The 228,043-nt window shown below is 67.7% G+C and carries 197 protein-coding genes, 11 tRNA genes and 2 pseudogenes (1 of these 210 running past the window's edge); 140 read left to right on the top strand and 70 right to left on the bottom strand.

Annotation, left to right across the window (positions count from 1 at the left end; genetic code table 11):
• From BM43_RS36150 to BM43_RS36115, 8 genes are all read left to right on the top strand, one after another.
• Positions 1-856: the 3' portion of a purine-cytosine permease family protein gene (locus BM43_RS36150; RefSeq protein ID WP_036050809.1), read on the top strand. The gene continues 596 nt to the left of window position 1, outside the view; the window shows 856 of its 1,452 coding nt (coding positions 597-1,452); the start codon falls outside the window, past its left edge; its stop codon occupies positions 854-856.
• Positions 853-1,794, top strand: coding sequence for a PfkB family carbohydrate kinase (locus BM43_RS36145; protein ID WP_036050812.1), 942 nt, complete (start codon positions 853-855; stop codon positions 1,792-1,794). The genes BM43_RS36150 and BM43_RS36145 overlap by 4 nt, the downstream gene beginning before the upstream one ends.
• Positions 1,795-2,106: 312 nt before the next feature.
• Positions 2,107-2,460, top strand: coding sequence for a hypothetical protein (locus BM43_RS36140; RefSeq protein ID WP_036050814.1), 354 nt, complete (start codon positions 2,107-2,109; stop codon positions 2,458-2,460).
• Positions 2,461-2,691: 231 nt separating this feature from the next.
• Positions 2,692-4,584, top strand: a complete 1,893-nt coding sequence (locus tag BM43_RS36135; protein ID WP_042283080.1) for an extracellular solute-binding protein — start codon at positions 2,692-2,694, stop codon at positions 4,582-4,584.
• A 124-nt stretch (positions 4,585-4,708) separates the two neighbouring features.
• A complete protein-coding gene (locus tag BM43_RS36130) occupies positions 4,709-5,749 on the top strand; it encodes a microcin C ABC transporter permease YejB (RefSeq protein ID WP_013698557.1) in 1,041 nt (346 codons plus the stop codon).
• A gap of 1 nt (position 5,750) precedes the next feature.
• Positions 5,751-6,848: an ABC transporter permease gene (locus BM43_RS36125; RefSeq protein ID WP_013698556.1), complete on the top strand. Its 1,098-nt coding sequence runs from the start codon at positions 5,751-5,753 to the stop codon at positions 6,846-6,848.
• A complete protein-coding gene (locus tag BM43_RS36120) occupies positions 6,845-8,602 on the top strand; it encodes an ABC transporter ATP-binding protein (protein ID WP_036050815.1) in 1,758 nt (585 codons plus the stop codon). Before BM43_RS36125 ends, BM43_RS36120 begins: the two co-directional genes overlap by 4 nt.
• 114 nt (positions 8,603-8,716) lie before the next feature.
• Positions 8,717-9,406, top strand: coding sequence for a C40 family peptidase (locus BM43_RS36115; protein WP_013698554.1), 690 nt, complete (start codon positions 8,717-8,719; stop codon positions 9,404-9,406).
• Between the two features lie 173 nt (positions 9,407-9,579).
• Here BM43_RS36115 and BM43_RS36110 read toward each other — a convergent pair whose 3' ends face one another.
• Positions 9,580-10,518 (bottom strand): patatin-like phospholipase family protein, encoded by a 939-nt coding sequence (locus BM43_RS36110; RefSeq protein ID WP_036050817.1) that lies wholly within the window; start codon positions 10,516-10,518, stop codon positions 9,580-9,582.
• Between the two features lie 415 nt (positions 10,519-10,933).
• Between BM43_RS36110 and gltX the strand changes: the two genes are divergently transcribed.
• The 10 genes from gltX to BM43_RS36060 all read left to right on the top strand — a co-directional run bounded on the left by gltX (position 10,934) and on the right by BM43_RS36060 (position 14,341).
• On the top strand, positions 10,934-12,334 hold the full coding sequence (gene gltX, locus BM43_RS36105; protein ID WP_036050820.1) for a glutamate--tRNA ligase: 1,401 nt from the start codon (positions 10,934-10,936) through the stop codon (positions 12,332-12,334).
• A 140-nt stretch (positions 12,335-12,474) separates the two neighbouring features.
• A tRNA-Ala gene (locus BM43_RS36100) sits at positions 12,475-12,550 on the top strand.
• Positions 12,551-12,705: 155 nt separating this feature from the next.
• A tRNA-Glu gene (locus tag BM43_RS36095) sits at positions 12,706-12,781 on the top strand.
• A gap of 77 nt (positions 12,782-12,858) precedes the next feature.
• Positions 12,859-12,935 (top strand) — tRNA-Asp (locus BM43_RS36090).
• Between the two features lie 79 nt (positions 12,936-13,014).
• Positions 13,015-13,090, top strand: a tRNA-Glu gene (locus BM43_RS36085).
• A gap of 76 nt (positions 13,091-13,166) precedes the next feature.
• A tRNA-Asp gene (locus tag BM43_RS36080) sits at positions 13,167-13,243 on the top strand.
• A gap of 103 nt (positions 13,244-13,346) precedes the next feature.
• Positions 13,347-13,422: transfer RNA gene (locus BM43_RS36075), tRNA-Ala, on the top strand.
• 36 nt (positions 13,423-13,458) lie between these two features.
• A tRNA-Glu gene (locus BM43_RS36070) sits at positions 13,459-13,534 on the top strand.
• A 76-nt stretch (positions 13,535-13,610) separates the two neighbouring features.
• A tRNA-Asp gene (locus BM43_RS36065) sits at positions 13,611-13,687 on the top strand.
• Positions 13,688-13,873: 186 nt separating this feature from the next.
• Positions 13,874-14,341: a GNAT family N-acetyltransferase gene (locus tag BM43_RS36060; RefSeq protein WP_036050823.1), complete on the top strand. Its 468-nt coding sequence runs from the start codon at positions 13,874-13,876 to the stop codon at positions 14,339-14,341.
• Here the strand turns inward: BM43_RS36060 and BM43_RS36055 are convergent.
• Positions 14,334-15,275: an AraC family transcriptional regulator gene (locus BM43_RS36055; protein WP_036050825.1), complete on the bottom strand. Its 942-nt coding sequence runs from the start codon at positions 15,273-15,275 to the stop codon at positions 14,334-14,336. The two genes, BM43_RS36060 and BM43_RS36055, sit on opposite strands and share 8 nt — an antisense overlap.
• 280 nt (positions 15,276-15,555) lie before the next feature.
• Between BM43_RS36055 and BM43_RS36050 the strand changes: the two genes are divergently transcribed.
• The gene (locus BM43_RS36050) at positions 15,556-15,984 is read left to right on the top strand and encodes a gamma-glutamylcyclotransferase family protein (protein ID WP_036050827.1); all 429 of its coding nucleotides are present in this window, start codon (positions 15,556-15,558) and stop codon (positions 15,982-15,984) included.
• 127 nt (positions 15,985-16,111) lie between these two features.
• Here BM43_RS36050 and aceB read toward each other — a convergent pair whose 3' ends face one another.
• Entirely contained in the window at positions 16,112-17,704 is a 1,593-nt protein-coding gene (gene aceB / locus BM43_RS36045) for a malate synthase A (protein WP_036050830.1), read from the bottom strand.
• A 104-nt stretch (positions 17,705-17,808) separates the two neighbouring features.
• Positions 17,809-18,552 carry a haloacid dehalogenase type II gene (locus BM43_RS36040; RefSeq protein ID WP_017920954.1) on the bottom strand — a complete coding sequence of 248 codons (744 nt, stop codon included), beginning with the start codon at positions 18,550-18,552 and terminating at the stop codon, positions 17,809-17,811.
• A 136-nt stretch (positions 18,553-18,688) separates the two neighbouring features.
• On the opposite strand from BM43_RS36040, the gene BM43_RS36035 reads away from it, so the two are divergent.
• Both BM43_RS36035 and BM43_RS36030 read left to right on the top strand, forming a co-directional pair.
• A complete protein-coding gene (locus BM43_RS36035; protein ID WP_036050834.1) occupies positions 18,689-19,591 on the top strand; it encodes a LysR family transcriptional regulator in 903 nt (300 codons plus the stop codon).
• A gap of 216 nt (positions 19,592-19,807) precedes the next feature.
• Positions 19,808-20,245: a universal stress protein gene (locus tag BM43_RS36030; RefSeq protein WP_025099312.1), complete on the top strand. Its 438-nt coding sequence runs from the start codon at positions 19,808-19,810 to the stop codon at positions 20,243-20,245.
• Positions 20,246-20,492: 247 nt separating this feature from the next.
• Here BM43_RS36030 and aceA read toward each other — a convergent pair whose 3' ends face one another.
• From aceA to BM43_RS36015, 3 genes are all read right to left on the bottom strand, one after another.
• Positions 20,493-21,800: an isocitrate lyase gene (aceA, locus tag BM43_RS36025; RefSeq protein ID WP_013698544.1), complete on the bottom strand. Its 1,308-nt coding sequence runs from the start codon at positions 21,798-21,800 to the stop codon at positions 20,493-20,495.
• A 373-nt stretch (positions 21,801-22,173) separates the two neighbouring features.
• Positions 22,174-23,748 (bottom strand): DEAD/DEAH box helicase, encoded by a 1,575-nt coding sequence (locus tag BM43_RS36020; RefSeq protein WP_013698542.1) that lies wholly within the window; start codon positions 23,746-23,748, stop codon positions 22,174-22,176.
• Between the two features lie 513 nt (positions 23,749-24,261).
• Positions 24,262-24,531, bottom strand: a complete 270-nt coding sequence (locus tag BM43_RS36015) for an acyl-CoA-binding protein (RefSeq protein ID WP_013698541.1) — start codon at positions 24,529-24,531, stop codon at positions 24,262-24,264.
• Between the two features lie 160 nt (positions 24,532-24,691).
• Here BM43_RS36015 and tsaB point away from each other — a divergent pair, with 160 nt between their 5' ends.
• Genes tsaB through BM43_RS35995 form a run of 4 tightly spaced genes read left to right on the top strand, consistent with a single transcriptional unit; the run spans position 24,692 to position 27,963 of the window.
• Positions 24,692-25,468, top strand: coding sequence for a tRNA (adenosine(37)-N6)-threonylcarbamoyltransferase complex dimerization subunit type 1 TsaB (gene tsaB / locus BM43_RS36010; protein ID WP_036039827.1), 777 nt, complete (start codon positions 24,692-24,694; stop codon positions 25,466-25,468).
• A complete protein-coding gene (gene rimI / locus BM43_RS36005) occupies positions 25,465-25,962 on the top strand; it encodes a ribosomal protein S18-alanine N-acetyltransferase (RefSeq protein WP_013698539.1) in 498 nt (165 codons plus the stop codon). Before tsaB ends, rimI begins: the two co-directional genes overlap by 4 nt.
• On the top strand, positions 25,949-27,013 hold the full coding sequence (locus tag BM43_RS36000; protein WP_036050838.1) for a uracil-DNA glycosylase: 1,065 nt from the start codon (positions 25,949-25,951) through the stop codon (positions 27,011-27,013). Before rimI ends, BM43_RS36000 begins: the two co-directional genes overlap by 14 nt.
• Complete coding sequence (locus tag BM43_RS35995; protein WP_036050840.1) at positions 27,010-27,963, top strand: DUF1853 family protein; 954 nt, start codon at positions 27,010-27,012, stop codon at positions 27,961-27,963. Before BM43_RS36000 ends, BM43_RS35995 begins: the two co-directional genes overlap by 4 nt.
• Before the next feature lie 79 nt (positions 27,964-28,042).
• Here the strand turns inward: BM43_RS35995 and thiD are convergent, their stop codons facing one another.
• On the bottom strand, positions 28,043-28,855 hold the full coding sequence (thiD, locus tag BM43_RS35990) for a bifunctional hydroxymethylpyrimidine kinase/phosphomethylpyrimidine kinase (protein ID WP_036050843.1): 813 nt from the start codon (positions 28,853-28,855) through the stop codon (positions 28,043-28,045).
• A 100-nt stretch (positions 28,856-28,955) separates the two neighbouring features.
• On the bottom strand, positions 28,956-30,263 hold the full coding sequence (gene lplT, locus BM43_RS35985) for a lysophospholipid transporter LplT (protein WP_013698535.1): 1,308 nt from the start codon (positions 30,261-30,263) through the stop codon (positions 28,956-28,958).
• A gap of 211 nt (positions 30,264-30,474) precedes the next feature.
• Here lplT and alr point away from each other — a divergent pair, with 211 nt between their 5' ends.
• From alr to BM43_RS35970, 3 genes are all read left to right on the top strand, one after another.
• Positions 30,475-31,545 (top strand): alanine racemase, encoded by a 1,071-nt coding sequence (gene alr / locus BM43_RS35980; protein WP_036050844.1) that lies wholly within the window; start codon positions 30,475-30,477, stop codon positions 31,543-31,545.
• 10 nt (positions 31,546-31,555) lie between these two features.
• On the top strand, positions 31,556-32,932 hold the full coding sequence (gene radA, locus BM43_RS35975) for a DNA repair protein RadA (RefSeq protein WP_036050846.1): 1,377 nt from the start codon (positions 31,556-31,558) through the stop codon (positions 32,930-32,932).
• A gap of 131 nt (positions 32,933-33,063) precedes the next feature.
• Positions 33,064-33,327, top strand: coding sequence for a DUF2866 domain-containing protein (locus BM43_RS35970; RefSeq protein WP_013698532.1), 264 nt, complete (start codon positions 33,064-33,066; stop codon positions 33,325-33,327).
• 139 nt (positions 33,328-33,466) lie between these two features.
• On the opposite strand, the gene BM43_RS35965 is transcribed toward BM43_RS35970, so the two are convergent.
• The gene (locus BM43_RS35965; protein ID WP_036050848.1) at positions 33,467-35,392 is read right to left on the bottom strand and encodes an ATP-binding cassette domain-containing protein; all 1,926 of its coding nucleotides are present in this window, start codon (positions 35,390-35,392) and stop codon (positions 33,467-33,469) included.
• A 189-nt stretch (positions 35,393-35,581) separates the two neighbouring features.
• On the opposite strand from BM43_RS35965, the gene BM43_RS35960 reads away from it, so the two are divergent.
• Positions 35,582-36,067: a glutathione peroxidase gene (locus BM43_RS35960; RefSeq protein ID WP_036050850.1), complete on the top strand. Its 486-nt coding sequence runs from the start codon at positions 35,582-35,584 to the stop codon at positions 36,065-36,067.
• Between the two features lie 31 nt (positions 36,068-36,098).
• Here the strand turns inward: BM43_RS35960 and cls are convergent, their stop codons facing one another.
• The 6 genes from cls to dapC all read right to left on the bottom strand — a co-directional run bounded on the left by cls (position 36,099) and on the right by dapC (position 42,354).
• Complete coding sequence (gene cls / locus BM43_RS35955; RefSeq protein WP_036050854.1) at positions 36,099-37,538, bottom strand: cardiolipin synthase; 1,440 nt, start codon at positions 37,536-37,538, stop codon at positions 36,099-36,101.
• 157 nt (positions 37,539-37,695) lie between these two features.
• Positions 37,696-38,634 (bottom strand): 50S ribosomal protein L3 N(5)-glutamine methyltransferase, encoded by a 939-nt coding sequence (gene prmB / locus BM43_RS35950; protein ID WP_036050857.1) that lies wholly within the window; start codon positions 38,632-38,634, stop codon positions 37,696-37,698.
• An 11-nt stretch (positions 38,635-38,645) separates the two neighbouring features.
• Entirely contained in the window at positions 38,646-39,785 is a 1,140-nt protein-coding gene (gene dapE / locus BM43_RS35945) for a succinyl-diaminopimelate desuccinylase (RefSeq protein WP_036050860.1), read from the bottom strand.
• Between the two features lie 100 nt (positions 39,786-39,885).
• Complete coding sequence (locus BM43_RS35940; RefSeq protein WP_036050862.1) at positions 39,886-40,242, bottom strand: arsenate reductase; 357 nt, start codon at positions 40,240-40,242, stop codon at positions 39,886-39,888.
• On the bottom strand, positions 40,242-41,069 hold the full coding sequence (gene dapD / locus BM43_RS35935; protein WP_013698525.1) for a 2,3,4,5-tetrahydropyridine-2,6-dicarboxylate N-succinyltransferase: 828 nt from the start codon (positions 41,067-41,069) through the stop codon (positions 40,242-40,244). Before dapD ends, BM43_RS35940 begins: the two co-directional genes overlap by 1 nt.
• Before the next feature lie 58 nt (positions 41,070-41,127).
• The gene (gene dapC, locus BM43_RS35930; RefSeq protein ID WP_036053312.1) at positions 41,128-42,354 is read right to left on the bottom strand and encodes a succinyldiaminopimelate transaminase; all 1,227 of its coding nucleotides are present in this window, start codon (positions 42,352-42,354) and stop codon (positions 41,128-41,130) included.
• 395 nt (positions 42,355-42,749) lie between these two features.
• Between dapC and BM43_RS35925 the strand changes: the two genes are divergently transcribed.
• The 5 genes from BM43_RS35925 to def all read left to right on the top strand — a co-directional run bounded on the left by BM43_RS35925 (position 42,750) and on the right by def (position 51,449).
• Positions 42,750-43,694, top strand: coding sequence for a DMT family transporter (locus BM43_RS35925; RefSeq protein ID WP_036050864.1), 945 nt, complete (start codon positions 42,750-42,752; stop codon positions 43,692-43,694).
• A 127-nt stretch (positions 43,695-43,821) separates the two neighbouring features.
• Positions 43,822-47,340 (top strand): chromosome segregation protein SMC, encoded by a 3,519-nt coding sequence (gene smc, locus BM43_RS35920; RefSeq protein ID WP_036039800.1) that lies wholly within the window; start codon positions 43,822-43,824, stop codon positions 47,338-47,340.
• A 56-nt stretch (positions 47,341-47,396) separates the two neighbouring features.
• Positions 47,397-48,710 (top strand): cell division protein ZipA C-terminal FtsZ-binding domain-containing protein, encoded by a 1,314-nt coding sequence (locus tag BM43_RS35915; protein WP_036050866.1) that lies wholly within the window; start codon positions 47,397-47,399, stop codon positions 48,708-48,710.
• Between the two features lie 133 nt (positions 48,711-48,843).
• The gene (gene ligA / locus BM43_RS35910) at positions 48,844-50,919 is read left to right on the top strand and encodes an NAD-dependent DNA ligase LigA (protein ID WP_036050869.1); all 2,076 of its coding nucleotides are present in this window, start codon (positions 48,844-48,846) and stop codon (positions 50,917-50,919) included.
• Entirely contained in the window at positions 50,916-51,449 is a 534-nt protein-coding gene (gene def / locus BM43_RS35905) for a peptide deformylase (RefSeq protein WP_013698519.1), read from the top strand. Before ligA ends, def begins: the two co-directional genes overlap by 4 nt.
• Positions 51,450-51,569: 120 nt before the next feature.
• Here def and BM43_RS39715 read toward each other — a convergent pair whose 3' ends face one another.
• The 3 genes and pseudogenes from BM43_RS39715 to map all read right to left on the bottom strand — a co-directional run.
• A complete protein-coding gene (locus tag BM43_RS39715) occupies positions 51,570-53,486 on the bottom strand; it encodes a pseudouridine synthase (RefSeq protein WP_080741921.1) in 1,917 nt (638 codons plus the stop codon).
• Between the two features lie 16 nt (positions 53,487-53,502).
• Complete coding sequence (locus BM43_RS35885; RefSeq protein ID WP_036050879.1) at positions 53,503-56,079, bottom strand: [protein-PII] uridylyltransferase; 2,577 nt, start codon at positions 56,077-56,079, stop codon at positions 53,503-53,505.
• 160 nt (positions 56,080-56,239) lie between these two features.
• Positions 56,240-57,058 (bottom strand): annotated as a pseudogene (gene map / locus BM43_RS35880) (type I methionyl aminopeptidase); the annotation flags it as partial.
• A 473-nt stretch (positions 57,059-57,531) separates the two neighbouring features.
• On the opposite strand from map, the gene rpsB reads away from it, so the two are divergent.
• From rpsB to BM43_RS35800, 16 genes are all read left to right on the top strand, one after another.
• A complete protein-coding gene (gene rpsB, locus BM43_RS35875; RefSeq protein ID WP_013698515.1) occupies positions 57,532-58,272 on the top strand; it encodes a 30S ribosomal protein S2 in 741 nt (246 codons plus the stop codon).
• Between the two features lie 170 nt (positions 58,273-58,442).
• Positions 58,443-59,324 carry a translation elongation factor Ts gene (gene tsf / locus BM43_RS35870; RefSeq protein ID WP_036050884.1) on the top strand — a complete coding sequence of 294 codons (882 nt, stop codon included), beginning with the start codon at positions 58,443-58,445 and terminating at the stop codon, positions 59,322-59,324.
• Positions 59,325-59,493: 169 nt separating this feature from the next.
• Entirely contained in the window at positions 59,494-60,207 is a 714-nt protein-coding gene (pyrH, locus tag BM43_RS35865) for a UMP kinase (RefSeq protein WP_025096629.1), read from the top strand.
• Positions 60,208-60,293: 86 nt separating this feature from the next.
• Positions 60,294-60,854, top strand: a complete 561-nt coding sequence (frr, locus tag BM43_RS35860) for a ribosome recycling factor (RefSeq protein WP_013698512.1) — start codon at positions 60,294-60,296, stop codon at positions 60,852-60,854.
• Between the two features lie 50 nt (positions 60,855-60,904).
• A complete protein-coding gene (uppS, locus tag BM43_RS35855) occupies positions 60,905-61,687 on the top strand; it encodes a polyprenyl diphosphate synthase (RefSeq protein WP_013698511.1) in 783 nt (260 codons plus the stop codon).
• Positions 61,681-62,502 carry a phosphatidate cytidylyltransferase gene (locus BM43_RS35850; protein WP_025096632.1) on the top strand — a complete coding sequence of 274 codons (822 nt, stop codon included), beginning with the start codon at positions 61,681-61,683 and terminating at the stop codon, positions 62,500-62,502. Before uppS ends, BM43_RS35850 begins: the two co-directional genes overlap by 7 nt.
• Before the next feature lie 16 nt (positions 62,503-62,518).
• Positions 62,519-63,715, top strand: a complete 1,197-nt coding sequence (locus BM43_RS35845) for a 1-deoxy-D-xylulose-5-phosphate reductoisomerase (RefSeq protein ID WP_036050887.1) — start codon at positions 62,519-62,521, stop codon at positions 63,713-63,715.
• A 13-nt stretch (positions 63,716-63,728) separates the two neighbouring features.
• Positions 63,729-65,111, top strand: coding sequence for an RIP metalloprotease RseP (rseP, locus tag BM43_RS35840; protein ID WP_036050889.1), 1,383 nt, complete (start codon positions 63,729-63,731; stop codon positions 65,109-65,111).
• 67 nt (positions 65,112-65,178) lie between these two features.
• The gene (bamA, locus tag BM43_RS35835) at positions 65,179-67,485 is read left to right on the top strand and encodes an outer membrane protein assembly factor BamA (RefSeq protein WP_013698507.1); all 2,307 of its coding nucleotides are present in this window, start codon (positions 65,179-65,181) and stop codon (positions 67,483-67,485) included.
• Positions 67,486-67,552: 67 nt separating this feature from the next.
• The gene (locus tag BM43_RS35830; RefSeq protein WP_036039778.1) at positions 67,553-68,056 is read left to right on the top strand and encodes an OmpH/Skp family outer membrane protein; all 504 of its coding nucleotides are present in this window, start codon (positions 67,553-67,555) and stop codon (positions 68,054-68,056) included.
• Positions 68,057-68,066: 10 nt separating this feature from the next.
• Positions 68,067-69,152 carry a UDP-3-O-(3-hydroxymyristoyl)glucosamine N-acyltransferase gene (gene lpxD / locus BM43_RS35825; RefSeq protein ID WP_036050892.1) on the top strand — a complete coding sequence of 362 codons (1,086 nt, stop codon included), beginning with the start codon at positions 68,067-68,069 and terminating at the stop codon, positions 69,150-69,152.
• 132 nt (positions 69,153-69,284) lie between these two features.
• Complete coding sequence (fabZ, locus tag BM43_RS35820) at positions 69,285-69,752, top strand: 3-hydroxyacyl-ACP dehydratase FabZ (RefSeq protein ID WP_013698504.1); 468 nt, start codon at positions 69,285-69,287, stop codon at positions 69,750-69,752.
• Positions 69,753-69,805: 53 nt separating this feature from the next.
• On the top strand, positions 69,806-70,612 hold the full coding sequence (lpxA, locus tag BM43_RS35815) for an acyl-ACP--UDP-N-acetylglucosamine O-acyltransferase (RefSeq protein WP_013698503.1): 807 nt from the start codon (positions 69,806-69,808) through the stop codon (positions 70,610-70,612).
• 4 nt (positions 70,613-70,616) lie between these two features.
• The gene (gene lpxB, locus BM43_RS35810) at positions 70,617-71,786 is read left to right on the top strand and encodes a lipid-A-disaccharide synthase (protein WP_036050894.1); all 1,170 of its coding nucleotides are present in this window, start codon (positions 70,617-70,619) and stop codon (positions 71,784-71,786) included.
• Positions 71,783-72,436: a ribonuclease HII gene (gene rnhB / locus BM43_RS35805; RefSeq protein ID WP_036050897.1), complete on the top strand. Its 654-nt coding sequence runs from the start codon at positions 71,783-71,785 to the stop codon at positions 72,434-72,436. The genes lpxB and rnhB overlap by 4 nt, the downstream gene beginning before the upstream one ends.
• Complete coding sequence (locus tag BM43_RS35800) at positions 72,433-73,215, top strand: TrmH family RNA methyltransferase (protein WP_036050900.1); 783 nt, start codon at positions 72,433-72,435, stop codon at positions 73,213-73,215. The genes rnhB and BM43_RS35800 overlap by 4 nt, the downstream gene beginning before the upstream one ends.
• A gap of 80 nt (positions 73,216-73,295) precedes the next feature.
• Here the strand turns inward: BM43_RS35800 and ppsR are convergent, their stop codons facing one another.
• Entirely contained in the window at positions 73,296-74,111 is an 816-nt protein-coding gene (gene ppsR, locus BM43_RS35795; RefSeq protein ID WP_013698499.1) for a posphoenolpyruvate synthetase regulatory kinase/phosphorylase PpsR, read from the bottom strand.
• Positions 74,112-74,537: 426 nt separating this feature from the next.
• On the opposite strand from ppsR, the gene ppsA reads away from it, so the two are divergent.
• From ppsA to BM43_RS35780, 3 genes are all read left to right on the top strand, one after another.
• On the top strand, positions 74,538-76,940 hold the full coding sequence (gene ppsA / locus BM43_RS35790) for a phosphoenolpyruvate synthase (RefSeq protein WP_013698498.1): 2,403 nt from the start codon (positions 74,538-74,540) through the stop codon (positions 76,938-76,940).
• Between the two features lie 111 nt (positions 76,941-77,051).
• Entirely contained in the window at positions 77,052-77,486 is a 435-nt protein-coding gene (locus BM43_RS35785) for an NfeD family protein (RefSeq protein ID WP_025096642.1), read from the top strand.
• A 49-nt stretch (positions 77,487-77,535) separates the two neighbouring features.
• Positions 77,536-78,471 (top strand): SPFH domain-containing protein, encoded by a 936-nt coding sequence (locus BM43_RS35780; RefSeq protein ID WP_013698496.1) that lies wholly within the window; start codon positions 77,536-77,538, stop codon positions 78,469-78,471.
• A gap of 125 nt (positions 78,472-78,596) precedes the next feature.
• On the opposite strand, the gene smpB is transcribed toward BM43_RS35780, so the two are convergent.
• A complete protein-coding gene (gene smpB / locus BM43_RS35775; protein ID WP_013698495.1) occupies positions 78,597-79,049 on the bottom strand; it encodes an SsrA-binding protein SmpB in 453 nt (150 codons plus the stop codon).
• A 94-nt stretch (positions 79,050-79,143) separates the two neighbouring features.
• Here smpB and BM43_RS35770 point away from each other — a divergent pair, with 94 nt between their 5' ends.
• Positions 79,144-79,581 (top strand): type II toxin-antitoxin system RatA family toxin, encoded by a 438-nt coding sequence (locus tag BM43_RS35770; RefSeq protein WP_013698494.1) that lies wholly within the window; start codon positions 79,144-79,146, stop codon positions 79,579-79,581.
• Positions 79,582-79,583: 2 nt separating this feature from the next.
• A complete protein-coding gene (locus BM43_RS35765) occupies positions 79,584-79,907 on the top strand; it encodes an RnfH family protein (RefSeq protein WP_025096643.1) in 324 nt (107 codons plus the stop codon).
• A 144-nt stretch (positions 79,908-80,051) separates the two neighbouring features.
• Here BM43_RS35765 and BM43_RS35760 read toward each other — a convergent pair whose 3' ends face one another.
• The gene (locus BM43_RS35760) at positions 80,052-81,047 is read right to left on the bottom strand and encodes a DMT family transporter (RefSeq protein ID WP_036053315.1); all 996 of its coding nucleotides are present in this window, start codon (positions 81,045-81,047) and stop codon (positions 80,052-80,054) included.
• A gap of 389 nt (positions 81,048-81,436) precedes the next feature.
• Here BM43_RS35760 and guaB point away from each other — a divergent pair, with 389 nt between their 5' ends.
• The 3 genes from guaB (at position 81,437) to guaA (ending at position 85,322) form a co-directional block, all read left to right on the top strand.
• Positions 81,437-82,897: an IMP dehydrogenase gene (gene guaB / locus BM43_RS35755; protein WP_013698491.1), complete on the top strand. Its 1,461-nt coding sequence runs from the start codon at positions 81,437-81,439 to the stop codon at positions 82,895-82,897.
• A gap of 6 nt (positions 82,898-82,903) precedes the next feature.
• The gene (locus BM43_RS35750) at positions 82,904-83,566 is read left to right on the top strand and encodes a hypothetical protein (RefSeq protein WP_036050903.1); all 663 of its coding nucleotides are present in this window, start codon (positions 82,904-82,906) and stop codon (positions 83,564-83,566) included.
• A 136-nt stretch (positions 83,567-83,702) separates the two neighbouring features.
• A complete protein-coding gene (gene guaA / locus BM43_RS35745; protein WP_017919223.1) occupies positions 83,703-85,322 on the top strand; it encodes a glutamine-hydrolyzing GMP synthase in 1,620 nt (539 codons plus the stop codon).
• A gap of 265 nt (positions 85,323-85,587) precedes the next feature.
• On the opposite strand, the gene BM43_RS35740 is transcribed toward guaA, so the two are convergent.
• Complete coding sequence (locus BM43_RS35740; protein WP_158380930.1) at positions 85,588-87,747, bottom strand: TonB-dependent receptor; 2,160 nt, start codon at positions 87,745-87,747, stop codon at positions 85,588-85,590.
• A 479-nt stretch (positions 87,748-88,226) separates the two neighbouring features.
• Between BM43_RS35740 and BM43_RS35735 the strand changes: the two genes are divergently transcribed.
• The 4 genes from BM43_RS35735 (at position 88,227) to BM43_RS39710 (ending at position 94,634) form a co-directional block, all read left to right on the top strand.
• Positions 88,227-89,375: an efflux RND transporter periplasmic adaptor subunit gene (locus BM43_RS35735; protein WP_036051034.1), complete on the top strand. Its 1,149-nt coding sequence runs from the start codon at positions 88,227-88,229 to the stop codon at positions 89,373-89,375.
• A 13-nt stretch (positions 89,376-89,388) separates the two neighbouring features.
• A complete protein-coding gene (locus BM43_RS35730; protein WP_036051036.1) occupies positions 89,389-92,481 on the top strand; it encodes an efflux RND transporter permease subunit in 3,093 nt (1,030 codons plus the stop codon).
• Positions 92,468-93,937: an efflux transporter outer membrane subunit gene (locus BM43_RS35725; protein ID WP_080741923.1), complete on the top strand. Its 1,470-nt coding sequence runs from the start codon at positions 92,468-92,470 to the stop codon at positions 93,935-93,937. The genes BM43_RS35730 and BM43_RS35725 overlap by 14 nt, the downstream gene beginning before the upstream one ends.
• A 124-nt stretch (positions 93,938-94,061) precedes the next feature.
• Positions 94,062-94,634: a Fur family transcriptional regulator gene (locus BM43_RS39710; protein WP_080741924.1), complete on the top strand. Its 573-nt coding sequence runs from the start codon at positions 94,062-94,064 to the stop codon at positions 94,632-94,634.
• A gap of 112 nt (positions 94,635-94,746) precedes the next feature.
• Here the strand turns inward: BM43_RS39710 and BM43_RS35715 are convergent, their stop codons facing one another.
• On the bottom strand, positions 94,747-95,598 hold the full coding sequence (locus tag BM43_RS35715) for an AraC family transcriptional regulator (RefSeq protein WP_036051038.1): 852 nt from the start codon (positions 95,596-95,598) through the stop codon (positions 94,747-94,749).
• A gap of 227 nt (positions 95,599-95,825) precedes the next feature.
• On the opposite strand from BM43_RS35715, the gene BM43_RS35710 reads away from it, so the two are divergent.
• The gene (locus BM43_RS35710; RefSeq protein WP_036051040.1) at positions 95,826-96,245 is read left to right on the top strand and encodes a hypothetical protein; all 420 of its coding nucleotides are present in this window, start codon (positions 95,826-95,828) and stop codon (positions 96,243-96,245) included.
• A gap of 99 nt (positions 96,246-96,344) precedes the next feature.
• Positions 96,345-97,115 carry a DUF72 domain-containing protein gene (locus BM43_RS35705; RefSeq protein ID WP_036051042.1) on the top strand — a complete coding sequence of 257 codons (771 nt, stop codon included), beginning with the start codon at positions 96,345-96,347 and terminating at the stop codon, positions 97,113-97,115.
• Here the strand turns inward: BM43_RS35705 and BM43_RS35700 are convergent.
• From BM43_RS35700 to BM43_RS35690, 3 genes are all read right to left on the bottom strand, one after another.
• On the bottom strand, positions 97,112-98,593 hold the full coding sequence (locus BM43_RS35700) for a UdgX family uracil-DNA binding protein (RefSeq protein ID WP_036051044.1): 1,482 nt from the start codon (positions 98,591-98,593) through the stop codon (positions 97,112-97,114). The two genes, BM43_RS35705 and BM43_RS35700, sit on opposite strands and share 4 nt — an antisense overlap.
• 9 nt (positions 98,594-98,602) lie before the next feature.
• Positions 98,603-99,814 (bottom strand): putative DNA modification/repair radical SAM protein, encoded by a 1,212-nt coding sequence (locus tag BM43_RS35695; protein WP_036051046.1) that lies wholly within the window; start codon positions 99,812-99,814, stop codon positions 98,603-98,605.
• 155 nt (positions 99,815-99,969) lie between these two features.
• Positions 99,970-100,755 (bottom strand): AraC family transcriptional regulator, encoded by a 786-nt coding sequence (locus BM43_RS35690; protein ID WP_036051048.1) that lies wholly within the window; start codon positions 100,753-100,755, stop codon positions 99,970-99,972.
• A gap of 97 nt (positions 100,756-100,852) precedes the next feature.
• Here BM43_RS35690 and BM43_RS35685 point away from each other — a divergent pair, with 97 nt between their 5' ends.
• The 5 genes from BM43_RS35685 (at position 100,853) to BM43_RS35665 (ending at position 104,936) form a co-directional block, all read left to right on the top strand.
• On the top strand, positions 100,853-101,773 hold the full coding sequence (locus BM43_RS35685; RefSeq protein WP_036051051.1) for a DMT family transporter: 921 nt from the start codon (positions 100,853-100,855) through the stop codon (positions 101,771-101,773).
• Positions 101,770-102,474 (top strand): hypothetical protein, encoded by a 705-nt coding sequence (locus BM43_RS35680; RefSeq protein ID WP_230676268.1) that lies wholly within the window; start codon positions 101,770-101,772, stop codon positions 102,472-102,474. Before BM43_RS35685 ends, BM43_RS35680 begins: the two co-directional genes overlap by 4 nt.
• A 206-nt stretch (positions 102,475-102,680) precedes the next feature.
• Positions 102,681-103,427, top strand: a complete 747-nt coding sequence (locus BM43_RS35675) for an SDR family oxidoreductase (RefSeq protein ID WP_036051054.1) — start codon at positions 102,681-102,683, stop codon at positions 103,425-103,427.
• A gap of 122 nt (positions 103,428-103,549) precedes the next feature.
• The gene (locus BM43_RS35670; protein WP_042283107.1) at positions 103,550-104,404 is read left to right on the top strand and encodes a DJ-1/PfpI family protein; all 855 of its coding nucleotides are present in this window, start codon (positions 103,550-103,552) and stop codon (positions 104,402-104,404) included.
• Positions 104,405-104,471: 67 nt separating this feature from the next.
• Positions 104,472-104,936, top strand: coding sequence for a YybH family protein (locus BM43_RS35665; RefSeq protein WP_036053330.1), 465 nt, complete (start codon positions 104,472-104,474; stop codon positions 104,934-104,936).
• 7 nt (positions 104,937-104,943) lie between these two features.
• On the opposite strand, the gene BM43_RS35660 is transcribed toward BM43_RS35665, so the two are convergent.
• A complete protein-coding gene (locus tag BM43_RS35660; RefSeq protein ID WP_013698429.1) occupies positions 104,944-105,891 on the bottom strand; it encodes a GlxA family transcriptional regulator in 948 nt (315 codons plus the stop codon).
• Positions 105,892-106,009: 118 nt separating this feature from the next.
• Here BM43_RS35660 and BM43_RS35655 point away from each other — a divergent pair, with 118 nt between their 5' ends.
• Complete coding sequence (locus tag BM43_RS35655; RefSeq protein WP_036051057.1) at positions 106,010-106,642, top strand: 2'-5' RNA ligase family protein; 633 nt, start codon at positions 106,010-106,012, stop codon at positions 106,640-106,642.
• Positions 106,643-106,672: 30 nt separating this feature from the next.
• Positions 106,673-107,560 carry a LysR family transcriptional regulator gene (locus BM43_RS35650; RefSeq protein ID WP_036051059.1) on the top strand — a complete coding sequence of 296 codons (888 nt, stop codon included), beginning with the start codon at positions 106,673-106,675 and terminating at the stop codon, positions 107,558-107,560.
• 190 nt (positions 107,561-107,750) lie between these two features.
• Here BM43_RS35650 and BM43_RS35645 read toward each other — a convergent pair whose 3' ends face one another.
• Positions 107,751-108,812, bottom strand: a complete 1,062-nt coding sequence (locus tag BM43_RS35645; protein ID WP_013698426.1) for an aldo/keto reductase — start codon at positions 108,810-108,812, stop codon at positions 107,751-107,753.
• On the opposite strand from BM43_RS35645, the gene BM43_RS42535 reads away from it, so the two are divergent.
• The 8 genes and pseudogenes from BM43_RS42535 to BM43_RS35625 all read left to right on the top strand — a co-directional run bounded on the left by BM43_RS42535 (position 108,811) and on the right by BM43_RS35625 (position 117,309).
• Positions 108,811-108,936: a hypothetical protein gene (locus tag BM43_RS42535; RefSeq protein WP_255222446.1), complete on the top strand. Its 126-nt coding sequence runs from the start codon at positions 108,811-108,813 to the stop codon at positions 108,934-108,936. The genes BM43_RS35645 and BM43_RS42535 overlap by 2 nt on opposite strands.
• A 140-nt stretch (positions 108,937-109,076) precedes the next feature.
• A pseudogene (locus BM43_RS42780) lies at positions 109,077-109,952 on the top strand (filamentous hemagglutinin N-terminal domain-containing protein); the annotation flags it as partial.
• 737 nt (positions 109,953-110,689) lie between these two features.
• Complete coding sequence (locus BM43_RS42775; protein ID WP_080741931.1) at positions 110,690-113,572, top strand: DUF637 domain-containing protein; 2,883 nt, start codon at positions 110,690-110,692, stop codon at positions 113,570-113,572.
• A gap of 191 nt (positions 113,573-113,763) precedes the next feature.
• Positions 113,764-114,003: a hypothetical protein gene (locus BM43_RS41090; RefSeq protein WP_144417728.1), complete on the top strand. Its 240-nt coding sequence runs from the start codon at positions 113,764-113,766 to the stop codon at positions 114,001-114,003.
• 575 nt (positions 114,004-114,578) lie between these two features.
• Positions 114,579-115,091 (top strand): hypothetical protein, encoded by a 513-nt coding sequence (locus BM43_RS41085; RefSeq protein ID WP_144417727.1) that lies wholly within the window; start codon positions 114,579-114,581, stop codon positions 115,089-115,091.
• A 130-nt stretch (positions 115,092-115,221) separates the two neighbouring features.
• Positions 115,222-116,211 (top strand): DUF6862 domain-containing protein, encoded by a 990-nt coding sequence (locus BM43_RS41080; protein ID WP_144417726.1) that lies wholly within the window; start codon positions 115,222-115,224, stop codon positions 116,209-116,211.
• Entirely contained in the window at positions 116,208-116,567 is a 360-nt protein-coding gene (locus BM43_RS35630; RefSeq protein WP_036051062.1) for a hypothetical protein, read from the top strand. The genes BM43_RS41080 and BM43_RS35630 overlap by 4 nt, the downstream gene beginning before the upstream one ends.
• A gap of 199 nt (positions 116,568-116,766) precedes the next feature.
• Positions 116,767-117,309: a hypothetical protein gene (locus tag BM43_RS35625; protein ID WP_036051065.1), complete on the top strand. Its 543-nt coding sequence runs from the start codon at positions 116,767-116,769 to the stop codon at positions 117,307-117,309.
• Positions 117,310-117,351: 42 nt separating this feature from the next.
• Here BM43_RS35625 and BM43_RS35620 read toward each other — a convergent pair whose 3' ends face one another.
• Positions 117,352-118,239, bottom strand: coding sequence for an AraC family transcriptional regulator (locus BM43_RS35620; protein WP_036051067.1), 888 nt, complete (start codon positions 118,237-118,239; stop codon positions 117,352-117,354).
• 323 nt (positions 118,240-118,562) lie between these two features.
• Between BM43_RS35620 and BM43_RS35615 the strand changes: the two genes are divergently transcribed.
• The 9 genes from BM43_RS35615 (at position 118,563) to BM43_RS35575 (ending at position 127,435) form a co-directional block, all read left to right on the top strand.
• Complete coding sequence (locus BM43_RS35615; RefSeq protein WP_036051070.1) at positions 118,563-119,459, top strand: PhzF family phenazine biosynthesis protein; 897 nt, start codon at positions 118,563-118,565, stop codon at positions 119,457-119,459.
• Positions 119,460-119,562: 103 nt separating this feature from the next.
• On the top strand, positions 119,563-120,315 hold the full coding sequence (locus tag BM43_RS35610; RefSeq protein WP_025096672.1) for a transporter substrate-binding domain-containing protein: 753 nt from the start codon (positions 119,563-119,565) through the stop codon (positions 120,313-120,315).
• Positions 120,312-120,968 carry a glutamine ABC transporter permease GlnP gene (glnP, locus tag BM43_RS35605; RefSeq protein WP_036051073.1) on the top strand — a complete coding sequence of 219 codons (657 nt, stop codon included), beginning with the start codon at positions 120,312-120,314 and terminating at the stop codon, positions 120,966-120,968. Before BM43_RS35610 ends, glnP begins: the two co-directional genes overlap by 4 nt.
• Positions 120,965-121,693 (top strand): glutamine ABC transporter ATP-binding protein GlnQ, encoded by a 729-nt coding sequence (gene glnQ, locus BM43_RS35600; protein ID WP_036051076.1) that lies wholly within the window; start codon positions 120,965-120,967, stop codon positions 121,691-121,693. Before glnP ends, glnQ begins: the two co-directional genes overlap by 4 nt.
• An 18-nt stretch (positions 121,694-121,711) precedes the next feature.
• A complete protein-coding gene (locus tag BM43_RS35595; RefSeq protein ID WP_036051079.1) occupies positions 121,712-122,896 on the top strand; it encodes a serine hydrolase domain-containing protein in 1,185 nt (394 codons plus the stop codon).
• 169 nt (positions 122,897-123,065) lie between these two features.
• On the top strand, positions 123,066-124,430 hold the full coding sequence (locus tag BM43_RS35590) for an MFS transporter (RefSeq protein ID WP_036051082.1): 1,365 nt from the start codon (positions 123,066-123,068) through the stop codon (positions 124,428-124,430).
• Between the two features lie 73 nt (positions 124,431-124,503).
• The gene (locus BM43_RS35585) at positions 124,504-125,487 is read left to right on the top strand and encodes a LysR family transcriptional regulator (RefSeq protein ID WP_025096677.1); all 984 of its coding nucleotides are present in this window, start codon (positions 124,504-124,506) and stop codon (positions 125,485-125,487) included.
• Positions 125,480-126,892, top strand: a complete 1,413-nt coding sequence (locus BM43_RS35580; RefSeq protein ID WP_036051085.1) for an aspartate ammonia-lyase — start codon at positions 125,480-125,482, stop codon at positions 126,890-126,892. The genes BM43_RS35585 and BM43_RS35580 overlap by 8 nt, the downstream gene beginning before the upstream one ends.
• Positions 126,893-126,931: 39 nt before the next feature.
• Positions 126,932-127,435 carry a prolyl-tRNA synthetase associated domain-containing protein gene (locus BM43_RS35575; protein ID WP_036051087.1) on the top strand — a complete coding sequence of 168 codons (504 nt, stop codon included), beginning with the start codon at positions 126,932-126,934 and terminating at the stop codon, positions 127,433-127,435.
• Between the two features lie 97 nt (positions 127,436-127,532).
• On the opposite strand, the gene BM43_RS35570 is transcribed toward BM43_RS35575, so the two are convergent.
• Entirely contained in the window at positions 127,533-128,108 is a 576-nt protein-coding gene (locus BM43_RS35570) for a TetR/AcrR family transcriptional regulator (protein ID WP_164466875.1), read from the bottom strand.
• A 142-nt stretch (positions 128,109-128,250) separates the two neighbouring features.
• Between BM43_RS35570 and BM43_RS35565 the strand changes: the two genes are divergently transcribed.
• A complete protein-coding gene (locus BM43_RS35565; RefSeq protein ID WP_036051091.1) occupies positions 128,251-128,946 on the top strand; it encodes a glutathione S-transferase in 696 nt (231 codons plus the stop codon).
• A gap of 27 nt (positions 128,947-128,973) precedes the next feature.
• Here BM43_RS35565 and BM43_RS35560 read toward each other — a convergent pair whose 3' ends face one another.
• Positions 128,974-129,777 carry a YkgJ family cysteine cluster protein gene (locus BM43_RS35560; protein ID WP_036051093.1) on the bottom strand — a complete coding sequence of 268 codons (804 nt, stop codon included), beginning with the start codon at positions 129,775-129,777 and terminating at the stop codon, positions 128,974-128,976.
• 104 nt (positions 129,778-129,881) lie between these two features.
• Complete coding sequence (locus tag BM43_RS35555; RefSeq protein WP_036051097.1) at positions 129,882-130,976, bottom strand: alkene reductase; 1,095 nt, start codon at positions 130,974-130,976, stop codon at positions 129,882-129,884.
• Between the two features lie 101 nt (positions 130,977-131,077).
• On the opposite strand from BM43_RS35555, the gene BM43_RS35550 reads away from it, so the two are divergent.
• The 5 genes from BM43_RS35550 to BM43_RS35530 all read left to right on the top strand — a co-directional run bounded on the left by BM43_RS35550 (position 131,078) and on the right by BM43_RS35530 (position 135,721).
• Complete coding sequence (locus tag BM43_RS35550) at positions 131,078-131,971, top strand: LysR family transcriptional regulator (protein ID WP_036051100.1); 894 nt, start codon at positions 131,078-131,080, stop codon at positions 131,969-131,971.
• A 27-nt stretch (positions 131,972-131,998) separates the two neighbouring features.
• Positions 131,999-132,523, top strand: a complete 525-nt coding sequence (locus tag BM43_RS35545; protein ID WP_036051102.1) for a GNAT family N-acetyltransferase — start codon at positions 131,999-132,001, stop codon at positions 132,521-132,523.
• Between the two features lie 259 nt (positions 132,524-132,782).
• Positions 132,783-134,216, top strand: a complete 1,434-nt coding sequence (locus BM43_RS35540; RefSeq protein WP_036051105.1) for a purine-cytosine permease family protein — start codon at positions 132,783-132,785, stop codon at positions 134,214-134,216.
• 93 nt (positions 134,217-134,309) lie between these two features.
• A complete protein-coding gene (locus BM43_RS35535; RefSeq protein ID WP_036051108.1) occupies positions 134,310-134,891 on the top strand; it encodes a TetR/AcrR family transcriptional regulator in 582 nt (193 codons plus the stop codon).
• A gap of 92 nt (positions 134,892-134,983) precedes the next feature.
• Positions 134,984-135,721, top strand: a complete 738-nt coding sequence (locus BM43_RS35530) for an SDR family NAD(P)-dependent oxidoreductase (RefSeq protein WP_080741926.1) — start codon at positions 134,984-134,986, stop codon at positions 135,719-135,721.
• A gap of 145 nt (positions 135,722-135,866) precedes the next feature.
• On the opposite strand, the gene zwf is transcribed toward BM43_RS35530, so the two are convergent.
• Positions 135,867-137,342 carry a glucose-6-phosphate dehydrogenase gene (zwf, locus tag BM43_RS35525; RefSeq protein WP_013698410.1) on the bottom strand — a complete coding sequence of 492 codons (1,476 nt, stop codon included), beginning with the start codon at positions 137,340-137,342 and terminating at the stop codon, positions 135,867-135,869.
• A gap of 178 nt (positions 137,343-137,520) precedes the next feature.
• Positions 137,521-138,720: an N-acetylglucosamine-6-phosphate deacetylase gene (locus BM43_RS35520; RefSeq protein ID WP_036051111.1), complete on the bottom strand. Its 1,200-nt coding sequence runs from the start codon at positions 138,718-138,720 to the stop codon at positions 137,521-137,523.
• Positions 138,721-138,825: 105 nt separating this feature from the next.
• Here BM43_RS35520 and BM43_RS35515 point away from each other — a divergent pair, with 105 nt between their 5' ends.
• The gene (locus tag BM43_RS35515; protein ID WP_036051113.1) at positions 138,826-139,689 is read left to right on the top strand and encodes a LysR family transcriptional regulator; all 864 of its coding nucleotides are present in this window, start codon (positions 138,826-138,828) and stop codon (positions 139,687-139,689) included.
• Positions 139,690-139,798: 109 nt separating this feature from the next.
• On the opposite strand, the gene BM43_RS35510 is transcribed toward BM43_RS35515, so the two are convergent.
• Positions 139,799-140,377, bottom strand: coding sequence for a helix-turn-helix domain-containing protein (locus tag BM43_RS35510; RefSeq protein ID WP_013698407.1), 579 nt, complete (start codon positions 140,375-140,377; stop codon positions 139,799-139,801).
• A 137-nt stretch (positions 140,378-140,514) separates the two neighbouring features.
• Between BM43_RS35510 and BM43_RS35505 the strand changes: the two genes are divergently transcribed.
• From BM43_RS35505 to BM43_RS35475, 7 genes are all read left to right on the top strand, one after another.
• Positions 140,515-141,297 (top strand): aldolase, encoded by a 783-nt coding sequence (locus BM43_RS35505; RefSeq protein ID WP_036051116.1) that lies wholly within the window; start codon positions 140,515-140,517, stop codon positions 141,295-141,297.
• A 65-nt stretch (positions 141,298-141,362) separates the two neighbouring features.
• Positions 141,363-142,253: a dihydrodipicolinate synthase family protein gene (locus BM43_RS35500; protein WP_036051120.1), complete on the top strand. Its 891-nt coding sequence runs from the start codon at positions 141,363-141,365 to the stop codon at positions 142,251-142,253.
• A gap of 151 nt (positions 142,254-142,404) precedes the next feature.
• Positions 142,405-142,983: a TetR/AcrR family transcriptional regulator gene (locus BM43_RS35495; protein ID WP_036051123.1), complete on the top strand. Its 579-nt coding sequence runs from the start codon at positions 142,405-142,407 to the stop codon at positions 142,981-142,983.
• Between the two features lie 131 nt (positions 142,984-143,114).
• Positions 143,115-143,990, top strand: coding sequence for an SDR family NAD(P)-dependent oxidoreductase (locus BM43_RS35490; protein ID WP_036051126.1), 876 nt, complete (start codon positions 143,115-143,117; stop codon positions 143,988-143,990).
• Entirely contained in the window at positions 143,987-144,928 is a 942-nt protein-coding gene (locus BM43_RS35485) for an SDR family oxidoreductase (protein WP_036051129.1), read from the top strand. Before BM43_RS35490 ends, BM43_RS35485 begins: the two co-directional genes overlap by 4 nt.
• Positions 144,929-145,013: 85 nt before the next feature.
• Positions 145,014-145,784 (top strand): SDR family NAD(P)-dependent oxidoreductase, encoded by a 771-nt coding sequence (locus BM43_RS35480; RefSeq protein WP_036051132.1) that lies wholly within the window; start codon positions 145,014-145,016, stop codon positions 145,782-145,784.
• Positions 145,777-146,238 (top strand): MarR family winged helix-turn-helix transcriptional regulator, encoded by a 462-nt coding sequence (locus BM43_RS35475; protein WP_036051136.1) that lies wholly within the window; start codon positions 145,777-145,779, stop codon positions 146,236-146,238. Before BM43_RS35480 ends, BM43_RS35475 begins: the two co-directional genes overlap by 8 nt.
• 49 nt (positions 146,239-146,287) lie before the next feature.
• Here BM43_RS35475 and BM43_RS35470 read toward each other — a convergent pair whose 3' ends face one another.
• On the bottom strand, positions 146,288-146,776 hold the full coding sequence (locus BM43_RS35470; RefSeq protein ID WP_230676269.1) for a winged helix-turn-helix transcriptional regulator: 489 nt from the start codon (positions 146,774-146,776) through the stop codon (positions 146,288-146,290).
• 9 nt (positions 146,777-146,785) lie between these two features.
• Between BM43_RS35470 and BM43_RS35465 the strand changes: the two genes are divergently transcribed.
• Positions 146,786-147,880 carry an SDR family oxidoreductase gene (locus tag BM43_RS35465; RefSeq protein WP_308729539.1) on the top strand — a complete coding sequence of 365 codons (1,095 nt, stop codon included), beginning with the start codon at positions 146,786-146,788 and terminating at the stop codon, positions 147,878-147,880.
• Between the two features lie 49 nt (positions 147,881-147,929).
• Here the strand turns inward: BM43_RS35465 and BM43_RS35460 are convergent, their stop codons facing one another.
• Positions 147,930-148,514, bottom strand: coding sequence for a TetR/AcrR family transcriptional regulator (locus tag BM43_RS35460; RefSeq protein WP_025096702.1), 585 nt, complete (start codon positions 148,512-148,514; stop codon positions 147,930-147,932).
• A 129-nt stretch (positions 148,515-148,643) separates the two neighbouring features.
• Here BM43_RS35460 and BM43_RS35455 point away from each other — a divergent pair, with 129 nt between their 5' ends.
• The 4 genes from BM43_RS35455 (at position 148,644) to BM43_RS35440 (ending at position 152,383) form a co-directional block, all read left to right on the top strand.
• Positions 148,644-149,615 carry an SDR family NAD(P)-dependent oxidoreductase gene (locus tag BM43_RS35455; RefSeq protein ID WP_013698398.1) on the top strand — a complete coding sequence of 324 codons (972 nt, stop codon included), beginning with the start codon at positions 148,644-148,646 and terminating at the stop codon, positions 149,613-149,615.
• Between the two features lie 254 nt (positions 149,616-149,869).
• Positions 149,870-150,562, top strand: a complete 693-nt coding sequence (locus BM43_RS35450) for a Rossmann-fold NAD(P)-binding domain-containing protein (RefSeq protein WP_052409053.1) — start codon at positions 149,870-149,872, stop codon at positions 150,560-150,562.
• A gap of 215 nt (positions 150,563-150,777) precedes the next feature.
• On the top strand, positions 150,778-151,284 hold the full coding sequence (locus BM43_RS35445; protein WP_013698396.1) for a DUF1993 domain-containing protein: 507 nt from the start codon (positions 150,778-150,780) through the stop codon (positions 151,282-151,284).
• 106 nt (positions 151,285-151,390) lie between these two features.
• A complete protein-coding gene (locus BM43_RS35440; RefSeq protein WP_036051146.1) occupies positions 151,391-152,383 on the top strand; it encodes an aldo/keto reductase in 993 nt (330 codons plus the stop codon).
• Between the two features lie 142 nt (positions 152,384-152,525).
• Here BM43_RS35440 and BM43_RS41820 read toward each other — a convergent pair whose 3' ends face one another.
• Positions 152,526-152,666 (bottom strand): hypothetical protein, encoded by a 141-nt coding sequence (locus BM43_RS41820; protein ID WP_164465581.1) that lies wholly within the window; start codon positions 152,664-152,666, stop codon positions 152,526-152,528.
• Between the two features lie 187 nt (positions 152,667-152,853).
• Between BM43_RS41820 and BM43_RS35435 the strand changes: the two genes are divergently transcribed.
• The 11 genes from BM43_RS35435 (at position 152,854) to BM43_RS35385 (ending at position 162,535) form a co-directional block, all read left to right on the top strand.
• Positions 152,854-153,255: a DnaJ family domain-containing protein gene (locus tag BM43_RS35435; RefSeq protein WP_017918589.1), complete on the top strand. Its 402-nt coding sequence runs from the start codon at positions 152,854-152,856 to the stop codon at positions 153,253-153,255.
• A gap of 125 nt (positions 153,256-153,380) precedes the next feature.
• Positions 153,381-153,923 carry a tRNA adenosine(34) deaminase TadA gene (gene tadA / locus BM43_RS35430; RefSeq protein ID WP_230676328.1) on the top strand — a complete coding sequence of 181 codons (543 nt, stop codon included), beginning with the start codon at positions 153,381-153,383 and terminating at the stop codon, positions 153,921-153,923.
• Positions 153,924-153,980: 57 nt separating this feature from the next.
• Complete coding sequence (gene ldcA, locus BM43_RS35425) at positions 153,981-154,919, top strand: muramoyltetrapeptide carboxypeptidase (RefSeq protein WP_036051149.1); 939 nt, start codon at positions 153,981-153,983, stop codon at positions 154,917-154,919.
• Positions 154,920-155,240: 321 nt separating this feature from the next.
• Positions 155,241-155,936 carry a GntR family transcriptional regulator gene (locus BM43_RS35420; RefSeq protein WP_013698391.1) on the top strand — a complete coding sequence of 232 codons (696 nt, stop codon included), beginning with the start codon at positions 155,241-155,243 and terminating at the stop codon, positions 155,934-155,936.
• Positions 155,937-156,087: 151 nt separating this feature from the next.
• Positions 156,088-157,563, top strand: a complete 1,476-nt coding sequence (locus tag BM43_RS35415) for an NCS1 family nucleobase:cation symporter-1 (RefSeq protein ID WP_036051155.1) — start codon at positions 156,088-156,090, stop codon at positions 157,561-157,563.
• Positions 157,564-157,639: 76 nt separating this feature from the next.
• On the top strand, positions 157,640-158,467 hold the full coding sequence (locus BM43_RS35410) for an aspartate/glutamate racemase family protein (RefSeq protein WP_025096711.1): 828 nt from the start codon (positions 157,640-157,642) through the stop codon (positions 158,465-158,467).
• Between the two features lie 215 nt (positions 158,468-158,682).
• Positions 158,683-159,636 (top strand): allantoinase PuuE, encoded by a 954-nt coding sequence (puuE, locus tag BM43_RS35405; protein WP_036051157.1) that lies wholly within the window; start codon positions 158,683-158,685, stop codon positions 159,634-159,636.
• Positions 159,633-160,154, top strand: a complete 522-nt coding sequence (uraD, locus tag BM43_RS35400) for a 2-oxo-4-hydroxy-4-carboxy-5-ureidoimidazoline decarboxylase (RefSeq protein WP_036051159.1) — start codon at positions 159,633-159,635, stop codon at positions 160,152-160,154. The genes puuE and uraD overlap by 4 nt, the downstream gene beginning before the upstream one ends.
• 105 nt (positions 160,155-160,259) lie before the next feature.
• Positions 160,260-161,273, top strand: a complete 1,014-nt coding sequence (alc, locus tag BM43_RS35395) for an allantoicase (RefSeq protein WP_036051161.1) — start codon at positions 160,260-160,262, stop codon at positions 161,271-161,273.
• Positions 161,270-161,782 (top strand): ureidoglycolate lyase, encoded by a 513-nt coding sequence (locus BM43_RS35390; RefSeq protein WP_036051163.1) that lies wholly within the window; start codon positions 161,270-161,272, stop codon positions 161,780-161,782. The genes alc and BM43_RS35390 overlap by 4 nt, the downstream gene beginning before the upstream one ends.
• A 195-nt stretch (positions 161,783-161,977) precedes the next feature.
• Positions 161,978-162,535, top strand: coding sequence for a sugar O-acetyltransferase (locus tag BM43_RS35385; RefSeq protein ID WP_036051164.1), 558 nt, complete (start codon positions 161,978-161,980; stop codon positions 162,533-162,535).
• A gap of 119 nt (positions 162,536-162,654) precedes the next feature.
• Here the strand turns inward: BM43_RS35385 and BM43_RS35380 are convergent, their stop codons facing one another.
• Positions 162,655-163,848: a urate hydroxylase PuuD gene (locus BM43_RS35380; protein WP_013698384.1), complete on the bottom strand. Its 1,194-nt coding sequence runs from the start codon at positions 163,846-163,848 to the stop codon at positions 162,655-162,657.
• Between the two features lie 65 nt (positions 163,849-163,913).
• Positions 163,914-164,267 carry a hydroxyisourate hydrolase gene (gene uraH / locus BM43_RS35375; RefSeq protein WP_036051167.1) on the bottom strand — a complete coding sequence of 118 codons (354 nt, stop codon included), beginning with the start codon at positions 164,265-164,267 and terminating at the stop codon, positions 163,914-163,916.
• Positions 164,268-164,752: 485 nt separating this feature from the next.
• Here uraH and BM43_RS35370 point away from each other — a divergent pair, with 485 nt between their 5' ends.
• A complete protein-coding gene (locus tag BM43_RS35370; protein WP_230676270.1) occupies positions 164,753-166,180 on the top strand; it encodes an 8-oxoguanine deaminase in 1,428 nt (475 codons plus the stop codon).
• An 84-nt stretch (positions 166,181-166,264) separates the two neighbouring features.
• Here the strand turns inward: BM43_RS35370 and BM43_RS35365 are convergent, their stop codons facing one another.
• Together BM43_RS35365 and BM43_RS35360 are read right to left on the bottom strand one after the other, a co-directional pair.
• The gene (locus BM43_RS35365) at positions 166,265-167,194 is read right to left on the bottom strand and encodes a LysR substrate-binding domain-containing protein (RefSeq protein ID WP_013698381.1); all 930 of its coding nucleotides are present in this window, start codon (positions 167,192-167,194) and stop codon (positions 166,265-166,267) included.
• Positions 167,195-167,427: 233 nt separating this feature from the next.
• Positions 167,428-167,637, bottom strand: coding sequence for a dodecin (locus tag BM43_RS35360; protein WP_013698380.1), 210 nt, complete (start codon positions 167,635-167,637; stop codon positions 167,428-167,430).
• Between the two features lie 78 nt (positions 167,638-167,715).
• Between BM43_RS35360 and BM43_RS35355 the strand changes: the two genes are divergently transcribed.
• Positions 167,716-168,636, top strand: coding sequence for an NAD(P)-dependent oxidoreductase (locus BM43_RS35355; RefSeq protein WP_172535110.1), 921 nt, complete (start codon positions 167,716-167,718; stop codon positions 168,634-168,636).
• A gap of 144 nt (positions 168,637-168,780) precedes the next feature.
• Here BM43_RS35355 and BM43_RS35350 read toward each other — a convergent pair whose 3' ends face one another.
• The 4 genes from BM43_RS35350 to BM43_RS35335 form a co-directional block, all read right to left on the bottom strand.
• Complete coding sequence (locus BM43_RS35350) at positions 168,781-169,218, bottom strand: hypothetical protein (RefSeq protein ID WP_013698378.1); 438 nt, start codon at positions 169,216-169,218, stop codon at positions 168,781-168,783.
• A gap of 406 nt (positions 169,219-169,624) precedes the next feature.
• Positions 169,625-170,065, bottom strand: coding sequence for a large conductance mechanosensitive channel protein MscL (mscL, locus tag BM43_RS35345; protein ID WP_036040068.1), 441 nt, complete (start codon positions 170,063-170,065; stop codon positions 169,625-169,627).
• A 234-nt stretch (positions 170,066-170,299) separates the two neighbouring features.
• Positions 170,300-171,547 carry a tetratricopeptide repeat protein gene (locus BM43_RS35340; RefSeq protein WP_036051174.1) on the bottom strand — a complete coding sequence of 416 codons (1,248 nt, stop codon included), beginning with the start codon at positions 171,545-171,547 and terminating at the stop codon, positions 170,300-170,302.
• Positions 171,548-171,635: 88 nt separating this feature from the next.
• Entirely contained in the window at positions 171,636-172,316 is a 681-nt protein-coding gene (locus BM43_RS35335; protein WP_013698375.1) for a PspA/IM30 family protein, read from the bottom strand.
• A 533-nt stretch (positions 172,317-172,849) separates the two neighbouring features.
• On the opposite strand from BM43_RS35335, the gene BM43_RS35330 reads away from it, so the two are divergent.
• Positions 172,850-175,369 carry a penicillin-binding protein 1A gene (locus BM43_RS35330; RefSeq protein ID WP_013698374.1) on the top strand — a complete coding sequence of 840 codons (2,520 nt, stop codon included), beginning with the start codon at positions 172,850-172,852 and terminating at the stop codon, positions 175,367-175,369.
• A 134-nt stretch (positions 175,370-175,503) separates the two neighbouring features.
• On the opposite strand, the gene BM43_RS35325 is transcribed toward BM43_RS35330, so the two are convergent.
• The 4 genes from BM43_RS35325 to mfd all read right to left on the bottom strand — a co-directional run bounded on the left by BM43_RS35325 (position 175,504) and on the right by mfd (position 182,401).
• Positions 175,504-176,040 (bottom strand): DUF3574 domain-containing protein, encoded by a 537-nt coding sequence (locus tag BM43_RS35325; RefSeq protein WP_080741929.1) that lies wholly within the window; start codon positions 176,038-176,040, stop codon positions 175,504-175,506.
• A 402-nt stretch (positions 176,041-176,442) separates the two neighbouring features.
• Positions 176,443-177,465, bottom strand: a complete 1,023-nt coding sequence (locus BM43_RS35320; RefSeq protein ID WP_036051177.1) for a threonine/serine dehydratase family protein — start codon at positions 177,463-177,465, stop codon at positions 176,443-176,445.
• A gap of 50 nt (positions 177,466-177,515) precedes the next feature.
• Positions 177,516-178,736, bottom strand: a complete 1,221-nt coding sequence (argE, locus tag BM43_RS35315; protein ID WP_036051179.1) for an acetylornithine deacetylase — start codon at positions 178,734-178,736, stop codon at positions 177,516-177,518.
• Positions 178,737-178,930: 194 nt separating this feature from the next.
• A complete protein-coding gene (mfd, locus tag BM43_RS35310) occupies positions 178,931-182,401 on the bottom strand; it encodes a transcription-repair coupling factor (RefSeq protein WP_036051182.1) in 3,471 nt (1,156 codons plus the stop codon).
• A gap of 112 nt (positions 182,402-182,513) precedes the next feature.
• Between mfd and ispD the strand changes: the two genes are divergently transcribed.
• Entirely contained in the window at positions 182,514-183,224 is a 711-nt protein-coding gene (gene ispD / locus BM43_RS35305) for a 2-C-methyl-D-erythritol 4-phosphate cytidylyltransferase (protein ID WP_036051185.1), read from the top strand.
• Positions 183,225-183,252: 28 nt separating this feature from the next.
• On the top strand, positions 183,253-183,738 hold the full coding sequence (gene ispF / locus BM43_RS35300; protein WP_036051188.1) for a 2-C-methyl-D-erythritol 2,4-cyclodiphosphate synthase: 486 nt from the start codon (positions 183,253-183,255) through the stop codon (positions 183,736-183,738).
• Positions 183,739-183,908: 170 nt separating this feature from the next.
• Here the strand turns inward: ispF and BM43_RS35295 are convergent, their stop codons facing one another.
• From BM43_RS35295 to ompR, 3 genes are all read right to left on the bottom strand, one after another.
• Positions 183,909-184,421 carry a redoxin domain-containing protein gene (locus BM43_RS35295; protein ID WP_025096725.1) on the bottom strand — a complete coding sequence of 171 codons (513 nt, stop codon included), beginning with the start codon at positions 184,419-184,421 and terminating at the stop codon, positions 183,909-183,911.
• A gap of 190 nt (positions 184,422-184,611) precedes the next feature.
• The gene (locus BM43_RS35290; protein WP_013698366.1) at positions 184,612-185,976 is read right to left on the bottom strand and encodes an ATP-binding protein; all 1,365 of its coding nucleotides are present in this window, start codon (positions 185,974-185,976) and stop codon (positions 184,612-184,614) included.
• Positions 185,977-186,041: 65 nt separating this feature from the next.
• Complete coding sequence (gene ompR / locus BM43_RS35285) at positions 186,042-186,776, bottom strand: osmolarity response regulator transcription factor OmpR (RefSeq protein ID WP_013698365.1); 735 nt, start codon at positions 186,774-186,776, stop codon at positions 186,042-186,044.
• Between the two features lie 260 nt (positions 186,777-187,036).
• Here ompR and BM43_RS35280 point away from each other — a divergent pair, with 260 nt between their 5' ends.
• The 3 genes from BM43_RS35280 (at position 187,037) to BM43_RS35270 (ending at position 190,280) form a co-directional block, all read left to right on the top strand.
• On the top strand, positions 187,037-187,333 hold the full coding sequence (locus tag BM43_RS35280) for a hypothetical protein (RefSeq protein ID WP_013698364.1): 297 nt from the start codon (positions 187,037-187,039) through the stop codon (positions 187,331-187,333).
• A 258-nt stretch (positions 187,334-187,591) separates the two neighbouring features.
• Positions 187,592-189,013, top strand: a complete 1,422-nt coding sequence (locus tag BM43_RS35275; RefSeq protein ID WP_036053355.1) for a DUF1800 domain-containing protein — start codon at positions 187,592-187,594, stop codon at positions 189,011-189,013.
• 34 nt (positions 189,014-189,047) lie between these two features.
• Complete coding sequence (locus BM43_RS35270) at positions 189,048-190,280, top strand: DUF1501 domain-containing protein (protein ID WP_036051192.1); 1,233 nt, start codon at positions 189,048-189,050, stop codon at positions 190,278-190,280.
• A 52-nt stretch (positions 190,281-190,332) separates the two neighbouring features.
• On the opposite strand, the gene hpnD is transcribed toward BM43_RS35270, so the two are convergent.
• Positions 190,333-191,172: a presqualene diphosphate synthase HpnD gene (hpnD, locus tag BM43_RS35265; RefSeq protein ID WP_036051195.1), complete on the bottom strand. Its 840-nt coding sequence runs from the start codon at positions 191,170-191,172 to the stop codon at positions 190,333-190,335.
• 267 nt (positions 191,173-191,439) lie between these two features.
• Between hpnD and BM43_RS35260 the strand changes: the two genes are divergently transcribed.
• Positions 191,440-191,526, top strand: a tRNA-Leu gene (locus BM43_RS35260).
• An 82-nt stretch (positions 191,527-191,608) separates the two neighbouring features.
• On the opposite strand, the gene BM43_RS35255 is transcribed toward BM43_RS35260, so the two are convergent.
• The 5 genes from BM43_RS35255 to BM43_RS35235 all read right to left on the bottom strand — a co-directional run bounded on the left by BM43_RS35255 (position 191,609) and on the right by BM43_RS35235 (position 197,730).
• A complete protein-coding gene (locus BM43_RS35255; protein ID WP_236717795.1) occupies positions 191,609-192,691 on the bottom strand; it encodes an ABC transporter permease in 1,083 nt (360 codons plus the stop codon).
• On the bottom strand, positions 192,692-193,645 hold the full coding sequence (locus BM43_RS35250) for an ABC transporter permease (RefSeq protein ID WP_042283141.1): 954 nt from the start codon (positions 193,643-193,645) through the stop codon (positions 192,692-192,694).
• 159 nt (positions 193,646-193,804) lie between these two features.
• A complete protein-coding gene (locus BM43_RS35245; RefSeq protein ID WP_063769126.1) occupies positions 193,805-195,442 on the bottom strand; it encodes a sugar ABC transporter ATP-binding protein in 1,638 nt (545 codons plus the stop codon).
• A 41-nt stretch (positions 195,443-195,483) separates the two neighbouring features.
• Positions 195,484-196,515, bottom strand: coding sequence for an ABC transporter substrate-binding protein (locus tag BM43_RS35240; RefSeq protein WP_036051198.1), 1,032 nt, complete (start codon positions 196,513-196,515; stop codon positions 195,484-195,486).
• Between the two features lie 90 nt (positions 196,516-196,605).
• Positions 196,606-197,730, bottom strand: coding sequence for a LacI family DNA-binding transcriptional regulator (locus BM43_RS35235; protein ID WP_013698356.1), 1,125 nt, complete (start codon positions 197,728-197,730; stop codon positions 196,606-196,608).
• 181 nt (positions 197,731-197,911) lie between these two features.
• Here BM43_RS35235 and BM43_RS35230 point away from each other — a divergent pair, with 181 nt between their 5' ends.
• Complete coding sequence (locus BM43_RS35230) at positions 197,912-198,940, top strand: aldose 1-epimerase (protein WP_311133311.1); 1,029 nt, start codon at positions 197,912-197,914, stop codon at positions 198,938-198,940.
• Positions 198,941-199,149: 209 nt separating this feature from the next.
• Here the strand turns inward: BM43_RS35230 and BM43_RS35225 are convergent, their stop codons facing one another.
• The 3 genes from BM43_RS35225 to BM43_RS41815 all read right to left on the bottom strand — a co-directional run bounded on the left by BM43_RS35225 (position 199,150) and on the right by BM43_RS41815 (position 200,022).
• On the bottom strand, positions 199,150-199,347 hold the full coding sequence (locus tag BM43_RS35225) for a CsbD family protein (RefSeq protein WP_013698354.1): 198 nt from the start codon (positions 199,345-199,347) through the stop codon (positions 199,150-199,152).
• 83 nt (positions 199,348-199,430) lie between these two features.
• Positions 199,431-199,787 carry a BON domain-containing protein gene (locus tag BM43_RS35220; protein ID WP_036051204.1) on the bottom strand — a complete coding sequence of 119 codons (357 nt, stop codon included), beginning with the start codon at positions 199,785-199,787 and terminating at the stop codon, positions 199,431-199,433.
• 70 nt (positions 199,788-199,857) lie between these two features.
• A complete protein-coding gene (locus tag BM43_RS41815) occupies positions 199,858-200,022 on the bottom strand; it encodes a hypothetical protein (protein WP_164465580.1) in 165 nt (54 codons plus the stop codon).
• Between the two features lie 296 nt (positions 200,023-200,318).
• Between BM43_RS41815 and BM43_RS35215 the strand changes: the two genes are divergently transcribed.
• Positions 200,319-201,308 carry a 2-dehydropantoate 2-reductase gene (locus tag BM43_RS35215; RefSeq protein WP_036051207.1) on the top strand — a complete coding sequence of 330 codons (990 nt, stop codon included), beginning with the start codon at positions 200,319-200,321 and terminating at the stop codon, positions 201,306-201,308.
• Between the two features lie 229 nt (positions 201,309-201,537).
• Here the strand turns inward: BM43_RS35215 and BM43_RS35210 are convergent, their stop codons facing one another.
• Together BM43_RS35210 and BM43_RS35205 are read right to left on the bottom strand one after the other, a co-directional pair.
• Positions 201,538-201,987, bottom strand: a complete 450-nt coding sequence (locus BM43_RS35210) for a MarR family winged helix-turn-helix transcriptional regulator (RefSeq protein ID WP_025096736.1) — start codon at positions 201,985-201,987, stop codon at positions 201,538-201,540.
• A 75-nt stretch (positions 201,988-202,062) separates the two neighbouring features.
• On the bottom strand, positions 202,063-203,235 hold the full coding sequence (locus BM43_RS35205) for a glycerate kinase (RefSeq protein ID WP_036051210.1): 1,173 nt from the start codon (positions 203,233-203,235) through the stop codon (positions 202,063-202,065).
• Between the two features lie 416 nt (positions 203,236-203,651).
• Between BM43_RS35205 and tig the strand changes: the two genes are divergently transcribed.
• The 7 genes from tig to BM43_RS35170 all read left to right on the top strand — a co-directional run bounded on the left by tig (position 203,652) and on the right by BM43_RS35170 (position 210,619).
• The gene (gene tig, locus BM43_RS35200) at positions 203,652-204,998 is read left to right on the top strand and encodes a trigger factor (RefSeq protein WP_036051213.1); all 1,347 of its coding nucleotides are present in this window, start codon (positions 203,652-203,654) and stop codon (positions 204,996-204,998) included.
• Positions 204,999-205,148: 150 nt separating this feature from the next.
• Complete coding sequence (clpP, locus tag BM43_RS35195; protein WP_013698348.1) at positions 205,149-205,802, top strand: ATP-dependent Clp endopeptidase proteolytic subunit ClpP; 654 nt, start codon at positions 205,149-205,151, stop codon at positions 205,800-205,802.
• Positions 205,803-205,959: 157 nt separating this feature from the next.
• A complete protein-coding gene (clpX, locus tag BM43_RS35190) occupies positions 205,960-207,231 on the top strand; it encodes an ATP-dependent Clp protease ATP-binding subunit ClpX (RefSeq protein ID WP_025096739.1) in 1,272 nt (423 codons plus the stop codon).
• A 198-nt stretch (positions 207,232-207,429) separates the two neighbouring features.
• Positions 207,430-209,847 carry an endopeptidase La gene (lon, locus tag BM43_RS35185; RefSeq protein WP_013698346.1) on the top strand — a complete coding sequence of 806 codons (2,418 nt, stop codon included), beginning with the start codon at positions 207,430-207,432 and terminating at the stop codon, positions 209,845-209,847.
• A 244-nt stretch (positions 209,848-210,091) separates the two neighbouring features.
• On the top strand, positions 210,092-210,364 hold the full coding sequence (locus tag BM43_RS35180) for an HU family DNA-binding protein (RefSeq protein ID WP_013698345.1): 273 nt from the start codon (positions 210,092-210,094) through the stop codon (positions 210,362-210,364).
• Between the two features lie 70 nt (positions 210,365-210,434).
• Positions 210,435-210,510 (top strand) — tRNA-Val (locus BM43_RS35175).
• A gap of 32 nt (positions 210,511-210,542) precedes the next feature.
• Positions 210,543-210,619: transfer RNA gene (locus tag BM43_RS35170), tRNA-Asp, on the top strand.
• A 112-nt stretch (positions 210,620-210,731) separates the two neighbouring features.
• On the opposite strand, the gene BM43_RS35165 is transcribed toward BM43_RS35170, so the two are convergent.
• A complete protein-coding gene (locus BM43_RS35165; RefSeq protein ID WP_036051214.1) occupies positions 210,732-212,480 on the bottom strand; it encodes a cholesterol oxidase substrate-binding domain-containing protein in 1,749 nt (582 codons plus the stop codon).
• A gap of 485 nt (positions 212,481-212,965) precedes the next feature.
• On the opposite strand from BM43_RS35165, the gene BM43_RS35160 reads away from it, so the two are divergent.
• Entirely contained in the window at positions 212,966-214,906 is a 1,941-nt protein-coding gene (locus tag BM43_RS35160) for a SurA N-terminal domain-containing protein (RefSeq protein ID WP_036040037.1), read from the top strand.
• 128 nt (positions 214,907-215,034) lie between these two features.
• Here the strand turns inward: BM43_RS35160 and BM43_RS35155 are convergent, their stop codons facing one another.
• Positions 215,035-215,739: an arylesterase gene (locus tag BM43_RS35155; RefSeq protein ID WP_036053360.1), complete on the bottom strand. Its 705-nt coding sequence runs from the start codon at positions 215,737-215,739 to the stop codon at positions 215,035-215,037.
• Here BM43_RS35155 and BM43_RS35150 point away from each other — a divergent pair.
• The gene (locus BM43_RS35150) at positions 215,732-216,445 is read left to right on the top strand and encodes an ABC transporter ATP-binding protein (RefSeq protein WP_013698341.1); all 714 of its coding nucleotides are present in this window, start codon (positions 215,732-215,734) and stop codon (positions 216,443-216,445) included. The two genes, BM43_RS35155 and BM43_RS35150, sit on opposite strands and share 8 nt — an antisense overlap.
• A gap of 77 nt (positions 216,446-216,522) precedes the next feature.
• On the opposite strand, the gene pgi is transcribed toward BM43_RS35150, so the two are convergent.
• The 3 genes from pgi to BM43_RS35135 all read right to left on the bottom strand — a co-directional run bounded on the left by pgi (position 216,523) and on the right by BM43_RS35135 (position 221,264).
• The gene (pgi, locus tag BM43_RS35145) at positions 216,523-218,145 is read right to left on the bottom strand and encodes a glucose-6-phosphate isomerase (protein WP_036051217.1); all 1,623 of its coding nucleotides are present in this window, start codon (positions 218,143-218,145) and stop codon (positions 216,523-216,525) included.
• Positions 218,146-218,301: 156 nt separating this feature from the next.
• Entirely contained in the window at positions 218,302-219,909 is a 1,608-nt protein-coding gene (locus BM43_RS35140; protein WP_088555462.1) for an NAD(P)H-hydrate dehydratase, read from the bottom strand.
• Positions 219,910-219,959: 50 nt separating this feature from the next.
• Positions 219,960-221,264 (bottom strand): FAD-dependent oxidoreductase, encoded by a 1,305-nt coding sequence (locus BM43_RS35135; RefSeq protein WP_036051220.1) that lies wholly within the window; start codon positions 221,262-221,264, stop codon positions 219,960-219,962.
• A gap of 298 nt (positions 221,265-221,562) precedes the next feature.
• Between BM43_RS35135 and purL the strand changes: the two genes are divergently transcribed.
• Together purL and ilvD are read left to right on the top strand one after the other, a co-directional pair.
• Positions 221,563-225,633: a phosphoribosylformylglycinamidine synthase gene (purL, locus tag BM43_RS35130; RefSeq protein ID WP_036041122.1), complete on the top strand. Its 4,071-nt coding sequence runs from the start codon at positions 221,563-221,565 to the stop codon at positions 225,631-225,633.
• Between the two features lie 356 nt (positions 225,634-225,989).
• Complete coding sequence (ilvD, locus tag BM43_RS35125) at positions 225,990-227,849, top strand: dihydroxy-acid dehydratase (RefSeq protein WP_036051223.1); 1,860 nt, start codon at positions 225,990-225,992, stop codon at positions 227,847-227,849.
• The last annotated feature ends 194 nt before the right edge of the window (positions 227,850-228,043 follow it).

Here is a 228,043-nt window from a genome sequence, read left to right as displayed (position 1 = left end):
GGCGATCGACTGGCACGCGGTGTTCGCGGCGGCCCCGGCGCCGGCCAGCGCGGTGATCATCGGCATCGGCACCATCGCGGGCGGCACCGGCATCGGCTGGGCCAACGCCGGCGCGGACATGTCGCGCTACCAGGCGCGCGAGGTGAAGGCCGGCTCGCTGGTCGCCTCGGCCGCGTTCGGCGCGGGCATCCCGCTGATCCTGCTGATCACGCTCGGCGCGCTGCTCGCGGTGGGCAACGACAAGCTCGCCTCGGCCACCGACCCGATCGCCGCGATCCGCGATCTGCTGCCCCACTGGATGGCGATTCCCTACCTGATCGCCGCCTTCGGCGGGCTGCTGCTGTCGAACTATTTGTCGGTCTATTCGGCCGGGCTCACCACGCTCACGCTGGGCCTGAAGGTCAAGCGCGTGCAGGCGGTGGTGGTCGACGTCGTGGTGATCTCCACCGGCTCGATCTACTTCATGCTGATCGAGGGCAGCTTCTACGGCCCCTTCATCGGTTTCATCTCGCTGCTGGCGGTGCCGATCACGGCCTGGGTCGGCATCTTCATCGTCGACCTGGCCGGCCGCGACGGCTACCGGCCCGAGGCCCTGCTCGATGTCAGCCCGGCCAGCGCCTACTGGTATCGTGGCGGCGTGGAATGGCGCGCGTTCGGCGCCTGGGCGCTGGCCATCGTGCTGGGCTTCAGCTTCCTGTCGATCGGCGGCGAGCACGGCTTCCACGGGCCCTTCGCCGGCAGCTGGCTGGGCCGCAACGGCCTGGGCTGGATCGTCACCTTCATCGTCGCGGGCGGCCTCTATGCGCTGCTCGGCGGCGCGCGGCGCAATCGTGGTCTGCAGGAGCGTATGTCATGAGTTTGGCAGTTCCCCGTCTGATTCATACGGGACAGGTATTGGTGGACTTGATCATGCGCGTGGGCGCGCTGCCGCCGCCCGGCGGCGACGTGCTGGCTTCCGAGGCGCGCTTCGAGGTGGGCGGCGGTTTCAACGTGATCGCGGCCGCGCGGCGCAGCGGCATGGCCTGCGTCTATGCCGGCGGCCACGGCACCGGGCGCTTCGGCGAGCTGGCGCGCCAGGCGCTGGCCGCCGAGGGCGCCGAGCTGGCCGCGCCGCGCGTGCTCGATCGCGATACCGGCATCTGCGTGGCGATCGTCGACGCCAGTACCGAGCGCACCTTCGTCACCCATCTCGGCGCCGAGGCGGTGCTGGAGCGTGACGTGCTCGACGCGCTGGCGGTGACGCCGCGCGACATCGTCTATGTGACGGGCTACGGCTTGTGCGTGCCCGACAAGGGCGCGCTGCTGGCGGACTGGCTCGAGACGCTGCCCGAATCGGTGGTGGTGGCCTTCGATCCCGGCCCGCTGGTCGACAGCATCGAGTCGGCGCTGCTCGCGCGCGTGATGCGGCGCACGCGGGTCTGGACCGGCAATCGCGAGGAGGCGCTGCGCCATAGCGGTTGCGCGAGCGTCGAGGCTGCGCTGGCCGAGCTCGTCGCGCGGCTGCCGGCCGGCGCGCTGGCGATCGTGCGCGATGCCGAGCAGGGCTGCGTGGTGTCGATCGACGGCGTGCCCGCGCGGGTGGCGGCCTTCGAGGTCGAGGCGATCGACAGCAACGGCGCCGGCGACGCGCATACCGGCGTGCTGCTCGCCGCGCTCGCCGAGGGCCATGCGCCGCTGGTCGCGGCGCGGCGCGCGAATGCGGCGGCCGCGCTGGCGGTCACGCGCTTCGGGCCGGCCACCGCGCCGACGCGCGAGGAGATCGACGCGCTGCTCGACGGCGCCTGGTCGCGCTGAATCGCGCGCCGGGCCACACTGGATGACCATTGCGCCGGCTTCGCGCCGGCGCCCCCGGCGCGCGTTCGCACGCTCGCCGCTACAATACGCGCGCCGTCTATGGCGCTCGACACCCCCCGCGATCCTCCATCGACCCGCATCCTCGCGCATTCGCCGCCCCGGCCGGGGTCGAGTCCGGCGAAATGTAACAAGACGTTAGGGATGCGCATGTCACGCGATGCCGCGCATCAGTTCTTACAAAGTGGAAATATGCGGGCGGGGCCCGAGTCGCTATAGTCGAATCACTCAATGAAACCACCGGAAGGGGACTCCATGAAAAGCTTGCGTGTTGCTTCGCTCGTGACCGGTCTGGCTGCGCTGTTCGTGTCGGGCGCGGCAATGGCGGGCGTCAGTGTCGGCATCAACCTCGGCGCTCCGGCCTATGTCGCACCGGCACCCGTCTATGCGCCGCCGCCGCCCGTCTACTATCAGCCGGCGCCCGTTTATGCGCCGCCGCCCGCGATCGTGATCGGCTGGCACGGCGACCGCTACTGGGATGGCCGCCGCTACTGGGGCCGCGACGAGTGGTATCGCCACCACGGCGGCGGCTGGCGCGGCGGCCCGGGCTGGCATAGCGGCGGCCCCGGCTGGCACGGCGGCCACGATGGCCCGGGCTGGCGTCATTGAACGATCGCCGGGCCGCGGCCCGGTGCAAGGCGCTTCCTATATATGGAGGTTCGCCGAGCTGCCGAGCTGCCCGCTGGTGACAAACCGCCCTCGCGAGGGCGGTTTTCTTTTGCGCGCCCGACGACGCAACGGGCAGGGCGCACCCGTCCGGCACGGCGAATGCCCCACCTGGCGGAGCGGACTCGGTAGAATGCGCGACACCGCCAACGAACCACGAGCGATTCCGCCTTCATGCCGATTCCGTCGTTCCGGGCCGCCGCGCACAGCCGCGCCCCGCGTGCCGCCATCGCCGCCTTGCTGGCCGTGTTCGCCGTGGCGGCCGCGCCCCCCGCCCATGCCGTCTATGCGATCGCGCAATACGGCGAGCCGAAGTATCCGCCCGGCTTCAAGCATTTCGACTACGTGAACCCGGACGCGCCCAAGGGCGGCACCCTGGTGCTGGCCAACCCGAACCGGCTCACCACCTTCGACAAGTTCAACCCCTTCACGCTGCGCGGCAATCCCGCGCCCGGCATCGGCCTGCTGTTCGAGAGCCTGATGACGGGCAGCGCCGACGAGCCGGCCAGCGTCTATGGCCTGCTGGCCGACGACGTGGCGATCGCGCCGGACCGGCTCTCGGCCACCTTCCATCTCAATGCCCGCGCGCGCTTCTCGAACGGCGACCCGGTCACGGCCGACGACGTGAAGTATTCGTTCGACACGCTCAAGAGCCCGCAGGCCGCGCCGCAGTACGCGGCCTATTTCGCCGAGATCAAGCGCGCGGTGGTGGTCGACGCGGCCACCATCCGCTTCGAGTTCGCGCGCGCGGACCGCGAACTGCCGCTCACCGCCGGCGCGATTCCGGTGTTCTCGCGCAAGTGGGGCGCCCGGCCCGACGGCAGCCACGTGGCCTTCGACCAGTTGGCCTTCGAGCCGCCGATCGGCAGCGGCCCCTACCTGATCGAGCGCTACGACACCGGCCGCAACATCACCTACCGGCGCGATCCGCATTACTGGGGCGCCGACCTGCCGGTGCGGGTGGGCACCAACAATTTCGCGCATATCGTCTACAAGCTCTACGGCGACGGGGTGGCGCGCCTGGAGGCCTTCAAGGCCGGCGAATACGACGTGCTGGTCGAGTACATCGCGCGCAACTGGGTGCGACGCGACATCGGCAAGCGCTTCGACAACGGCGAGCTGGTCAAGCACGAGTTCCGCCAGCACAACGGCGCGGGCATGCAGGGCTTCATGATGAACCTGCGCCGGCCACTGTTCCAGGACGTGCGCGTGCGCCAGGCGCTGGACCTGGCCTTCGACTTCGAATGGCTGAACCGCCAGTTGTTCTACGGCGGCTACACGCGCCTGAACAGCTATTTCGCCGATACCGAGCTGCAGGCCACCGGCACGCCGGGCGAGGGCGAGCTGGCGATCCTGGAACCGTTGCGCAAGCAACTGGATCCGGCCGTGTTCGGGCCGATGCCCGAGCAGCCCTCGACCAATCCGCCGGGTTCGCTGCGCGCCAACCTGCTCCAGGCGCGCGCGCTGCTGGCCCAGGCCGGCTGGACCTATCGCGACGGCGCGCTGCGCAACGCGCGCGGCGAGCCGTTCCGCTTCGAGATCCTCGACGATTCGGGCGGCTCGATGGAGCCGGTGGCGGCCGTCTACCAGCGCAATCTCGCCAAGCTCGGCATCGAGGCGCGCTTTCGCACCGCCGACTTCGCCCTGCTGCAGAAGCGCCTCGACGCCTTCGATTACGACATGACCACGATCCGCTACCCGGGCGTGCAGGTGCCGGGCAGCGAGCAGGTGCTGCGCTACGCCAGCCGCTACGCCGACCAGACCGGCTCGGACAACCTGATCGGCCTGAAATCGCCGGCCGTCGACACGATCCTGAAGACCCTGGTGCAGGCGCAGACGCGCGAGCAACTGCTCGACGCCACCCACGCGCTCGACCGCGTGCTGATGCACGGCTACTATGCCGTGCCGCAGTGGTACAGCACCATGCACCGGGTCGCCTACCAGCGACGGCTGGCGTACCCCGCGACGCTGCCGCTGTACTATTCGGCGGAGGACTGGGTGGTGTCGATGTGGTGGGAGAAACCCGCCGCGAATGCCGCGAATGCCGCCTCGGCGGCGGGGCACTGAGCCGTGGGCATGCATCCGGCCGGCTCGCCTCGCCATCGCGCCACCCTTCGCGCACGGCCCGCGCGGCCGTCGCGCCCGTTGTTTCCCTAACCGCGCTGCGCGCGCCGCCTGGTCGATCCCGCCTATGTGGAGCTACATCCTCAAACGTCTGCTGCTGATGATCCCGACCCTGCTCGGCGTGCTGACCATCACCTTCGCGGTGATCCAGTTCGTGCCGGGCGGGCCGGTCGAACAGGCGATGCAGGAACTGCGCAAGGGTGCCGAGCAGGGCCACGTGCCGTTCGGCATGCGCGCCTACTCGGGCGTGGACCCGCAGCAACTCGCCCAGCTCAAGGCGCTGTACGGCTTCGACAAGCCGCCCATCGAGCGCTACGGCCTGATGCTGGAACGCTTCGCGCATTTCGACCTGGGCCAGAGCTACTTCCATCACCAGAGCGTCTGGTCGCTGGTGGTCTCGAAGCTGCCGGTGTCGATTAGCATCGGCATCTGGACCTTCCTGCTGACCTACCTGATCTCGGTGCCGCTGGGCATCGCCAAGGCGGTCTACAACGGCACGCCCTTCGACGTGGCCTCGAGCCTGGCGGTGCTGGTCGGCTACGCGATCCCCGGCTTCGTGCTCGGCGTGCTGCTGCTGGTGCTGTTCGGCGGCGGCTCGTTCTGGCAGTTGTTCCCGCTGCGCGGCCTGACCTCGGACAACTTCGCCCAGCTGAGCCTGGCCGCCAAGATCACCGACTACCTCTGGCACCTGGTGCTGCCGATCACGGCCTCGGTGGTGGGCAGCTTCGCGGTGATCACCATGCTCACCAAGAACGCCTTCCTCGACGAGATCCGCAAGCAGTACGTGCTGACCGCGCGCGCCAAGGGCCTGTCGGAGCGGCGCGTGCTCTGGAAGCACGTGTTCCGCAACGCGCTGCTGCCGCTGATCGTGGGCTTCCCGGCCGCCTTCATCGGCGCCTTCTTCTCGGGCAGCCTGCTGATCGAGACGCTGTTCTCGCTCGACGGCCTGGGCCTGCTGTCCTACGAGTCGGTGATCCGCCGCGACTACCCGGTGGTGCTCGGCACGCTCTACCTGTTCACGCTGATCGGCCTGGTCACCAAGCTGGTTTCCGATCTCTGCTACGTCTGGGTCGACCCCCGGATCCAATTCGACCAACTGGAGCGCTGAGTTGAGCCGAACCGCCGTTTCCTCCCGCGTCGACGCCGCCCGCGCGCGCGTCTCGCCGTCTCCCGCGCGCCGCGTCTGGCAGCGCTTTCGCCGCCAGCGCCTGGGCTACTGGAGCTTCGTGGTGTTCCTGGTCGCCTTCGCGATCAGCCTGGCCGCGCCGCTGTGGTCCAACGACAAGCCGCTGGTGGTGCGCTACGACGGCCACTGGTACTTCCCGATCGCCAGGGACTATGCCGAAACCACCTTCGGCGGCGACTTCCCGACCCCGGCCGACTACCTCGACCCTTACGTGCGCAAGCGGATCGACGCGCCGGGCAACTTCGCGATCTATCCGCCGAACCGCTATTCCTACACGACGCTGAACTACTTCTCGGCGCTGCCGAACCCGGCGCCGCCTTCGCGCGACAACTGGCTGGGCACCGACGCGCAAGGGCGCGACCTGCTCGCGCGGCTGGTCTACGGCTTCTGCGTGTCGGTCGAGTTCGCGCTGGTGCTGACCCTGATCGGCACCGTGCTGGGGATCCTGGCCGGCGCGGTGCAGGGCTTCTACGGCGGGCGCATCGACATCGTCGGGCAGCGCCTGATCGAGATCTGGAGCTCGATGCCCGAGCTCTACCTGCTGATCATCTTCGCCTCGATCTTCGAGCCCAGCTTCCTGCTGCTGATCGTGCTGCTCTCGCTGTTCGGCTGGATCGGCCTGGCCGACTACGTGCGCGCCGAGTTCCTGCGCAACCGCACCCAGGACTACGTGCGCGCCGCGCGCGCGATGGGCCTGTCGAACTGGCAGATCATCTGGCGCCACGTGCTGCCCAACAGCCTCACGCCCGTCATCACCTTCCTGCCGTTTCGCATGAGCGGCTCGATCCTGGCGCTGACCAGCCTCGACTTCCTCGGCCTGGGCGTGCCGCCGCCCACGCCGAGCCTGGGCGAGCTGCTTTCGCAGGGCAAGGCCAATCTCGACGCCTGGTGGATCTCGCTGGCGACCTTCATCGTGCTGGTGTTCACGCTGCTGTTGCTGACCTTCATGGGCGATGCGCTGCGCAACGCGCTCGATTCGCGCGTGGCCGATACCTCGCGCGCGGCCGGAGGTGCGCGATGAGGCCGCCGCTGGGAGCGAAGCGCCCGGTGCTGCAGGCGCAGGCGGATCGACCGGAACGAGCGGGCCTGGCAGGCCCGGGGAGCGCCCCGCGAGCCCCGGGGCAGGGCGCGGGTGCAACCGATCGGACCGGCGGCCCTGCGGCGCCGGGCGAGCCTCTGCTGTCGATCGAGCACCTGCGCGTGAGCTTCGGCGACACGCTGGCCGTCGACGACGTCTCGCTGACGATCGGCCGCGGCGAGCGCGTGGCCCTGGTCGGCGAGTCGGGCTCGGGCAAGAGCGTGACCGCGCTGGCGATCCTGCGCCTGCTGCGCGACGCCGAGCAGGGCGGGCGCATCCGCTTCGACGGGCGCGAGCTCGGCGCGGCCAGCGAGCGCGTCATGCGCGGCCTGCGCGGCGCGCAGATCGCGATGATCTTCCAGGAGCCGATGACGGCGCTCAATCCGCTCTACACGGTGGGCGACCAGATCGTCGAGACCATCGTGCTGCACGATGGGGTTTCCGGGCGCGAGGCGCGCGCGCGTGCCATCGCGCTGCTGGGGCGCACCGGCATCGCCGAGCCCGAGCGGCGCGTCGACAGCTATCCGCACCAGCTTTCCGGCGGCCAGCGCCAGCGCGCCATGATCGCGATGGCGCTGGCCTGCCGGCCGCGCCTGTTGCTGGCCGACGAGCCGACCACCGCGCTCGACGTGACGATCCGCGCCCAGATCGTCGAGCTGCTGCTGGACCTGCAGCGCGACGCCGAGCTCACGCGCGGCATGTCGATCCTGCTGATCACGCACGACCTGAACCTGGTGCGCCGCTTCGCGCAGCGCGTGGCGGTGATGGAGAAGGGCAGGCTGGTGGAGAGCGGCGAGGTGGAGCGGATCTTCGCCGAGCCCGAGCATCCCTACACGCGCAAGCTGCTGAACAGCCGGCCGCAGCGCACCGCCGCGCCGGTGCTGCCGATCGCGCCGGTGATGCTCGACGCGCGCGAGGTGACGGTCGGCTTTCGGCAGAAGTTGCCGGGCCTGGCGGGGTGGTTCCGCAGCGGGCGCTTCACGGCGGTGAAACAGGTCAGCGTGTCGGTGCGGCAGGGCGAGACGCTCGGGGTGGTGGGCGAATCGGGCTCGGGCAAGTCGACCCTGGCGATGGCCCTGCTCGGCCTGCAGCGCATCGAGGCCGGCCGGATCGAATTCGACGGCCGCCCGCTGGCGAGCTGGCGCGGCGCCGACGCGCGGCGCCTGCGCGCGCGCATGCAGGTGGTGTTCCAGGATCCGTTCGGCTCACTCTCGCCGCGCCATACCATCGAGCGCATCGTCGGCGAGGGGCTGGCCCTGCACCGGCCCGAGCTGTCCGCCGAGGCGCTGCGCGAGCGCGTGACGGCGGTGCTGCGCGAGGTCGGGCTCGATCGCACGGTGCTGCATCGCTACCCGCACGAGTTCTCGGGCGGCCAGCGCCAGCGCATCGCGATCGCCCGCGCGCTGGTGCTGGAGCCCAGCATCCTGGTGCTCGACGAGCCCACCAGCGCGCTCGACGTGTCGATCCAGCAGCAGGTGCTGAAGCTGCTCGCCAACCTGCAGCGCAAGTACAACCTCGGCTACGTGTTCATCAGCCACGACCTGGAAGTGATCGGCGCGATGGCGCACCGGGTGGCGGTGATGCAGGGCGGGGAAATCGTCGAGAGCGGGGAAGTCGGAAAAATTTTCACGCAACCGTCACATCCGTATACGCGCAAACTCCTGGCCGCGGTCGGCCAGCCGGGGCTGCCCCAATGATGTGCAGATATTGATTGAATTTTTCAATTCATTTTGACAAACAAATACCGTCTGGCTAGTATCGACCGAAATTTCCGGCAATCACCTGATTTTTAAGCACAAAATTACCGACCGATGCAGCACCGCTCCCTCACCCAGGTATGTACGCGCGCCGTCGCCGGGCTGTTTGTCGGCGTCCTGATTGCTGCGGCTCCCGGCGCGTTCGCCGACGAAGCCGGCAGTTTTAATCAGAATGTCGCATTCTCGACCCAGTCCGGGTCGAATTCCTCCACCCAGAATCCGCAAGCCAGCGCCCCGGCAGCCAGCACGGGCGGCGCCAAGTCGTTCCTCTCCGGCATGGCCGGCAAGGCCGGCGACGTGGTGGTCGGCGCGCTGAACATGATCGGCGTGCGCTACCGCTGGGGCGGCAATTCCCCCGATTCGGGTCTCGATTGCAGTGGCTTCGTGCGCTACGTGTTCCAGGACACGCTCGGTATGTCGCTGCCGCGCCGCGCCGAGGAAATGAGCCGCGTCGGCGAGAAGGTCCGCATGAGCGAGCTCAAGCCGGGCGACCTGGTGTTCTTCAACACCATGCGCCGCACCTTCTCGCACGTGGGCATCTATATCGGCGACAACAAGTTCGTGCACTCGCCCTCGACGGGCAGCACGATCCGCGTCGACGATCTCGACAGCAGCTACTGGGAAAAGCGCTTCACCGGCGCGCGCCGGCTCGAGTCGGAATTCCCGACCAAGCCCGACGACCTGCGCCAGCGCGTGAGCGCGACGATCGGCGGCAACGCGGCGGATTTCACGCCGGGCAACTGATCGCCGCACCGCGGCAGGCAAGCATGGCCGACCCCGGCTTCCGCAAGGAGCCGGGGTTTTTGCTTTGGAGCTTCGGAAAGGGGATGGCGGCGGGCCGGGCGGGGTGAGCGTCGCGTGCCGGGCCGCGAGGCGCCCTGGAGCGCGCTGGGCCCCGGGCGGCTCGACAGGCGCCTTCAGGCGCTCGCGCGTGCCTGCGCGGCCGCCAGCTTGCTCTGCAGCTCCGGCATGATCTTCGCGGCCGCTTCCTCGCCGGCCAGGATCGCCGCGTTGCGCTGCGTGAAGTCGCTCGCGCTCATCGCCGCCAGGTTCGGGCGGATCACCACGTCGGCGTACTTGTCGAGCTCGTAGGCCTTGATGGTCTGGCCCATGATCGTGAAGGTCTGCAGCAGCAGCTCGATCGGATTGCCGGTGGCGGCGCCCTCGGGGCGCGCCGAGATGTCGACGGCGATCACGAAGTCGGCGCCCATCTTGCGCGCGAACGAGGCCGGCACCGGGCTCACCAGGCCGCCGTCGACGTACTCGCGGCTGCCGATGCGCACCGGCTCGAACACCGAGGGCACGCTGCTCGAGGCGCGCACCGCCAGGCCCGTGTTGCCGCGCTGGAACAGGATCGGCTGGCCGCTCTGCAGGTCGGTGGCGACGATGCCCAGCGGGCGCGTCATCTTCTCGATCGGCCGGTTGTTGAGCGTCTTGTTGATGTAGTTCTGCAGCGCCACGCCCATCAGCAGGCCGCGCGAGCGCCAGGGCAGGGCCCAGTCGCTGATCGAGGCCTCGTCCATGGTGAGCGCCAGCTTGTTGAGGTCGAAGGCGTTCAGCCCCGAGGCGTACAGCGAGCCGACCACCGAACCCGCGCTGGTGCCGGCCACCAGGTCGATCGGGATGCTGCGTGCCTCCAGCGCCTTGAGCACGCCGATATGCGCGAAGCCGCGCGCGGCACCGCCGCCCAGCGCGATGCCGACCTTCAGCGGCCGGCGCGGCTGGGTGGTCGCCACCGGCGGCGGGGGCGTCTTGCCGGCATCGGACTTGCCGCCGAACGAGGTGCACGCGGCCAGCGACGCGGACATCGCGGCCAGGGAAAACTGGCGACGGGACAGGCGGGGGGACGACGACATCGGGGCTTTCTCCGGCAGACGGGGGCGGCCGCGCGCGAGGGCGCGGCGAAGGGCGAGGCGGCGCGTGCCGAGCGGGCGCGCGGGCGGCCTTGCGCGCGGCGGACCTGCCGCGGCGCGCACATCATAAAGCAAGCGGCCGGGCGGCGGCACAAGCGGGCGGCGAAGACGCGTGAAGCTTGTGCGAAGGGGCCCGGGGCGGGGCCGCGAGCGCCTGTCATGTCGCACGGCGGGCCTGCGTGCAGGGCGCCGCGACCTGGCCGAACGGCCGGGGGCATGCCCGGAAGCGCGCCGTCGGCGGTTATAATTCCCGATCTTTCTTCCCGTCGCCGACCGCGTCCGGCCGTATCGCCCGCCGCGCGCCGTCGCCGCGTCGTTTGCCATCCGGGCCGCGCGAGCGGCCATCGAGTTACCGTCCATGACCCGTCCTGTCCGTACCCGCTTCGCTCCGAGCCCGACCGGCTTCATCCACCTCGGCAACATCCGTTCGGCCCTCTATCCCTGGGCCTTCGCGCGCAGCACCCAGGGCGCCTTCGTGCTGCGCATCGAGGACACGGATCTCGAACGTTCGTCGGAGGCTTCGGTCGACGCGATCCTCGAGGGCATGAAGTGGCTCGATCTCGATTTCGACGAGGGCCCGTTCTACCAGATGCAGCGCATGGACCGCTATCGCGAGGTGCTCGCGCAGATGCTCGAGAAGGGCCTGGTCTATCCCTGCTACATGTCGACCGAGGAGCTGGATGCGCTGCGCGAGCGCCAGCGCGAGGCCGGCGAGAAGCCGCGCTACGACGGCACCTGGCGCCCGGAGCCGGGCAAGGTGCTGCCCGAGCCGCCGGCCGGCGTGCAGCCGGTGCTGCGCTTTCGCAATCCGCTGACGGGCTCGGTGGTATGGGACGACGCGGTGAAGGGCAGGATCGAGATCTCCAACGAGGAGCTCGACGACCTGGTGATCGCGCGTCCCGACGGCACGCCGACCTACAACTTCTGCGTGGTGGTCGACGATCTCGACATGCAGATCACCCACGTGATCCGCGGTGACGACCACGTCAACAACACGCCGCGCCAGATCAACATCCTGCGCGCGCTGGGCGGCGAGGTGCCGGTCTACGCGCACCTGCCGACCGTGCTGAACGAGCAGGGCGAGAAGATGAGCAAGCGCCACGGCGCGATGAGCGTGATGGGTTATCGCGACGCGGGCTACCTGCCCGAGGCCGTGCTCAACTACCTGGCGCGGCTGGGCTGGTCGCACGGCGATGCCGAGATCTTCTCGCGCGAGCAGTTCGTGTCCTGGTTCGACCTCGAGCACCTGGGCAAGTCGCCGGCGCAGTACGACCACAACAAGCTCAACTGGCTCAACAACCACTACATCAAGGAAGCCGACAATGCCCGCCTGGCCGAGCTGGCCAAGCCCTTCTTCGCCGCGCTCGGCATCGACGAGGCGACGCTCGCGAACGGCGCGGACCTGCCTGGCGTGATCGGCCTGATGAAGGATCGTGCTTCCACCGTGAAGGAGATCGTCGACGGCGCGGCGATGTTCTATCGCGTGCCGGCGCCGGACGCGGAGGAACTCGCGCAGCGCGTCACCGATGCGGTTAAGCCGGCGCTGGCGGGTCTTGCCGAGGCGTTGAAGACGGCCGAGTGGAGCAAGGAAGGCATCGCGGCCGCGCTGAAGGCCACGCTCGCCGAGCATGGCCTGAAGATGCCGCAACTGGCGATGCCGGTGCGCCTGCTGGTGGTGGGCACCACGCATACACCCTCGCTCGACGCGGTGCTTGCCCTGCTGGATCGAAATGTCGTAATCTCGCGCCTCGCTGTTTGAGGTGAGGGAGCGCCTCGGAGCGGGCCGGTGTTTCCGGCCGGCTTTCGAGGGAATCGCGGGATGAAAAATTTTGCGATTCCGATAAAAAGGGTATTTACAAACTCTGGGGTGCTCTCTATAATCTCGTTTCTGTTCTGCAAGGGGGTATAGCTCAGCTGGGAGAGCGCTTGCATGGCATGCAAGAGGTCAGCGGTTCGATCCCGCTTACCTCCACCAACAGAACGGTTTTTGCAGTAGTCTGGTTGAAGTGTCGGCGGTGAAGCGGTTTGAAAAAATCCTTCACAAACTGCTGAAAACCAGTAAGAATCTCGGTCTTTGCTGAATGCGCAAACAGCAAGGGCCAGCAGCAAGACAGAGTCTGAGAAGATTTTGTCCCCTTCGTCTAGAGGCCTAGGACATCACCCTTTCACGGTGAGTACAGGGGTTCGAATCCCCTAGGGGACGCCAGTCATCGCGTCGTGCCCGATTGGTGCGAAGCAGGCGGGCCGAGCGTGATCAGCGCAGGTTTGTCGTGACGAATGTGTGGAGCGGTAGTTCAGTTGGTTAGAATACCGGCCTGTCACGCCGGGGGTCGCGGGTTCGAGTCCCGTCCGCTCCGCCACCAAACGCAAAGCCCGTTCGGCTGTTCGATGAACGGGCTTTATCGTTAAAGGTGCAAGCAGTAGAAGTTGCAGTACGCAGTCCCCTTCGTCTAGAGGCCTAGGACATCACCCTTTCACGGTGAGTACAGGGGTTCGAATCCCCTAGGGGACGCCAAATTCGGCGTCGTTCGAGATTCGATCGATGTGCCGGCAGGAATTAACCGACGCCTGCCGGTGAGCTGTAAAAGACTGGAGCGGTAGTTCAGTTGGTTAGAATACCGGCCTGTCACGCCGGGGGTCGCGGGTTCGAGTCCCGTCCGCTCCGCCAGATACGCAAGGCCCGTTCGGCTGACATTTGAACGGGCTTTATTGTTGAAGGGCAAGGGTAGTAAAGGAGTTGGCAGTCAGCAGCTCCTGCGTTCATGGTGCAAGGGGGTATAGCTCAGCTGGGAGAGCGCTTGCATGGCATGCAAGAGGTCAGCGGTTCGATCCCGCTTACCTCCACCATCCGAACGTTGAGGTAATGAGTCATGGCAGTACGCAGTCCCCTTCGTCTAGAGGCCTAGGACATCACCCTTTCACGGTGAGTACAGGGGTTCGAATCCCCTAGGGGACGCCAAATTGGGCGTCGTTCGAGATTCGATCGATGTGCCGGCAGGAATTAACCGACGCCTGCCGGTGAGCTGTAAAAGACTGGAGCGGTAGTTCAGTCGGTTAGAATACCGGCCTGTCACGCCGGGGGTCGCGGGTTCGAGTCCCGTCCGCTCCGCCAGATATGCAAAGCCCGTTCAGGCATTCCTGAACGGGCTTTTTGCTTTTCAGAGGCTTTGCCGGCCTTCGTCATCGGCGGTGTCCCGCCCGGGGTTTCGTCTTCTTCTCGCCGTCATCGGGCAATTCGCCATTGCATCGGCCGCGCGCTGCGCTATCGTGACGAGGATCCGGGATTTTCCTCGACGCCATGCTCGATCCCACCGACCTGAGACTGCTGTTCCAGCTCCGCCCGGCCGAGGCGGACGACTTCGAGTTCGCCGAAGCGCTCACGCACGCCAACATGGGCGACTACTACCGTCGCCATGGCCTGCAGTGGCGTGCCGACCTGTTCTACCTGAGCTGGTGCGAATCGGAGAACTTCATCCTCGAGCGCGATGGCGAGCGCGTCGGCGTGATGCGGATCACGGAGGAGGGCGACTCGCTGCATATCCGCGACGTGCAGATCCGCGACGGTCATCGCGGGCTCGGCGCCGGCAGCTACCTGCTCGACACCGCGCATCGCTGGGCGCAGGCGCGCGGCCTGCGCGAGACGCAGTTGCGCGTGTTCGTCGACAATCCCGCCGCCAAGCTCTACCTGCGCATGGGCTACCGGCTCGCCGGGCCGCGACTCGCGCAGCTCGGCTCGATCCGGCACATGGTGCGGCTGGTCAACTGAGCTTGCGCGGGGCTTCGGCGCGCTGCGTGCCGGGCGCGGCGACTGTTTCGGAGAACGTCGTCGCGGCCGCATCGGCGGCGGCCGCGGCTTCGCTGGCCGCGGCCGGATCGTCAGGGTCGGCCGTCGGAGCACCGGCATCGCCGAGCATGAAGGCGCGCGGGCTCTTGCCGAAGGCGCGCCGGAACATCGCCGAGAACGCGCTCTGGCTCTGGTAGCCGAGCTCCTGGGCCACATGCGACATCGGCCGTCCCTGGTTCAGCAGCGGAATCGCGCGCGCCAGCAGCGCCTGCTGCTGCCATTGCGTGAAGCTCACCCCCAGTTCCTGGCGAAACAGCCGCGCGATGGTGCGCGTGCTCGCGCCCACGCTGGCGGCCCAGTGATCGAGCGATTCGGCCTGGGCCGGATGCGCGAGCACGGCCTCGCACAGTGCGCGCAGGCGCTTCTCGGACGGCATCGGCACGGCCAGCGGCAGCGGCTCGCTGCGCGTCAGCTCGTCGAGGATCAGGGCGGTGAGCAGGCGCTCGCGCGTCTGCGCCAGGGTGCGCACGTCGAGCGCGGTGATCAGCTCGCGCAGCAGGCCCGAGACTTCCACCACGCGGCAATCGTCGAGGCCGCCGGGCAGCGCCGTCTCGTCGATGTAGAGCGTGCGCAGGAAGGCATCCTCGACCACCACGATCTCGTGCGCCACGCGCGGCGGCACCCAGATCGCGCGCGAGGGCGGCACCATCCAGGTGGTGCCGGCCGTGGTCACGCGCAGCACGCCGCGCGAGGCGTAGGCGAGCTGCCCCCAGGCATGCGTGTGCTGCGGGATGCGCGTGCTGGCCGCCATCGGGCGGGGACGCACGCGCAAGGGGTGCTCGGGCGTCGGCGCGAATTCGGGCGGGATGTCGATCGTGATCGGCGCGGAGAGGGAGAGGGCAGTGGCGGGTTTCATCGGACGCGCGGCGGCTGGACCAAGCGATATTGTATGAGCGGCGGCGCCTTGCCGCTGCCGCGCGGGTCGCGGCGCCGGCAGCGCGCTGTCCCGGTTTTGCCGGCCGCATGCGATTCAATACGAGGCAGGGGGTGACAGCGCGGCCCGGCTGCGCGATGATCGCCTCGCGCCGGAAACTCGCGGCGGTCACGGCGGTCGACGTCGGGATGTGCCCCCGGTATGCGCCCCGGCGCCCGCGCCCGCTCGTTACCGCGATGCCTCGACAGGAGAAGGAATCAGGATGCGCCACGTATTCGTCTACGGCACGCTGCGTGCCGGCGAGATCAACGACATCGGCCGCGCCGCCGCGCGGCATGGCATCGGCGCGCCGCGGCTGCTCGGTTCGGCCACGCTGCGCGGCCGGCTCTACGACTTCGGCGATTATCCGGGCATGGTGCCCGGCGCGGGCGAGGATCACGTGCACGGCGACGTCTACGCGATCGACGAGCGTCTGGTGCCGGTGCTCGACGAGATCGAGGAGGTCTATCCCGGCGTCGACGGCCTGTTCCTGTCGCGGCAGGTCACGGTCGAACTGGCCGGCCGGCGCTACGACTGCCTCTATTACCCGGTGGGCGAGCATTCGGTGGCCGAGCGGCCGCGCATCGCCTCGGGCGACTGGGTGGCCCACCGGCTCGCGCGCCAGATGCCGGCCGAGCTGCAAGCCGGCTGAGACGGCCCCTTCGCGGGCCCACCGCGGCCAATAGGAAAACGGGCGTGCCGTTCGACAAACATCGAACGGCACGCCCGTTTTTCGTTCCGGTGCGGGCCGGTTGTCGCCGGTCCGCGTCACGCCAGGCTCAGATCTCCTCGTAGAGCGGCAGCGTCAGGAATTCGGTGAAGGATTCCGAGGTGGACATGCTCTCGAAGATCGCGGCGGCGCGCTCATAGGGCTGGGTATCGCCCGCCACCACCTGCTTGACCTTGTCGAGCTCGACCTTCGCGTACTCGCGCACCATCTCGGCCGTGACCTTGCGGCCGTCGTCGAGCACGCCCTTCGGCGAGCGGATCCATTGCCAGACCTGCGAGCGCGAGATCTCGGCGGTGGCCGCATCCTCCATCAGGTTGTGGATCGGCACGCAGCCGTTGCCGGCCAGCCAGGAGCCCAGGTAGTGGATCCCGACGTTGATGTTGTTGCGCAGGCCCGCCTCGGTGATCGGCGCTTCCGGCTGGAAGTCGAGCAGGTTGCGGCCTTCGATCTGCACGTCGTCGCGCTGCTTGTCGATCTGGTTCGGGCGATCGCCCAGCACCTTGACGAATTCCTCCATCGCGATCGGCACCAGGCCCGGGTGCGCGACCCAGCCGCCGTCGTAACCGTCGCCGGCATCGCGCGCCTTGTCCGAGCGCACGCCGCCCATCGCCTTGTCGTTCGCTTCCGGATCGTTCTTGATCGGGATCAGCGCGCTCATGCCGCCGATCGCCGGCGCGCTGCGCTTGTGGCAGGTCTTCAGCAGCAGCAGCGCGTAGGCGCGCATGAAGGGCACCGTCATGGTGATCTTCGAGCGGTCGGCCAGGCAGAACTCGCGGTCGTTCTTGAACTTCTTGATGGCCGAGAAGATGTAGTCCCAGCGGCCGGCGTTGAGGCCCGAGCTGTGCTCGCGCAGCTCGTACAGGATCTCGTCCATCTCGAAGGCGGCCAGGATGGTCTCGATCAGCACGGTGGCGCGGATCGTGCCGCGCGGCACGCCGATCGCCTCCTGGGCGGCCACGAAGATGTCGTTCCAGAGGCGCGCCTCCAAGTGGCTTTCCATCTTCGGCAGGTAGAAGTAGGGGCCCGAGCCGCGCGAGAGCAGTTCCTTCGCGTTGTGGAACAGGTAGAGCGCGAAGTCGAACACGCCGCCCGAGACGCGCTGGCCGTCCACCGTGACGTGCTTCTCGTCGAGGTGCCAGCCGCGCGGGCGCACGATCAGCGTGGCCACGCGCTCGTTGAGCCGGTACGACTTGCCGTTCTGCTCCAGCGAGATGGTCTTGCGCACCGCGTCGAACAGGTTGATCTGGCCGTCGAGCTGGTTGGTCCACACCGGCGCGTTCGAATCCTCGAAGTCCGTCATGTAGGAGTCCGCGCCGGAGTTCAGCGCGTTGATGATCATCTTGCGCTCGACCGGCCCGGTGATCTCGACGCGGCGGCATTGCAGGTCGGCCGGCAGCGGCGCGACCTTCCAGTCGCCGTCGCGGACCGCCTGGGTGTCCGCGAGGAAGTCCGGGCGCTCGCCGGCGTCCAGGCGCCGCGTGCGCTCGGCGCGCAGCTTCAGCAGTTCCTGGCGGCGCGGCTCGAAGGCACGGTGCAGCCGGGCGACGAGTTCGAGCGCCTCGGGCGTCAGGATCGCGTCGTAGCCGGGGCGGATCTCGCCCGTGATCGCCATGCCTTGCGGCAGCTTCAGCGTGGTCGTCATGTGTTTCTCCTTGGTCGGTCAGTGCGAATTGCGTAAAGCGAATTGCGGAAAACGGATTACGAGAATCGAGATGCGCGAGGCGAAATCGACAACGGAAAACGACGTCAGGCGCCCGGGCCGGGGCGTGACGGCGGGGTGGCGGCGCCGGCCACGAAGGCCAGCAGGTCATCCATGCGCGCGCCGGTGCCGGCCGGCGCGACGCCGAGTTCCTCGCGCGGCGCGCCGCCGCGGTTCAGCCAGAAGGTGGTGTAGCCGAACCAGCCGGCGCCGGCCGCGTCCCAGCCGTTCGAGGAGACGAACAGGATCTCGCGCGGCGCCGCGCCGAAGGCCTCGGTGCCGAGCCGGTAGGCGGCCGCGGCCGGCTTGTAGGCGCGCACCGTTTCCACCGACAGCACGCGGTCGAACAGGCCCGCCATGCCGGCGCTTTTCACGGCGATGTCGAGCATGCGCGAATCGCCGTTCGAGAGGATCGCCAGGCGCGGCGCGCCGGGCAGCTCGCGCAGCCGGCGCAGGGCCGGCACGGTATCGGGATAGGTGGACAGGCAGGCGTATTCGTCCATCAGCCGCTTCTCGGCGGCCGCGCCGAGTTCGAGGCCGAGCGAGCGGCCGGCATGGCGCAGCGCGTCGAGCGTGATGTCCCAGAACGGGCGGTAACGCGCCCCCTCGGGATCGGACAGCGTGCGCAACTGGGTGTATTCGATCTGCTTGCGGCGCCACAGCTGGGACAGGGCATCGCCGCGCCCCGGAAACAGTTGCTCGGCCGCGGCGACCACCGCGTGCACGTCGAACAGCGTGCCGTAGGCGTCGAACAGGATGGCTTTGGGGGAGAGTGTCGTTATGGCCGACATAGCCGTGCGCTCCAGGTAGAGGTCGGAATCGATTCTATTCGTGATTCGGGAGGTTGGAAAAGACGCTTTCCATCACTTGATCTTTTACTTTTACCAACCTAATCTGGCCGGCATCATCGATTTCCCCGCGTGAGACATGGACCGCTTCAAGCAGATCGAGACCTTTATCGCGGTGGCCGGCAAGGGCAGCCTGTCGGCCGCCGCCCATGCCGAGGGCGTGGCGCCCGCCATCATCGGCCGGCGGCTCGACGCGCTGGAGGAGCGGCTCGGCGTGAAGCTGCTGTTGCGCACCACCCGCAAGCTGACCCTGACCTTCGAGGGCTCGGCCTTCCTGGAGGACTGCCAGCGCGTCGTGCACGACATGCAGAACGCCGAGGCCAGCGTCTCGGCCGGCGGCGTGAAGGCCAGCGGGCACCTGCGCGTGTCGGGGCCGGCCGGCTTCGGGCGCCGCCATGTCGCGCCGCTGGTGCCGGCCTTCACCGCGGCGCATCCCGACGTGACGATCACGCTCGATCTGTCCGATCGCATGGTCGACCTCGTCAACGAGGGGTTCGACTGCGCGGTGCGGCTGGGCGAGCTGCCCGATTCCTCGCTGGTCTCGCTGAAGCTGGGCGAGAACCGGCGTGTGTGCGTCGCCGCGCCCGCCTACCTGGCGCGCGCCGGCACGCCGCGCACGCTCGACGAGCTGGCGCGCCACCACTGCCTGGCGCTGGCCGCGAACGCGAACCAGCAGCGCGGCTGGGCCTTCCAGCAGGACGGGCAGATCGTCTCGATCCGCGTGGCCGGCCCGATGGAATGCTCGGACGGCGCGGTGCTGCACGAGTGGTGCCTCGAGGGCCATGGCCTGGCCTGGCGTTCCTGGTGGGAGGTGGGCGCCGATATCGCGGCCGGGCGCCTGGTGAGCGTGCTCGACGAGTTCGCCGCGCCGCCGATCGGGATCCACGCGGTGTTCCCGCAGCGCCGGCATCTGCCCTTGCGCGTGCGCTTGTTCCTCGACTTTCTCAAGCACACCTACGAGCGGCCCGGTTACTGGGGTTGAGGGGCGTGCAAGGCGCGATGCCGCCGAATCTGGGGTTGGATCGGGGACTAAATCCAAAGCGCGGCGCCTGTCGATGCCCCGCGTTTCCGATATCAGGACGAACCCTCTGCCACGGCGGCGCGGCCGCCACCGCGACCTACAATCCATCGGATGGAGGCCGCCACGGCGCCCCCGCGGGTCGTGCGGGCTGCCGCGGCTTGATCGACGGAGGGCGCCATGTTCAAGCACATCCTGGTTCCGACCGACGGGTCCGAGTTGTCGCGCAAGGCGATCGACGGCGCGATCGATCTCGCGCAGACGGTCGGCGCGCGCGTGACCGCCTATGCGTGTCTGCCGCAATATCCGTATTCCCCGTTCGCGGCCGAGGCGATGGTCGAGCCGCCGGCCGAATTCCGCGAGCGCAGCGAACGCGAGGCGCACGCGCATCTGGAGGAAGTCGAGGGCTGCGCGCGTCGCGCCGGCGTCGCCTGCGACAGTTGCACCAGCCTGCATCCGTCGCCCTACCTCGGCATCATCGAGGCGGCGGAGCGCGGCGGCTGCGACGTGATCTTCATGGCCTCGCACGGCCGACGCGGGCTCGGCAGCCTGCTGATCGGCAGCGAGACGCAGCGCGTGCTCACGCATACGAAAATCCCGGTGATCGTCTATCGGTGACGGGCGCCCCGGCAAGCCGGGCTGCCCCTGAATGAAAGACCGCGCGCCAGGGCCGGCGCGCGGTTCGTAACGGCCTGGCGATACCGTGCCCGGTGTCGCCGGTGCCGGGCGCGTGCATGGCACGCCCGGCTTGTGGTCTGTCGCGGCGCGGTGGACCGCGCCTTTGTCGTCATCGCTCCCTGATCGCTGCCCGGGCGGGGCGGGACGAATCGTCCGGCCCCGCCTTCCTGCTGAACACGAAACCGGCTCAGGCGACCTTCTTGCCGTCGAAGAACTGTTCGTCCTCGGTCGAGCCGTGCAGCGCCGTGGTCGAGGCTTCGCGCTCGACCGTCTGGGTCACCGCGTCGAAGTAGCCGGTGCCCACCTCGCGTTGGTGCTTGACGGCCGTGAAGCCCTTGTCGGCGGCGGCGAACTCGGCCTGCTGCAGCTCCACGAAGGCGCTCATCTGGGTGCGGGCATAACCGTGCGCGAGGTTGAACATCGAGTAGTTCAGCGAGTGGAAGCCGGCCAGCGTGATGAACTGGAACTTGTAGCCCATCGCGCCGAGCTCCTTCTGGAACTTGGCGATGGTCGCGTCGTCGAGGTTCTTCTTCCAGTTGAAGGACGGCGAGCAGTTGTACGAGAGCATCTTGCCCGGGAACTGCTTGTGGATCGCCTCGGCGAACTTCTTCGCGTACTCGAGATCGGGCTTGCCGGTTTCGCACCAGACCAGGTCGGCGTAGGGCGCATAGGCCAGGCCGCGCGAGATCGCCTGCTCGATGCCGGGGCGCGTGCGGAAGAAGCCTTCGACGGTGCGCTCGCCGGTCAGGAAAGGCTTGTCGTTCTCGTCGATGTCGGACGTGATCAGGTCGGCGGCTTCCGCGTCGGTGCGCGCGATCAGCACGGTCGGCACGCCCATCACGTCGGCGGCCAGGCGCGCGGCGCTGAGCTTGGCGACGTTCTCGCGGGTCGGCACCAGCACCTTGCCGCCCATGTGGCCGCACTTCTTGACCGAGGCGAGCTGGTCCTCGAAGTGCACGCCCGAGGCGCCGGCCTCGATCATCGCCTTCATCAGCTCGAATGCATTGAGCACGCCGCCGAAACCGGCTTCCGCATCGGCCACGATCGGCGCGAAGTAGTCGACGTAGCCTTCCTCGCCGGGGTTCTTGCCTTCCGACCACTGGATCTGGTCGGCGCGCGTGAGCGTGTTGTTGATGCGCTTGACCACCAGCGGCACCGAGTTGGCCGGGTAGAGCGACTGGTCGGGGTACATCTCGCCGGCCACGTTGGCGTCGCCCGCCACCTGCCAGCCCGACAGGTAGATGGCCTTGAGGCCCGCCTTGACCTGCTGCATGGCCTGGTTGCCGGTCAGCGCGCCGAGCGCGTTGACGAAGGGCTCCTCGTTGATGAGGCTCCAGAGCTTTTCCGCGCCGCGCTGGGCGATGGTGTGCTGGACCTCGATCGAGCCGCGCAGGCGGATCACGTCCTCGGCGGTGTAGCCGCGCTTGATGCCCTTCCAGCGCGGATCGCTTTCCCACTTCTGCTGCAGTGCCTTGGCCTGTTGTTGACGCGACATGATGAGTCTCCTTGAGAACGTGAATCGGTGAGGGATACGAGTCCTGGGTTCGCGATCGCGAGGCGGGCGGTGCATCCGGCGCTTCGTTTCGTGAACTCTTGTATAAGAGTCTAGGGAAGCGTCCGGCGCGGCAACAGCGGCTTTGGTGGGCTCCTCTAAAATATTTACTTGTTGTTAATCAATGGCTTGAATGATTCGTTTCGCGATGAGAAACGTCTTTTTCCATCTCGCAATCCCCCGGCTTGTGCCACGCAGCATGATTTTTTACGAGACAAAAAAATTTTCCGCATCGTGAAATGTCAGCGACGGGCGAAAAAAAACCGGTGCCGAAGCACCGGTCTTGTCTTGCCTGGGGCGCGCGAGGCGCCTGGGCTCAGGCTGCCGAGCCGCGACGCGGGCCGCGCGGGGCGTCGCTGCGACGGTTGCCGCCGTAGCCGCCTTCGCGGTTGCCGCCGCCGTTCGAGGGCTTGCCGCTCCAGCCGCCGCCATTGCCGCTGCCGTAGCTGCGGCCGCCTTCGCGATTGCCGCCGCCGTAGCCGCCTTCACGGCTGCCGCCCGGCTTGCCGCCGAAACGGCGACCGCCGTTGCCGCCGCCCGGACGGCCACGGCTCGGGCCGTTGCGCGGGGGAGCCTTGCGCGGCTCGAAGCCTTCGATCACGTTGACCGGCAGCGGCGAACGCACGAAGCGCTCGATGCGCTTGAGGGCGCCCTGTTCGGCGTGGTGCACCAGGCTCACCGCGATACCCGAGCGGCCCGCGCGGCCGGTACGGCCGATGCGGTGCACGTAGTCCTCGGCGAACTTCGGCAGGTCGTAGTTGAAGACGTGCGTGATGCCGGGGATGTCGATCCCGCGCGCGGCCACGTCGGTGGCCACCAGCACGCGCACGCGGCGCTCGCGCAGCGCGCGGATGGTGCGGTTGCGCGCGCCTTGCGGCAGGTCGCCGTGCAGCGCGGCCGATTCGAACCCGGCATCGGCCAGGCGGCCGGCCAGTTGGTCGGCGTCGATCTTGGTGGCGGTGAAGATGATCGCCTGGTCCAGCGCGTCGTCGCGCAGCAGGTGGTCGAGCAGGCGATCCTTGTGGTCGCGGTCGTCGACGTAGTGGACCGTCTGGGCGATGTTGGTGCGCGCCTCCATCTTCTGGACGATCTCGATGCGCTCCGGATCCTTCAGCAGGCGGCTGGTCAGCGAGCCGATCTTGCCGTCCAGGGTGGCCGAGAACAGCATGGTCTGGCGCGAGGCCGGGGTGGCCGCGACGATGGTCTCGATGTCGTCGATGAAGCCCATGTCGAGCATGCGGTCGGCTTCGTCGAGCACCAGCATCTTCAGCTCGGACAGGTCGATGCGGCCGCGCTCGAGGTGGTCGAGCAGGCGGCCCGGCGTGGCGACCAGGATTTCCGGGTTCTTCGCCAGCAGCATCAGCTGCTGGCCATAGGCCACGCCGCCGAGGATGCTGACCGTGCGCAGGCGGCGCAGGTGCTTGCCGTAGGTCGAGGCGGCGGTGGTGACCTGCATCGCCAGTTCACGCGTGGGGGTCAGCACCAGCAGGCCCGGGCGGGCCACCGGCTGCGGGCGACGCTGGCGGCGGTCGGCCGATTGCGGCTCGCGCGGCGCGCGCGGTTGTTGCGCCTGGGTCTTCTGCAGTTGCGCGAATCGCTCGATCGCGGGCAGCATGAAGGCGGCCGTCTTGCCGGAGCCGGTCGGGCTCGACACCAGGAGGTCGCGGCCCGCGATGCCGGCGGGGATCGCGCGCTGCTGGACCGGGGTCGGCTTCACGTAGCCGGCGGCCTCCAGGGCGGAGACGATCTCCGGCGACAGCCCGAGCGACGCGAAGCTCGGTTCGCCGTCGTCGGGCTGCGCAGCCTCGATGGGCGCGGCAGCGGCGTCGGTCAGACCGAGTGCCTGGTCGGCAATCGCGTTGAGCGGGCTTTGGGGTTGGCTCGAAGTCATATCAATCCTTGAAACACGGTGGGTGAAACGTCGGCGCCAATCGTGCATGCCCAAGTCGACAATGCATCGAGCAAATCGGGAACGTGACAGACGTCCGCGTTCGAGGAACGCAGACTCACTCACGGGTGCGTTAGAAGCTGTTTCGGGTGCGGCACGCGGCGGAGATCCGGAAGTCGGAATTCGCCGAACACGCCGCCAGCCTGATACTTTGATGGCCGCGAAGGGCCCAGAGAGGCAGGAGGGGACAGGTTCTAAACTGGATTGGAGCGAAACGTACGAGGCGTCAAAACGGGGCTGGATGACCAGCCCATACGTGACGCGAAGCGGATTATAGAGGGATTTGCTGCAGCGCGCCACTGCTATCGTGGCGTATTTGTGAAATGCCGGCGCGATGCCGGCGAATTCGATACGTTTCGTTACACGTTTGTCCCGCTTCGGCGGCGATTCGGCAGCCGCCCGGTGCCACGGGCAAGGCGGCACCAGCCGCGAGGCGGCGGGCGCCGGCGACGTGCCTCAGGAGGCGGCGCCGCTCTTCAGGTCTTCCACCAGCTGCACGTACTGCTTCTGGGCCTCTTCCTGCGAGGTGCCCTTCAGCGCGGCCCAGGCGTCGTACTTGTACTTGCCGACGATGTCGGTGAAGCCGGGCTTCTCGCCATTGACGTCGCCTTCGCTACCTTGCTTGTACAGCGCGTAGAGACGCAGCAGGGTCATGTTGCCGGGCTTCTCGCTCAGTTGCTTGACGTCCACCAGCGCTTGCTCGAACTGGGCTTGGATATCGCTCATCGGGTGTCTCCGAGGGGTTTTCAGGTCGGCAGATGGTAGCAAGCGTCGCCGCCGGGCGGGTCGAGCGATCCTTCCAAACCGGCTGGCCGCCGCCCCGGCCGATCGTGATGTGCCGGCCGCCGGTTTCGAAACGCCCGTGCCGGCGGGGTGCCGCATTACAATGTCGGCCATGACGCAAACCGTGCTCCTCGCCATCGATACCTCGACCGAATTCTGCTCGGTCGCCCTGATCGCCGCCTCCGACGCGGCGCCTGCTTCCACCGCCCCGCGCATCTGGTTCCGCCACGACGAGACGGGCGCCGTCTCCAGCACGCGCGTGCTGCCTGCCGTGCGCGAACTGCTCGACGAAGCCGGCTTCACGCTGGCCGATTGCGCCGCGATCGCCTTCGGCGCGGGGCCGGGCTCGTTCACGGGCCTGCGCACCGCGACCGGCGTGGCGCAGGGCCTGGCTTTCGGCCGCGGCTTGCCGGTGGTGCCGATCGGCACGCTGGCCGCCTGTGCCGAGCACGCGCGGCTCAACGCGCTGGCCGCTGGCGCACCGGCGCCGACGCGCGTGCTGGCCGCGCTCGATGCGCGCATGGACGAGGTCTACTGGGCCGACTATGCCTGGGACGAAGCCGCCGGCGATTGGCGCACGCTGCAGCCGGCCGCGCTCGACGCGCCGGGCCTGCTGGTTGCGCCCGCCGAACCGTTCACGCTGGCCGGCAACGCGGCCGCGGCCTTCGGCGAACGCCTGCCGCTGGCGGCGCTGGCCGCCCATGTCGACGGCGCGGCGCTGCCGCACGCGGTGCCGGTCGCGCAGCTCGCGCTGCGCGCGTTTCGCGCCGGCCGTGTGGTGCCGGCCGACCAGGCCGCGCCCGAATACGTGCGCAACAAGGTCGCGCAGACCACCGCCGAGCGGCTCGCCGAGCGTGCCGCCCGGGAGGGCGGCCGATGAGCGGCGTGCTGATGACCGACCGTTATCTGGCGCCGATGACGGACGCCGACCTCGACGAGGTGGTCGAGATCGAGAAGGCCGCCTATGAATTCCCGTGGTCGCGCGGCAACTTCGAGGATTCGCTGCGCAACGGCTATTTCGGCGTCTGCATGCGGCACGTGACGGGCACCCTGGTCGGCTACTGCGTGCTGATGCCGGTGGTCGACGAGATGCACCTGCTCAATCTGTGCGTGGCGCCCGCCGCGCAGCATGCCGGCTGCGGGCTCGCGCTGCTGCGCGAGGCGACGCGCATCGCGCGCGCCGAGCGGCTCGACGGCATGCTGCTCGAGGTGCGACCGTCCAATCCGCGTGCGATCCGGCTCTACGAACGCTTCGGCTTCGAGGTGGTCGGGCGCCGCAAGAACTATTACCCGGCGAAGCACCGCACGCGCGAGGACGCGATCGTGATGCGGCTGTCGCTCGATATTCAGGGAGGCACGCATGAGCTGGCTTGACTCGGCGCTCGACGAGATGGGGCTCGGGCCGCGCTGGGTGCGGCGCGGGCAGGGGACGGCACCGGCCGTGGCAGGCGAGGGCGAGGTGCAGGCCGGCGCCGCCGTGGCGGCGCGCCCGGAGGCGCTCGGCGATCGGCCCATCCTGGCCGGCTCGCCGACGGCGAGGGCCGATGAGAGGCTGCCTCAGGCGGCCGCGCGCGAGGAGCGCGCCGCGCCTGAATTCGTCAGCGAGCCGCTTCGCCCGGCGCCCGGCGCGATGCGTCCGTCCGATTCCGTCGCGCCCGACATGGTTGCGCGCGCACCCGATGCGGCACCGGCCGCTCGCGACGAGCCGCCCGCGCCCGCCATGAAGGCGCCGGCCGAGGAAGCCCCGCCGTTCGACGATCCCTCCTGGTTCGACCTCGCGCCCGCGCCCGACGCGCCGCCGCCCGGCTCTGCGCCGCTGCCCTCGGCGCAGCCGGCCGCGGCGCTCGCTTCGGTCGCCGATCTCGGCTGGGACGAACTCGAGGCACGCGTGGCCGACTGCCAGCGCTGCCGGCTCTGCGAGAAGCGCACCCAGACCGTGTTCGGGGTCGGCGATCGCGAGGCCGACTGGATGCTGGTCGGCGAGGCGCCGGGCGAGAACGAGGACAAGCAGGGCGAACCCTTCGTCGGCCAGGCCGGCAAGCTGCTCGACAGCATGCTGCATGCGCTCTCGCTGGAGCGCAGCAACAACGTCTACATCGCCAACGTGATCAAGTGCCGCCCGCCCGGCAACCGCAATCCCGAGCCCGACGAGGTCGCGCGCTGCGAGCCCTACCTGCAGCGGCAGGTCGCGCTGGTCAAGCCGAAGCTGATCGTGGCGCTGGGCCGCTTCGCCGCGCAGACGCTGCTGAAGTCCGACGGCAGCATTGCCTCGATGCGCGGGCGCGTCCACCAGTACGAGGGCGTGCCGGTGATCGTCTCCTACCATCCCGCCTACCTGCTGCGCAGCCTGCCGGACAAGTCGAAGGCCTGGGCCGATCTGTGCCTGGCCCGCGATACCTTCGGCAAGGCCACGGGCGGCGCATGACCGACGCCGCGCGGTCCGCACCGTGGGTGGGGCTGCGCGACGCGGCGGTGCGCGATCTGGGCTGGCTGCTGGCCAGCGCCGACCTGCTCGCCGCCTCCGCCGAGGCGCCGCTCGCGCGGCCCTGGGCGGATCGCGAGGAAGCCGCGCGCGTGCTGGCCTGGCTGGCCGCGCTCGACGCCGACCCGGCGCCGCTGCGGCAGGCCGTGGAAGCGGCGCGGCCCACCCGCCTGGGCCGCTATGCCGAAACCCTGCTGGCCTTCTTCGCCGCGCAGGCACCGTGCTGGCGCCTGGTCGCCGCCAACCTGCCGGTGCGCGTGAGCGGGCGCACGCTCGGCGAATGCGATTTCCTGCTGGTCTCCCCGCAAGGCGAGCGGCTGCACTGGGAACTGGCCGTCAAGTGCTACCTGTGCGCGGCCACGGCCGGCGCGGCGGCGCTGAGCGACTATGTCGGGCCCAACCTGGCCGATCGTTTCGATCTGAAGTACCGGCGCCTGGTCGACCATCAACTGCCGCTCACCGAACGCGAGGAATTCGCCTTCACCGGGCAGGCCGGCCCCTGGGCCGCGAGCATGTTCGTGAAGGGCTGGCTGTTCTATCGCGACGGCGCGCAGCCGTTGGCGCCGGCCGCGCTCGATGTGGCGCATTCGCGTGGCTTCTGGGCCGCCCGCGGCGATTGGCCGGCGCTGGTCGCGCGCCAGCCGGCCGGCACGCGCTGGGTGGTGCTGCCGCGGCTGGCCTGGCTCGCGCCGCGTCGGCTCGAGGCGGACGACCCGCTGCAGCCGGTCGAGGCGCCGGCGCTGTTCGAGGCGGTCCTGGCACGCGAGGCGCCGTCGCTGGTGGCGGCCCTGACGCAAGGCGAGGACGGCGCCTGGCACGAGATCTCGCGCGGCTTCCTGGTCGACGACGCGTGGCCGTCGCGAGCCTCGGCCTTCGCCGGCGCGGGACGATAAAAAACGCCGCGATCGACGCGGCGTTTTTTTTGATTCGGCCGATCGCGGCAGCGACCATCGCCAGGCGTTCGCCGGCTGCTCACCACCACCGATGGAAATGATGGACCGGCCCGACGCCGTGCCCGACCTCGAGCCGCGTGCTGGCGGCGATCGCCTCGGCCAGGTAGTGCTTGGCGTCGATCACCGCGTCGGCCAGCCCGGCGCGTTGCGGGCGCAGCGCGGCGATCGCGGCCGACAGCGTGCAGCCGGTGCCGTGCGTATGGCGCACGGGGATCCGCGCGCCGTCGATGCGCAATTCGCCCTCGGCGCGGATCAGCCAGTCGGGGCTTTGCGCCGCGTCGGGCAGGTGGCCGCCCTTCATCAGCACCGCGCGCGCGCCGCGTGCCAGCAGCGCGCGGCCCTGCTCGACCATTTGCGCCTCGTCGGCGGCCTCCTCGCAGCCGAGCAGGGCGGCCGCCTCGGGCAGGTTCGGCGTGACCAGGTCGGCCAGCGGCAGCAGCCTGTCGCGCAGCGCGGCCACCGCCTCGGGCGCCAGCAGCGCGTGGCGGCTCTTGGAGATCATCACCGTGTCGAGCACCACGAAGGGCGGCGCGTGGCGCGCGAGCGCCGCGGCCACCGCCTCGACGATGGCCGCGTTGGCGAGCATGCCGATCTTCACCGCGTCGATGCGGATGTCCTCGAACACGGCGTCGAGCTGGGCCGTCACGAAGGCCGCCTCGGGCGCGTGCACGGCGCTCACGCCGCGGGTGTTCTGCGCGGTCAGCGCGGTGATCGCGCTGGCGCCGTAGGCGCCCAGCGCGGAGAAGGCCTTCAGGTCGGCCTGGATGCCGGCGCCGCCGCCGGAATCGGAGCCGGCGATGGTCAGGGCGTGCGGGATCGGGGAGAGGGTCATCGCGTCGGGGCCGGCCGGGCCGGCATGGCGGAGGGAGCGGCGATCGCGGCTGCCCCGGCGCGCCGCAGGTGCCGCCGCGCGAGGCGCCGCATCCGGAAATTCAGTGCCGGCTCTCGCCGATCAGCGCGACCGAGTCGAACTGGCGCTGGTTCGCGAGATGGCGGCGCATCACCAGCCACATGGTCAGGCAGACGAAGGTGCCGAACAGCACGATCACCACGCCGACCGGCACGTCGAGCCAGACCAGCACGGCGTACAGGCAGAGCATCACCAGCACCGACAGGTTCTCGTTGAAGTTCTGCACCGCGATCGAGTGGCCGGCCGACATCAGCACGTGGCCGCGATGCTGGAGCAAAGCGTTCATCGGCACCACGAAGAAGCCCGACAGCGCGCCGACCAGCATCAGGAACAGGTAGGCGACCACCAGGTAGCCGGGCACGTGCATGCGCCCGACCTGCAGCACCCAGTGATGGGGCAGCAGGTCGCGCGTGTAGAAGGCCATCATCATCACGGCCACGCCCATCATGATGCCGACCGGCAGCACCTTCAGCGATTTCTTGAGCGGGATCTTGCTGGCCGCGGCCATCGCGCCGCCGGCCACGCCCAGCGCCACCACGGCCTGCAGGATCGCGCCCTCGGACAGCGACATGCCCAGCGAGACCTCGGCCCACTTCAGCACGATGAACTGCAGGGTCGCGCCGGCGCCCCAGAACAGGGTGGTGACGGCCAGCGAGATCTGGCCGAGCTTGTCGCGCCAGAGCACCACGAAGCAGTCGGCGAAATCGGTGACCAGGCGCCAGGGGCCGTGCTGCTGCTGCGGGTAGCGCGCGCCGGTATCGGGGATGCGCAGGTTGAACAGCGCGGCGACCACGTAGATCGCCATGATCACCAGCATCGCGGCCTCGGCCGGGGTGTTGATGGCCGCCGGCGTGTAGGCGATCACGTGGGCGGCGATGTGCGGGCTGATCAGCGCGCCGCCCAGCACGGTGCCGAGGATGATCGAACTGACCGTGGTGCCCTCGATCCAGCCGTTGGCGGCCACCAGCCGGTCGGGCGGCAGCAGCTCGGTGAGGATGCCGTACTTGGCGGGGGAATACGCGGCGGCGCCGAAGCCGACGATGCCGTAGGCGATCAGCGGATGGGCGCCGAACAGCATGATCAGGCAGCCGATCACCTTGATCGAGTTGGTGATGAACATCACGCGGCCCTTGGGCCGGGAATCGGCGAAGGCGCCGACGAAGGCGGCCAGTACCACGTAGGACAGGACGAAGAACAGCTTGAGCAGCGGAATCATCCAGTTCGGCGCGTGCAGATCTTTCAGCAGGGCGATGGCGGCGATGAGAAGCGCACTGTCGGCCAGCGAAGAGAAAAACTGCGCGGCCATGATCGAGTAAAAACCTTTTTTCATCTGAAGCGATGCTTTCCTCGCTGCGGCTCGGCCGCAGGGGCCGTGCAATCGGACTATCCCGTGCAAAATAGGTTGTGCGCACGGCTTTATATCATGAAAATACGGCAAATCCGACTAGCAAGAATCCCCGATCGTTCCGGCTTTGTCACGGCACCGAGCCCACAAGGTGCGGTAAGCTGCTGATTCGCCTGCGTGTTTATGAAATTTCCTTATGCCGCGCCCGATTTCCGCCACGATTCACACCGCCGCACTTGTTAACAATCTCGCGGCCGCGCGCCGCTTCGCCCCCCGCTCGAAGGTCTGGGCGGTGGTCAAGGCCAATGCCTACGGGCATGGCCTGGCGCGCGCGTTCCCGGGCCTGAGGAGCACCGACGGCTTCGGCCTGCTCGACCTCGAGGAGGCGGTGAAGCTGCGCGAACTGGGCTGGGCGGGGCCGATCCTGCTGCTAGAAGGCTTCTTCCGCTCGACCGACGTCGACGTGATCGACCGCTACAGCCTGACCACCACGGTCCACAACGACGATCAGCTGCGCATGCTCGAGACGGCCCGCCTGTCCAAGCCGATCAACATCCAGCTCAAGATGAACAGCGGCATGAACCGGCTCGGCTACGCGCCGGACAAGTATCGTGCCGCCTGGGAGCGCGCCCGCACCTGCCCGGGCATCGGCCAGATCACCCTGATGACGCATTTCGCCGACGCCGACGGCGAACGCGGCGTGGCCGACCAGATGGCGGCCTTCGAGCGCGGCGCCGAGGGCATCGCCGGCGCGCGCAGCCTGGCCAATTCGGCCGCCGTGATGTGGCATCCCGAAACCCACGGCGACTGGGTCCGCCCCGGCATCCTGCTGTACGGCGCCTCGCCCTCGGGGCGCGCCGCCGATATCGCCGGCGCCGGCCTGCAGGCGGCCATGACGCTCGGCTCCGAGCTGATCGCGGTGCAGAACATCGCCAAGGGCCAGGCGGTCGGCTACGGCGGCGCCTTCGTCGCGCCGGCGCAGATGCGCATCGGCGTGGTGGCCTGCGGTTACGCCGACGGTTATCCGCGCATCGCCCCGGAGGGCACGCCGATCGTGGTCGACGGCGTGCGCACGCGGATCGTCGGCCGGGTCTCGATGGACATGATCACGGTCGACCTCACGCCGGTGCCGGGCGCCGGCATTGGCGCGCGCGTCGAGCTGTGGGGCCAGGCGCTGCCGATCGACGACGTCGCTGCATCGTGCTCGACGGTCGGCTACGAGCTGATGTGCGCGATCGCATCGCGCGTGCCCGTGCGCGCGGAATAAGGGCGGGCTCGTGGCGAAACAGAAAACGGTCTATATCTGCACCGAATGCGGCGGCCAGTCGCTGAAATGGCAGGGCCAGTGCCCGTCCTGCCATGCCTGGAACACGCTGGTCGAATCGGCCGCCGAAACCCCTTCGCAGCACCGCTTCCAGGCGCTCGCCAAGAGCGCGCCGGTGCAGCGCCTGGCCGATATCGACGCGGCCGACGTGCCGCGCTTTTCCACCGGCATCGGCGAGTTCGACCGCGTGCTCGGCGGCGGCCTGGTGGCCGGCGGCGTGGTGCTGATCGGCGGCGACCCCGGCATCGGTAAATCCACCCTGTTGCTGCAGTCGCTGGCCCAGCTGGCCAGCCAGCGCCGCGCGCTCTATATCAGCGGCGAGGAATCGGCCGCGCAGATCGCCCTGCGCGCCCAGCGCCTGGCCCTGCTCGATCACGGCGGCGACGCCGCCGATCTCAAGCTGCTGGCGGAAATCCAGCTCGAGAAGATCCAGGCCACGATCGCCGCCGAGCGGCCCGACGTGGCCGTGATCGACTCGATCCAGACCGTCTATTCGGAAGCGCTCACCTCGGCGCCCGGCTCGGTGGCCCAGGTGCGCGAATGCGCGGCCCAGCTCACGCGCATCGCCAAGCAGTCGGGCACCGCGATCATCATGGTTGGCCACGTCACCAAGGAGGGGGCGCTGGCGGGCCCGCGCGTGCTGGAGCACATCGTCGACACGGTGCTGTACTTCGAGGGCGACACGCATTCTTCCTACCGGCTGGTGCGGGCCTTCAAGAACCGCTTCGGCGCGGTCAACGAGCTCGGCGTGTTCGCCATGACCGAGCGCGGCCTGCGCGGCGTGTCCAACCCGTCCGCGCTGTTCCTCTCGCAGCACGAGGAGGTGGTGCCGGGTTCCTGCGTGCTGGTCACGCAGGAGGGCTCGCGGCCGCTGCTGGTGGAGGTGCAGGCGCTGGTCGACACCGCCAACGTGCCGAATCCGCGGCGCCTGGCGGTGGGCCTGGAGCAGAACCGGCTGGCCATGCTGCTGGCCGTGCTGCATCGCCATGCGGGCATCGCCTGCTTCGACCAGGACGTGTTCCTGAACGCGGTGGGGGGCGTCAAGATTACCGAGCCGGCCGCCGACCTGGCGGTGCTGCTGGCGATCCATTCGTCGATGCGTAACAAAGCGTTGCCGAAGGGCCTGGTGGTGTTCGGCGAGGTCGGGCTGGCCGGCGAGATCCGGCCTTCGCCGCGCGGCCAGGAGCGTTTGCGCGAGGCGGCCAAGCTGGGTTTCACGATGGCGCTGATTCCCAAGGCCAATGCGCCCAAGCAGCCGATCGAGGGGCTCACCGTGATGGCCGTCGAGCGCATCGAGCAGGCCATCGACCGCGTGCGCGGCCTCGAATGAGGGCCCGCCGGGCCGCTCGCGCACGGTAACTCCATGTAACGTTTCAGGGCGCGGCTGTAACTCGTCGCGCGGGTGTTTTCCCCTATGCTTGGCCGCAATGCGTCCCGCAGGTGTGAAAGGAAGGACCCGCCTTGAAACCGTCCCAGCAAGCCATCGACCAGCGCCTCTACAACCTGCGCGGCTGCCGCGTCTCGGAGCCGATCCGGCCACCCTTCGGGGGCGGCTGCCGGATCGTCGAGTGGGTCGACGACGAGGGGAGGATCGCGCGGCGCGTGGTGGCCGAGCACGTGACCGAGGCCGAGGTGGCCGCCACGATTCGCCAGCCGCTCGCCGGCCGCCGCTACCTGATGCACGACGACGAGCAGATGCCGCGCGAGACCCTGCCGCGGCGTTGAGGGCAGGGCGCCGCGCCCGTCGGTGGCGTGGCCGGGATGCTTCGGTATCCGATCGATCGGCGTGGCCGCGGACGAGGCGTGAGCCGCATATGCCACGCTCGTCGCATCGGCCGGGGCGTGCGCCCTGGCCGCGCGGCCTTCAGCCGATCTGCTCGAGCTGTTCCTGCACGTCGAGCCAGTCGAGCTCGAGCGCCTCGAGCCGGCCGGTCACCTCGCCGAGCTTGCGGATCGCCTCGGTCAGCTCGCTCTTCTTCTCGGCCGCGTAGCTGCTGGGGTCGGCCACGAAGCCGTCGAGCCGCGCCTTCTCGGCGTTGAGCGTCTCCATTTCCTTCTCGAGCTTGTTGATCCGCGATTGCAGCGGCTTTTTCAGCTGCGACAGACGCTGGCGCGCCTCGGCTTCCTGGCGCTTCTGGTCGCGGCGGTTGGCGCCGCCGGCGCCGTCGGCCGAGGCTTCGCCGCGCGCCGCGGCGCGCTGCTCGGCGGCGTGCTGCAGCAGCCAGTCGCGATAGTCGTCGAGATCGCCGTCGAAGGGCTGGATGCGGTGCCGGGTGACCAGCATGAACTGGTCGGTGGTGGCGCGCAGCAGGTGCCGGTCGTGCGAGACCAGGATCAGGGTGCCGTCGAACTGCGCGAGCGCCATGGTCAGCGCGTCGCGCGTTTCGAGGTCGAGGTGGTTGGTCGGCTCGTCGAGCAGCAGCAGGTTCGGCTTGAGCCAGATGATCAGGGCCAGCGCCAGGCGCGCCTTCTCGCCGCCCGAGAACGGTGCGATCGGCGAGGAGGCCATGTCGCCCGAGAAGTTGAAGCCGCCGAGGAAGTCGCGCAGCTCCTGCTCGCGCGTGTCGGGCGCGAGGCGCGCCAGGTGGGCGAGCGGCGAATCGTCGGGGCGCAGCGTCTCCAGTTGATGCTGGGCGAAATAACCGATCGTCAGGCCCTTGCCGCCGCGCACCTCGCCCGCCAGCGGCGCGAGCGTGCCGGCCAGGGTCTTGATCAGGGTCGACTTGCCCTGGCCGTTGGCGCCGAGCAGGCCGATGCGCTGGCCGTTCTGGATCGACAGCGTGACGCGCTCGACGATCGGCAGCGCGCCGCCGTCCTCGCCGCGGTAGCCGCATTGCACGTCCTCCATCACCAGCATCGGATTGGGTGCCGAATCGGGCGTGCGGAACTCGAAGCTGAAGGCCGAGGCCGCGTGGGTGGGCGCGAGACGCTCCATCTTCTCGAGCGCCTTGACGCGGCTTTGCGCCTGCTTGGCCTTGGAGGCCTTGGCCTTGAAGCGGTCGATGAAGCTCTGCAGGTGCTCGATGGTCTTCTGCTGCTTCTCGTAGGCGCTCTGCTGCAGCGCCAGGTGCTGCGCGCGCAGCACCTCGAACTGCGTGTAGTTGCCGCCGTAGCGCTTCACCTGGCGGTTCTCCAGGTGCAGCGTGACGTTGCAGATCGCATCGAGGAACTCGCGGTCGTGCGAGATCACCACCAGGGTGCCGGCGTAGCGGTGCAGCCAGTCCTCCAGCCAGACGATCGCGTCGAGATCCAGGTGATTGGTCGGTTCGTCGAGCAGCAGCAGGTCGGAGCGGCACATCAGCGCCTGCGCGAGGTTCAGGCGCATGCGCCAGCCGCCCGAGAAATTGGCGACGCTCTCGCGGGTCTGCGCCAGCGTGAAGCCGAGCCCGAGCAGCAGCGCCTCGGCGCGCGCCGGCGCGGTGTAGCCGTCGGCGTCGGCGAACGCCGCGTGCGCCTCGGCCTCGGCCGCGCCGTCATGCGCGGCGGCCGCCGCGGCGATGCGCGCCTCGATGCGGCGCAGCGCGACGTCGCCGTCGAGCGTGTAGTCGAGCGCGTTGCGATCGACCGCCGGGGTTTCCTGCGAGACGTGCGCGATCTGCCAGGACGGCGGCATCGAGACGTCGCCGCCGTCGGCATGCAGCTCGCCGCGCAGCACCGAGAACAGGGTGGACTTGCCCGCGCCGTTCGCGCCGACGAGGCCGGCCTTCTCGCCGGGGTTGAGGGCGAAGGTGGTGCCCTCGAACAGCGGCTTGGTACCGCGCGAGAGACTGAACTGGTTGAAACGGATCACGACGGGAAGGGCTGGAGAAAACCGCTATTCTAGACTGCCAGCCGGGCGCGGGGGCCGCCGCGCCGTCGAGGCGCCGCCGGGGGCTGTCCGTTCGGACGATTCACGCGCCGCGCCGGTTTCGCATAGACTGCCGCGATGGCGTCGAGCACGCCCGATCCAATCCACCGAAACCGAGCCTGGGAGCAAGCCATGTCGACCGATACCGTCTATTCATTCAACGCGAAAGCGCTCGGCGGCGAGGACGTGTCGCTCGATCGCTATCGCGACCGCGTCCTGCTGATCGTCAATACCGCCAGCGAATGCGGGTTCACGCCGCAGTACGCGGGCCTGCAGCAACTGCACGAGCGCTTCGGCAGCCGCGGCCTGGCGGTGCTGGGCTTTCCCTGCAACCAGTTCGGCGGCCAGGAGCCCGGCGACGCGGCGCAGATCGGCGCGTTCTGCGAGCAGCGCTTCGGCGTCAGCTTCCCGCTGTTCGAGAAGATCGACGTGAAGGGCGAGCAGGCGCATCCGCTGTTCCGCTGGCTGACCGAGGAGGCGCCGGGCCTGCTCGGCACCAAGGCGATCAAGTGGAATTTCACCAAGTTCCTGGTCGGCCGCGACGGCAAGGTGGTCAAGCGCTACGCGCCGCAGACCAAGCCCGAGGAGATCGCCGCCGATATCGAGGCGCTGCTCTGATCCTCGTGCCGCGGCGCTTCGCGCGCCGCGTTCAGAGGATCGGCGCGAACAGCCGCGCCACGTGCATCAGCACGCGCCGCCAGGCGCCGGCGCGCCGCACCTCGCCCAGGTCGACCTCGTCGGCCGCGGCGAAATCCTGGCTCAGCATCGCGTCGACGTCGGCCGCGAAACCGGCGTCGACGGTCAGCACCATGATCTCGAAGTTCAGGCGGAACGAGCGGTTGTCGAGGTTCGCGCTGCCCACCGCGGCGGCCGAGCCATCGATCAGCACCACCTTCTGGTGCAGGAAACCCTGGCGGTAGCGGAAGATCCGCACGCCGGCGTCGATCAGGTCGCGCGCGTAGAGCTTCGAGGCCTCGAACACCACGTAGTGGTCGCGCCGGCTCGGGATCAGGATGCGCACGTCCACGCCGCGCATCACCGCCAGCTTCAGCGCCGCGATCACCGCCTCGTCGGGCACCAGGTAGGGCGTGGTGATCCAGACCCGCTCGCGCGCGGCGTGGATCGCCTCGACGAAGAACAGCGAGCCGGTTTCCTGCTTGTCGGCGGGGCCCATCGGCACCACCAGGCAGTGCATGTCCTCCTCGTCCAGCGGCGCCGCAGGCGGCGAGTCGACCGGCAGCGACTGCGTGGCCCAGTGCCAGTCCTCGGCGAACACATAGCGGATATTGGCCACCACCGGCCCGCGCAGCTCGATGTGGGTGTCGCGCCAGGGCGAGAGCCGCGGGTTCGCGCCCAGGTATTCGACGCCCACGTTGTGGCCGCCCACGAAGGCACGCTCGCCGTCCACCACCACGATCTTGCGGTGGTTGCGGAAGTTCAGCTGGAAGCGGTTGACGAACTGCTGGTTGGTCGCGAACGGATGGACCTCGACGCCGCCGGCGCGCAGCGCGTTCACGTAGCGATGCGGCAGGTCGAAGCTGCCGATGCTGTCGTAGAGCAGGTAGCAGCGCACGCCGCGCCCGGCGCAGGCGATCAGCGCGTCGCGCAGCATGTCGCCTAGCGTGTCGTCGCGCACGATGAAGAACTGCACGATCACGCAGTGGCGCGCGGCCTCGATCGCGCCGAGGATCGCCGCGAAGGTCGCCTCGCCGTTCACCAGCAGCCGCACCGCGTTGCCGCCCACGAAGGGCATCCCGCCCAGGTGGGTCAGCGCGCGCACCGGCGCCAGGCCCAGCGCGTCGGCCGGCACGCCCAGCGAGCTGCCGTGCGTGTCCCAGCTGGAGGGGCGCGAGCGCGTGCGCAGCGCGGCCGTCTCGCTGCGGCGCGCGTCGACATAGCCCGAGAACTTGCTGCGGCCGAGGAACAGGTAGGGGATCAGCGTCAGGTAGGGCATCGCGGTCAGCGAGACCGCCCAGGCGATCGCGCCCTGCGAGGTGCGGGTATTGAGGATCGCGTGGCAGGCCGCGATCACCCCGAGGATGTGGGCGATCGCGATGAGGGTGCCGAGATGGAGCCAGTCGAGTTGCATCGGTGCTTGGAGTTCCGGGTGGTGCGTGGCGGCGGATTTGCCGCGTGACGCAACTTGGCGATCGACCCGAGCGGCCCGCGATACGGCGGCAGGCTCGCCCGGGCCGTTCGGCTGGTCCCCCGGGCCGCCGTGCCGGGCCGGGGGACCAGCGCGGGATTCAGGCCGCGTGCGGCAGGTCGGCGGCGTGGATCAGGAACACGCAGTCGTCGCCGGCGCTGGTCGGCAGCCAGATCAGGTCCAGGCCGCCGAAGGCCGCCTCGACGTTGTGACGCTCGTTGCCGATTTCCACCACCAGCACGCCGTCCTCCTTGAGCCACTTCTTCGCCTCGCGCAGGATGCGGCGCACGATGTCCATGCCGTCGTCGCCGCCGGCCAGCGCCATCTCGGGCTCGTGGCGGTATTCGTCGGGCAGCGCGGCCATCGAGTCGGCGTTCACGTAGGGCGGATTGCTCAGGATCACGTCGTAGCGCAGCTCCGGGTCGGCCAGCCGCTCGGTGGGCAGCGGCGCGTAGAGATCGCCGTGATGCAGCGCGATGCGATGGTCGAGCCGGTAGTCGCTGATGTTGATCTCGGCGACTTCCAGCGCGTCTTCCGACAGGTCCACCGCGTCGATCTCGGCATGCGGGAAGGCCTCGGCGGCGAGCACCGCCAGGCAGCCCGAGCCGGTGCAGAGCTCGAGCACCGCGCCCACCTGTTCCGGGTCGGCCACGTAGGGCTGCAGGCCGTCGTCGAGCAGCTCGCCGATGAAGGAGCGCGGCACGATCACGCGTTCGTCGACGTAGAAGCGATGGCCGTGCATCCAGGCCTCGTTGGTCAGGTAGGCGGCCGGCAGGCGCTCCTCGACGCGCCGCTCGAGCTGGGCGAGCACCGCCTCGATCTCCTCGGGCAGCAGGCGCGCGTCGAGGAAGGGGTCGAGCGTGTCGAGCGGCAGGTGCAGCGTGTGCAGCACCAGGTAGACGGCCTCGTCGTAGGCGTTCTCCGAGCCGTGGCCGAACGTCAGGCCGGCGGCGGAAAAGCGCGAGACGCCGTAGCGGATCAGGTCGCGGGGCGTGCCGAACACGGCGGCGGGCGTGGCAGGGGTGGCGGGCGTGGTCATGGCGGCCTCCGTCAGGCGATCAGTTGTTCGAGCACGCGGCGGTAGACGTTCTTCAGCGGATCGATGAAGCGCAGCTCGACATGCTCGTCGATCTTGTGGATCGAGGCGTTGGGCGGCCCGAACTCGATCACCTGCGGGCAGATCCGCGCGATGAAGCGGCCGTCCGAGGTGCCGCCGGTGGTCGACAGCTCGGTCTCGACGCCGGTTTCGTCGTGGATCGCCTTCGCCAGCGCGATCGAGAGGTCGCCGCGCGGCGTGAGGAACGGCAGGCCGCTGATCGACCACTTCAGTTCGTAGTCGAAGCCGTGCTTGTCGAGGATCGCGTGGACCCGCGCCTGCAGGCCCTCCACCGTGCTGGCGGTCGAGAAGCGGAAGTTGAACAGCAGGGTGACGTGGCCCGGGATCACGTTGGTCGCGCCGGTGCCGCCGTGCAGGTTCGAGACCTGCCAGGTGGTGGGCGGGAAGTATTCGTTGCCCTCGTCCCAGCGCTCGGCGGCGAGCTCGGCCAGTGCCGGCGCGAGCAGGTGGATCGGGTTCCTGGCCAGGTGCGGGTAGGCGATATGCCCCTGCACGCCCTTGACGATCAGTTCGCCCGACATCGAGCCGCGCCGGCCGTTCTTGACCATGTCGCCGAGCGTGGCCGAGGAGGTCGGCTCGCCGACGATGCAGTAGTCGAGGCGTTCGCCGCGCTCGCCGAGCGCCTCCACCACCTTGACGGTGCCGTCGGTGGCCGGGCCTTCCTCGTCGCTGGTGATCAGCATCGCGATCGAGCCGCGGTGCTGCGGATGCGCGGCCACGAACTCCTCGCTGGCCACCACGAAGCCGGCCAGCGAGGTCTTCATGTCGGCCGCGCCGCGGCCGTACAGCTTGCCGTCGCGATGCGCGGGGATGAAGGGCGGCGAGGTCCATTGCTCGAGCGGGCCGGTCGGCACCACGTCGGTGTGGCCCGCGAACGCGAGCAGCTTGCCGTCGCGGCCCTCGGTGCCGCGCTTGACGGCCCACAGGTTGGTCACGCCGTGCGAGGCGATGGTCTCGCACTCGAAGCCGATCGCCGCGAGGCGCTCGATCATGATCTGCTGGCAGTGTTGATCGTCGGGCGTCACGGACGGGCGCGCGATCAACTGTTCGGTAAGGGCTAGGGTGGCTGACATGGTTCGGACCACTTTCGATGAAAAATGCCGGCGCGACGGCCGGCAGGTCGGGGCGCGCAAGCCGCGTGGCCGGCGCGCCCGGTGCTTCGTGATGCGTGCCTCAGGCGCCGAACAGCGCGGCGTACTGGTCGGAGACGAAGCCGACTGCCTTCACGCGGCCGTCGACCTCCACCACCGGCCGCTTGATCACCGAGGGCTTGTCGAGCATCAGCGCGATCGCGCCGGCTTCGGTCTCGGCGCTCGCCTTGACCTCGTCGGGCAGGGCGCGCCAGGTGGTGCCGCGGCGGTTGACGAGGGTCTCCAGCGGCACGTCCTTCAGCCAGCCCTTCACGATGGCGGCGGTCAGGCCCGCCTTCTTGAAGTCGTGGAAGTCGAACGCGACGCCGTGTTCGTCCAGCCACACGCGGGCCTTCTTCACGGTATCGCAGTTCGGGATGCCGTAGACGACGGTCGTCATCAGTCGCCTCGCAGCAGTTCGTTCAGGCCGACCTTGGCGCGCGTCTTGGCGTCGACCTTCTTGACGATCACGGCGCAGTACAGGCTGTGCGAGCCGTCCTTCGAGGGCAGGTTGCCGGCCACCACCACCGAGCCGGCGGGGATGCGGCCGTAGCTGATCTCGCCCGTCTCGCGGTCATAGATCTTGGTACTCTGGCCGAGGTAGACGCCCATCGAGATCACCGAGTTCTCCTCGACGATCACGCCTTCCACCACTTCCGAGCGCGCGCCGATGAAGCAGTTGTCCTCGATGATGACCGGGTTGGCCTGCAGCGGCTCGAGCACGCCGCCGATGCCGACGCCGCCCGACAGGTGGACGTTCTTGCCGATCTGCGCGCAGGAGCCGACGGTGGCCCAGGTGTCGACCATGGTGCCTTCGTCGACGTAGGCGCCGATGTTGGTGTACGAGGGCATCAGCACCACGTTCTTCGCGATGAAGGAGCCGCGGCGCGCGACGGCCGGCGGCACCACGCGGAAGCCGCCCGCGGCGAAGTCTTCCGCCGTGTAGTTGGCGAACTTCGAGGGCACCTTGTCGAAGAACTGCGAGTAGCCGCCGGCGGCCATCGGCGCGTTGTCTTCCAGGCGGAACGACAGCAGCACGGCCTTCTTCAGCCACTGGTGCACGATCCATTCGCCGTTCTGCTTCTCGGCGACGCGCAGCGAACCGCGGTCGAGTTGCTCGATGGCGTGCGCGACGGCCTCGCGGACCTCGGCGGGCGCGGCCTTGGGCGAGAGCTCGGCTCGGTTTTCCCAGGCGGTATCGATGATTTGCTGAAGTTGTTGCGACATGTTGGTTGCTTCGCTGGAAGTTGGAAGAGGAATCGGGACGGTCAATACGGGAGCGGGCTCAGCGAGCCTGGCTGGCGAGAGCGCGGCAGAACTCGACGATGCGCTGGGCGCCTTCGAGGCATTCGGCGCTTTCGGCGACCAGCGCGATCCGCACGAAATCGCGGCCCGGATTCGTGCCGTGCGCGTCGCGCGCGAGATACGAGCCGGGCAGAACCGTCACATTATAGTCGGCGTGGAGACGCCGGGCGAACTCGGTATCCGACAGGCCGGTGCGCGCCACGTTCGCCCACAGGTAGAAGGCCGCGTCGGGCAGCGCCACGTCGAGCACCTCGGCCAGCAGCGGCGTGACGGCCGCGAATTTTTGCGCATAGAGTGCGCGGTTCTCGCGCACATGTTCCTCGTCGCCCCAGGCCGCGATGCTGGCCTGCTGCCAGACCGGCGAGAGCGCGGCGCCGTGGTAGGTGCGGTACAGCAGGAAGCGCTTGAGGATCGCGGCGTCGCCGGCCACGAAGCCCGAGCGCATGCCCGGCACGTTGGAGCGCTTGGACAGGCTCGACAGCATCACCAGCCGCTCGAAGCCGCGGCCGAGGCGCCGCGCCGCGTCCAGGCCGCCCAGCGGCGGCGCGGCTTCGTCGAAATAGATCTCCGAATAGCATTCGTCGGAGGCGATCACGAAGCCGTGGCGGTCCGACAGCGCGAACAGCTCGCGCCAGTCCTCCAGCGTGAGCACCGCGCCGGTCGGGTTGCCCGGCGAGCAGACGAACAGCAGCTGGGTGCGGGCCCAGACCTCGTCGGGCACGCTCGAATAATCAGGGGCGAAATTGCGCGCCGGATCGCTGTTGACGAACACCGGCTCGGCGCCCGCCAGCAGGGCCGCGCCCTCGTAGATTTGATAGAACGGATTCGGACAGAGTACGATCGCTGACTTGCCGTCGGCGCGCGGCGCGGCGTCGATCACGGCTTGCGCGAGCGAGAACAGCGCCTCGCGCGAGCCCGAGACGGGCAGCACCTGGCTGGCCGCATCGACGGATTCGATGCCGTAGCGGCGCTCGACCCAGCGCGCGATCGCCGTGCGCAACGCGTCCGAGCCCGCCGTGGCCGGGTACGAGGCCAGGCCGTCGAGCGAGGCCACCACCGCGTCGCGGATCAGCGCCGGCGTCGCATGCTTGGGCTCGCCGATGCCGAAGCTGATCGGGGCGTGCGCGGCGGACGGCTTGACGTCCTTGAACAGCGCGCGGAGCTTTTCGAACGGATAGGGCTGGAGCGTATCGAGTCGTGGATTCACGGGCTTGGGCTTCGGAGGCGGTTGGGGCCCGTCGGGGACGGGCTGGAACGAATCGGGCGGCGGCGCGGCGGCCGAGGGCCGGGCGACCGGCGGCGCGGGATGCGCGTCGCCTGGCTGGCGGGGCGCGAGGCGCACGCCGCGGGCCGGCCTGGTGGGCCGGAGCGGTCGATTATAGCTTGCCGCCGCGCGCCCCCGGGCCGGCGGCGCGGTGCCGGGGCCGGATCGGCGCGATGGTTGGCGGGATCGATAACCGGAAGCGCCGGCAACCGGGCGGCCCGATAACCAGGATGGACAATAACCGGGCGGCTCGATAATTCGACGCGCCGATGATCGGGCGGGCGGGCCGGCGCGGCGCGAGACGATGCAACAACGGAAACGGGGGCAGGTGGGCGGAAATGAAGGGACATGAACAGTCGGCGCTGCCGACCCTGGCGATCCTGGTGGGCGCGTCGGTCTGGGGGCTGGTCTGGTATCCGCTGCGGATGCTGGCCGGGCTCGGCCTGACGGGCACCGCGGCCAGCGCGCTGACCTGCTTCTGCGCCTGTCTGTTCGTGGTGGTCTGGCGCCGCCGCGCGCTCGTCACGCTGCGCTGGCACTGGCTGCTGGCCGCGCTCGGGGTGGCCGCCGGCATCACCAACCTCGGCTTCGTCTGGGGCACGATTCACGGCGAGGTGCTGCGCGTGATGCTGCTGTTCTACCTGACCCCGGCGTGGACCGCGATCTATTCCCATTTCCTGCTGCGCGAGCGTCTGACCTGGGCCAGCGCCGCGCTGGCGGCGCTGTCGATCACCGGCGCCATGCTGATGCTCTGGTCGCCGCGCCTGGGCCTGCCGCTGCCCTCGAACCCGGCCGAATGGGCGGGGCTGGCCGCCGGCCTGAGCTTCGCGATGAGCAACGTGCTGGTGGTGCGGATCTCGCGCGACCTGCCGGAGCTCAAGCCCGAGATGCGCACCGCCACGCTGTTCGCGGGCGGCGCGGCCTTCGGGCTGGCGGCGATGTTCGTGGAAGGCGTGCCGCCGCTGCCCGCGCCGCATGCCGTGACGCTGGCGCTGCTGCTGGCCGCCGCGATCGGCGTGGTCACCGCGCTCAACAACCTGCTGGTTCAATACGGGCTTGCCCGGGTACCGGCCAATCGCGCCTCGATCATCATGCTGTTCGAGATCGTCGTCACCGCGCTGTCGGCGTGGCTGTTCGCCGACGAGCTGCCGGGCGCGCGCGAGTGGCTCGGCGGCGCCTGCATCGTGCTCGCCACGCTGCTGTCGAGCCGCGTGCACAAGGCTCCGACCCAGGCGCCGGCCGGCGACGCCGATCGCCGGGACGAGGCCCGCGCGATGGTATGATGGACCCGCTTCACGGGGCGGTCCGGCGCATGGCCGGAGCCCTTTGTCCGAATTCCGGGACGGGCGGCGCGAGCGATGCGCCGCCGGTTGCCGTCCGTTTCAATCCATATTCAATACCGATACCGACGTGCGACTGAGCTCGATCAAACTCGCAGGCTTCAAATCCTTCGTCGATCCCACGCATTTCCAGGTTCCGGGCCAGCTCGTCGGCGTGGTCGGACCGAACGGTTGCGGCAAGTCCAACATCATCGATGCCGTGCGCTGGGTGCTCGGCGAATCGCGCGCCTCCGAGCTGCGCGGCGAGTCGATGCAGGACGTGATCTTCAACGGCTCCACCACGCGCAAGCCCGGCAGCCGGGCCAGCGTCGAGCTGATCTTCGATAACTCCGACGGCCGCGCCGCCGGCCAGTGGGGCCAGTACGGCGAGATCGCGGTCAAGCGCGTGCTCACGCGCGACGGCACCTCCAGCTACTACATCAACAATCTTCCGGCGCGCCGCCGCGACATCCAGGACATCTTCCTCGGCACCGGCCTCGGGCCGCGCGCCTACGCGATCATCGGGCAGGGCATGATCGCGCGGATCATCGAGGCCAAGCCCGAGGAGCTGCGCGTGTTCCTGGAGGAAGCCGCCGGCGTGTCGAAGTACAAGGAGCGCCGCCGCGAGACCGAGAACCGCCTGCACGACACGCGCGAGAACCTGACGCGCGTCGAGGACATCGTGCGCGAACTCGGTGCCAACCTCGAGAAGCTCGAGGCGCAGGCGGTGGTGGCCACCAAGTACAAGGAACTGCTGGCCGACGGCGAGGAAAAGCAGCGCCTGCTGTGGCTGCTGCGCAAGAGCGAGGCGCAGGGCGAGCAGCAGAAGCAGCAGCGCGCCATCGAGCAGGCCCAGATCGACCTGGAGGCGCAGACCGCCAAGTTGCGCGAGGTCGAGGCGCAGCTCGAGACGCTGCGGGTGGCCCATTACGCGGCCAGCGACGCGATGCAGGGCGCCCAGGGTTCGCTCTACGAGGCGAATGCCGAGGTCAGCCGGCTCGAGGCCGAGATCAAGTTCATCGTCGAGTCGCGTAACCGAGTGCAGGCGCAGATCGCCGCGCTGACGGCGCAGCGCGAGCAGTGGCAGGCGCAGGCGCAGAAGGCGCAGGACGATCTCGAGGAGGCCGAGGAAGCGCGCGCGATGGCCGACGAGAAGGCCGCGATGGCCGAGGACGAGGCGGCCGCCAAGCACGACGCGCTGCCGGCGCTGGAATCGCGCTGGCGCGATGCGCAGGCGCAGCTCAACGACGAGCGCGGCCGGATCGCCCAGACCGAGCAGTCGCTGAAGCTGGAGGCCGCGCACCAGCGCAACGCCGACCAGCAACTGATGCAGTTGCAGCAGCGCCACGAGCGCCTGAAGTCGGAGGCGGGCGGGCTCGACGCGCCCGACGAGGCGCAGCTCGAGGAGCAGCGCATGCAGTTGGCCGAGCAGGAGGAGATCCTGCACGACGCGCAGGCGCGCCTGGCCGATGCCCAGGAGACGCTGCCGCGGCTGGACGCCGAGCGCCGCGCCGCGCAGGAGCGCGTGCAGGCCGAAAGCGCCCAGATCCACCAGCTCGAGGCGCGCCTGGCCGCGCTCAAGCAACTGCAGGAAAACGTCCAGACCGAGGGCAAGATCCAGCCCTGGCTCGACAAGCACGAGCTGGGTGCGCTGCCGCGCCTCTGGAAGAAGCTGCATGTCGAGCCGGGCTGGGAAAACGCCCTGGAGGCGGTGCTGCGCGAGCGGCTGGCCGCGCTGGAAATCTCCAATCTCGACTGGGTCAAGGCCTTCGCGACCGACGCGCCGCCCGCCAAGCTGGCCTTCTTCTCGCCGCCGCCGGCGGGCGAGCCGCTGGCCACACCGGCCGGCATGCGCGCGGTGCTGTCGCTGGTGCGCATCGACGATGCCGGCCTGCGCGCCGTGCTCAACGACTGGCTCGGCTCGGTGTTCGTGGCCGACGACCTGGCCCAGGCGCTGGCCGCGCGCGCGCAACTGCCGGCCGGCGGCGCCTACGTGGTGAAGGCCGGCCACTTGGTGACGCGCTCGGGCGTGCAGCTCTACGCGGCCGATTCCGAGCAGGCCGGCATGCTGGCGCGCCAGCAGGAGATCGAGAACCTCGGTCGCCAGGTGCGCGCGCAGGCGCTGCTCGCCGACGAGGCGAAGACGGCCTCGATCCGCGCCGAGGCGGCCCACACGCAGGCCGCGCAGGCGCTCGGCGAGGTGCGGGCCCAGGTCGAGCGCGCCCAGCAGCGCGTGCACGCGCTGCAGATGGAGGTGCTGAAGCTGGCGCAGGCGCACGAGCGCTACACGCAGCGCAGCACGCAGATCCGCGAGGAACTCGAGGAGATCGGCGCGCAGATCGACGAGCAGCGTGCGCTGCGGGCCGAATCCGAGGCGAACTTCGAACGCTACGACGGCGAGCTGGCCGAGCTGCAGGCGAAGTTCGAGGACAACCAGCTCGCCTTCGAGGCGCTCGACGAGGAACTGAGCAACGCCCGCCAGCAGGCCCGCGATCTCGAGCGCGCGGCCAACGACGCGCGCTTCGCGGCGCGCAATTCGGCCAACCGCATCGACGAGCTCAAGCGCAGCATCCAGGTCGCGCACGACCAGATCGAGCGCGTCGCCGCCTCGCTGGAGGATGCCCGCGCCGAACTCGAGACCATCAACGAGCAGACCGCCCACACCGGCCTGCAGGACGCGCTGGAAATCCGCTCGGCCAAGGAGCAGGCGCTGGGCGCCGCACGACTCGAGCTCGACGACCTGACCGCCAAGCTGCGCGCGCTCGACGAGTCGCGCCTGGCCGCCGAGCGTGCCCAGCAGCCGCTGCGCGATCGCATCACCGAGCTGCAACTGAAGGAGCAGGCCGCGCGCCTGTCGGCCGAGCAGTTCAGCGAGCAACTGGCCGCGGCCGGCGTCGACGAGGCGGCCCTGCTGCCCAAGCTGACGCCGGAGCTGCGACCCTCCTACCTGCAGGGCGAGGTCACGCGCATCAACAACGCGATCGCCGCGCTCGGCCCGGTCAACATGGCCGCGCTCGAGGAACTGGCGGCCGCCAGCGAGCGCAAGATCTTCCTCGACGCGCAATCGGCCGACCTGCTGGCCGCGATCACCACGCTCGAGGACGCGATCCACAAGATCGACCAGGAAACCCGCACCTTGCTGCAGGGCACCTTCGATCAGGTCAACCATCACTTCAGCGACCTGTTCCCGAAGCTGTTCGGCGGCGGCCAGGCCAAGCTGATCATGACCGGTGACGAGATCCTCGATGCCGGCGTGCAGGTGATGGCGCAGCCGCCGGGCAAGAAGAACGCGACCATCCACCTGCTGTCGGGCGGCGAGAAGGCGCTGACCGCCACCGCCCTGGTGTTCGCGATGTTCCAGCTCAACCCCGCGCCGTTCTGCCTGCTCGACGAGGTGGACGCGCCGCTCGACGACGCCAATACCGAGCGTTTCGCGAACCTGGTGCGCGCCATGTCGAGCAAGACGCAGTTCCTGTTCATCTCGCACAACAAGATCGCGATGGAAATGGCGCAGCAGCTGATCGGCGTGACCATGCAGGAGCAGGGCGTGTCGCGGATCGTGGCGGTCGACATGGAAACGGCCGCCGGTTTTGCCCAGAATATTGGCTGAATGCGCGCGCCGCCTCGAAGCGGCGCGCCGGAAAAAGAATTCCTGATGGAGCATGCATGGACGAGTTGACACTCGGGTTGATTGGCGTAGGCGTGGTGGTGGTTGGCGGCATCGTGGTCTACAACGCCTGGCAGGGCGCCAAGGTGCGCCGCCGGATGCCGCGGCCGATGCCGCCCGAGGCCGCCGATACGCTGGCGCGCCAGGAGCGCGACGAGGATGCGCCCTTCATCGAGCCGGTGCGGCAGCCCTCGCCGGCGCCTGCGGTGGCGCGGCGCGAGCCCACGGTGGCGGCGCCGGCCGCGGCCGCCGATCACGAGGCCCGCGTCGAGCCGACCTTCGGCGGCGCGCCGGAAGCTCCGGCCGATACGCCCGCCGACCTGCAGGCCGATGAAACGCTCACCGCCGCAGGCGAGGGCGCGGATCACGCAGCCGGCGAGGCCGAGTCCGCCGAAGCCGGCGCCGCGGCGCAGCCTGCAATCGCGACAACCGCCGTGCCGATCGATGACGGCGAGCCGGTGCTGCCGGCCGCCACCACGATCTCCTCGGCGCCGCCCACCATCGTCGATCGCCGCATCGACTGCATCGTGCCGATCCGGCTCGGCGCGTCGCTGCCCGGCGAGCGCATCCTGCCGGCCGCGCAGCGCCTGCGCCGTGCCGGCAGCAAGCCGGTCCACATCGAGGGCAAGCCCGAGGACGGCGGCAACTGGGAGCTGTTGCAGAACGGCGTGCGCTACGAGGAACTGCGCGCGGCCGCGCAACTGGCGAATCGCAATGGCCCGCTCAACGAGCTCGAATTCTCCGAATTCGTCTCGGGCGTGGGCCAGTTCGCCGACGCGATCGACGGCGCGCCCGAATTTCCCGACATGCTGGAGACGGTCTCGATGGCGCGCGAGCTCGATGGCTTCGCCGCGCAATGCGACGCGCAGTTGTCGATCAACGTGATGTCGGACGGCGCGCCCTGGTCGGCCAACTACGTGCAGGCGGTGGCCTCGCAGGACGGCCTGCTGCTGTCGCGCGACGGCACGCGCTTCGTCAAGCTCGACGCGAAGCAGAACCCGGTGTTCATGCTGCAGTTCGGCGACACCAACTTCCTGCGCGACGACCTGACCTACAAGGGCGGGAACATGATCACCCTGGTGCTCGACGTGCCGGTGGCCGACGAGGACATCCTGCCCTTCAAGCTGATGTGCGACTACGCGAAGTCGCTGTCCGACCGGATCGGCGCGCGGGTGGTCGACGATTCGCGCCGGCCGCTGCCCGAATCCACCCTGGTGGCGATCGAGCAGCAACTGATGAAGCTCTACGCGAAGCTCGAGGAAGCCGGCATCCCGGCCGGCTCGCCCGTCACGCGGCGCCTGTTCAGCCAGTAAGCCGAAGCCGGCCCCCGGGGCGCGGGTTTTCCCGTCCCGGCCGCCGGCGATTCGGCGCTTGCAGGAAGGTGCGCAAGCGCGCGCCGCCTGAGATAATCCTGCCTTGATTGTCACCAGAGCAAGTGCCGCCAGCATGGCCCGATCCCCAGTTGAACCGCCAGCCAGCCAGCCGTCCGAACGGGCGGCCTGGCTGCGCAATGAACTCGAGCGCGCGAATCACGCCTATTACGTGCTCGACCAGCCCGACCTGCCCGACGCCGAATACGACCGGCTGTTCCGCGAGCTGCAGCAAATCGAGGCCGAGCATCCCGACCTGATCACGCTCGACTCGCCGACCCAGCGCGTGGGTGGCGAGGCCGCCACCGGCTTCACGCCGGTGGTGCACGACGCGCCGATGCTGTCGCTGAACAATGGTTTCTCCGACGAGGACATCGCCGCCTTCGACAAGCGTGTGGCCGATGCGCTCGACAAGGCGCCGGCCGACCTGGCCGGCACCGCCACCGATCCGGTCGAATACGCCTGCGAGCTCAAGTTCGACGGCCTGGCGATCTCGCTGCGCTACGAACATGGCCGCTTCGTGCAGGCCGCCACGCGCGGCGACGGCACCACCGGCGAGGACGTCACCGAGAACGTGCGCACCATCCGCTCGATCCCGCTGACGCTGAAGGGCAAGAACCCGCCGGCCCTGCTCGACGTGCGCGGCGAGGTGCTGATGTACAAGCGCGATTTCGCGCGCCTGAACCAGCGCCAGCGCGAGGCCGAGCAGCGCGAGTTCGCCAATCCGCGCAACGCGGCGGCCGGCAGCCTGCGCCAGCTCGATTCGAAGATCACTGCGCAGCGGCCGCTGTCCTTCTTCGCCTACGGCATCGGCGTGCTCGAAGGCGCGGCCATGCCCGATACGCACAGCGGCCTGCTCGACTGGTACGCCGGCTTCGGGCTGCCGGTCAATCGCGAGCGCGCGGTGGTGAAGGGCGCCGAGGGGCTGCTGGCCTTCTTCCACAAGGTCGGCGAGCGGCGCGAGGCGCTGCCCTACGACATCGACGGCGTGGTCTACAAGGTCAACCGGCGCGACGAGCAGGAGCGGCTCGGTTTCGTCTCGCGCGCGCCGCGCTTCGCGCTGGCCCACAAGTTCCCGGCCCAGGAGGCGCTCACCCGGCTGCTGGCGATCGAGGTGCAGGTCGGCCGCACCGGCGCGATCACCCCGGTGGCGCGGCTCGAGCCGGTGTTCGTGGGCGGCGCGACGGTGACCAACGCGACCCTGCACAACGAGGACGAGGTGCGCCGCAAGGACATCCGGATCGGCGACACGGTGATCGTGCGGCGCGCCGGAGACGTGATTCCCGAGGTGGTGTCGTCCCTGCTCGACCGGCGCCCGGCCGACGCGGCCGAATTCGTGATGCCGACCGAATGCCCGGTCTGCGGCTCGCGCATCGAGCGGCTGCCCGAGGAGGCGATCGCGCGCTGCACGGGCGGCCTGTTCTGCCCGGCGCAGCGCAAGCAGGCGCTGTGGCACTTCGCGCAGCGCCGCGCGCTCGACATCGACGGCCTCGGCGAGAAGATCATCGACCAGTTGGTCGAGCAGAACCTGGTGCGCACGCCGGCCGACCTGTTCCATCTCGGTTTCGCGACCCTGGCGGCGCTCGACCGCTTCGCCGACAAGTCCGCGCAAAACCTGCTCGACTCGCTGGAGAAGGCGCGTCACACCACGCTCGGCCGCTTCATCTACGCGCTGGGGATCCGCCACGTCGGCGAATCGACGGCCAAGGACCTGGCCAAGCACTTCGGCTCGCTGCAGCCGATCATGGACGCCACCACCGAGCAACTGCTCGAAGTCAACGACGTCGGCCCGGTGGTGGCCGAGTCGCTGCACCAGTTCTTCGCCGAGGAGCACAATCGCACCGTGATCGCGCAACTGCGCGAGAAGGTCGACTGGCCGGAAGGGCCGCCCGCGCCGCGCGAGCCGCAGGGCGTGCTGGCCGGCAAGACCGTGGTGCTGACGGGCACGCTGCCGACGCTGGGCCGCGACGAGGCGAAGGCGCTGCTCGAGGCGGCCGGCGCCAAGGTGACCGGCTCGGTGTCGAAGAAGACCGATTACGTGGTCGCCGGTGCCGAGGCGGGGAGCAAGCTCGCCAAGGCCGAGGAACTCGGCATCCCCGTGCTCGACGAGGACGGGATGCATCTACTGCTCAAGGGAGAACTGCCATCATGATTCGCGAGATCCTCAGGATGGGCGATCCGCGCCTGCTCGAAGTCGCGAAGCCGGTCGAGGCCTTCGATACGCCGGAACTGCACGAGCTGGTCGCCGACATGTTCGAGACCATGCACCACGCCAACGGCGCGGGGCTGGCCGCGCCGCAGATCGGCGTGGGCCTGCAACTGATCATCTTCGGTTTCGGCAACAACGCGCGCTACCCGGACGCGCCGCCGGTGCCGGAGACGGTGCTGATCAATCCGAGCGTGGAATACCTGCCGCCGGACATGGAGGAGGGCTGGGAAGGCTGCCTGTCGGTGCCGGGCATGCGCGGCGTGGTGAGCCGCTACAGCAAGGTCCACTACTCGGGCTTCGACCAGTACGGCAAGCGCATCGACCGCATCGCCGAGGGCTTCCATGCGCGTGTGGTCCAGCACGAATACGACCACCTGATCGGCAAGCTCTATCCGATGCGGATCACCGACTTCTCGAAGTTCGGCTTCGCCGAGGTGCTGTTCCCCGGGCTCGATCCGAACGCGGACGACTGAGCGTCGCCAGCACTCGCTGCAATGAAAACGGCGCCGGGAACCCTCGCGGGTTCGCCGGCGCCGTGTCTTTTGCGCGGGCCGCACGTCGGGCCGCTCTGGCGGCCGTTCGTGCTGCTGCGATCAGAAGTTCTCGTCGGGCGACAGGTAGCGCCACTCGCCTTGCGGCAGCGCGCCTAGCATCACGTGGCCCATCCGCACGCGCTTCAGGCCGATCACCTCCAGCCCGACCAGCTCGCACATGCGACGGATCTGGCGCTTCTTGCCTTCGCGCAGCACGAAGCGCAACTGTTCGCCGTTCTGCCAGCTCACCATCGCGGGCTTGAGCGGCGCGCCGTCGAGTTCCAGGCCGTGGCGCAGCTTGGCCAGCGATTCGGCCGGGAAATGCTGGTCGATGTCGGCCAGGCGCTCGCCGAAGCGCACGCGCACCAGGTATTCCTTGTCGATGTCGGATTGCTCGCCGATCAGCTGCTTGGCGATGCGGCCGTCCTGCGTCAGCACCAGCAGGCCGGTCGAGTCGATGTCGAGGCGGCCTGCCGGCGCCAGCGTGCGCAGGTGCTGCGGCGAGAAACGCAGCGCCGAATGATCGCCGCTCCAGTGGTTCTCGCGCGTGATCAGGGTGACGGCCGGCTCGTAGCCGTCCTCGGCCTGGCCCGATACGTAGCCGACCGGCTTGTGCAGCAGGATCGTCACCTGGGCGGCCTGGGCAGCCTGGGCGCGCTGGTCGATCTCGATGTTCTGCTCCGGGCGCACCTTGGTGCCGAGCGTGTCGATCCGCTCGCCGTCGACCAGCACCCAGCCCTTCTCGATCCATTCGTCGGCCTCGCGGCGCGAGCAGAGGCCGAGCTCGGACATCCGCTTCGAGAGACGGACCATGCCGGTTTCGTCGGCGTCGTCGAAGGAGGCGGCGCGCGACTTGACGGGCTGAGCGACCTTCAGGCGCGAGGGGGCGGCGTCGCGCACGGGGCGGGCGCCGGCACGGGCGGGACGATCGCCGCTATCACGGGCAGGGCGGCCTTCGCCACGGAACGCGCTGCGTTCGCCGTCGCGAGCGGGGCGTGCCGGACGATCACCGTCGCGGGAGAAGCGGGCGCCGTCACGCGGCGGCCGTTCACCGTCGCGCGTGGGGCGGCCTTCGCCACGGAACGAACCGCGCTCGCCATCGCGAGCGGGGCGCGCCGGACGATCGCCATCGCGGGAGAAGCGGGCGCCGTCACGCGGCGGCCGTTCACCGTCGCGCGTGGGGCGGCCTTCGCCGCGGAACGAACCGCGTTCGCCATCGCGAGCGGGGCGCGCCGGACGATCGCCATCGCGGGAGAAGCGAGCGCCGTCACGCGGCGGCCGTTCACCATCACGCGCAGGGCGGCCTTCGCCGCGGAACGAGCCATGTTCGCCATCACGAGCGGGGCGCGCCGGGCGATCGCCGTCGCGGGAGAAACGGGCGCCGTCACGCGGCGGCCGTTCACCTTCACGCGTGGGGCGGCCTTCGCCGCGGAACGAGCCGCGTTCGCCATCGCGAGCAGGGCGCGCCGGACGATCGCCATCGCGGGAGAAACGCGCGCCGTCACGCGTCGGGCGTTCACCATCACGAGCGGGGCGCGCCGGACGATCTCCATCGCGGGAGAAACGCGTGCCGTCACGCGGGGGACGATCGCCGCCGGTGCGGGCAGGGCGGCCTTCGCCGCGGAACGCACCGCGCTCGCCATCGCGAGCGGGGCGCGCCGGGCGATCCCCGTCGCGGGAGAAGCGAGCGCCGTCACGCGCCGGGCGATCGCCGCCCTCGCGCGGCGGCCGGCCGAAGCCGCCGCGCTCACCGTCACGCGGCGCGCGCGGTTTCACCGCGCCGGCGCCGGCCGGCTTGGCCGCGCGCGGCGCCGCCGACTTCGCGCCGGCCGGCCGCTTGGCGGACGGTTTCGGTTTCGTCGCGGGATCGAGCGGCGCGGGGCGCGTCGGTTTGCGGCCAGCCAGGCTGCCTGAGCGGACCGGGGCGCGGGACGGCGATGCCGGGCGGGGATTCTTGATTGTCAGTTTGGTGCGCATAAACGCTGGATTTCACTCAGGCTGCGATCGCGCGCAGCAATTCAGTTTCGACCTGGATCTGCAAACGGTTGTCGGACAGGCCGGCGCCGTCGAGCAGGAACACGTCCTCGACGCGCTCGCCGAGCGTATTGATCCGCGCCGCATGGACGCCGACCCGGTGCTCGGCCAGCACGCGCGCGATCGAATAGAGAAGGCCCGGCCGGTCGTTGGCGGACACGGACAGGATGTAGTACTGACCACGCTCGTCGGCGCGCAGGTCGACGCGGGGCGTGATCGGGAAGGTGCGCGACAGGCGCGACAGGCGGCCCTTCGACGGTTCGGGCAGCGGCGCCGGGCTGGACAGCCGGTCGGCGAGCTGCTGTTCGACGAGGTTGGCGATATCGCGATACTGCACGTCGTGCTCGGAGCGCGTGACGATGAAATTGTCGAGCGCGTAGCCGTGGCGGGTGGTGCTGATGCGCGCATCGAGCACCGACAGGCCGTTGCGGTCGAAGTAGGCGCAGATGCCCGCGAACAGGTCCGAACGGTCCTTGACGTAGACCAGCACCTGCAGCGCGTCGCCCACCGGCGAGGGCCGCGCGCGCACGATCGCCGTCTCGGCATGCACGTGCCGGTACAGCACGCGCGTCTGCCAGGCGATATCGGCCGCGTCGTGGCGCAGGAAGTAGCCGACGTCGAGCTGGTCCCACAGCGGCTGGTGCACGTCGTCGGGCACGGTCTCCAGCCGCAGCAGCGCGAGCGCCTCGTCGCGGCGCGTCTGCAGCTCGGAATGCGTGTCGGGCCGCGCGCCGCCGAGCACCGCGCTGGTGGCGCGGTACAGATCCTCCAGCAGCTTGCCCTTCCAGGTGTTCCAGACCTTCGGGCTGGTGCCGCGGATATCGGCCACGGTCAGCAGGTAGAGCGCGGTCAGCCAGCGCTCGTTGCCGACCAGGCCGGCGAAGCGCTTGACCACCTCGGGATCGCTGATGTCCTGCTTCTGCGCGACCTGGCTCATGGTCAGGTGATGCTCGACCAGCCAGACCACCAGCGCGGCATCGTCGCCGGTGATGCCGTGCTCGCGGCAGAAACGCCGCGCGTCGGCCATGCCGAGCTTGGAGTGGTCGCCGCCGCGGCCCTTGGCGATGTCGTGGAACAGCGCCGCCACGTAGAGCACCCAGGGCCGCTCGAAGTTCGCGATCAGCTGGCTGCAGAACGGATATTCATGCGCGTGCTCGGCCACCGCGAAGCGGCGGATATTGCGCAGCACCATCAGGATGTGCTGGTCGACCGTGTACACGTGGTAGAGATCGTGCTGCATCTGCCCGACGATGCGGCGGAAGTTGAGCAGGTAGCGGCCCAGCACGCTGGTCTGGTTCAGCAGCCGGAACGCATGCGTGATGCCTTCGTTCTGCTGCAGGATCTTCATGAAGGTCTCGCGGTTGCGCGGATCGCGGCGCCAGGCGCCGTTCATCACGTCGCGCGAGTTGTAGAGCGCGCGCAGCGTGCGCGCCGACAGGCCCTTCACGCCGCGGGTGGTCTCGTAGAGCAGGAAGGCCTCGAGGATCGCGTCGGGATGCTGCTCGAACACGTCGTCGGAGACGGTCTCCAGCATGCCCTGCTTCTCGACGAAGCGGCCCGGCGACAACACCCGCGTGATGCCGCTGGTGGCCGGGAACAACTGCGCCTCGATGTTCTGGATCAGGATCGTGGCGAGCTGGGTGACGGCCTTGGCGGCCCAGTAGTAGCGGCGCATCAGCTGCTCGCTGGCGCGCTTGGCCGGGGTCGGCACGTAGCCGAAGCTCTCGGCCGCCTGGGTCTGCAGGTCGAACACCAGGATGTCCTGGCGGCGCCCGGTGATCACGTGCAGGCGTGCGCGCAGCGCCTTCAGGAAGGCCTCGTTGCGGCGCAGCTCGCGCGCCTCGCGCGCGCTGATCAGCCCGCGCGTGTCGAGCTCGCGCCAACTCTTGCCGAAGCCGGCCGCGCGCGCGATCCAGAGGATCGTCTGCAGGTCGCGCAGGCCGCCCGGGCTTTCCTTCACGTTCGGCTCGAGGCTGTAGGGCGTGTCCTGGAACTTGGCGTGGCGCTGACGCATCTCCAGCACCTTGGCCTGGAAGAAGGCGCGCGGGTCGAGCGCCTCGCGGTAGCGCGCCACCGCGCGCTTGAACAGCGTCAGGCTGCCGGTGATGCGGCGCGCCTCCAGCAGGGAGGTCTGCACCGTGACGTCCTGCGCGGCCTCGTCGATGCACTCGCCGACCGTGCGCACGCTGCTGCCGATCTCTAGCCCGAGATCCCAGGCCATGCCGATGAAGCGCTCGATGCGCGCGTCGAACTCGCCGCCGTGCGCATCGGGCAGCAGCACCAGGATGTCGACGTCGGAATGCGGCGAGAGCTCGCCGCGCCCGAAGCCGCCGACGGCGACCAGCGCCAGCGAGCCGGGCAGGTCGCAATCGGTCCAGAGCTGGCGCAGCGCTTCGTCGGTGGCTCGCGAGAGCGCGCGCATCAGCGCCTCGACCTGGGTCGCGGCGCGAAAGCGCGCGATCAGCTCGGCCTTGACGGCGCGGAATTCGGCCTTGTGCGACGGCGCTTCGGTGGCGGTGAGGGCAGGAACGCTCATGAGTGGCGGGGCGGGTGTGACAGGTGAAACCAAGGCGCGGTGGCGTGGGCCCGGCCAGTGGCGGCCGACTCGCGCCGGCGCGCGGGACGAATCGGGTCGGGCAAGCCGGGTCAGGCCAACAGCAAGGCGGGCGCGGCGAACCGCGCCCGGCAATCGATCCTCAGGCGGCCACCGCGTCGAGCGCGGGGCGGGCCGGCGTGCCCGTCGAGACGGTCAGCACCTCGTGGCCGGTCGGCGTGACCAGCACGGTATGTTCCCACTGTGCCGACAGGCTGCGGTCGCGCGTCTTCACGGTCCACTGGTCCGGCATGGTGCGGATGTCGCGCTTGCCGGCGTTGATCATCGGCTCGATCGTGAAGATCATGCCGGGCACCAGCTCGATGCCGGTGCCGGGGCGGCCGTAGTGCACCACCTGCGGATCCTCGTGGAACACCGTGCCGATGCCGTGCCCGCAGTATTCGCGCACCACGCTGTAGCCGCGCCCTTCGGCGTGCTTCTGGATGGCGTGGCCGATATCGCCCAGGTGCGCGCCCGGCTTGACCTGCTCGATGCCGAGCCACATGCATTCGTAGGTGGTCTGGATCAGGCGCTTGGCGAGGATCGAACCCTCGCCGACCAGGAACATCCGGCTGGTGTCGCCGAAATAGCCGTTCTTGATCACGGTGATGTCGATATTGAGCGCGTCGCCGTTCTTGAGCACCTTGTCGCCGGGAATGCCGTGGCAGATCACGTCGTTGACCGAGGTGCAGATCGCTTTCGGATAGGGCGGGTAGCCGGGCGGCTGGTAGTTCAGCGGTGCCGGCACGGTGCCCTGCACGTTGGTCATGTACTCGTGGCAGAGCCGGTCGATCTCGCCGGTGGTGGTGCCGGCGACCACGAACGGCGTGATGTAGTCGAGCACCTCGCTCGCCAGCCGGCAGGCGACGCGCATCTGCTCGATATCGTGGTCGGTCTTGATCGTGATGGCCATGGGTCTTGCCTGCGAGGAATGCGTGGAATTGCGGGATTATCGCACCTTCTGGAGGTGGTCGCAGCCCTTGTTGGGCTTGTCCGGCTTGGGTTTCACGGTGGTGCAGGGGATTCGCGGCGGCGCGCGGGCCCGGTGCGGCGGCGGCGGAATCGGTGCCCGAACGTGGTCGCTCGACGGCGAACGGGCTTGCCGGCGCGCAGGGTTTCCCCGAATGGCGAGCGGCGCGGCAAAGGATTCGGCAAAGACATGGGTGACTTGAGAGCGGTCATTCCGGCGTGCTATACTCTCTGGCTAAGTCTGGCTCTACTTTCAATTCATGCTCGATTCATGTGATCCGGCATGGGGAAAGCAGGTCCGGGCTGACCGGCATGCGCGGTGTTCGCACGTGCCGAATCGCAAGCCGGCGCACCCTGGGTGTCGCGTGCCATTCGCCGCGATACGGCAGCCGGCTTAAGACCCAACCCTAGCGGAGAATTACTCTCATGGCAGTCACGATGCGCCAAATGCTGGAAGCCGGTGTCCACTTCGGTCACCAAACGCGCTTCTGGAACCCGAAGATGGCCCCGTTCATTTTCGGTCATCGCAACAAGATTCACATCATCAACCTCGAAAAGACGCTGCCGATGTTCACGGACGCACAGAAGTACGTGCGCCAGCTGTCGGCAAATCGGGGCACGATCCTGTTCGTCGGCACCAAGCGTCAGTCGCGCGACACGATCGCTCAGGAAGCGCAGCGCGCCGGCATGCCGTTCGTCAACGCGCGCTGGCTCGGCGGCATGCTGACCAACTTCAAGACGCTGAAGGTATCGATCAAGCGCCTGAAGGACATGGAAGCGGCCGTCGAATCGGGTGAAACCGAGAAGATGAGCAAGAAGGAAGCGCTGCTGTTCGAACGCGAAATCGCCAAGCTGCAGAAGTCGATCGGCGGCGTGAAGGACATGGGCGGCATTCCGGACGCGATCTTCGTGGTCGACGTCGGCTACCACAAGATCGCCATCACCGAAGCGAACAAGCTGGGCGTGCCGGTCATCGCCGTGGTCGATACGAACCACTCGCCGGAAGGTGTGGACTATGTGATCCCGGGTAACGACGACTCGAGCAAGGCTGTCGCGCTGTACGCCGAAGGCGTGGCCGATGCGATCCTCGAAGGCCGTGCCAACGCGGTCAACGAAGTGGTCCAGGCGGTGCGCGGCGACGACGAGTACGTCGAAGAGAACGCGTAACCGGTCCCGAGCCGGCGCAAAAAGGGGGCTCTCAACAGGCCCCCTTTTTTTAAGTCGCGTTGCCGGGGCGAGCATCGGGAGCCGCGGCATCCGATGCGAATCGCCGGAAACGAATCCCCGCCGCCCATGTCGAAGGGCGGCGTCGTGAATACAGACCCAAGGAGCGAATGATGGCGGCAATTACCGCAAGCATGGTGGCAGAACTGCGCGCGAAGACCGACGCGCCGATGATGGAATGCAAGAAGGCGCTGACGGAAGCCGACGGCGATCTGGTCAAGGCCGAGGAACTGCTGCGCGTCAAGCTCGGCAACAAGGCCAGCAAGGCCGCATCGCGCGTGACGGCCGAGGGCGTGGTCTCGTCCTTCGTCAGCAACGGCGCCGGCGCCCTGGTCGAACTGAACTGCGAAACCGACTTCGTCGCCAAGAACGACGACTTCCTGGCCTTCGCCAAGACCGTCGCGGAGCTCGTCGCGGCCCAGAACCCGGCTGACGTGGCTGCCCTGTCGGCGCTGCCGCTGGACGGCAAGACGGTCGACGAGGTGCGCCTGGCCCTGGTCGGCAAGATCGGCGAAAACATCTCGATCCGCCGCTTCGTGCGCTTCGAGACCGCCAACCAGATCGCCACCTACCTGCACGGCAGCCGCATCGGCGTGATCGTCGAGTACACCGGCGCGGACGAGCAGGTCGGCAAGGACGTCGCGATGCACGTCGCGGCCATGAAGCCGGTCGCGCTGTCGGCCGAGCAGGTGCCGGCCGAGCTGATCGAGAAGGAACGCCGCGTGGCCGAGCAGAAGGCCGCCGAATCGGGCAAGCCGGCCGAGATCGCCGCCAAGATGGTCGACGGCAGCGTCCAGAAGTACCTGAAGGAAATCTCGCTGCTGAACCAGCCGTTCGTGAAGAACGACAAGCAGACGATCGAACAGATGCTCAAGGCAGCCAATGCTGCAGTGCAAAAGTTCTCGCTGTTCGTGGTCGGCGAAGGCATCGAGAAGCGCCAGGACGACTTCGCGGCCGAAGTGGCGGCGCAAGTCGCGGCAGCCAAGCAGCAGTAAGCCGTATCGCAGCATCGTTGGACCCGCGGCGGGCGCCCGCTCCGCCGCGCTTCGGCAGCGCCGCGGATTGCCGCCCGGTTTCCGGGCGGCAATTTGGCGGCGCTTGCCCGAATCAGTATTTCGCCCCTACAGTTCGTGCTTGTCATCCTCTCGTCGCTTGGAAGCCCCTATGCCCAATGCCTATAAACGCGTCCTCCTCAAACTTTCCGGCGAAGCGCTGATGGGCGACGATGCCTTCGGCATCAATCGCGCGACGATCGAGCGGATGGTGGCGGACGTCGCCGAGGTGGTGCGCCTCGGCACGCAGTTGGCCGTCGTGATCGGCGGCGGCAACATTTTCCGCGGCGTGGCGGGCGGCGCAGCCGGCATGGATCGCGCCACGGCCGACTACATGGGGATGCTGGCGACGATGATGAACGCGCTGGCGCTGCAGGACGCGATGCGCCACGCCGGTATCGAGGCGCGCGTGCAGTCGGCGCTGCGCATGGACCAGGTGGTGGAGCCGTACATCCGGCCCCGCGCGATCCGCCAGCTCGAGGAAGGTCGCGTGGTGATCTTCGCGGCCGGTACCGGCAACCCGTTCTTCACGACCGACACGGCCGCCGCGCTGCGCGGCTCGGAAGTGGGCGCGGAAGTGGTGCTGAAGGCCACCAAGGTGGACGGCGTCTACACCGCCGATCCGAAGAAGGATCCGTCGGCCACGCGCTATACCTCGATCAGCTTCGACGAGGCGATCGGCCGCAATCTGCAGGTGATGGACGCCACCGCCTTCGCGCTGTGCCGCGACCAGAAGCTGCCGATCCGGGTGTTCTCGATCAACAAGCCCGGTGCGCTCAAGCGTATCGTGCAGGGCGAGGACGAGGGGACGCTCGTCCACGTGTAAACTCACGCCGATACAGGCCTGGCATGACGCCGCCGGCGGGATGCCGGCCTGTGTCGTTTTGAAGGTTCGAAGGTTCGGAGGTTGAAATGAGTCACGCTGAAGTGAAGAAGGGCGTCGAGCAGAAGATGCAACGCTCGATCGAAGCGTTCAAGAACGATCTGGCAAAGATCCGTACCGGCCGCGCACACACCGGCCTGCTCGATCACGTGCAGGTCGACTACTACGGCTCGATGGTGCCGATCTCGCAGGTCGCCAACCTGACGCTGGCCGATGCGCGCACGATCAGCGTGCAGCCCTGGGAAAAGCCGATGGTGGCGAAGGTCGAGAAGGCCATCCGCGAATCGGACCTGGGCCTGAACCCGGCAACCTCGGGCGACGCCATCCGCGTGCCGATGCCGGCGCTGACGGAAGAGCGCCGCCGCGAGCTGGCCAAGGTGGTCAAGAGCGAAGCCGAGACGGCCAAGGTGGCGGTACGCAACCTGCGTCGCGATGCCAACGAGCAGCTCAAGAAGCTGGTCAAGGACAAGGAAATCTCGGAAGACGACGAGCGCCGTGCCAGCGACGACGTCCAGAAGCTGACGGACAAGTACGTCGCCGAGATCGACAAGCTCGCGCAGACCAAAGAAGCCGAGATCATGACGGTCTGACGCGCGATGCGCGCGTCGCACTTTTTCCCTCGGTTACTGTCTCAGCGGCCATGACTTATACCAGCTCTACCGTTCGCGTGCCCGACGTCGCCGCCGTGCCACGTCATATCGCGATCATCATGGACGGCAACGGCCGTTGGGCCACCGAGCGCCGCCTGCCGCGCGTCGCGGGGCATACCCGCGGCGTCGACGCGGTGCGCTCGGTCGTGGAAGGGTGCGCGCGCGCCGGCGTCGAATACCTGACGCTGTTCGCCTTCAGCTCCGAGAACTGGCGCAGGCCGAACGACGAGGTGTCGTTCCTGATGCGCCTGTTCATCACCGCGCTCGAGCGCGAGGTCGGCAAGCTGCATGCGAACGGCATCCGCCTGCGCGTGGTCGGCGAGCTCGATCGCTTCGAACCCCGCATCCGCGAGCTGATCCGCCGCGCGGAAACCAAGACCGCGCGCAATACGCGCCTGACGCTGACCATCGCCGCGAACTACGGCGGCCGTTGGGACATCCTGCAGGCCACCAAGAAGCTGATCGCCGAGGCGGTGCGCGAGGGGCGCGAGGTCGAGGTCGACGAAACCGCCTTCGCGCAGCACCTGGCGATGGCCTACGCGCCCGAGCCGGACCTGTTCATCCGCACCGGCGGCGAGCAGCGCGTCAGCAATTTCCTGCTTTGGCAGCTCGCCTACACCGAATTCTATTTCACGGGCAAGTTCTGGCCCGATTTCGACGCCGCCGCGCTCGCCGATGCGCTGGCGTCGTACACCGATCGCGAACGCCGGTTCGGCCGGACGAGCGCGCAGCTCGAACCCCAGTCCCAGGACGTCGACTCCCTTTCATGCTGAAGACCCGTGTCATCACGGCGGTCGTGCTGCTGGCCATCCTGCTGCCGGTAACGCTGTTCGCGCCGCTCGCGGCATTCGGCGCGCTGATCGCCCTCGTGCTGGTATTCGCCGCCTGGGAGTGGGCGCGCCTGCTCAAGCTCGGCGCGGCCGGCTCGGTGGTCTACGCGCTGGTGGCCGCGCTGGTGTTGGCCGCCAGCATGGGCCTGGGCGTCGGTTTCGCCCCCTCGCGCCCGCTGGTCGAGGCGGCCGGCGTGTTCTGGCTGCTGGCCGGCCCGTTCGCGCTGTGGCGCAAGCCCACACTGGCTGCCGGCGCCTGGAAACCTTTCCTGCTGGCGGCGGGCCTGCTGGTCTTCGCGGCCTGCTGGCATGCCGTGGTGGCCGCGCGCGCGGCCGGCATCCCCTTCGTGCTGTCGATGCTGCTGGTCGTCTGGCTGGCCGATATAGGCGCATACTTCGCGGGCAAGGCCTTCGGCAGGCACAAGCTGGCCCCGTCGGTGAGCCCGGGCAAGACCTGGGAGGGCGCGGCAGGCGGCTGGCTGGCGGTGATGATCGTCGCGGGCCTGGCGATCGGCCTGCACGCGTTCGAGCCGACCCTGTTTTCAGCGCTCGCGCAGCGCTTCGGCGCGCCGGGCGCGTTCGCGGCACTGAGCCTGCTGGTCGCCTACAGCGTGATCGGCGACCTGTTCGAGTCCCTGCTCAAGCGGCAGGCCGGCGTGAAGGATTCGAGCGGACTGCTGCCGGGCCACGGCGGCGTGCTCGACCGGGTCGACGCGCTGCTGCCGGTGCTGCCGCTCGCGGTGCTGCTGCTCGGTTAATCACTAGATCTTCATCATGCAAAAACGCCTGACTATCCTCGGCTCGACGGGCTCGATCGGAGACAGCACGCTCGACGTCGTCGCGCGTCACCCGGACCGCTTCTCGGTCTATGCGCTGAGCGCGCACCGCAACGGCGACAAGCTTGTCGAGCAGTGCCTGAAGTTCCGGCCCGAAGTGGCCGTGGTCGGCTCGGCGGAAACCGCCGCCGCGGTCGAGGCCAAGCTGCGCGCGGCCGGTTGCCGTACCCAGGTCGCTTATGGCCCGGACGCGCTGGTCGAGATCGCCCGGGCCGACGGCTGCGATACGGTGGTCGCCGCGATCGTCGGCGCCGCCGGCCTGGCCTCGAGCCTGGCCGCCGCGCGCGCCGGCAAGCGCATCCTGCTGGCCAACAAGGAATCGCTGGTGATGTCGGGCTCGATCTTCATGGACGCGGTGCGCGACCATGGCGCGATCCTGCTGCCGGTCGACAGCGAGCACAACGCGATCTTCCAGTGCATGCCGCGCGACATCGCCGAGCACGGCGGCATCGCCAAGATCATCGTGACCGCCTCGGGTGGCCCGTTCCGCACCCGCGAGCCGGCCACCCTGGTCGACGTCACGCCGGACGAGGCCTGCAAGCACCCGAACTGGTCGATGGGCCGCAAGATCTCGGTGGATTCGGCCACCATGATGAACAAGGGCCTGGAGGTGATCGAGGCGCACTGGATCTTCGGCTTGCCGAGCCAGCGCATCGAGGTGCTGATCCATCCGCAGAGCGTGATCCATTCGCTGGTCTCGTACAAGGACGGCTCGGTGCTCGCGCAGCTGGGCAACCCCGACATGCGCACGCCGATCGCGCATGCGCTGGCCTTCCCGGAGCGCGTCGACGCCGGCGTCGCCCAGCTCGACCTGGCCCAGGTCGCCACCCTGAACTTCGAGAAGCCGGACTTCCAGCGCTTCCCCTGCCTGGCCCTGGCGATCCAGGCGCTCGACGCGGGCGGGGTGGCCAGCACGGTGCTCAACGCCGCCAACGAACTGGCGGTGGAGGCCTTCCTGGAGCGCCGGATCGGCTTCATGGATATCGCGAGCACGGTCGATGCGGTGCTCAATCATCTGATGAATCGCGAGCCGGACGGTCTCGACGACGTGCTGGCGGCCGATGCCGAGGCGCGCCGCGAGGCCGCCGCGGTGATCGCGAAACTGCCTGTTCCGCGCGCGGAGCGCGTAGCCTGAGCGAGAGGGGCGCATGAACGTGCTGATCGAGCTGGTAGCGTTTGCAGTGGCGATCGGCGTGCTGGTCGTCGTCCACGAATACGGTCATTACAGCATCGCGCGCCTGTGCGGCGTGAAGGTGCTGCGTTTCTCGATCGGCTTCGGCACGGTGCTGCTGCGGCACACCAGCCGTCGCACCGGCACCGAATGGACGCTGTCGGCGCTGCCGCTGGGCGGCTACGTGAAGATGCTCGACGAGCGCGATCCGGGCCCCGAGGGCATCGCGCCGGCCGACCTGCCCCAGGCCTTCAACCGCCAGTCGGTGTGGAAGCGCATCGCGATCGTCGCGGCCGGGCCGATCGCCAACTTCCTGCTCGCGATCCTGCTGTTCTCCACGGTGTTCGCCACCGGCGTGACCGAGCCGGCGGCGGTGGTCGCGGCGCCGGCCGCCGACACGGTGGCCGCGCGCGCCGGCTTCGACGGCGGCGAAACCATCGTCTCGATCCGCGACGCGCAGGGCGGTGCGGCCGAGCCGGTGCGCTCCTGGTCGGACCTGCGCTGGAAGCTGCTCGGCGCGACCATCGACCATCGCCAGGTGATCCTGGGCGGCCGCACCGGCGGGGCGACCTACGATTTCCACGTCGACCTGAGCGGCTTCGACCAGCGCTCTGCCGACGACGACTACATGTCGAAGCTCGGCTTCGAGCCCGGCGGCGGGGCGCTGTCGATCTCGGCGGTCACGCCGGGCAGCGCGGCGGAGCAGGCCGGGCTGCAGCCGGGCGACCGCATCGTTGCGCTCGACGGCAAGCCGGTGATCGGCTCGGGCCGCTTCATCGACACCATCAAGTCGCATGCGGGCCGTCCGCTCGCGCTGCGGATCTCGCGCGGCGGCGTCGAGCGCACGCTGAGCATCGTGCCGCATGCGGAGCGCGATGCCACGCCCGGCGCGAACGGCGCGCAGGTCGGCCGGATCGGCGCGGCGCTGGCGATGCACACACCCACCGTGGACGTGCGCTACGGCCTGCTCGAGAGCGCCGAGCTGGGCGTGCGCCGTACCTGGGGCATTTCGGTGTACTCGCTGAAGATGTTCGGGCGGATGCTGACCGGGGAGGCGTCGCTGAAGAACCTGTCGGGGCCGGTGACGATCGCGGACTACGCAGGCAAGAGCGCGCGGCTCGGATTATCAGCCTTCCTGTCCTTTCTGGCGCTGGTCAGCATCAGTCTCGGCGTGCTGAACTTGCTGCCGATTCCGGTTTTGGACGGGGGGCATCTGTTATATTATCTGGTTGAAGCCGCGACCGGGAAGGCCGTTTCTGAGCGCTGGCAACTGATTCTGCAAAGAGCGGGGTTGATCTGCATCGTCGCGCTGTCGGCGATCGCGCTGTTCAACGATCTGTCTCGTTTAATCCATTCTTGAAGCGTCGGGCGAGGGCTGCGAGGGCCGTCGCCGGATCTGATGCAAGCTTAAATACTGGGGATGCACGTTGTTCAAACCTCATCGCTTCGTACCCAAGACTGTAGCCGCCGCGGCGCTCGCCGTGCACGGACTCGCAGCCCACGCGACGTCGCCGTTCGTCGTGCAGGATATCAAGATCGAGGGCTTGCAGCGTGTCGAAGCCGGTTCCGTGTTCGCCTACCTGCCGATCAAGCAGGGCGACACCTTCACGGACGACAAGGCATCCGAAGCAATCCGCGCGCTCTACGCGACGGGCTTCTTCAATGACGTCAAGATCGCCACCGAGGGCAACGTGGTGATCGTGCAGGTGCAGGAGCGTCCGGCGATCTCATCGATCGACTTCACCGGCATCAAGGAATTCGACAAGGACAACCTGACCAAGGCGCTGCGCGCGGTCGGCCTGTCGCAAGGCCGCTACTACGACAAGTCGCTGGTCGACAAGGCCGAGCAGGAACTGAAGCGCCAGTACCTCACGCGCGGCTACTACGCCGCCGAGGTCACCACCACCGTCACGCCGGTCGACGCCAATCGCGTCTCGATCCTGTTCTCGGTGGCCGAAGGCCCGAGCGCCAAGATCCGCCAGATCAACTTCATCGGCAACAAGACCTTCAGCACCAGCACGCTGCGCAACGAGATGCAGCTGTCGACGCCGAACTGGTTCTCCTGGTACACCAAGAACGACCTGTACTCGAAGGAAAAGCTCACCGGCGACCTGGAAAACGTCCGTTCGTACTACCTGAATCGCGGCTACCTCGAATTCAACATCGATTCGACCCAGGTCTCGATCTCGCCCGATAAGAAGGACATGTACCTGACGCTCACCCTGCACGAGGGTGAGCCGTACACGATCTCGAGCATCCAGCTGTCGGGCAACCTGCTGGATCGCCAGGCCGAGCTGCAGAAGCTGGTCAAGATCAAGGCCGGCGAGCGGTTCTCGGCCGAGAAGCTGCAGGCTACCACCAAGGCGATCGTCGACAAGCTCGGCGAATACGGCTACGCCTTCGCGACCGTCAACGCCCAGCCGAACATCGACCAGGCCTCGCACAAGGTGGCCCTGACGCTGGTGGTCGATCCGAGCCGCCGCGTCTACGTGCGCCGCATCAATGTGGTCGGCAACACCCGCACGCGCGACGAGGTGGTGCGCCGTGAAATGCGCCAGCTCGAGAGCTCGTGGTTCGATTCGGGCCGTCTCGCGCTGTCCAAGGATCGCGTCAACCGCCTGGGCTACTTCACCGACGTGGACGTCACCACGGTGCCGGTGGAAGGCACCAGCGACCAGGTCGACGTGAACGTGAAGGTCACCGAGAAGCCGACCGGTGCGATCACGCTGGGCGCGGGTTTCTCCTCGACCGACAAGGTGGTGCTGTCGGCCGGTATCTCGCAGGACAACGTGTTCGGCTCCGGCACCAGCCTGTCGGTGAACGTCAACACGGCGCGCAGCTACCGCACGCTGACGGTCACGCAGGTCGACCCGTACTTCACGGTGGACGGCATCAAGCGGATCACCGACGTGTTCTACCGCACCTACCAGCCGCTGTACTACTCGACCAATTCGAGCTTCCGGATCATCACGGCCGGCGGCGACATGAAGTTCGGCATTCCGTTCTCGGAAGTCGACACGGTGTTCTTCGGCGTGGGCTTCGAGCAGAACCGCCTCGATGTCGACGCGGATACGCCGCAGAGCTATCAGGATTACGTGCAGCAGTTCGGCCGCGTGTCGAACTCGGTGCCGTTGACCATCGGCTGGTCGCGCGACGCGCGTGACAGCGCGCTGATCCCGAGCCGCGGCTACTTCACCCAGGCCAATGCCGAATACGGCGCGCCGGTGGACAAGATCCAGTACTACAAGATGGACGTGCAGGCGCAGTACTACTACTCGTTCGCGCGCGGCTTCATCCTGGGCCTGAACTTCCAGGGCGGCTACGGCAACGGTATCGGCAACGCCTACCCGATCTTCAAGAACTACTACGCGGGCGGTATCGGCTCGGTGCGTGGCTACGAACCGAGCTCGCTCGGCCCGCGCGACTCGAAGACCAACGACCCGATCGGCGGTTCGAAGATGGTGGTCGGCAACATCGAGCTGACCTTCCCGCTGCCGGGCACCGGCTACGACCGCACGCTGCGCGTGTTCACCTTCTTCGACGGCGGTAACGTCTGGGGCAACGCGCCGGGCGGCACCAGCACCGGCGCGAACGGCCTGCGCTACGGCTACGGCGTGGGTCTGGCCTGGATCTCGCCGATCGGCCCGCTCAAGCTGAGCCTCGGTTTCCCGCTGCAGAAGCACGAAGGCGACCAGTACCAGAAATTCCAGTTCCAGATCGGGACCGCATTCTGATCGGAACCGCAACACCAAACGCATCGAGAGGGTAATTTTGCTAACCGGTAAGTTTTCGAAACGAGTGATGTGCGCGCTGGCGCTGTCCGCCGCGCTCGGCGCGACGGCCGCCCAGGCACAGGACGTCGCTCGGATCGCGGCGGTCAATTCCGACCGGATCCTCCGCGAGTCCGCGCCGGCCAAGGCCGCGCAGACCAAACTCGAAGCCGAGTTCGCGAAGCGCGACAAGGACCTGCAGGACATGGCCGCGCGTCTCAAGTCGATGTCGGATTCGCTCGACAAGAGCGGCCAGTCGCTGTCGGCCGCCGATCGTGCGCAAAAGCAGCGCGACCTGGCCCAGCTCGACACCGACTTCCAGCGCAAGCAGCGCGAGTTCCGCGAGGACCTCAACCAGCGCCGCAACGAGGAACTCGCCGCGGTGCTGGACAAGGCCAACAAGGTGATCAAGCAGATCGCCGAGCAGCAGAACTACGACCTGATCGTGCAGGAAGCGGTGTATGTCAGCCCGCGCATCGATATCACCGACAAGGTGCTGAAGGCGCTGGCCTCGCCCACCGGTTCGCTGAACTGAGGGAGCGCGCATGGCATTGACGCTAGACGAACTCGCCAAACGATTCGGCGGGGATATCGCCGGGGATCCGCAGTGCCAGGTCGGCGGCCTCGCACCGCTGGACCAGGCCGGCCCGAACCAGCTCGCCTTCCTCGCCAATCCCAAGTATCTGTCCCAGGTCGAGACCACCCGCGCCGGCGCCGTGCTGATCGCGCCGCGCGACCTGGAGAAGCTCGGCGCGGCTGCCGAGGGCCGCAACTTCATCCTCACCCCGAATCCCTACGCCTATTTCGCGCGCGTCGCGCAGATGTTCATCGACCTGGCCGCGCCCAAGCGGCCTTCGGGCGTGCATCCGAGCGCGAACGTCGATCCCTCGGCGCGGGTCGCGGCCAGCGCCGTGATCGGCCCGAACGTGACGGTCGAGACCGGTGCGGTGATCGGCGAGGGCGTGCGCCTGGACGCCAACGTGTTCGTGGGCGCCGGCACTAAGATCGGCGAAGGCTCCCGCCTGTACCCGAACGTGGTCGTCTATCACGGTTGCGATATCGGCGTGCGTGCGATCGTGCATTCGGGCGCCGTGATCGGCTCCGACGGCTTCGGCTTCGCGCCCGACTTCGTCGGCGAGGGCGAGGCGCGTACCGGCACCTGGGTCAAGATCCCGCAGGTCGGTGGCGTGAAGATCGGCCCCGACGTCGAGATCGGCGCGAACACCACGATCGATCGCGGCGCGATGGCCGACACGGTCATCGAGGAGTGCGTGAAGATCGACAACCTGGTGCAGATCGCCCACAACTGCCGGATCGGCGCCTATACCGTGATCGCCGGTTGCGCCGGCATCGCGGGCAGCACCAACATCGGCCGCCATTGCATGATCGGCGGCGCGGTCGGCATCGCCGGCCACGTCACGCTCGGCGACTACGTGATCGTCACGGCGCAGTCGGGCGTGTCGAAGTCGCTGCCGAAGGCCGGCATGTACACGAGCGCGTTCCCGGCCGTCGAGCACGGCGACTGGAACCGCAGCGCGGCGCTCGTCCGCAATCTCGACAAGCTGCGCGACCGCATCCGTTCGCTCGAGACCGCGCTGGCCGCGCGCAACGACGGACCCGCGCAGGACTGAAGGTCGAATCGGGCGCGACGGGCGGCTGAGGCCAGCGGCCCGCGCGCGAGTCAGAGAGGGCCGCGCCGCCTGGGGCGGCCCCTATCAGCATTTGCAGTCACCACCGCGCAGCATTGCGTGAGACGAACCATCATGAGCATCGAACAAATCAATTTCGACATCCACAAGATCCTCACGCTGCTGCCGCATCGTTATCCGATTCTGCTCGTCGACCGCGTGCTCGAACTCACCCCGCACGAAAGCATCAAAGCCCTGAAGAACGTGACCATCAACGAGCCGTTCTTCCAGGGGCATTTCCCGCAGCGCCCGGTGATGCCGGGCGTGCTGATCATCGAGGCGCTGGCGCAGGCCGCGGCGCTCTTGACCTTCAGCGAGGAACAGCCGAAGGATCCGGGCAAGTCGCTGTACTACTTCGTCGGCATCGACGGCGCGCGCTTCAAGCGCGTGGTCGAGCCGGGCGACCAACTGATCCTGAACGTGAAGTTCGAGCGCTACATCCGCGGCATCTGGAAGTTCAAGGCGACCGCCGAAGTCGACGGCAAGGTGGCCGCCGAGGCCGAACTGATGTGCACGGTGAAGTCGGCCGACGCCGCGCCCTGAGCGCCGCGCGCCATCACCACCGAGGCAGGACTGACCAAGAGAGGCAACCGCGCATGAGCAGGATCCATTCCACGGCCGTGATCGAGCCGGGCGCGCAGATCGACGAGAGCGTCGAGATCGGCCCGTACGCGATCGTCGGCCCGCACGTCACGATCGGCGCGCGCACCACCATCGGTTCGCACAGCGTGATCGAGGGGCACACCACGATCGGCGAGGACAACCGCATCGGCCATTACGCGTCGGTCGGCGGCCGTCCGCAGGACATGAAGTACAAGGACGAGCCCACCCGGCTCGTGATCGGCGATCGCAACACGATCCGCGAATTCACCACGATCCACACCGGCACCGTGCAGGACGCCGGCGTGACCACGCTCGGCGACGACAACTGGATCATGGCCTATGTCCACATCGGCCACGACTGCCGGGTCGGCAACCACGTGATCCTGTCGAGCAACGCGCAGATGGCGGGGCACGTCGAGATCGGCGACTGGGCCATCGTCGGCGGCATGTCGGGCGTGCACCAGTTCGTGAGGATCGGCGCGCACTCGATGCTGGGCGGCGCCTCGGCGCTGGTCCAGGACGTGCCGCCGTTCGTGATCTCGGCCGGCAACAAGGCCGTGCCGCATGGCATCAACGTCGAGGGCCTGCGGCGCCGCGGCTTCTCGGCCGAGGCGATCAGCGTGCTGCGCAGCGCCTACCGCGTGGTCTACAAGAGCGGCAAGACGCTCGACGAGGCCAAGGCGGAGCTGCGCGAGATGGTCGAGGCGGGCGCGCAAGACGGGAAGGGCGGTGACGGCGTGACCGAGCTCGAGCAGTTCCTCGCCTTCATCGATGCCTCGCAACGCGGCATCATCCGCTGACACGATGGCGCTGACCTCGACTCCGCTGCGGCTCGCGCTGGTTGCCGGCGAGCCGTCGGGCGATCTGCTCGGCGCCTCGCTGCTGGGCGGGCTGAATGCGCGCCTGCCCGGTTCGGCGCATTACTACGGCATTGGCGGGCCGCGCATGATCGCCGCCGGCTTCGACTCGCACTGGCCGATGGACCGGCTGACCGTGCGCGGCTATGTCGAGGCGCTCAAGGAAATCCCCGGCATCCTGCGCATCCGCGGCGAGCTGAAACGGCAATTGCTGGCCGAGCGGCCCGACGTGTTCGTCGGCATCGACGCGCCCGACTTCAATTTCGGCGTCGAGCACGCGCTGCGCGAAGCCGGCATCCCGACCGTGCATTTCGTCTGCCCCTCGATCTGGGCCTGGCGCGGCGGCCGGATCAAGAAGATCGTCAAGTCGGTCGACCACATGCTGTGCCTGTTCCCGTTCGAACCGGCCCTGCTCGAGAAATCGGGCCTGGCCTCGACCTACGTGGGACATCCGCTGGCCGACGACATCCCGCTCGAACCCGATACGCGCGGCGCGCGCATCGCCCTCGGCCTGCCCGAGAGCGGGCCCGTGATCGCGGTGCTGCCGGGCAGCCGGCGTTCCGAGATCGGGCTGATCGGGCCCACCTTCTTCGCGGCGATGGCGCTGATGCACAAGCGCGAGCCCGGCGTGCGCTTCGTGATGCCGGCTGCCACGCCGGCGCTGCGCGAGCTGCTGCAGCCGCTGGTGGATGCCCACCCGCAGTTGCCGCTGACGCTGACCGAAGGCCGCTCGCAGGTGGCCATGACGGCCGCCGACGCGATCCTCGTCAAGAGCGGCACCGTCACGCTGGAAGCTGCGCTGCTGAAGAAACCGATGGTGATCTCGTACAAGGTGCCCTGGCTGACCGGGCAGGTGATGCGTCGCCAGGGTTATCTGCCCTATGTCGGCCTGCCGAACATCCTGGCCGGGCGTTTCGTGGTGCCCGAGCTGCTGCAGCATTTCGCGACGCCCGAGGCGCTGGCCGACGCGACGCTCACGCAGTTGCGCGACGAAGCGAACCGCCGCACGCTGACCGAGATCTTCACCGAGATGCACCTGTCGCTACGGCAGAACACGGCGGCGCGCGCCGCCGAGGCCATCGAGCGCGTGGTGGCGAGCCGGAAGCCGCGCGCATGAAGGCCGCCCGCACTCCACGCGGCGCGGCGGCAGCCGTGATCGCGATCGACCAGTCGGGCTTCGACTTCGACGCGCCTGGCGAGATCGTCTGCGGCGTCGACGAAGCCGGGCGCGGGCCGCTGGCCGGCCCGGTGGTGGCGGCCGCGGTGATCCTCGATCCGGCGCGGCCGATCCTCGGTCTCGACGATTCCAAGGCGCTCAGCGCGAAGAAGCGCGAGCTTCTCTATCACGAGATCGTCGCGCATTCGCGCGCCTGGTGCGTCGCCTCGGCCAGCGTCGAGGAAATCGACACGCTCAACATCCTCCACGCGACCATGCTGGCGATGCGGCGCGCCGTGGAAGGCCTGTCGCTGCTGCCGACGCTGGCCAAGATCGACGGCAACCGCTGCCCGACGCTCAGCATCCGCAGCGAGGCGATCATCGGCGGCGACGCGCTGGTGCCGAGCATCTCGGCCGCCTCGATCATCGCCAAGGTCACGCGCGACCGCCTGCTGGTGGACCTGCACGCGACCTTTCCGCATTACGGCTTCGACGTCCACGCCGGCTACGGTACGCCGAAGCACCTGGCCGCGCTGCGCGAGCACGGTCCCTGCGAGCATCACCGGCGCTCCTTCGCGCCGGTGCGCGAAGCGCTCCGAATCGAACGATGAAACTGATTACCTCGCGCGACAACCCGCTCTACAAACGCCTCAAGGCGCTGGCGGGCTCGACGCAGCAGCAACGCCGCGGCGCCCAGGCGCTGCTCGAAGGTCTCCATCTCGCCTCGGCCTATCTCGATGCGCGCGGCCAGCCCGAACTCTGCGTGGTCACCGACGGCGCGCTCTCGCATGACGAGACGCAGGCGATCGTGGCGCGCGTCGAGCCGCAGCGCGTGGTTTCGCTGCCCGATGCGCTGTTCGGCCAGTTGTCGAGCGTGGTCAACGGCATCGGCATGCTGCTGCTGGTCGAGCGGCCGGCCGCCGAGCTGCCTGGGCGCGTCGCGCGCACGGCCGTGGTGCTCGACGGCGTGCAGGATGCCGGCAATGTCGGCTCGATCCTGCGCAGCGCGGCCGCGGCGGGCGTGAGCCAGGTGTTCTGCATGCGCGGCACCGCGTATGCCTGGTCCTCGAAGGTGCTGCGCTCGGGCATGGGCGCGCATTTCCTGCTCGATATCCATGAAGACGTCGAGGCCGAGGCGCTGATTCCGCGCCTGGCGGTGCCGGTCGCGCTGACCGACTCGCACGGGGCGCAGGCGATCGACGACTGCGACCTGAAGGGGCCGGTGGCCTGGGTATTCGGCAACGAAGGGGCGGGCGTGTCGGCTGCCTGGCGCGAGGCGGCGGGCTTGCGCGTGACGATCCCGCAGCCGGGCGGCATGGAGTCGCTGAACGTGGCGGCCGCGGCGGCGGTCTGCCTGTTCGAGCAGTGCCGGCAGCAACGCAAGCGTTGAGGCGCTGAACGGGAAGGCCGGAAGGGAATCACCAAGGCGGCGGCGCGATGCGAATCGCGTCGCCGCTTTCTTATGCGCGCTCAGTAGGAGAGCCGATCGAGCTTGATTTCCTGCAGGATGGTGGTGGCGATTTCCTCGATCGACTTGTGCGTCGACGACAGCCAACTGATCCCTTCGCGGCGCATCATCGCCTCGGCCTCGTTGATCTCGTAGCGGCAGTTCTCGGGCGAGGCGTACTTGCTGCCCGGGCGCCGCTCGTTGCGGATCTCCGAGAGCCGCTGCGGGTCGATCGATAGCCCGAAAAGCTTCTCGCGATGCTTGGAGAGCTCGCCGGGCAGCTTGCCGCGCTCGAAATCCTCGGGGATCAGCGGATAGTTCGCTGCCTTCACGCCGTACTGCATCGCCAGGTAGAGGCTGGTCGGCGTCTTGCCGCTGCGCGACACGCCCACCAGGATCACGTCGGCCTCGGCCAGGTTGCGGTCGGACTGGCCGTCGTCGTGCGCCAGCGAGAAGTTGATGGCCTCGATCCGCGTCTTGTATTCCTCGGTATCGGCGTTCTGGTGGCCGCGGCCCATCGCATGGGTCGACTTCAGCTGCAGCTCCTGCTCGAGCGGCTCGACGAAGCGCTGGAACATGTCGAGCACCAGCGCGTTCGAGCGCTTGACGATTTCGTTGGATTCGCTGTCGACCAGGGTGGTGAACACGATCGGCCGGCGGCCCTCGAGCTGCGCCGCGTCGTTGATCTTCTGCACCGTCAGGTAGGCCTTGTCGGGCGAGTCGACGAAGGGCACGCGCACGTGCCGGAATTTCTGGTCGAACTGGGACAGGATCGAATGCGCGAAGGTTTCGGCGGTGATCCCGGTGCCGTCGGAGACGATGAAAACGGTAGGAAGCATGAAGAATCGGGGCAGACGTGCGTGGCGCGGTGGCGGCCTCGAGCGGGCCGGAAGCGGCCATTCTAGCAGGGCGTCCGCGCCGCGCCTGCGCCCCGGCGCGGCCTTGCCGGCGCGCTTGGAGGCGGCGATCGAAGCCGGTTCGTCACAGCGGCGGGCCGGCAGGGTAGAATAGCGGCCAACCTGTTGGATAAGCCGTTGCGAAAAGACGTCATGTTCCCGTCTTTTTTACCGTGACTGGCTTGAGTTCCCGGCAAATAGGGCGATTTGTCTGCTATTTCGTCTTTCTGCCGGGATTTTTACAAGCTGCGCCGGTGATGGCGACCGCTTATCCAACAGGTCGTGCGATGCGCGCCACCGCTTCCTACAGGCGGCCGCGCCCGAGCCCAATCGCCCGATCGTGAATTTTTTTCACACTTAGGGGCTTGTATGACTAACGCAGCAAACGTCGCAAAGGACCAGGCGTATGTAATCCCGTTCGAGCAGTTGCGGATGACCGATGTCGAGATCGTCGGGGGCAAGAATGCTTCCCTCGGCGAGATGATCAGCCAGCTTTCCGAAGCTGGCGTTCGCGTACCCACGGGTTTCGCGACCACGGCGCTGGCTTTCCGCGACTTCCTCGCCCACAACGATCTCACCGAACGCATCGCGAAACGCCTCGAGTCGCTCGATATCGACGACGTGAAGGCGCTCGCCGTCGCGGGCGCGGAGATCCGCAAGTGGATCGTCGACGCGCCGCTGCAGCCGCGTCTCGAAGCCGAAATCCGTGAACAGTTCGTGGTGCTCTGCCAGAGCTCGCCCGAGGAACTGTCGTTCGCGGTCCGCTCCTCGGCCACCGCGGAAGACCTTCCCGACGCTTCGTTCGCCGGCCAGCAGGAGTCCTACCTCAACGTGGTGGGCATCGAGGACGTGCTCGACCGCATGAAGCACGTGTTCGCCTCGCTCTACAACGATCGCGCCATTTCCTATCGCGTCCACAAGGGCTTCACGCACGCCGAGGTCGCGCTGTCGGCCGGCGTGCAGCGCATGGTCCGCTCCGACGTGGGCGCGGCCGGCGTGATGTTCACGATCGACACCGAATCGGGCTTCAAGGACGCGGTGTTCGTCACCTCGAGCTACGGCCTGGGCGAGACGGTGGTGCAGGGCGCCGTGAATCCGGACGAGTTCTACGTCTTCAAGACCACGCTCGCGCAGGACAAGTACCCGATCATCCGCCGCTCGATCGGCTCCAAGCTGATCAAGATGGAGTTCACGCAGCCGGGCGAGCCGGGCCGCGTGAAGACGGTCGACGTGCCGGGCGAGCAGCGCAACCGCTACTCGATCACCGACGAGGACGTGATCGAGCTGGCGCGTTACGCCGTGATCATCGAGAAGCACTACCAGCGCCCGATGGACATCGAGTGGGGCAAGGACGGCCGCGACGGCAAGATCTTCATCCTGCAGGCGCGCCCGGAAACCGTGAAGAGCCAGGCCAGCGGCAAGGCCGAGCAGCGTTTCAAGCTCAAGGGGCAGTCGCAGGTGCTGGCTACCGGCCGCGCGATCGGTCAGAAGATCGGCGCCGGCCCGGTGCGCGTGATCCAGGATCCGTCGGAGATGGAACGCGTGCAGCCCGGCGACGTGCTGGTGGCCGACATGACCGACCCGAACTGGGAACCGGTGATGAAGCGCGCCTCGGCGATCGTCACGAATCGCGGCGGGCGGACCTGCCACGCGGCGATCATCGCGCGCGAGCTGGGCGTGCCGGCCGTGGTCGGCTGCGGCGACGCCACCGAGATTCTCAAGGACGGTGCGCTGGTCACGGTGTCCTGCGCCGAGGGCGACGAAGGCAAGATCTACGACGGCCTGCTCGAAACCGAGGTGACCGAGGTCCAGCGCGGCGAACTGCCGTCGATCCCGGTCAAGATCATGATGAACGTGGGCAACCCGCAGCTCGCCTTCGACTTCTCGCAGTTGCCGAACGCCGGTGTCGGCCTGGCGCGCCTGGAGTTCATCATCAACAACAACATCGGCGTGCACCCGAAGGCGATCCTCGAGTACCCGAACATCGATTCGGACCTCAAGAAGGCGGTCGAGAGCGTCGCGCGCGGCCATGCCTCGCCGCGTGCGTTCTACGTCGACAAGCTGACCGAGGGTATCGCCACGATCGGCGCGGCCTTCTATCCGAAGCCCGTGATCGTGCGCCTGTCCGACTTCAAGTCGAACGAGTACAAGAAGCTGATCGGCGGTTCGCGCTACGAGCCGGACGAGGAAAACCCGATGCTGGGCTTCCGCGGCGCCTCGCGCTACATCGCCGACGACTTCGCCCAGGCCTTCGAGATGGAATGCCTCGCGCTCAAGCGCGTGCGCGACGAGATGGGCCTGACCAACGTCGAGATCATGGTGCCCTTCGTGCGTACCGTGAAGCAGGCGGAGCGCGTGGTCGGCCTGCTGGCCAAGTACGGCCTGAAGCGCGGCGAGAACGGCCTGCGCCTGATCATGATGTGCGAGGTGCCCTCGAACGCGATCCTGGCCGAGCAGTTCCTGGAGCACTTCGACGGCTTCTCGATCGGCTCGAACGACCTGACCCAGCTCACGCTGGGCCTGGACCGCGACTCGGGCATGGAGTTGCTGGCGGTGGACTTCGACGAGCGCGACCCGGCCGTCAAGTTCATGCTCAAGCGTGCGATCGACACCTGCCGCAAGCTCGACAAGTACGTCGGCATCTGCGGCCAGGGCCCGTCCGATCACCCGGACTTCGCGCAATGGCTGACCGAGGAAGGCATCCTGTCGATCTCGCTGAACCCCGACACGGTGATCGACACCTGGCAGGCGCTGGCCAAGACGCAGAAGTAAGCCGTCGTTGAGATCGGTGGCGCGACATCGTCGCCGCTCACCGATTCGGGCACGTCTCTGTGCTATAAACACCCCGGTAGCTACCGGGGTGTTTTCGTTTGGGAGATCGCGATGTTGTCAGGCCAACTGATCTGGTGGATCGGCGTGGGAGTGCTGGTGGTCGCCGAGCTGATGACGGGCACGTTCTACCTGCTGATGGTGGCGATCGGCTTCGTCGCCGGCGGCCTGGTGCATCTGGCGGGCGGCGCGCCGCATCTGCAACTGGCCGCGGCGGCCGTGGTCGCGCTGGTGCTGCTGGTGGTCCTGCGCCGCTCGCGCTTCGGCAGCCGGCAGAAGCGCGACGCCTCGGCCAATCCCGACATCAATCTCGACATCGGCGCGACGCTGACGGTCGAGCATTGGCAGGACGGCCGGGCCCGCGTGCCGTATCGCGGGGCCGACTGGGACGTCGAACTCGCCGCCGGCGAGCGCGACGATGCGCAGCTTTACGAGGTGCGCGCGTTACGGGGAAATTGTCTGGTCGTGGTCGCGAAGTCCCGGGGCTGAGAGCCCGTCGCGATACTTCGATCTGCCAACAAAACAAGGAGGCTGGTTCATGGATGCGCTGATTTTCTGGGCGGTATTGCTTGTCATCGTGTTCGTCGTGCTGTCGAGGACGGTCAAGATCGTGCCGCAACAACATGCCTGGGTGCTGGAGCGCTTCGGCCGCTACCACGCCACGCTGTCGCCGGGCCTCAATATCGTGCTGCCCTTCGTCGATCGCATCGCCTACCGGCATCTGCTGAAGGAAATCCCGCTCGACGTGCCGAGCCAGATCTGCATCACGCGCGACAACACGCAGCTGCAGGTGGACGGCGTGCTGTACTTCCAGGTGACCGATCCGATGAAGGCGTCCTACGGGTCCAGCAACTTCATCCTGGCGATCACGCAGCTCTCGCAGACCATGCTGCGTTCGGTGATCGGCAAGCTCGAACTCGACAAGACCTTCGAGGAGCGCGACTTCATCAACCACAGCATCGTCTCGGCGCTCGATGAGGCGGCCTCGAACTGGGGCGTGAAGGTGCTGCGCTACGAAATCAAGGATCTCACGCCGCCCAAGGAAATCCTCCACGCGATGCAGGCGCAGATCACGGCCGAGCGCGAGAAGCGGGCCCTGATCGCCGCCTCGGAAGGGCGCAAGCAGGAGCAGATCAATATCGCGGCCGGCGCGCGCGAATCGGCGATCCAGAAGTCGGAAGGTGAGCGCCAGGCCGCCATCAACCAGGCGCAGGGCGAGGCCGCCGCGATCCTGGCGGTGGCCGAGGCCAATGCGCAGGCGATCCAGAAGATCGCGCAGGCGATCCAGTCGCAGGGCGGCATGGATGCCGTGAACCTGAAGGTGGCCGAGCAGTACGTGAGCGCCTTCGGCAATCTCGCCAAGCAGGGCAATACGCTGATCGTGCCGTCGAACCTGTCCGACCTGAGCACGGCGATTGCTTCGGCGCTGAGCATCGTCAAGCGCGGCGGCGCAACGCCGGCTCCCAAGGTTTGAGCCGCGGCGCCTGCCGGCGGTAATTCGGGCGGCCTCGGCCGCCCGATTCGTCTGATCCAAGAAAATGGCCCGCATGCGCGGGCCATTTGTCGTTGCGGTGCTGATGGAGCGGGTGGCGCGGGCGTTCAGCTGCGGGCGCCGTCGCGCATGATGCGCGCCTTCTCGCGTTCCCAGTCGCGCTTCTTCTCGGTTTCGCGCTTGTCGTGCAGCTTCTTGCCCTTGGCCAGGCCGATCTCGCATTTGACGCGGCCGCCCTTGTAGTGGAAGTTCAGCGGCACCAGCGTGTAGCCACGCTGCTCGACCTTGCCGATCAGCTTCTTGATCTCCTCACGGTGCAGCAGGAGCTTGCGCGTGCGTACCGGATCGGGCTTGATGTGGGTCGAAGCCTCGGGCAGCGGGCTGATGTGGGTGCCGATCAGGAAGATCTCGGCGTTCTTGACGATCACATAGCCTTCCTTGATCTGGCCGCGGCCGGCGCGCAGGGCCTTGACCTCCCATCCCTCCAGCACGAGCCCGGCTTCGTAGCGTTCTTCGATGTGGTAGTCGAAGAATGCCTTTCTGTTGTCTATGATGCTCATGAAAGGAATTGGCCAACTCGTTTAAAATCGCGATTTTAGCAAAGCGGGGCGTAGTTGGCCCGGCTCGGCCCCCACTCTTGATGCCGCGAGATTTATGGCAGATGTCCACAAAACCGTATTGATCCGCCATTCGGCGGAACAGATGTTCGACCTCGTGACCGACGTGGCCGACTACCCGAACTTCCTGCCCTGGTGCGGCGGCATCGAGATCCGGCGCCAGGACGAGACCGGCATGGAGGCGCGGATCGACATCAACTTCAAGGGCATCCGGCAGCACTTCGCGACCCGCAACACCCAGGAGCGGCCGCACCGGATCGACATGGAGTTCGCCGACGGCCCGTTCAAGAAGTTCACGGGCTACTGGCGCTTCACGCCGCTGCGCGCCGATGCCTGCAAGATCGAGTTCGCGCTGCACTACGAATTCACCAGCGTGATCCTCGAAAAGATCATCGGCCCGGTGTTCAGCCATATCGCCAACACCTTCGTCGATTCGTTCGTGAAGCGCGCGGACCAGCGCTACGGCAAGGGCTGATCATGCTGCGTGTCCAGGTGTGTTACGCGCTTTCGTCCTGCCAGACGCTGCTCGACGTGGAATTGCCGGACAGCGCCACGGTGCGCGACGCGATCGAGGCGAGCGGGATCGTCGGGCTGCATCCCGACATCGACATCTCGGTGGCCAAGACGGGCGTGTTCGGCAAGCTCGCGCCGCTCGACGCGCCGCTGCACGAGGGCGATCGCGTCGAGATCTACCGGCCGCTGATCGTCGACCCGAAGGCGGCGCGCCAGCGCCGCGTCGACAAGACCCGCCGCGAAGGTTCGGTCGAGGGCCGCAAGTGGCTGCCCAAGGATTCGCGCTGAGCTGAGCGACGCACGACGGCCCCGCGTTTGGCGACTGCGCGGCGCGATCCCGTCCGGCGGGAGTCGGTTCGCACATGGGCGCGGCACCATCCTTCCGCCGCCATTATCCTGTCCCGATTTCTTGACCTGGCTGCCGCCGGCGTTTTAATGCGCCGGCCGGCGTGCTACGTCCGGCTGCTGCTCCAGATCCGGGCTGCCCGGACCGGCCGGCGGCGGCGCGGTATCGCCATGCTGGCGCACCGCGCCATAAACGCCGGCCAGCAGCAGCGCGAGCGCGGCGATTTCCAGCCCGCGCGGCAGGCGCGCCTCGAACACGAAGCCATACAGCATCGCGAAGACCGTTTCGAACACGATCAACTGGCCCGTCAGCGTGAGCGGCAAGCGCTTGGAGGCCGCATTCCACAGACCATTGCCGAGCCAGGAAGCGCCGATCGCCAGGCCGAGATTGAGCAGCCAGAACAGCGGCCAGCCGCCCGCGGCGGGCATCGAGACGCTGCCGGCGGGCAGCACGGCCAGCACCAGCCAGGCCAGCGCGCCGACCAGCCCCGTCACGATCCCCCACAGCGCCGACCATTCGTTGCCGTCGAAATGATGATGGCGCCGCAGGTAGCGCGCGTTGGCCACCGCGTACCAGGTCCAGCTCGCCAGCGCGCCGGTGGCGCAGGCGATGCCGGCCAGCTTGTCGACGGTGGAGGTGGCCTGGGCCGCGCTCGAGGTGAACAGGTCGATATTGATCGCGGCGATGCCGGCGGCGACCAGGGCGAGCGGCAGGGCGAGCCGGCGCAGCGGCACCGCGTCGGCGTCGCGCAGGCCGGCGAAGGTGACCGTGACGGGCAGCACGCCGACGATCAGCGAGGTGGGGGCGATGCCGATCAGGTGCACCGCGCTTGACAGCAGCATGTAGTAGCCGAGGTTGCCGACGATCGCGAGCAGCACCAGGGCGACCAGGTCGGCGCGCGTGAGCCGGGTCAGCAGCGAGCGCGCCGTTGGCAGCGCCACCAGCGCCGAAACCAGCCCGTACATGATGTAGCGCCCGGCGCTGAGCACCAGCGGCGAGATATCGGCCAGCAGCCTGGGCACCAGGAACACCATGCCCCACAGGGCGCCGGCCAGAACGCCGTACAGGACTCCGCGCTGCATCATCACTTCCTTCCTTGTCTTGCCGAACCGGCTGAAAAATCAGAACGAGGCGCATCGTAGCTGCCGGGCAGGGCGTCTGTCTTGTCGAATCCTGCATGCTGCTGCGGCCCGGGCAGCCAAAATCGTATGCAGATACATCAATACCCTTAGGCGACGACGGGTTTTTCGGGCCTCGTTTCGGCCCTTTGCGGCCGACTGTTTCCGTGCCGAACCTGCGGAATGTCCTGGATTTTCGTATCCGAACATCGCGGCCCGGCGGCGAAATCCGGACGAACGCGCGGCGAAGCCGAAAGCGAACGCCCGGCCGGAAAGGCGCTAAGCCGTTGTTCGTGTTGTGAAAATTCGCCGCGTATCGCGTATAATTCGGCTTTGCGCCCATAGGATCTGCCATGCGTCTTATCCAAAAAGCACTCACGTTCGATGACGTGCTCCTCGTCCCGGCGTTCTCCGACGTCCTGCCGCGCGACACCAGCCTCAAGACCCAACTCACCCGCAACATCGCCCTGAACATGCCGCTAGTGTCCGCCGCCATGGACACGGTGACGGAAGGCCGTCTCGCCATCGCGATGGCGCAGCAGGGCGGCGTCGGCATCGTCCACAAGAACCTCACGCCCGCCGAGCAGGCGCGCGAAGTCGCCAAGGTCAAGCGTTTCGAGTCCGGCGTGGTGCGCGACCCGATCACCGTGCCGCCGTCGATGAAGGTCCGCGACGTGATTGCGCTGTCGCGCCAGCATGGCATTTCCGGTTTCCCGGTGGTGGAAGGCGCGCAACTGGTGGGCATCGTCACCAACCGCGACCTGCGTTTCGAAAGCCGTCTCGACGAGCCGGTCAAGTCGATCATGACGCCGCGCGAGCGCCTGGTCACCGTCAAGGAAGGCACGCCGCTGGCCGAGGCCAAGGCGCTGATGCACAGCCACCGCTTGGAGCGCGTGCTGGTCGTCAACGATACCTTCGAGCTGCGCGGCCTGATGACGGTGAAGGACATCACCAAGCAGACCGAGCACCCGGATGCCTGCAAGGACGAGCACGGCAAGCTGCGCGTGGGCGCGGCCGTCGGCGTCGGCGCCGACAACGAAGAGCGCGTCGAGCTGCTGGTGCAGGCCGGCGTCGACGTGATCGTGGTCGACACGGCGCACGGCCACAGCAAGGGCGTGCTCGAGCGCGTGCGCTGGGTCAAGCAGAACTTCCCGCGGGTCGAGGTAATCGGCGGCAATATCGCCACCGCCGCCGCCGCCAAGGCGCTGGTCGAGTACGGCGCGGACGCGGTCAAGGTCGGCATCGGCCCGGGTTCGATCTGCACCACGCGGATCGTGGCCGGCGTGGGCGTGCCGCAGATCAGCGCGATCGCCAATGTTTCCGAGGCGCTGCGCGGCTCGGGCGTGCCCTGCATCGCCGACGGCGGCGTGCGCTTCTCGGGCGACGTGTCGAAGGCCCTGGCCGCCGGCGCGAATGCCGTGATGATGGGCAGCATGCTGGCCGGCACCGAGGAAGCGCCGGGCGACGTGTTCCTGTACCAGGGCCGCCAGTACAAGTCGTATCGCGGCATGGGCTCGGTCGGCGCGATGAAGGACGGCGCCGCCGATCGCTACTTCCAGGACAACTCCGCGAACATCGACAAGCTGGTGCCGGAAGGCATCGAAGGCCGTGTCGCCTACAAGGGTTCGGTCAACGCGATCCTGTTCCAGCTGGTGGGCGGTGTGCGCGCCAGCATGGGCTATTGCGGCTGCCGCACCATCGCCGAGCTGCACGACAAGGCCGAGTTCGTCCAGATCACGGCGGCCGGCATGCGCGAATCGCACGTCCATGACGTGCAGATCACCAAGGAAGCCCCCAACTACCACGTGGACTGATCGCCGATGAAGCCATTGCTGCGCGTCGTACTCGTCATCGATGCCCTGCTGCTGCTCGCAGGTGGCCTGCTGTTCGTGCTGACGCCCTGGAAGGGGCTGTACGACGCGCTGCAACTGGTGCCGGTCGATCCGGCGATGGTCGGTCAGGCCTTCGGCATCGCGCTGCTCGGGCTGGCCTGGCTGTCCTTCCACGCGTCCGTCAACGGCGGCATGACCTCCGGCGTCGCGCGCGTCGTCGGCCATGTGAACTGGCTGATCGGTGTGCTGATGGTGGTCTGGCTGATCGGCCTGCACCGGCCCGAGCTGACCGCCTTCGGGCAGCTCGTGTCGGTGGTCACCGCGGTGGTGCTGTTCGTGATCGGGCTGGGCGGCGTGAGGCTGTCCTCGGCGGTGCGTCGGCGCGAGCGGGTGCAAGTGGTCGAAGCCAAGGCTTCGGCGGTGCAGCCCGCGCCGGTGGTGGTGCCGCCGCAGCCGCATCCGGCGCCGCTCGAACCTGCCGCCACGCGTGTGGAGCCGGGTATCGGCGCCAAGCCGGTGGTCCAGTCCGGCAGCATCGACGCGGCGCCTTCGTATGCGCCGCCGGCCGCGCCTGGCGCCGCCACGGATTCCCGCCTGCACGGCTCGTCCGGCAGCTCGACGAGCCGCGGCGATCCACCGGTTCACGGTTGATCTCGCGGCGCGGCCCGGCGGCGTTCGTCGGGCCATTTGGGCCATTCGGGCATATTGCCCGGCCCGTCCCTGATTCAGATGCAGCGCCTCGCGCGCTGTTTTTCTTACCTGTTTGTTTTTCATCCCGTCCGCAGCCATGCACGACAAAATCCTGATTCTCGACTTCGGTTCGCAAGTCACCCAACTGATCGCGCGGCGCGTTCGCGAAGCCCACGTCTACTGCGAAATCCATCCGAACGACGTCACCGACGAATTCGTCCGCTCGTTCGCGCCGAAGGCCGTGATCCTGTCCGGCAGCCATGCCAGCACCTACGAGGATCAGCAACTGCGCGCGCCGCAGGCGGTCTGGGATCTCGGCGTGCCGGTGCTTGGCATCTGCTACGGGATGCAGACCATGGCGGTCCAGCTCGGCGGCAAGGTGGAGTGGAGCGACCACCGCGAATTCGGTTACGCGGAAGTGCGCGCGCACGGCCATACGCGCCTGCTGAACGGCATCGAGGACTTCGCCACGGCCGAAGGCCACGGCATGCTGAAGGTCTGGATGAGCCATGGCGACAAGGTCGGCGAGCTGCCGCCGGGCTTCAAGCTGATGGCCTCGACGCCGAGCTGCCCGATCGCGGCCATGGCTGACGAGGAGCGCGGTTATTACGCCGTGCAGTTCCACCCGGAAGTCACGCACACCGTGAAGGGCCGCCAGATCCTCGAGCGCTTCGTGCTCGAGATCGCCGGCGCGCAGCCCGACTGGGTGATGCGCGATCACATCGAGGAAGCCGTCGCGCTGATCCGCGAGCAGGTGGGCGACGAGGAAGTGATCCTCGGCCTGTCGGGCGGCGTCGATTCGAGCGTGGCCGCCGCGCTGATCCATCGTGCGATCGGCGACCAACTGACCTGCGTGTTCGTCGACCATGGCCTGCTGCGTCTGAACGAAGGGCAGATGGTGCTCGACATGTTCCAGGGGCGCCTGCATGCGAAGGTGGTGCACGTCGATGCCTCGGAGCAGTTCCTCGGCCACCTGGCCGGCGTGACCGATCCGGAAGCGAAGCGCAAGATCATCGGCCGCGAGTTCGTCGAGGTGTTCCAGGCCGAGGCGAAGAAGCTGTCGAACGCGAAGTGGCTGGCCCAGGGCACGATCTACCCGGACGTGATCGAATCGGGCGGCGCGAAGACCAAGAAGGCGACCACCATCAAGAGCCACCACAACGTGGGCGGCCTGCCGGAGACGCTGGGGCTGAAGCTGCTGGAGCCGCTGCGCGACCTGTTCAAGGACGAGGTGCGCGAGTTGGGCGTGGCGCTGGGGCTGCCGCCGGAGATGGTCTATCGCCATCCGTTCCCGGGCCCGGGCCTGGGCGTGCGGATCCTGGGCGAGGTGAAGCGCGAGTACGCGGAGCTGCTGCGTCGCGCCGATGCGATCTTCATCGAGGAACTGCGTTCGACGATCGCCAACGAGCAGGACGTGGCGGCGGGGATCTGCGAGGCTTCGCAGGTGGGTAAGTCCTGGTACGACCTCACGAGCCAGGCGTTCGCGGTGTTCCTGCCGGTGAAGTCGGTGGGGGTGATGGGCGACGGACGTACCTACGATTACGTGGCCGCGCTGCGCGCGGTGCAGACCACCGACTTCATGACGGCGCATTGGGCGCATCTGCCTTATGCGTTGCTGGGGCGGGCTTCGAATCGCATCATCAATGAAGTGCGCGGGATCAATCGCGTGGTGTATGACGTGTCGGGGAAGCCGCCGGCGACGATCGAGTGGGAGTGAAATCAGGTACTTCGGGAACTATCGCCAGCCAGCAGCATGGGTTGGCGGTAGAACTCGCGGTGAGAGCCGAAGTACTGGTTAGGGCCTGCTAGTTCACTATCCAGACCAAAGCCGTCTTTGACGGTGAAAGTCTTCTCGGGAAAGCATGGTTACATGCGGCTTCCCGAGCATCAGCAGGCCCCGTGTTCCTTGCGTTGAAGCCGTCGCGAGCGCCTTGCCTGCCACGGTGTTAAATCTCGCGACGAGCTGCCCATCCTGGTGGCAATCAAAAGCTTTTGGTCAGACCTGCTCCCAAAATACGACCGCGACCGACCGAAACCAGCTGCATGCCGTAGTACAGGTTGCCGAAGGTTTCGTAGCGTTTGTCGAAAAGATTACGGCCGAACAGATAGACTTCGAGATCCTTGTTCCGCCATCCGATCCGGGCATTCACGAGGCTATAGGCATCAAAGTAATAAGATTTGTCGATATCCGCGGTGCGCTTGCCCGTATATTGGTATTGCAGGTCGGCCGAGAGCTTGCCTGGCAAATGAATGATCTTGGCTGATGTTTCGTATTGCAGCCCGGCCGTCGCCGTCCATTTCGGTGTGTTCGGAACAGGATTGCCTGCGACCGTATTGACTGCGGCGCCGTTCGCTCCCAGTTCGCTATGGATATAGCCGACGCCCCCGGAGAAGCTCAAGCCTTCAGCGATGAGCGCGCGTGCCTGCAACTCGAAACCACTGGTCTTGTAGTCCTGGTATGTCGTCCGAAAAGCGCCGAGCGAAGGATCGAGATAGGACATGACACCGTTCTTGATGTCGTTGTGATAGACGCTGGCGTCGATCTGAAGACGATGACTAAGAAGATCGGCCTTGACGCCTGTCTCGTAAGTCCAACCCAAAGCGGCCGGATAGGGGTTGGCCACGACGCCATCGATCGGATAGCTAAAAAGCGCGTACACCCGTGACGCGTGACCACGAGCAACCGACACGTAGCTTTGAATGTCGTTCGTCCACTTATACGACAATGCTACCCGCCCTGTCGGATAGGTTTGCGACGTCGAGTTGGAGCCGGTCAGCGACGCAAGGCCCAGGGAGTTGTCCTGCTTCATCTCGATATGGTCATGGCTTACCCGACCGCCGATCGAGAATTCCCAGCGGTTCGCAAAGGGGATCGAAATGTCCCCGAACAGTCCTAGATTCGTCGTGTCGAGATCGCTTGTCATCGTGACTGAGCCGGAATACGGAGGCGGCGCGCACTGCGTACTGCTGCACCAGCGTATGCCGTTGGTTCGCATGGCACTGGCACCGACGACCCAGCGAACCGGGGCACCCTCGAGCGAATTCAGCCGAATCTCCTGGCTGAAAATGTTTTCCTGATCCGTCGAGTGGCCCACGTTACTGGACGCGGGATACCCGATCGCGTCATAGACAAGTTTGTCCACGGTGTCGAGTTCGCTGTCCAGCTTGTTGTGCTGGTAGGAACTGATGGACGTGAGCTGAGAATGGTCGAAAAAATGTTCGATGGTCAGGGTGGCGCCCGTTTGCGTCACTTTCGAGTCCGGCTCGGTCAGGATGCCACTGGTCGGAAACTGACTGGCGCTGCGCAGCAGGTATAGCGGGGCGTTGGCCTGATCGTGCAGATAGGTACCCGTCAGTGTGACGAGCGTGTCGTCCAGCCCCGTGAAGCGTAGTCCTCCACGGAATGCACCTATGTTGCGCTTGCCCAGCTTGTCGGTGTAGAGGCTGCGTACATCACCATCCTCATGGCCATAACGGATCGCCATCCGTCCGTCGAGTTCACCGGGCACGATGTTGCCGCCAAGAACTGCCTCGCCCATGCGATATCCGTGTTCGCCGACCTCGGTTGTCACGTGAACATCTCGAGTTCCGTCAGGCTGTTTCGTGACAACGTTGATGGCACCGCCCAGTGCATTGGTTCCCCATAGCGTGCCTTGGGGACCGCGCAGGACTTCGATATGGTCGACGTCGAGCAGCATGTTCGACGCGCTCATCATGCTGTTGGGCACACCGTCGACATTGAATGCGATCGTGCCGTCGGAGTAGTTGGCAGGCGTCCCAAGTGAGCTGACGCCGCGAATTGAGAACCACTGCGAGCCCGTGCTGCGGTTGACCCATTGCACATTGGGCGCATGCCCGGCGATCGCCACGCCGGGATCGAAGGGCGATTCCTTCAGGGTCTTCGCCTGCAAAACCGTGATGCTTTCAGGCACATCCTGAAGGCGTTCGGTCGTTTTCCGTGCAGTGACCGTGACGGGCTCGAGGACGGTGCTCTCTGCGCTCGATGCTGACGTGCCGCTATCCGACGACTCGGTGGTCGATTGCGCTTGCTTTCCCTCGGTAGCTAACACGTCTGGAGCAGCGACGGCGACGGCTGCGGCAATCGTTGCGTTGAGCCATGTATGTCGGACGGTACGGACCATACGTGAGCCACATGCCGGGAGCCCTTCGCGCACCGCATCGATCGAGCCCGAACTTCTGCCAAGGGATTGATGAAGGGGAGCGCGATGTACCGCGCATTGCCCTTCAATATGAGGCGTGCTAGACATTAAACGAGACTCATTTTCATTTTCGAGGTCGTCAATTTACCGATCCCCCGAGATGTCTCAGTAGCGAAATTTGGCCAAGTCCTTATCCAATCAGGCCAGACGAGTGATTTCCTGTCGAAATGGCCGTAATGCGAAATATGTTGACTAGATTTCGCAATGTAGAAAGGTGCTTGCACGGATAGGCTCCGCCTCATCCTGGCCTGCCATGCCTCCTGTCGTCGGAGTGTCAATGTGGCCGGCCGAGTACTTCGTCTTTTTCGAGGAATACCCGTGCACTCACACATCATCGGCAGATCGGCCATGCGCGGTCGATCACGCGCCATCTCGATCCTCCTTTTTCAATGGGGGGGCGCATGAGCTCCGCCGCGATCTCCCGTGCCAAACCCATTGTCGTGAGCGTTGTCGGGCTGGCCGTGGTTTTCGGCCTTCTGTATGCCTGGCGCGCTGCTCGAAGCGGCGGCGCGGAACAACAGGCCATGCCGCCGATGCCCGTCTCGACAATCCGTGCAGAGCCCCGCAGCGTGGCCGAGGAGTGGCAGGCCGTCGGCAGCTTGCGAGCCGTGCGTGAAGTGATGCTGGCTCCCGATACCTCGGGGCGAGTGACTGCCATCGATTTCGACGCAGGGCAGTCCGTCAAGGAAGGGGCGGCGCTGATTCAACTCTACGATGCCCCCGAGCAGGCTGATCGTGCCGCCGCCGTGGCTAAAGCCGATTTCGCACAGCTGCAACTCAGGCGTTCGCAAGCGTTGGCGCCTACCGGGGCCGAGCCGCGCGAATTGCTCGAGCAACACAAGGCGGACGCCGCCCAGGCTGCCGCGGCAGTTCGGCAACTGGACGCACGCATCCAGCAAAAGACGATCCGTGCGCCGTTCTCCGGTCAGTTAGGCATCCGACGGATCAACCTGGGTCAGTATCTCAACGCCGGGGATGCGATCGCCACGCTGACCCAACTCGACCCGCTCTATGTCAACTTCACGTTGCCGCAGCAGGACTTGCCCGAGCTGACGCTGGGTGCACCGGTTCAGGTAACGGTGGATGCGGTGCCGGGCAGGGTGTTCACGGCCAAGATCAGCACCATCGAACCGCGTATCGATGGAGAAACCCGCAATGTGGCCATCCAGGCGCTGTTGCCCAATACCGACCGGTTGCTGAAATCCGGCATGTACGTGACTGCGCGGCTGGCATTGCCCGCCACGACCGACAATATCGTATTGCCGCTGACGGCGATCCAGACTTCTGCCTCGGGCGACAGTGTGGTGGTCGTGAAAGGCGCCGATGCGCAGGGAGTCGGCAAGGCGGTTGCCGTGCCGGTCGTCACCGGCCGCCAGCTCGGGGAAGATGTTCTAGTCACCCAAGGCGTCAAGCCCGGCGACATCGTGGTGATGGCCGGCCAGAACCGTCTGCCGCCCGGTGCAGCCGTAAAAATCAGCAGCGCGCCCCCTTCGGCGACGGCGACGCCGAGCGACTCGGCCGTTGTTTCCTCCAGCGCCAGCACGCGGTAAAGGAAACCACGCCATGCGCTTTACAGACATCTTTATCCGTCGGCCCATCCTGGCACTGGTGGTCAGCCTGCTCATTCTGCTGACGGGCGCCACCTCGATTTTCCTGTTGCCGGTGCGGCAATACCCATATCTCGAAAACGCCACCATTACCGTCAGTACCACGCTTCCGGGGGCAACCCAGGACGTGATGCAGGGTTTCGTGACCACGCCGATCGCGCAGTCCATCGCCACGGCCAGCGGTATTGAATATCTGAGTTCGACTACCACGCAAGGCAAGAGCGAGATCAAGGCGCGCTTGGTGCTCAACGCCAACGCCGATCGAGCGATGACTGAAATTCTTGCCAAGGTGCAGCAGGTCAAGTACCAGTTGCCCGCGGGTATCACCGATCCGGTCATCAGCAAGTCCACCGAGGGCGGCACGGCCGTGCAATACATCGCCTTCTACAGCAAGACGCTGTCGATCCCGCAAGTGACGGACTTCGCATCGCGGGTCGCGCAGCCTCTGCTTACCAGCATTCCGGGAGTCGCCTCCGCGGACGTCTATGGCGGCCAGACGCTGGCCATGCGCATCTGGATCGACCCTGTGAGGTTGGCCGCGCACGGGCTGTCGGCCGGCGAGATCTCGGCCGCTTTGCGCGCCAACAATGTGCAGGCCGCGCCGGGCCAGCTCAAGAGTTCGCTCACCGTCACCAACATCAGCGCCGCCACCGATTTGCGCAGCGTCGAGGATTTCCGCCAGATGGTCGTGAAGTCCAGCCCCGACGCAGGCATAGTGCGGCTGTCGGATGTCGCCACGGTGGAAATCGGTGGCCAAAACTACAACAACCTCTCGTTCGCCACCGGCATACCCGCGATCTTCGTCGCCCTCCAGCCCACGCCCGATGGAAACCCGCTGGAGATCGTCAAGCATGCCAACGAACTGCTGACCAGGATTCGTGCAATGGCACCCCCGGGATTGACGGTGGCGCCTAACTACAACGTGGCGCGCTTCGTCAATGCCTCCATCGAGGAGGTAAAACGCACACTGGTGGAAGCCATCGTGATCGTGATCGCGGTGATCTTCCTGTTCCTCGGCACTTTTCGCGCGGTGATCATTCCGGTCGTCACCATTCCGCTGTCGCTGGTCGGTACCGCTGCGTTGATGCTGGTCTGCGGTTTCTCGATCAACTTGTTGACACTGCTGGCGATGGTGCTGGCGATCGGACTGGTGGTGGATGATGCCATCGTCGTGGTGGAGAATATCCATCGACATATCGAGGAGGGGCTGACACCGGTGCGTGCGGCACTGCTCGGCGCACGCGAAATCGTCGGTCCGGTGATCGCCATGACGATCACGCTGGCGGCGGTCTACGCGCCAATCGGCATGATGGGGGGGCTGACCGGCGCGCTGTTCAAGGAGTTCGCCTTCACATTGGCCGGCTCGGTCATCGTCTCCGGGGTGGTCGCGCTGACGCTCTCGCCGGTGATGAGCTCGATGCTGCTCAGTTCCAGGCAGGGCGAGGGGCGGCTGGCGAAGCGGGTCGAGCACTACATGGAAGGACTGACGGCGTTCTATGGGCGCTTGCTGGCCCGCACGCTAGCCGCTCGCGGTGCGGTGCTGCTGGTCGGCGTGGCCGTGCTGGCCGCCATCGTCGTGCTGTTCACCGGTACCCGCCGCGAACTGGCGCCGACCGAGGATCAGGGCGCCGTCATCGTCGTCACCAAGGCGCCGCAATATGCCGGCGTGGGCTACACCGCCCGCTATGCCCGGCAGATCGAGAAACTGTTCGAGACGATTCCCGAGTTCGACAGCAGCTTCATGAATATCGGCGACGCCGCCGGTGGCCAGAACATGATGCTCGGCGGCGCGATCCTCAAGGATTGGTCGAAACGCAAACGGTCGGCCACTGCAATCCAGGGGCAGATTCAAGCCGCCGGCGGCGCCATCGACGGGGAGACCTTGACCGCCGTGCAGTTGCCCCCGTTACCGGGTTCCAGCGGCGGCCTGCCGGTGCAGATGGTGCTGCGCTCGCCCGACGACTTCAAGGTGCTGTACGAGACCGGGGAGAAGATCAAGGCAGCGGCCTATGCCAGCGGCCTGTTCCTCTACGTGCAGAACGACCTGTCCTATGACAGCCCGCAGGCGCACATTACGATCGACAATGCGAAGGCCAGTGAGATGGGCGTGACGATGCAGTCCATCGCCGATACGCTGGCCGTGCTGGTTGGCGAAAACTACGTCAATCGCTTCAACTTCCACGATCGCTCCTATGACGTGATCCCGCAAGTGCGCGGTACCGAGCGCATGACTGCGCAAGACCTTGGGCGCTTCTATGTCAAGACGACCTCCGGCGCGCTGGTGCCACTGTCCACTGTGACGCGAGTCGAGATGCGCCCGCAAGCGAACCAGCTCACCCAGTTCGGCCAGATGAACTCAGCCACGCTCGAGATGCTGCCGGCGCCGGGCGTGAGCATGGGCGAGGCCGTGAAGTTCCTGCAATCACAGCCCCTGCCGCCGGGCACCAGTGTGGACTGGCTCAGCGACAGCCGCCAGTTCGTGCAGGAGGGCAACCGCCTGCTGGTCTCCTTCTGCTTCGCATTGGTGGTGATCTTCCTGGTGCTGGCGGCGCAATTCGAGAGCCTGCGCGATCCGCTGGTGATCCTGGTGACGGTGCCGCTGGCGGTCTGCGGCGCGCTGGTGCCGCTGTGGCTCGGCTTTGCCACGCTCAATATCTACACCCAGATCGGATTGGTCACCTTGATCGGCCTGATCTCCAAGCACGGCATCCTGATGGTCACCTTCGCCAATCATATCCAGCACCACGAAAACCTGAGCCGCATCGAAGCTATCGAGAAGGCGGCGGCGGTGCGGATGCGTCCTGTGCTGATGACCACCGCGGCAATGGTCGCCGGCCTTGTGCCGCTGTTGTTCGCAGACGGCGCGGGCTCGGCCAGCCGGTTCTCCATCGGCATCGTGGTGGTGATGGGCATGATGGTCGGCACCTTCTTCACGCTGTTCGTGCTACCCACGGTCTACAGCTTCATCGCCAAGGATCACCGGGCAACGGCGGAAAGTCCTCGCGCCCGCGAACTCGCTACTGCGGAGGCTCCCGATGTCGCCCTTTGAACCGATTCCCGCGATGCCGGTGGTGTCGCGTCCGGTGAAGCTTGCCCGTCCGCGCGCTGCGATCATGGCGATTGCCCTCGCCATGATCACCGCAGGCTGCGCCAGCGGCCCCGATTACCACGCACCGGCCTTGCCGGAGACCGCGGCGGGTCCCTTCGTCAGTCACCCAGCCAATACGGATGTTGCCGAAGCGCTGCCTGCGAACTGGTGGAAGCTGTATGACGATCCCACGCTCAACAATCTGGTGCAGGAAGCCTTGTCGGCCAACACCAACCTGCGCGTGGCGATGGCCAACCTCGGTCGCGCGCGGGCCATCTACAAGGAAGCACGCAGCGGGCAATTCCCTTCGACCAGTCTGTCGGGAGGCGTGGGATACGGGCGCGATCAGACCACGTGGACGGGCACCGGCCAGGCCCCCGCGCAATGGAGTGAAAGCGCCGGCCTCGACGTCTCCTATGAACTCGATCTGTTCGGTCGGGTCAGGCGCGACATCGAGGCTGCTCGCGACGACACCGATGCAGTCGCCGCCGCCTACGATGCCGCCAGGGTAGTTGTCGTTGCGGAGACGACGCGGGCCTATGTGGACGCCTGCAGCTACGGTGAGTCCATCGGCGTGGCGCGCTCGTCCGTCGAGCTGGCACGGCGCAGCCTGGATCTCATCGACAGCCAGGCGCATGCGGGCTCGGCGTCGCATCTGGACGTGGAACGGGCTGGCGTCACGCTGGCCCAGGCCCAGGCCGCCTTGCCGCCATTGCAAGGCCAGCGCGAGGCCGCACTGTTCGAGCTGGCCGCGTTGATGGGGCGCACGCCCTCGCAAGTGCCGGAAGCGGCGCGTGCCTGCACCGAGGCTCCCGAGATTGCCGGTGCGTTGCCGGTCGGCGACGGCACCGCGCTGCTGCGCCGTCGGCCGGACGTGCGTCAGGCCGAGCGCCAACTGGCGGCAGATACCGCCCGCATTGGCGTGGCCGTGGCGGATCTCTATCCGCGCGTCACGCTGGGCGCCTCGGGTAACTACCTGCGTGACGACTACCTGAAAGGCAATCGCACCTTGTCCTTCTCTTTTGGGCCACTCATCTCCTGGACGTTCCCCAACATGATGGTGGCTCGCAGTCGCATCGCACAGGCGAGGGCACAAAGCGCGGCATCGCTGGCCAGTTTCGATGGCACCGTGCTGAATGCCCTGAAGGAGTCCGAGCAATCGTTGAGTGCCTATGACGCGGCAATGCAGCAACGTGATGCCTTGATCGACGCGCGCGAGCGGGCGAAGAACGCTTTCCAGCTGGCTGACCAGCGTTACCGGGCGGGCTCGATCAGCTACCTCGACGTGATCGTGGCACAGACCAGCCTGATCGATGCGAAAGCCCAGGTGGCCGCGGCCGACCAGCGCGTCGGCTCTGCGCGAGTTAGCGTATTCAAGGCGCTTGGTGGTGGCTGGGAGCAGGCCAGTACGCAGTAATGCCCGAGGGCGTCGGCGCGTTGGCGACCTCACCGTCGCGCCGATGTCCGATACCAACCATTAGCCACGCGGCTCGGCGTTGTCACGAACAACCGGAGATCCGGCATAGCGAAGGAATACGGATATGGACCCGCACGACGACCCGCCTCGGATCATTGACCTGATTACATCGTTCGGTAGCAAGAGCCTGCCGTCAGGCAACCAGACGATGAAGCACACCGCAGCAGCCTGTCCGGCGACCAGATCGCCGATGTCGTCTCAGGAGCAACGATTGGCCGCTAGCCGCCTGCGCCCGACGATCGCTCGTACCAGTGTGTTGTCCGTACTGGAACAGGTGGCGCCGCGCTGTCTCGATGCGAGTCAAATGTATCGCATCCTCTGCACGCAATTCGACAGCCTCAAACCGGCCTCGATCTACCGGGCGCTGAACGATTTATGGACCTCGGGATTGCTGGTCCGTATGGAAGGCGCGCAAGGCCGTGCTCTCTACGCGCTCAAGCCGGACAGGAAGAATCTTCAGAACGACACCATGCGCTGCCACTGTGGCGCGCGGTTGGTTTTTATCGAGGATCGGGTCTTACTCGAGCATCTCCGATCGTTGGCGAGTCAGGAAGGCTTCGATCTCGACGAGGAGTCAGCTTTCACCATCACCATGAAGTGTGCGGAATGTCGGATGGTCCAAGGCAGAAGAGGATAGGCGAGCGCGAACCGAGCTCGCCAAATTCGACGGCAGCTTGGCGCTGATGCCCAGGCGCTATCTCCGGGTTTTCCGTCGGGTTCCATGCTCGGTGAACGAGCGCACGCTGCAGTCAAGGCGAGACCTGATCGGCAAGCACGATGCCGCGGATGGCAGCAGCCTGTGCGTTTGTCGTTCGATCGGCAAGGTATCGAGCTGGCGGCTTGCCTACCGCCTTGCGGAACATGGTGACGAACCCGCTGGCATTTTCGTAGCCCAGTTCCAGCGCCACCGTTTGCACGCTTTCGCCTTTCGTCAGGCGTTGGAGTGCAAGGATCACATGCAGTTGCCGGCGCCAGCGTCCGAAGCTCATGCCGATTTCGTGCATCAGCAGCCGGCTCATGCTTCGTTCGCTCATGCCGATGCGGGTAGCCCAATCGCCCTTCGAGGCTTTGTCCGTAGGATCGGCCAACAGCATTTCCGCGAGTCGGCGCAATCGCGGATCGCGCGGCATCGGCAAATGCAGGTCTTCCACCGGCGCCATCGCCAGTTCATCCAGCAACACGGCAATCAGCCGGTCTTCCCGACTTCCCAGCGGATATAACTCGGGGAAGCCGGCCACCTTCAGAAGCAGTTCACGCAGCAATGGCGAGACGGAGATCGTGCAGCAGGATTTCGGAAGATCCGGTGCGGCGTCAGGCTCCACGAACAGGCAATGGCACTCCGTTTCGCCCGATCCGCGTGCCGCGTGGGGCAAGTCTCCTGGTATCCATACCGCGCATTGCGGCGGCACGATCCAGACGCCGTCTTCAATTTCGCAGTTGAGAATGCCGCGCACGGAGTAAAGCAGTTGCGCCCGCCGATGCCGATGCTTCGCATGTTCCCAGTCCTTCGTCACCGTCATGGCGCTCAGCGCGACAACGGGCCGGGGGACGTTGTCCACGTCCTTGGACACGATCAAATCGGTGATGGCAATGCTTGACATGGTGCGTATCAGACCTCGGGTCGAAGATTAGGCGCTGGCCTAATCGAAAAATATTATGGCCAAATTGTGCAGTGACGTCGAGCTATTCCGTCGGTATCGTGTGCTTGACCATGCTGGCCGTTCTGCTTATCAGGGCCATTGCGCTTCCGACCTGCAGAGGTATCCCATTGTCTTGACGAGGTGGGGCTGCCAGCTATTTCCCCTTATGTTACGAAGGAGTATTCGGCATGTTGATTGACGCCTCGCAGTTCCCCATGGTCTGGATGCGACTGAACGCGCCGGGCGCCGACCCCACAGTCTCGCCTTTTGCCGAGTTCGAGGGATTGCTCGCGCGGAAGCAGGTTTTTGTTTTGCTCAACGACGAGGGGCTTGATAAAGGAGAGCAGGGAGAGCACGAACATCCGCAGGAAGAAATGAAGCAAACCTCGCTGTGGATGAAACGCCACAAGAGCGAATTGCGGGCCTTCGTCAGGGCAGGGATTTACATCGAACCGAATACCGCCAAGCGGCTGGCGACCAAGGCATTTGCTCTGATGTATGAGAAATTTTGGGGCTTTCCCATGCTGACGGTTGCGACGAGAGACGAGGCACTGGCCCTGGCGTGGAAGTTGTTGCCGGGCGAGCAAACGAGTGCACGGTCGCACTAGTCCCGACAGGAGGCGCACGGTTTCTATCCGAGTGGGCGACTCCCGGCATGCTAGGCTGGCGGCATCACGCGTCAATCCGGCCGATACGCTCCCAACCCCATGACCTTCAGGACGCGCTCCGCAACTCAATCAAACGCATGTCCGATCCATGTCGGATGTGCCGGATGGGCGCTGTCATCGCGGCTAGCCGAGCGATTTCCCACGCAAGGCAGCCATCTGGAGCGTTACGCACGAGTCTTCTCCTCGGTGGAGATCAACTCCTCGTTCTATCGTCCTCATCAGCCGAAGACCTATGCGCGATGGGCCGCGAGTGTACCCGACGAATTCCGGTTCTCGGTCAAGCTGCCACGTCGAATCTCGCATGAACTGAGGTTGCGCGACACCGACGCCGCCCTCGGCGAATTCCTGGCTCAGGTCGAGCCGCTGAAGGAAAAGCTGGGCTGCCTGTTGCTTCAATTGCCGCCCAGCCTGGCCTTGGACGAGGCCACGGCCCTCGGCTTTTTCTCGTTGCTGCGAAGCGGCACGGCAACCCCGGTGGTTTGCGAACCGCGCCATGCGAGCTGGTTCACCGAGGCGGGGGCGGCGATCATGGAACGTGCCGGGGTCGGCTGCGTGCGGGCGGACCCGCCGCCCGTCGCCGATATCGAGCCAAGGGGCGATTCACGCACCCTGTACGTCCGTTTGCACGGTTCGCCGGAAATTTATTATTCGGCATACGACGAGCCGTTCCTCGACGCGGTGGCGGCTCGGGCGGTCGAGGCCAGCCGCTCCGGCTCCGAGGTCTGGTGCATTTTCGACAATACCGCGCGCGGCGAGGCCATTCCCAATGCGTTGACGCTGACGGAGAAATTGGCGAAGGCAAACCGTTAAGCGGAATCGTTCCGGGCGCGACCATGGAGCGGCGCATCGGCATCCGCCATTTCGCGCGCAAGAACGAGTGCCCGGATCATGTCGTCGAGCACCTCGTCGCGCGAGTTGTCATCCTGCTGGCGTAACGCGAACGACGGGTGATAGGTGGCGATGGCCCATCCACCATCGATCTCGAAAGGCGCATTCACGTAATCGCGAAGCTTGGCTTGCCTGCGCAACAGCGCGGTGAGCGCCGTGGCACCTAGCGCCACGATCACGGCAGGTCGAACCGTGTCCAGTTCATGCTCGAGCCAGTGATGGCAGGCTTCGATTTCACGTTGCATCGGCGTTTTGTGCAAACGGCGCTTGCCGCGCGGCTCCCACTTGAAATGCTTCACTGCATTGGTCAGATAAACCTGGTCGCGCAATAGACCCGCGCGCTCGATGGCAAGGTCGAGCAGTTGTCCCGCCGGCCCGACGAACGGTTGTCCGCTCAGGTCTTCCTGATCGCCCGGTTGCTCGCCGATCAACATGATTCGAGCGCTGCTCGGCCCCGCGCTGCCTACCGCCTGCGTGGCGTTACGCCACAAGTCGCAACGTCGGCAAGCATCCAGCGAAGAGGCTTGCTCTCGAACCGGTTGCGCCACCTCGGCTTCGACAGCAATCGCCTTGCCGTTCAGCGTGCCGATACCGCTGGCTTGAGCGAGCCGCCGCGCACCGCTTCTGGCTTCGCTGATCATGCCGGGAATCAAACGGGCCTCAGGCAAGCCCTTCCAGAAACGTACCGGCATATGCTGCTCCAGCGCGGTTTCGTTCAGTCGCGCCGGGTTGAACGTGCTCCGGTAATACGCGATCCACAATGCCTCGGCCTCATCCTCGGTGTCATGACGATGATCGCCCGGCAACGCGCGACGCGCGTCCAGATGCAACTGGCTGCCGTCCCAGAAGGCCGCGCCGCGAGGTGTGGTGATGAGCCACGAGGATCGGCCCATGCGCTGCGCGAAATGTTCCGCTGCCCATTCGAGCACGTCGTGCTCGGGTTCGTACCATGCGAGGTATTCGGGAACGGCCTGGGCATCCGGCTGCTTGCGAAATCGCACATAGGCGATCATGTCGTGCTGCGCGCGGCGCACGCTCTTGGCCATGCGGTAAAGCCGTGCGCCGTCGGTATCGGCGGGCGATGCCGCCGAGCGGTCGCCGTGATGCCAGCGCCACAGCACCTTGTACAAGAACGCCCAGCGCTGGGGATCGCGAAACGATGCGGCGTCTCTCAGCAGCGCCGCGAACGCCTTCGACACCTGAACCTCGGCCAGGCGAGTCGAAGCCGCGGCCGTGCCTGGCGATGCCGGCGCGTAGTCGATCGAGGCTTGCTGCTGCGGCATCTCGATAGCCTCCGCGAGACGCCAGTGGATCGACGCCGGCGGAAGGTCTTCAGCGAGCGCCGCGAGCGAGGCCGCGCGCCACGCGGCAAAGCGATCCTCGATCACGATGGTGCGCATCGGCCTTCCTCACAACAGCGCGAGTTGCACCGGCGGCGGCGCGAGTACGCGGCGCAGCGCCTCGGACGACGCATCATGCAGGGCGGCGCGATAATCCTGCGTCACCACGAACGGCCGGATCTTCTCCATCGGACAGCGCAGCCGCACCAGATCCTCGTAACGGACACGACGCGTGCGCCGCAACTCCACGATGCGTTTTGCGTTACGCATGCCGATGCCGGGCACGCGCGCGATCGCGCGAAGCGGCGCGCGGTTGAGGTCGACAGGAAAATGTTCGCGATGAGCGAGCGCCCAGGCGAGCTTCGGATCGATGTCGAGCGCCAGGTCCGCGCTGCTCCCGAACAGCTCGTCCGCATGGAAGCCGTAGCCGCGCAGCAGAAAGTCGGCTTGATAAAGCCGATGTTCGCGCAGCAGAGGCGGCGCCTGCGCGGGCAAGGCGGACGGGCTGTCTGGAATGGGACTGAAGGCCGAGTAGTAAACGCGCTTGAGCTTGAACGAGCCGTAGAGCGATTCGGCCGTCTGCAGGATGGTGCGATCGTTCGTCTGGTCGGCCCCGACGATCATTTGCGTGCTTTGCCCGGCCGGCGTGAACGGCGGCGCTTTGGTCTCGGCCTGCGCCTCTTCCTGCGCAAGCCGGATCGATCCCATCGCCAGCTTGATGGTTCGCACGTTCTTTTCCGGCGCGAGGCGCGCGAGACTGCCGTCCGTCGGCAATTCGATATTCACGCTCAGACGATCCGCATAGCGACCGGCTTTCGCGATGAGCTCCGGGTCCGCGTCGGGAATGGTCTTGAGATGCAGATAACCGCGGAACTGGTGGTCCTCCCGCAGCGACTGCGCCACGCGCACCAATTGTTCCATCGTGTAGTTGGACGAGCGGATGATGCCCGAACTCAGGAACAGGCCGTCGATATAGTTGCGTCGGTAAAAATCGAGCGTGAGATCGACGACTTCCTCGGGCGTGAAGCGCGCGCGCGGCACGTTGCTGGAGCGGCGGTTCACACAGTACTGGCAGTCGTACAGGCAAAAGTTGGTGAGCAGGATCTTGAGGAGCGACACACAGCGCCCGTCCGGCGTGAAGCTGTGGCAGATGCCCGCGCCGGTGCTGGCACCGAGCCCGGAAATACCGCGCGAGCCGCGCTTGGGCGCGCCGCTGCTGGCGCAGGATGCATCGTACTTCGCCGCGTCGGCCAACACCTCGAGCTTCTTTTGCAGTTCCACGTCGCCACCGATACTGTATATGCGTACAGTATTTTACGTGGGCCGGCGGCGGGCGCAAGCGGAATATGAAAGGGTTTTTGGGGTGGAATCGAAGGGGCGGGCCGCGAAGCGAGCGGGGCGCGACACTGGACGCGCGAGATGCACGGTATCGCGAGCTAGGATTTTTCCAGTTGGCGATGGAAAACCGAAGGCGGGACGCCAAAGTATCGCCGGAACATCGCGGTAAACGCGCTGGGGCTGCTGTAGCCGCAATCCAGGGCGATATCGATGATTCTCCTGCCCTGAGCCAGTTGCCGGAGGGCGAACAGGAATCTGGCCTGGTCCCGCCATTGCCCGAATGTCATACCCGTCTCCTTCTGGAAGAGACGATGCACGGTCTTGGCGGTGACGCCCAGCGTGGCGGCCCATTGGCCGACCGTCGAGGCATTGGCGGGATCGTCGACGAGGGCCGCGCAAATCGACTTGATGCGGGCATCCTGAGGCGCCGGGAGATGCAGCGGTAGAACGTCCGCTGTCAGCAGTTCGTCGGCAAGCAGGCGCATGAGTCGGCCGTCCCGCGTGTCGTCCGAATAATCCCGCGGGACGCGCACGGCGGCCACGACGAGTTCCCGCAGGAGAGGGGAGACATTGATCACGCAGCTCTCCAGAGGCAGACCGATGGCCGCGGCATCGATGAATACCGTGCGCATCTTGACATCCCCCGACATCTTCACCACATGCTCGACGCCGGCAGCGAGCCATAGCGCCCTGTTCGGCGGCACCACCCACGAACAGGCCATCGACCGGACCACCATCACGCCCTCGATCGCATACAGCAGTTGAGCCTTGGGATGCGCGTGCCAGCCGGTGGACGTCCCGCTCGGCCAGTTCACGTCCATCGCGCACATCGCGCGGTCCGTGTCGTGGAAGTCCAGGTGCTTCAGGGCGAGATTTTCGATCATGTCCCTATCTCTACAGTTGCTGCCACTATAGAGTCAGACTGACTACTTGGGAAGGCGTAGCCTCGGGGTTCTCGAAGCCTTTCTCCGACGAGTCGCCATGAAGCACAAAGCTGCCTACCTGTTTCCCTTTTTCACGATCGTGATCTGGTCGGGAAACGTGATCGTGTCCCGCCTGTCGGCCCATACCATCGGCCCTGGGGCGATCACGTTCTATCGCCTGCTCCTTGCCGTTCTCATCATGAGCGTGTTTGTCGCCAGGCCAGCCTGGCGCAATCGCGACGAGATCTGGCCGCACATCGGCAAGCTGGCCATACTCGGTTTCCTGGCGCTGTGTTTCTTCCAGGTGCTCTCGTACACGGCGGCCTCGTCGACCACGGCAACCAACCTCGCGGTCTTCACCGCGCTGACGCCGCTGCTCACCGTGGTTCTGAGCGCGTTCTTCCTCGAGGACACTCCCACGGTCGGCATGGTCGGTGGCGGCGTGCTTTCGCTGATCGGCCTGATCTACCTCGTCAGCAAGGGCAACCCGGTTTCGCTCTTCGATAATGGCGCGCATCCCGGCGATCTGTTGATCTTCGTGGCAGCGATCGGTTATGCACTGTACGGCGTCCTGCTCAAGCGATGGAATCTTCCCGTCACCGGCTGGCAGTCGACCTACGTGCAGTCCATCTGCGCGCTGGTCGTGATGTTGCCGGCCTTCCTCGTCACGCCTCCGGCATCGCGGCAACTGAACGCCGCGACGCTGCCGTTGATCGCCTATGCGGGCGGACTGGCCTCGGTGGTGCTGCCGTTCTTGTGGGTTCGCGGCGTGCATGTGCTCGGCCCCAACCGCTGCGCGATATTCATGAACCTGCTGCCGGTGCTCACGGCCGTCATCGCCATCGGCATGCTCGGCGAGCCGGTTCGTGCGTACCACGTGATCGGCGGTGGCATCGCGCTGATCGGCGTGGCATGCGCGGAGTGGTTTCGTCGGCCGCTGCGAGGCGCGGCCCCCGACATGCGGGGAATGGTCGAATGACGCGCGACGAATTGCAAATGACGGATCCACGAACGATGCAGACGACGATGTCGGATCAGGATGTATCCCGCTTGACGCAGGCGATCGACCGCTTGACGCAGGCGATCGACCGCTTGACGGCGAGCTTGAACCAGTTGGCAGGTGGCGGCGAGGCATCGGCCGCGACGGCCGTGCCGGATGCACTGGCTTACCGTTGGCATCGGGATCGGGGCCTGTTTGCGCGGTCCGGGCTGATGCCGATCCGGCTGCGCCGGCTCACCGATGCGCTGAAGGCACCGAACCGGATCGAGGATGCGCCCGGGGCGGGCGGCTCGGCGCTGCAGACCGTGCAGGCGATCAACGCGGAGGCGGCCTCCTACGCGAGCACGCAGATCGCCGTCGGCCCGAACATGATGATCACGCAGGCGGGCGGCATGGTCGCGCAGGCGGCGGCCAATTACTTCGAGGCATCGACCTCGCTGGCGATCGCGGGCAAGAGCGTGCTGATGAAGGATCTGGCGCAGAAGACCGTCGACGAGAACGTGCCCGGGATGGCGATGGATGCGATGGGCCTGCTGTTGACGGACCTGTTCGTCGCCACCGCGGCGCTCGTCGCGGGCGCCGCCGAGGCAATCGAAGGGGAGGCCGCCAGTATCGCGCTCGACAAGATCGACGAGAGCCTGCAGAAGTACCAGGCGCTGCTGGACAAGAAGGGCACGTAGGGCGCGTTGGCGGCGCGCCGTCCTCGACATCCCCGGTTCGCCGAATCCCGACCACGAAGCGGGAATGGCTTTTTTTGAGGGTTATAAGTCCTTTGAGCCATCTTCCTCGGATTCCATAATCTGCTCACGAAATCAGGCCGGAGCCGGCGCAACGATGCGCCGGACTTCAGCCCGATCCATGGCGAAGCAGATAGAGGAACACGAAGATGAGACTCAGCAACAAGACGGCGCTGATCACCGGCGGCACCAGCGGCATTGGCCTTGCGACGGCCAGGCTCTTCATTGCGCAAGGCGCGCGTGTGGCGGTCACCGGCCGCGACGAAGCCGCATTCGAGCGCGTGAGGGCCGAGCTCGGCGAACATGCACTGGTCCTGAAGGGCGACGTCCGCTCGATCGAGGACATGCGCGCGATCGCGGCCGAGGTGCAGGAGCGGTTCGGCGGCCTCGATATCGTGTTCGCCAACGCGGGCTGGGCCTTTCCCTCCGCGATCGGCGACATCGACGAAAGGCTCTACGACGAGATCATGGACATCAACGTCAAGGGCGTGGTGTTCACGCTGCAAGCCGTGCTGCCTTTCTTGCGCGAAGGCTCGTCAGTCATCCTCAATACATCCTTCGTTGCCCGGACGGGCAAGCACGGCATCTCGCTGACCGCCGCGGCGAAGGCTGCCGTGCGATCGCTGGCCCGCAGCTGGTCCTACGAATTCCTCGATCGCAGGATCCGCTTCAACGCGATCGCACCGGGCGTGATCGACACGCCGCTGATCGGCAGGTGGGGCATGTCGGACGAGTGGGTTCGCGAGCGCAAGGCCGAGTTCGCCCAAGCCATTCCGGTCGGCCATGTGGGCCAGGCCGAGGACATCGCCCACGCGGCGCTCTACCTCGCCAGCGACGAATCCTCGTACGTCGTTGGCACCGAGCTGGTGGTCGACGGCGGCGCCTCGCAGCTTTAAATCCTGGCTGCGCGACTTCCCTCTTCATCAAACGCCCGCCCGGCTGTCCGCCGCGGCGGTGCTTCAATCCGGCCCGAGGCGGCTGCGCTCGCGCAGGGGCCGCAGTACAAGGAGAAACGATCTTGACCGACCAAAGCAACAAGCCTATCGCCGACGAGGCACTCGACCGGGCAGGCCATGCCCGGCGCAGTCTCCTCAGGTTCGGCGGCGCCGCCACGCTCGGCGCCGTGCTGGGTGGGGGCGTCCTGCTCGGCCACGCCAGCCCGGCTCTCGCCGAAGCGGCGAGCCAGGGCGAACTCGCGCCGAACGAGCCGCTCGATATCCTGATCGTGAACTACGACGGCGGGACCCTGCTCGATTTCGCCGGCCCCAGCGAGATCTTCCACCGGCTGCCGAACACGAAGGTCCGTTATGCCAGCCTGAACGGGGGCAACGTGACGCTCGAATTCGGCGTCGTGTATGGCAACACCGAGCGACTGGCCGATATCGAAAGCACGGACCTGATCCTGGTGCCCGGCGGATCCGATCTGTCAGTGCCGATGAGGCCGGAATATCAAGCCCAGATCCGTCGTCTCGCCGAGGGCGCCAGGCACGTGACGTCGGTCTGCAACGGATCGCTGGTGCTGGCCGCCACCGGCGTTCTCAAGGGCAAGCGCAGCGCCTGCCACTGGGCCTTCGTCAACAAGCTGGCCGAATACGGCGCGATCCCCGTTCCCGATCGCTTCGTCGAGGACGACCATGGCCGCTTCATGAGCGGCGGCGGCGTGACCGCGGGCATCGATTTCGCGCTGCGCGTGGCCGAGAAGCTGCGCGGACGACAGGCCGCCGAATTCACGCAGCTCGTCATCGAATACGACCCGGCGCCGCCGTTCCATTCCGGCCATCCCAGGGACGCGCGGCCGGAAGTGGTCGCGATGGTCGACAAGGAACTGCCCGGTGCCTCCAAGGGGCTCGCGCGAATTCCGGGCGTTCGCTGAGCATGCCGCATGCGCGCCGTTCGGCGCGCCGTCTTTCCCGATCCACACCTTGTTCGGAAACCATTCGATGCAACCGATTCGTTTTTATGCCGCCGTCCTGGCGGCCTGTCTTCCCGTTCTCGCGTTTGCCTCGCCGGCAACCGACGGCAGCCCACGGCCTGAAATCCAGGCGGCCATCAAGGCCGAGAACGCACGTTGGGCGCAAGCCTTCGCGCGGGGCGATTACGAGGCGATCGGCCGGCTCTACACGAGCGACGGCACGCTCCTGCCGCCCGGCGGCGACAAGGTCACGGGTGCCAGCGCGATCACCGACTACTTCAACAAGGGCTATGCCGGAACGAAGCCGGGCACCGTGTCGTTCAGCCATTACGAGTTCTACGGCGACGAGCGGATCGTGACCGAGGTGTCGGACGCGGAGGTTCGCGATCACGAGGGAAGGCTCGAGATCCGCGGCAAGCAGATCCTCGTCTTCCTGAAGCAGGGCGGCGCCTGGAAACTGCATCGCGACATGTGGAACGACTACCCGCGCTGATCGTCGATCACCGCTTGCCGAGCAATCGGCTCTCGCGCCGGATCGATTGCGGAGGATGCCCGTGCAGCTTGACGAAGGCCCTGCGCATTCGTTCCGGATCGACGAAGCCCACCGCCAGCGCGATCTGCTCGATCGGCTCGCTGCCGTCCTGCAGGCGCAATCGCGCCGCCTCCACGCGCAGGCGTTCCACCGCCTTGGCGGGCGTCTCGCCCGTCTCGCGACGGAACGCCCGGGCGAATTGTCGAGGACTCAATCTTGCTGCATCCGCGAGTCGCTCGACCGGCAGCGCTTCCGCCAGATGCTCCCTGGCGAAGTTCAGGGCGATGCGGATGCGATCCGATTCCGGCTCCATCTGCGACATGGCCGAGAACTGCGACTGGCCCCCCGGCCGACGATAGGGCACCACCAGTAGCCGCGACACCGTGCGCGCGACGTCCGCGCCCATGTCCTGCTCGATCATCGCCAGCGCCAGGTCGATGCCGGAGGCGATGCCCGCCGAGGTCCAGATGCGCCCGTCCGCGATGTAGATGCTGTCGCTCTCGACCCTGACGCGAGGGAAGCGGGATTGCAGGTGGGCGGCATACCGCCAGTGCGTGGTCGCTCTCAGCTCGTTGAGCAGATCGGTTGCCGCCAGCAGGAAGGCGCCCGTGCACACGCTCGCCACCCGCGAGGCCCTCGCGCTCAATTTCCGGGCGGCGGCGATGTTGTCCGCTTCCTCCATCGGGGCGATATCGCCACCCACGAAGATCACGGTATCGAATGCGCGCCTGCCGATCGGCCGGGTCTCGATCGGCAGCCCCGTGTTGCCGTGAACCGGTCCTCCCGCCTGCGAAAGCACGTGAAGCTCGTAGGGGCTGTGGCCGGCGGCCGTGGCGACCTGGTTGAAGCTCGACAGCGGCCCGGCGAGATCGAGCGCATCATAACCGCGACAAACGTAGAACCCGATTCGATGCATGATGAGGTGGCCGGCTGAAAACCCTGGTGAAGTCGCATTCTAAGGAGAAAAGAAGCGATCGCCGTATCTGTCTTGAAATGAGGGAAATACGTCTCTTGCGCCGTTTGGAGGTGGCCCGATGCGAAGCGCCGAAACCGATACGCCCCAACTGGCCCTGCCGGGATTCGACACCGAACCATGGATTCCGAAACATCGCCTGTTCTTTGCCGTGATGCCCGATCCCGGCACGGCCGAGCGCATCGCGCACCGCGGCAGCCGGCTGGCGGCCGAGGCGGGCATCGGCGGCAAGCCGCATGAGGCGGCGCGCCTGCACGTCACGCTGCAGCTCGTGGGCGATTACATGCATGTCCCGGAGGTCGAGCTTGCCCGCGCGTGCATCGCGGCGGCCAGTGTCGAGATGCCGGCCTTCGAACTGGGCTTCGATCAGGTCCTCAGCTTCAAGGGGCGGCCCGAGCACTGGCCGCTGGTGTTGATGCCGGGTGCCGGCCTGGAGGCCTTGACCGAGCTTCAGCGCCGGCTCGCGGGCGCGCTCAGGGGAACGGGCCTGCGGATGTCGATGCGGCGCTTTACCCCCCATCTCACCTTGATGTATGGCACCGGCAGGCTCGATCGACGCGCCATCGAGCCGATCGCCTGGACCGTGGGTGAATTCCTGCTGATCCACAGCTGGCTCGGCCAGCATCGCTACGATGTCCTTCGGCGCTGGCAACTGGCGGGCGAGCCGCCGTGGCGTGCCGGAACTCAAACATAATAGGCATCCCCATTCGCCAACGAATCCGACATGGACTGGAACGACCTGCGATATTTCCTCTCGGTGGCCCGCAGCGGCAGCCTCACCCAGGCGGCGGGCGAGCTGAAGGCCAGCCAGTCCACCGTCAGCCGCCGGATCGGCGAGCTGGAGGCCAGCCTGGGCATGAGCCTGTTCGCGAGAAGCCAGACCGGTTATGTCCTGACCGACGAAGGCCGCGAAGTGCTCAGGCATGCCGAACAGGTCGAGGACAGCATCCTGGCCCTGGAGCGCGGCGTGGCAGGCATCGAGAAATCGCCGGTCGGCACGGTTCGGCTGGCGACCTCGGAGAACCTCGCCACCGATCTCGTGATCCCGGCCATGCCGGCCTTTCGCGAGCGATTTCCGGGGATCTGCCTGGAGATCATCACCAGCACCGTCACGGCGGAGCTGGGCCGCCGCGAGGCCGATATCGCGCTGCGCGTGGTGCGGCCGACGCGGGGCAACCTGAAGGTCAGGCGGATCGGCCACATGCGGTACTCGGTCTATGGCAGCAGGGACTATCTCGCGCGACATCCGGCGGTGGATGGCGAGCCCCTGGGCGGCCGGCACTTCATCGCCTGGGACGACAGCCACGCGCATTTGCCGGCCGCCGCCTGGCTCGCACGAGAGCATCCAGAGGCGAAGGTCGCGCTGGTGACGAGCAGTCTGCCCACCCAGATCGCTGCCGTGCGGGCCGGCCTCGGCCTGGCGGTGATCCCCGACTTCCTCGCCGTCGACGAGGCTTTCGTGCAGGTCGTGCCCGCCGAACAGATGTTCAGCAACGAGCTGTGGCTGGTGACGCACGCGGACCTGGTCGCCTCGGCGCGCGTGCGCGCGGTAGCCGACTTCCTCGCTGATCAGGTCGTGAGGACGAGCCCCGAACTTGCCGGCGACGCTTGATCGACGCGTCGATCCATCAGCGCGGCCATCGCGAGGCGGGACTGGCGCGACAGTCGCGGGCTGTCCTGGCGGGATGCCGATTCGGAAAAACTCGAGGGTGTCATGGCCTGAAGTGAATGCGGGTGGAGCTGCCTGCGCGAAGCGGGCCGGACGCGCTCGACGTCCGGCCCTGGCGCGATCGGCTCGTGGTTCAGCGGGTGGCGACGGTCTTGTCGGCCCACAGATCGACCGGGCCGAGGCGATCCGCGCCCTGGGTCGCCAGCATCCAGCCCGGATACTCCGGCGGCAGTTCGCTGACGGCGTCCAGCTGGCGGATTTCCTCCTCGCTCAGCACGATGTCGATGGCCGCGAGGTTGTCCCGCAACTGGTCCAGGCGCCGGGCGCCCACCAGCACCGAGGTCACCACCGGCTTCGACAGCAGCCAGGCCAGCGCGATGCGCGCGGGGCTGCAGGCATGGGCCTCGGCGATCGGCCGCATCGCGTCGATCACGTTCCAGGCGCGCGCCTTGTCGACGATGGGGAAGTCGAAGCCGGAGCGGCGCGAGCCCTCGCTGGCTTGCTGCTCCCGGCTGAACTTGCCCGACAGCAGGCCGCCCGCCAGCGGGCTCCAGACCAGCAGCCCCATCTTCTCCGCCTCCAGCAGCGGCACCAGTTCGCGCTCCAGGTCGCGGCCGGCGATCGAGTAATAGGCCTGCAGGGTATTGAAGCGCGCCAGATCGAGCCGCGCCGAGATGCCGAGCGCGGTCGCGATGCGCCAGGCCTGCCAGTTCGATACGCCGATATAACGCACCTTGCCCTGGCGGACCAGGTCGTCCAGCGCGCGCAGCGTCTCCTCGGTCGGCGTCAGCGCGTCGGTCGCGTGGATCTGGTACAGGTCGATATGGTCGGTCTTCAGCCGCGCAAGACTCGCCTCGACCGCATCCATGATGTGGCCGCGCGACGCGCCGACGTCGTTGCGGCCCTGGCCCATGCGGCTGGCCACCTTGGTCGCCAGCACGTAGTCGTGGCGCGCGATGCCGAGGTTGCGGAACGACTGGCCGAGCGTGCGCTCGCTCTCGCCGTCGGAATACACGTCGGCCGTGTCGAAGAAGTTGATGCCGGCCTCGAGGCTTTCCCTGACCAGCGCGTCGGCGCCGGCCTGGTCCAGTTCGCCGATGTGCTGGTAGACGCCGGTGCCGCTGCTGAAGGTCATGGTGCCGAGACAGAGCTGCGAAACCAGCAGGCCGGTGTTGCCGAGGGTCTTGTATTTCATGGCGGGCTCCTTTGCCTTGGGGGATGACGGCTATTCTGGTTTTTTCCTCGGCGAAAAAGAACGGCTGAAAGTCGAAGGTGATTTTCTGTTTTTGGAAAACCAGGGCATTGGATTGGCAATATGAAAAAAATATGTCGACGACCCTAAAGTCCCCTTTCAGGCTGCCGATAAGTTCCTTCAACCGCGTCGGGCCGAGCAGAGCCCGCGATACCAACAAGCAGCGGCGAGAGTCCGCTCGACAAGAAGCGGCGAGACCAACAAAGAATGGCAAACCGAGAGTCGACCGGATACGCGGGCGGGGGCCTGCGCGTATCGCGGAATTCATTATTCGCGGCCTTGGCGATGACACCGCTCGTCGCCGCGGCCGCCGGCATCGTGCCCGACGGCGGCACCGCCACGTCCGTGTCGATCGGCGCGGGCGGCCGGCAGGTCGTCGGCCTGGCGCCCGCCGTGGCGGGCGTATCGCACAACACCTACAGCAGCTTCAACGTCTCGGCGGCGGGCGCCTCGCTCGACAACGTCGGGATCAACGCGCGCACCATCGTCAACCAGGTGACGGGCACCGATCGCAGCCTGATCGAAGGCAATATCGCGGTGCTCGGCAGCACGCGCGCGAACGTGATCCTGGCCAATCCCAACGGCATCACCGTCAACGGCGGCTCGTTCACGAACACCGGCCACGTGGTCCTGTCGACCGGCCGCGTCTCGTTCGACGACATCACGCTCGCGCCCGGCGTGATCCGGCGCGACGTGGTGCTCGACACCGACAGCGGCACGATCGTGGTCGGTCCCAACGGCCTGACCAGCGCCCTGATCTCGCTGGACCTGATCGCCAGGAACCTGCGCGTCGAGGGGCCGGTGAACAACACCTTCAGCTCGAGCACGGCCGGCCTGCGCGTGCTGGCCGGCAACAGCCGCGTGCAGCTCAATACCGGCATTTCACCGACCGACAATGCCAATGAATGGCTGACGCGCTTCGGCTCGGACGCGCCGGCCACCGCGCAGTCGTTCGCGGTCGACATCACGGCCGCCGGCAGCCTGACGAGCGGGCGCGTGCAGTTGATCGTCACCGATCGCGGCCCCGGCGTGCGCAGCGCGGGCGCGCTCAATGCCTCGCTCGGCGATTTCACGCTGTCCTCGGCAACCTGAGCCTGATTGGCGGCAATCTCGTCAACGCCGGCCTGCTCTACGCGGGGCGCGACGTGCAGATCGGCGCGCAGAGCTTCTCGAACCAGGGCGGCAACCAGCAGAACTTCTCGGGGCAGGTCGGTTGCGCCTCGGGCGTGCCGAACTCGGCTTGCGGCAACGCGGGCCAGCCGCGCGGCAACAATCCGGTCACCGGCAGCTTCAGCTACAACCAGAGCGACGCGACCATCTACGCCGGCCACGACCTGGTGGTGGCGGCTGGCAACATCGACAACACCTACGGCAACCTGCTGGCCGGGCACGACATCGCGCTCGGCGGAGTCGGCACGACGGCAGGTTCGACGACGCCGGCGCAAAGCCTCAACAACACCTCGGGCAACATCGTCGCCGGCAACGACATCAAGCTGAACGTGTCGGGCGCGATCACCAACAACCTGCCGCCGCCGGTTCCGGTCCACGAGAACTACGGCAAGCAGGAGCAGTACGCCGGCTGCATGACGGCGGGCGGCTACAAGGAGAGCTATTGCGAGGCCTATGTCGATCAGCAGTCGGGCAGCTCGTCGGTCATCAGCGCGGGCAACAAGCTCGACATCAATGCCGGCTCGCTGACCAATATCGGCAGCCTGATCGCGGCCGGCAACGCGGCCTCGATCGTCGTGTCGGGGCCGGTCGTCAACGAGGCGCAGACGCTCAATGTCTACTGGCACTCGCACTGGGTCCAGGAAACGGGCATGTTCAGCAAGGACAAGCGCCACGATATCTGGGCCTGCGGCACGCCCGAGCAGTGCCAGGCGCTGTATGGCAGCGCTTATACGAGCACCGGCGGGCAGATCGATCCGCCGACGCCGGTCGGCAACATCGCTGCGACCATCCAGGCGCCCAACCTGTCGATCGTCTCGAATGGGCAGATCCAGAACGTCGGCAACGTGATCGGCACCTCGGTGTCGCTGAGCGGGCAGAAGCTGATCAACGGCATTACGCAACCGAACGTGTACACGCCGTCGGTGAGCGCGCCGCAACGCGTGATCACGCTGAGCCCGTCCACGCTGCCGGGGCTGAACCTGTCGATTCCGCGCACGGTCGGCACCGGCACCTTGCCGACGCCGGTGCCCGGCAAGGCCGTTTATGTCGACGATTCGCTCGGCAGCTCGGCGATCGGTTCGCTCGGTGCGCAGGACCTGCTCGACAACCTGCCGGCGAGCCTGAAATCCGGGCCGGCGGTGTTCTACTACAACCCGCGGGAGGAGAACCTGCTGCAGCAGCAGGCGGCCCTGCAGCAGACCGGCAAGGCCAGCTTCGTCGACGGGCTCAGCTACGACAGCACCAGCGGCGTGTCGGTGGTCGAGCAGGAGAAGGCCTACCTGTACCAGAACGCGATCGACTACGCGAAGCAGAACGACCTGCAGCTCGGGCAGGCGCTGACGCAGTCGCAGGTCGACCAGTTGGATCGGCCGATGCTGTGGTACGTCGAGCAAACCTTTCCCGACCCCGCCTGCACGGCGACGGGAACGGGCCAATGCCCGACGATCACGGCGCTGATGCCTCAGGTTTACCTGCCGAAGGATGTCGGCGCGATGTCGGCGGGCGGCAATATCGTCGGCAAGGACGTGACGCTGAGCTTCAACCAGGACGGCCACGGCAGTGTGCTGAACACCGGCAGCATCACCGCCTCGGGCACGCTCTCCGTCGATACGCAGACGCTGACGAACCAGGCCAACCAGGTCAACGTCGGCGAGATCTGGCAAAAGGTGGACGGCGGTTATGTGAAGACCACCGGCACGACGGTGCAGCCGGGCGGCTTCATGAGCGCCGCCAACATGGATCTGAACGTCGAGGCGCTGAACCAGATCGGCGGCGCGCTGAAGCAGCTCAATCCGGACGGCACGGTGGATGCGGCGGGCACGCAGGCGCTGCTGGCTTCGTTGCAGCAGCAACTGGGCGGCAACTTCACGCAGCAGACGCTGACCGATCAGCTGCATACCGACTTCGTGAAGGAAGGCGGAGCGTTCGGGATGGACCAGCTCGGCATGCTGGTGATGGCCGTGGTGGCTTCGATCGTGACGTATGGCGCGGCTTCGACGGCGATCGGATCCCTCGCCACGACGGGCAGCACGTTCGCGGCGGCTGGCTCCGCGAGCGCCGGCCTGGGCAATGTGGTGTTGTCTTCGGCTATCGCCGGGATTGCGTCGAGTGCTGCCGGGCAACTGGTCGGCACCGGCAAGCTGAACCTGGGTAGTGCGTTCGAGGCCGGGGCCATTGCGGCGATCACGGCCGGGTTGATGAACGGCATCACGTATAGCGCCGAGAGTGGACTCGGTTTCACGACGCAACCTGTTACCGCCGGTGCGGGAACTCAGACGCTCGCCAATCTGGCTGGCGTGAAGCCGGTGGTCGGTACGGTCACCAACCAGGCGACCACGGCGGTGACGGTCGACCTGGGCACGCGCGGGCTGGCAATGCTGACTGGCGGGGTGATCGATGCGGGCGTGGGGACGGCGATTCGGGGCGGCAGTTTCCTCGATGCGCTGAAGGGCTCGCTGGTGAGCGAGGTGTCGGCCGCGGGCGCGAATGCGATCGGGGATGCGAGTGTCTCGGGATCGCTGGTCGAGGCGGGGACGCCTGGGTATTGGCTCGCGCATGCTGCCTTGGGGTGTGCGAGTTCGGCGGCGATGGGGACGGGGTGCGCGGGTGGGGCCATTGGCGGGGCCGTGTCGGCTGGGTTGAACCCGATCATTGATGCGAACGGCAACATCCCGCCGGCGGTCTTGACGGCGATTGAAACGCTGGTGAGCGGCAGCGTCGCCGGCTCTCTCGGGTTCAATGTACAGGGCGCGGTGACGGCGGCTCAGAATGAGACACTGAATAACTGGCTGAACCACGTTACGGTCTTACCGGGCCAGCAATCGCAGGCGCAGCAACTTCAGTCCGCCATGGCCGCATGCGATAGCGGAAATTCCTCCGCGTGCACCACCGTCGCGACGTTGATGCAGACGTCGAGCGCGAATGACCAGACGCTGGCCACGGCGTGTGAGTCGCCCGGCTCGCTGGCATGTGCATACCAGGAGTCACGCGCCTATCTGGCAGACAACAACATTTCCGTTGCCAATGGAGTTACGGTTGCAACTGATGCGCAGCAGCCGGCATATACAGCGCCGAGCCAGGCAGCGGCAACCTTGGACAATATGCTGGGCAGCCCGCTTGCGGGAATCTTTGGCGGATTGATGTACGCTGCTGGCGCTTCGCCGACGGACGCCTACTACGCGTCAGTGATCGGTCAAGCAACTGAGGGGATTGCCGCAGGGGCGGCGGGATTTACAATGCCTTCGGCACCAACAAACGGCTCGTCGGCGTCTACTTCCCGGGCCACAAACAACGCGCCTCTCGGCCTCGGTTCGACCGGACGCGCCGTCCCGAACAACCTGCAGGAGCAGTTGGCTCTTCAACAGGCGATGTCGAACCCGGCGGCTGGAGTACAGTCGCCTATCCCATTGGGCGACTCTCGGTGGCCGGCCGCCGACGGGTGGGTGAAAATGCCGCAAAACGTGAATGGTGTGGAAATACACTACGTCCGGAATGTCAACTCCGGTGCAGTTGACGATTTCAAATTCAAGTGACAGCTATGCGGATTCTTTGTCAATCGAATACGGGTGCCAGTCTTCCGGAGAACGCACGGTGTCGCGGTGAAACGGATAGAACTGAATTTGCCCCGCTCAAGGTTGGCGACGAGTACATCGTCTACGGGCTGATGTTCTTATTCAGCCGGGTTGACTTTCTAGTGTGTCCGGGAGGCGCAGGTCCTTACTGTATGCCAAGCAATCTATTTTCGGTCACGGATTCAGCCCTTCCTGCATGGCGGATATGTTTAACGGAACAAGTTCGCGACTATCAGGGGTTGCTGGCGGCGTTCGGCATTACAGCGCTTATTGGCTATGACGCCTTGGTTAGTGACTATCAGCATTACGTCGGAATTCTCGAGCGAGATCCTGTTCAGCTTCAAAGATTCATTGCCGCGAAGCAATCGATAGACCAATGGCAGAACGCTTGAGGCGGGGATGATCTGCGATAGGTCCGGCGACATGGCGGTGTTGCGACAAACACGACGGCTGTTTAAACGGCAGCTTGGACTGCCCAGGGAATACTAGACGCCGCTGGTGGTTTGGGGCGGGCGCTACGGCGTTGGGTAGTGCGGTGAAAATGTTGTTTCCAGGAGCGATTGGGAATTTCTTGAATCAGGCAATTCAAGGTGCAGCAGGGCCAGTACAGACCGCGGTGACCCAGGGAGGGAGCGGGAAATGACAATTTCCTCTAATGATCAGTCGAAAGCACTAAAAAAATTGATTTGGCGGGCTTTGATAGCCTATTCGTGAGCCTTAGGCATTGTGGCTCTTGCAGTGGTGATTTCAATCGCGCATGGTTCTGGATGGAAGCCTGCGCTGGCTGGAATGCCGCTATATGTAACTATATTTGGCGGTATTGCCTATCAATTGATAAAGGAGTTGAGGGGAATTAAGCGAGAGGGGGCGCGCGACGCGGGGTGATTGCTTGGTTTTGGTTGCTGAATTTAAATAATCAGGCGCGGCGCAGGTGTCGAACATGGTGGCTAGGTGCGGGGAACGAACTGTGATAAAAATACTCTTTGCGATGGTCGTTTTTTTATTGAGTGCATGTGCCTCACAAGAAACAGCAAATCTTACGTCGGCCAAACAATGGGAAAAATATGGGCTTTCTGTTGATCAAGATGCCCAAGCCCGAAAGGATGTATTCGTAGGGCTATGGTACGACCGCCAAAATGCACGTGACGGCACTCAGTCGATGTCGCTGATGAATGTCATGCGCGACGGAACATATTCCGAATCTTGGAGAAATCGTTTGAAGGATGGTCGAATAACGGTTTCGGAGGAGAGGGGCAGATTGGGTGTTTCTGGCAACATCTTCTTTACCATTGTCATCGCAAGGTCTGAGGGTGATGGTGAATTGATCGAAGTGGATCAGCGGGACGCGTATTTTTACGATGCATATATTATTGACTATGCAAATGAAAGTGAAAATTCTATTCGTCATATTTTGACTGGTGACGAATTTGTTTCTCGTCGCGTGAATGATAAGTTTACGTTTCCCCCGTTTTCGATGTAGGTAGCATGCGGCGCTCGGTTGTGCTGCGGGTGCTGCTACGGGCCAAGGATGCGGCGGTGGGGCGATTGATGGGGCGGTCTCGGCTGGACTGAACCCGATCATCGATGCGAACGGCAATATCCCGCCTGCGATGCTGGCCGGTATCGAGACACTCGTCGGTGGTGGAGCTGCCGCAGCGCTCGGATTCAATGCGCAGGGCGCAGCGACAGCCGCGCAGAACGAAACGCTGAACAACTGGCTCAATCACGTCACGGTCTTACCGGGTCAAAAGTCCGAGGCTCAGCAGGCCACGGAAGCACGGGCGGGATGCGAGAGCGGGAACGCTGCCGCTTGCGCGTCGGCGGCCACGTTGATGCAGAAATCAAGTTTGCGTGACCAAGCGCTTGCCACGGCGTGCCAATCACCCGGTTCGGTGGCCTGCGCTTACCAGAAGTCCCTGGCTTATCTGACGGGCAACACCATTCAATCAGAGGGAGGGACGACGGTTGCCGTCGAAACACCGCAACCTACATTTACAGCTCCGAGCCCGGCGGCAGCGACACTCGACAATATGTTGGGGAGCCCGCTTGCGGGAATCCTCGGCGGACTAATGTATGCGAGCGGGGCTTCGCCGGTTGATGCGTACTACGCATCCGTCATTGGGCAAGCAGCAGAGGGGATTGCGGCAGGGGCTGCGGGACTTAAAATGCCCTCCGCACCGACGAATGGTTCGCTGGCGTCTACTTCTCGGGCCACGAATACGCCATCTGCTTTGCAGCAGGTGACCGACTTGTTCTCGTCGAACGCTCGGGGCAGCATTCAGATTGACGGATCAACGTTCAAAACGTTGCCGAATGCAGGGAATGCCGCAATGTTTGCGGGCGCGAGCGATGCACAAGTTCAACAATATTTCTTGGAGCTTTCGGGTGCATCGTTTTTACCGAATCCGGTGCCTTTAATTATTCGCGGGGTTGAAGGCGTACGCGACACGGTCGGAACGCCATCGGGGAATTTCACTCAGCGGAGTGTATCCCCTTCGCAATCACAGACCGGACCGGCATGGACGATTGAAGTCCCGAGTGAGGCCATTGGAATGTCTTCCAACAAGGAAATCAAGTTTTTGAGAGGAACATCGCAATGAAGATTGACCATATCGAGGATATTCTTCGCTGCTCGTTTGGGCTCTGGATCTCGGGGCTCTTTAGTGCCATAAGTGGCTGGAATTCTGGTATTACCTTCCAGGAGCAAAGAGAGGCATTCTTCGGCTTGCTTGAGCAGTTGCTGAACGAAGGGAAAATTAAGTTTTGTCCGCCGAATGAGTTTTGGTGTGAGGGATACGATGTGTGGGATGCTGATGCAGATACGATTTTGGAGTATCTAAGGTCTCGATGGCCGATTGGCGCGAGTTCAGAGAAGGATGTTTCGCTTACCAATTACTTCTACGACATGCCCGCCATCTTGTGGGTTGCGCCAGATGGAACGCTCCATGGCTCCTGATTTGTAGAAGTTTGTTGCCACGAACACGAAATTACGAACGGGCCCCCAATCCCAGCCAAACCAAGCAACGCTACGCCGCGCGTCCCTCAAGCCCGCCATCGCGCCGCCGATAACCCAGACGTAGCGCCCCGCTGAACACACAGCATCTCCAGCCGGCCAGCCCCCGCTCGCCAAGGCAACCCCAACCCGCGATCCCACCATGTCCATCGCCCCCGTTTCCAGCTCGACATCGTCCTATTCCAGCGCCTACGACACGAGCGCGACCGACCCGAACCCGCTCGATCCCAACAACCTCGACCCGAACGATCCCGCCAACCAGGATCCGACCGACACGAGCAACCAGGCCAAGGCCGCGCCGAACACGGCGCCCGAGATCGCCGACCTGCGCAAGGTCCAGCAGCAGTTGGCGAAGCAATTGAAGGAAGCGGAGAAGGGCGCCGGTTCGAATCCCGCCAGCCAGGCGCTGATCGTCAACCTGACCACGCAGATCACGGCGATCGAATCCACCATCGACAACATCCAGGGCCTGGGCGGGATGGTGGCGCAAAAGAAGCTGGCGGCCAGCTCGAAGGCGGAGGCGAACTCGACGCGCGCCCTGCAACAGCAGATCACGCAGCAGAGCCTGCGCGGCAACGACGCGTCGAAAAGCACGCAGATCACGGCCGCAGCCGTCACCGACGCGAGCAAGAGCAATGCCGTCCGGCTGGACATGAAGGGAACCGTCCTCAACACGGTGGCGTGAAGCGCCAGCCTCGCAGACCCATCGACAGATCCCCGTCAGCGATCAGGCGGCCTTCACATCCAGGCCGCCCGATCCACTCCTGCGACGCAGTTCCGAAGGCGCATGCCCGCCGATGCGCCGCATCGCATGCGCCAGCGCCGCGCCGCTGCCGAAGCCCACGCGAAACGCCACCTCACCGATCGGCAAGTCCGTTTCCGCCAGCAACTGGCAGGCATTCCGGTAGCGCACGCGCTGCTGGAATTCGCCGATCGACAGCCCCGTGCCCTCCCGGAACAGCCGCGTGATATGACGCCGCGAAATGCCGAAACGCGCCTCCAGCGCATCGAGCGGAATCTCCTGGTCGGCATTCGAGGTGATGAACGCCTCCAGGTCGGCGACCAGCGCCATGCCGTGCTCGCCGGGCGAGGTGGCGGGCTCGGTATTGCCCGCGATTACCTCGCTGATGCATTGCATCAGCAGGGCCGAGGCCAGGGCCTGGCGCGTCGCCGCGCTGCCATAGGCGCCCGTCTCGCCGCGCAGCGAAAGATCCTGCAGGCTGCGGATCGCCGCCGAGCGGCGCACCAGCAACGGAGCACTCGTGCGTCGACGGAATTCGCCGAGCGAACCCACGCCGCTGTCGAGCTTGCGCAACGCGTCCGCGGTGACATAGACGGCCACATGCGTATGCGGCGCGCAGCCGGCGCGCGTCTGGTGGAATTGTCCCGACGGCACCACGGCGAAGCGGTCCTGCGACAGCCAGATTCCCGCGCGACGATCCTCGTGGCGGATCTCGACGGCGCCGTGGCTGGGCAGGATGAACATCAGGCAGTCGTGCCAGTGCCAGGGCATGGCGTAGCTGCCGCTGCTGGTCAGCGTGGCGGAGCCGTCGTCGGCGGCGACCAGCTGGTTCTTGTTGGCCGGCTGGCACAGTTGATGAAACGAGCGCAGCATGGCGCGGCTCCCATCCGATCGGTGAACAGTGACGCCCCGGCTTTGGGCGGCGCGATCCGGCGTGCGCCTGCCCGTCCATGAACGGCTCCCGGGCAGCATAGCAATTCAAAATATCCCCAGGACATCGCGTCCAACCCGGATTCGCCCGGCCAGCCCCGGGGAAATATCCGGGTTCACCCGCATGTCCGGGCGCGCGCGGCACCGCCGCCGGCATGGCCCGTTCGATCAAAAACCAGGGCCCGCTCGCGCGCGCGGCGCGGCAGCGATCCTCGTAAGCTGAGTGGAACGAAACGCGTCCTTCAGCCTGCGAGGTCCCCAGCGCAATGCCCTCAGCTCATCGAGTCGAAATCCTCAGCGTGTTCGCCGCCGGCCCCGGCGGCGGCAATCCCGCTCCCATCGTGATCGACGCGGCCGGCATGTCCGACGCGCAGATGCAGGAGGTCGCGCAGCGTCATGGGCACGAGAGCGGCTTCGTGCTGCCGGCGCCGCCCGGATCCGATTGCGACTACGAATTCCGTTTCTGGGTGCCCAGGCACGAGATGTCGATGTGCGGCCACGCCACGGTCGGCGCGGTCTGGCTGCTGCACCAGGCCGGGCGGCTGCGGGGCGATCGCCTGAACATCCTGACCCGCAGCGGCCGCGTGCAGGCCAGGATCACCGGGCAGTCGGCCGAAGGCGCCGCCGTCGAGATCTCGCAGCCGCTGGGGCGCGTCGAGCCGCTGCCGCAGGCGCGGGAGAGCCGCGCGGCGATCCTCGAGGTGCTCGGCATCGACGAGACGCAAATGGCGCCGCTGCCGATCCAGAACGCCAGCACCAGCCGCGTCAAGACCCTGATCCCGCTGGCCAGCCCCGCGGTGCTAGATGCCCTCGCGCCGCGCTTCGACCGAGTCGAGGCGCTCTGCGATCGCATCGGCTCCACGGGCCTCTATCCCTACGCGAGCCTCGATGCCGGCCGGCAGATCTTCGATGCGCGGCAGTTCCCGCGCAGCTCGGGTTATCCGGAGGACGCCGCCACCGGCATCGCGGCCGCCGCGCTGTCGTTCGGCCTGCTGGCCAACGGCCTGGTCGAGCCCTCGGCGCGAACCATCACGATCCGCCAGGGGCGCGCCATGCGGCGGCCCTCGCAGATCTCGGTCAGCTTCAGCCTGGCGCCGGGCATCGAGCCGGGCTGTCCCGACGGCTGCTGGCTGGGCGGCCCGGTCCGCTTCGAGTCGCAGTGACGCTCCGAGCGGCCCCGTGGCGCCTGGCGCCAAGCCTTTACACCAAGCCGGCCGCCTCGCGAAGAGACAGGCCCGGCATGCACAACCCCTCGTGGAGAGCACCATGAACCGCCGTCAATTGCTGCAACTCGGCCTCGCGGCCGGTCCCGCCATCCTGCTGTCCCGTTCGGTGCTGGCCGACGAGCCCGAGCTCGTGATCGGCTCCAACGTGGGCAGCCCGCCGTTCGCGTTCAAGCAGGGCAACGGCTATTCGGGCTTCGACGTCGAGGTCTGGGCCGAGGTGGCCAAGGGCATGAACCGCAAGTGGCGCCTGCAGCCGATGGAGTTCGGCGCGCTGATCCCGGCGCTGCAGACGCACAACCTCGATGCGATCGTCTCCCAGCTCTTCATCAAGCCGGAGCGCCAGCAGGTGATCGACTTCTCCACGCCCTACTACAAGAGCGGCCTGATCGCGGTCACGCGGGCCGACAACACCAGCATCCACGACACGGCCGATCTCGACGGCAAGCGCATCGGCACCGAAACCGGCACCGTCGCGGTGGCGTATATCAAGGAACACCTCAAGGGCGTCACGCTCGACCAGCTGCCCAGCATCAACAACGCGCTGCTGGCGCTCGAGGCCGGCCGCACCGACGCGGTCGTCTACGACAAGCCGCAGTTGCTCTACTACGCGAACACCGCCGGCAAGGGCAGGATCCGCGTGGTGCAGCCGCCGCTGGAAGGGCTCGATGTCGGCATCGGTTTCCAGAAGGGCAGCCCACTGGTGGCGGCGGCCAATGCTCAGCTGGCCGCCATGCGCGCCGACGGGCGGCTGCAGGCGCTCAACCGCAAATGGTTCGGCGAGGCGGCGTCATGAGTTTCGACTGGGCGGCCGTCTGGGCCGCATTGCCCGACTTGCTGCAAGGCCTGCGCCTGACCTTGCTGATCGCGCTGGCGGGGCTGGGCGGCGGCGTCGTGCTCGGCGTGCTGGCCGGCGTCGCGCTGACCTACGGCGGGCGCGTCGTCTCGATCCCGGCGCAGGTCTATGTCGCGCTGATTCGCGGCACGCCGATCGTGGTGCAGGTGATGTTCGTCTACTTCGCCCTGCCGATCATGATGGACATCCGCATCAGCGCCACCCATGCCGCCATCATCACGCTGATCGTCAATTCGGGCGCCTACAACGCGGAGATCATCCGCGGCGCGCTCGACGCGGTGCCCATCGGCCTGCGCGAGGCGGGGCTGGCGATGGGGCTGCCGTTTCCCACCGTGCTGGCCCACGTGATCGCGCCGATCGCCTACCGGCGCGCGCTGCCGGCGATGGGCAACCAGTTCGTCAACCTGGTCAAGGACACCTCGATCTTCCTCGTCATCGGCGTGGGCGAGATGACCCGGCGCGGCCAGGAAATCATGGCCGAGAATTTCCGCGCGGTGGAGATCTGGAGCGCGGTGGCCGTCATCTATCTGCTCGTGATCAGCGTGCTGGCGCTGGGCCTGCGAGTGCTCGAACGGAAGGTGCGCCTGAAATGAGCATGATCGAATTCCGCCAGGCGTCGAAGCGCTTCGGCGACCATGTGGTGCTGCAGCCGCTCGACCTGTCGATCGAGCGCGGCGAGGTGGCAGTGATCGTCGGCCCCTCGGGCTCCGGCAAGTCGACCATGCTGCGCTGTATCAACGGCCTGGAGACGCTGAGCGCCGGCGACCTGCGCGTGGACGGCATCAGCGTGCTGGGCAGCGCGCGCGACGTCAGGCGCATCCGGCTCGAGGCCGGCATGGTGTTCCAGCAGTTCAACCTGTTCCCGAACCTGACGGCGATGCAGAACGTGATGTTCGGGCCGATCCGCGCGCGCGGCAAATCGAAGGCGCAGGCGCGCGAGATCGCCGCCGCGCTGCTTCGCAAGGTGGGCCTGGCCGAGCGCATGAACCACTATCCCTCGCAGTTGTCCGGCGGCCAGCAGCAGCGCGTGGCGATCGCGCGCGCGCTGGCGATCCAGCCCAAGCTGATGCTGTTCGACGAGCCGACCTCCGCGCTCGATCCCGAGCTGCGCCAGGAAGTGCTCAAGGTGATGCAGACGCTCGCCGGCGAGGGCATGACCATGATCGTGGTCACGCACGAGATGGGCTTCGCCCAGCGGGTGGGCACGCGTTTGCTGTTCATGGAAGGCGGGCGCCTGGTGCACGACGGCGATCCGGCCGCGATGCTCGCGTCGCCGCCGGGCGAGCGGTTTCGCGAGTTCCTCCAGCATGTTCATTGATCGGGAGCCCTGAGCAAGATGATCCCTGCACGCTTCGAAAGCGACTATGGATTCCGGCGCGACAGCGTCCGGCACGAGAACTGGCGCGACGCGCCCTGGAACGTCTGGGCGTTTCGCCATGTCCACGAGCTGATCCCGAGCGCGCGCATCGCGGCCACGCCGGGCCTGGCGGAACCGCCTCTGGTCGATGCCGAAGCCTTGACGCGGCACGAGCTGGAGATCGGCGGCGAGCGGCGCATGGTGGCCTCGATCCTGCGCGAGACCTGGACCGACGCGATCACGGTGATGCGGGGCGGGCGCATCGTCGCCGATTTCCACGCGCCGAACTTCACGCTGCAGAGCCGCCATATCCTGTTCTCGGCGAGCAAGTCGGTGGCGGGGCTGCTGGCCGGCATGCTCTACGGCGACGGCCTGCTCGATCCCGAGGCGCCGGTCGCGCACTACGTGCCGGAACTGGGGCGTTCGGCGTTCGGCGACGCGCGCGTCAGGCACGTGCTCGACATGCGCACCAGCCTCGCCTTCAACGAGGACTATCTCGATCCGAACGGCATCTACGCGCGCTACCGGCGCGCCGGGCTGCTCGATCCGCGTCGCGACGGCGAGCCGAGGGAAACCGTGCTCGAGCTGCTGGCCGCCTTGCCCAAGGGCGAGGGCGAGCACGGCGGCCCGTTCCATTACTGCTCGCCCAATTCCGACGTGCTGGGCCTGGTGATCGAGCGCGCCTCGGGCGAGCGCTACGCGGATTTCGCCTCGCGACGTCTCTGGCAGGCGCTGGACTTGCGGCAGGACGGCTGCGTGACCGTGGACATCGCCGGCACGGCGCGCTCGGGCGGCGGCCTCTGCATGGGCGTGCGCGACCTGGCGCGGGTCGGCGAGCTGGTGCGCCTGGGCGGCAGCCATCAAGGGCGCAGCCTGATCCCCGCCGACTGGATGGAGGACACGCTGACGGGCGGCAGCGCCGAGGCCTGGCGGCAAGGCGATTTCTCGGACTGGCTGCCGAACGGCAAGTACCGCAACAAGTGGTATCAGTTCGGCAATGCCAGCGGCGCCTGTTTCGCGATCGGCATCCATGGCCAGTGGCTGTATGTCGACCGGGCCAACGAGACGGTGATCGCCAAGTTCTCCTCGCAGCCCTGGCCGACCAACAACGACGTCAAGCACCTCAACCTCGCCTTGTTCGAGGCGCTCGCGTCGATGCGTTGAAGCCGGGCAGGCTGATACGGGCGCCAGGTTCAGCCATCGCGGCACAATCCATTAGCTTTCCTGATACTCCCGTCCTTCATGCTGATTTCCTGAATCTGCCCGCCTACACTGATCTCCATGGCGCGAACATCCACGCGCGGACAATCGAAAAGATCAGAGGAGACAGACGGTGAGCACGAAGGTATTGCTGGAAGACCTGCCGCTACGGCCCTTCCACCTGGGCGTGGCCCTGAGCGGCACGGGAGGGCAGTTCAGCGACGGTTTCGTGCTGGGCATCATCGGCATCGCCGTGAGCATGGCCGCCGGCGCGCTGCACCTGGACGCGGTGTGGATGGGCCTGCTCGGCGCGGCCTCGCTGGCGGGGCTGTTCCTCGGCAGCCTGCTGGCGGGCCCGCTGGCCGATCGCTCAGGACGCCGCATCATCTTCGCCTTCGACATGCTGCTGTTCGCGGCGCTGTCCGCCGCCCAGTATTTCGTCACCTCGCCCTCGCAACTGCTGGTGCTGCGCCTGCTGCTGGGCCTGATCCTCGGCGCCGACTACGTCGTCAGCAAGTCGCTCGTCACCGAATACGCGCCGCGTCGTTATCGCGGCCGGCTGCTCAGCATCCTCGCGGCGGCCTGGGCGGCCGGTTATGTGGGCGCCTATCTGGCCGGCTTCGCGCTGCGCGATATCGGCCCGGATGCCTGGCGCATCATGCTTGCCGCCAGCGGCGTGCCGGCGCTGCTGATCCTGCCGTTCCGCCTGACGGTGCCGGAATCGCCGATGTGGCTGATGAAGCGCGGACGCGGCGAGGAGGCGCTGGCCATCGTGCGCCGCAAGTTCGGCCCCGACGTCACGCTGGCCGCGCCGTCCCCATCCCTGGTTGCGCGCCGCGCCGGTGCCTGGGCCGAGCTGTTCTCCCCGCGCTGGCGTCGCAACACCTGGGTGGGCTGCGTGTTCTACACGGCCCAGGTGATCCCGTATTTCGCGCTGGGCACCTTCGCGCCCAAGGTGCTCCAGGCGCTGCAGGTCAAGGACAGCTTCGTGGGCGGCCTGGTCTACAACGTGCTGCTGCTGGCCGGCGCGGTCGTCGGGCTGCTGCTGGTCGACCGCGTCTCGCGCCGGGCCTTCCTGATCGGCACCTTCTACCTGGCGGCGCTGGGTCTTGCCGTGCTCGCCTATGCCGGATTCGGGCCGGTCGGCACCATGCTGGCCTTCGGGCTGTTCGCCTGCGTGCTGTCGGCGGCGGCCAACCTGGAATTCGTCTATCCGCCCGAGCTGTTCCCGACCCACCTGCGTGCCTCGGGCGTCGGCCTGGCGGTCGCCTCGAGCCGCTTCGGCTCGGCCATCAGCACCTTCCTGCTGCCGCTGGCGGTGCAGCGGGTGGGCGTCCACGCGACGCTGGGCGTGTGCGTGGCGGTGCTGCTGGCGGGCGGCGTGTTCTGCCATGCGTTCGCGCCGGAAACCGGCGGCGAGAAGCTTGCCGACATGGAAGCGCCCGATGGCGACGAGCCGGCTGCCTACGCCGGCCCGGTCGGCGACCGGCGCGCCTGAGCCGGCAGGCACGCATGGACGCATCGCGGCGGCTGGCGGAAGATGGGCGCGATCAAGTTTTCCCGAGGTCCTGATGCCATCGAACAAACCCATCGACATGCACGCCGTCCAGGTCTTCGTCGCGGTCGCGGAAGCGGGAAGCATGTCGGCCGCGGCCGCCCGGCTCGGCATTTCCCAGTCGGGCGTGTCCCAGATCGTCCGGCAGCTCGAGGAGGAACTGGGCGTGGTGCTGGTCAACCGCAGCACGCGGCCGCTGGCGCTGACGCCGTTCGGCATCGCGCTGCGCAACCGTGGCGCGGTGCTCGGCGAGGAAATCGCCAACCTGAAGGCGCAGGTGGTGGAAGCCGGCCGCGGCATCAAGCCGGACCTGCGGATCGGCCTGGTCGATTCGTTCGCGGCCACCTGCGGCTCGGTATTCACCAAGCGCCTGCTGGGCAAGGTCTCGCAGTTGTCGATCCGCACCGGCCTGAGCCCGCAGCAGGGCGAGGCGCTGCTGCGGCGCGACCTGGACCTGATCGTCACCAGCGATGCGCTGATGGACGCGAACGACGTGGTGCGCTATCGGCTGCTCTCGGAGCGCTACTTCGTGATCACGCCGCGCGAGCATCGCCAGGCGGTGCGCCACCTCGACGAGCTGCGCGCGCTGGCGAACGCGCTGCCGATCGTGCGTTTCAACCGCGGCTCGCAGGTGGGCATGCAGATCGAGCGCTATCTGCGGCGCATCGAGCTGCGCATGCCGAACCGGCTGGAGCTGGACAACGCCGACGCGCTGGCCTCGATGGTGGCCGAGGGCATCGGCTGGGCGATCACCTCGCCGATGTGCCTGCTGCAGGGCGCGGCCCACGCCGGCCGGCTGAAGGTGCACGCGGTCGAGGGCATGGGGCTGGAACGCTCGCTCTACCTGGTCGCGCGGCGCGACGAGTACCGGGCCTTCTTCGAGGATGCCTGCGAGACCGCGCGCGAGGTGATCGAAACGTCTTTCCTGCCGAGGCTGAAGGCGCTCGGCAAAAACATGGACCAATGGATTGTGATGGGTGATAGGAACTCCTATGAATGAGCATCAACAGGACGGCGCGCGCGTCGAACGCGACTACGTCGGCGAGGTATCGATCCCGGGCGACCGCCTCTATGGCGTCAACACGGTACGCGGCGTGGAGAACCTGACGGTCTCGCCGCTCGACATCGCCCATTACCCGGCCTTTCGCAGCGCCTTCGCGCAGTGCAAGTGGGCGGCGGCGCTGGCCAATCGCGACAACGGCGTGCTCGACGCGGCGCGTTGCGAGGCGATCGTCGAGGCTTGCCGGGAGGTGATCGCGGGACGTCTCGATGCCTCGCTGGTGGTCGACCTGATGGAGGGCTCGGGCGGCACCTCGACCAACATGAACTTCAACGAGGTGATCGCCAATCGCGCGCAGCAGCACCTGGGGCATGCGCCGGGCGCCTACGAGGTGGTGCATCCGAACGATCACGTCAATCGCTCGCAATCGACCAACGACGTCTACCCGGGCGCGCTGAAGATGGCCACGTACGCGATGATGGGGCCGCTGATCGAGGCGGCGCGGGCGCTGGCCGCGCTGTTCGAGGCCAAGGCCGCGGCCTTCGCGGACATCCTCCATCTCGGTCGCACCTGCCTGCAGGATGCGCAGCCGATGCGGCTCGGCCAGTTGTTCGGCGGTTATGCTTCGCTCACGCAGCGGCTGGCCGACGAACTGGCCGCCGTGCGCGACAAGCTGCGGACCCTGCCGCTCGGCGGCACGGCGATCGGCACCGGCTTCGGCGCGCCGGCCGGCTATCGCGAGGCGCTCTACCGGCACCTGGGCGAGATCACGGGCGTGGCCTACCTGCCGCCCGCGAACTCGTTCGACGCGATGCAGAACATGGACGTGTTCTCGCGCGTCTCCGCCGAACTGCGCACCTGCGCCGTGTCGCTCGGCAAGATCGCCTCGGACCTGACGGTGCTGTCCTCGGGGCCGGTGGGCGGCATCGGCGAACTCAGGCTGCCGGAAGCGCAGGCCGGTTCCTCGATCATGCCGGGCAAGGTCAACCCGGTGCTGCCGATGGCGATGATCCAGCTCGGTTTCGCGATTACCGGCAACGACGTCGCCGTCGCCCAGGCGGTGCAATACGGCGAGTTGGAAATCAACCATTTCGAGCCGCTGGTGGCCTCGCGCGTGTTCGACAGCATCGCCATGCTCGACCAGGGCATCCGGCGCTTCGCCAGCCGCTGCGTGGCCGGCATCGAGGCCGATGCCGAGCGCAACGAGCGGCACCTGATGGATTCGATGGCGGTGGCCACGGCGCTGGTGCCGACGCTCGGTTATGCTCGCGTCAGCAAGCTGGCGCGGCAGTCGGTGGCGCAGGGGCGGCCGCTGCTGGCGATCCTCGACGAATCGGGGCTGCTCGCGCCCGAGGCGGCCAAGGCCGCGATCCTCGCGGCGTCGCGCCCGGTGTTCGAGGCCTGAGCGCGCGCCGTCAACGAATCGAGCAAGGTAAGCGAGGCGATGAAAGGAAAAGACGAGGTATTGGCGCTGCTGGCGCGGGCGGGCATTGCGTTCGACTGCGAGCATCACGAGCCGGTGTTCAACATGATGGAATCCGACACGCTGGTGCTGTCGCTGCAGGGCGCGCGCTGCAAGAACCTGGTGCTGAAGGACAAGGGCGGCCGGTTCTTCCTGGTGATGACCACCGGCGGCAAGTCGCTCGATCTCGCCGAGGCGGCCGTCGCGCTCGGCAGCAAGCGCCTGTCCTTCGCCTCGGCCGAGAACCTGCAGGCGCTGCTCGGCGTGGTGCCGGGCTCGGTCAGCCCGCTGGCGCTGGTCAACGATCCCGCCGGGCAGGTGAGTCTCGTGATCGACGCGGAACTGGCCGGCGAGGCCGTGTTCCTGCTGCATCCGCTCGACAACTCGGCGACGGTGGCGCTGTCGCGGGAGAATCTCGAAGCCTTCCTGCGCTCGATCGATCACGCGCCGGCCTGGCTCGCGCTGAAGGCGAGGGCAGCGGCCTGAGCGCCGCCGGCGCGGATGGCGGTTTCCTTCGCGGCGAGGCACGTCGCGCCGGCGGGCCTCCCGGCTGGCCCGATGCGGCGCGCGCCGCTTCCTTCCTCTATTTCGGCAACAGCCCGGCGGCGCGATATCCCTCCACCAGGGTGTCGTAGACCGCGACATCGCCACGGCTGCGCGCGATCAACTGCGCCCCGGCGATCGCCGCGAAGATCGCGCGCGCGCGTGCCGCGTTGTCGGCCGGCTTGGTCAATTTGGCCGCCTTCAGCATGCGCTCCAGCCAGGCCACGTTCACGTCGGCGAAGGTCCGCACCTCGACCAGTACCGGCTCCGGCAGGTCCTCGCTTTCCGCCGCCATGAAGCTGCACAGGCAGATCCGGTTGCCGGTCACCAGCGCCTTGCGGAACATCTCCGGATAACGCCGCAGCGCCTCGGCCGGGCTGCCGGCCTCGTCGAGCAGCGCGTCCAGCCCGACGGCCGTGTCTTCCCAATACCGGCGCGCCACCGCCGCGCCCAGCTCGGCCTTGTTCGCGAAGTGGTGATAGAGGCTGGCCGCCTTGATGCCGACCTGGTCGGCCAGATCGCGCAGGTTCAGGCCGCCGTAGCCGTGCGCCTGCGCGATCAGCGTGGCGGCTTCCAGGATCCGCTCCTTCGAATTCGTACCCGCTTCCTTTGCCACTGCGCCTGCCCCCACAAAAATTCGTTGACGGGCTCGATTGTACGCCTTACCGTAAACCTAACAACCGTTAGATAGCGTAATGGCCTGCCACCCCGGACGAGCGTCGATCCCGGCGGCGGCACCCAACCTGGAGAGGCAAGACATGCATTCCGACATCGTCGATTTCGATCCCGAAACGATTCCCCTCATGACGATCCACGATTTCCCGACCGGGCCCTACCCGACGCGCGTGCGCATCGCCCTGGCCGAGAAGGGGCTGCAGTCGCGCGCGCGCTTCGAGACGGTCGATCTGTACAAGGGCGAGCACAAGCGGCCCGGCTTCATCGCGGACAAGAACTACTCGGGCACGCTGCCGGTGCTCGAACTTGAGGACGGCACCTGCATCGCCGAATGCACGGCCATCACCGAGTATCTCGATGCGCTGGACGGCGCGCCGATCCTGACCGGCAGGACGCCTCGCGAGAAGGGGCTGATCCACATGATGAACAAGCGCGCCGAGATCGAGCTGCTCGATACGATCAGCGTCTATTTCCACCATGGCACGCCGGGCCTGGGGCCCGAGGTCGAGCTGTACCAGAATGCCGAATGGGGTTTTCGCCAGCGCGACAAGGGCCTGCGGGCCATGCGTTACTTCGACGAACTGCTGCGGCGGCAGCCCTTCGTCGCCGGCGATGCCTTCTCGATGGCCGACATCACCGTGATCGGCGGCCTGGTGTTCGCGGCGATCGTGAAGCTGCCGGTGCCGCGCGAGTACGAGGCCCTGCATGCCTGGTACGCGAGGATGCGCGAACGGCCGAGCGTGAAACGGCAGCCGGGGATCGTCGCGCATGCCGGCTGAGGCCGGGCTGTCTCAGGCCCGCATGCCTCAGGTCGGTGCGGCATCGCCCTCGAAGAAGCCGAGATAGGCGAGCTCGGGCCGGCTCGCCGAGGCTGCCGCGTCGAGTTGCGCGAACGCGTCGATCGACTGCAGCGTGGCCAGCGTCGCGGCGCGATTGGTGAGCAGGGTCCAGGGCGTCGGCGAGGCCGGCTCGGCATGCTGACCCTGCTCGGCCGCCTGCTTCGCGGCTTCGAGCACCGCGGCCAGGCGCGAGCGTTCCGGCGTGTAGATCGCGAAGCCTTCGTTGGCGAGCGCCGCGATGTCGTAGCCGAGCAGGGCGCAGGCGCCGGCCTTGGCGAGCCGGTCGCGCTGGTCGGCTTCGCGCGATTGCGCGATCAACTCGGCGGTTTGCTCGTCGACCAACTGTCCCCCGGCGATCAACACGGGTTTGTCCGCCGTCCAGGCCTCGGGCGGGCAGGCCTTCGCGGCCGGATCGAGCACCAGCGCCGGATTGACCTCGGCCGGGTAGATCCGGCACACGCGCGGGCGCTGCTCGTAGGCACCGCAGGCCATGTCGGCGCGCAGATGCGGACAGGGCCCCGCGAACGACGCCACCAGCGTGACCGACACGCGCACCGGCAGCGCGCCGCAAGAGGCCGCGAACGAACGCCGCCGCCGATGCTGCGCGAGCAGGTTGTCGAGCGGCGGCTCCTCGGGCCAGGGGATCGCGTCGCAGAACAACTGGACCTCGCCGCCGCGCGCCAGCCAGGCGAGGGCTTCGTCGACGGACAGCGGCAGGCGCAGGTCGTGGCAGCAGCGGCCGCACATCGTGCAGGAGAAGTGGACGGTCATGGTAGGGACGATCGTGTGAGTGGAGGCAACCAGTCGCCAGTTCGTCGTGCGCCCCGCGCCGGTTACAGCCGGTCTCGATTTCGTTCGAGGCCGGTTGTTCGCCCTCATCCCGCCGCAGGATAGTCGAGATAACCGCTGGCGCCGCCTTGGTAGAAGCTGGCGGGGTCGGGCGTCGTCAGTGGCAGGCCGCGCTCGAGGCGCGCCACCAGGTCGGGATTGCCGATGAAGGGCCGCGCGAACGAGACCAGTTCGGCGCCGCCGTCTTCGAGCAGCCGGTTCGCGCGGGTCGCATCGAAGCCGCCATTGGCGATCAGCGTGCCGCCGAAGCGCTCGCGCACGAAGGCGAGCGTGTCCCGCATCGGCCGTGCCGGCGCCGGCAGCGGCGCAAGCTCCGGCGCGTCGAGCGCGCGCACCACCTGCAGATGCGAGAGCGGCAGGGCATCCAGGGCGCGCAACAGGTGATCGTAGGTGTCGACGGTTTGCGCATCGGGCTGGAAGCCGCCCTGGGCGGCGGTCGGCGACAGCTTCAGGCCGACGCGCCCCGGCCCCCAGACATCGATCAGGGCGGCCAGCACCTCGAGCACGATCCGCGCGCGCTTCGCGGCGCTGCCGCCATAGGCATCGTCGCGGAGATTGAGCGTGCCGTTCAGGAATTGCGGCAACAGATAGGTGGTCGCCGCATGCAGCTCGATGCCGTCGAAGCCGGCTGCGAGCGCATGAAGCGCGGCCTCGCGATAGTCGTCGATGGTTCGCCGGATGTCCTCCGGCGACATCGCCCGCGGCGTGACGGTGTCCTTGAAGCCGTCCGGCGTGAAGGCGCGCAGGCGCGGATTCACGGCCGAGGGCGCGAGCGGCGCCGCGCCCGCGAAGAAGTCGGGATGCGAGACCGCGCCCGAATGCGCGAGCTGGGCGAAGATCAGTCCGCCTTCGCGGTGCACGGCCTCGGTCACGCGACGCCAGCCGGCCGCCTGCGCGGCAGTGAACAGCCCGGGGGCGTGAACGAAGCCGATCGCCTCGTGGCTGACCCAGGTGCCCTCGGTCACGATCAGGCCGGCGCCGGCACGCTGCCGGTAGTACTCGACCTGCAGCTCGCCCGGCACATGGCCGGGATCGGTGGTGCGTCCACGCGTCATCGACGCCATCACGACACGGTTTCGCAAGGCGAGTTCGCCGAGCCGGAACGGTTCGAACAATTTCATGATGCAGGCTCCTGAAAGGGGATTCGGTGCCCGCTCAATCTAGTTTGATGCGATTCGTGGTGGTAGTCTTCCGAATCGCCTTTCAGATATGCAATTCCTGTATGAATGATCGTTTCACGGCCATGCAACTGTTCGTGCGAGTCGCGCGCGGCGGCAGCTTTTCCGAGGCGGCGCGCGAACTCGGCATCACGCAACCAACCGCTTCGCGGATCGTTGCCGCGCTGGAGAAGCAGGTCGGTGTCGCCCTGCTGACGCGCAGCACGCGCGCGCTCAGGCTGACCGAGGCGGGTGCCGACTATCTCACCCGCTGCGAAGCGATCCTCGCCGCGCTCGATGAGGCCGATCACGCCGCGCGCGGCACCGGCGAGTTGCGTGGCACGCTGCGCATCGCCGCTTCGCCGATCTTCGCGAGCCGGACCCTGATGCCCGAGTTGCCGCGTTTCGCCGATCGTCATCCGCTGCTGCGGATCGAATGCCTGGTCGACGATGCGCGCCACGATCTGATCGGCGAGGGCGTCGATGTGGCAGTGCGGATCGGTGCGCTGGCCGACAGCAATCTCGTCGCGCGCCGGGTCGGCTCGGTCGAGCGCGTGCTGGTGGCCGCGCCCGCTTACCTGGCGCGGGCCGGCATGCCGCGCGAACCGGCCGAGCTGGCCGCGCATGCGTTGATCGTGCGGCGCGCCGGACGGGCCGCCGAGGCCTGGTCGTTCCGCCGCGAGGGTGTCGCCGCCTCGGTGCGCGTCGATGAACGCTTCGTGATCGATTCGACCGAGGCGGCCACGGCCGCGGCGGTGGCCGGGCTCGGCATCCTTTCCACCGGCGATCGCAGCGTGCGTGACGAGCTCGCGGCGGGAACGCTGCAAAGGCTGTTGCCCGAGTGGGAGATGGGCTCGGTGGACATCCATGTGGTGCTGCCGGCTGGGCGGGCCGCGAAGGCTTCGGCGCGCGCCTTCGCCGAGTTCATCGCGCGGCGGATGAGAGACGCGGCGTCCTGATCACGGAAACGAGGAAACGAGACATTCATGCAGACCCCCATCCGCCACGAAACCGAATCCGACATCGCCGCCATCGAGGCCCTGATCCTGGCCGCCTTCGACAACCATCCGCATCACGCGCCGGGGCAGGGCGTGACCGAGCACCGGATCGTCGCCGCGTTGCGCGCGGCCGGGGCGCTGAGCCTGTCGCTGGTGGCCGAGCGGGACGGCGCGATGGTCGGCCATCTGGCCTTTTCGCCGATCCGCATCGAGGGCGCCGGGGCGGCGGACGGCTGGTTCGTGCTCGCGCCGGTTTCGGTGAGCCCGGCGTGCCAGCGCCAGGGCATCGGCGCGAACCTGATCGAGGCGGCGCTGCCCATGATGCGCGAGCGCGGCGCGGCCGGCGCCGTAGTGCTGGGCGACCCTGCCTACTACACGCGTTTCGGCTTCCACCACGCGCATCGCCTGTCGGTGCCGGACGTGCCGGCCGAGTATTTCATGGCGCAATCCTTCCAGGGCGAGGCCGCGGCGATCCCGGCCGGCGTGGTGCATTTTCATCCGGCCTTCGATTGACGGAACGCGGCGATGCGACGTCCAGGTTGACTATTCAAATTTGGCCGGTTGAGATGACGAACCGGATCGCGGCCTCGCGCGAACCGGGAGCGCTGCTGGATGCTTGACGGGCAGGCTCTTGTTCCCCAGGCGGGCGCGCCGGGTAATTCCCTATTTTTGCCGACCTGTCTATACAAGAAGATTCGAGCGCGGGTGCCTCGCACCAGGCCGAGGCCCTTGCCCGAATCCCCATCGACGACATCAACCCGGAGCGCAGCACGTGGCGAACCAGAGAGAGGGCCGTGCGAGCGGCGAGCTGATCGAATCGCGATCGATCGACTACATCCCCGATGCGGAGCGCCACGGCAGCCTCGCCAGCCAGTTCACGCTGTGGTTGTCGGCCAACCTGCAGATCACCGCGATCGTCACCGGGGCGCTGGCCGTGGTGCTGGGCGGCGACGTGTTCTGGTCGCTGGTCGCGCTGCTGCTGGGGCAGTTGATCGGCGGCGCGGTGATGGCGCTGCACGGCGCGCAGGGGCCGCAGCTCGGCCTGCCGCAGATGATCTCCAGCCGCGTACAGTTCGGCGTCTACGGCGCGACGATCCCGCTGGTGCTGGTCTGCCTGATGTACATCGGCTTCTCGGCGAGCGGCTCGGTGCTGGCCGGCGCAGCCGTCGCGCAACTGCTCGGCGTCGACGAGGTGGCCGGCATCGCGCTGTTCGCGATCTGCATCGTGGTCCTGACCATCCTCGGCTATCGCACCATCCACCTGATCGGCCGCGTGGGCAGCGTGATCGGCGTGATCGCCTTCCTGTTCATGTTCGCGCGGCTGTTCTCGAACCACGATCTCGGCGCGTTGATAGCCAACCGTCATTTCTCGATCGCCAGCTTCCTGCTGTCGATGTCGCTGTCGGCGTCCTGGCAGATCGCCTTCGGCCCTTACGTGGCCGATTATTCGCGCTACCTGCCGCGCGGCACCTCCTCGGCGCGCACCTTCCTCGCGGTCGGCCTGGGCTCGGTGATGGGCGCGCAGGCCGCGATGGTGTTCGGCGTGTTCGCCGCCGCGCTGGCTGGCTCCCGGTTCGCGCACCACGAGGTGGCCTTCATCGTCGGGCTCGGTTCGAGCGGGGCGGTGGCCGCGCTGCTCTATTTCAGCATCGCCTTCGGCAAGCTCACCGTCACCACGCTCAATGCCTACGGCAGCTTCATGTCGATGGCCACCATCGTCAGCGGCTTTCGCGGCCAGCGCGCGATCTCGCATCGGCGCCGGCTGGTCTACATCCTGGCGATGGTGGCGGTGTCCACGGCGCTGGCGATCGCGGGCCGCCACTCGTTCCTGAAGGAATTCACGGCCTTCATCCTGTTCCTGCTGGCCTTCTTCACGCCCTGGAGCGCGATCAACCTGGTCGACTACTACTGCTTCACGCGTTCGCGCTACGACGTGCCGGCGCTGTCGGATCCCGCGGGCCGCTACGGGCGCTGGAACCGCACGGCGATCGCCGTCTACGTGATCGGCATCCTGGTGCAGATGCCCTTCATCTCGACCAGCTTCTATACCGGCGCGCTGGTCGACCGGCTCGGCGGCACCGACATCTCCTGGATCCTCGGCCTGCTGGTGCCGGCGCTGCTGTACTACGCCTGCGCGCGCGCCTCGTCGCGCCGCATCCCCGAGCGCCTGATCCTGCCGGGCGAAGCCGCGCGCGCGGGCGAGTGAGCTCACGCATGTCGCGGCCGGGGCTACGAAGGCATACAAAATTCCGTCGTCGCGGTTCTTGACTGTCCAATCCAGAATCCGTATTCTCCGTCCATGGTCAGACCCAGGGAATTCGATCGAGACGAGGTGCTGGACCGCGCGCTGCGCGTGTTCTGGGAGCAGGGCTACGCGGCGACGTCGACCGACGACCTGCTGGATGCGATGCAGATCGGCCGGCAGAGCCTGTACAACGCCTTCGGCGACAAGCGCAAGCTCTACCTCGAGGCGCTGCTGCGTTATTCGCAGCGCAATGTCTCCACGCATCTGACGCGCCTGAAGAGCGCGGCGTCGCCGCTCGCCGGTATCGAGGCGATGCTCGCCGGGCTGATCGACGACGGCTGCGATCAGCAGGTGCCCGGTTGCATGGGCGTGAACGCGATTTGCGAGTTCGGCGGGCGCGATCCCGAACTGAATGCCATGCGCGAGCAGCTCGGGCCGGTGCTCGACGCGGCCCTGGTCGAGCGTATCCGCGAGGGGCAGCAGGGCGGCGAGATCGATGCGGAACTCGATGCGAGCCAGGCCGCGAGCTACATCCAGGTCACCATGCAGGGGATCCAGGTGGCGGCGCGCGCGGGCGTCGCGGCGGACAGCCTGCGCGGGATCGCGCGTTTCGCGGTGGAGCGACTGCGAGCCTGAAGGTCTGACGAAGCGGCTTGAAACCAGCCGGCCGATGCGGCCGGCATTTTTATGATCAGTTTTTGACTGAATAATCCAGAAAGGAGCGCAGCATGAATACCAGTCCCTTGCAGCAGCGCCGTGCCATCGTGTTCGGCGGTTCGCGCGGTATCGGCGCGGCGATCGCGCGCCGGCTCGCGCGCCACGGCGCCGACGTCGCGCTGACCTATGTGTCGGCGCCCGACAAGGCGGCCGAGGTGGTTGCCGAGATCGAGTCGATGGGGCGCCGCGCGCTGGCGATCCGCGCCGACAGCGCCCGTGCCGAGGAGATCCGCGCCGCGGCCGACCAGGCGGCGGCCGCCTTCGGCGGGCTCGACATCGTGGTGGTCAACGCGGGCATCCTGCGGATCGCCGACGTGGCGGCATTTTCCGTCGAGGACCTGGACCAGATGCTGGCCGTCAACGTGCGCGGCGTGTTCCTGTCGATCCAGGCCGCGCTCGGGCATCTGCAGCAGGGCGGCCGGATCGTCACGATCGGCAGCAACACGGCGGAGCGCACCAACTATCCCGGCTCGAGCGTCTATTCGATGACCAAGGCCGCGGTGGCGGTGATGGTCAAGGGCATCGCGATCGATCTCGCGCCGCGCGGCATCACCATCAACAACGTGCAGCCTGGGCCGACCGTCACCGACATGACGGCCGAGCACATCGAGGCGATCCGCTCGCGGATCCCGTTGCAGCGCGCCGCCGATGCCGACGAGATCGCCGCGCTGGTGGCCTGGCTGGCCAGCGCCGAATCGAGCTACATGACGGGTTCGAGCCTGACGATCGACGGCGGGATGGCGATCTAGGCGGCGCGCGTGCGCGACGTGACGCGGCTTGCCGCACACGATTGGCGATCCTAACGAATGACGGCGGAAAAAAAGCCGGCCATCACGGGCCGGCTGGTCGATCGACGCAGCGGATCGGGCGGCGGCCTTCAGCGGCCGCCGATGCTCAGGCCTCCTCGGCCCAGGACATGTTGTCCCGCGCGAGCAGGGCCGACGAGGCGGCCGGCCCGTAGGTGCCCGCCGTGTAGAGGCGCGGCCGGTCGCCCGGCTGCTGCCAGCCGTCGAGGATCGGCTCGATCCAGGCCCAGGCGGCTTCCAGCTCGTCGCGGCGCATGAAGTGCGTGAGGCGCCCGCGGATCACGTCGATCAGCAGGCGCTCGTAGGCTTCGGCGCGCCGTTCCGGGATCGCCTGCTGCAGGTCGAGGTTCAGGCTCACGGGCACCATGTTCATGCCGCTTCCCGGCTCCTTGGCCAGCATCTGCAACTGGATCGACTCTTCCGGCTGGAGCTGGATCACCAGGCGGTTGCTGTAGTGGCGCGGGCCGTCGGGGATGATCGAGAAGGGCAGGTCGGCGAACTCGATGACGATCTCCGACTGGCGCTTCTGCAGCCGCTTGCCGGTGCGCAGGAAGAACGGCACGTTGGCCCAGCGCCAGTTGTTGATGTAGGCGCGCAGCGCGACGAAGGTCTCGTTGCGGCTGTCGGGCGGCACGTTGTCCTCCTCGAGGTAGCCCTTCACCGGCTGGCCGTCCACCGCGCCCGCCGCATACTGGCCGCGCACCGTGTCGCGCGCGATGTCGGCCGGCGTCATCGGCCGCAGCGAGCGCAGCACCTTCAGCTTCTCGTCGCGCACCGCGTCCGGGTCCAGCGAGACCGGCGGCTCCATCGCGACGATGCACAGCAACTGCAGCAGGTGGTTCTGCACCATGTCGCGCAGCGCGCCGGTGTGGTCGTAGAAGCCGGCGCGGCTGCCCACGCCCACCGTCTCGGCCACCGTGATCTGCACGCTGCGGATGTACGGCGCTTGCCACAGCGGCCCGAAGATCGGGTTGCCGAAGCGCAGCACCATCAGGTTCTGCACCGTTTCCTTACCGAGGTAGTGATCGATCCGGTAGATCTGCGATTCCGAGAAATGGCGGCCGACATCGTTGTTGATCGCCTGGGCCGAGGCCAGGTCGTGACCGAGCGGCTTCTCCAGCACCACGCGCGAGCTCTCGTTGAGCAGGTTCGCGTTCGAGAGGTTGTCGCAGATGGTGGTGAACAGCTCCGGCGAGGTCGACAGGTAGAACACGCGGATCGCCTCCTTGCGGGAGGCTTCGGCCAGGCGCTGGTAGTCGCCGGCCTCGTTGACGTCGATCAGCACGTACTGGAACAGGTCCAGGAAGCGGTCCCAGGCCTGCTGGTCGAAGGCCTTGCCGTCGATGAAGGGCCGCGATTGCTCCTCCATGAACTTGCGGTAGCCGTCGATGCCCCAGTCGCGTCGGCCGACCGCGATGATGCGCGTCTCGGCCGGCAGGTTGCGGTGCAGGTGCGCCATGTAGAGCGCGGGCAGCAGCTTGCGTGCTGCGAGGTCGCCGCCGCCGCCGAAGATGATCATGTCGACGGGTTGGTCTTGTGCGGGCTGGTTGTGCTGATTCGTCATGGGTGGTTCGCGGTCAAAGTCGATGAGCGTTGAACGAACGGCTGATGCACCGGTGCCGCGGTGCAGCGGAAAGTGCTAAGTGTGCACGGTTTTGGCGGGTTCCGTGCATTCGCGTTGCGCAATGGGGCAGCGCAAATGCCGAAACACGCCGTTCGGCGGCTTGTTGCGCGGCTGGCGGCTAAACATGCCCGGCTTCGGTGCAGGGCCGCGGGTCGGGCCGGCTTTCTGACCAGCTTTCCGGCCGGCTTTCGGGCGGCTGTCGGCGCGAGGGGGCCGCGCGCTCCACCGTGCGTCCCTCGATGGTGACGGCCTCCACGCGCAGTTCCGGATCGAGGCGCACCGTGTCGGCCCAGGCGCCGGGCGCGAGCCGGCCGCGCTCGGGCAGGCCGAGGAAGTCGGCCGGAAAGCGCGAGACGCGGTTCGAGGCGTCGGCGATCGACAGCCCGAGCTTCACCAGGTTGCGCAGCGCCGCATCCAGGGTCAGCGTGCTGGCGGCCAGCCGGCCGTCGGCGAGCCGTGCGCCGGCCTGGCCCGGGCGCCGGAACACGCGCTGCGCGCCCAGCCGGTAGGCACCGTCGGGCATGCCGGTGGCCGCGCAGGCGTCGCTCACGCAATAGAGCCTGGGGATCGCGCGCAGCGCCGCGCGCATCGCGCCGGCGTGAAGATGGGCGAGGTCGGGGATCATCTCGGCGTATTCGGCATGAGCAAGCGCCGCGCCAACCAGGCCCGGGGCGCGATGATGCAGCCCGCTCATGGCATTGAACAGGTGGGCGAAGCCGCTCGCGCCGCATTGCAGCGCGGCCACGCCCTGCTCGTAGCTGCCGCTCGAATGGCCGAGCTGGACGCGGATGCCGCGCCGGACCAGCCGGCGGATCGTGTCGAGCTGCCCCTCCAGTTCGGGCGCGAGCGTCACCAGGCGCACGCTGGCGAGCGCGAGCAGCGTGTCGATCTCGCCGTCCCGTGCCCGGCGCGCATGCGGCGGCTGCGCGCCGAGCTGCCCGGGGTTGAGGAACGGGCCTTCGAGATGGACGCCGAGCAGGCGCGCGCAATGCGCCGGCCGCTCGCGGCGCTCGACGCGGCCGATCGCGGCGGTGGCTTCGCGCAGTTCGGCTTCCGGCGCCGTCATGGTGGTCGCCAGGAAGGCCGTGGTGCCGCTGGCCGCGAGCGAGGCGGCCACCTGTTGCGCGGCCTCGCCGCCGTCCATCAGGTCGACCCCGCCCGCGCCGTGCACGTGCAGGTCGACGAAACCCGGCAGCAGGTAGCCGTAGCCGGGCAGGGGCGTGCCGACCGGCCTGGCGCGGATCGCGGCGATCCGGCCGTCGGCGCCGGTTTCGAGCAGGCCGAAGGCCCAGCCGGAGGCGGTGAGGATATTGTTCATCGGGCGAGCGGCAAGCGGGGCGCGGAAGTGGAGGAGCGCTCATTACACGGCTTGCCGATCGATGCGTCCAATGACATTTACGGCGCACCGTGATACGTTTCGCGCATGGAAATCAACCTGCTCCGCGCCTTCCTGGCCCTGGTCGAGACGCCGAATTTCGGCCGCGCCTCGTCGCTGCTGAACCTGTCCCAGCCGGCGCTGAGCCGCCAGCTCGGCAAGCTCGAGGCGCAGCTCGGCGGCAGCCTGTTCTCGCGCGGCCGGCACGGCGCGCAGCTGACCGAGCTGGGCCGCCTGTTCGCCCAGGAAGCGCGCCGGCTGGTGGAGCACGCCGATGCGGTGCTGGAGCGCGGGCGCCGCATCGCGGCCGGCGAGCTGGGCGAGCTGCGGATCGGCTTCGGTTCCTGGGCGATCGACCTGGTCGCCACCACCGTGCCGGCGTTTCGCGAGCGTTATCCCGAGGTGCGCGTGCAGGTGAGCGACCTGCCGTCGATCGAGCAGGCCAAAGCGCTCGCCGACGGCTCGCTCGACGTCGCCTTCATGCGCCTCACGCGAGACCGCCGGCTGCGCCAGCATCGGCTCGCCAGCGACTATCCCGCCTTCGTGCTGCCGCGGGATTTCCCGCTGGCCGATCGGGCGGTGTCGATGAAGAGCGTGGGCGAGCGGCCGCTGGTGCTGATCGCGCGCGATCGCGCGCCCGGTTTCCATGCGGCCGTGATGGCCTTGTACGAACATCACGGGATCCGGCCGAGGATCGTGCAGGAAGCCGGCGAGTTCCATGCGGTGCAGGCGCTGGTGGCTGCGGGGCAGGGCATCTCGCTGGTGCCGGCCTCGGTCGCGCGTTTCTCGATCGAGGGCGTGACCTTGCGCTACGTGCCGGCCAGCCGCCGCAAGTGGGAGCTCGGCATTGCGCACCGGCTCGGCGAGGTGCCGCTGCCGGCGCAGCGCTTCGTCGAGATGGTGCTGGGCTGAACGCGCCGCTCAGGCGGCCACGCGCGCCAGGTGCTCGCGCAGGCGCGCGATGTCCTCGTCCACGCGCGGCGCCTTGATCACGTCGAAGCAGGAGAAGGCCGGCAGCGGCTCAGTCGGCCGCGTGCTGTTCCGCGGCCGACAGTTCGTCGCCGCTGATCACCAGCAGCACCTGCGCTGTCCTCGCGCCCAGCGAGCGGATCCGATGTGGCACCTGCGCATTGAAATACACCGCGTCGCCGGTGCCGAGCGTGACCTTCTGCGAGGCGAAATCGATCTCGATCCTGCCGCTGTGCACGAACAGGAATTCCTCGCCCGCGTGCTCGCGGAACTCCGAGGACGAGAAATCATGTCGGGGCTGCAGCATGAAGGGCAGCAGGCGCTTGCGTCCCGCCTCGGCGGCGATCACCTCGTAGCCGGCCGAGGCGCCGTCCTCGCTGCCGCCGCCCACGCGGATCCGCTCGCCGGCGCGCACCACCGTGATCGCCTTCTCGTCCTCGTCGGACGCGAACAACTGGCCGACCTCCACATGCAGGGCGGTGGCCAGTTGCATCGCGACCGCCACCGAGGGCGTGCTCAGGCCGCGCTCGACCTTCGACAGGTAGCTCTTGGTCAGGCCGGCGCGCTCGGCCAGGTCCTGCAGGCTCAAACCAAGCTGCTTGCGCAACAACTTCAGGCGAATGGCGCCCACGCGTATCTCTCCAAAAAAATCCGGCATCAAATGACACGTCGTGTCATATACTGCCCGTCGTGTACTCGACGACTTGTCCTTGCTCTCGATCACCCGATGTCCGCCGCTGCCACGGCCGCTCAACCAGGAGAAACGGAATGCCTGAAACGCTGCACTTGTCGAAGTCCGAGCTGGTCGCCCGCTCGCACCGGCAACTCGATACCGCGCTGTCGTCGCGCGACTGGTCGCCTCGACAGAAACTGGCACTGACCTGCCGCATTCTATTTGATGGCGGCCACGATTCGGGGCTCGCGGGCCAGATCACCGCGCGCGCCGAGGATCGCGACACCTATTACACCCAGCCCTTCGGGCAGGGCTTCGACGAGATCACCGAGCAGAACCTGCTGCTGGTCGACCAGGACCTGAAGACGATCGGCGGCGAGGGCATCCCGAACCCGGCCAACCGCTTCCATACCTGGATCTATCGCGCGCGGCCCGATGTCAACTGCATCATCCACACCCATCCCGTGCACGTCTCGGCGCTGTCGATGCTGGAGCTGCCGCTGGCGGTCTCGCACATGGACATGTGCCCGCTGCACGACGACTGCGCCTTCCTCGAGACCTGGCCCGGCGTGCCGGTCGGCAACGAGGAAGGCGAGATCATCTCGGCCGCGCTCGGCGACAAGCGCGCCGTGCTGCTGGCCCATCACGGCATGCTGGTGACCGGCAAGACCATTGAGGAGGCCTGCGTGCTGGCGCTGCTGATGGAGCGCGCGGCGCGCCTGCAATTGCTGGCGCAGGCCGCCGGGACGATCCGGCCGATTCCCGAGGCGCTGGCCAAGGAGGCGCACGACTGGATCACCACGCCCAAGCGCCATGCCGTCACCTTCGACTATTACGCGCGCCGCGCCCTGCGCGCGCATCGCGACTGCCTGGCCTGAGCCGGGACGCTGGATCGCATTTTTTCTCACTTCATTAAGTAGCACTCCCAACGAGGAACCCGCAGATGGCATCGCAATTATTCAAGGGCATCATCGCGTACCCGGTCACGCCGTTCGACCGGCAGACCGGCGGCATCGACAGCGCCGCCTTGCGCGCCGGCATCGAACGGCTGATCGCGGCCGGCGTGCACGCGATCGCGCCGCTCGGCAGCACCGGCGAAAGCGCCTATCTCGACGACGAGGAATGGGACCAGGCCGCCGAGGCCTCGATCGCCCAGGTGGCGCGGCGCGTGCCGGTGGTGGTCGGCATCTCCGACCTGACCACGCGCAACGCGGTGCGGCGCGCGCGCTTCGCCGAGCAGGCCGGCGCCGACGCGGTGATGGTGCTGCCGATCTCGTACTGGAGGCTCGGCGAGGCCGAGATCTTCCGTCACTACGCGAGCATCGCCGAGGCGATCGGCATTCCGGTGATGGTCTACAACAACCCGGCCACCAGCGGCATCGACATGCAGCCGGCCTTCATCGCGCGGCTGGTACGCGAGATCGGCAACGTGACGATGGTCAAGGAGAGCAGCGGCGACATCCAGCGCATGCATGCGCTGCGCCAGATCTCGGACGACACCATCCCGTTCTATAACGGCAGCAATCCGCTCGCGCTGGAGGCGTTCTGCGCCGGCGCGACGGGCTGGTGCACGGCCGCGCCGAACCTGATTCCGCAACTGACGCTGGCGCTCTACCAGGCCGTGCAGGCGGGGGAACTCGCGCGGGCCCGCGAGCTGTTCTACCGCCAACTGCCGCTGCTCGACTTCATCCTGAAGGGCGGCCTGCCGACCACCATCAAGGCAGGGCTGCGCGTGCAGGGCTTCGAGGCGGGCGAGCCGCGCCTGCCGCTGCAACCGTTGGCGGAGATCGGCACCGCGCAACTCGGCGAACTGCTCGCGCGGCTCGCCGCCTGAGCGAACCGGCGCCGCGCGAGCCGTCATGGCGAGCGCGGCGCCGGCGTATCCGGCCTGATTGTTCCGATGAATGAAGGGGAGAATTTTCGCTTGCGCGCGAAAGCGCCGATCTCTATGATTGAGCAATCACTCATTTAAAGGCGGCAAGGTTTTGGCACGTCCCCGCAGTCTCGACAAACACGAAGCGATCCTCGACGCCGCGGCGCGCGCGCTGGCCGAACATGGCGCGAGCGCCACCACGGCGCGTATCGCGCGACTCGCGGGCGTCGCCGAGGGCACCGTGTTCACCTATTTCGAGAGCAAGGACGCGCTGCTCAATGCCTTGTACCTGCATCTGAAGGACGGGCTGCGCACCGCGATGATGGGCGAGTTCCCGTTCGAGGGCAGTGCCGAGCAACGTGCCCGGCATGCCTGGAACGCGTATGTGTCGTGGGGCGTCGCCGATCCCGATGCAAGGCGCGCGATGCGCCAGCTCGATATCAGCGGGCGCATCGAGGAGGCCAATCGCGTGGCCGGCGCGCAGGGCTTCTGCGCCGTGCGCGACATCTTCCGCGAGCAACTGGCGAACGCTGATGGTCTGCCGCAGGAGCAGCGGCTCGCTTTCTGCGGTGCGCTGTTCTCGTCGATGGCGGAGACCACCATGGATTTCATCGCCCAGGAGCCGGGACGGCACGAAGCCTATCGCGAGGCCGGGTTCCAGGCGGTCTGGGCGGCCTTGCAGGCGCATTGAGGGCAGCAGGGCGGCGCGATGGATGCTTGCGCCGCCGGTCACGGAATCTGGCGGGATACGAAGGCGATCGGGCTTCGTATCCCGCTTATTAATGAGTGAGTAATCATTCATTTCATTGAAAGGAGTCAGGTATGTCGAAAGTCTGGTTGGTGACGGGGGCCGCGCGAGGACTTGGGCGCGCGATTTCGGAAGCGGTGCTGGCGGCGGGGGACCGGCTGGTGGCCGGGGCGCGCGATCCCTCGCGGCTCGCGGATCTGCAGCGCCGACATGGCGATCGTCTGCTTCCGGTCGAGCTCGACGTGACCGACGAGGCCGCCGCCGCGCGGGCCGTCGAACTCGCGCGCAGCACCTTTGGCCGTCTCGATGTGCTGGTCAACAATGCCGGCTACGGCCATACCGCTCCGTTCGAGCAGATGGCGCCGGCCGATTTCCGCGACCAGGTCGAGACCAACCTGTTCGGCGTCGTCAATCTGACGCGCGCGGCCTTGCCGGTGATGCGTGCGCAGCGCGCGGGCCACGTTTTCCAGGTGTCATCGGTCGGCGGGCGCAGCTCGACGGCCGGCCTGTCCGCCTACCAGGCCGCCAAGTGGGCGGTGGGTGGCTTCAGCGATGTGCTGGGCAAGGAAGTCGCGCCGTTCGGCGTGCGCGTGTGCACGCTCGAACCCGGCGGCATGCGCACCGATTGGGCCGCGCAGGCCAGGCAGGGTATCGACGGCCTGCTGCCCGACTACGCGCCCTCGGTGGGCCAGGTGCTGTCCCTGCTCGACACCTACGCGGGGCACGAGGTCGGCGATCCGGTGCGGATCGCGGCGCTGATCGTCGAGCTGTCGCGGCGCGAGGACGTACCGGCGCGCCTGCTGCTCGGCGGCGATGCGCTGTATGTCGCCGAGCAGGCCGAGGCGGAGCGCGCCGAGGAGGCCGCGCGCTGGCGCGCGACCACGCTGTCCACGCAATTCGACGACGCGAAGCTGCCCGAAGGGCTCGACGCGCTGCGGAGGCGGCAATGAGCTGGCGCGTTTCCGACATCCCCGACCAGCGCGGCCGTTTTGCGCTGGTGACGGGCGCGACCGGCGGAATCGGCCTGGAAACCGCGCTGGCCCTGGCCGGTGCCGGTGCTCGCGTGTTGCTGGCCGGGCGCGACGATGCGAAGGGTGCCGAGGCCTTGCGCCGGATTCGCGCCGCGCATCCGCGCGCCGAGGTCGAATACCGGCGCGTGGATCTCGCCAGTCTCGATCAGGTCCGCCGCTTTGCCGAGCCGTTCGAATCCGGCGACGCGGCGATCGACCTGCTGATCGACAACGCCGGCGTGATGACGCCGCCGACGCGGCACACCACGGCGGACGGTTTCGAGCTGCAGTTCGGCACCAACTACCTTTCCCATTTCGCGCTGAGCGCGCGGCTGCTGCCGGCCTTGCGCCGTGCCGCGGCACCGCGCGTGGTGGTGGTCGGCAGCCTCGCGCATCGCCTGCGTGCGGCGATCCACTTCGACGACCTGCAATGGACGCGCCGCTACGATCCTTGGCAAGCCTATGCGCAGTCGAAGCTGGCGATGCAGTTGTTCGCCTTCGAGTTGCAGCGGCGCAGCGAAGCGCGAGGCTGGGGGCTGACAGTCACCTCGGCGCATCCCGGTTTCGCGCGCACCGGTCTGCAAAGCGCCGGGCCGAACCTGGGCGGGGTGCGTCGCGCGGTGATCGCGCGGGCGCTGATGGCCGGCGTGCGGCCCTTGATCTCGCATTCGGCCGCCAGCGGCGCCTTGCCCACCCTGTTCGCGGCGACCTCGCTCGATGCGCGGCCCGGCGCGTATTACGGACCACGGCATGTGTTCGAGCTGCGCGGGCCGGTCGGGCCGGCCAGGATCGGCGCAGCCGCGCTCGATCGCGAGGTGGCGGCGAGGCTGTGGGCCGAGTCGGAGCGCCTGACCGGCGTGAGCTGGCCGCCGGCGTGATCGTCGAGCCCCGGATTTTGAGTTGACGTGACAACCTGGTGTTTCTATATTTCAGGTTGTCGTATCAACCTGAAGGAAGAGCATCATGTCGATTGATATCGAAGCGGCCTGTGTCCTGATCACCGGTGGCGGCTCCGGCATCGGTCTCGGTCTTGCGCGGCGCTTTCTCGAAGGCGGCGCGCGCGTCACGATCACCGGCCGCGATCGCGCCCGCCTCGAACGCGTGGCGGCCGACCATCCGGGGCTGGATATCGTGGCCAGCGACATCGCCGATCCTTGCGCGCGAGAGGCGCTTGCCGCGCAAGTGCGCGAGTCGATGCCCGCGCTGAACGTGCTGATCAACAACGCCGGCATCCAGCGCCGGGTAGGCCTGGCCGAGGACGACGCGCCCTGGGCGCAGCGCCAGACCGAGATCGACACGCTGCTGTCGGGGCCGATCCACCTGAACCATCTGCTGCTGCCCTTGCTGTTGAGCGAGCGCCGTGTCGCGACGATCGTCAACCTCAGCTCGGGTGGTGCCTACGTGCCGCAACCGTTCGCGCCTGTCTACAGCGCCAGCAAGGCCGCCTTGCACAGCTACACGATGAACCTGCGCTTCGCCTTGCGGCACACCGCCTGCTCGGTGGTCGAGCTGATTCCGCCTGCCGTGCGCACCTCGCTGGCGGGCGAGGGCGCCGTGCATGGCGTGGATCTCGAGGTCTACTGCGATGCCGTGTTCGCTGCCCTGGTGGCGGGAGACGCCGACGAGGTCGGTTACGGCCCGACCGCGAGCGCTGCGTTCGAGGCGGCGAAAGCCGGCTATCGTGCGATGTTCGACACCATGGCGGGGCGTTTTCCCGTGAAGCACTATGAGTAAGAAAACGACGGCACGCCTGCAGGCGGACGAACTGGCGGTCTGGAGCGCGGTGAAGCATCTGAGCGAACAGGCGCTGGCGCGCGTGGGCGCCGAGATCGAGCGCGAGACGGGCTTGTCGGGCGCCGACTTCGGCATCCTGTCGCGGCTCGAGGACCTCGGCGGCGGCGAACTCGCGCAACGCGATCTCGCCTTCTCGCTGGGCTGGCACAAAAGCCGGCTCTCGCATCAGCTCACGCGCATGGAGGCGCGGGAACTGGTGGTCCGCCGGCAGGCCGACGAGGCGCGCGGCGTGCTGGTGCTCATCACCGTGGAAGGGCGCGAGCGAATCGCGGCGGCGCGGCCCGTGCATGCGGGCGCGGTGCGCCGCCATCTGCTCGATCATCTCGATGCGCATGAACGGGCCGTGATCGTCGCCGTGGCGGCGCGGCTGGCGGGGGAGGGCGGGGAGGAGTGATGCCGATGGCAGGGAGGTCCGCGTTTTCCCTCCCGCAGAGGCGCCCCGTCTAATCCCGCCGCGCTTTTTTCTCCCGTGTCGCCGCGTTCTTGCGCGGCGCTTTCGGTTCGGCGCCGCGTGCCAGCAGCGCATCGCCGTGGATCTCGGCCCAGTCGCGCAGCGAGCGGAACACGGGCAGCAGGGCCAGCGAGGCCGCCGTCAACGCATATTCCACGCGCGGCGGCACCTCGGCGTGGACGGTGCGCGTCAGCAGCCCGTTGGCTTCGAGGTCGCGCAATTGCACCGTCAGCATGTGCTGGGTGATGCCGGGCAGGGCGCGGCGCAGATCGCTGAAGCGCAGCTTGCCGTCGAGCAGCGCGCAGAGAATGCCGATCTTCCACTTGCCGGCCACCGCTTCGATGCTGGCCTGGAAACGCGCGATGGTCCGGGCCTGCGGTACGCAGGTATCCGGGCAATCCGTGCCTTCCAGCCGCTCAATGGTCTGGTTTTCCATACTCGGTATCTTGAAACATCGTACTTGCGGGAATTTGCCCGACATCGAGAATGGATGCTAGCAGCTCGCGTACTTCATGTATCGCGGCATCGAAACGGGACCACAGGGAGCGTGATGAATCGGGTGCTGGTGACAGGCGGATCGGGATTTCTGGGCGCGCACGCGATCGTGCAGTTGTTGCGCGAGGGATATCGGGTAAGGGCGACGATTCGGGATCCTGATCGAGCCTCGATGGTGAGGGCGATGATCGCGGCGGGCGGCGCGCAAAGCGACGAAGGGCTGGAATTCGCCGTCACGGATCTGATGCGCGACGAGGGTTGGGCCGAGGCGATGCGCGAGTGCGAATACGTGCTGCACATCGCCTCGCCGTTCCCGGGCGGCCCACCGCGCGACGAGGACGAGCTGGTCCGGCCCGCTCGCGACGGCAGCCTGCGTGTGCTGCGCGCCGCGCGCGAGGCGGGCGTGAAGCGCGTGGTGCTGACCTCGTCGTTCGCGGCGATCGGCTACGGGCGCGGCGCGCGCGAGGCCATTTACACCGAACGCGACTGGACCGACCTGACCGGGCCCGACGTCACGCCCTACATCCGCTCGAAGACGCTGGCCGAGCGCGCGGCCTGGGATTTCATCGAGACCGAGGGCGGGGCGCTGGAGCTGGCGGTGGTGAATCCCGTGGGGATCTTCGGCCCGGTGCTGGGCGCGGATTATTCGAGTTCGATCGGCTTGCTGAAGGCGCTGCTCGATGGCGCGATGCCGGCGGTGCCGAGGCTGGCGTTCGGCGTGGTCGACGTGCGCGATGCCGCCGACCTGCATCTGCGGGCGATGCGCGATCCGCGGGCGAACGGGCAGCGCTTCATCGCGGTATCAGGGCCGGTGCTGAGCCTGCATGAGGTGGCCGCGATCCTGCGGCGCCGGCTCGGCGCGGCCGCGGGCAGGGTGCCGCGACATCGTCTGCCGGATCTCGCGGTGCGCGCGCTCGGCGTGGTGTCGCCCGCGATGCGGGCCATGGCGCCGCAACTCGGTGTCGTGCGTCGCGCGAGCGGCGACAAGGCGCGTGAATGGCTGGGCTGGGCACCTCGCCCGGCGCAGGAGGCGCTGGTGGCGAGCGCGGAAAGCCTGATTTGCTTCGATCTGTTGAAGCGGCGAGCTTGAACCACGAGTCGCGATGGGGCGTGCGATCGACACCGACCACGCAACCGGTTCAGCGCACGCGAATTCCCGCCATGATGATGTCCACCAATTGGCGCGCCGATTTCTCCCAGCCCGGCTCGCTCGACACGGTGCCCACGCCGGCGATGGCGCGCAGCACGTCGATCGGCGCCAGCCCGAGGCGGATCTCGCCGCTCGCCGTGGCGCGGTCGACGAGATCCTGCAGCGCCCCGAGGATGCAGGTGGCCGAATCCGCGTAAAGCGCGCCAACGCCGCCCGTCACCGAGTTCAGCACCTCGGCCATGCCGTGCTTGGTCGCCATGTAGTCGACGAACAGCAGCAGCCACTGGCGCAGCGCCTCCGCCGGCGCGTGCGTGTCGGCCAGCCGCGTGGCGGCTTCGGCCATCTGCGTCGTCTCGTTGCGATAGAGGCCCGAGATCAAGGCGTCGCGCGTCGGGAAGTGGCGGTACAGCGTGCCGATCCCGACCCCGGCCGTGCGGGCGATCTCGTCGAGGCTCGCGCTCGAGCCCTTGGCCGCGAACACGGTCTTGGCCGCCTCGATCAGCCGCTGGCGATTGCGTTCGCCGTCGGCGCGCGGCTTGCGGGCCGGCGCGCCGTTTTCCTTGTCCTGGGTCACCCTCGAAAATTCCCGTTGATAAGCGGAGATATCCTCCGTATATTTATGCGGAGGATCGATCCGCTTATTTTACTCGACGTGGGTGCCGGCGCCGGCACCTGGGCGTCGACACGATCAGGAGCTCTGCAGATGTCCCAAGTATTCGGAGAATTCAGCACCACCGACGACGTGCTGGCCGGCGTCGACCTGCGCGGCAAGCGCGCCCTCGTGACCGGCGTGTCGGCCGGGCTGGGCGTGGAAACCGCGCGTGCGCTGGCCGCGCATGGCGCGCAGGTGGTGGGCGCCGCGCGCGACCTGGCCAAGGCGCGCTCGGCCACCGAGGTGGTGCGCGCGGCCGCGGCCGGCAACGGCGGCGGTTTCGAGCTGCTCGAACTCGACCTGGCCTCGCTGGCCAGCGTGCGTGCCGCGGCCGACGCGCTGCTCGCCGACGGTCGGCCGTTCGACCTGGTGATCGCCAACGCGGGCGTGATGGCTTCGCCCTTCGGGCATACCGCCGATGGTTTCGAGACCCAGTTCGGCACCAACCACCTCGGCCACTTCGTCTTCATCAACCGCATCGCGTCCTTGCTGGCGCCGGGCGCGCGCGTGGTCAACGTGGCCTCGTCGGGGCACCGCATGGCGCCGTTCTCGCTCGACGACCTCGGCTTCGAGCGCACGCCCTACGATCCCTGGGTGGCCTATGCACGCTCGAAGACGGCCAATATCCTGTTCGCCGTCGAGTTCGATCGCCGCCACAAGGCGCGCGGCGTGCGCGCGGTGGCGATCCATCCGGGCGGCATCATGACGGAACTGGCGCGCCATCTGCCGGACGACGCGCTTGATGGCATGCTCACCCAGATCAATGCCGACCTGGCCGCGCAAGGCCAGCCGCCGTTCCGCTTCAAGACCGTGCCGCAGGGCGCGGCCACCTCGGTCTGGGCCGGCGTGGTGGCCCCGGCCGACGAGGTGGGCGGGCGCTACGCCGAGAACTGCGGCTTGTCGAGCGTGACCGATGCCGAGCTCAATCCGGCGGCGCCCGGCGTGCGCGCTTATGCGCTCGACCCGGAGCTCGCCAAGGCGCTTTGGGAGAAGAGCGAGCAGATGGTGGGCGAGCGCTTCTGAGCGCAATGGGCGGTGCGATTCGGTAAATATACGGGCGCAGACAAAATCAGCGTCTTGCTCTTATAGTCCGCGCCTGCATATAGCGGTCGCACCGCCCTTGATGCCAGCGATCAGGACTCCGATGTGCCGGCCGAGCCAGTGTGGCTGATGACGATCGCGACGCTGGCCGGCAAGCGGTATGCGATCCCGTTCGGCGACGCGGGCCGGGGCTCGCCGATCGTGATGGCGTTTTTCCTGGCATCGGAGGTGCCGCAATGAAACTCTTGCTGACGGGGGCGACCGGCTTTGCCGGCGGCCAGGTGCTGCGCCAGGCCCTCGACGATCCGACCATCGAGTCGGTCACCGTCTTGACGCGGCGCGCGCTCGGCCTCGAGCACCCGAAGCTCAGGCAGGTGCTGCGCGACGATTTCCTCGATTATTCCGATCTCGACCTGGCCGGTTTCGGCGCCTGCGTCTGGTGCCTGGGCGTGTCGCAATCGCAGGTGCGCCAGGATGCCTATGTGCGCATCACGCACGACTACGCGCTGGCCGCGGCGCGCGCGCTGTTCGCCGCGAATCCGGCACTGCGCTTCTGTTTCCTGAGCGGGCGCGGCGCCGATCCGGAAGAACGGCAACGCGCGCTGTACCGGCGCATCAAGGGGCGCACCGAACGCGCGCTGGGCGCCCTGGCCGGGAAGGTTTACGTGTTTCGTCCGGCCTATATCCGGCCGACCGCGATCAGCGGGCCGCGCCAGGACATCGGGCGCTGGCTCGCGCCGATCGGCACCGTCATCTCGTGGTTCGGGCCCGGGCTCAGCGTCGATTGCGAGCAGCTCGCCGCTTGCCTGCTCGACGTCGCCAAGTATGGCGCGCGCGAGACGCTGTTCGAGAATCTGGCGATCCGCAACTGGGGCACGCCGCAGGCAAACGACGCCCGGCCCGGTGCAGCCGGCGGTCGGCGGAACTGAGCCGCCTGCCCTGGTCGTCGCGATCGGCATCCGGCGCCAGCGTCCTGGCCGGCGCCGCCATCATTGCGCCGGATGTGCCCGGCGCTCGTCCTGCCTCCTGATTTCCTCGTTTTCCCGCACCAATCGCGACGCTCCAGCAGCGATTCCGGAACCGCATTATGCTGGCGGGCGAACGCCGCGGAGCCGGCGGATCCATCCCATCTCCAGGAGCCCTCATGTCCGTTTCCCTGTATGACATCTCGATCCCCGTGCTGGTGCGCGGCCTGCGCACGCTGTCGAAGCTGCTCGACAAGGGCGAGGCCCATGCGCGCGAGCAGGGCCTCGATCCCGCGGCACTGATCGGCGCGCGCCTGTTCGAGGACATGCTGCCGCTGAGCAGCCAGGTTCAGCTCGCCAGCGACGCCGCCAAGGGCTGCGTGGCGCGCCTGGCCGGCATCGAGATTCCCTCGTTCCCGGACAACGAGCAGAGCTTCGCCGAACTGCAGGAGCGCATCGCCAAGACCATCGCCTTCGCCGAATCGGTCGACGTGGCGAAGTTCGAGGGCAGCGAGACGCGCACCGTGAGCCTGCCGCTGCGCAGCGGCCCGATCGAATTCACGGGCCTGGGCTACGTGACCAACTTCGCACTGCCGAACTTCTATTTCCACGTGACCACGGCCTACGACATCATGCGTCACAAGGGCGTGCCGCTCAGCAAGCTGCACTACCTGAACCTGCGCTGAGTTCGCCGGCGCGAGGGCGGCGCGGGCGCGGCATGTTCCGCCCGCGTCGCCCGAGGCGCAGCGTGAACGGCCGGACGCGCCCCCTGCATCTCGATCAGGAAGATCCATGCTGAATACCCGCAAGCTGGGCCACCAGGGCCTCGAAGTCTCGATGATCGGCCTGGGCTGCATGGGCATGAGCCAGTCCTACGGCAAGCCCGACGACGCCGAATCGATCGCCACCCTGCATCGCGCGATCGAGCTGGGCTGCACCTTCCTCGACACCGCCGAGGTCTATGGGCCCTACAGCAACGAGGAACTGCTCGGCCGGGCGCTGCAGGGGCGGCGCGAGGCGGTGACGATCGCCACCAAGTTCGGCTTCCGGATCGGCGCCGACGGCCGCCCGGCCGGCACCGACAGCCGGCCCGAACATATCCGCGAGGTGGTCGAGGCCTCGCTCAAGCGGCTGCGCACCGACCGCATCGACCTGCTCTACCAGCATCGCGTCGATCCGGCCGTGCCGGTCGAGGAGATGGCCGGCGCGGTGGGCGAGCTGATCGCCGCCGGCAAGGTGCGCTATTTCGGCATGTCCGAAGCGGGCGAGGAGGCGATCCGGCGCGCCCATGCGGTGCAGCCCGTCTCGGCGCTGCAAAGCGAATACTCGATCTGGGAGCGCAACCTGGAAGGCACGGTGCTGCCGGTGCTGCGCGAGCTCGGCATCGGCCTGGTGCCGTTCAGCCCGCTCGGCCGCGGTTTCCTGACGGGGCAGATGAAGTCGCGCGCCGAGATCGGCGAGGGCGACTATCGCGCCACCAACGATCCGCGTTTCCAGGGCGACAACTTCGACGCCAACCAGCGCATCGCTGAGGCCGTCCAGGCAATCGCGGCCGCGCGCGGCGTGAGCGCGGCCCAGGTGGCACTGGCCTGGGTGCTGCGTGCCGGCGACGACGTCGTGCCGATTCCGGGCACCAAGCGCCGCCGCTATCTGGAAGACAATCTCGGCGCGGCGACGCTGGTGCTCGGCGACGAGGAGGTGGCGCGACTCGACGCGGTGCTGACCGAGATCGGCGTGGCCGGCGAGCGTTACCTGCCGGCCGGGCTGGCGCTGGTCAATCGCTGACGCCGAGCAGGTCGCGTGCCGCCTGCCGGCACGCGATCACGCCGAAAACGCGCTGGCCGGGCAGGTCACGGGGCCGGAACGAGCCGAAAGCGGGCTCGAAGCAGAGCGAGAGCGCGGCGCGCGCGAGGCGCGAAAACCCGGCTCAAAAACGGACCGTGGTCCCGCAGGCGCCGCCGGCCCAGCCATTGGTGCCGGCGCCGCTGCAGAACACGCCGCAGCCGCCCAGGCCGAGCAGCAGCGCGGCGGCGGCCAGCCATCGCAGTCCTATCCTGACGGTGTGCATCCTGGTGATCCTTCCCTCGAAATCGAATGGAGAAACCGGCGCCCGGCAAGGGCCACCGGACGATCCGATCGAGCATAACGGTTTTCCTCGATACGCGATTTCGATAGTCGAGCATTTGCTCCAGAGGGCTGGCACTTGCCCAATCCCCTGTTAGAATCGCGAGGCCGCTTTGCCTTGAATTGCTCGAATGAGACTGCTTGATGCCCTGGTCGAACAACGTATCGCTGCCGCTGCCGCGCGCGGGGAGTTCGACGAAATCCCGGTCACCGATGCCCCGCCGGAGCTGGACGACGATTTGCGCGTCCCGGCCGAAGTGCGGATCGCCAACCGGATCCTGAAGACTGCGGGTTTCGTGCCGCCCGCGGTCGAGCAGTTGCGGGCCCTGTGCAACCTGCAGGACGAAATGCGCGCGGTCAGCGACCGTGCGACACGTTGCCGCTTGCAAGCCAAGATGCTCGCGCTCGACATGGCCCTCGAATCGCTGCGCGGCGGCCCGCTGGTCGTGCCGCGCGAATACTGCCGCCGCATTGCCGAACGCCTGTCCGAGCGCGTGCTCGACGATGGCGCCGGCGAAGCGGGAACCGCGTGAACCTGCCTGCCTCCGCCGATCTCCCCGATCCGTCCGATTTGCCCGACTCGTCCGACTCGTCCGACTCGTCCGTTTCCGACGCCGCGCCGCATCCCGATCCGGCCGCCGAGCGCGACCGGCGCTATATGCGCATGGCGCTCGCCGCGGCCGAAGAGGCGCGCGCGGCCGGCGAAGTGCCGGTCGGCGCCGTGATCGTGCGCGGCGACGAGGTGATCGCGCGCGGCTTCAATCATCCGATCGGCGGACACGATCCGTCCGCGCACGCCGAGATGGCGGCCCTGCGCGCGGCCGCCCAGGCGCTCGGCAACTATCGCCTGCCCGGCTGCGAACTGTATGTGACGCTCGAGCCCTGCCTGATGTGCTCCGGCGCGATCATGCATGCGCGGATCGCGCGCGTGGTCTATGGCGCGCCGGACCCGAAGACGGGCGCCTGCGGCGGCGTGGTCGACGCCTTCGCCAACCCGCAGCTGAACCACCACACCCGCGTGACGGGCGGCGTGCTCGCCGAGCAATGCGGCGATGCGCTGCGCAGCTTTTTCGCCGAGCGCCGTCGCGCGGCCCGCGAAGCGCGGCGCGCGGCCAATGCCGCCGCGGCGCTTCCCGAACCTGGCGAGGCGGCTGGGCAGGGCGTCGCGCCGGATTCCGACGACCTGCCGCCCGCGAACTGAACCAGTCGCCGTGACGCGGTTCTAATCGGGCTGACCCCCATTACCGATACGCGACCGATGGCCCACTCCACACTCAAGCCGCGCAGCATCCGCCTGCTCGGCCCTTCCGGCTACCCGCACGATCCCGACGCGATCCGCCGCGCGCTTGAGCGCTTCGGCGCGCAGGGGCACCAGGTGCAGAACGTCGAGGCGACCGAGCGCCGCCACCTGCGCTTCGCCGGCAGCGACGCCGAGCGCGCGGCCGACCTGAACCGCCTGGCCGATCCCTCGCAGCCGCTGCCCGACATCGGCCTGGCGGTGCGCGGCGGTTATGGCGCGGCGCGGATCCTGCCACATCTCGACTACCGCGGGCTCGAACGCCTGCGCGACCAGCCGATCGCGCTGTGCGGCCACAGCGACTTCACCGCGATCCAGCTCGCGCTGCTCGCCAGGTCGGGCGTCAAGAGCTTCGGCGGGCCGATGCTGTCGGCCGACTTCGGCGCCGAGACGCCGAGCGAATTCACCATGACGCAGTTCTGGTCGACGCTCTCCCAGCGCACGACCACGATCGTCTCCGAGGTGCCGCAGCAGCAGGGCGCGAACGTCTCGGGCACGCTCTGGGGCGGCAACCTGGCGATCCTGGCCTCGCTGGCCGGCACGCCCTACATGCCACGCATCGAGGGCGGCATCCTGTTCATCGAGGACGTCAACGAACAGCCGTTCCGCATCGAGCGGATGATCTACACCCTGCATTTCGCCGGGCTGCTGGCCGGCCAGCAGGCGCTGGTGCTCGGCCAGTTCACCGGCGCGCGCGCCTTCGACTACGACAACGGCTACGACATGCAGGCCGTGATCGAGCAGGTGCGCGAGGTGGTGGGCATTCCGGTGATCACGGGGCTGCAGTTCGGCCACGTGCCCGACATGGTGAGCCTGCCGGTGGGCGGCCAGGCGCAACTGGTCGCCAACGAACACGGCTTCCGGCTGACCGTCTCCGACTATCCGACGCTGGTCGGATAAGGCGGCGTCGCCGGATTCGATCGGCAAGAGGCGGGCAACCGCCTTTTTTTGCGCCCTGGTATGCAACTAACGGTCAACAAATTTGGTCGCTGCCAAATTTGTCGTGCCCAATTCAGGCGCATTATTGTTGACAAAAAATTAGGACAGTCGAGACTGAAAGTCTTGATCGATCTGGTGCTATCCCTCGCCGGTGCGCGATTTGGTGCCATGTGCACCGAAAGCAAGCACGTCGGTGAACGAGAATTGTGCAAAATCAACGGGACGGATTGTTGACAATATTTATGTCCGCCCTAGGATGCTGAACATAACGAGATGGCAAACATGACGAAGAAGGAAAGCGTGGCGTCGACGACGACGCCGGAAGCGATCGCGGAACGGATCCGCACGGCGATCCTCGAGCATCGGCTCGCGCCGGGCGCGAAGCTGACCGAGGCGCAGCTCTGCGAGGTGTTCGGCGTCAAGCGCGGGCCGATCCGGCAGGCGCTGGCGCTGCTCGCCACCGACCGGCTGGTCGACCTGGAGCCGAACCGCGGCGCCTTCGTGGCCAGCCCGACGCTGCAGGACGTGCACGAGGTGTTCGAGCTGCGGCGGATCATCGAGCTGGCGGTGATGGAGCGGTTGGCGACGGGACCGGGCGCGAAGCGCCTGAAGGGCGTCGCCGCGATGATCGAGCGCGAGCGCGACGCCTTCGAGCGGCGCGATTTCGCCGCCTGGATCCGGCTCTCGGGCGAGTTCCACGTGGCGCTCGCCGGGCTGACCGGCAACACCACGCTGTGCGACTGCCTGAACGGGCTGGTGGCGCGCTCGACGCTGATGTCGGCGCTGTATGAATCGCACGGTCGCAATGCCTGCTCGTTCGACGACCACGTCGAGATCGTCGCCGCGCTCGAGGCGGGCGACGCGGCGAAGGCGGCGCGGCTGATGGCGCATCACCTGCAGCACGTGGAATTGAGAATGCTCGACCGGCCCGCGCAGGGCACGGTGGATTTGCGCGACGTGTTCGGCGGCGCGGGCTGAGCCCCGCGCGCCGCACCCGCGCCGATGGACTGACGGAATGCTGATGGCAGCCTCCCCCTGGCTGCCGCACGCGGGCGCGGCCTGACCTCGATGTCCGGCCGCGATTTCAATGACGATCGCGCGGCTCGACCGCGGCAGGCAAGGAGATGTCATGGCTCAGTTCACCATCGCGCCAGGAAGCAGCCCGTATCACGAGGACGGAACCGACGGCGGCGAGCCCGCCGTGCCGGCCGGCTACAGCGAACGTCTCCACAACGAGGATCTCGCGCCGCTCGCGCAGCAGGGCTGGGGCGCCTACAACATCTTCGCGTTCTGGATGTCGGACGTGCACTCGGTGGGCGGCTACGTGTTCGCCGGCAGCCTGTTCGCGCTGGGCCTGACGAGCTGGCAGGTGCTGGTGTCGCTGATCGTGGGCATCGGCATCGTCAACGTGCTCTGCAACCTGATCGCGAAACCCAGCCAGCAGCTCGGCGTGCCGTATCCGGTGGCCTGTCGCGCCACCTTCGGCGTGCTCGGCGCGAACGTGCCGGCGGTGATCCGCGGCCTGATCGCGGTGGCCTGGTACGGCATCCAGACCTACCTGGCCTCCAGCGCGCTGGTGATCGTGGTGCTCAAGTTCGTGCCTCAGTGGATGCCCTACGCGGACGTCCATCATTACGGCTTCCTCGGCCTCTCGGCGCTCGGCTGGGCCGGCTTCATGCTGCTCTGGGTGCTGCAGGCGCTGGTGTTCTGGAACGGCATGGAGACCATCAAGAAGTTCATCGACTTCGCGGGGCCGGCCGTCTACGTGGTGATGTTCGTGCTGGCCGGCTACATGGTCTGGCGCGCGGGCTGGCGCAACATCGGCCTGAACCTCGGCGGCGTGCGCTACCACGGCGCCGAGGCGCTGCCGGTGATGATCACGGCGATCGCGCTGGTGGTGTCCTACTTCTCCGGGCCGATGCTGAACTTCGGCGACTTCTCCCGCTACTGCGGCAGCTACCGCGCCGTCAAGCGCGGCAACTTCTGGGGGCTGCCGGTCAACTTCCTGGCCTTCTCGCTGGTGACCGTGATCACCACCGCCGCCACGCTGCCGGTGTTCGGCGAACTGATCACCGACCCGGTGGCCACGGTGGGCCGCATCGATCATCCGACCGCGGTGATCCTCGGCGCGCTGACCTTCACGATCGCCACCATCGGCATCAACATCGTCGCGAACTTCGTGTCGCCGGCCTTCGACTTCTCGAACGTGGCGCCGCGCCTGATCAGCTGGCGCGCCGGCGGCATGCTGGCTGCCGTCGCCTCGATCTTCATCACGCCCTGGAACCTGTTCAACAACCCGGCGGTGATCCACTACACGCTCGACATCCTCGGCAGTTTCATCGGGCCGCTCTACGGCGTGCTGATCGTCGACTTCTATCTGGTCAAGCGCGGCGCGCTCAAGCGCGACGATCTCTACACGCTGGCGGAGACGGGGGCCTACTGGTATCGCGGCGGCGTGAACCGGCGCGCGGTGTACTCGCTGCTGCCGGCTGCGGCGATCGCGATCGCCTGCGTGATGGTGCCGGCGCTCTCGGGGCTGGCGAATTTCTCGTGGTTCGTCGGCGCGCTGCTGGCCGGCCTGACCTATCGCATCGTGGCGAAATGAGCACCGGCCCGCGCCGGCCGCGGGCGCGGGCAAGCAGGACAAGCACTACGAGCACGACAAGCAATCCGGAGACGACATGAAGATCAAGCTCATCAACCCGAACACCACGCAGCGCATGACCGAGGCGATGGGGCGCTGCGCGCGCGAGGTGGCCAACGCGGGCACGGCCGTGGTGGCGGTCAGCCCGACCATGGGGCCGCCCTCGATCGAGAGTCATTACGACGACGCACTCGCGGTGCCGGGGCTGCTGGCCGAGATCGCGGCCGGCGAACGCGATGGCTTCGACGGCTACGTGATCGCCTGCTTCGGCGATCCGGGCCTGTACGCGGCGCGCGAGATCGCGCGCGGGCCGGTGATCGGCATCGCCGAGGCCGCGATGCACGCGGCCAGCGTGCTGGCGCCGGGCTTCTCGGTGGTGACCACGCTCTCGCGCACGCGCGGCCTGGCCTGGCACCTGGCCGAGCGCTACGGCATGCAGCGTTTCTGTCGCAACGTGCGCGCCACCGACGTGGCCGTGCTCGAACTCGACCGGCCCGGCTCCTCGGCGCGCCGCCTGATCGTCGAGGAATGCCGCCGCGCGCTCGACGAGGACGGCGCCGAGGCGATCGTGCTGGGCTGCGCCGGCATGGCGGAGTTCGCGCATGAAGTGGAGCAGGCGATCGGCGCCCCGGTGGTGGAGGGCGTGACGGCCGCGCTCAAGTGGGTCGAGGCGCTGGTCGCGCTGCGGCTGGCCACGGCCAAGCGCGGCGAGTACGCGCGCCCGATCGAGAAGCGCTACGACGGCGAATTCGCGCGTTTTGGCCCCGATGCCGAGGGCCTGCCTGCCGGCGTTCCAGGCGCCGCCGGCAGCGCCGCGAGCGGCCAGGCGGCCGCCCCGCGCGGCGCGGCCGCCACCACGGCCTAGCGCATGCGGCGAGCGCACATACACCGGACGTGACCCGCACTATCCGTTTGGCTGTATGGGCGCTCCCAGGCCTTTTCGCTACACTGGCCCAACCCTCGCATCGGCGCGCCGCGCCGCCTGATCCGCCGCTGATTCATCGCCTGATCCGCCGCCGATTTGCTGCCGGTTTGCCGATGCGAGCACCCTCAAACCCGGGTCTTCATTCGCATCCAACCATGTCACATGATTCCCACTATCCGCGCGACCTGATCGGCTATGGCCGGCACCCGGTGCAGGCCAACTGGCCGGGCCGCGCGCGCGTCGCCGTGCAATTCGTGCTCAATTACGAGGAAGGCGGCGAGAACTGCGTGCTGCACGGCGATGCCGGCTCCGAGCAGTTCCTCTCCGAGATCGTCGGCGCGGCTTCCTACCCGGCGCGCCACATGAGCATGGAGTCGATCTACGAATACGGCTCGCGCGCCGGCGTCTGGCGCATCCTGCGCGAGTTCGAGAAGCGCGGCCTGCCGCTCACGGTGTTCGGCGTGGGCATGGCGATCGAGCGGCACCCGGAGCTGGGGCGCGCCTTCGTCGAACTCGGCCACGAGATCGCCTGCCACGGCTGGCGCTGGATCCACTACCAGGACATGTCGCCCGAGCGCGAGGCCGAGCACATGCGGCTCGGCATGGAGGCGATCGAGCGCGTCACGGGCGTGCGCCCGCTGGGCTGGTACACCGGGCGCGACAGCCCGAACACGCATCGCCTGGTGGCCGAATACGGCGGTTTCCTGTACGACTCCGATCACTACGGCGACGATCTGCCGTTCTGGATGGAGGTGCCCGTCACGGGCGGGGCGAGCCGGCCGCAACTGATCGTGCCGTACACGCTCGACACCAACGACATGCGCTTCGCGACGCCGCAGGGCTTCAATACGGCCGATCACTTCTTCCATTACCTGCGCGACGCCTTCGACGTGCTCTACGAAGAGGGCGGCGAGGCACCGAAGATGATGTCGATCGGCATGCATTGCCGGCTGCTCGGGCGGCCGGGGCGGTTCCGAGCGCTGCAGCGCTTCCTCGATCACATCGAGCAGCACGATCGCGTCTGGGTCACGCGCCGCGTCGATATCGCGCGCCACTGGCGCGAGCATCATCCGTATTCCACCACCAACCGAGGCGACGAGGCGGCATGAAGGCGATGCAATACACCTTGGCAGAACTGAACGAAATGGCGGAGGACGCGTTCGTCGCCGCCTTGTCGGGAATCTTCGAACATTCGCCCTGGGTGGCCGAGGCGGCGGCGGCGGGGCGCCCCTATGCCAGCATCGCGGCGCTGCACGCGGCGATGTCTGGCGTGGTCGACGCGGCCGGCGGCGAGCGCCAGCTCGCGCTGGTCAATGCCCACCCGGAGCTGGCCGGCAAGGCGGCGGTACGCGGCGAGCTGACGGCCGAGTCGACGCGCGAGCAGAGCGGCGCGGGGCTCGACCAGTGCAGCCAGGCCGAGTTCGACAAGCTGCAGTCGCTCAATCGCGCCTATCGCGAGAAATTCGGTTTCCCCTTCATCCTGGCCGTGCGCGGCTACGACCGTCACGGCATCATCGCGAACTTCGAATCGCGCGTGGCGAACACGCGCGAGCAGGAGCTGCGCGCGAGCCTCGAGCAGATCGCCCGGATCGCGCGGTTCCGGCTCGACGACCTGATCGACGCCTGAGTTTCGCCCCGCGGTGCACGGCTCGGGCCGCGCGCCGCGGCGCTCCAGTCGCGCCCGTTTCGGCGGGCGCCGCTCTTTTCACGAACTTCCCATAAGGACCTCATCATGGCCATTCCGCTGCTCGATCCCAATGCTCCCGAATTCACGCGTCGCTACGTGAACCTGGCCGATCCGCGTCTGGGGGCGCAGGCACTCGAGGCGAGCGACGACTTCTTCGCGCCGAAGGAGCGGATGCTGAACCCGGAGCCGGCCGTGTTCATCCCGGGCAAGTACGACGATCACGGCAAGTGGATGGACGGCTGGGAGACGCGCCGCAAGCGCACCACCGGCTACGACTGGTGCCTGGTGAAGCTGGCGCGCCCTGGCGTGATCAAGGGGCTCGACCTCGACACCAGCCATTTCACCGGCAACTTCCCGCCGGCCGCCTCGGTGCAAGCCTGCTACCTGCCCGACGGCACGCCGAACCAGAGCACGCACTGGGTCGAGATCGTGCCGTCCACCACGCTGCAGGGCAATAGCCACCATTACGTGGCAGTCGACGACAGCACGCCCTACACGCACCTGCGCGTGAACATCTATCCGGACGGCGGGATCGCGCGGCTGCGCGTCTATGGGCAGCCGAAGCTCGACTGGGAAGGCGCGAGCCGCAGCGAGCTGTTCGACCTGGCCGCGATGGAGAACGGCGGCCACGTGATTGCCGCCAACAACCAGCACTTCGGGCTGGCCTCGTCCATCCTGCTGCCGGGCCGCGGCGTGAACATGGGCGACGGCTGGGAGACGCGGCGCCGGCGCGAGCCGGGCAACGACTGGGCGATCATCGCGCTGGCACGCCCGGGCGTGATCCGCAAGGTCGAGGTCGACACCGCGCACTTCAAGGGCAACTATCCCGATCGTTGCTCGATCCAGGCGGCCCACGTGACGGGCGGCACCGACAGCTCGCTGGTCACGCAGGCGATGTTCTGGCCGGTCCTGCTCGGCGAGCAGAAGCTGCAGATGGACAAGCAGCATTATTTCGAATCGGAACTGGCCGCGCTCGGCCCCGTCACGCACGTGCGCCTGAACATCATCCCGGACGGCGGCGTCTCGCGTCTGCGCATCTGGGGCACGCTCGGCCAATGAAGACGCTGACCATCGAAGCGCTGACGCGCGCGGCGTTCGCGCCCTTCGGCGATGTGATCGAGACCGAGGGCGCCAGGCAGATCCCGATCAATCTCGGCACCACGATCCGCTTCCACGATCTGGCCCGGGTGGATGTCGCCGAGCAGGGCGGCCACACGCTCGTCAACCTGTTTCGCGGCCAGCCGCGCGCGTTGCCCTTCGAGGTGAAGATGCTCGAACGGCATCCGCTCGGCAGCCAGGCCTTCCTGCCCTTGTCGGAGCGGCCTTACCTGGTGGTGGTCGCGCCGGCCGGCGAACTCGATCCGGCGCAGATTCGTGCCTTCGTCTCGAACGGCTGGCAGGGCGTGAACTACGCGAAGGGCGTCTGGCACCATCCGCTGATCGCGCTGGGCGAGGTCAGCGATTTCGTGGTGGTCGATCGCGGCGGGGAAGGCTCGAACCTGAACGAGCAGATGCTCGAGGAATCGCTGTGGCTAACCGAGGAGGCGCTGCATCACGTCGCTGCCTGAGCATGGCGAGGGCGGGCGAGCGAGCCTGGGAGAAACGCGGTAGCACCAAGCAGCGCAAAGGCCTTGCGGACCGAAGGGTTCGCAAGGCCTTTTTGTTGGCGTCGACCTTCGACAGGCGAGCGGCCGCCGGGATGCGGTACAGTTTCCTGCCGGATATCGATGCGGTCAGGCAATGGCGAGCAAAAAGGACAGGGAATGAGCGACGACGGACGAACCAGGACGATTTCAAGGGGAACGCCGGAATCCGCGGCGATGGTGGCGAGCGTCAAGCGCGCGATGGCGATCACGGCGGCGCTCAACCGATTGACGTTCGACGATGCGGATGCGGTCCGCGCCCTGTTCCGCGAACTGATCGGCAAGCCGGTCGACGACGGTTTTTCATTGATTCCGCCGTTCTATTCGACCGGTGGCACCGATATCCGTGTCGGCCGCCAGGTCTTCATCAACCAGAACTGCACCTTCTACGACCTCGGCGGCATCGACATCGGCGATCAGGTGATGATCGGCCCCAATGTCAGCATCCTCACCTCAGGCCATCCCGTCGAGCCCTCGCGGCGGCGCAGCGGCGTGGTGGCCAAGCCGGTGGTGATCGAGAACAACGTCTGGATCGGCGCCGGCGCGATCATTCTCGGCGGCGTGACGATTGGAGAAAATTCGGTGGTCGCCGCGGGCGCGGTCGTCACGCGCGACGTGCCTCGCGATACGCTGGCGGGCGGAAACCCGGCGCGCGTGATTCGCTCGATCGCCGAATAAGCGCATCGCGCGAGCCGCGTCGGCCATCGTCGTGCGCCGGCATCCAGGAAGCACGGAACAAAAAAGGGCTCGCGAATCCGCGAGCCCTTCCTTTTCAAGCCGTCGAAACGACCGGCTGCCTACTTCGCCGCCCCCGCCTCGAACCACGCCGCGATCTTGGTGCGCTCGTCGTCGGTCATGTGGGTGACATTGCCGATCGGCATCGCCTTCAGTTGCACGGCCTGCTGGTAGATGCGCTGCGCGTTCTGCGCGATCTGCTCGGGCGTGTCGAACATCACGCCGGCCGGCGCGCTGCCCATCATGGTCGGCTTGGCCGAGTGGCAGGCCACGCAGCGCTGCTGCAGCACCGGCTCGATATCCTTGATCGAGAGCTTGGGCAGGTTGGCCGCCTCGGCCTGCGGCGCGACCGGGCGCGGCATGGTCCAGACAAGGGCCAGCAGCATCAGCGCGACGCCGCCCAGCGGCAGGTACCAGAGCTGCTGGCCGCGGTGGCGCATCACGAAGAACTGGCGGATCAGCGCACCGGCCAGCATGATGATCACCAGCACGATCCAGTTGTACTGGTTGGCGTAGGTCATCGCGTAGTGGTTCGACAGCATCGCGAACACCACCGGCAGCGTGAAGTAGGTGTTGTGCACCGAGCGCTGCTTGCCGCGCTTGCCGTAGATCGGGTTCGGCGTCTCGCCCTTGAGCATCTTGTCGACCATCTTGCGCTGGCCGGGGATGATCACGAAGAACACGTTGGCCGACATGATGGTGGCGAGCATCGCGCCGACGATCAGGTAGGCCGCGCGGCCCGAGAAGACATGGCAGGCCAGCCAGGCCGCCAGCACCACGTAGAGGCCGACGAAGGCACCGAGCAGGCGATCGCGGTTGCCGAGCAGGCGGCAGGCGCAGTCATAGACGATCCAGCCCGCCATCAGGAAGCCGAGCGCGGCCGACACGGCCACCACCGGCCCCATGTCGAGCACGTTGCGGTCGATCAGGTAGGTGTTCGGCGCGAGCAGGTAGAGCACGAAGAACAGGCCGAAGCCGGACATCCAGGTGGTATAGGAAGGCCACTTCGACCAGTGCAGGTCCTCCGGCATCTCGGGCGGTGCGACCGTGTACTTCTGCATGTTGTAGAAGCCGCCGCCGTGCACGTGCCAGAGCTCGCCGAACACGCCGCGCTGGCGCTGGTTCGGATCCTTGGGCGGCTTGAGGCTGTTGTCGAGGGCGACGAAGTAGAACGATTCGCCGATCCAGGCGATCGCGCAGATGACGTGCAACCAGCGAATCGCGAGATTCAGCCAGTCGGTGATGAAACCTTCCATGAAACTCCTCCAGACAGACTCGAGTCCTTGTTATCGAATGTGGGGCGGGCAGGGCCGATGCGTTGTCAGCTGCCGCGATATGTGCTGTAGGACCAGGGCGAGACCAGCAGCGGCACGTGGTAGTGCGCGTCGGGGTCGGCCACGCCGAAGCGCAGCACCACGCGGTCGACGAAGCGCGGCGCCGGCAGCTCGACGCCCAGCGCGGCGAAATAATCGCCGGTATGAAACACCAGTTCGTATTCGCCGGCGAGCAGTGCCTCGCCTTCGAGCAGCGGGCGATCGCAGCGCCCGTCGCTATTGGTGGTGGCGGTGAGCAGCGCGCGGCGCGTGTCGCCGTCGATCGCATGCAGTTCGATGCGGATATCGGCACCGGGGCGGCCGTGCGCGGTGTCGAGTACGTGGGTAGTCAGCTTTCCCATTCGCTTGGTCCTTGTGTGAATGCGAAGAGTAAACGCGGCCTCGATCCAGGGATGGCGGCGGATCGAGGCTCCACGTCGGTGGCTACATACCCGTCGGCGGATCGAAGCGAGCGCCGAGTCGCCATTTTAAGAATGCCGGGGACGCGAATCGGCCGCGATAGCGAAGATAAGCCGTCGCGCATGAGCGGCGGGGCCATGCCGGGCGGTCGATTCGCTGGCCGGCGCATCGGATCCAACTTATCCCATCATATTGTCGGCGTGAAGCGCGGTATTCGACGACAAGCCTTGCATTCGGGACGCGCCTGCGCGATGCTCGACCGGCTCGCACGCGGCCCGGCCGCGCGGCGAGCCCCGAAGACGGCGAGCAAGCCGGGTAACCGGGCCACGGGCGTTCGACAGGACGCGGCGGCACGGTTTTCGGCGCCGCCGCTCCCGGTCGGATGCCGCCAGGCCGCCCAGGCGGCGCCACCGAACGGAGAACCACCATGCAGGACCCGATCGCGCGCCATGCCGCGCAAGCTTCCTCCTCCTTGCATTCCAACGCCGGCCGCCCCGGCCGCACGTTGCTGGTACGCCATGCCGAGGTGCTGGTGACGATGGACGGCGAACGGCGCGAAATCCGCGATGGCGGCCTCTACGTCGAGGACAACCGGATCGTCGCGGTCGGCCCGACCGACACGCTGCCCGAGACGGCCGACGAGGTGCTCGACCTGCGCGGCCACCTGGTGATCCCGGGCCTGGTCAATACCCATCACCACATGTACCAGAGCCTGACGCGCGCCGTGCCGGCCGCGCAGGACGCCGAGCTGTTCGGCTGGCTGACGAACCTGTACCGGATCTGGGAGAACCTGACCCCGGAGATGATCGAGGTCTCGACGCTGACGGCGATGGCCGAGCTGCTGCTCTCGGGCTGCACCACCTCGAGCGACCATCTCTATCTCTATCCGAACGGCGCCCGGCTCGACGACAGCATCGGCGCCGCGCAGCGGATCGGCCTGCGCTTTCATGCCAGCCGCGGCAGCATGAGCGTCGGCCAGCGCGACGGCGGCCTGCCGCCCGATTCGGTGGTCGAGCGCGAGGACGCGATCCTCGCCGACACGCAGCGCCTGATCGAGACCTGGCACGACGAGGCACGCTACGCGATGTTGCGCATCGTGGTGGCGCCGTGCTCGCCGTTCTCGGTGAGCCGCGACCTGATGCGCGAATCGGCGAAGCTCGCACGCGCGCATCGCGTCTCGCTGCACACGCATCTGGCCGAGAACGTCAACGACCTCGCCTACAGCCGCGAGAAATTCGGCATGACGCCGGCCGAATATGCCGAGGATCTCGGCTGGGTCGGCCCCGATGTCTGGCACGCGCACTGCGTGCAGCTCGACGAGGCCGGCATCGCGTTGTTCGCGCGCACCGGCACGGGCGTCGCGCATTGCCCATGCTCGAACATGCGGCTCGCCTCGGGCATCGCGCCGGTGCGCCGGATGCGGCTGGCCGGCGTGCCGGTCGGGCTCGGCGTGGATGGTTCGGCCTCGAACGACGGCGCGCAGATGGTGGCCGAGGTGCGCCAGGCGTTGCTGTTGCAGCGGGTTGGATTCGGGCCGGATGCGATGACGGCGCGCGAGGCGCTGGAGATCGCCACGCTCGGCGGCGCGCGCGTGCTCGGCCGCGACGACATCGGCGCGCTGGCGCCGGGCATGGCCGCCGATTTCGTCGCCTTCGACCTGCGCCAGCCGCTGTTCGCCGGCGCGCTGCACGACCCGGTCGCCGCGTTGGTGTTCTGCGCGCCGTCGCAGGTGGCCTGGAGCGTCGTGAACGGGCGGGTGCTGGTGCGCGAGGGACAGCTCGCGACGGTCGATCTCGGGCCGCTGGTGGAGCATCACAACCGGCTCGCGCGGCAGTTGCTGGAGGCGGCGCGCTGAAGCGGATTCGGACAATGCTCGCGGCGCGCACCGCGCCTCGCGTGGCCGGACACGCGCCGAGGCGCTGCCGGCCGCGCAGGCGCTTCAGGCGTCGATCAACGTGCGGGTGGCCTCGGCCACCAGGCTGCGCAGCCAGCGCACCTCGTCCGAGTAATGGCAGCGTTCGTGCCAGAGCTGGTAGTACTGCATCGGCGGGAAATCGAGCGGGGCGGGCACCACCGACAGCGGCAGGAATTTCGCGTAATGATCGGCGAACAGCCGCGTGGTGGTGAAGATCAGGTCCGACTTCACCAGCACATAGGGCGCCAGGTTGAAGTAGGGCAGCGTGACGACCACGTGCCGCTTGAGCCGCTCGCGCGCCAGGTGCACGTCGATCGCGCCGCGCTGGCCGACCGAGTAGGGCGTGGGCGCCAGGTGCGGCGCGTTCAGGTACTGGTCGAGCGTGAGCCCGCCGCGCTTGGCGAACGGATGCGTGTTGCTCATCAGGCAGACGATCTTGTCGACGAACAGGTTCGACAGGTGGAGCTGCTCGGGCGGCTCGGGCCAGTTGCCGATCACGATGTCGAGCTTGCCGTCCTCCAGCGCCAGCTCGTAGTCGAAGGCGGGGCCGAGCGAATGGAATTCGAGCGTCGCGTTCGGCGCCGCGTGGCGGAAGCGCTCCACCACGGTCGGCACGAACAGCACGTTCAGGTAGTCGGGGCAGCCGATCCGGTAGCAGCGGATCGAGGTGGCCGGATCGAAGTTGTGCTGCTGGAACTTGATGCGCTCGATCTCGCGCAGCGCGTTCTGCACCGGCTCGAGCAGGCGCAGCCCGTATTCGGTCGGGACCATGCCCGACTTGCCGCGCACCAGCAGCGGATCGCCGGTGATGTCGCGCAGCCGTCGCAGCGCGGCGCTGATCGCCGGCTGCGACTGGTTCAGCTTGACCGCCGCGCGTGTCACGCTGCGCTCCATCAGCAGCGTGTGCAGGACGCGCAGCAGGTAGGTGTCGATCGCCTCGCGTTGTTGGCTCATGTTTTCTCCGGGTTATATATCTTCAGGCTGATCGATGGATCATGGGGATATATGATTTTTAATATGGACAGAAATGAGCGTCAAGCGGGCGTAAACCGCAGTAGAGCGGGGTTTCGAGATATTCGAAGAGGAATAGCGCCGTGACGGGATCGTCGACGGCGGTGCGATCCGGAGGCGCGGCACCTCGCTGTCGAGGTGTCGCGCGCAAGACCGCAGTGGCGAAGCAGCGGGGTTCAGTCGTCGAGGCGGACGCCAACCTTCAGCGTGACCTGCCAATGCATGACCTGGTCGCCCTCGATATGGCCACGCGTTTCGATCACCTCGAACCAGTTCAGGCCATGCAGTGTCCTGGCGGCCTTGGCGATGGCGTTGCGGATGGCATCGTCGCTCGATTTCTGCGACGAACCGGTGAGTTCGATCAGCTTGTAGACATGGTCGCTCATGATTCCTCCGGAGTCAGTGGACGCATGCGCGAGAGCCGGCAGCGCTGCCGAGCGCCCGCGCATCTAGGAGTGATCGGTATGATGGGCGCCGAGTTCAATTCGATTGCGGGGAACGACGTGGAAGCAGGATTTTGCGGGCCGGGACTGATGGGCGCGCCGATGATTCGGCACTGGCTGCGCGCGGGGCACCAGGTGCAGGTCTGGAATCGCACGCGCGCCAGGGCCGAGGTGCTGGCGGCCGAGGGCGCCAGCGTGGCGGATACGCCGCGCGAGATGGCCGGGCGGGTCGAGACGGTGATGCTGTGCGTGCTCGACGCGGCCGCGGTCGGCGAAGTGGTGTTCGGCGCGTATGGGCTGCTGTCCGGCGAACCGGAGCGGCGGCGCCTGCGCCGGATCGTCGATCATTCCTCGATTCCGCCGGCCGCCACGCGCGACTACGCGGCGCGCGCCGCGCAAGCGGGGGTGGCCTGGATCGACGCGCCGGTCTCGGGTGGCGTGCCGGGCGCGCAGGCCGGTACGCTCGCGGTGATGGCGGGCGGCCCGGCCGACGAGGTCGAGGCGGTTCGTCCGCTGATCGCCGCCTATGCCTCGCGACTTACGCACCTGGGCGAGGCCGGCGCGGGACAGACGGCCAAGCTCTGCAACCAGGCGATCGTCACCGCCACGGTGGCCGCGATCGCCGAGGCGGTCGGGCTCGCCCAGGCCAGCGGCATCGATGCCGCGCGGCTGTCCGAGGCGCTGGCGGGCGGCTGGGCCGATTCGGTGCTGCTGCAGACCTTCGTGCCGCGCATGACCTCGGCCGGGCACGCGCCGCTCGGCGCGCTCTCCACCTTCAGGAAGGATGCCGAAACAATCGCCGATGCCGCGCGCGAGGCGGGCGCCGCGATGCCGGTGGCGGGCGCCGTCCAGCAATTGCTGCGCCTGGGTTCGGCGATGGGCCTGGCCGATGCCGACTTCTCGGCCTTCATCGATATCGTGCGCCCGGGCGGGCGCGCCTGAGGGACATTGCGCAAGGGGATGGCGGCGCGTCGCCGTCGTCGTGCTCGCCGCGCGGCGGGAGCGCCGGCAGGCGACCTGGATCGTCAGCCGATACGAAGCGGGCCGCGGTCCTGATCGACTCGCGGCCCGTTCAGGTCCGGCGGCTCAGAGCGAGCGGGGCGTGGTGTCGCCGGCGTTCTGCCGGCTCGCGCTGCGCTCGCCCGCCGGGCCGCCGGCGAATTCCGGCAGGATGCGGGCCCGCGCTCGGCTGGCGAACACCAGGAAACCGAAGCCGTTCGCCTCGTACCAGTAGCCGCCGTTCTCCAGCCCGTCGAGCGGCTGCTCGAGCGCGTGGCTGATCGACTCGACGCAGCGCTTGCGCAGGTCGGCGATGGCGGGATAGGGCGGATGCGCACCGCGCACGGTGCAGAGCAGGACGTCCAGACCCGGCAGCACGTGCGCGTACAGCACCGGCTCGTCCTGAGCCCTGGCGCGCGCGATCTTGGTATCGAGCTGGGCGAACGGTTTCGCATGGCGCAGGACGGCGAGAAACGACTCGTGACCGTCGTCCTGCCCGCGTCGGCGTTTTTTCGGAAAGGACATAAACACTCGCGTCAAAAACGATTGCAAGATTTGTGGCTTTGTCATGCGACCCACCCCCAAACCGGCTCGAGCGCCCGCATGCCGATCTTTTATAGCATACGAAAATGCCGGCTTCACGAAGTTCGACGCGACGGCTTCGAGCGAGCCGCGATACGCCGGACAGCTGAATGCCCACGATCGTCATGTCGGCGCTGTTTGCGCCTGTGTAATGTCATTGCTAGCTTCATGATAGTCCCGCGAACGCGGCGCGTGCAGGCCTGATTCATAAAAAAGCCTTGTTTCGGTGGCCGAATCGATGAGTGTTTTCCCGCGTATCGCCGCACGATTTTCGCGTGCGCCGCACAAAAGAGGACGCAAAAAAGCCCGCGCTCGGCGGGCTCGATCGGGCTGGAAGCGCGGTGGGTGATCAGCGGCGTTTCAGTTCGTCGCGAATCTCGCGCAGCAGCATCACGTCCTCGGGCGTCGGCGCCGGCGCGGCCGGTTCGGCCACTGCCGGGCGGCGCAGCTTGTTGATGAAACGCACCATCAAGAAGATGATGAAGGCCAGGATGATGAAGTTGATCAGCACGGTGATGAACGAGCCGTAGCCGAACAGGGCGACGCCCGCCGCCTGCAGATCCTTGTAGGAATCGGGATTGCCCTTGAAGCTGGCGGGGATGGGTCCGAGCTGAATGAACTTGTTCGAGAAGTCGAGGCCGCCCGTGACCACGCCGATCACCGGCATGATCAGGTCCTTGACGATCGAATCGACGATCTTCGAAAACGCGGCGCCGATGATCACACCGACGGCCAGATCCATCACGTTGCCCTTGACGGCGAACTCCTTGAATTCCTTGATCATGCTCATAAGCGGGTTGCTCCAGGGAAGGGGATAGAAGCGGGAATGTGCGGCGGCAAGGCCCGCACGGCGATGGCGGACATCATAACGAACCCGATCGGACACCGATAGTTCGTCTGAAAAATGTTAACAAAGTCCCGGCCTGCCGGCAGACCATGAAAAACGGGCCGTCGCCGGCCCGTTCGATGTTGCTGCTGCGCGCTCGCAGCCCGCGTTGCCCGGCATGATCCCGGGCAGGCGCCCTCAGCTGTTGTTCCAGTCGTCGTCGTTGCTGCCCAGGTCGACGCTGCCGCTGTCGCCGCTGTCGGTGCTCCAGCTGTCGCCCTGGCCGACATCGAAGCCAGCATCGTTCCCGCCGCCGTTGTTGCCGAGGTCGAAACCGCCGCCGCCCGAGCGCTGGCGCTGGTCGTCGACGATCACGTCGCGCTCGACCACGCGCTCGCGGCCGCCCGAGAGCGCCTCGCCGAGCAGCACGCCGGTCAGCAGGCCGCCCATCCCGCCGCCGAAGCCGCCGCCCTGCTGCACGATCACGGGCGGCTGCTGCGGTTGCGGCGGATACGGCGACTGCGGCGGATAGGGCTGGTACGACGGCGGATACGGCTGCTGTGGCTGGCTCAGGCGATCGGCCTCCTGAGCAAACACCGAACCCGAAGCGGCCGCCGGCGCGGCCGGTGCCGCGTTCGGATCGGGGCGGCCCTCGACGCGCGCCTTCAGGCTCGCGAAGCGGCGCTCGAGCTCCTCGACCTGGTACGGCGCCACCGGGCTCTTGCCTTTCGAGAGCGTCTCGACCAGGCCGAGCGCATCGCTCTCGACCGCCTCGATCTCGCCGGTCAACGCCGACGCGCCCGGTGCCGTGGAGATGCGCGCATCGAGCTTGAGCGGGCGCACCTCGTTGAGCAGGTCGGTGGCGCGCTTCAACTGCGCGCGCCGTTCGTTGTCGGCTTCCTGGTTGCCGGCCGCGCGCGAACGGTTCAGCGTGCGGCGCAGCACCAGCACGACCACCACGATCACGGCGATCAGGCCGAGCCAGGCGATCATGCCGGGGCCGTGATGCGCGGGCTTGGCGGCCGGCGCGAGCGAGGAAGTCTGCATCGCGCTCGGCGGTGTGGCGCTCGGCATCAGCGCGCCGCCGGCGGTGGCCGAGCGACGTTCGCCCGAGGCGCGGTTCGCGTCGGCGCGCAGCCTGGACTCGGTCTGCGCGAAGGCGCTCGGGGTGGTGAAGTGCAGCGTCGGATCGAGCGAGCGGGCGCGCTCGATCGCGGCCAGCGCGTCGGCCGGGCGGCCTTCGCGGTCGAGCACCTGGCCATACAGATAGTGGGCGCGCGCGTTGTCGGGATGAGCGGCGATGACCTGGCTGAGCTGGCTGTCGGCGCGTTGCCAGTTCTGCTGGTTGATCGACTGGATGACTTGCTGGAGCGAGGGCACGGCCGCGAACACGCTCGCCGAGGCGACGAGCAGGGCGATGCCGGCGGCAGCGACGAATTTCTTCATGATGGACCAGGCGGCGAGCCTGCCTCCTTGAGGGGAGAGGCCGCGCGGGCGGGAAGGTCCCGGCGCCGCGCGGCGGCCGGTGCGCGTGTTACTGCGCCGGCGTGTTCAGTTGCTTCTTCAGCGCTTCGAGACGATCGTCGACCGAGGGGCCGCGGTTCAGCGCGGCGAGCTTGTCGTCGAGCGCCTTGCCGCTGTTGTTGTCGGCCGAGTTCAGGCGCGCGTCCGAGCGTGCGTTCGACAGCGCGACCTTGTCCTCCAGCTTCTGGAAGTCGGCCGACAGGTCCTTGCCGCCGATCCCGCCCAGCGCGGTGGCCGCAACGTCCTTGGCCTGCGCGATTTCCTGCTTGGCCTGCAGGATGTTCGAGCGCGTGTTGAGGTCGTTGCGGCGCTGGCGCATGTCGGCGATCTGCGCCTTGAGCTTGTCGACCGACGGCTCGAGCGCCTCGAGTTCGTGCGCGAGCGCATCGCGCTCGACCTCGGCGTTGGTCTGCGCCGTCAGCGCCTCGCGGGCCAGCGATTCGTCGCCCGATTGCAGCGCGCGCTTGGCGCCGTCCTCGTACTTCCTGACCTTGTCGGCGGCCGCGTCGCGCTTGCTGCGCTGGGTGGCCACCTGGGCTTCGATCTCGATCAGCGAGTTCTCGGCCCGGGCGATGCTGTCGTCGAGCTCCCGCACGATCTGGCGTGCGTCGCGCGACGGATCCTGCACCGAGTCGGCCGCGTCATTCAGCAGGCCCTTGAGCGTGCGCGAAACAGAGTCGAAAAGCGACATGAAACCCTCCATGGATGAAAAACGAAGTGGTCGGCGACCACCTCAGCCGCGCGGCGCGTTCGCGCCCGACATGCCGGCGGATATTACACCACCGGATCGCTTAAACGCCGCTTAAACACGGCGTTTTGCGGGGGAGCGCAGCTCGCTTCGCGCGACGGGAAAATACGGTCGAGGCGGCGAATTTCCAAGGGGCGAACACAGATGGATACAATGCTTTCGCGACTGAAAGCCTCGTCGTGCAGACAAGCGTGCCCGAAGCGCCGAAGCGGGCCATCGAGATGGGCACTGAATCGCGTCGCGCGCCCCAGGACGGGGCAAATAGAGGAAATTCTTACAAAAAAACGCCGGGACGCCGGGGCGATTTCATTAAAATGCGCTGTCACGTCGCGGGAACGGATCCCTGCGTGCCGGGGTCTGTCGACGTGCTACGCTCCATCCTCATCGCGTAAAGCCTGACGTATCGATCCACACGCGCGTCACTGCAGTCCAACCGCGCACGCCCACGGTGCCGCAGCCGCGCCCGCCATTCCGACATGCCGATCATCAAACGCCCGTCCGACTCCGAACCCAATTACAAGTTACGCCGCTCGCCTTCCGGTGCGTTCTACGCGGATGAGTCCGATCGCCATGGCGGCGGCGACCGGCGCGACCGCGACCGCGACGATCGTGAACCCCGCCGTCGCTCGATCGGCACGCGCATCGCGCTGTGGTTCGCCGGGCTGTTCGCGGTGGCCGGCGTGATCGGCGCGCTGATCGTCGGTTATGCGCTGGTGGTGATGGCCCCGCAGCTGCCCTCGCTCGACGCGCTGACCAACTACCAGCCGAAGGTGCCGCTGCGCGTCTACACGGCCGACCACGTGCTGATCGGCGAGTTCGGCGAGGAGCGCCGCAGCCTGGTGCGCTTCCAGGACATTCCCGACGTGATGAAGAAGGCGGTGCTCGCGATCGAGGACTACCGCTTCTACGAGCACGGCGGCGTCGACTTCGTCGGCATCCTGCGCGCCGGCGTGGCCGACCTGATGCACGGCGGCGCGCGCCAGGGCGCCAGCACCATCACCATGCAGGTGGCGCGCAACTTCTTCCTGTCGAGCGAGAAGACCTACACGCGCAAGATCTACGAGATGCTGCTCGCGTACAAGATCGAGAAGACCCTGAGCAAGGACCAGATCCTCGAGCTGTACATGAACCAGATCTACCTGGGCCAGCGCGCCTATGGTTTCGCCGCGGCCGCGCGCGTGTATTTCGGCAAGGACCTCAAGGACATCACGCTGGCCGAGGCGGCCATGCTGGCCGGGCTGCCCAAGGCGCCCTCGGCCTACAACCCGGTGGTCAATCCCAAGCGTGCCAAGGTGCGCCAGGAGTACATCCTGCAGCGCATGCGCGATCTCGGCTACATCACGCCGCAGCAGTATGACCAGGCCGTGAAGGAGGAGATCCACACGCGCACGCCGGGCAACCAGTACGCGGTGCATGCCGAGTTCATCTCGGAGATGGTGCGCCAGATGATGTACGCGCAGTACAAGGACGAAACCTATACGCGCGGGCTGACGGTCACCACCACCATCAACTCGGCCGACCAGGAAGCGGCCTACCAGGCGGTGCGCCGCGGCATCCTCGACTACGAGCGCCGTCACGGCTATCGCGGCCCGGAAGGCTTCATCGCGCTGCCGGCGCCCGGCGATTCGCGCGACGAGGCGATCGACGACGCGCTGGCCGACCATCCCGACAACGGCGACCTGCAATCGGCGGTGGTCACCGCGGCCTCGCCCTCGGCGGTGCAGGTGCAGTTCGTCGGCGGCGAGAGCGCCACCGTGAACGGCGCGAACCTGCGTTTCGTGGCGGCCGCGCTGAGCCCGCGCGCGAGCGACGCGCTGCGCATCAAGCCCGGCTCGATCGTGCGCGTCACCAAGGACAGCAAGGATGCCTGGCAGGTCTCGCAACTGCCGCAGGTGGAAGGCGCGCTGATCGCGCTGACGCCGCAGGACGGCGCGATCCGCTCGCTGGTGGGCGGCTTCGATTTCAACAAGAGCAAGTTCAACCACGTCACGCAAGCCTGGCGCCAGCCCGGTTCGAGCTTCAAGCCCTTCATCTACTCGGCCTCGCTCGAGAAGGGCCTGGGGCCGGCGACCATCATCAATGACGCGCCGCTGTACTTCCCGCCGAGCACGCCGGGCGGCACCGCCTGGGAGCCGAAGGACGACGACCAGCCCGACGGCCCGATGACGATGCGCGATGCGCTGCGCCGCTCGAAGAACCTGGTCTCGATCCGGATCCTGGCCTCGATCGGCACCAAGTACGCGCAGGATTACGTGACGCAGCGCTTCGGCTTCGATCCGGCCAAGACGCCGCCCTACCTGCCGATGGCGCTCGGCGCCGGGCTCGTCACGCCGCTGCAGTTGGCGGGTGCCTACTCGGTGTTCGCCAACGGCGGTTTCCGCGTCGATCCCTACCTGATCGCGGAAGTGGACGACGCGCATGGCCAGCCGCTGCAGAAGGCGCAGCCGGCGATCGCCGGCAGCAACGCGCAACGCACGATCGACGCGCGCAACGCCTACGTGATGAACAGCATGCTGCACACGGTGGCCACCGCCGGCACCGGCGCCGGTTCGAACGTGCTGGGCCGCGGCGACCTGCAGGGCAAGACGGGTACCACCAACGACGCCAAGGACGGCTGGTTCGCCGGCTACCAGCAGTCGCTGGTAGCGGTGGCCTGGATGGGCTACGACCAGCCCAAGAGCCTGGGCAGCCGCGAATTCGGCGCCCAGCTTGCCTTGCCGATCTGGGTCAACTACATGCGCACCGCCCTGCGTGGCGTGCCCGAGCAGCAGATGGCGATGCCCGACGGCCTGACCACCATCGACGGCGAACTGTACTTCGCCGATCACACACCGGGCAACGGCTTCGTCTCGAACGTCGACATCAACGAGGCCGGCAACCCGATCAATGCCAACGACGCGCTCGGCGCGGCGGGCGCGGCGGGTCTCACGCCGCCGCCGGTCACGCAGCAGGAACGGCAGCAGATCATGGACATGTTCGAGGGCAACAAGCCCTGACGAAAGCAGGTGCCCGCCGCGGCAGGCGGGCATCGCGAGAATTGGCGAAAGCCCGGCAGATCCTGCCGGGCTTTTTTTCGTCCCGGCGGTTTGCGCGGAAGCAACGGGATGCAGCCGCGCGGCGCGGGACGCGATCAGAACGACGCGCAGATATCCGTGACGAGCAGCCCGACCGATTGCTGCTGGAAGCGTTGCTTGTAGGCGTCGCGCACGTCGTCGAGCGCCTGGCGCGTGGTGGGGGTGGGCGGCGCGACCAGGCGGATCACGAAGGAGGCTTCGCGCACGATCGCGCCGGTTTCGCGATCGCGCCACTGTCCCTGCGTATCCCATTGCGTGAGGCCGTCGGGGAAGCGCGGCGTGACGATCTCGGCGACGAAGGCGCTGCGCTCGGCATCGGTGAGCGGGCCGCGGCCCGCGATATCGCGGCCGAACATCAGTTCGGCCTGCCAGGCGGGATGGGTGCCGGCCGCATCGCAGGCGGGCGGGTTGTCGGGCGAGGCGCCTGCCTGCGAGGTGGCCGGCAGCGGCGCGCAGGCGGCGAGCCAGCCAGCGCTCGACAACACGGCGGCGAGGCGCAGCGCGCGGCGTGCCGCGGGCGGGGAAGACGAGGCCGAGTTTGACCTCGGGCTCGACGCGGAAATCGGATCACGGCGGGACGGCTTGACGCGCATCGCGAGACTCCTTTCTTTGGCGAAGGCTGGACGGCGATACCGGTTCGCATGGCGCGGCGCACCGGCTCGTGCTGCGAGTCTGCTCTCGCGCGGGCAGACGGTCGACGGCCTCGACCGATGCTGCGCGATTTATCCACAGTTTGTGTTGAGATCCTTGTTGATAAGCCCGGGGAAGGCGCCCCAAGCCCTTGAGCGCACAAGGAATTTCCGGCGAGGATGCGGCACGGGCAGGGGCCGCGTCAAGCGCGGCGCGAAACCGGCCGCGGCGGCGCCCTGCGCATTTCGTGACCGATTCGAGGCAGCGCGGCGAAAGCCTGACCGATCAAGCACTTGGCTCGCTTGTCAGGCGCTTGTCCACAGGTTCTTCAACACAAGCTGGGGATATCGTCGCGCCCCTGGCGCTCAGTGGCCGCGCCGTGCGTCCTCGAGATGCGCGGCGAAGCGCGGTGCCTCGATGTTCGAGCCGGCCAGCAGCACGCCCACGCGCCGGCCCTGCAGGATTTCGCGCAGCGGCCCGAGCAGGGCCGCGATCGGCGCGGCGCAGGCAGGCTCGACGGCGGTCTTGAGATGCGTGAACAGGTACAGCATGGCCGCGCGCAAGGCCTCGTCATCGACCGTGACGAGCCGCTCCAGATGGCGCCGGCACAGCTCGTAGCTGTATTCCTCGGTGTGCGTGGCGGCGGCCAGCGCGTCCGCGATGGTGCGCGGCGCGCGCGCCTCGACCGGCCGGTTGGCCGCGAAGCTGCGGCTCATCACGTCGGCGCCGGTGGGCTCGACGCCATATACGCGCACCCGCGGATTGGCCAGCCGCAGCGCGGTGGCGAGGCCGGCCGCCAGGCCGCCGCCGCCGACCGGCACGATCACCGCGTCGAGGTCGGGTGCCTGGGTGGCCCATTCGTAGCCGAGCGTGGCGGTGCCGAGGATGGTGCGGTAGCCGTTGAAGGGGTGGATGAACTGCCGGCCTTCCTCGGCCTCGATGCGCCGCACCAGCTCGAAGGCGTCGGCACGGCCGGCCGCGAGCACCACCTCGGCGCCGTACTGGCGGCACAGCGCGAGCGGCGCGGTGCCGGCGCTGTCGAGCATCACCACCTTGGCGCTCAGGCCGAGCCGCATCGCCGCGTAGGCGACGGCGGTCGCATGGTTGCCCGAGGACACGCAGGTCACGCCGATGCGTTTTTGCGGCTCGCTCAGCGCCAGCAGGTTGGCGAAGGCGCTGCGCAGCTTGAAGCTGCCGCTGGCCTGCAGCAGCTCGAACTTGAGGTTGACGTGGGTGCCTTCCAGCGCCGGCAGGTCGGCACGCTCGAACACCGGCGTGCGCGAGACCCAGGGCGTCAGCGCGAAGTGCTCGGCGGCGATGTCGTCGAGCGTGGGGATCGGTTCGCCGTTGATGGCGGCGTGGGCGGTGGGGGGAGCAAGAGTCGACATGGCGGCGGGCGGGGCACCCGCCGCGAACGGCGAGTGCCGTATCGGGCGGATCAGGCGAGGGTCATGCTGTAGATGAACTTGCGCAGGAAGCGTTCGCAGCCGTCGAGCTGAGCCAGCTCGACGTATTCGTTCGGCTTGTGCGCTTGCTCGATGTTGCCGGGCCCGCAGACCACGCTCGGGATGCCGGCATTGGCGAACAGGCCCGCCTCGGTGCCGTAGGCGACCTTGCGCTGCGACTGGTCGGCGCTCAGCGCGCGCACCAGTTGCGTGATCGCGGCCTGCTCGTCGGCGTCGAGCCCCGGCGCCGAGGCGATCTTCGAGATCTCGATGGCCGCGTCGGGATGCTCGCGGCGCATCTTCGGCAGCAGCGTATCGCGCGCATAGGCGTCGATCTTCGCGAAGATCGCGTCGGGATCGAGCGTCGGCAGGTTGCGGAATTCGAAGGAGAAACGGCATTCGGCCGGCACCGTGTTGATCGCGTTGCCGCCCTGGATCTGGCTGGTCTGCGCGGTGGTGAACGGCACGTCGTAGAGCTCGTCGAACGGGCCCTTGGCGCGGAATTCGTCGGCGATGTCGCGGATATGGCAGATCAGCCGCGCCGCGTATTCGATCGCGTTGAGCCCCTTGGGCGTCAGCGAGGAATGGGCGGCGTGCCCGCGCACGCAGCAGCGATAGGTGTTGATGCCCTTGTGGGCGATGATCGGGCGCATGCTGGTCGGCTCGCCGACGATGCAGCCGCTCGGGTTGAGGCCGCGCTGCTTGAGGTCGGCGATCAGCAGCGGGGCGCCCGCGCAGCCGATTTCCTCGTCGTAGGACAGCGCGAGATGGATCGGCTTGGCGAGCCTGGCGGCCTGCATCTCGGGCACCAGCGCGAGCGCCGCGCCGATGAAACCCTTCATGTCGCAGGTGCCGCGGCCGTACAGCCGGCCGTCGCGGATCGCCGGCTTGAACGGGTCGCTGTCCCAGTCCTGGCCGTCGACCGGCACCACGTCGGTGTGTCCGGACAGCACCACGCCGCCGTCGGTGGTGCCGTCGTGGGCGGGGATCGTCGCGAACAGGTTGGCCCAGCCCTCGCGCTTGTCGTGCGTCAGCGTCGAGGCGATACCGCGCTCGGCCAGCGCGTCGCGCACGGTTTCGATCAGGCCGAGGTTCGGTACGCGGCTGGTGGTGTCCATCGCGACCAGGTCGCGGACCCAGTCGAGGCTGATGGGGCTATCGGAGGCGGGAGCGGCGGTGTGGGCAGGCGGCGCGGCGGCGTCGACGGAACGCATGGTGAAACTCCGGATGGCAATACGAAAATCATACGTCAAAAACGCCGCGGCCCGCGTTCGCGGGCCGCCTTGCGCTGCAGCACGATTTTCGCCGGGCCGGCGGACGATCCGTCATTTCCGGCGCGGGCGGCGGGATCCGCCGTTCGCGCCGGGGCCCGTCGTCGCTCGCCACCCGCCGCCGCGGATTCGCCGTTTCAGCGCGCGCCGGCTTTCTGCCCGCCCGAAGGCAGGCCCAGCGCGCGCAGCGTTTCCTTGACGGTCGACACGCGGATCGCCAGGTCGGGCGTGCGCGTCTCGATGCGCAGCTTGTCCTGGCCGGCGAGCTTGACGTGCTTGTGCTTCTGCACCATCTCGATGATGCGCATCGGATCGATCGGCGGGCTCGGCACGAACTGCAGGCCGATCACGGCCTCACTCGCGTCGATCTTGCTGATGCCCAGCGGCTTGGCCGCCAGCCGCAGCCGATGCGTCTCGACCAGCGCGTTGGCCTGCTGCGGCAGCTTGCCGAAGCGGTCGATCAGCTCTTCCTGGATCGCGTCGATCGACTCGCCGTCCTCGCAGTTCGCCAGGCGCTTGTAGAGCGACAGGCGTTCCTGCACGTCGGCGCAGTAATCGGCCGGCAGGATCGCCGGCGTATGCAGGTTGATCTCGGTGGTGGCCGCCAGCGGCGCGAGCAGGTCCGGCTCGCGGCCGTTCTTGAGCGCCTTGACCGCGTCGTTGAGCATGTCGGTGTAGAGCTGGAAGCCGATCTCGTGGATCTCGCCCGATTGCTTGTCGCCGAGCACCTCGCCGGTGCCGCGGATCTCCAGGTCGTGCATCGCCAGGTAGAAGCCCGAGCCGAGTTCCTCCATCTGCTGGATCGCCTCGAGCCGGCGCTGCGCCTGCTTGGTCAGCGACTGCGGATCGTGCACCAGCAGGTAGGCATAGGCCTGGTGGTGCGAGCGGCCGACGCGCCCGCGCAACTGGTGCAGCTGGGCCAGGCCGAACTTGTCGGCGCGGTGCATGATGATGGTGTTCGCGCTCGGCACGTCGATGCCGGTCTCGATGATGGTGGTGCAGAGCAGGACGTTGGCGCGCTGGCCGACGAAGTCGCGCATCACGCGCTCGAGTTCGCGCTCGTGCATCTGGCCGTGGGCGATCGCGATGCGCGCCTCGGGCACCAGTTCCTCGAGCATGGCCTTGCGGTTCTCGATGGTCTCGACCTCGTTGTGCAGGAAGTAGACCTGGCCGCCGCGCTTCAATTCGCGCAGCATCGCCTCGCGGATCACGCTGTCCTCCTCGCGCCGCACGAAGGTCTTGATCGCCAGCCGCTTCTGCGGCGCGGTGGCGATCACCGAGAAGTCGCGCAGGCCTTCCAGCGCCATGCCCAGCGTGCGCGGGATCGGCGTGGCGGTCAGCGTCAGCACGTCGACCTCGGCGCGCAGCGCCTTGAGCGCCTCCTTCTGGCGCACCCCGAAGCGGTGCTCCTCGTCGATGATCACCAGCCCGAGCCGCTTGAACTGCACGTCCGAGGACAGCAGCTTGTGGGTGCCGATCACGATGTCGACGCTGCCCTCGTTGATCTGGCCGATCGCGGCATTGACCTCCTTGGTCGACTTGAAGCGCGATAGCTCGGCCACCCGCACCGGCCAGTCGGCGAAGCGGTCGATGAAGGTCTGCGTATGCTGCTCGGCCAGCAGCGTGGTGGGCGAGAGCAGGGCCACCTGCTTGCCGCCCATCACGGCGATGAAGGCCGCGCGCAGCGCCACCTCGGTCTTGCCGAAGCCGACGTCGCCGCACACGAGGCGGTCCATCGGCTTGCCGCTGGTCATGTCGCCGATCACGGCCGCGATCGCGGCGGCCTGGTCGGGCGTTTCCTCGAAGCCGAAGCTTTCGGCGAACTTCACGTAGTCGCGCGGCTCGAGCGCGAAGGCATGGCCCTCGCGCGCGGCGCGGCGCGCATACAGGTTGAGCAGCTCGGCCGCGGTATCGCGGATCTGCTGCGCGGCCTTTCGCTTGGCACGCTCCCATTGGCCCGAGCCCAGCGAGTGCAGCGGCGCGCTGTCGGGATCGGCGCCGCTGTAGCGCGAGATCACGTGCAATTGCGAGACCGGCACGTAGAGCTTGCTCTCGCCGGCGTATTCGAGATGCAGGAACTCGGTATCGCCCTCGCCGAGATCCATCGACACCAGCCCCATGTAGCGGCCGATGCCGTGCTGCGTATGCACCACCGGATCGCCGACCTTGAGCTCGGAGAGGTCGCGCACCATCGCGTCGACGTTGCTGGCTTGCTCCTGGCGGCGCCGGCCCGCGCGGCGGCCGGTGGCGCCGTACAGCTCGGTCTCGGTGACGATCGCGTAAGCCTCGCCGGGCACCGCGAAGCCGCTGGTCAGCGGCGCCACGCCGAGCGCGAAACGCTCGTCGCTGGCGAGCCACGAGGCGTAGCTGTCGTTGCCGACCGGGCGCAGCCCATGCTCGGCGAACAATTGCGCGATGGTCTCGCGTCGGCCCGCCGATTCGACCGTGAACAGCACGCGGTTGGGCGTGCTCGCGAGGTAGGCGCGCAGCGTGGCGAGCGGATCTTCGGCCTGGCGCTCCAGCGCCAGCGGCGGCAGCGCGGTGGCCCAGCCGCCCGGCGCCTGGGCCGGCAGCACCACGCGCGCGAAGGGCTTGGCGAGCGTGTAGAAATCGTCGTCCGACAGGAACAGGCGCTGAGGCTCGAGAATCGGCCGCTCGCGGTCGTGCGAGAGGAAGTTGTAGCGCTGCTTGGTATCGGCCGTGAAGCGGCGGATCGCGGTGTCCAGGTCGCCGCTGAACACCAGGTGCGCGCGCGGCGGCAGGTAGTGGAACAGCGTGGCGGTGTCCTCGAAGAACAGCGGCAGGTAGTACTCGATGCCGGCCGAGGGCACCCCGTTGCCGATGTCGCGATAGATCGGCGCGCGGCTCGGGTCGCCCTCGAAGGTCTCGCGCCAGCGGCTGCGGAAGGCGGTGCGGGCCGCCTCGTCGAACGGGAATTCGCGGCCCGGCAGCAGGCGCACGTCACGCACCGGGTAGAGGCTGCGCTGCGTGTCGGGATCGAAGGCGCGGATCGAGTCGACCTGGTCGTCGAACAGGTCGATCCGGTAGGGCAGCGGCGAGCCCATCGGGAACAGGTCGATCAGCGAGCCGCGCACGCAGTATTCGCCCGGGCGCACCACCTGACTGACGTGCTCGTAGCCGGCCAGCGTCAGCTGCGCCTTGAACCTGGCCTCGTCGAGCCGCTCGCCCTGGGTGAAGGCGAAGGTGTAGGCGGCCAGGAAGGCGGCCGGCGGCATCCGGTAGAGCGCCGTGGTGGCCGGCACCAGCAGGATGTCGCAGCGCCCCTCGCCGAGGTCGTGCAGGGTGGCCAGCCGCTCCGAGACCAGGTCCTGGTGCGGCGAGAAGGTGTCGTAGGGCAGGGTTTCCCAATCGGGCAGGAGGCGCACGCGCGCGTTCGGCGCGAAGAAGCCGATCTCCTGCGAGAGCCGCTGCGCGTCGACGGCATTGGCGCAGATCACCGCGACCAGCGGCACCTCGCCCTGGTGCGCGGACAGGTAGCGGGCGATCGCGAGGGCATCGGCGGAGCCGTGCGCGCCGTCGAAGGCAAAGCGCTGGCCCGGTTTCACGAGTGCGACGGGGGACGACGGGGTGCTGGCGTTTTCTGGCATGGACGAGGCTGGAATAGCGTGCGCCGGGGCGCGGCGAGCGGCACGGCGGCCGAGGCGAAAGACCTATTATAAAATCCGTGATTCGATTTCCCTATTACCGGCGTTCGCTCTCGTGACTCCCCGACTTTTCGCCCTGATTCCCTGCGCCGGCACCGGCAGCCGCTCCGGCTCGGCGCTGCCCAAGCAGTACCGCACGCTCGCCGGTCGCGCGCTGCTGCACTATACGCTGGCCGCCTTCGACGCGCTCAGCGAGCTCGCGCAGACCCTGGTGGTGATCTCCCCCGACGATCCGCATTTCGACGCGCGTCGCTTTTCCGGCCTGCGCTTCGCGGTCGGCCGCTGCGGCGGCGCCTCGCGCCAGGCCTCGGTGCTCAACGGGCTGATGCAGCTCGTCGAATTCGGCGCGACCGACGCGGACTGGGTGCTGGTGCACGACGCGGCGCGCCCCGGCATCACGCCGGCGCTGATTCGCACGCTGATTTCCACGCTCAAGGACGACCCGGTGGGCGGCATCGTCGCGCTGCCGGTGGCCGACACGCTCAAGCGCGTGCCGGCCGGTGGCGACGAGATCGCCCGCACCGAGGCGCGCGACGGGCTGTGGCAGGCACAGACGCCGCAGATGTTCCGCATCGGCATGCTGCGCGAGGCGATCCTCGCCGCGCAGCGCGACGGCCACGACCTGACCGACGAGGCCAGCGCGATCGAATGGGCCGGCCACGCCCCGCGCGTGGTGCAGGGCAACCTGCGCAACTTCAAGGTCACGTACCCCGAGGATTTCGACCTGGCCGAGGCATTCCTGTCGCGGCCGGCGAACGCCTCCTGATCCACCTTCACCACGAACCAGACCCAGCATGGACATCAGAATCGGACAAGGCTACGACGTACACCAACTGGTTCCCGGCCGGCCGCTCATCATCGGCGGCGTGACCATCCCCTACGAACGCGGCCTGCTCGGCCACTCGGACGCCGACGTGCTGCTGCACGCGCTGACCGACGCGCTGTTCGGCGCGGCCGCGCTCGGCGACATCGGCCGGCACTTCTCGGATACCGACGCGCAGTTCAAGGGCGCCGACAGCCGCGTGCTGCTGCGCGAATGCGTCAAGCGCGTGAACGCGGCCGGCTTCGCGATCCGCAACGTCGATACCACCGTGATCGCCCAGGCGCCCAAGCTCGCGCCGCATATCGACGCGATGCGCGCCAATATCGCCGAGGATCTGGGCCTGCCGCTGGACCGCGTCAACGTCAAGGCGAAGACCAACGAGAAGCTCGGTTATCTCGGCCGCGGCGAGGGCATCGAGGCCCAGGCCGCCGCGCTGCTGGTGCGCGAGGGCGACTGAGCCTCGCGCCCGGCCGGCATCGTGCCCCGCCCTGGTGCGCGATGCCGGCCGGCTTTCCTGCCGGCCGTCCACATTCCGCCATCCCCCATCGATACAGGCCGGGATTCGCCGCGGTCAATTCACGCCTGATTTCGCCCATGCCCGCCTGATCGGGCAGCGCGCCCGCTTGCTCACGCCTGGCCCGCCCGCAGGGCATCGAGGATGCGCAGGATCTCCTCGGGATTGCGTCCCACCTCGAGCCTGTCCACCGAGACATGCTGGATCGTGTTGTCCGGATCGACGATGAAGCTGGCGCGCAGCGCCACGCCGGCATCGTGGTCGCGCACGCCGAGCTGGTCGATCAGTTCGCCCTTCACGTCGCCGAAGGCGTGATGGTTGAGCCGGTCCAGCGCCGGATGTTCGCGGCGCCAGGCCAGCTTGACGAATTCGTTGTCTGAACTGCCGCCCAGCAGCACCGCGTCGCGTTCCTCGAACTGCCGCTGCAACCGCGCGAACGCGGCGATCTCGCTCGCGCAGGCCGGGCTGAAATCGCGCGGATAGAAGTACAGGATCTTCCACTTGCCCGGAAACGAGGCTTCGGTAAGGGTTTCGAAGGCCGACTGGCCGTTTTCATCGTGATGATTGAAGCCCGGCCGCGCGGCCGTGACCGTGAAGGCTTCGAGGATGTCGCCGACGGTTTTCATGCGCCTGCTCCTGCCGTGAGAGGGGCGCGCTGCCGGGGTGGCGCAAGCGTCGTCGCGGTGCCGGGGCGGCAGCGTGAATTACGACTGTAGTTCTATCGAACGACAATTCCAGTAGAAATTGTCTATCGAGAGGCGAGGGGCGTTGGCGGGGACGATGGCCGGGCCCCGGCCATCGTCGTGAATCGGGCGCTCAGGCCGCCACGCGGGCGGCCTTGCCGGTCGGGAAGTCGATCGAGGCTTCCAGGCCCGGCTCCGGCGCGCGATTGCGCAGCTTCAGCGTGCCGCGGTAGCGGCCCACGATGCGCAGCACGATCGCCATCCCGAGCCCGGTGCCGTCGGCCTTGCTGCGCGCGGCGTCGACGCGGTAGAACGGGCGCATCACCAGCGGCAGCTGATCGTCGGGGATGCCCGGGCCCTCGTCGCGCACGATCACCTCGATGCGCGCATGCGAGGCGCGTGTCTCGACGGTGATGCGCGCGATGCCGTCGCCGCGGCTCAGGCCGTACTTGCGCGCGTTCTCCACCAGGTTGCCAATCACGCGGCGCATGTCGGTCTCGTCGGCCTCGATCACGGCGGCCGGCGCCAGCACGGTGCGGATCTGCACGCCTTCCTCGTTGGCCAGGCGCGCGGCCACGTCGTGGGCGACCAGCGACAGATCGACCGGCTCGAGCGAACGCGGCTGCATCGGCCGCGCGTAATCGATGAAGGCGGCGATGATGCGGTCCATCTGCTCGATGTCGTCGACCATCGCGTCCTTGGTGGCCTGGTCCGAGGGACTCATCTCGGTTTCCAGGCGCAGCCGCGCCAGCGGCGTGCGCAGGTCGTGCGAGATGCCGGCCAGCATCAGCGCACGATCGGCGTCGAGCTGCTCGAGATCGCGCACCATCTGGTTGAAGCTGCGATTGGTTTCGGCGGCCACGCCCATGCCGCGCTCGGGCAGCGGCTCGGGCATCTGCCCGGCGCCCACCTTGCGCGCGGCCAGCGCGAGCCGCGAGAAGGGCTGGTTCACCAGGCTGGTGATGAAGGCCGAGCCGAGCAGCGACAGCGCCAGCGCGAACAGGCCCCAGCCGGCCCATTGCAGGCCCGTGACGGTGTCGAGCTGGTCGCGGTCGAGCGCCACCCAGTAATCGTCGTCGTCGATCTTGAAGCTGATCCAGACGCCGGGGATGTCGTTGACCGACTGCGCGATCACGGTATCGTCGCCGAGCCGGCTGCGGATATCGTGCTCGATCAGGCGATTGAGCGATTCGTCGGGCTGGAGCTTGAATTTGTCGGTGGTTTCGCGTGGGTAGACGCGCACGCCCTCGTTGCTCTCCAGGTCCTGGAGCAGCGCGCGGCGCAGGTCCGGATCCGAATAGAGCAGGGCGGTGCGCGTGAGCTTGACCACCGCGACGAGCTGCAGGGCCACGCGCTGCGCGCGCGGCTCGCGCTCGATCACGCGGAAGCTCTGGAACCACGCGGCGAGGCTGACCGCGATCAACAGCGCGATCAGCAGGAAGGTGCGCCAGAACAGCCCGCCGAATACGAGCGTCAGGAGGCGCCGGTCAATGCGCATAGGGCGGACTGTCCAAGCAGGCAGGGCGGCGGGTTCCGGCACGCGCGAACGCGCGCCGGGACCACTCAGGCGGCGCCGTCGGGGATGAATACGTAGCCGAGGCCCCAGACGGTCTGGATGAAGCGCGGGCTGCCCGGATCGGGCTCGATCAGCTTGCGCAGGCGCGAGATCTGCACGTCGAGGCTGCGGTCGAACACTTCGTATTCGCGGCCGCGTGCGAGTTCCATCAGCTTCTCGCGCGACAGCGGCTGGCGCGGATGACGCGCGAAGACCTTGAGCACCGAGAATTCGCCGGTGGTCAGCGGAATCTCCTGGCCGGACTTGGTCAGCGTGCGGGTAGCCAGGTTCAGCGAGAACTCGCCGAACTCGAACACCTCGGTGGTTTCCGAGGGCGCGCCCGGCAGTTCGGCCGGCGCCTGGCGGCGCAGCACCGCGTGGATGCGCGCGACCAGCTCGCGCGGATTGAAGGGCTTGGGCAGGTAGTCGTCGGCGCCCATCTCGAGGCCGACGATGCGGTCCACGTCCTCGCCCTTGGCTGTGAGCATGATGATCGGCGTGCGGTCGTTGCTGCCGCGCAGGCGGCGGCAGATCGACAGGCCGTCCTCGCCGGGCAGCATCAGGTCGAGCACCAGCAGGTCGAAACGCTCGCGCACCCAGAGCTTGTTCATTGCCGTCGCATTTTCGGCGACATATACGTTGAAGCCCTGCTCGCCGAGGTAGCGGCGCAGCAGGTCGCGCAAACGGGGATCGTCGTCGACGACGAGGATTTTCGAGGGATTTTTGGTTTCCATGGACGGCATCTTATCTCGATTACGAAGGCGCGCACGGGCGCGGGATTTTGCGAGTAACAGTCAGTTACAAAATTTACCCGGGCTGCGATGCTGAGTAAAGACACTCGTTAGAGACTCCTTTACTTGGCGCGGAAATTCAGTGGATACTCCACCCACTCGATATTTCGTAGTTCGTTTGCCCGATATTCGCCGGGTTTGTTCAAGTACCAGAGGTTAGACGGTTGCCGCGTGACGAAGGGAACAAATCGACCAGAGAAGCGAGAACAGTGATGCGACCCACCCGGATTGCGTGCGCACTGACGATCGTGTTCGCCGGTCTCTTTGCATCGAACTTCGCCTGCGCCCAACGCCCCGAGCGGGGCGGGTCGTCGCACAAGGCCTCGCGTCCCCGCATGCCGCCGCCCCCGCCGCGCGATGCGCAACTCGATCGCTTCGACGAGCCTGGCCGTTCCGCCGTTTCCCCCGATCTCGACCAGCGTCGCCGCGACGGCCACATGACGCCCGAGGAGCGCCACCTGCTGCGCCAGCATATCGAGGACGCGGTGCGCGAGCTGTACAAGCGCTGAGCCGTCTTTCGCTGTCTTCCGTTTTTTCTCCCCTAGCCTGGTTTCATGTCCCCCCGATGGCGGAATCATCTGCGCGCGCACGTCAACGTCGCGCGGGCGTGGTCCGTTGTTGAGGTTTGAACACCGCCGGGAACGATACGCGTGTCGTATCTTTCGCCGGTTTCTTTCCAGGCAGCTTTCGGGAGCGGCGCGGCCATGCCTCGATTCGATACCGATGTCCCGCCCGCGCAGCCGCCGGCAGCGCATCGCGCGCATGGCATGCGTGCGCATGCCGGCGACGCATGGCCGAGTGCGATGCTCGCGCCGCTCGATGCCGACGACGCGCGTTTCCTGCTCGCGCGCACCGGCTTCACGGCGCCGCCCGCCGAGGTGGCGCGTTACGTCGGCATGACACGCGCGCAGGCCGTCGAGCGCCTGCTGGACGGCACGCATCGCGACAGCGTCACGCCGCTGCCGGCCTGGGTCGACGAGATGCCGCCGCCGCGCGCGATCCGCAATGCCTGGACGCCCGAGCAGCGCCGCGATGACCAGCGCCTGCAGGGCCAGCGCTACGACGCGTTGCGCGCCTGGTGGCTCGGCGAGATGCTGGTCACGCCTTCGCCGCTCACCGAACGCATGACGCTGTTCTGGCATCGGCACTTCACCTCGGGGCAGGACAAGGTGCCGTATGCGCGCACCATGGCGGTCCAGCACCGCCTGCTGCGCGGCGAGGCACTCGGCAATTTCGGCACCATGCTGCACGCGGTGGCGAAGGATCCGGCGATGCTCCAGTACCTCGACGGCGCGAGCAATCGCAAGGGCCGGCCCAACGAGAACTTCGCGCGCGAGGTGATGGAGCTGTTCACGCTCGGCGAGGGCCATTACACGCAGCACGACGTGACCGAGGCGGCGCGCGCGCTGACCGGCTGGGGACTCGATCCCGATACCATCGAAACGGTTTGGCATCCGAATCTTCATGACGATGGCGTGAAGACCGTGCTCGGCGTCACCGGCCCGCTCGATACCGATCGCGTGCTCGACGTGCTGCTCGCGCAGCCGGAAACGGCGGGCTTCGTCGCGGCGAAGCTGTGGCGCGAGTTCGTCTCCGATACGCCCGATGCGGCCGAGCTCGACGGCATCGCCGCGCGCTTTCGCGACAGCGGCTACGAGATTCGCGCGCTGCTGGTCGCGCTGTTCTCGTGCGAGGCGTTCTGGAGCGATCGCGTGCGCGGCCTGCATGTGAAGTCGCCGGTCGAGTTTGTGGTGGGCAACCTGCGCCTGTTCGAGATCGATTACGGCGATGCGGCGCAGTTCGTGCCGGTGGTGCGCGGGCTCGGCGAGAACCTGTTCGCGCCGCCCAACGTGAAGGGCTGGCCGGGCGGCACGCTGTGGATCAACAGCGCGACCCTGCTGGCGCGCAAGCAATTCATCGAGCGCATGTTCCGTTCCACCACGGCGAGCATGAAGCCGACCGCGCGAGTTGCCGGGATGGCGGCGAAGCCGGCGACGCTGCGCTTCGACCTCGACGGCTGGCTCGCGCGCTTCGGCACGGCGCCGCAGGCCAGGCCCACGCTGTCGGCCGAGCTGCAGCTCCAGCACGCGGTGCTGCCGCTCTCGCCGGTGGCGGCGATCGATGCCGATGCGAACGGCGCGGCCTATCTGCGCGCGCTGCTGATGGACCCGGTTTACCAGTTGACCTGAAGCGCGCGAGCGGCGCGGCGAGGAGGACGGCATCATGAAGCGACGCGATTTCCTGGGCCTGACGAGCGCGGCCGGCATGGCCGGCGCCGCGGGCCTGCCGCTGTGGACGCCATCCACGGCCTTCGCGGGCGAGCCCCTGGCGAACCCCGGCGCCGCGCACTACGAGCGGTTGCTGATCCTGGTCGAGCTGAAGGGCGGCAACGACGGCCTGAACACGGTGGTGCCCTACGACGATCCGCTCTACCGCGCGATGCGTCCCACCCTCGGCCTGCGTCGCGAAGCCGTGCTGCCGCTCGACCAGCACGCGGCCCTGCATCCCGCGCTGGCGCCGCTGCTGCCGATCTGGCGAGCGCACGAGCTGGCGGTGGTGGAGGGCGTCGCCTATCCGCAGCCGAACCTCTCGCATTTCCGCTCGATCGAGATCTGGGATACCGCCTCGCGTTCCGACGAGATCCTCGGCGAGGGCTGGCTCACGCGCGCCTTCGCGCATGCGCCGGTGCCGCCAGGTTTCGCGGCCGACGGCGTGGTGTTCGGCAGCGCCGAGATGGGGCCGCTCGCGAACGGCGCGCGTGCGATCGTGCTGGTCAACCCGGCGCAGTTCATCGGCGCCGCGAAGCTCGCGCATCCGGTCTCGCTGCGCGAGCGCAATCCCGCGCTCGCGCATTTGATCGACGTCGAGAACGACATCGTCAACGCGGCGGTGCGGCTGCGTCCGCGCGAGGGTGCCTTCGGCTTTGCCACCGCGTTTCCCGCCGGGCCGTTCGGCACCTCGGTGAAGACCGCCATGCAGGTGCTGTCGAGCTGTGAGTCGCCGCAGCGGCGCCCGATCGCGGGGCAGGGCGTGGCCGTGCTGCGGCTCACGCTGAACGGTTTCGACACGCACCAGAACCAGGCTGGGCAGCAGGCCGCGCTGCTCAAGCAACTGGCCGAGGGCCTGGCGGCGATGCGCTCGGCCCTGATCGAACTGGGCCGCTGGAACGACAGCCTGGTGATGACCTATGCCGAGTTCGGCCGGCGCGTGCGCGAGAACCAGAGCGGCGGCACCGATCACGGCACCGCCGCGCCGCACTTCGTGATGGGCGGGCGCGTGCGCGGCGGCCTGTATGGCGAGCGGCCCGCTCTGGCGCGGCTCGACGGCAACGGCAACCTGCCGGTGGCGGTCGATTTCCGGCAGCTTTATGCCACCGTGCTCGGGCCCTGGTGGGGGATGGATGCGGCGGCGGTGCTGCGCGGGCGCTTCGCGCCGCTGCCCTTGCTGCGCGCCTGAGGGTGAATGCCGGCGCGAGCCGTTGCCTGCGCAAGCGCCGGGCCTGGGTCGGCTAGCGTCGTCGCGCGGCGCGCCAGGCCACCCACAGCTTGCGGATCGGCGTCAGCGAGATGCGCTGGTGCAGCACCTGGTAGTCCTCGCTCTCGATCTCGTCGAGCGTGGCCAGCGAGAGCGCGGCCAGTGCCCGCAGGCTGCGCTGCGCGCGCCGCTCGGCGGGGGGAATGGCCTCGAGCGCGGCATGCAGCGTCTCGCGCGCGCGCGTGGCCTGGAAGCGCATCAGTTCGCTGAAGGCGGGGCTGTAGCGGCGGTGCATCAGGTCAGCGGCCGTCACCTCGTAGCGCTGCAATTCGTCGATCGGCAGATAGACGCGCCCGTGGCGCGCATCGTCGCCGACTTCCTCGACGATCTGCGCGAGCTGCAGGCCCTCGCCGAGCGAGGCGGCCCAGACGGGCGCGGTATCGGCGATGGCGGGGCCGGCCGCGGCGCGCGCCACCAGGCCCGCGAAACCACCGCCCACGCGCTCCACGTAGCGGCGCAGGTTGGGCCAGTCCAGGTAGCGCGCCTGTTCGAGATCCATCGCGAAACCGTCGGCCAGCGCCTGCAGCGCGGCGTGGTCGCGCGCGATGGCGCCGGCATGCCGGGCCAGTGCCTGCGAGACCGGATGCGAAGGCTGGCCCTCGGCCAGCGCGGCGAGCTCCTTGCGCCACCAGGCCAGCTTGGTCTGGCCGATGGTCGGCTCGCTGGTCTCGCGCGTGGTTTCCTCGAGTTCGCGGCGCAGCGCGAACAGCGCGGTGAGCGCGCCCTGGCTGGCGAGCGGCGCCTGGCGCAGCGCGTAATAGACGCTGGAGCCGGGGGGCGCGGCCTTCTGCTGGCAATAGTCGTCGAAATTCACGGGCGGGATGGCGGCGAGTGGGTTCGCAGTGGTGGGGGTGGGCGGCGTTACCGCGTGGCGGGCGCCGCGTCTCGGAACAAATGCGCGGGACAAATGCGCGGCGATTCTAGCACCGCCTCGCGATCGATGCGGCGGCTAGAGACAAGCGCGGGGAGATCGGTTAGAATCTCGCGCTCGCGCTTTCCGGCGGCCGTCCGACTCCAGGGATGGCATGCTCGCGGAACGCGCCGGCCGCCTCGTGGCGGCGGCGTTCGCGAACATCGATGTGCGTGAGTGGCGAAATTGGTAGACGCACCAGGTTTAGGTCCTGACGCCCGCAAGGGTGTGCCGGTTCGAGTCCGGCCTCACGCACCACCCCCGTTTGCATTCCTCGTTCTGATTCCCCTGTTTCCCGCCCGATGCCGCGCAGCCCGAATCCGCCGCGCGGCGCGCGTGCTCACGTCTTGCGCGAACTGGTCAGCACCGTCTGCACGATCACCGCGATCAGCAGGAACACGCCGCTGGCGAGGTTCTGGTAGTAGGGGCTCAGGGTGCCGACCTGGTTGATCACGTTCTGGATCACGCCGAGCAGCAGCACGCCGGCCAGCGGTCCCGCCATGGTGCCGACGCCGCCGGTGAGCAGCACGCCGCCGATCACGGCCGCCGCGATCGACTGCAGCTCGTAGCCGCTGCCCGCGCCCGACAGGCCCGAGTCCAGGTGCGAGGCCAGCAGCGCGCCGGCCAGGCCCGCCAGCGCCCCGCTCAGCCCGTAGGTGAGGATCTTCACGCGCTCGACGCGCACGCCGAGCATGCGCGCCGCTTCCTCGTTGCCGCCGATCGCGAACAGGGCCGAGCCATAGGGCGTGGCGTTCAGCACCACGGCGCCGATCAGGTAGGCCAGCACCAGCAGCCAGATCAGCGAGCTGACGCCGAGGATCGAGCCGTTGGCGATCTGCGTGAAGAAGCCGGGATTCTCGATCAGCAGGTCCTGGCTGGCCAGTACCAGGGCGAGGCCCTTGAGGCCGAGCAGGGCGGCCAGCGTGACGATGAAGGGCGCCATGCGCGCCCGCGCGATCAGCACGCCGTTGACCAGCCCGACCACCAGCCCCGCGATGATCGGCGAGAGCATCGCCGCGCCCCAGCCATAGGGCGCCGCGTAGGCGGCGATCACGGTGCCGAGCCCGACCATCGAGCCGACCGACAGGTCGAAGCCGCCCATGATGATCACCAGGCTCTGGCCGATCGCGATCAGGCCGAGGAAAGAACCTGCGGAGACGATGTCCGCCAGGTTGGCGGGACGCAGGAAATCGGGAAAGACCGCCCCGGCCACCGCGCAGACCAGCACCAGGATGCCGATCGCGCCGCGCGACTGGATCAGCCCGAGCAGGCGTGCGCGGCGTGCCTTGCCGGCGCGCAGCGGCGCGGCGGATGGCGGCTGGGTGCCGGCGGTTGGAGGGGGGGCGGCGGGGGAGCCGGGGGCGGGCGTGTCGACGCGCGCGGGCGGCGCGCCGTTGCGATCGAGGTCGGTGCGCGCGTTCATTCAGCCTCCCTGGCGCTGCAGGTAGAGCGCGACGACGATGAACACGGCCTTGAGGATCTGCGCATAGGTGAAGCTGACGTTGTTCATGATGAAGCTGGCATCGAGCACCTGCAGCAGCAGCACGCCGAACACGGTGCCGACGATCGAGATGCGGCCGCCCGAGAGCGGCGTGCCGCCGATCACCGAGGCGGCGATCGCGTCGAGTTCGAAGTTCACGCCGACGTAGTTCGGGTCGGACGCGCCGAGCCGGGCCGAGGCGAACACGCCGGCCAGGCCCGCCAGCGTGCCGCTGGCGGCATAGACCAGGAACAGCGTGCGGCGCACCGGGATCCCGGCGAGATAGGCCGCCGCGCGGCTCGCGCCGATCAGCACGGTGTAGCGGCCGAAGGTGGTGCGCTGGACCACCAGCATCACCAGCACGGCCAGCGCGAGCGCGATCAGCATCACCACCGGCAGCGGGCCGAGCGAGCCGGTGCCGAGCAGGTCGAAGGCATCGGCGCCCGGCAGGCTCACGCGCGAGCCGCCCACCAGGGCCTGCGCGAGCCCGCGCGCGGCGACCAGCAACGCCAGCCCCGAGATCAGCGGATCGATGCGCAGGATCGAGACCAGCGCGCCGTTGAAGAGGCCCACCAGCAGGCCCGCCGCGATGCCGGCCGCGATCGCCGTGCCGGTGCCGGCATCGAGGCAGACCGCCAGGGTCGCGCTGGCCAGCGCCATCACCGAGCCGACCGACAGGTCGATGCCGCGCGTGGCGATCGCGAGGTTCTGGCCGAGCGCGATCAGCACCACCGGCGCGGCCTCGAACAGCAGGCTGCGCGCGGCGAGCGGATTGGAGAAGCCGGGCGTGATGGCCAGGTTGATCAGCACCAGCAGCGCGAGCGCCACGTAGACGCTGTGGTCGCGCGCCCAGATCAGCGCGGCATGGCCGGCCGCGTTGCCGGCCGGACGTTGCACGGGAGAGTTCGACAGGCTCAAGCGATCCTCGCGAGTGGGTTGGAGCAGCCCGGCGCATGGCCGGACGTGGCGATCGAAGTGACGATATAAGCGGCGATGGAAGCGGTGATGCGCATGGCGGTCCGCCGGCCGGCGCGGCGAGCGCGCGTCACGGCCGGTTCATCCCCGGCGAGGCGCATCGTCGGGCGCGAGGTCGGCGGCATCGACGTCGCGCGGCTCGTCCTGGGCGCTGCGCGCGAGGATCGCCAGCACGTCGTCGGAACTGGCGCCGCGCGTCTCCAGCGAGCCGGTGGTCACGCCCTCGTTGAGCACCACCAGGCGATCGGTCAGCTCCAGCAGTTCCTCCATCTCGGAGGAGGTCACCACCACCGCGAGCCCGTCGTCGGCCAGGCCCCGCACCACGCGATGCACCTCCTCCTTGGCGCCGACGTCGATGCCGCGCGTTGGGTCGTCGAGCAGCAGCACGCTGGGATGGGTGGACAGGCAGCGCGCGATCAGCACCTTCTGCTGGTTGCCGCCGGACAACGTGGAGATCGGCGCGCCGGGCCCGGCGGTCTTGATGCCGAGCGCCTCGATGTAGCGGGCCACCAGTTCGTCCTGGCGGCGCGTCGAGATGAAGCCGAAGCGCGAGATGCGCGGCAGCACCGAGGCCACCAGGTTGTCGCGCACCGACAGGCGCGGAAAGATGCCTTCGGAGCGACGGTCCTCGGACAGGAAGGCCAGGCCGCGCTCGATCGAGCGGGCCGGCACGGCATGACGCAGCGGCTGGCCGTCGCCGACGCGCACCTCGCCGCCCTCGGCCTTCTGCGCGCCGAACACGGCCTTGAAGGTCTCGGTGCGGCCCGAGCCGAGCAGCCCGGCGAGCCCGACGATTTCCTTCGGCGCGATGCGCAGCGAGACGTCGCGCACCCGCGTGCGCCAGCGCAGGCGCTCGACTTGCAGGGCAGGCGCGGCCTGCGTGGCGCGGGCGGCTGCGGGCCGCTCGACGCGGCCGCCATGGCCCTTGCCCTCGCGGCCCAGCATCGCGGCGATCAGGGCCGCGCGCGGCAGCTCGGTGGGCGTGCCGGTCTTCACGATCGCGCCGTCGCGCATCACCGTGAAGCGGTCGCAGAGCCGGTAGCATTCGGACAGCCGGTGGCTGACGAACAGCAGGGCGATGCCGTCGGCGCGCAGCCGCTCGACCACCCCGAACAGCACCTCGACCTCGGCCCCCGACAGCGCCGAGGTCGGTTCGTCGAGGATCAGCACGCGCGCGCCGCGCGAGACGCCGCGCGCGATCGACACCATCTGCTGCTCGCCGAGCCCGAGCGCGCTGAGCTTGGCGGCCGGGTCTACGCTCAGGCCGTAGCGCTGCACGATCTCGCCGGCCAGCGCGTTCATGCGGCGCCGATCGATCAGCAGACCGAAGCGTCGCGGCTCGTGGCCGATGAAGATGTTCTCGGCCACGCTGCGTTCGGGGATCAGGTTGATTTCCTGGTAGACCGCGCTCACGCCCCGGCGCTGCGCGTCGCGCGGCGAGGCGAAGGCGACCGGCTCGCCGTCGAGGTGGACCGCGCCCTCGTCGAGCGGATGAAAGCCGGTCAGCACCTTGATCAGCGTCGATTTGCCGGCGCCGTTCTCGCCGATCAGGCCATGTACCTCGCCGGCGCGCAGCGTCAGCGAGACATCGCGCAGCGCACGCACCACGCCGAAGGTCTTGGACGCGTGGCGCGTCTCGAGCACGATCCGGCCCGCCTCGCGGGCGGGCCCGGCGGCCGGGCTTGGTGAGGCCGCTGCTGTCTTGGCCGGGTCGTTCATCGCGGGGCCTCCGGGGCGTGATGGCGGGAGCGGGCGGGGCGTCAGTACACGGCGCCGGCGTCGAGCGACTGCTTGGCGTTGCTCTTGTCGTAGAGCGCGTCCTTCATGATCTGCTTCTGCGGCACGGGCTTGCCGGCGAACCAGTCGGACAGCGACTGGATGGCGAGCGGCCCGAAGCGCGGATTGGTCTCGACATCGGCCGCCACGGTGCCGGCCGTGATGGCGCGCACCACGTCCTTGGTGCCGTCGATCGAGACGATCGTCACGCCCTTGAGCTTGCCGGCCTGGCGCAGCGCGGTGATCGCGCCCAGCGTCATCACGTCGGCATGCGTGTAGACGGCGTTGATGTCGGGATGCGAGAGCAGGATCTGCTCCATCACCTTCTGCGCCTCGGTGGTCGACCAGTTGGCGGTCTGCGCGGCGGCGATCTTCATGTTCGGGTACTTCTTGAGCCCTTCGGCGAAGCCGTCGGTGCGCTGGCTTTCCACCGTGTTGCCGTAGCCGCCCTGGATCTCGGCGATCACCGCCTTGCCGCCGGTGGCGTCGGCCAGCGCCTGCGCGGCGCGGCGGCCCTGCTCGAAGAAGTCGGAGCCGAGGAAGGTGATGAAGTCCTCGCAGAAGGTGCCGGCGGTCTGGCGGTCGATGGTGACCACCGGGATACCCTTGGCCTTGGCCTGCGCGAAGGCCGGCTGCAGGCCCGTCGAGTTGTTCGGCGCCACGATCAGCGCCTGCGCGCCCTGGTTGATCATGCTCTGGATGTCCGACACCTGCTTGGCCGGGTTGTTGTTCGCGTTGGTGTAGAGCAGGCGCTTGACGCCGGCGGCCTTGGCGGCGGCGCGCACCGAGGCGGTCTCGGTGGCGCGGAACGGATTCTGTTCGTTTTCCGACTGCGAGAAGCCCACCACCAGGTCGCCCAGCTTGAGGCTGCCCGGTTTCGGGTTGGTGCAGGTCTCGTTCGAGCTGTTGCCGACCTTCTGCGCGGCGGTGTCCTGCGCGAGCGCGGCGGCCGACCACGCGCCGGCCAGGCACAGCGCCAGGGTGACGAGATTGCGATGCAGCGAAGCAGTTGACATGCTTGTCTCCGTTTCTTGTTGACCCAACACGGTTTCACGACGAGGTGTGGTTGGCGCCTCCGGCGCCGGCGATCGAATTAATATTAACAGTCATGAATTAAAAATATTACTTCGGGTATCCCCGAGGTCGGCGGCCGGTTCCGCTCCGGATTCCGCCCCGGTTTCGGCACCCGCCGGCGCGCCCACCGAGCCGCGCTCGATCAACGGCCCGTCGAGCTTGACGGTGCGCTGCCGGAACGGCGCGCCGGCATCGCGGTTCTCGTGCTCCTGCAGCAGCGTCTCCACCGCCCAGCGGCCCAGCTCGTAGTTCGGCAGCACCACGGTGGTGAGCGGCGGGTGCGTGTGGCGGGCGATTTCCTGGTCGTCGTAGCCCATCACCGAGACGTCCTCCGGCACGCGCAGGCCGAGCTGCTTGAGCGCCTCGATCGCGCCGATCGCGGTCAGGTCGTTGGCGCAGAAGATCGCGGTGGGCGGATGCGGCTCCTTCATCAGCGACAGCGTGTGCTCGAAGCCCTTGCCCGAGCTCCAGTCGCCGTCGCGCACCAGGTTCGGGTCGAAGCGCAGGTCGGCGGTGGCCAGCGCCTGGCGGTAGCCCTTGAGCCGGTCCTTGGCCGCGTCCTGCCAGGTTTCGCCGTTGATGAAGGCGATCCGGCGATGGCCCGCGGCGGTCAGGTACTCGGTGGCGGTATGGCCGCCGGCCACCTCGGCCGGCACCACCGAGGACAGCGGCCGCTCGCTGCTGTAGCAGTTCAGCAGCACGGTGGGCACCTTGAGCAGGGCGGCGGGCACCGTCACCTTGCGGGTATAGACCGTCGCGTAGATCACCCCCAGCACGTTCGGGCTCGACAGCGCCTGCTGCAGCACCCGCTGCTCGATCTCGGCATTGCCGTGGGTGGAATACACCGCCAGCAGGCAGCCGTTGTTCCAGGCCGCGTCGCGTGCGCCGTCGATGCTGACCACCGGGTGCGGGCTGGTCGAGATCTCGTCGGCGATGTAGACGATCTGGTGGCGTTCGCCGGGCGCGGCCGGCGCGCTGGCGCGGGTCGGCAACTGGTAGCCGAGTTCCTCGGCGGTCTTGAGCACCTTCTGGCGCGTGTCGTCGGAGAACTTGGCGCCGACCGCGCCGTTCAGCACGAGCGACACCGTGGATTGCGATACGCCGGTGATCTTGGCGATATCGGTCATGGTCGGGCGGCGCTGGGTCGATTTTTTCATTCGGGAGCTAAGGCGGGATACGGGGGCGCATCGTCTGCGCCGTTCATTGACGAATTATTAGTAATAAATTGACGGAAATGCAATGCCTATGCGACGCTGCTGCGGTGCGGGCAGGCCCGGGCGTCCAGCTCGATCAGGATGCCAGCTCGACCGCCAACCTGCCGTCATGGGAGTCATCGTCTTGAATAGCCGGCCCGAAGCCTCGTCGTTTCCCTCCGCCTCGTGTTCCCTGATCGCGCCCGCGGCCTCGCGCGCGTCCTCCCGGCCGGCCCGCGAGCGGCCCGAGGATCCCGGGCTGCTGGTGCTGAGCGAGGGCACGCGGCGCGTGCTGGTGGCGCCGGCGCTGGGCGGCTCGCTGGCCGGGTTCCACGACGAGACGCCGGCCGGGCCGGTGCACTGGCTGCGCCCGACCGGGCAGGCCGCGCTCGACAGCGGCGATCCCCTGCTGCTGGCCAGTTTCCCGCTGATGCCGTATTGCAACCGGATTCGCGACGGGCGGTTCCGTTTCGAAGGGCGGGAGTGGCAGTTGCCGATGGGCGATGGCGCGTTGCGCCATGCGCTGCACGGCCATGCCTGGCAGCGGCCCTGGCAGGTGATCGAGCAGGACGACGCGAGCGTCGAGCTGGCCTTCGAGCACGAACCCGAAGCCGGCGCGGGCACCGCGCAGCATCCCGGCTGGCCGTTTCGTTATGCCGCCACGCAGCGCATCGAGCTCGGCCCGCTGGGCCTGAAGCTGACGCTCGCGGCGCGCAATCTCGACAGCCGGCCGATGCCGTTCGGCTTCGGCCATCATCCCTACTATCCGCGCGGCGCGAGCACGCGGATCCGCACCGAGGTAGCGGCGATGTGGCATAGCGACGGCGAATTGCTGCCGGTCTCGCTCGGCGCCGATCCGGCGGTCGAGGCGCTCGCGCGCGGCGTGGCCGTCGAGGCGGTGCCGCGCGACAACAACTTCGTCGGCTGGCGCCGCGAGACCGTGATCGACTGGCCGGAGGAGCGGCGCCGGCTGACCATGCGCGCCGATGCGCCGCTCGACTGCTTCGTGCTCTATTCGCCGCGCGGCGAGGCCTTCTTCTGCGCCGAGCCGGTCAGCAACACCACCGACTGGCTCAATCTCGACCTGCCGGAAGGCGCGCGCGGCGGCTGCGTGCTGGCGCCGGGCGAAACCATCGAGGCGAGCATCGTCTGGTTGCCGGAACGGGATGTCTGAGCGGGGAGGGGAGGCAAAAAGATGCGCGGTGCACCGCCTTTCGGCAATGCACCGCGCCATGCGCAATCAGAAAATGTGCGCGATCAGGTAGATCACGATCAGGAGCCCGATCGGCACGCCCAACAACCAGGCGATCAGGTATTTACCCATCTCGGTCCTCCTTGTGCTGCGCGGCTTCACCGCTTCGGTGCGCCGCGCCCGTCAGTCGTTTACAGCGTACGGTCGAAGTCGTTCAACTGCTTGTCCACTTCGTCGCGCGCGATGCCATAGCGTTCCTGGATCCGGCCCGCCAGGTATTCACGGTTGCCGTCCAGTACCTTCAGGTCGTCGTCGGTGAGCTTGCCCCACTTGGCCTTGAGCTTGCCCGCGAGTTGCTTCCACTGACCCTTGATCTTGTCTTCGTTCATGATGCGTTCCTCCCTTGAGGGTTGCCGGATGTCGGCGCCGCGAGGGCGGCGCCGTCGGTCACGCCTGCTGGTTCAGCCCTGCATTAGCTCTGCGACTTCAGGCCCGAGTCGTCCACCTGCTTGACGCCCTTCACGGCCTTGGTGACGGCCACCGCCTTCTTCACGGCGACCTTCGAGGGCAGCACGCCGGTCAGCGTCACCACGCCGTCCACGGTCTTCACGTCGACTTCCGTGCTCTTCACGCCCTTGGTGGTGGCCAACTGGGTCTTCACCTTGGTGGTGATCCAGGTATCGCTGACCGGCTGGTCCGACTTCATCGCGCTGTTGCTGTCGGCCGCGGAAGCCTGCGCGTAGGCGGCCGGCATGCCGGCGGTGCCCAGCAGCAGGGCGGCGCTGACGGTGAGGATCGAAGCCAGGGTGGTCTTGTTGGTGTTGTTCATGATGTCGTTCTCCGTTGAGTGGATGATGTCGTCGTTGACAGTAAGGATCGATTCGAGGGCCGATTCCGCCTCAACCGCGCGGCGGGTCGGGAATCGGCGTCACGGGCGGCAACCCCGGCGGCGGCACGGGCACGTCCGGTTGCGGCTTGCCGGGCAGGTCGCGCCCGGGCAAGGGATCGCCCGGTGGCGGCTGCGGCTCGATCGGCTGCGGATCGGGCGTGGTATGGAGTTTCATTGCCTGTCTCCTTCACGGAAGTCGGAGTCAGTTCAGAATACGAAGATCCACGTGCTGCCAACAGGGCCAAATGCACGGGGCTTTCTAGTGCGTTTGCCCTGAGCGGTGCCGTCACGTTTTGTTACCGGTCGGCGGCGCGCGGGACCCGGCGAGTCGGTCGCAGCCGTGCCGCGTCGGGCCGTGCCGCCGGTAAGCATTTGTGTCGGCAAGGTTGCGGGCGCAACTTTTTGGCGAGGTGCGGGGACCGGGCGCCTGGCGCATCATCGAGACTTTTTCTCTATCGAGGAGTGCCGCGCATGAAGAATTCACCGCAGAAGGTCACCGTGGTCGGCCTGGGCGCGATCGGCGGCCTGCTGGCCGCGGCGCTGGCGCGCGCGGGCTGGTCGGTCGCGGCGCTGGCGCGCGGCCATACGCTGGCCGCGCTGCGAGACGACGGCCTGACCATCGTCGACGAGCAGGGCGCGGTGAGCCGCACGCCGCTGCGCGCCACCGACGACGCGCGCGAGCTCGGCGAGCAGGACTACCTGGTGATCGCCCTCAAGGCCCAGGCGCTGCCCGCGCTGGCGCCGAGCCTGGCGCCGCTGGTGGGCCCGCGCACCACCATCGTGGCGGCCATGAACGGGCTGCCCTGGTGGTTCCTGCACGGGATCGGCGGCGCGCTCGACGGCTGTTCGCTGGAGTCGGTCGACCCGGGCGGCGCGATCGCCGCCGTGTTGCCACCGGCGCAGTCGATCGGCTGCGTGGTGCACCTCTCATCGGCCACCGATGCGCCGGGCGTGGTGCGGCGCGTGGCCGGCAACCGCCTGATCGTCGGCGCGCCGGGCGCGGCGCGCGCGGCGGCAGCCCGGGTGCTCGCCGAGGCGCTCGTCGAGGGCGGTTTCGAGGTGGAGACGCCGGCTGAAATCCGGACCGCGATCTGGGTGAAGCTGTGGGGCAACATGAACATGAACCCGCTCAGCGCACTGACCGGCTCGACCACGGCCGGGCTGCTCGACGATCCCCATACCCATGCGCTGGCGCTGAGCATGATGGACGAGGCCGCCGCGGTGGGCGAGAGGCTCGGCCTGTCGACCGGCATCAGCAGCGTCGAGCGGACCGGGATCACGCGCAAGCTCGGCGCGTTCCGCACTTCGATGCTGCAGGATTTCGAGGCGGGCCGCCCGCTCGAGATCGAGCCGATCCTGGGCGTGTTTCCGGAGCTGGGCCGCGCGCTCGGCGTGCCGACGCCGTTCTGCGACGCGGTGCTCGGGCTGCTGCGCCAGCGTGCGCGCAACAGCGGGTTGTAAGCGGAAGGGCGTAGGGAGGCTCTGCTTGCCGGCGCCGCTCGATCGCGCGTGTCGGCGGGCGGTGCCGCCTGGCTGCCGGCGGCGCTCAACTGCCGAGGCGCGGCGAGACAGGCAGGAGCGCAAGCCGCGCTGAAACGCAGCCGGCCATCGAGCGGCGGATGGCGGGAGAGGCCTGGTTGAAATCCGGCGCGGCGAGATGGCGGCAAGGCGGCTCGCCGCCGCTCGCGCGCTACTCGATCCGCTCCCGCGTATGGGCGATCAGCTTGTCGAGCGCCCGCTCCAGCGCGCCGCGCTCGCTCTCGGTCAAGCGCTCGGCCAGCTCGGCATTCCAGCGCCGCGCGAGCGTCATGATCCGGCGGTTCAGCGCGGCGCCCTCGCGCGTGAGCGCGATCACCACCACGCGGCCGTCCTCGTCGCTGGTCGTGCGCGACAGCAGGCCCTGCAGGATCAGCGCCTCGGCGGCGCGGCTGGCCTGGCTCTTGTCGAGATGCGTGTGGCGCGCGAGTTCCATGATCGAAAACGGCCCGAAGGCGCCGACCGAGCTGATCACGCGCGCCTCCGGCAGGGTGATGCCGAGCTTGTCGCGATACAGCTCGCCGATCGCGCGATCGGTGAGCTTGTTGATCGTGTGCAGGCGCTGCGTCAGAAACTGGTCGAGTCCGGCTTGGCTGCCTTTCATGGCGGTTCCTGAAGGATGGTCGGCGGCCCGATTGTTCCCGGATCGCCGCGCGCGGTCAACCGAGGTCGACCGGGATCAACGTGCCGCTGCTGCCGCGGCGTCGCTGCGGCGGCCCAAGCGCAGCCGCGCCAGTTGCTCGGCCTGGTCGGCCAGCAGCCGGGCGGCGTCGCGGATCGCCATCTCGAGCGTAATCGGTCCCGGCGCGGGCGAAAAGCAGCCGTCGAAATGTTCTGACAATTGCGGCAGCGCCGCCGGGTCGACCGCGCCCGACAGCAGGCTGGCCGGCACGCCGGCCGCGGCCGCGTGGCGGCAGGCGATGAAGGGCGCCTTGCCGTGCAGGGTCTGGCCGTCCGAGCGTCCCTCGCCGGTGATCAGCCAGTGTGCGCCGTCCAGCGCGGCGTCGAGGCCGACCTGGCGCGCCACCACCTCGGCGCCCGGCTCGAAGCTCGCGCCCAGCAGGTGCAGCGCGAAGCCCAGGCCGCCCGCCGCACCCGCGCCGGGCAATTCGCGTACCTGGCGGCCGAGCGCGGCTTCAGCCAGATCGGCGTAATGCGAGAGCGCGGCGTCGAGCGGGGCGACCTGCTCGGGGCGCACGCCCTTCTGCGGGCCGAAGACGGCGGTGGCGCCATGCTCGCCGGTGAGCGGATTGTCGACGTCGGACATGCCGACGAAGCGGCTTTGCGCGAGCCGCGGATCGAGCCCCGAGGTATCGAGCCGGGCGATCGTCGCGAGCCGCTCGGGCGTCGGCTCGATCTCGCGGCCCTCGGCGTCGAGCGCGCGCAGGCCGAGCCCGGCCAGCAGGCCCGCGCCGGCGTCGTTGGTGCTGCTGCCGCCGAGCGCCACGAAGAAGCTGCGCACCCCCTCGTCGAGCAACTGGCGGATCGCTTCACCCATGCCGCGCGTGCTGCGCGCCTCCACCGGCACCGCCATGCCGACCGGATCGGTGATGCCGACGACCTCGGCGGTCTCGATGATCGCGGTATGCGCGTCGACCAGGCCGGCGGCCGCCTCGCGCGGCGCGAGCGAAGCGCCGGGCACCGCCAGCGTGCGGCGCGTGCCGCCGTGCGCGAGCATCGCGTCGAGCGTGCCCTCGCCGCCGTCGGCCATCGGGCAGCCGCGCACGATCGCGTCGGGCCGCGCGCGGCGCAGGCCGGCCGCGATCGCGTCCGTTACCTGTTGCGCGGACAAGGATCCCTTGAACGAATCGGGCGCAATGACGACGACAGGCGCGGACGGGAAGGGCTGCATGGTGTCTCCGGTGGGATATTCGGTTGGGGGTCGCAACGTTCGCCGCGGCTGCGGCCGGGTTGCGATCGAGGTGCCCGCGACGCTGGCGCGTGGTGCCGAGCCGGGCAGACGCGAGCTTAACAGGCCGGCGGCGCGCGGCGAATAGGCGGGACGGTATGACCGGAATCGAGGCGCGCGGCGCGCGCTTTGCGCGCGAGGGCGCAATCTGGCGGCTTGGGGAAAATAGTTTGCTAGAATAGTCGATTCTTCCGGCCAAAGCCGTGCTTTTCAAGCCGCAGGCGCCGCGCTCCGCAAGGCGGGGCGGTGCCGACGAATGGGAACGGCGGCGATGCGATGACCAATGGGACTATCGCGTCGCGAGGCGGGCACGGCAAGGAAAACCGATTCGCTCGAATAATTTTAGGACGATTGAAGCCATGGCTAACGTTGTTGAAAACCTCGGCAAGCTCGAACGCCGTGTGACGATTTCCCTGCCCAAGGAAGTCGTGCAGAAGGAGATCGACGCCCGTATCCAGAAACTCGCGAAGAACGTGCGCATGCCGGGCTTCCGCCCGGGCAAGGTGCCGCTCAAGATGGTCGCGCAACAATACGCGGGCCAGGTCGAGGCGGAAGTGCTGAGCGACAAGATCGGCCAGGAGTTCTTCGAAGTCAGCCGCACCGAGAACCTGCGCGTGGCAGGCCAGCCGAGCTTCGCGCCGAAGGCCGAGGCGGCCGCCGACGCTTACGCGTTCGATGCGACCTTCGAGGTTTACCCGGAAGTGAAGATCGGCGATCTGGCCACCGCTGAGGTCGAGCGTTCGACCACCAGCATCGGCGACGCCGAGATCGATCGCACCCTGGACATCCTGCGCAAGCAGCGCGTGCACTTCCATGCTCGCGGCGAAGGCGGCGAGCATGGCGACGGCGGCGCCGAGACGGCTGCCCAGAACGGCGACCGCGTGACGGTCGACTTCGTCGGCAAGATCGACGACGTCGCCTTCCCCGGCGGCACCGCCGAGGACTTCCCGTTCGTGCTCGGCGAAGGCCGCATGCTGCCGGAATTCGAGACGGCCGCGCTGGGCCTGAAGGTCGGCGAGGCTCGCGAGTTCGACCTGACCTTCCCCGAGGACTATCACGGCAAGGACGTGGCCGGCAAGACGGCGAAGTTCACGGTCACGATGAAGAAGGTCGAGTGGCCGCACCTGCCGGAAATCGACGGTGAGTTCGCCAAGACGCTCGGCATCGAGGACGGCGACACCGCCAAGATGCGCAACGAGATCAAGGAAAACCTGGAGCGCGAAGCCAAGCGCCGCACCCAGTCGCTGGTCAAGAACCAGGTGATGGATGCGGTCCTGAAGATCTCGGAGCTGGATGTGCCGAACGCGCTGGTCGAGCAGGACCAGCAGCGCCTGGTCGAAATGGCTCGCCAGGATCTCGCGCAACGCGGCGTGCCCAACGCGGCGAATGCCCCGATCCCGGTCGAGATGTTCAAGGAGCAGGCCGAGCGCCGCGTCAAGCTGGGCCTGGTGATCGCCGAGCTGGTCAAGGCCAACGGCCTGGAAGCGAAGCCCGAGCAGATCCGTGCCGAAGTCGACGAGTTCGCGAAGAGCTACGAAGACCCGAAGGAAGTGGTCCGCTGGTATTATTCGAACCAGCAGCGCCTGGCCGAAATGGAAGCGTTCGTCGTTGAAAGCAACGTCGTCGACTTCGTGCTCGGCAAGGCGAAGGTGACGGACAAGGAAGTGAGCTTCGAGGCACTGGCCAGCGCATCCGCGCAGGCTTAAGCGTCGTTTCAGCGGCGTGCCGGCTGTCGGAGCGACGGCCCGCACGCCGTTTTTGCGTCGAGGGCCGGCCCAAGGCCGGCTGGCGACGCGAAACTTCGCGCCGGCGGTCCTTTCTTCCGTTCAACATTCATTTCGGACAAGGCTCATTGCATGATCAATCGCGCTGAATTGCTGGATACGCTGGCTTCCCATGCTCCGCAGGATTTCGAGACGAAGGCGCTCGGGCTGGTGCCGATCGTGGTCGAGACCAGCGGCCGCGGCGAGCGTTCGTACGACATCTACTCGCGTCTGCTCAAGGAGCGGATCGTGTTCATGGTCGGCGAAGTGAACGACCAGACCGCGAACCTGGTGGTCGCGCAGCTGCTGTTCCTGGAGAGTGAAAACCCGGACAAGGACATCAGCCTGTACATCAACAGCCCGGGCGGTTCGGTCTCGGCGGGCCTGGCGATCTACGACACGATGCAGTTCATCAAGCCGGACGTGTCGACGCTGTGCATGGGCCTGGCGGCCAGCATGGGCGCCTTCCTGCTGTCCTCGGGCGCCAAGGGCAAGCGCTACGCGCTGCCCAACGCGCGCGTGATGATCCACCAGCCGCTGGGCGGCGCGCGCGGCCAGGCCTCGGACATCGAGATCCAGGCGCGCGAGATCCTGTACCTGCGCGAGCGCCTGAACAAGATCCTGGCCGACAACACCGGCCAGGACGTCGAGCGGATCGCGCGCGACACGGATCGTGATAATTTCATGTCCAGCGACGATGCCAAGGCTTACGGCCTGATCGACCACGTGACGGCCAAGCGTCCGTAATCCCAGCAAACGGGGTGCCGCCCCAAAACGGGCGGCGCATCGCGCCTCGAGCATCTGCGGCAAGACCAGCGCGGCCGGCCAATACCCATGGCGACGTCATGGGCGGCTGGCCAAACGGCGTATTATGTAACTCGTGTGTCCGGAGGCTCATACATCCATGGCGGACAAAAAAGGTTCGAACAGCGAAAAGCTGTTGTATTGCTCGTTCTGCGGGAAAAGCCAGCATGAGGTGAAGAAACTCATCGCCGGCCCGTCGGTGTTCATCTGCGATGAGTGCATCGACCTCTGCAACGAAATCATCCGCGACGAGGCCGCCGCATCCGGGGTCGAAGCCAGTCTGTCGAAATCGGACTTGCCGAGCCCGCAGGAAATCCGCGAGATCCTCGATCAGTACGTGATCGGCCAGGAGCGCGCGAAGAAGATCCTCGCGGTGGCCGTCTACAACCACTACAAGCGTCTCAAGCATCTCGACAAGAAGGACGAGGTCGAGCTCTCGAAGAGCAACATCCTGCTGATCGGGCCGACCGGCTCCGGCAAGACGCTGCTCGCGCAAACCCTGGCTCGCCTCTTGAACGTGCCCTTCGTGATCGCCGACGCGACCACGCTGACCGAAGCCGGCTATGTGGGCGAGGATGTCGAGAACATCATCCAGAAGCTGCTGCAGAACTGTAATTACGAGGTCGAGAAGGCGCAGCGCGGGATCGTCTACATCGACGAGATCGACAAGATCAGCCGCAAGTCGGACAACCCCTCGATCACCCGCGACGTGTCGGGCGAGGGCGTCCAGCAGGCGTTGCTCAAGCTGGTCGAGGGCACCATGGCCTCGGTGCCGCCGCAAGGCGGGCGCAAGCATCCGAACCAGGATTTCATCCAGGTCGACACGACCAACATCCTGTTCATCTGCGGCGGCGCGTTCGACGGCCTGGAGAAGGTCATCACGGATCGCACCGAAAAGACCGGCATCGGCTTCGGCGCCTCGGTGAAGAGCAAGCAGGAGCGCGATTCGGGCGAGGTGCTGCGCGAGGTCGAGCCGGAAGACCTGATCAAATTCGGGTTGATTCCCGAGCTGATCGGCCGTCTGCCGGTGGTCGCCACGCTCGGCAAGCTCGACGAGGCCGCCCTGATGAAGATCCTGGTCGAGCCGAAGAACGCGCTGGTCAAGCAGTACCAGAAGCTGTTCGCGATGGAGCGCGTGGAGCTGGAACTGCGCCCCGACGCGCTGCAGGCGGTGGCCCGCAAGGCGATCCGCCGCAAGACCGGGGCGCGTGGCCTGCGTTCGATCATCGAGCAGGCGCTGCTCGACGTGATGTACGAATTGCCGACCCTGAAGGGGGTGAGCAAGGTCATCATCGACGACAACGTGATCGATGGCGACGGCAAGCCCTTGCTGATCTACGAGGACACGCCAAAAGTGGCGGGTTCGAATTGATCGGCTTGACTGTCTGAGGAAGCAAAAAAGCCGTTCATGGCGTCGTGAACGGCTTTTTTCGTTTAGTCTTGTGGGTAACACTGACTTTCCGCTGTACGGCGACTTTTTTACCGAATATTTCCCACGCGCTGAAGGCTTGCAATCCGTTTCGCCGGCCTCAACTACCGAACAATTGATTCCACTCATGGGGAAATGAAAATGTCAGGCACCCAACTTCTCCCGCCGGAACGCATTACGCTCCCGCTGCTGCCGCTGCGGGATGTCGTCGTTTTCCCGCATATGGTGATCCCGCTCTTCGTGGGTCGGCCGAAGTCGATCAAGGCCCTCGAGGCGGCGATGGAAGGCGGCAAGCACATCATGCTGGTCGCCCAGAAGACCGCCGCGAAGGACGAGCCGACCGAAAAGGACATGTACGAGGTCGGCTGTATCGCCAACATCCTGCAGATGCTGAAGCTGCCTGACGGCACCGTGAAGGTGCTCGTCGAAGGCCTGCAGCGCGCCCAGGCACTGTCGATCGAGGAACAGGAAACCCAGTTCTCGTGCGAAGTGCTGCCGCTCGAACCCGACCACGCCGACAGCGCCGAAACCGAGGCTCTGCGTCGCGCGATCGTGTCCCAGTTCGATCAGTACGTGAAGCTGAACAAGAAGATCCCGCCGGAGATCCTGACCTCGCTGTCGGGCATCGACGAGGCGGGCCGCCTGGCCGACACGATCGCGGCGCACCTGCCGCTCAAGCTCGACCAGAAGCAGCACATCCTGGAAATGTTCCCCGTCATCGAGCGTCTCGAGCACCTGCTCGCGCAGCTCGAGGCCGAGATCGACATCCTGCAGGTGGAAAAGCGCATCCGCGGTCGCGTCAAGCGCCAGATGGAGAAGAGCCAGCGCGAGTACTACCTCAACGAGCAGGTCAAGGCGATCCAGAAGGAACTGGGCGAGGGCGAGGAAGGCGCCGATCTCGAGGAACTCGAGAAGCGCATCAATGCAGCGCGCATGCCCAAGGAAGCCAAGAAGAAGGCCGATGCCGAGCTCAAGAAGCTCAAGCTGATGTCGCCGATGTCGGCCGAGGCCACCGTCGTGCGCAACTACATCGACACGCTGATCGGCTTGCCGTGGCGCAAGAAGAGCAAGGTCAACAACGACCTGTCGAACGCCGAGCAGGTGCTCGACGAGGACCACTTCGGCCTCGAGAAGGTCAAGGAACGGATCCTCGAGTATCTCGCGGTGCAACAGCGCGTCGACAAGGTCAAGGCGCCGATCCTGTGCCTGGTCGGGCCCCCGGGCGTCGGCAAGACCTCGCTCGGCCAGTCGATCGCCCGCGCCACGAACCGCAAGTTCGTGCGCATGGCGCTCGGCGGCGTGCGTGACGAGGCCGAGATCCGCGGCCACCGCCGGACCTACATCGGCTCGATGCCGGGCAAGATCCTGCAGAGCCTGACCAAGGTCGGTGTGCGCAATCCGTTGTTCCTGCTCGACGAAGTCGACAAGATGGGCATGGATTTCCGCGGCGATCCGTCGTCGGCGCTGCTCGAGGTGCTCGATCCGGAACAGAACCACACGTTCGCCGATCACTACGTCGAAGTCGATTTCGACCTGTCGGACGTGATGTTCGTGGCCACCTCGAACTCGCTGAACATTCCGCCGCCGCTGCTGGATCGGATGGAAGTGATTCGCCTGTCGGGCTACACGGAAGACGAGAAGGTCAGCATCGCGCAACGCTATCTGCTGCCGAAGCAGAAGAAGAACAACGGGCTGAAGGACGGCGAGATCGACGTCACGGAAGAAGCGATCCGCGACATCATCCGCTACTACACCCGTGAAGCGGGCGTGCGTTCGCTCGAGCGCGAAGTCTCGAAGATCTGCCGCAAGGTCGTGAAGATGCTGCTGTTGAAGAAGGCGGCGAGCCCGGTGAAGGTCGATGCCGGCAACCTCGACACCTTCCTCGGCGTGCGCAAGTACGACTTCGGCCTGGCCGCCAAGGAAAACCAGGTGGGTCAGGTCACGGGCCTGGCCTGGACGGAAGTCGGCGGCGACCTGCTGACGATCGAGGCGGCCGTGATGCCCGGCAAGGGCAACGTGATCCGCACCGGCTCGCTTGGCGACGTGATGAAGGAATCGGTCGAGGCCGCGCGCTCGGTGGTGCGTTCGCGTTCGCGCCGCCTGGGCGTGAAGGACGAGGCCTTCGAGAAGCAGGACATCCACATCCACGTGCCGGAAGGCGCGACGCCGAAGGACGGTCCGTCCGCCGGTATCGCGATGACCACGGCGCTGGTGTCGGTGCTGACCGGCATCCCGGTCCGCGCGGATGTCGCGATGACGGGTGAAATCACGCTGCGCGGCGAGGTGCTGCCGATCGGCGGGCTGAAGGAGAAGCTGCTGGCGGCGCATCGCGGCGGCATCAAGCTCGTGCTGATCCCGGAAGAGAACGTGAAGGATCTCGCCGACATTCCGGACAACGTGAAGAACGCCATCGAGATCGTGCCGGTCCGCTGGATCGACAAGGTGCTCGAATTGGCGCTCGAGCGTACGCCGAGCGCGCTGCCCGAGGACGAAGCGAAGGCCGCGGCGCCGGTTGCCGAAGCCCCGAAAGATGCCTCGACGGAAGTCGTCAAGCACTGAGCACATCCCACAATGTGAGCTTCGAAGCATGAGGCTCCACGCAGGGAACCAACCCGCGGCCATCGCCGCGGGTTTTTTATTGGCGCTTCGCGGCGAAAGATGCATCAATCCCTTGCGCTGTCTCAGCTTCGGCGCTTGACAGGCCCGTTTCGGCTTCATTTAATGATCGACCCGGCATGTACCGGGCGACGGCCGACAACGGGGCGGCCGTCCTGAAATGGGACCACTGACGAAAGGGGACGGCATGAACAAGACGGACTTGATCGACCACATCGCACGCGAGGCAGATTTATCCAAGGCATCGGCAGGACGCGCGCTCGACGCGCTGATCGCCGGTGTGGTGCAGGCGCTGGAAAGCGGCGGCAGCGTCACGCTGGCTGGTTTCGGTACCTTCGAGGTGGGCGAGCGGATCGCGCGCAATGGGCGCAATCCGCAAACCGGCGAAACGATCCGCATCGAGGCGGCGCGAGTCGCGAAATTCAGGGCTGGCAAAGCCCTGAAGGATGCGCTAAACTAGCGGGCTCGCTGCTTGACGATGTCCACGCGCAGTATCCAGGATGTCGGCAGGCAGGTGGCAAGCGCGAAACGGGTGCTTAGCTCAGTTGGTAGAGCGGCGCCCTTACAAGGCGTAGGTCGGGAGTTCGAGCCTCTCAGCACCCACCAGTTTCGTGATCTTGCCTGCGGTACCACACCAAGGAGCGGTAGTTCAGTTGGTTAGAATACCGGCCTGTCACGCCGGGGGTCGCGGGTTCGAGTCCCGTCCGCTCCGCCAGATTCAGTACGAAGCCCCGTGAGTTCACGCTCACGGGGCTTTTTGCTTTGGCGCGCCTCGACGACTTGTTTGCCCGGGCGGCACGATCCTGTCGCCGCCCGGGGCGCCGCCTTCAGGGCAGCAGTTTGTCGAGCAGCGGCGAGCTGAAGATCCGGCTCGGGTCGAGGCGATCGAGCGTGGCGCGCGCGGTATCCCAGTTGCTCGAGGCGGGCTGGCCGTCGCGATACAGGCCCGGGACGGTGGTGCCGATCATGGTGGCATCCTGCCAGGCCGCCGTATCGGTATAGCCCCAGCCCTTCGACCATTCGGGGCGCAGCGTCGCGTAGGAGCCGCTGTAGTTCGACAGCATCCACTGCTCGATCTCGCGATAGAAGCGATCCGCCGAGGGCGTGCCGGGCAGCGAGAGGATGTCGAACCACACCGCCACATCCCATTCGGCATGATCGGGGCGCGGCTTGAGCGCCGAGAGGGTCGGCGCGACCGTGCCGGCACCGATGTCGCCGGGCTGGTCGAGGCCGGTCACGCGGATCTCCACCGGGCCGTTCATCGGATACAGGCCCTGCGCCTGGTAGGCGCTCACGCGGTTCTGGTAGAACTGCACGAACTCGTTGATGGCGCGCTGCACGTCGGCGCGGCGTGTCAGTACCGCGTAACCGTTGGCGGTCACTCGCAGCGTGGTCGGGCGGATGTACTGCTGCACGGTGCGCGACCAGCCCCAGATGTCGGCCGACAAGGTGAGCGCCAGGCCCGCGGTGGTGACGGCGAACTGGGTCTGCCCGAACAGCGGCGTCAGGCTGCCGTCGCCGCCGCCGATGATGCCCTGGATCAGATCCGACAACTGCTTCGGAATCGAGTCGGAGAACGGATAGTTGTATGGCTGGGTGACCGCTCGCGAGAGTAGCGGCTTGTTCGGCGCGACGGTCCAGACCTTGAGCCAGGGATTCGCGGTGAACGGGAACCAGATCGCTTCCATGCGGCCGGTCTGGTCGAGGAAGGACGCCACGGTGCGCCCGCTCGAACCGGCCGGCGCGAACAGCTCCGTCGCCGGGATGTTGGTATAGCTCTGGCATCGCAGGCGCTGGTTCGGCGCGGCGACCAGGGTTGCCTCGACGACGAAGGCGCGGCCGACGTGCGCGAGCAGGGCGCCGATATCGGGATCGCTGCGCTGGAAGGTGCGCAGCACGTATTGCTGCGAGCCCGAGTCGAATACCACCGCCGTCAGCGAGACCACCAGGTTGCTCAGCGAGCCGTAGGTCTGGCCGGGCTGGCGCGTTTCGCCGGCGGCCGGCACGGCGGTGCCGTGCGCGTCGATCGCGAGGGCGCCGCCGAGCGTGATGTCGCCCGGTGCCGGCACGGCCACCAGGCCGAGGTTGCTGGTTTCCAGCGTGGCCAACAGCGATTCGAGCGAGACGCCCGTTTGCGCCGTGACGCGCGCCGGGCTGCTCGAGGTGTCGACCGAGACAGCCGTCAGCGATTGCGTGGTATCGAGCAGCACCAGATTCGCGGTGCCGGCCGCCGGGTCGAGCGTGAGCGGCGACCAGTTGTGCATGTGGCCGCGCGGGCGAACCTTGTAGCCGTTCGCGCGGGCCCAGTTGACGACGTTCAGCACATCGGCGGCCGAACGCGGCGCGGCGGTCCAGACATCCTGCAGGACGATCTCGCCGCTCCAGTTCTGGAAGGCCTGCTTGTAGAGCGGCAGGTCGGCGGGGAAATTCGGTGGCGTGGCGCCGGTGGTTTGCGCGTGCGCGGCAACCTGGTAGATCGGGGTCCAGCCGACGACCACGCCGGCCGCCGCGAGTTTGGCCATGTCGGACAGGAACGCGCGACGCGGCGAGCGTTCGTCCAGGGATTTCTCGGACATTGTTTTCTCTCTTTGTTATCGATTCGCCCGATTTGCAACGAGTAAAACAAAAGAAAATCAAATCGGGCGGCCGATTATCGATTGGCAAACGGCAGTGGAATCAGGCGCGGCGTGCCCAGCCGGCGGAGGCCACGCCCTTCGTGCCAGGGCTCCGTGAAGCGGGCGTCGTCGTATTGTTACTGCAAATCGATCGACGACGAAACGGTAATTCCGAGGTTTTGATTTATTCGATGGCATGCAGGGTCGGCAGGTCATGCTTTTCCGGGGCAATCCGCCCGCTTTGTATTTTCAATCGATCGATATATTGCATTTTTCATGAACGGCGACGCCGCATGTAGCCGATGCACGAGCGCGTGTCACGCATGGTCGGAACCGCTGCGCCGGCGTCGATCGGCAGGCTCGGCGCGCGGTCGCCCCCCGGTTTCGCCTTTTTTCCTTGCCACTGATGTAATATCAGTCGTTTTGTCCAGCCACTTCGGTTCCGCATGCTCGATTTCTTCCGCAATCACCAGCGCCTGATGATGTTCCTCCTGCTCCTGATCGTGCTTCCGGGGCTCGGGTTCGTCGGGGTACAGGGCTTCCGCGACTTCTTCGACGACAGCGCGAATGTGGCATCGGTCGACGGACACAAGATCACGCGCGCCGAATTCGACGGCGCCTACCGCCAGCAGATCGACCAGGCGCGCCAGGCGCTCGGCGCGAACTTCGACGCCAAGCAGTTCGACACGCCCGAGCGTCGCCAGCAACTGCTCGACGGCATCATCGAGCAGCGCGCGCTGACCGACGAGGTGCGCCGCCTGCACCTGACGGCTTCGGACAACGCGGTGCGCGAAGCGCTGATGTCGAACCCGATCATCGCCTCGCTGCGCAAGCCCGACGGCTCGATCGACGCCGAGCGCTACACGCAGCTGCTGGCGATGCAGGGCATGACGCCGGACCAGTACCAGGAATCGGTGCGCTACCAGCTCTCGCAGAGCCAGCTGCCCAACAACCTGATCAACAGCGCCTTCACGCCCAAGAGCGTGGCCCAGCGCCTGACCGACCTGGCGCAGCAGCAGCGCGAGATCCAGGCGATGGTGCTGAAGCCGGCCGACTACGCCGCCAAGGTCCAGCCGACCGACGCCCAGCTCTCGGCCTACTACGACGCGCACAAGCAAGCGTTCGCCACGCCCGAGACGGCCAGCATCCAGTACCTGGTGTTCACGCCGGCTGCGGCTGCCGCCAACGCGCAGCCGTCCGACGCGGACCTCCACAAGTTCTACGAGGACAACACCGCGCGCTTCCGCACCGAGGCGCAGGTGCGTGTGAGCCACATCTTCATCGCCGCGGCGCGCAATGCCAGCGCCTCGGACAAGGCCGCCGCGAAGGCCAAGGCCGAGCAGCTGCTGGCCGAGGTGACGGCTCATCCGGATCAGTTCGCGCAGATCGCCGAGAAGAATTCGCAGGACGCGCCCTCGGCGGCCAAGGGCGGCGACCTGGGCTACGTGACGCGCGGCTCGACCGCCGGCGGCCCGGCCTTCGACGATGCGGCCTTCGCGCTGAAGTCGGGCGAGCTCAGCAAGGTGGTCGAGTCGGACCTCGGCTACCACATCCTCAAGGCGACCGACGTGAAGCCAGCCGTGGTCAAGCCCTTCGACGAGGTCAAGGATTCGATCGCGACCGAGCTCAAGCAGCAGTTCGCGGCCAAGGCCTTCAGCGACAATTCGGAAGGTTTCTCGTCACTGGTCTACGAGAAGGCCAAGAGCCTGCAGCCGGCCGCCGACAAGTACAAGCTGACGATCCAGACCGCCACCGTCACGCCGCAGCCGAACCCGGCCCTGCCGCCCGACAGCCCGCTCAACAATCCGAAGTTCCTGGCCGCCGTGTTCGCGGCGGACTCGGTCAAGAACGGCAACAACACGCAGGCGATCGACGTCGGCAACAGCACGCTGATCGCCGCGCGCGTGACGGCCGACAAGCCGGCCGCGGTGCCCGCGCTGGACGCGATCAAGGACGTGGTGCGCCAGAAGTACATCGCCGACGAAAGCGCGAAGCTGGCCAAGCAGGACGGCGCGGCGAAGCTGGCGGCGCTGCAGAAGTCGAAGTCGACCGATGGTTTCCTGCCGGCCGAGAAGGTCTCGCGCACGCAGACGCTGGGCCTGTCGCCCGAGGCGATCGCGGCGATCTACAAGGCCGATGCGAAGTCGCTGCCGGCCTATGTCGGCGTCGATCTCGGCGCGAACGGCGGTTACGCGATCTTCCGCGTCAACGCGATCGTGCCGCCCGCGCCGGTGGATCCGCAGCAACTGACCGCCGCCCAGCAGCAACTGGCCCAGGTCTATGCGCAAAGCGAGAGCGAGGCGTACATGAAGGCGCTGCGCGACCGCTCGAAGGTCAAGATTTACGGCTCGCTGGGCGACAGCAGCAGCCACAGCGACGACAACTGATCGCCGCCGCGCCGCCAGGCACCTAGCTAAAGCGCAAAGCCCCGCTCGAAACCGAGCGGGGCTTTTTCTTTGGCGGCGAGGCGGGAGAGCTGCGGGGCAGGGTGACGCTCTCGCGCCTCCCGCGAGCCTCAGTGCGCGCCCGGACCCAGCAGCGGCTTCACCACCGGCCAGACGTTGTCGAGCAGCCTGGGCTGCGCGCCCTGGTTCGGGTGGTTCTGGTCGTCCTGGAACTGGTCGGGTTTGTCCTCGAGGCCGGCCAGCAGGAAGGGCACCAGCGGCAGGCGCAGCTCCTTCGCGAGCGTGCCGTACATGGCGTGGAACTTCTGCGTGTAATCGAGGCCGTAGTTGGGCGGCACGTACATGCCGACCAGCACCACCTTCGCCTTGGCCTGCTGCGCCTGTGCCACGATCGCGCGCAGGTTCTGCTCGGTGGTGGCCAGCGGCACGCCGCGCAGCGCGTCGTTGGCGCCCAGTTCGACGATCAGGATCGAGGGCTTCAGGCGCGCGAGCACGGCGGGCAGGCGGGCCCGGCCGCCATTGGTGGTGTCGCCGCTGACGCTGGCATTCGCGACGCTATAATCGATTCGCTGATCCGCGATGCGCGCGCGCATCAGCGCGACCCAGCCCGTGTCGCGCGGCAGGCCGTATTCGGCGGACAGGCTGTCGCCGAGCACCACGATGTTGGGCTTGGCCGCGCTGGTTGAGGTAGCCGCGGCCGCTTGCGTGGCTGCCTGCGCGGCGGCACCGATGCCGCCGAACCCGGCCGTGGCGGCCAGGGCGATCACGACGGCGCGCAGGCCGTCTTTCCAGGAATCACTCTGCTTCATGCTCAAGATGACGGAACCGATCATTGAAGTTCGACAAGTGGCGAAACGGGTGGCCGACGCGGCCGGCGAACTGACGATCCTCGACGGCATCGACCTGACGGTGGCGGCAGGCAGCAGCCTGGCGATCGTCGGCGCCTCGGGGTCGGGCAAGTCCACCTTGCTCGGCCTGCTTGCCGGCTTGGACAGCGCGACCGAGGGCACGGTTCGCCTGCTCGGCCGGGATCTGCAGGGGCTCGACGAGGACGCGCGCGCGGCGCTGCGCAGCGGCTCGGTCGGCTTCGTGTTCCAGTCCTTCCAGTTGATGCCGCATCTCACCGCGCTCGAGAACGTGATGCTGCCGCTCGAACTGCGCGGCGGCATCACGGCGCGCGAGGCGGCCGAGCGCGCGCGTCGCCTGCTCGAGCGGGTCGGGCTCGGCGCGCGCACCGGCCACTACCCGAAGCTGCTGTCGGGCGGCGAGCAGCAGCGCGTCGCGCTGGCCCGCGCCTTCGTCACCGATCCCGCGATCCTGTTCGCCGACGAGCCGACCGGCAGCCTCGACGCCGCCACCGGCCACGCCGTGATCGACCTGATGTTCGAGCTGAACCGCGCGCAGGGCGCCACGCTGGTGCTGGTCACGCACGACCCGGCGCTCGCGCGCCGCTGCGGCACAGTAATCACGCTCGACGGCGGGCGCATCGTCGCCGATGCCACGGAGCCGAGCACGAACTGAGCTCGCGGCGCGACGCATGTCGTCCTGTCCACGAACAAACGGCCGGAAATCCCGGCCGTTCGTATTTGCGTCGTCGCTCAGCGCTTGAGCGCCGCGCGGGCCCGCGCGATCAGCGCCGAGGTCGAGGAATCGTGCTTGGCGGGATCGACGTTGGCTGCCGTGAGATCGGCCTCCACCACCTTGCCGAGGATCTTGCCGAGCTCGACGCCCCATTGATCGAAGGGGTTGATGTTCCAGACCGAGGCCTGCACCAGCACCTTGTGCTCGTAGAGCGCGATCAGGGCGCCCAGCGTGCGCGCGGTCAGCGCATCGACCAGGATGGTGCTGGTCGGGCGATTGCCGGGGAAGGTCAGGTGCGGTGCCAGCTCGGGCTTGTCCGGGCCGGCGATCTTGCGCGCTTCCTCCAGCGTGCGGCCCAGCATCAGCGCCTCGCTCTGCGCGAAGCAGTTGGCCAGCAGCTTCGGATGATGGCTGGCCAGTGCATGCTCGGGCGTGAGCACCGCGATGAAGTCGATCGGCACGATGGTCGGGCCCTGGTGCAGCATCTGGAAGAAGGCGTGCTGGCCGTTGGTGCCCGGCTCGCCCCAGGTGACGGCCGAGGTCGGGTAGTCGACGAAGGCGCCGTCCAGGCGCGCCGACTTGCCGTTGCTCTCCATCTCGAGCTGCTGCAGGTACGAGGGCAGGAAGTGCAGCGCTTCCGAATACGGCGCCACCAGGTAGCTCTGCGAGCCGAAGAAGTTGCGATACCAGATGCCGATCAGGCCGAGCAGCACCGGCAGGTTCGCTTCCAGCGGCGCTTCGCGGAAATGGCGGTCCATCTCGTCGGCGCCGGCCAGCAGCTCGTCGAACTGCTCGGGCCCGATCGCGATCATGATCGACAGGCCGACCGCCGACCACAGCGAATAGCGCCCGCCCACCCAGTCCCACATCTCGAACACGTTGTGCGCGTCGATGCCGAACTTGACCACTTCCTCCGGATTCGCCGACACGCCGACGAAGTGCTTGGCCAGCGCGTTCTCGGGGCAGCCGTGCGCGAGCAGCCAGTCGCGGGCCGAGCGCGCATTGGTCATGGTCTCGAGGGTGGTGAAGGTCTTCGAGACCACGATCACCAGCGTTGCCTCGGGATCGCAGTGCTCCAGCGCGCGGGAGAGATCGGCGCCGTCCACGTTCGAGACGAAGGCGCAGGACAGCTCGCGGGTGGCGAGATGGTCGAGCGCGTGCACCACCATCTTGGGACCGAGGTCCGAGCCGCCGATGCCGATGTTGATCACGTGGCGGATGCGCTTGCCGGTGTAGCCGGTCCAGCGGCCGTCGCGGACCTGCTCGGCGAAGGCGGCCATCTTCTTGCGCTCGGCCAGCACCTGGGCGTGGAAGGGCGCATCGGGCGAACTCGCGCGCAGCGCGGTGTGCAGGGCGGCGCGCCCTTCGGTCGGGTTGACCACCTCGCCGGCGAACATCGCGTCGCGCCGTGCCTCGACGCCGGCCTCGCGCGCGAGCTGCACCAGCAGCTTCAGCGTCGCGTCGGTGATGCGGTTCTTCGAGAAGTCGATCGCGAGGCCGCCGCCCGCCACGGTGAAGCGTTCGGCACGCGTCGGCGCGGGATCGTTGGAGGGGGCGAACCAGTCGCGCAACTGCGCGTCGCGGATCTCGTCGTAGTGCGATTGGAGGGCGGACCAGGCGGGGAGCGAATTCAGCGTCATATCGGTTCTGGCGAAACTGTCGTGACTTGGAAGGCGTGGGCGGCGGGATGCGCCGCTTGCCGGCGGACTACCGGGGACTGCGAAAGCCGCGCGCGCTGCGCTCGGCATCGATCGTGAGCGGATCGAGCGCGCGCGGGGCCATCCAGTATAACGGCCTCACCGCGGCGACGGTGCGAGGCGAGAGTAAAAGTGACGGTTCAGCAGCCGGCGCACGGCCGGCGCCAGTTCACCGGCGGCCAGGCCCACCGGGCCGGCGCCGAGCGTGCTCAGGCAGTCGGCCGCCAGGCCATGCAGGTAGACGCCCGCCAGCGCGGCTTCCCAGGCCGGCAGGCGCTGCGCCGCGAAGGCCGCGATCAGGCCGCCGAGCACGTCGCCGGTGCCGCCGGTGGCGAGCGCGGCATTGCCGGTCGGGTTGACGGCCACGCGCCCGGCCGGCTCGGCAATCACCGTGCCCGAACCCTTGAGCACCGCGATCGCGTGGAAGCGCGCGGCCAGCTCGCGCGCGGCGGCGAGACGCTCGCCCTGGACCTCGGCGGTGCGCGTGCCGAGCAGCCGCGCCGCTTCGAGCGGATGCGGGGTCAGGATCGACACGGCGTGACGCACACCACGCTTGACCAGGGCCGAGTTCAAGTCGGCATGCGCGGCGACCAGGTTCAGCGCATCGGCATCGATGACCAAGGGCAGGTCGAGCGCGAGGACTTCGCGCAGCGTCTCGATCGCGCGCTCGCGCGTGCCCAGCCCGCAGCCGATGCCGATCGCGCTGAGCCCTTCGGGGTTCAGCGAGCGCGCCGGATGCAGCATCAGTTCGGGGAAGGGCGGGTCGTAGGGCGGGGCATCGTCGCCGAGGAAACCGACATGCACCTTGCCCGCGCCGGCATGCAGCGCGGCGCGCGCGGCCAGGATCGGCGCGCCGCACATGCCGGTGTCGCCGCCGACGATCGCCACGCTGCCGAAGCTGCCCTTGTGCGAGGCGGCGCCGCGCGCGGGCCAGCAAGGCGCGAACAGGGCCGGCGCGTTGAGCGTGGCGGACGGCCGGGCCGGCGCCGCGTCGAGCGTGTCGACCGCGATCTCGCCGGCATGGTCGCGGCCGTCGCCGAAATACAGGCCGGGTTTGGCCGCGATGAAGCTCAGTGTGTGCGTGGCCGTGACGGCGGGGCCGTCGCCGACGCGCGCGCCGCTGTCGGCATCGATGCCGCTCGGCACGTCGAGCGCGAGCACGTGCCCCAGGGCACGCGAGCGCGCCGACAACAGCTCGGCGAGCGCCGCGAAGGGGCCCGCCACGGGCCGCGCCAGGCCGATCCCGAACAGGCCGTCGACGCACCAGCCATAGGTGTCGAGCGAGGCGGGCGGCTCGGGCGAGATCGGCACGCCGGCCTCGCGCGCGAGCGCCAGCGCCCAGCGCGCATCCTCGGGTTTCGGCTCGACCGGCAAACAGACCTCGACCTGCACGCCGAGCCGCAGCAGCTCGACGGCCGTGACCAGCGCGTCGCCGCCGTTGTTGCCGGGGCCCGCCGCAAGCCAGACCGGGCGCGCCTCGCGTTCGCCGCGCTCGGCCAGCCAGCGCGCGGCGGCGCCGCCGGCACGCGCCATCAGCGTATGCGGCGGCAGCGCGGCGGCGGCCTCGGCTTCGGCCGTGCGCAGGTCGGCGACGCTGGACAGCGCCAGGGGCAAGTGGGCGAGCGGGGCGTCGAACGGATCGGCGGGCCGGGCGTTCGGCGAGGGCGGGGCGGCGGACAGCGAGGCGGACGGGGCGAGCGGCGTCATGTCGAAAGGGCCGCCGGGGCGGCCGGTCGAGACGCCGCGCGAGGGCGGCGTCAGGTGGCGAAGCGGTCCACGTGGAGCGCGGCGAGCGTGTCGGCCGGCACGTGATGCGGCGTGCCGCCGAGATAATCGCTCACCACTTTAGCAGAGCCGCACGCGAGGCCCCAGCCGGCCGGGCCATGGCCGAGATTGACGAACACGCGCGGGTGGCGCGTCGGCCCGACCACCGGCAGCCCGTCCGGCGACAACAGCCGCGTGGCCTGCCAGGGCAGCGCGGCCGAGATCTTCGCGGCGCCCGGGATCCAGTCGTGGGTGGCCTGGCCGAGCAGGGCCAGCGCCTCGTCGTTGAGCGCCTCGGGCAGCGGCCTGGCGATGTCCTTCTCGCTTTGCAGGACCGGCGCGCCGCTGATCCGCACGCGCTGGTGCATGCGCGTCATGGTGATGCGCTTGATCGAATCGACCACGCTCAGATGCGGCGCGTGTTCCTCGTAGGCGACCGGCGCGCTCAGCGCGTTGACGCGCACCGGGTGCAGCGGCAGCGTGATGCCGAGCCGGGCCAGCAGCGGCACGCTGCCGGTGCCGGCGGCGATCACCACCGCGTCGGCCGAGATCACGTCGACTTCCTTGCCGCGCGCGCCGAGCCGGTCGCCCGGCTCCGGCGCCAGCTCCACCGCGGCGCGGTTGGCCTCGACGCGGATCGCCGTGACGGCGCGGCCGAAGCAGAACTGCACGCCGTGCTCGTCGAGCGTCTGCTTGACCAGCTTGGAGAAGAGGGGACAGTTCGCAGTGCGCTCGAATTCGAGCAGCACGCCGCCCGCAAAGGGCGGGTCGGCCGGCACCGAATGCTCGAGCGCCGCGCATTGTTCGGCGTCGAGGATCTGGTGCGGAACCTCGTAGGCGCGCAGCAACTCCAGCGCGGGCTGGGCGGCGGCCCATTCCTGCGGCTCGCGGATCACGTGCAGCACGCCGGGGCGCTGCTCGAACTCGAGGCCGAAGCGGCGCTCGATATCGGCGATCGATTCGCGCGACAGGTCGACTAGCGGCTTGAGCTTCGCGTAATGCGCGGCGAACGCCTCGGGCGCGCGCAGTTTCGCCAGCTCGCGCGTGAAGCGGCGCAGCGGGCCGTTCAGGCCCGGTTTGTAGACTACGCCGCTCCTGAGCGCGCGGCGGTGGTGCATGAAGGTCGGACCGAACCAGACGTCGAGCGGGGTGGGCAGCACCAGGCCGCCATGGCCGTAGGTGGCGCCCTGGGCGACGGTGGCGTGGCGCTCGACCATGCAGACGCGGTGGCCGGCGGCGCGCAACTGGTAGGCGGTGGCGACGCCGCCGATCCCGCCGCCGATGACGATGACATCCATGTTGTGATTCGAAAACGGGCCGCGTCGCGACCCGGGTCTGGTCTTCCGTGCGGGCCGTGTGGAACCCGGTGAACCGCGAATGATAGCGCCAAACCGGGCGCTCGCGGCGGCGCCCGGCCGCCGTCGCGGGCGCGCCGGCCTCGGACGCGGCAGCCCCCCGTGGCCGGATCCGGCGTGGCGCGCTGGCCGCGGAAAGCCTTGCGGACGGCTTCGGCGGCATGACTTCCGGGTATAATTGCGGTCTTCCTTTCGCCCCAATGTCGCCGACTCGCGCGACTCATCGATGTCCGTCCAGCCCATGGCTCACTTCTCGTGTTTTCCCGGCGCCGCCGCCCTTTCCGATTTCCGCCAGACTCGCCTGCTCGACACGCTCAAGCAGATCGATGGCGATATCGTCGCAATCCGCGGCCAGTACCTGCACTTCGTCAACGCGTCCGAGCCGCTGTCGGCCGATGAGTCGGCCCGCATCGACGCGCTGATGCACTACGGCGCGCCGTTCGAGCCGGCCGCCGAGAAGGGCGCGACCGACACCTTCATCGTGCTGCCGCGCATCGGCACGGTGTCGCCGTGGGCCAGCAAGGCGACCGACATCGCCCTGCATTGCGGCCTCGCCTCGGTGCGCCGCATCGAGCGCGGCGTCGAGTTCACGGTCACGCTGAAGGCCGGCCTGCTCGGCATGGGCGGCAAGAAGGCGCTCTCGCCCGAGGTGCGCGCCGCGGTGGCCGCCGCGCTGCACGACCGCATGACGGAAAGCGTGGTGGCCGCGCGCGAGGACGCGCACCACCTGTTCGACGAGCTGCCGGCCAAGCCGCTGGGCCGCGTCGACGTGCTGGGCCAGGGCCGCGCCGCGCTGGAGACGGCCAACCTCGAGCTGGGCCTCGCGCTGGCCGAGGACGAGATCGTCTACCTGGTCGACGCCTTCACGAAGCTGGAGCGCAACCCGACCGACGTCGAGCTGATGATGTTCGCGCAGGCCAACAGCGAGCACTGCCGCCACAAGATCTTCAACGCCGACTGGACCATCGACGGCGCGAAGCAGGACATGTCGCTGTTCGCGATGATCCGCAACACCGAGAAGATGAGCCCGCAGGGCACCATCGTCGCCTACTCGGACAATTCCTCGATCATGCGCGGCGCGCAGGCCGAGCGCTGGTTCCCGCGCGGCGCCGGCGCCGACGGCACGCCCGCCGAGCAATACGGCCGCCACAGCGAGCTGACGCACACGCTGATGAAGGTCGAGACGCACAACCACCCGACCGCGATCTCGCCGTTCGCCGGCGCCGCGACGGGCGCGGGCGGCGAGATTCGCGACGAAGGCGCGACCGGCCGCGGTGCCCGCCCGAAGGCCGGCCTGACCGGCTTCACGGTCTCGAACCTGGACCTTCCCGGCGCGCGCGAAGCCTGGGAAAACGCACGCGACGCCGCCCAGCCGGTGGCCGAGCGCAACCCGGCCGATGCCCACGCGCCCTATGGCCGCCCGGACCGCATCGCCTCGCCGCTGCAGATCATGATCGACGGCCCGCTCGGCGGCGCCGCCTTCAACAACGAATTCGGCCGTCCCAACCTGGGCGGCTACTTCCGTGTCTACGAGCAGAACGTCGGCGGCACCGTGCGCGGCTATCACAAGCCGATCATGATCGCCGGCGGCATCGGCAACGTCTCCGACGCGCACACCCACAAGCACGACCTGCCGGCCGGCACCCTGCTGATCCAGATCGGCGGCCCCGGCATGCGCATCGGCATGGGCGGCGGCGCGGCCAGCTCGATGGCCACCGGCGCCAACACGGCCGAGCTCGACTTCGATTCCGTGCAGCGCGGCAACCCGGAAATCGAGCGGCGCGCCCAGGAAGTGATCAACGGCTGCTGGCAGCTCGGCGAGGCCAACCCGATCCTGTCGATCCACGACGTGGGCGCGGGCGGCCTGTCGAACGCCTTCCCCGAGCTGGTGGACGGCGCCGACAAGGGCGCGCGCTTCGAGCTGCGCAAGATCCAGCTCGAGGAAAGCGGGCTGTCGCCGCGCGAGATCTGGTCGAACGAATCGCAGGAGCGTTACGTGCTGGCGATCGCGCCGGCCGACCTGGCGCGCTTCGAGGCGATCTGCACGCGCGAGCGCTGCCCGTTCGCCGTGATCGGCGTGGCCACCGAGGCGCGCGAGCTGAAGCTGGTCGACGATCTCGCAGAAGGCCAGGACGGCTTCCCGGTCGACATGCCGATGGACGTGCTGCTCGGCAAGCCGCCCAAGATGCATCGCGACGTCACGCGCGTGGCGGTCGAGCGTATCCCGGTCGACGTGACCGGCGTGTCGCTGGCCGATGCGGCCGTGAGCGTGCTGAAGCACCCGACTGTCGCCAGCAAGTCCTTCCTGATCACGATCGGCGACCGCTCGGTCGGCGGCACCTCGGTGCGCGACCAGATGGTCGGCCCCTGGCAGGTGCCGGTGGCCGACTGCGCCGTCACCGCGCTCGACTACGCCGGTTTCGCCGGCGAGGCGATGACCATGGCCGAGCGCACCCCGCTGGCCGTGATCGACGCGCCCGCCTCGGGCCGCATGGCGGTGGGCGAGGCGATCACCAACATCGCCGCCGCGCCGATCGCCTCGCTCGACAAGCTCAAGCTGTCGGCCAACTGGATGGCTTCGTGCGGCACCGCCGGCGAAGACGCCGCGCTCTACGACACGGTCAAGGCGATCGGCATGGAGCTGTGCCCGGCGCTGGGTATCGGCATCCCGGTCGGCAAGGATTCGCTGTCGATGAAGACCAAGTGGAACGACGGCGGCGTGGCCAAGGAAGTGGTCTCGCCGGTGTCGCTGATCATCTCCGCGTTCGCGCCGGTCGAGGACGTGCGCCGCCACCTCACGCCGCAGCTGCGCCGCGTGGCTGACGTCGGCGACAGCGTGCTGATCTCGATCGACCTGGGCCGCGGCAAGAACCGCATGGGCGGCAGCATCCTCGCCCAGGTCACGCAGCAGGTGGGCGACTCGGTGCCCGACGTCGATGACGCGGAAGATCTCAAGCGCTTCTTCACGGCGATCCAGGCGCTGAACGCGCAGGGCAAGCTGCTGGCCTACCACGATCGCTCGGACGGCGGCCTGTGGGCGACCGTCTGCGAAATGGCCTTCGCGGGCCACGCCGGCGTGTCGATCAACGTCGACATGCTGACGCTGGACCCGAACCACGAATCCGATTACGGCGACGCCAAGGACTGGGCCAAGCAGACCAGCGGCCGCCGCGAGGACCGCACGATCCGCGCGCTGTTCAGCGAGGAGCTCGGCGCGGTGGTGCAGGTGCGCGCCGCGGATCGCGACGCCGTGCTGGCCGCACTGCGCGAACATGGCCTGTCGACCTGCTCGCACGTGATCGGCACGGTCAACGAGCGCGACAGCATCGAGGTGTTCCGCGACGCGAAGAAGATCTACGACGCGCCGCGCTCTGAACTGCAGCGCGCCTGGACCGACGTGAGCTGGCGCATCGCGCGCCTGCGCGACAACCCCGCCTGCGCCGATGCCGAATACGACGCGCTGCTCGACGCGGCCGATCCGGGCATGCAGCCGGTGCTGACGTTCGACGCCGCCGAGGACGTGGCCGCGCCGTTCATCGCTACCGGCGCCCGTCCGCGCGTCGCGATCCTGCGCGAGCAGGGCGTGAACTCGCACCTCGAAACGGCCTATGCCTTCGATCGCGCCGGCTTCGACGCGCACGACGTGCACATGAGCGACCTGCTGGCCGGCCGCGCCAACCTGGCCGATTTCGCCGGCGCGGTGGCCTGCGGCGGCTTCTCTTACGGCGACGTGCTCGGCGCCGGCGAGGGCTGGGCCAAGACGATCCGCTTCAACGACGGCCTGGCCGAGATGTTCTCGACCTTCTTCGCACGCCCCGACACCTTCGCGCTCGGCATCTGCAACGGCTGCCAGATGCTGTCGAGCCTGGCGTCGATGATCCCCGGCGCGGAAGCCTGGCCGAAGTTCACGCGCAACAAGTCCGAGCAGTTCGAGGCGCGTTTCTCGTTTGTCGAGGTGCAGTCCTCGCCGTCGATCTTCTTCGCCGGCATGGAAGGCTCGCGCATCCCGGTGGCGGTGGCGCACGGCGAAGGTTTCGCCGATTTCTCGCAGCAGGGCGATGCCGACCGCGTGGCCGTGGCGATGCGCTTCGTCGACCATCGCGGCCAGGCCACCGAGCGTTATCCGTTCAACCCGAATGGCTCGCCGCAGGGCATTACCTCGGTCACCACGGCCGATGGCCGCTTCACCGTGCTGATGCCGCACATGGAGCGCGTGCATCGCACCGTGCAGATGAGCTGGGCGCCCGAAGGCTGGGGCGAGGCCAGCCCCTGGATGCGCGTGTTCCGCAACGCGCGTCGCTGGCTCGGTTGAGATCGATGAGGTTCGAGGTTTGATACGCGGCGCGGCTCGGGGCAACTGCCTCGCGCCGCGCCGCGTTGTTTGATTGCCGTTGTCGAGTTCGTTTTCAGGCTTGATTCATCGGGCTTGATTCGGCGCGCCGACGATCGCGTCGAGATGGCTCCGGCCGGCGCCGCGCCGCCGGGCCTCGAGCCGCCGGGCCGTGCGCGCAACCCTGCGCGCGGTACGGCATAATCGTCAGGTTTGCATCGGCGGGCGCTCAAGAGGCGCCTGTTGTGGTGCGCGCAGGCGTGTCTCGACGAGCCCAAAGGCGTTTGTCGACGAGGCCGCCGCTTTCCCCGGTCACTTTCTGTTTCGCTACCACAACAATGCCCGCATACCGTTCCAAAACTTCCACGGCCGGCCGCAACATGGCAGGCGCGCGTTCGCTCTGGCGCGCCACCGGCATGAAGGATGAAGATTTCTCCAAGCCGATCATCGCGGTCGTCAACTCGTTCACGCAGTTCGTGCCCGGCCACGTCCACCTGAAGGACCTCGGCCAACTGGTCGCGCGCGAGATCGAGGCGGCCGGCGGCGTCGCCAAGGAATTCAACACCATCGCCGTCGACGACGGCATCGCGATGGGCCACGACGGCATGCTCTATTCGCTGCCGAGCCGCGACATCATTGCCGACTCGGTCGAGTACATGGTGAACGCGCACTGCGCCGACGCGATGGTCTGCATCTCGAACTGCGACAAGATCACCCCCGGGATGCTGATGGCCGCGATGCGCCTGAACATCCCCGTGATCTTCGTGTCGGGTGGCCCGATGGAAGCCGGCAAGGCCAAGCTGGCCGTGCCGGGCACCAACACCATCCAGATCAAGAAGCTGGACCTGATCGACGCGATGGTGATGGCCGCCGACAGCAAGGTCAGCGATGCCGAGGTGGCGGAAGTCGAGCGTTCGGCCTGCCCGACCTGCGGCTCCTGCTCGGGCATGTTCACGGCGAACTCGATGAACTGCCTGACCGAGGCGCTGGGCCTGTCGCTGCCGGGCAACGGCACGGTGGTGGCCACCCACGCGGACCGCGAGCAACTGTTCAAGCGCGCGGGCAGCCGTATCGTCGAACTGGCGCGCCAGTATTACGAGCAGGAAGACGTGACGGTGCTGCCGCGCTCGGTCGGCTTCAAGGCGTTCGAGAATGCCATGACGCTCGATATCGCGATGGGCGGTTCGACCAACACGATTCTTCACCTGCTGGCGATCGCGCAGGAAGCCGAGATCGATTTCTCGATGCGCGATATCGACCGGCTCTCGCGCGTGGTGCCGCAGCTGTGCAAGGTGGCGCCGAACACGAACAAGTATCACATCGAGGATGTGCATCGCGCCGGCGGGATCATGGCGATCCTGGGCGAGCTCGAGCGGGCTGGCAAGCTGCACACGGATGTGCCGACCGTGCATGCGAAGACGCTCGGCGATGCGTTGAAGCAGTGGGATATCACGCTGACCGATGATGCGGCCGTGAAGAAGTTCTACATGGCGGGCCCGGGCGGGATTCCGACGCAGGTGGCGTTCAGCCAGGATGCGCGTTGGCCGAGCCTGGATCTGGATCGGGCCGAGGGATGTATTCGCTCGTATGAGCATGCGTTCAGCAAGGAAGGCGGGCTGGCGGTGCTGACGGGCAATATCGCCAAGGACGGCTGCGTGGTGAAGACGGCCGGTGTTGATGACTCGATTCTCGTGTTCGAAGGTCCGGCGCATGTGGTCGAATCGCAGGACGAGGCGGTCGAGAATATCCTGGCCGACAAGGTCAAGGCCGGCGATGTGGTGATCGTTCGCTACGAAGGGCCGAAAGGCGGGCCGGGGATGCAGGAAATGCTCTACCCGACCAGCTATATCAAGTCGAAGGGCCTGGGCAAGGCCTGCGCGCTGCTGACCGATGGGCGGTTCTCGGGCGGCACGTCCGGGCTGTCGATCGGGCATTGCTCGCCGGAAGCGGCGGCGGGTGGGGCGATCGGCCTGGTGCGCGATGGCGATCGGATTCGGATCGATATCCCGAATCGGACCATCGATGTGCTGGTGAGCGATGAGGAACTGGCCAAGCGTCGCGTCGAGCAGGATGCGAAGGGCTGGAAGCCGGCGCTGCCGCGGCCGCGCAGGGTGTCGGCGGCGTTGAAGGCTTATGCGAAGCTGGTGATGTCGGCGGATAAGGGCGCGGTGAGGGATTTGTCGTTGTTGGATGATTGAGGTTGGTTGGCGGATGGGTTGCCCGGTTTTGGGATCGGGGGATCTGTTCGGTAGGTTGTGGAAAAATGCCGCCCGAGGGGCGGCATTTTTTCTGTGGCGGCGGGGGCGGGACGGGCGGTTGTCCTGAATATCATTAGCCGTCGTCTGTCGTCTCATTCGGTTTGCTGCGACGCAAAAATATTCGGTGATAGTCT

The organism is Burkholderia gladioli (assembly GCF_000959725.1).
GTDB lineage: Bacteria > Pseudomonadota > Gammaproteobacteria > Burkholderiales > Burkholderiaceae > Burkholderia > Burkholderia gladioli.
The sequence above is the reverse complement of the archived record's forward strand: the minus strand, read 5'-3'. Positions and strand labels throughout refer to the sequence as shown.

Bases quoted from the DNA above. Each gene is read 5' to 3' on its own strand.
- BM43_RS36145 (WP_036050812.1), top strand. From the start codon at position 853: ATGAGTTTGGCAGTTCCCCGTCTGATTCATACGGGACAGGTATTGGTG.
- BM43_RS36140 (WP_036050814.1), top strand. From the start codon at position 2,107: ATGAAAAGCTTGCGTGTTGCTTCGCTCGTGACCGGTCTGGCTGCGCTG.
- BM43_RS36135 (WP_042283080.1), top strand. From the start codon at position 2,692: ATGCCGATTCCGTCGTTCCGGGCCGCCGCGCACAGCCGCGCCCCGCGT.
- BM43_RS36130 (WP_013698557.1), top strand. From the start codon at position 4,709: ATGTGGAGCTACATCCTCAAACGTCTGCTGCTGATGATCCCGACCCTG.
- BM43_RS36120 (WP_036050815.1), top strand. From the start codon at position 6,845: ATGAGGCCGCCGCTGGGAGCGAAGCGCCCGGTGCTGCAGGCGCAGGCG.
- BM43_RS36115 (WP_013698554.1), top strand. From the start codon at position 8,717: ATGCAGCACCGCTCCCTCACCCAGGTATGTACGCGCGCCGTCGCCGGG.
- BM43_RS36110 (WP_036050817.1), bottom strand. From the start codon at position 10,518: ATGTCGTCGTCCCCCCGCCTGTCCCGTCGCCAGTTTTCCCTGGCCGCG.
- gltX (WP_036050820.1), top strand. From the start codon at position 10,934: ATGACCCGTCCTGTCCGTACCCGCTTCGCTCCGAGCCCGACCGGCTTC.
- BM43_RS36060 (WP_036050823.1), top strand. From the start codon at position 13,874: ATGCTCGATCCCACCGACCTGAGACTGCTGTTCCAGCTCCGCCCGGCC.
- BM43_RS36055 (WP_036050825.1), bottom strand. From the start codon at position 15,275: ATGAAACCCGCCACTGCCCTCTCCCTCTCCGCGCCGATCACGATCGAC.
- BM43_RS36050 (WP_036050827.1), top strand. From the start codon at position 15,556: ATGCGCCACGTATTCGTCTACGGCACGCTGCGTGCCGGCGAGATCAAC.
- aceB (WP_036050830.1), bottom strand. From the start codon at position 17,704: ATGACGACCACGCTGAAGCTGCCGCAAGGCATGGCGATCACGGGCGAG.
- BM43_RS36040 (WP_017920954.1), bottom strand. From the start codon at position 18,552: ATGTCGGCCATAACGACACTCTCCCCCAAAGCCATCCTGTTCGACGCC.
- BM43_RS36035 (WP_036050834.1), top strand. From the start codon at position 18,689: ATGGACCGCTTCAAGCAGATCGAGACCTTTATCGCGGTGGCCGGCAAG.
- BM43_RS36030 (WP_025099312.1), top strand. From the start codon at position 19,808: ATGTTCAAGCACATCCTGGTTCCGACCGACGGGTCCGAGTTGTCGCGC.
- aceA (WP_013698544.1), bottom strand. From the start codon at position 21,800: ATGTCGCGTCAACAACAGGCCAAGGCACTGCAGCAGAAGTGGGAAAGC.
- BM43_RS36020 (WP_013698542.1), bottom strand. From the start codon at position 23,748: ATGACTTCGAGCCAACCCCAAAGCCCGCTCAACGCGATTGCCGACCAG.
- BM43_RS36015 (WP_013698541.1), bottom strand. From the start codon at position 24,531: ATGAGCGATATCCAAGCCCAGTTCGAGCAAGCGCTGGTGGACGTCAAG.
- tsaB (WP_036039827.1), top strand. From the start codon at position 24,692: ATGTCGGCCATGACGCAAACCGTGCTCCTCGCCATCGATACCTCGACC.
- rimI (WP_013698539.1), top strand. From the start codon at position 25,465: ATGAGCGGCGTGCTGATGACCGACCGTTATCTGGCGCCGATGACGGAC.
- BM43_RS36000 (WP_036050838.1), top strand. From the start codon at position 25,949: ATGAGCTGGCTTGACTCGGCGCTCGACGAGATGGGGCTCGGGCCGCGC.
- BM43_RS35995 (WP_036050840.1), top strand. From the start codon at position 27,010: ATGACCGACGCCGCGCGGTCCGCACCGTGGGTGGGGCTGCGCGACGCG.
- thiD (WP_036050843.1), bottom strand. From the start codon at position 28,855: ATGACCCTCTCCCCGATCCCGCACGCCCTGACCATCGCCGGCTCCGAT.
- lplT (WP_013698535.1), bottom strand. From the start codon at position 30,263: ATGAAAAAAGGTTTTTACTCGATCATGGCCGCGCAGTTTTTCTCTTCG.
- alr (WP_036050844.1), top strand. From the start codon at position 30,475: ATGCCGCGCCCGATTTCCGCCACGATTCACACCGCCGCACTTGTTAAC.
- BM43_RS35960 (WP_036050850.1), top strand. From the start codon at position 35,582: ATGTCGACCGATACCGTCTATTCATTCAACGCGAAAGCGCTCGGCGGC.
- cls (WP_036050854.1), bottom strand. From the start codon at position 37,538: ATGCAACTCGACTGGCTCCATCTCGGCACCCTCATCGCGATCGCCCAC.
- prmB (WP_036050857.1), bottom strand. From the start codon at position 38,634: ATGACCACGCCCGCCACCCCTGCCACGCCCGCCGCCGTGTTCGGCACG.
- dapE (WP_036050860.1), bottom strand. From the start codon at position 39,785: ATGTCAGCCACCCTAGCCCTTACCGAACAGTTGATCGCGCGCCCGTCC.
- BM43_RS35940 (WP_036050862.1), bottom strand. From the start codon at position 40,242: ATGACGACCGTCGTCTACGGCATCCCGAACTGCGATACCGTGAAGAAG.
- dapD (WP_013698525.1), bottom strand. From the start codon at position 41,069: ATGTCGCAACAACTTCAGCAAATCATCGATACCGCCTGGGAAAACCGA.
- BM43_RS35925 (WP_036050864.1), top strand. From the start codon at position 42,750: ATGAAGGGACATGAACAGTCGGCGCTGCCGACCCTGGCGATCCTGGTG.
- BM43_RS35915 (WP_036050866.1), top strand. From the start codon at position 47,397: ATGGACGAGTTGACACTCGGGTTGATTGGCGTAGGCGTGGTGGTGGTT.
- ligA (WP_036050869.1), top strand. From the start codon at position 48,844: ATGGCCCGATCCCCAGTTGAACCGCCAGCCAGCCAGCCGTCCGAACGG.
- def (WP_013698519.1), top strand. From the start codon at position 50,916: ATGATTCGCGAGATCCTCAGGATGGGCGATCCGCGCCTGCTCGAAGTC.
- BM43_RS39715 (WP_080741921.1), bottom strand. From the start codon at position 53,486: ATGCGCACCAAACTGACAATCAAGAATCCCCGCCCGGCATCGCCGTCC.
- BM43_RS35885 (WP_036050879.1), bottom strand. From the start codon at position 56,079: ATGAGCGTTCCTGCCCTCACCGCCACCGAAGCGCCGTCGCACAAGGCC.
- rpsB (WP_013698515.1), top strand. From the start codon at position 57,532: ATGGCAGTCACGATGCGCCAAATGCTGGAAGCCGGTGTCCACTTCGGT.
- tsf (WP_036050884.1), top strand. From the start codon at position 58,443: ATGGCGGCAATTACCGCAAGCATGGTGGCAGAACTGCGCGCGAAGACC.
- pyrH (WP_025096629.1), top strand. From the start codon at position 59,494: ATGCCCAATGCCTATAAACGCGTCCTCCTCAAACTTTCCGGCGAAGCG.
- frr (WP_013698512.1), top strand. From the start codon at position 60,294: ATGAGTCACGCTGAAGTGAAGAAGGGCGTCGAGCAGAAGATGCAACGC.
- uppS (WP_013698511.1), top strand. From the start codon at position 60,905: ATGACTTATACCAGCTCTACCGTTCGCGTGCCCGACGTCGCCGCCGTG.
- BM43_RS35850 (WP_025096632.1), top strand. From the start codon at position 61,681: ATGCTGAAGACCCGTGTCATCACGGCGGTCGTGCTGCTGGCCATCCTG.
- BM43_RS35845 (WP_036050887.1), top strand. From the start codon at position 62,519: ATGCAAAAACGCCTGACTATCCTCGGCTCGACGGGCTCGATCGGAGAC.
- rseP (WP_036050889.1), top strand. From the start codon at position 63,729: ATGAACGTGCTGATCGAGCTGGTAGCGTTTGCAGTGGCGATCGGCGTG.
- BM43_RS35830 (WP_036039778.1), top strand. From the start codon at position 67,553: ATGTGCGCGCTGGCGCTGTCCGCCGCGCTCGGCGCGACGGCCGCCCAG.
- lpxD (WP_036050892.1), top strand. From the start codon at position 68,067: ATGGCATTGACGCTAGACGAACTCGCCAAACGATTCGGCGGGGATATC.
- fabZ (WP_013698504.1), top strand. From the start codon at position 69,285: ATGAGCATCGAACAAATCAATTTCGACATCCACAAGATCCTCACGCTG.
- lpxA (WP_013698503.1), top strand. From the start codon at position 69,806: ATGAGCAGGATCCATTCCACGGCCGTGATCGAGCCGGGCGCGCAGATC.
- lpxB (WP_036050894.1), top strand. From the start codon at position 70,617: ATGGCGCTGACCTCGACTCCGCTGCGGCTCGCGCTGGTTGCCGGCGAG.
- rnhB (WP_036050897.1), top strand. From the start codon at position 71,783: ATGAAGGCCGCCCGCACTCCACGCGGCGCGGCGGCAGCCGTGATCGCG.
- BM43_RS35800 (WP_036050900.1), top strand. From the start codon at position 72,433: ATGAAACTGATTACCTCGCGCGACAACCCGCTCTACAAACGCCTCAAG.
- ppsR (WP_013698499.1), bottom strand. From the start codon at position 74,111: ATGCTTCCTACCGTTTTCATCGTCTCCGACGGCACCGGGATCACCGCC.
- ppsA (WP_013698498.1), top strand. From the start codon at position 74,538: ATGACTAACGCAGCAAACGTCGCAAAGGACCAGGCGTATGTAATCCCG.
- BM43_RS35785 (WP_025096642.1), top strand. From the start codon at position 77,052: ATGTTGTCAGGCCAACTGATCTGGTGGATCGGCGTGGGAGTGCTGGTG.
- BM43_RS35780 (WP_013698496.1), top strand. From the start codon at position 77,536: ATGGATGCGCTGATTTTCTGGGCGGTATTGCTTGTCATCGTGTTCGTC.
- smpB (WP_013698495.1), bottom strand. From the start codon at position 79,049: ATGAGCATCATAGACAACAGAAAGGCATTCTTCGACTACCACATCGAA.
- BM43_RS35770 (WP_013698494.1), top strand. From the start codon at position 79,144: ATGGCAGATGTCCACAAAACCGTATTGATCCGCCATTCGGCGGAACAG.
- BM43_RS35765 (WP_025096643.1), top strand. From the start codon at position 79,584: ATGCTGCGTGTCCAGGTGTGTTACGCGCTTTCGTCCTGCCAGACGCTG.
- BM43_RS35760 (WP_036053315.1), bottom strand. From the start codon at position 81,047: ATGCAGCGCGGAGTCCTGTACGGCGTTCTGGCCGGCGCCCTGTGGGGC.
- guaB (WP_013698491.1), top strand. From the start codon at position 81,437: ATGCGTCTTATCCAAAAAGCACTCACGTTCGATGACGTGCTCCTCGTC.
- BM43_RS35750 (WP_036050903.1), top strand. From the start codon at position 82,904: ATGAAGCCATTGCTGCGCGTCGTACTCGTCATCGATGCCCTGCTGCTG.
- guaA (WP_017919223.1), top strand. From the start codon at position 83,703: ATGCACGACAAAATCCTGATTCTCGACTTCGGTTCGCAAGTCACCCAA.
- BM43_RS35740 (WP_158380930.1), bottom strand. From the start codon at position 87,747: ATGGTCCGTACCGTCCGACATACATGGCTCAACGCAACGATTGCCGCA.
- BM43_RS35735 (WP_036051034.1), top strand. From the start codon at position 88,227: ATGAGCTCCGCCGCGATCTCCCGTGCCAAACCCATTGTCGTGAGCGTT.
- BM43_RS35730 (WP_036051036.1), top strand. From the start codon at position 89,389: ATGCGCTTTACAGACATCTTTATCCGTCGGCCCATCCTGGCACTGGTG.
- BM43_RS35725 (WP_080741923.1), top strand. From the start codon at position 92,468: ATGTCGCCCTTTGAACCGATTCCCGCGATGCCGGTGGTGTCGCGTCCG.
- BM43_RS39710 (WP_080741924.1), top strand. From the start codon at position 94,062: ATGGACCCGCACGACGACCCGCCTCGGATCATTGACCTGATTACATCG.
- BM43_RS35715 (WP_036051038.1), bottom strand. From the start codon at position 95,598: ATGTCAAGCATTGCCATCACCGATTTGATCGTGTCCAAGGACGTGGAC.
- BM43_RS35710 (WP_036051040.1), top strand. From the start codon at position 95,826: ATGTTGATTGACGCCTCGCAGTTCCCCATGGTCTGGATGCGACTGAAC.
- BM43_RS35705 (WP_036051042.1), top strand. From the start codon at position 96,345: ATGACCTTCAGGACGCGCTCCGCAACTCAATCAAACGCATGTCCGATC.
- BM43_RS35700 (WP_036051044.1), bottom strand. From the start codon at position 98,593: ATGCGCACCATCGTGATCGAGGATCGCTTTGCCGCGTGGCGCGCGGCC.
- BM43_RS35690 (WP_036051048.1), bottom strand. From the start codon at position 100,755: ATGATCGAAAATCTCGCCCTGAAGCACCTGGACTTCCACGACACGGAC.
- BM43_RS35685 (WP_036051051.1), top strand. From the start codon at position 100,853: ATGAAGCACAAAGCTGCCTACCTGTTTCCCTTTTTCACGATCGTGATC.
- BM43_RS35680 (WP_230676268.1), top strand. From the start codon at position 101,770: ATGACGCGCGACGAATTGCAAATGACGGATCCACGAACGATGCAGACG.
- BM43_RS35675 (WP_036051054.1), top strand. From the start codon at position 102,681: ATGAGACTCAGCAACAAGACGGCGCTGATCACCGGCGGCACCAGCGGC.
- BM43_RS35665 (WP_036053330.1), top strand. From the start codon at position 104,472: ATGCAACCGATTCGTTTTTATGCCGCCGTCCTGGCGGCCTGTCTTCCC.
- BM43_RS35660 (WP_013698429.1), bottom strand. From the start codon at position 105,891: ATGCATCGAATCGGGTTCTACGTTTGTCGCGGTTATGATGCGCTCGAT.
- BM43_RS35655 (WP_036051057.1), top strand. From the start codon at position 106,010: ATGCGAAGCGCCGAAACCGATACGCCCCAACTGGCCCTGCCGGGATTC.
- BM43_RS35650 (WP_036051059.1), top strand. From the start codon at position 106,673: ATGGACTGGAACGACCTGCGATATTTCCTCTCGGTGGCCCGCAGCGGC.
- BM43_RS42535 (WP_255222446.1), top strand. From the start codon at position 108,811: ATGGCGGGCTCCTTTGCCTTGGGGGATGACGGCTATTCTGGTTTTTTC.
- BM43_RS35645 (WP_013698426.1), bottom strand. From the start codon at position 108,812: ATGAAATACAAGACCCTCGGCAACACCGGCCTGCTGGTTTCGCAGCTC.
- BM43_RS42775 (WP_080741931.1), top strand. From the start codon at position 110,690: ATGTTCAGCAAGGACAAGCGCCACGATATCTGGGCCTGCGGCACGCCC.
- BM43_RS41090 (WP_144417728.1), top strand. From the start codon at position 113,764: ATGCCAAGCAATCTATTTTCGGTCACGGATTCAGCCCTTCCTGCATGG.
- BM43_RS41080 (WP_144417726.1), top strand. From the start codon at position 115,222: ATGCTGGCCGGTATCGAGACACTCGTCGGTGGTGGAGCTGCCGCAGCG.
- BM43_RS35630 (WP_036051062.1), top strand. From the start codon at position 116,208: ATGAAGATTGACCATATCGAGGATATTCTTCGCTGCTCGTTTGGGCTC.
- BM43_RS35625 (WP_036051065.1), top strand. From the start codon at position 116,767: ATGTCCATCGCCCCCGTTTCCAGCTCGACATCGTCCTATTCCAGCGCC.
- BM43_RS35620 (WP_036051067.1), bottom strand. From the start codon at position 118,239: ATGCTGCGCTCGTTTCATCAACTGTGCCAGCCGGCCAACAAGAACCAG.
- BM43_RS35615 (WP_036051070.1), top strand. From the start codon at position 118,563: ATGCCCTCAGCTCATCGAGTCGAAATCCTCAGCGTGTTCGCCGCCGGC.
- BM43_RS35610 (WP_025096672.1), top strand. From the start codon at position 119,563: ATGAACCGCCGTCAATTGCTGCAACTCGGCCTCGCGGCCGGTCCCGCC.
- glnP (WP_036051073.1), top strand. From the start codon at position 120,312: ATGAGTTTCGACTGGGCGGCCGTCTGGGCCGCATTGCCCGACTTGCTG.
- glnQ (WP_036051076.1), top strand. From the start codon at position 120,965: ATGAGCATGATCGAATTCCGCCAGGCGTCGAAGCGCTTCGGCGACCAT.
- BM43_RS35595 (WP_036051079.1), top strand. From the start codon at position 121,712: ATGATCCCTGCACGCTTCGAAAGCGACTATGGATTCCGGCGCGACAGC.
- BM43_RS35585 (WP_025096677.1), top strand. From the start codon at position 124,504: ATGCCATCGAACAAACCCATCGACATGCACGCCGTCCAGGTCTTCGTC.
- BM43_RS35580 (WP_036051085.1), top strand. From the start codon at position 125,480: ATGAATGAGCATCAACAGGACGGCGCGCGCGTCGAACGCGACTACGTC.
- BM43_RS35575 (WP_036051087.1), top strand. From the start codon at position 126,932: ATGAAAGGAAAAGACGAGGTATTGGCGCTGCTGGCGCGGGCGGGCATT.
- BM43_RS35565 (WP_036051091.1), top strand. From the start codon at position 128,251: ATGCATTCCGACATCGTCGATTTCGATCCCGAAACGATTCCCCTCATG.
- BM43_RS35560 (WP_036051093.1), bottom strand. From the start codon at position 129,777: ATGACCGTCCACTTCTCCTGCACGATGTGCGGCCGCTGCTGCCACGAC.
- BM43_RS35555 (WP_036051097.1), bottom strand. From the start codon at position 130,976: ATGAAATTGTTCGAACCGTTCCGGCTCGGCGAACTCGCCTTGCGAAAC.
- BM43_RS35550 (WP_036051100.1), top strand. From the start codon at position 131,078: ATGAATGATCGTTTCACGGCCATGCAACTGTTCGTGCGAGTCGCGCGC.
- BM43_RS35545 (WP_036051102.1), top strand. From the start codon at position 131,999: ATGCAGACCCCCATCCGCCACGAAACCGAATCCGACATCGCCGCCATC.
- BM43_RS35535 (WP_036051108.1), top strand. From the start codon at position 134,310: ATGGTCAGACCCAGGGAATTCGATCGAGACGAGGTGCTGGACCGCGCG.
- BM43_RS35530 (WP_080741926.1), top strand. From the start codon at position 134,984: ATGAATACCAGTCCCTTGCAGCAGCGCCGTGCCATCGTGTTCGGCGGT.
- zwf (WP_013698410.1), bottom strand. From the start codon at position 137,342: ATGACGAATCAGCACAACCAGCCCGCACAAGACCAACCCGTCGACATG.
- BM43_RS35520 (WP_036051111.1), bottom strand. From the start codon at position 138,720: ATGAACAATATCCTCACCGCCTCCGGCTGGGCCTTCGGCCTGCTCGAA.
- BM43_RS35515 (WP_036051113.1), top strand. From the start codon at position 138,826: ATGGAAATCAACCTGCTCCGCGCCTTCCTGGCCCTGGTCGAGACGCCG.
- BM43_RS35505 (WP_036051116.1), top strand. From the start codon at position 140,515: ATGCCTGAAACGCTGCACTTGTCGAAGTCCGAGCTGGTCGCCCGCTCG.
- BM43_RS35500 (WP_036051120.1), top strand. From the start codon at position 141,363: ATGGCATCGCAATTATTCAAGGGCATCATCGCGTACCCGGTCACGCCG.
- BM43_RS35490 (WP_036051126.1), top strand. From the start codon at position 143,115: ATGTCGAAAGTCTGGTTGGTGACGGGGGCCGCGCGAGGACTTGGGCGC.
- BM43_RS35485 (WP_036051129.1), top strand. From the start codon at position 143,987: ATGAGCTGGCGCGTTTCCGACATCCCCGACCAGCGCGGCCGTTTTGCG.
- BM43_RS35480 (WP_036051132.1), top strand. From the start codon at position 145,014: ATGTCGATTGATATCGAAGCGGCCTGTGTCCTGATCACCGGTGGCGGC.
- BM43_RS35475 (WP_036051136.1), top strand. From the start codon at position 145,777: ATGAGTAAGAAAACGACGGCACGCCTGCAGGCGGACGAACTGGCGGTC.
- BM43_RS35470 (WP_230676269.1), bottom strand. From the start codon at position 146,776: ATGTCGGGCAAATTCCCGCAAGTACGATGTTTCAAGATACCGAGTATG.
- BM43_RS35465 (WP_308729539.1), top strand. From the start codon at position 146,786: ATGCTAGCAGCTCGCGTACTTCATGTATCGCGGCATCGAAACGGGACC.
- BM43_RS35455 (WP_013698398.1), top strand. From the start codon at position 148,644: ATGTCCCAAGTATTCGGAGAATTCAGCACCACCGACGACGTGCTGGCC.
- BM43_RS35450 (WP_052409053.1), top strand. From the start codon at position 149,870: ATGAAACTCTTGCTGACGGGGGCGACCGGCTTTGCCGGCGGCCAGGTG.
- BM43_RS35445 (WP_013698396.1), top strand. From the start codon at position 150,778: ATGTCCGTTTCCCTGTATGACATCTCGATCCCCGTGCTGGTGCGCGGC.
- BM43_RS35440 (WP_036051146.1), top strand. From the start codon at position 151,391: ATGCTGAATACCCGCAAGCTGGGCCACCAGGGCCTCGAAGTCTCGATG.
- BM43_RS41820 (WP_164465581.1), bottom strand. From the start codon at position 152,666: ATGCACACCGTCAGGATAGGACTGCGATGGCTGGCCGCCGCCGCGCTG.
- BM43_RS35435 (WP_017918589.1), top strand. From the start codon at position 152,854: ATGAGACTGCTTGATGCCCTGGTCGAACAACGTATCGCTGCCGCTGCC.
- tadA (WP_230676328.1), top strand. From the start codon at position 153,381: ATGCGCATGGCGCTCGCCGCGGCCGAAGAGGCGCGCGCGGCCGGCGAA.
- ldcA (WP_036051149.1), top strand. From the start codon at position 153,981: ATGGCCCACTCCACACTCAAGCCGCGCAGCATCCGCCTGCTCGGCCCT.
- BM43_RS35420 (WP_013698391.1), top strand. From the start codon at position 155,241: ATGACGAAGAAGGAAAGCGTGGCGTCGACGACGACGCCGGAAGCGATC.
- BM43_RS35415 (WP_036051155.1), top strand. From the start codon at position 156,088: ATGGCTCAGTTCACCATCGCGCCAGGAAGCAGCCCGTATCACGAGGAC.
- BM43_RS35410 (WP_025096711.1), top strand. From the start codon at position 157,640: ATGAAGATCAAGCTCATCAACCCGAACACCACGCAGCGCATGACCGAG.
- puuE (WP_036051157.1), top strand. From the start codon at position 158,683: ATGTCACATGATTCCCACTATCCGCGCGACCTGATCGGCTATGGCCGG.
- uraD (WP_036051159.1), top strand. From the start codon at position 159,633: ATGAAGGCGATGCAATACACCTTGGCAGAACTGAACGAAATGGCGGAG.
- alc (WP_036051161.1), top strand. From the start codon at position 160,260: ATGGCCATTCCGCTGCTCGATCCCAATGCTCCCGAATTCACGCGTCGC.
- BM43_RS35390 (WP_036051163.1), top strand. From the start codon at position 161,270: ATGAAGACGCTGACCATCGAAGCGCTGACGCGCGCGGCGTTCGCGCCC.
- BM43_RS35385 (WP_036051164.1), top strand. From the start codon at position 161,978: ATGAGCGACGACGGACGAACCAGGACGATTTCAAGGGGAACGCCGGAA.
- BM43_RS35380 (WP_013698384.1), bottom strand. From the start codon at position 163,848: ATGGAAGGTTTCATCACCGACTGGCTGAATCTCGCGATTCGCTGGTTG.
- uraH (WP_036051167.1), bottom strand. From the start codon at position 164,267: ATGGGAAAGCTGACTACCCACGTACTCGACACCGCGCACGGCCGCCCC.
- BM43_RS35370 (WP_230676270.1), top strand. From the start codon at position 164,753: ATGCAGGACCCGATCGCGCGCCATGCCGCGCAAGCTTCCTCCTCCTTG.
- BM43_RS35365 (WP_013698381.1), bottom strand. From the start codon at position 167,194: ATGAGCCAACAACGCGAGGCGATCGACACCTACCTGCTGCGCGTCCTG.
- BM43_RS35360 (WP_013698380.1), bottom strand. From the start codon at position 167,637: ATGAGCGACCATGTCTACAAGCTGATCGAACTCACCGGTTCGTCGCAG.
- BM43_RS35355 (WP_172535110.1), top strand. From the start codon at position 167,716: ATGATGGGCGCCGAGTTCAATTCGATTGCGGGGAACGACGTGGAAGCA.
- BM43_RS35350 (WP_013698378.1), bottom strand. From the start codon at position 169,218: ATGTCCTTTCCGAAAAAACGCCGACGCGGGCAGGACGACGGTCACGAG.
- mscL (WP_036040068.1), bottom strand. From the start codon at position 170,065: ATGAGCATGATCAAGGAATTCAAGGAGTTCGCCGTCAAGGGCAACGTG.
- BM43_RS35340 (WP_036051174.1), bottom strand. From the start codon at position 171,547: ATGAAGAAATTCGTCGCTGCCGCCGGCATCGCCCTGCTCGTCGCCTCG.
- BM43_RS35335 (WP_013698375.1), bottom strand. From the start codon at position 172,316: ATGTCGCTTTTCGACTCTGTTTCGCGCACGCTCAAGGGCCTGCTGAAT.
- BM43_RS35330 (WP_013698374.1), top strand. From the start codon at position 172,850: ATGCCGATCATCAAACGCCCGTCCGACTCCGAACCCAATTACAAGTTA.
- BM43_RS35325 (WP_080741929.1), bottom strand. From the start codon at position 176,040: ATGCGCGTCAAGCCGTCCCGCCGTGATCCGATTTCCGCGTCGAGCCCG.
- BM43_RS35320 (WP_036051177.1), bottom strand. From the start codon at position 177,465: ATGTCGACTCTTGCTCCCCCCACCGCCCACGCCGCCATCAACGGCGAA.
- argE (WP_036051179.1), bottom strand. From the start codon at position 178,736: ATGCGTTCCGTCGACGCCGCCGCGCCGCCTGCCCACACCGCCGCTCCC.
- mfd (WP_036051182.1), bottom strand. From the start codon at position 182,401: ATGCCAGAAAACGCCAGCACCCCGTCGTCCCCCGTCGCACTCGTGAAA.
- ispF (WP_036051188.1), top strand. From the start codon at position 183,253: ATGGACATCAGAATCGGACAAGGCTACGACGTACACCAACTGGTTCCC.
- BM43_RS35295 (WP_025096725.1), bottom strand. From the start codon at position 184,421: ATGAAAACCGTCGGCGACATCCTCGAAGCCTTCACGGTCACGGCCGCG.
- BM43_RS35290 (WP_013698366.1), bottom strand. From the start codon at position 185,976: ATGCGCATTGACCGGCGCCTCCTGACGCTCGTATTCGGCGGGCTGTTC.
- ompR (WP_013698365.1), bottom strand. From the start codon at position 186,776: ATGCCGTCCATGGAAACCAAAAATCCCTCGAAAATCCTCGTCGTCGAC.
- BM43_RS35280 (WP_013698364.1), top strand. From the start codon at position 187,037: ATGCGACCCACCCGGATTGCGTGCGCACTGACGATCGTGTTCGCCGGT.
- BM43_RS35275 (WP_036053355.1), top strand. From the start codon at position 187,592: ATGCGTGCGCATGCCGGCGACGCATGGCCGAGTGCGATGCTCGCGCCG.
- BM43_RS35270 (WP_036051192.1), top strand. From the start codon at position 189,048: ATGAAGCGACGCGATTTCCTGGGCCTGACGAGCGCGGCCGGCATGGCC.
- BM43_RS35255 (WP_236717795.1), bottom strand. From the start codon at position 192,691: ATGAACGCGCGCACCGACCTCGATCGCAACGGCGCGCCGCCCGCGCGC.
- BM43_RS35245 (WP_063769126.1), bottom strand. From the start codon at position 195,442: ATGAACGACCCGGCCAAGACAGCAGCGGCCTCACCAAGCCCGGCCGCC.
- BM43_RS35240 (WP_036051198.1), bottom strand. From the start codon at position 196,515: ATGTCAACTGCTTCGCTGCATCGCAATCTCGTCACCCTGGCGCTGTGC.
- BM43_RS35235 (WP_013698356.1), bottom strand. From the start codon at position 197,730: ATGAAAAAATCGACCCAGCGCCGCCCGACCATGACCGATATCGCCAAG.
- BM43_RS35225 (WP_013698354.1), bottom strand. From the start codon at position 199,347: ATGAACGAAGACAAGATCAAGGGTCAGTGGAAGCAACTCGCGGGCAAG.
- BM43_RS35220 (WP_036051204.1), bottom strand. From the start codon at position 199,787: ATGAACAACACCAACAAGACCACCCTGGCTTCGATCCTCACCGTCAGC.
- BM43_RS41815 (WP_164465580.1), bottom strand. From the start codon at position 200,022: ATGAAACTCCATACCACGCCCGATCCGCAGCCGATCGAGCCGCAGCCG.
- BM43_RS35215 (WP_036051207.1), top strand. From the start codon at position 200,319: ATGAAGAATTCACCGCAGAAGGTCACCGTGGTCGGCCTGGGCGCGATC.
- BM43_RS35210 (WP_025096736.1), bottom strand. From the start codon at position 201,987: ATGAAAGGCAGCCAAGCCGGACTCGACCAGTTTCTGACGCAGCGCCTG.
- BM43_RS35205 (WP_036051210.1), bottom strand. From the start codon at position 203,235: ATGCAGCCCTTCCCGTCCGCGCCTGTCGTCGTCATTGCGCCCGATTCG.
- tig (WP_036051213.1), top strand. From the start codon at position 203,652: ATGGCTAACGTTGTTGAAAACCTCGGCAAGCTCGAACGCCGTGTGACG.
- clpP (WP_013698348.1), top strand. From the start codon at position 205,149: ATGATCAATCGCGCTGAATTGCTGGATACGCTGGCTTCCCATGCTCCG.
- clpX (WP_025096739.1), top strand. From the start codon at position 205,960: ATGGCGGACAAAAAAGGTTCGAACAGCGAAAAGCTGTTGTATTGCTCG.
- lon (WP_013698346.1), top strand. From the start codon at position 207,430: ATGTCAGGCACCCAACTTCTCCCGCCGGAACGCATTACGCTCCCGCTG.
- BM43_RS35180 (WP_013698345.1), top strand. From the start codon at position 210,092: ATGAACAAGACGGACTTGATCGACCACATCGCACGCGAGGCAGATTTA.
- BM43_RS35165 (WP_036051214.1), bottom strand. From the start codon at position 212,480: ATGTCCGAGAAATCCCTGGACGAACGCTCGCCGCGTCGCGCGTTCCTG.
- BM43_RS35160 (WP_036040037.1), top strand. From the start codon at position 212,966: ATGCTCGATTTCTTCCGCAATCACCAGCGCCTGATGATGTTCCTCCTG.
- BM43_RS35150 (WP_013698341.1), top strand. From the start codon at position 215,732: ATGCTCAAGATGACGGAACCGATCATTGAAGTTCGACAAGTGGCGAAA.
- pgi (WP_036051217.1), bottom strand. From the start codon at position 218,145: ATGACGCTGAATTCGCTCCCCGCCTGGTCCGCCCTCCAATCGCACTAC.
- BM43_RS35140 (WP_088555462.1), bottom strand. From the start codon at position 219,909: ATGACGCCGCTCGCCCCGTCCGCCTCGCTGTCCGCCGCCCCGCCCTCG.
- BM43_RS35135 (WP_036051220.1), bottom strand. From the start codon at position 221,264: ATGGATGTCATCGTCATCGGCGGCGGGATCGGCGGCGTCGCCACCGCC.
- purL (WP_036041122.1), top strand. From the start codon at position 221,563: ATGGCTCACTTCTCGTGTTTTCCCGGCGCCGCCGCCCTTTCCGATTTC.
- ilvD (WP_036051223.1), top strand. From the start codon at position 225,990: ATGCCCGCATACCGTTCCAAAACTTCCACGGCCGGCCGCAACATGGCA.